We start from the raw sequence: 195,813 nt of genomic DNA, 5'->3' as shown, positions 1-195,813 counted from the left end.
ATTTGTATGCTCCAAGCCAAAGGCGAAAGAGACCAGATTGCGGTGTGTGAAGACGAAACGAACCGAAAGTTCGAGAGACTCGACAGCAACACACAAACTATCGCATACCCATTCGCTGGAACGTGACCGCAAGGCACGCGCTGGCTACCGAATTTCTTGACGACCATAGAGCATTGGAACCACCTGATCCCATCCCGAACTCAGAAGTGAAACGATGCATCGCCGATGGTAGTGTGGGGTTTCCCCATGTGAGAGTAGGTCATCGTCAAGATTAAATTCCGAAACCCCTATCTGCTGATGCAGGTAGGGGTTTTGTTTTGCCCGCAAGAAAGTTCTTACGACAAGCGCGGACTGCTCCCGGCTGTCACAACCCCCCGACAGTGCTAAGGTTCTGCCCCTAGCTTTTGCATTTTCAAGGATGCCTTTCATGCCGGACGCAACGTCCCTCAGCCCAGCTTTCATGGTGGTTCACGGGAATCGCCTTGATGAATTGCGCAGCCTCGTGATCAGCTTGATGCGGCGCTATCCGCTGGCCCCCCTTGAAAATGAAATCGCCCTGGTACAGAGCAACGGCATTGCCCAATGGCTCAAGCTCGCACTGGCTGAAGACCCGGAAAACGATGATTCCGGTGGCTGCGGTATTGCGGCTGCCATTGATGTGCAACTGCCGGGCAGTTTCATGTGGCAACTTTATCGAACAGTCCTGGGACGCGACGAAATTCCGGCCAAGTCCCTATTGGATAAGGCTCCGCTGACCTGGCGCCTGATGCGCCTGCTGCCGCAGTTGATCGAGCAGCCTCATTTCGAACCTCTGCGACGATTCCTTACCCACGACACCGACTTGCGCAAGCGCTATCAACTCTCCGAGCGTCTTGCCGATCTGTTCGACCAGTACCAGGTCTACCGGGCCGACTGGCTTGAGGATTGGGCGGAAGGTCGACACCAGACCAGAAATGTCCGAGGCGAAATCAAGTCGCTCGCGCCGGCAAATTGCTGGCAAGCGGAACTGTGGCGAGCCTTGTTGCTGGATGTGGGGGAACAAGGCATGGCGCAAAGCCGTGCTGGCGTTCATCAGCGCTACATCGAACGTATCAACAGCCTGGAAGCCGCTCCGAAAGGCCTGCCCGCACGGGTCATCGTGTTTGGTATTTCTTCGTTGCCTGCCCAGGTCCTGGAGGCGCTCGCCGGCCTTTCCCGGTTCAGCCAGGTTCTGCTCTGCGTGCATAACCCATGTCGCCATCATTGGGCGGACATCGTCGCCGACAAGGACTTGCTGCGTCATCAATACAAGCGCCAGGCACGCAAGGCTGGCATGCCCGTCGTCCTCGATCCGCAAACCCTGCATCAACATGCCCATCCGTTGTTGGCCGCCTGGGGCAAGCAAGGGCGCGACTATATCAACCTGCTCGACAGCTACGATGACCCCAACAGCTATCGCTCGGTGTTTCGTGATGGGCGAATTGACCTGTTCACTGATGGAACTCCTACAACCCTTCTCAGCCAGTTGCAGGATGACATCCTGGAGCTGCGCCCCCTGAATGAAACCCGGAAACACTGGCCTATCGTCGATACGGAGCGAGACGGCTCGATCCGTTTTCATGTGGCCCACGGCGCCCAGCGTGAAGTCGAAATTCTTCACGACCAATTGCTGGCCTACTTCAGTGCGGATCCGACCCTGCGCCCACGGGATATCATCGTCATGGTCCCGGACATTGACAGTTATGCACCGCACATTCGCGCAGTGTTCGGCCAGCTCGACAGGAGCGACCCGCGGTTCATTCCCTTCACGCTGACCGACCAGGGCCAGCGTGGACGTGATCCATTGCTGATCGCCGTCGAGCATTTGCTCAAGCTGCCGGACAGTCGCTTTCCGGTCAGCGAAATCCTCGATCTGTTGGATGTCCCGGCGTTGCGCGAACGGTTTGGCATTGATGAGGCCGACCTGCCGACACTGCACCGCTGGATCGAAGGCGCCGGGATTCGCTGGGGGATGAGCGCCGAACACCGTGCCGGGTTGGGCCTGCCTGCCGAGCTTGAGCAGAACAGCTGGCATTTCGGCTTGCGTCGCATGTTGCTGGGGTATGCCGTCGGCAGTTCGAATGCGTATGAGGGCATTGAGCCCTATGACGAGATCGGTGGCCTGGACGCGGCGTTGATCGGTCCCTTGGTTGCATTGCTGGATGCCCTGGAAGTCGCCCATCAGGAACTTACCCGGCCGGCATCGCCGCAGCAATGGGGTTCACGCCTGCAAGATCTGATGCAGCTGTTTTTCCAGGCAAGCAACGAGCATGACGACTATTTGCTGGCCCAACTCGAAGACTTGCGTGAAACCTGGCTGGAAACCTGTGAGTCGGTGGGGCTGCACGATGAATTGCCGCTGACAGTGGTACGAGAGGCGTGGTTGGCCGGACTGGATCAGGGGCGACTGTCCCAGCGTTTCCTGGCCGGCGCAGTCAACTTCTGTACCTTGATGCCGATGCGCGCGATTCCCTTCAAGCTGGTGTGCCTGCTGGGGATGAATGATGGTGATTACCCGAGAGCCCAGCCGCCTTTGGACTTCGACCTGATGGGGGGCGATTATCGTCCGGGCGATCGTTCCCGCCGTGAGGACGACCGTTACCTGCTGTTGGAAGCGCTGCTTTCTGCCCGGGAAAAGCTGTATATCAGTTGGGTGGGTCGCAGTATTCGCGACAACAGCGAGCGCCCGGCATCGGTGTTGATCGGCCAACTGCGCGATCATCTCGCCAGTGGCTGGCGGTTGGCAGATGACAGCAAGCCTCTTCTCGATGCCCTGACCCAGGAGCATCCGTTGCAACCGTTCAGTGCACGTTATTTCCATGAAGGTGACGAGCTGTTCAGTTACGCCAGCGAATGGCGGATGCTCCATGGCGTTTGCGATCACACCGACAAGAACCAGGTGCTGGAACCCTATGTCCAGGAGGAGCCCTTGGGCCTTGGGCAGTTGCAGGACTTCCTGCGCAATCCTGTCCGCCATTTCTTCAGTCAGCGGTTGAAAGTGTTCTTCGAGGCCATCGAAGCGCCTTTGGCCGATGACGAACCTTTCGTGCTTGATGCGCTGCAACGCTACAGCTTGAGTGACAGCTTGCTCGAGGCCGCCCTGGTACGCCTGGACCAGCCGGATCTTGCCCTCACCGCTCACGCCAAAAGACTGCAGAACAGCGGCCTGTTACCCATGGCCGGTTTCGGTGAATGCATGCAGCGTGAATTGATCGAACCCCTGCCGGATCTGCTCCAGCGATACCAACAGCTTCTGGCGTTATGGCCGACACCGTCGGTCAGCGCTGTGCCAGTCAGCCTGCAATTGCTGGGAGTGAATGTCGAAGGGTGGCTCAGTGGTTTGCATCAGCGTTCCGACGGTGCGGTCCTCGCCATCACGGCCATACCCAACAGCATCGGTTCCACCAAGACCCGTAAGTGGCATCGCCTGATACGGCCTTGGGTCAACCATCTCGTGGCCTGCGCTAATGGCCTGTCGTTGACGACGGCATTGGTAGCCAGTGATGACAGCTTGCTGCTGGCGCCTTTTGAGGAGCCTGTCGCACAAAGGCTACTGGGCGACATGCTGCAGGCCTGGCAGACCGGTATGCGCCAGCCGCTACCGATCGCGGTGAAGACGGCTTTCGCCTGGCTCGGCCAGACTGATCCGGTCAAGGCCGAAGCCGCGGCTCGCAAGGCCTATGAGGGCGATGGGCAGACGTTTGAAGGCGAGCGGCGGGAAAGTCCGGCATTGGCTCGACAGTTTCCTGATTTCGATGCCTTGATGGCTGACGAAACATTCCCCGATTGGTGCGATGCGCTTTATCGGCCGTTGCTCGAAGCCCCATGGCGTTCATTGGTCGGCGAGGAAGCCCGTTCATGAGTCGACAGACCCCATTGGCCCTGGCTTTCCCGCTACGTGGCAGCCAACTGATCGAGGCCAGCGCCGGCACCGGCAAGACCTTCACCATCTCGGCGCTGTACCTGCGTCTGGTGCTGGGGCATGGCGGTCCGGCGTCCGGCTTTGGCCGCGAGTTGCTTCCACCGCAAATCCTGGTGGTGACCTTCACGGACGCTGCCACCAAAGAGTTGCGTGAACGAATTCGCACCCGTCTGGCCGAAGCGGCGCGTTTCTTCCGTGACGAAATTCCCGCCCCGGATTCGCTGATCGCCGCGTTGCGCGATGAGTTCAACGCTGAGCAATGGCCTGGCTGCGCGAACCGGCTGGACATTGCTGCGCAGTGGATGGACGAAGCGGCCGTCTCGACCATCCACAGTTGGTGCCAGCGCATGTTGCGTGAGCATGCCTTCGACAGCGGCAGCCTGTTCACCCAGACCCTGGAAACCGACCACAGCGAATTGCTGGGCGAGGTTCTGCGCGATTATTGGCGGTTGTTCTGCTATTCGATGCAAGGCGAGGCGCTGAACTGGGTGCGTACCCATTGGGGAGGGCCTGCTGCGCTGTTGCCGCGGGTGCGAGGTTTGTTTTCCAGCGAGCATGGCAACGGCGACGGGCTTGAGCCTGCTGAACTCATCGCCGCGGCCTTGCAGGAGCGCAGTGCCGCCTTGCTCGATCTCAAGGCGCCGTGGCGGCAATGGGCGGTGGAACTGTTGGAGATCTGCCAGCAAGGCGTTGCCAGCAAGTCTGTTGACGGGCGCAAGATGCAGGCGCGTTACTTCGAGCCATGGTTTCAGAAAATTACTGCCTGGGTCGATGACGAAAGCCTTGAGCTGTTGGACATCGGCACCGGATTCACGCGGTTGACGCCCGAGGGCATGGCCGAAGCCTGGAAAGGTGAAGTGCCCAACCATCCCGGGCTGGACGCCATGGCCAGTCTCAAGGCCAGCCTGGATGCGTTGCCCACGCCAGATGCCGCCGTGTTGCAGCATGCCGCGCAATGGGTCGGGACGCGCTTCGAGGCAGAGAAACGTCGCCGCGCCGAGATGGGCTTCGATGACATGCTGCTGCGTCTCGATGCGGCCCTGCAGGCCGACGGCGGCGAGCGTCTGGCGAGCCTGATCCGCGAACAGTTTCCGGTGGCGCTGATCGATGAGTTCCAGGACACCGACCCGGTTCAATACCGCATCTTCGAAAGCATCTACCGTATCGAAGACAACGACCCTGGGACCGGACTTTTCCTGATCGGCGATCCGAAGCAGGCGATCTACGCTTTTCGCGGTGCCGACATCTATACCTACCTGCGCGCTCGCGAAGCCACTGCTGGCAGGCTGCACACGCTGGGCACGAATTTCCGTTCCAGCCATGCCATGGTGGGTGCGGTAAATCATATTTTCCAGAAGGCCGAGTCCCGACCGAAGGGCCGTGGCGCCTTTCTGTTCCGTGAACCTTCGGGCGAGAACCCGGTGCCGTTCCTGTCCGTTGAGTCCCAGGGGCGCAAGGAGTCCTTGCAGGTCGCTGGGCAGGCGGTCGCGGCGCTGAACATCTGGCACCTGTCGTCGGACCAGCCACTTTCCGGTGCGGTGTATCGACAATCCATGGCGGCCGCCTGCGCCAGTGAGATCACGGCGTTGCTCAACGGCGGCCAGTCGGGACGCGACGGCTTCACGGTCGATGGAAAAGTGCTGCGAGGCGTGCGCCCGGCAGATATCGCCATCCTGGTGCGCGATGGTAAAGAAGCGCAGGCGGTGCGAGACGCGTTGTCCGCGCGGGGCGTGCGCAGTGTGTATCTGTCCGACAAGGATTCGGTCTTTGCCTCGCAGGAAGCGCGGGATTTGCTGATCTGGCTCAGGGCCTGTGCCGAGCCGGATGCCGAGCGACCGCTACGGGCGGCCCTGGCCAGCATCACGTTGAACCTGTCGCTGACGGAGCTGGAGCGTCTCAATCAGGATGAGCTGGCCTGGGAAGCCCGGGTCATGCAGTTCCGCGGTTATCGTACGGTCTGGCGCAGCCAGGGCGTTCTGCCGATGTTGCGGCGCCTGCTGCATGATTTCGAACTGCCCCAGGCCTTGATGGCGCGCAGCGATGGCGAGCGGGTGCTGACCAACTTGTTGCACCTTTGCGAACTGTTGCAACAGGCCGCCGGTGAATTGGATGGCGAACAAGCCTTGATCCGGCATTTGTCCGAGCACCTGGCCTTGTCCGGGCAAGTGGGGGAAGAGCAGATCCTGCGACTGGAAAGCGATGAGCAACTGGTCAAGGTGGTCACGATCCACAAGTCCAAGGGCCTCGAATATCCGTTGGTCTTCTTGCCCTTCATCTGCTCGACGAAACCGGTGGACGGCAGTCGATTGCCGTTGCACTACCACGATGAGGCCAACAAGGCGCAGACCAGCCTCAAGCCCACTGCCGAATTGATCGCCAAGGCCGATGACGAGCGTCTGGCCGAGGACCTGCGGCTTCTCTACGTGGCACTGACCCGTGCACAACATGCCTGCTGGCTAGGTGTCGCGGATCTCAAGCGGGGCAGCAACAATCGCTCGATCCTCCATGTGTCCGCGCTGGGGTATCTATTGGGCGGTGGTGCACCGCTGGCCGAGTCGGTGGAATTGAGGCGTTGGCTGGAAGACCTGCAACAAGGCAGTGACGCGGTGAGCTACCAGCCAATGCCCGAGGCCACCGACGAGCACTACCGGCCCCCGCGCAACGAAGCCGTGTTGCTTGAACCCTTGGTGCCCTTGCGAAAAGCCAGCGAGAACTGGTGGATCGCGTCCTACAGTGCCTTGCGCATCAGCGAAAGCCTGAGCGAAGGCAGCGATACCGCGCCAGAGAGTCCCCAGGCCCAGAAACTGTTCGATGATGAACGATTGGACCCGGACGCTCCCAGGGAGACCCTTGCTGTCGGTGGCGACATCCACCGCTTTCCCCGTGGCCCCAACCCCGGCACTTTCCTCCATGGCCTGCTGGAGTGGGCCGCTGGGGAGGGTTTTTCATCGGCACCAGCGGATATCGAGGATGCCATTGCCCGACGCTGCAATCGCCGAGGCTGGAAAGGCTGGATCACCACGTTGAGCGATTGGCTGCGGCACCTGATCAAGATGCCCATGCACGTCGGAAACGACCAGGCGCCAGTGGTGCTCGAACACTTGAGCCGATTCCAGGTGGAGATGGAGTTCTGGTTCGCCAGCCACAAGGTCGATGTGCAAAAGCTCGACCAGCTGGTTTGCCGGTTCACCCATGGCGGTGTGGCCCGCGTCGCGGCGGAGCCGGTGCTGCTCAACGGCATGTTCAAGGGCTTCATCGATTTGACGTTCGAGCACGACGGTCGGTACTACGTGGCCGATTACAAATCCAACTGGCTGGGTGTCGATGACATGGCCTACACCGTACCGGCCATGGAACAGTCGATCCTGGACCATCGCTACGACCTGCAATACGTGCTGTACCTGTTGGCCCTGCATCGCCAGCTCAAGGCACGGCTCCCCGATTACGACTACGACCGGCATGTCGGCGGCGCGTTGTACCTGTTCCTTCGCGGAACCCGCTCAGCCAGTCAGGGTGTGTATTTCACCAAGCCGCCACGGGCATTGATCGAACAACTGGATCGCCTGTTCCAGGGGGCGAGCGAACCCAAGGCTGAACCGGCGTGGGTACAGGGAGAGTTGCTATGAGTCGTTCTTTTGCCGACCTGCTGCCCAAGTCCTCCGACGACGAAAGCCTGGTGGAGTTGGCGCCCTTGAGCCGTGCGCAGGACCTGCTGTTGTTACTGACGCGCTGGGTCGAGCGCGGCTGGTTGCGCGCCCTGGACAAGGCATTCGTGGCGTTCCTCCATGAGCTGGCGCCCGAGGATGATCCTTTGGTCCTGCTCGCTGCTGCGTTGACCAGCCATCAACTGGGGCACGGGCATGTTTGCCTGGATGTGTTCGAGACCCTCAAGGAACCGGATTTTGCGCTGTCGCTGCCTCCCGAGGGTGACCTGCAGACGGGCGCGATGCTGTTGCCATCGCAAATATTGGCGACGCTGGATGGCGTCCATTGGTGCAAGGCCCTGGCGTCCAGTCGTCTGGTGGCCCTGGCCGTGGATGGGAGCGAAGAGGCGCAGCAACGTCCGTTGGTGCTCTCTGGCAAGCGTCTTTATCTGCGCCGCTACTGGGGTTACGAACGGCGGATCGATGAAGCGTTGCGTCAACGGCTTATCGAGCATGAAGCGGCGCCCGGCGACCTGCGCGAGCGTTTGGACGGGTTGTTCGGGCCGGCCAACCCCAGCGGCCCGATCGATTGGCAGAAACTGGCCTGCGCGCTGGCGACCCGCGGGGCCTTCAGCATCGTGACCGGCGGCCCGGGCACCGGCAAGACCACGACCGTTGTACGCCTGCTGGCCCTGCTCCAGGCACCGGCCGTCGAGGCCGGGAAGCCGCTGCGGATTCGCCTGGCCGCGCCCACTGGCAAGGCGGCGGCGCGCCTGACCGAATCCATCAGCCAGCAGGTCCGGACCCTGGATGTGGACGAGGCTGTGCGCGAACGGATTCCCTGCGACGTCACGACAGTCCATCGTTTGTTGGGCAGCCGCCCCGGCACCCGGCATTTTCGCCACCATGCAGGCAATCGCTTGCCACTGGATGTGCTGGTGGTCGATGAAGCGTCGATGATTGACCTGGAGATGATGGCCAATCTGCTGGATGCACTGCCGGTCCATGCACGGTTGGTGTTGTTGGGGGACAAGGACCAGTTGGCCTCTGTAGAAGCCGGTGCGGTGCTGGGGGATTTGTGTCGAGACGCCGAGGAGGGGTGGTACAGCCCCCGGACCCGAGCCTGGCTTGAATCGGTCAGTGGTGAAAGCCTGGCGGCCAGTGACCTGCAACAGGACCTCGACGGCACTCATCCGCTGGCACAGCAAGTGGTCATGCTTCGGCATTCCCGGCGCTTCGGCGAAGGCAGCGGGATCGGTCAACTGGCTCGCTGGGTCAACCAGCAGCAGCCTGAAAAAGCCCGTCAGTTGCTGGAGCAAGGGCAGCATGCCGATCTGTCTTCCCTGAAATTGGCGAGTGAACACGATACAAAATTGGAAAAGCTGTTACTCGACGGCAAGCCAGATGGCCCCCAGGGTTATCGACATTACCTGAGCCTGCTAAGGCAGCGACGCCCGAGCATTTCTCGCCCGCTGGAAGACCGTTGCTGGGCCGATTGGGCCCGGGAAGTCCTGGCGGCCTTCGACGAATTCCAATTGCTTTGCGCGGTGCGCAAAGGTCCGTGGGGTGTCGAAGGACTGAACTTGCGAATCACCGCCGCCTTGCTCAAGGCCCGCCTTATCGATAGCGATCACCAGTGGTACGAAGGGCGCCCGGTGCTGATGACCCGCAACGACTATGGGCTGGGGCTGATGAACGGCGATATCGGTATCGCCCTCAAGCTGCCCGAGCGTGATGGCCCCGATGCCGGCAAACAGGTTCTGCGGGTTGCTTTCCCGCGCAACGACGGCCGGGGCGGTGTGCGTTTCGTCCTGCCCAGCCGCCTGAATGATGTGGAAACCGTGTATGCCATGACGGTGCATAAATCCCAGGGCTCGGAATTCACCCATACCGCGTTGATCCTCCCGGATGCGCTGAACCCGGTATTGACCAAGGAGTTGGTGTACACCGCCATTACCCGGGGCAAGCAATGGTTCAGCCTGATTGAGCCACGAGCGGGGGTGTTCGAGGAGGCGGTGCGGCGCAAGGTCAAGCGTTTGAGCGGGCTCATGTTGGAGTTGGAGGGTGATGACTGAATGATCAGATTTCGTGATTCGATGCCGGAGTCACGATTTTGACTGTTTTCTGTCGGATATGTCCGTAGGGCGCCGGCTCGCTGGCTTTTTGGCACTGTGCTATCGTTCCGACACTTATCGTATGGCTAAGAGATTTTCCATGAAAGTGGCGGTTCGGGAGGCGGTGCGCAGCAAGGACTGGAGGCATTATCTGCTTGCCGGTCTTCTGTGGTTGCTGTCGCCTATGGTACTTGCCGAAGTCCCGCCCTCCACGAGCCGGGCTGAACAGCGGGCCGAATCGGTCACTCAAGTCGTCTTGGGCATTCTCAGCTACGCACGCTGGCCAGTGGAGCCTGCGCAGTTGCAACTGTGCATCGTCGGCCCGACTCAATACACCGACGATCTGGTCAAAGGCACCACCCAGGCCACCGGTCGACCGGTGACCGTACAGCGATTGCTGGCCGATCACTCCAACATCGCTACGGATTGCAACGCCGTCTACATCGGCAGGCTGACCAGCGACGAGCGCACCCGCCTGTTTGATTCCCTGATCGGCAAGCCCGTGTTGAGCATCAGCGAAGGTGGCGACCAGTGCACCGTGGGGAGCCTGTTCTGTCTGCGGGTCGGTGATGAGCAGGTATCGTTCGAGGTCAACCTCGACTCGGTCGCGCGCAGTGGCGTGCGTATCCATCCGAGCGTTCTGCAGCTTTCCCGTCGCAGGCCGGCAGTACCATGAGCCTGACCAAATCGCGGATCCGTCCCACCCTGGGCTCGGTCATCGGGCGCGGCCACCTGATTGTCGCGTTGGTGGCGATCACCATGGCCAGCGTTTCCCTGACGTTGCTGGGTGTGCTTGCGTTGCGGGTCTACGCCGATCACAACCTGCATTTGATCGCCCGTTCGATCAACTACACCGTAGAAGCCGCCGTGGTGTTCGATGACTCGGCTGCGGCCACCGAAGCACTGGCCTTGATCGCTTCCACCGAGGAAGTCGCCGATGCTCAGGTGTTCAATAAACATGGCCGCCTGTTGGCGCGCTGGCAGCGACCGGAAACCGGCCTGTTGTCGGGGCTGGAAGTGCACATTGCCAAGGCGTTTTTGGAAAAGCCCATCAGTCTGCCGATCGTTCACCAAGGGCGGAACATCGGCAGCATTCTATTGGCAGGGCATGGCGGCAGCTTGTTGCGCTTTTTGCTCAGCGGTCTGGCGGGGATCATTTTGTGCACGGCGGTGAGTGCCTGGGTGGCGCTTTATCTGGCGCGACGTCAGTTGCGGGCGATCACCGGACCATTGCGCAGCCTGGCCGAAGTGGCCCACGCGGCACGCAGCGAGCGGGCCCTGGATCGGCGCGTGCCGCCGGCCGCCATCGCCGAACTGGATAATCTGGCCAATGACTTCAATGCACTGCTCGACGAACTGGAGTCCTGGCAGACTCACCTGCAAAGCGAAAACGAAACTCTGGCACACCAGGCCAGCCACGACAGCTTGACCGGCTTGCCGAACCGGGCGTTTTTCGAAGGCCGACTGATCCGCGCCTTGCGCAACGCCAGCAAGCTCAACGAGCAAGTGGCCGTGTTGTACCTGGACAGCGATCGATTCAAGGGCATCAACGACAATTTCGGCCACGCTGCCGGTGACGCGGTGCTGACGGCCGTGGCGACCCGGGTCCGGGCACAGTTGCGTGAAGACGACTTGGTCGCGCGCCTGGGAGGTGATGAATTCGCCGTGCTGCTGGCACCCCTGCACAAGGCCGAGGACGCCGAACGGATCGCTGAAAAAATCATCGCCAGCATGGAAATGCCGATTCAGTTGCCCGGCAATGCTTCCGTGCTGACGTCCCTCAGTATCGGCATTGCCGTTTACCCCGATGATGGTGCCACACCGGGCACCCTACTCCACGCCGCCGATGCGGCGATGTACCAAGCCAAACGCCTTGCCCGAGGCGGTCAACATACGGCGGGGTCGGATCACTCCGTCGCTGATCTTCAAACCAGGAGCTGACTCGTGCGTTCATATCCTCAATTTTCCCTGCGCTGGTTCGCGGCGCTTTTCTTGCTCGTCATGGCGCTGAGCGGTTGCCAGACGGCTCCGCCGAAAGGTCTGACCCCGGCGCAAATTGCCGTACTCAAGCACCAAGGCTTCGAATTGACCGAAGATGGCTGGGCCTTTGGTTTGTCGGGTAAGGTGTTGTTCGGCAGCGATGTGGAAAACCTCAACCCGGCCAGTACCGAAATCGTCGAGCGCATCGGCAAGGCGTTGCTGGAGGCGGGCATCGAGCGGGTACGTGTCGATGGTCATACCGACGCATCGGGTTCCCAGGCCTACAACGAACAACTGTCGATGCGCCGGGCCGCCAGCGTGGGCAAGGTGCTGACAAGCGTTGGCATGCGCGAAGAGAACGTCCAACTGCGCGGCCTGGGCAGCAGCAAACCGGTCGCCTCCAACGACACCGCCAGCGGCCGCACCGAAAACCGCCGTGTCGCCATCGTGGTCATCGCCGACTAGTCGGCGAACACCATCTCCCGGCTGTCGCCCATCAGCAGTGGCTGATTCTGTTCAGTCACTTCGCGAAGTAATTCCATAAATAAGGCGATACATAAAAGATGACGGCAGGGACCTGTTACCAAGTATCCATAGGGTTTAGCCGGCCCTGACGGTAAAGCTCGTACGCTACGAAGGGCGACTCCATTTTAAGAATCTTGAGTGAGTAGTCGTTTTGCCAGTAGCGCTCTGCGTCCTGTTCGCGCTCGCTTCGGAAGTCGTCTAGTCCCAGTGCCGTGATTGTATTTTGAATATCGTTTTGGATATTCAGGGGTAAATTTCTATCGGGGATAACCTGGAAGCCAACGAGCTCAAGCTGAAACCAATCCGGCTGAATTTTGAATGGATCAATAATTCCAACCCAATCCTTCTTACGAGCATTCATACGACTACAACACAGTCGATAATTCGACCATTTGTAAACCTCTCGCCAGCTTTTTGACTTAGGTGCAAAGTGATCTGCGGAGCGTGCACCTGTGACAGGATGAATACGAAAGCAAGAATAGGCACAGAGCTGTCGGTAGGCGTGCATCATCTCATTTAGAGCTTCGGTCCAGTAAGTCGGGAATTTTTCTGCTGGAATGTCACGCTCTCTATTGGCAATCTTCTTGAATGGTTTACCGCCTTGCCGAGGATGGCGCGGAGGTTTTCCGACCATTTCTGAAATGGCGCGCAAGCCTGGCTGGTAAACTTTTTCGTCAAATGTTTTTGGTTTTCTGGCTTTTGCAACCGGGATCACTTTTTCTTCCCCTTTGGAGCCTTGAGTGATTCTCTAAAAGCGGTCCATCGAACCCAAAACCGATCAGTGTCGCCGAGTGCTGACTGGAGAAGTGTGTTGACGCGCTCGATATCCGTATCTTCTGGAGTGGCTTGCCGACAAAGGTTAAGCGCCTCACGCATAGCGACTTCGGCTTCAATTGAACGTGGTTCGCCGAGATCGAAGGCTTCGCTGGTTAACCAGTTTCCTACTTCTCCTCTGCGTACAAATGGACGTTTGCGCAGAATAACTTCCTGGTTTTCAAAGTCGAGATCAAACCATGCGTCCTGACCTCTATCGAAAAGCGGCTCTACGGAAGCAAGAACGAGCGGCGAGTGAGTGGCGGCAATAAGCTGCACCCTAGCGTCCTCGTCATTGGTCAGTTTTTGCATCACTTTCAGAAGCGCAGGGACCACAGCACGTTGCCAGCGCGGATGAAGATGGGCTTCAATCTCGTCAAAGAGAAGCACGATACGTGACGAGGGTTCTTGTCCAAGTTGTTTGGACGCAATCAGATGCTCACGCCAGGCCCAAGAGAGCATGTAAGCAAGTGCGGTAATGCGTCGTACGCCCAAAGATGCATAAAGGATTGGAACCTCTTGACCGTACCCCATGCGGATGGTCGGAATATCACGCGCATCGTTAATAGATAATCTTGCGAAGCTTTCTCCTGGTTTCAGGCTGTCATCACCTCCAGTTGGAGCGAGCACTTCCAGCACAGCGGCCATACGCCTTGCATCCTCACCCCGCTCGCGTATCCACGATGCCCAGTCCGCTACAAGGCCATTGCTTACTTGCGTTGGTTTTTCGTCGATCGGAATTCGCAGACCATCCCAGACATCCTTTGAGCTAAATACATAAGCAGGAACTCTATCCTGAATGTCGACGTTTCCCTTCTTTTTCCAGTAATTACGTGCAGGATCCCAAACAGCAAATCCACCGTCAGCAAGCGCATATACGACGAGACCGGGGTTCCATGGGCGACCCGCTTTACCAAGCCAGGATTGTTCATCGGGTACGTAAGTACTTTCGTATTTAACCCGTCCAGTTTTGCTTTCCACCTCGAATTCAATGGTCGATTTTTTTGTGATTTCGGTGGGGCGAGCGCCGTAACCTGAGGTCAGATTAGTATTAAGGTCCTGAGGCCACTTCCGCGTGAGAGCCCACCACGCGACATCAATCAAAAAACTCTTACCAAGACCATTGTCACCCGTGATCAGGTTAAGTCGCGGTGCGAGCTCCATCTGCATCTCTGGCGCGGGGCCGACATTTTTTAGATGAAGTGACTTGAGCATCGGTTTTTCCTATCTTGAGCGATTTGATTGTGCAGGCTTGGTTTTCTAAGGCCTATCATCTTCATTCACGCAGGTACGGCTAATTTTTTCAGCTTGCGATGGTACTCTGTTGAGGCCCGTATTACATGTAGGCAGAGGTTGCCAGCTTTGTTGTGATGGCACGATCTGACTCTCCGTTCAGAGGTTCAATCCGTGAACCTGAGCTCTCGTGTTTCCCCTAGCAGTAACGGCCGATTCAATTCAGTCACCTCGCGAATGTAATCCCACAACAACGTAATCCTCTTCAGCTTCCTCAAGTCCTCCCGGCAGTACATCCAGAATTGCCGGGTGACGGTGATGTCCTCCGGCAGCACCGGCAACAGCCGTGGGTCCTGGGCGGCGAGGAAGCAGGGCAGGATTGCCAGTGAGCGGCCTTGCTGCGCTGCCACGAATTGCGCAATCACGCTGGTGCTGCGCAGGTGGGCGTTGGCGCCGGGCAGGACGTTGGCCAGGTAGAGCAATTCGGAGCTGAACGCCAGGTCATCCACGTAGCTGATGAACGAGTGCTTGCCCAGGTCTGCCGGGCGCTGGATGGGTGGGTGGTTGTCCAGGTAGGACTGGGTGGCGTAGAGCTGCAGTCGGTAGTCGCACAATTTGCAGCATACGTACGGGCCGTGTTCGGGGCGTTCGAGGGCGATGACGATGTCGGCTTCGCGCTTGGAGAGACTGATGAAGTGTGGCAGCGGGAGGATGTCTACCGAAATGGCCGGGTAGGCGTCGACGAAGTGGCTCAGTTGCGGGGTGATGAAGAAGCTGCCGAAGCCTTCGGTGCAGCCCATGCGTACGTGGCCGGACAGTGCGACGCCAGAGCCTGAGACCTGTTCGCAGGCCATGTGCAGGGTGCTTTCGATCGATTCGGCGTAACCCAGCAGGCGCTGGCCTTCGGCCGTCAGGACAAAACCGTTGGTCCGGGATTTCTCGAACAGCAGCGTGCCCAACGAGGCTTCCAGCGAGCTGATGCGTCGCGACACCGTGGTGTAGTCGACGGCCAGGCGCTTGGCGGCCGTGCTGGCCTTGCGGGTGCGGGCCACTTCGAGGAAGAACTTGAGGTCGTCCCAATTCAGCGACCCCAGGGAGGTGATGTTTTTTTGCATGATGGACCGGTTTTTATGTGCGTTCTTATTAGAAGTTTGCACATCTATACTCCAAAAACAGTCTCATCACCATGCGTGCTCATGCACCTTGGTCTTTGCTGAAGCAGCGCTCTCTATAAGAACAATCCCGGAGGCCAGCATGAACGTTTCCCTTACGCCCAGCGACACCACCCTGCAAACCGTCAGACTGCTGATCGATGGCGAGTGGGTCGAATCCCAATCCAGCGAATGGCACGACATCGTCAACCCAGCCACCCAGCAAGTGTTGGCAAAGGTTCCGTTCGCCACGGCCTCGGAAGTCGATGCTGCCATCGCCGCTGCCCAGCGTGCTTTCCAGACCTGGAAACTGACCCCCATCGGCGCGCGGATGCGCATCATGCTCAAGCTCCAGGCGTTGATCCGCGAGCATTCAAAGCGCATCGCCGCGGTGCTCAGCGCCGAACAGGGCAAGACCATCGCTGACGCCGAGGGTGATATTTTCCGCGGCCTGGAAGTGGTCGAGCACGCCTGTTCCATCGGCACCCTGCAGATGGGCGAGTTCGCCGAGAACGTCGCCGGAGGCGTGGACACCTACACGCTGCGCCAGCCGATCGGGGTGTGTGCGGGTATTACACCGTTCAACTTCCCGGCGATGATTCCGCTGTGGATGTTCCCGATGGCCATCGCCTGCGGCAACACCTTTGTGCTCAAGCCATCGGAACAGGATCCGCTGTCGACCATGCTGTTGGTGGAACTGGCCATCGAGGCCGGCGTCCCGGCGGGTGTGCTCAACGTGGTGCACGGCGGCAAGGATGTGGTGGATGCGCTCTGCACCCACAAGGACATCAAGGCGGTTTCCTTCGTCGGTTCGACGGCGGTCGGCACCCACGTGTATGACCTGGCGGGTCGCCACGGCAAGCGCGTGCAGTCGATGATGGGCGCCAAGAACCACGCGGTGGTATTGCCCGATGCCAATCGTGAGCAGGCCCTCAACGCCCTGGTCGGCGCCGGTTTCGGCGCGGCGGGCCAGCGTTGCATGGCCACTTCCGTGGTGGTGCTGGTGGGCGCGGCCAAGCAGTGGTTGCCAGAGCTCAAGGCCCTGGCACAGAAACTCAAGGTCAATGCCGGCAGCGAGCCGGGCACTGACGTCGGCCCGGTGATTTCCAAGCGCGCCAAGGCACGGATCCTCGAATTGATCGAGAGTGGCGTGCAGCAAGGGGCGAAGCTGGAGCTCGATGGGCGTGGGATCAGCGTGCCGGGTTTCGAGCAGGGCAATTTTGTCGGTCCGACCCTGTTTTCCGGCGTGACCACCGAGATGCGCATCTACACCGAGGAAATCTTCGGCCCGGTGCTGGTGGTGCTGGAAGTCGACACCCTGGATCAGGCGATTGCCCTGGTCAACGCCAACCCATTCGGCAACGGCACCGGCCTGTTCACCCAGAGCGGCGCGGCGGCACGCAAATTCCAGAGCGAAATCGACGTCGGCCAGGTGGGCATCAACATCCCGATCCCGGTGCCGGTGCCGTTCTTCAGCTTCACCGGTTCCCGTGGTTCGAAACTCGGCGACCTCGGCCCGTACGGCAAACAAGTGGTGCAGTTCTACACTCAGACCAAGACCGTGACCGCGCGCTGGTTCGATGATGACAGCGTCAATGACGGTGTGAACACCACCATCAATTTGCGTTAAGGAGCCGGACATGAACATCGCATTTATCGGCCTGGGCAACATGGGCGCCCCCATGGCGCGCAACCTGCTCAAGGCTGGCCATTCGCTGAACCTGTTCGACCTGAACCAGACGGTGCTGGCTGAACTGGCGGCATTGGGCGGCACGATCAGTGCCTCGCCTCGCGACGCGGCCCAGGGCGCTGCTCTGGTGATCACCATGCTGCCGGCCGCCGCCCATGTGCGCAGTGTCTGGCTGGGTGAAGACGGCGTGCTGGCTGGTATCGCTGCCGGCACGCCAGCGGTGGATTGCAGCACCATCGATCCACAAACCGCCCGCGACGTGGCGGCTGCCGCGGCGAAACAAGGGGTGGCGATGGCCGATGCGCCGGTCTCGGGTGGTACCGGTGGTGCGGCGGCGGGTACGTTGACTTTCATGGTCGGTGCCTCGGCCGAGTTGTTCGCCACCTTGCAACCGGTGCTGGCGCAAATGGGCCGTAACATCGTGCACTGTGGCGAAGTCGGCACCGGGCAGATTGCCAAGATCTGCAACAACCTGCTGCTGGGGATTTCCATGGTGGGCGTCAGCGAAGCCATGGCGCTGGGCGATGCCTTGGGGATCGACACCCAGGTGTTGGCCGGCATCATCAACAGTTCAACGGGGCGTTGCTGGAGTTCGGACACTTACAATCCGTGGCCGGGCGTGATCGACACGGCACCGGCGTCCCGTGGCTATACGGGTGGCTTTGGCGCCGACCTGATGCTCAAGGACCTGGGCCTGGCCACCGAAGCCGCGCGGCAGGTCCATCAGCCTGTGGTGCTGGGGGCGGTGGCGCAGCAGTTGTATCAGGCGATGAGCCAGCGGGGCGAGGGCGGCAAGGATTTTTCGGCGATTGTTAATAGCTATCGCAAGCCGCAGTAGGGGCTGGTTTCAAAGCTTTTGTGGCGAGGGAGCTTGCTCCCGCTGAGGTGCGAAGCACCTCTTGAAACGCGGCTGCTGCGCAGCCGAGCGGGAGCAAGCTCCCTCGCCACAGGTGGTCTCTCGGTTTTTTGTTTCAGGCAAAGACGAAATATTTGCGCACGGTCTCGACCACTTCCCACGTGCCTTTCATGCCCGGCTCGATGACGAAGATGTCACCAGCGCGCAGATGGATCGGCTCCATGCCCTCTGGGGTGATGATGCAGTAGCCTTCCTGGAAATGGCAGTACTCCCACTTCACGTATTCCACATACCATTTGCCGGGTGTGCAGATCCAGGTGCCCATGATCTTGCTGCCGTCTTCGCTGGTGTAGGCGTTGAGGTTGACGGTGTGCGGGTCGCCTTCGAGTTTTTCCCATTTGCAGGCATCGAGTACGGGCAGCGGATGGGTGTCGCGCAGGACGGTGATGGGTGCGGTCATGTGAGCTCCGAAAGGGGCGGAAGAGAACAGGCACCCTAACGTGCGGCATGAGCGGGTAGATGTCTGTGGTCGACATCGGGCTATCCAGAAGCGCGCATCAATCGGCCAGATGCCGAGCCAGGGCCGTGGCGTAGGCCGGCAAACCGTCGAAGTTGCGGGCGCACAGCAGCAACGCCCGGTGCGCCCAGGCTTCTTGCAGCGGGATGCATTGATACGATGGCTCGGGTGGGCGCCGGTCGATGGCAGCCTTCGGCACGATGGCAATGCCTGCACCATGGGCCACCATACGAATCAGCCCGTCGAAACCATCGGCGCGAATGCGGACTTGCATACGTGAGCCGATGTGCAGGGCCTGTTCTTCCAGGTGAATCGCCAGGGCACTGGAGGCGTTCAGCCCGACATAATCGTGGCTGAGGGTTTCGCTGAAACGTACGGCGCGACCGTCAGCCAGGGGGTGTCCGGTCGGTAGGATCAATACCAGCGGATCGTCGCGAAAAGGCCAGGTCTGAAGCCCCTCGGTGTCCACTGCGTCGGAAACGATACCGAGGTCTGCCGCGCCTTGGCGCAGCGCATGGGTGATCCGTGAGCTGGGCAATTCCTGCAGGTCAATGTCGAGGTTGGGATGGGCCTGGAGAAAATCGGCCAGCAGCTCGGGCAGGTATTCGGTCATGGCGCTGGTGTTGCACAGCAGCCGCACCCGGCCCTTGATGCCTTTGGCGTATTCGGCCAGGTCCTGTTGCAGGCGTTCGGCCTGTTGCAGAAGGATTCGGGCGTGCTCGGCCAGGGCTTTGCCTGCGGGAGTGGGCGTTACCCCACGCCGTCCGCGCTCAAGCAGGTCGATGCCCAGGGAAGCTTCCATGGCCCGGACCCGCGCACTGGCCGCGGCCAGGGACAAATGGCTGCGAGCCGCACCGGCGGTGATGTTGCCGGTGTCGAGGATGTTCAGGTAGAGACGCAGGTCGGTGAGGTCGAAGTGCATGGGCGGGGATCCTGTCTCAAGTGCTGTGGCGCCTGGTTTATCGTCATCGCGAGCATCAGTGAGTTCACAGCCTCTTGCGGAAAGAGAGGCACCCTCAGTATATGGCAGATTTCCAAGCCATGTTCCGGGGCGCACGATACCCCTATGAACACACTCATCGCTTTCTATCAAAATCTCGGTCTGGCCCTTTCCCTGCTGGTCATCGGCACCTTCCTGCTGGCCGGAACCATCAAGGGCGTGATCGGCCTCGGCCTGCCGACCATCGCCATGGGCTTGCTTGGGCTGGCTATGGCTCCGACGCAGGCTGCGGCGCTGCTCATCATCCCGGCGACCCTGACCAATTTCTGGCAATTGGCATTTGGTGGTCATCTGCAAGCCCTGCTCCGCCGCCTGTGGCCACTGCTGCTGACGATTTTCATCGGCACCGGGCTTGGTACGCTGTGGCTCGGTATGACGGGTGGGGCCTGGGTGGTGCGGGCCTTGGGTGGGGCGCTGGTGCTGTATGCGCTGAGCGGGCTGTTGCTGCCAACGCTGCGGGTCGGCGCCCATGTCGAGCCGTGGATCGCCCCGCTTTGTGGGTTGCTGACCGGCCTCATCACGTCCGCCACCGGTGTGTTCGTCATTCCGGCGGTGCCCTATCTGCAAGCGTTGGGCTTGAGCAAGGATGAACTGGTGCAAGCCCTGGGCCTGTCTTTCACCGTTTCTACCCTGGCCCTGGCCGCCGGCCTGGTGTGGCGCGGCGCACTGGGCGGGGGCGAATTGAGCGCTTCGTTGCTGGCGTTGGCACCGGCGCTGCTGGGGATGTGGCTGGGGCAATGGTTGCGTCAGCGGATCAGCGCCGTGTTGTTCAAACGGGTATTTTTCATCGGCCTCGGCGCGCTCGGGGGCCACTTGATGATCAACGGCTAGCCGAGGACGCACTCAGCATGTCGATGCGGCGGATTTCGAAGTCGCGCTCCAGGTAATCCATGCGCTGCTCGAAGAACTGCTTCATGTGTGGCAGGTTCGAGTGCACATCCAGGTGCGCCTGGGAGGCCCAGATCTCATAGAAGATAAACAGCGTCGGGTCTTGCTGGTCCCGCAACATGTGATATTCGATGCAGCCGGGCTCGGCGCGGCTTGGCTCGACATAGGCGCGAAACAGCGCTTCGAAGGCCTCGGCTTTTTCCGGACGGGTCTTGGCGTGAAGGATGAAACCGTGCAATTCGCTCATCAGGTGCCTCCTGAAATGAAAGTCGGCTGAATCCTATGGCAATAATCGGCTGTTGATTCGTGCGTTTTGGTCAAATCAGTTTTGCCGTGCCGGTGCTTATTCCGCGCGAGGCTCATCGGTACGCTGCCGCCATCGTTTTCAATCTTTCCACCCCGCGGCCATGCAGTGGCCCGTGCCGTGGTACCCGATGAGGCTCTCCATGAAAAAAGTCCTGTTGCTCAACGGCGGCAAACAATTCGCTCATTCCGACGGTCGCTACAACGCCACCCTCCACGACACGGCGGTCAGTGTGTTGGACCGTGGCGGTGTTGATGTGAAAACCACCTTCATTGACGGCGGCTACGACATCAAGGAGGAAGTCGCCAAGTTCCTTTGGGCCGACGTGATCGTTTACCAGATGCCGGGTTGGTGGATGGGCGCGCCGTGGACCGTGAAGAAATACATCGACGAAGTCTTCACAGAAGGCCACGGCAGCCTCTACGCCAGCGACGGCCGGACCCGTTCCGATGCGTCGCAGAAATACGGCAGCGGTGGCCTGTTGCAAGGCAAGCAATACATGTTGTCCTTGACCTGGAATGCCCCGCAGCAAGCCTTCGACGATCCGACTGATTTCTTCGAAGCCACGGGCGTGGACGCGGTGTACTTTCCATTCCACAAAGCCAACCAGTTCCTGGGCATGACCGGCCTGCCGACCTTCCTGTGCGTGGACGTGATGAAACGTCCGAACGTCGAGGCCGATGTCGCGCGGTATGAGCAGCATTTGCGCGAGGTGTTCGGCCTTTCGCGGTAATCCGGCTAGTATCGGGACCTACCTGAAGACGATGATGCATCTGTGGCGAGGCATCTTATGTGGCGAGGGAGCTTGCTCCCGCTGGGCTGCCTAGCCGCCCCAAAAAAGGCGGTCGCTGCGCGCCCGAGCGGGAGCAAGCTCCCTCGCCACAAAAGCCTGTCACATTGAGTTGCATCCCATGAGAGGACACCCGTGAAAGCCAGATCCGACGAATTGCAGATTTTCGTCTGCGTGATCGAATGCGGATCGATCTCTGCCGCCGCCGAGCAGGTCGGGCAGACGCCGTCGGCGGTCAGCCGCACGTTGTCGCGGCTGGAGGCAAAGCTCGACACCACGCTGATCAACCGCACCACCCGACGCATGGACCTGACCGAGGAGGGCAAGTACTTCTTCGAACAGGCCAAGGGCATCCTCGATCAGATGGATCAGTTGGAGGAGCGTTTGTCGTCCCGTCAGAAAAATCCTGCAGGGCGCTTACGGATCAACGCTGCGTCGCCGTTCATGCTGCACGCCATCGTCCCGCACATCGAAGAATTCCGCAGGCTCTACCCGGACATCCAGCTCGAACTCAACAGCAACGACCTGATCATCGATTTGCTGGAGCAAAGCACCGACATCGCCATCCGCATCGGCACCCTCACGGACTCGACGCTCCATGCCCGCGCCCTGGGCTGTAGCCCGTTGCACATCCTGGCCAGCCCCGCTTATCTGAAGCAGCACGGCACGCCGTCAAGCGTCGCCGAGCTGGCCGGTCACGCGCTGCTGGGGTTTGCCCAGAACGAGGGCCTCAACCAGTGGCCGCTGCGTCACGTACACGGTGATCGTTGGCCGATCCAGCCAGCCATCAGCGCGTCCAGCGGCGAGACTGTGCGGCACCTGGCGCTGCAAGGGCAGGGCATCGCCTGCCTGTCGGACTTCATGACCCGCGAAGACATCCAGGCCGGTCGGCTGAAGGTGCTGCTGGCCGATGCCAACAGCGGGTATCGCCAGCCGATCAATGCCGTGTACTACCGCAACTCGCAACTGGCCTTGCGGATCCAGTGCTTCCTGGACTTCATCCAGGGCAAGCTCGCCGACTACGCCTCGCGGGAATTCAAGGGCTGATTCGTGACTTCAAGGCAAGAGTGATTTGGGCAATGTGGACTGTTTCGCCAAGGATCGGTCCCCGATACTCGTCCCATCACTGATCTGCCAAGGAGTTCTTTCATGAACGTATTCGTCACTGGCGCTGCCGGTTTCATCGGCGGCTCCATCGCCACCGGCCTGGCCCGCGCCGGGCATCACGTCACCGGTCTGGTGCGCAGCGCCGAACAGGCGAGCGAGCTGACTGCACTGGGTATCAAGCCGGTCATCGGCACCCTCGAAGACAGCGCGCTGCTCAGCGAACAGGCACGTGCCGCCGACGCGGTGATCAATGCCGCCAGCAGCGATCATCGCGGTGCGGCAGAGGCCTTGATCGAAGGACTCAAGGGGTCGAACAAAGTGTTGCTGCACACCAGCGGTTCGAGCATCGTCGGCGATGCTTCGGGCGGTCGTTCCAGCGAGGCCATCTTCTACGAAGACAACCTGCCGCCCCCCACCGCCGACAAGGCCGCCCGTGTCGCTATCGATAATCTGGTCCTGGACGCGGCGAAACACGGCGTGAACTCGGCGGTGATCTGCAACACCTTGATCTATGGCCACAGCCTGGGGGTCAAGCGTGACAGCGTGCAGTTGCCACGGCTGCTCAAGCAGGCCCGTAAAAGCGGGGTGGTGCGGCATGTCGGGCCTGGGCAGAACATCTGGTCCAACGTGCACATCGAGGACGTGGTCGAGTTATACAAACTCGCCTTGACCCGTAACCAGCCAGGCACGTTCTACTTCGTCGAAAGCGGCGAAGCTTCGTTCATCGACATGACCACCGCTATGGCCCGAGCGCTGAACCTGGGCGAACCGCAGGACTGGCCGTTGGCCGATGCCGAAGCCGAGTGGGGCTACGAAATGGCCAACTATGGCCTGGGTTCCAACAGCCGGGTGCGGGGCAAGAACGCCCATGAGCTGCTGGGTTGGACGCCGAAGCGAACGTCGGTGGTGGAGTGGATTCTTGATGAGATGGTGTGAGTGACGCCGGTAGTGCCAGCAGAATAAGCCCCCTTGTGGGAGCAAGCAGGCTCGCTCCCACAGGTTTTTGTTGCGTGTTGCTTCAGTCGTGCTGCACGCCCGCGCGCTTGAGCATTTGCTTGCAACGCTCGGACAGGTGGAACACACGCAAGTGCTTGCCGGCTTTGCTGTAGCGCTCGCGCAAGGTCTTGAGTGCGGCGACGGCCGAGTAGTCGACGAAGCGCAAGTGGCGGCAATCGAGGGTCACCAGGGCCGGGTCGTTGGCCGGGTCGAACTGGTTGAGAAACGGTGTCGTCGAGGCGAAGAACAGCGTGCCGTGCAAGCGATAGAGTTTGCTGCCGTCGGCTTCCTGATGCGTGTCGGCGTACAGCTCCCGCGCCTGTTGCCAGGCGAAGTTGAGCGCCGCGATGATGATCCCGCAGAGCACAGCCACGGCCAGGTCGGTGAACACCGTGATGACGGTCACCGCGATGATCACCAACACATCATTCTTCGGCACCTTGTTGATCACCCGCAGCGAGGCCCAGGCGAAGGTCTGCTGCGCAACCACGAACATCACGCCCACCAGCGCAGCCAGCGGGATGCGCTCGATCAACGGCGACAGGAACAACACGAACAGCAACACCATCACCCCGGCCACCACGCCCGATAACCGTCCGCGCCCACCCGAGCTGAGGTTGATTACCGTCTGGCCGATCATGGCGCAGCCGCCCATGCCGCCGAACAGCCCGGAGGCGATGTTGGCGGCGCCCAGCGCCACGCATTCACGGTCCGGATAACCGCGGCTCTGGGTGATTTCGTCGGTGAGGTTCAGGGTCAGCAGGGTTTCCAGCAAACCGACCATCGCCATGATCACCGCGTAGGGCACGACGATCTGCAGGGTCTCCAGGTTCCAGGGAAGATCGGGCCAGGCGAAGGCAGGCAAGCTGCCGGCGATATGGGCCATGTCGCCCAGCGTTCGGGTGGGCAGGCCGAGCAGGTAGACCGCCAGGCCGACACCGAGGATCGCCACCAGGGCCGGCGGCACGCTGCGGGTCAGGCGTGGTAGCAGGTAGACGATGGCCATGGTCAGCGCCACCAGGCCGGCCATCAGATACAGCGGATCGCCGCTGAGCCAGGTTTCACCCTGCTTGAAATGCTCCAGTTGGGCCAGCGCAATGACAATCGCCAGGCCGTTGACGAAGCCGAGCATCACCGGGTGCGGGACCATGCGCACCAGCTTGCCCAACCGCAACAGCCCGAAGGCCATCATGATCAGCCCGCCCAACAGCACGGTGGCCAGCAGGTACTGCACGCCGTGTTGCACCACCAGCGCGATGATCACCACTGCCATCGAGCCCGCCGCGCCCGACACCATGCCTGGCCGTCCGCCGAACAGGGCGGTCAGCGTGCAGATGATGAACGCGCCGTAGAGCCCCATCAGCGGATTGAGGTGGGCTACCAGGGCGAAGGCGATGCATTCGGGAAGCAAGGCGAAAGACGTGGTGAGGCCGGCGAGGGCGTCGGCGCGAAGACGTGCTGGTTTCATGATTTACCTGACTGGGCCCCGGTTGAGCGTCGGCTACCGGGGCGTGATGCAAAAACAGCTGCGGATGGTACGGAATTGAGGGCGGGGCGGCCAGCCGTTGGTCATTGTGTTGATGAAGTTGGGGCTGCTGCGCAGCCCAGCGGGAGCAAGCTCCCTCGCCACAAAGGCAATGAAAGTCTTGCGCTGAATTTTCATCAGTGCCGTGTCGCGATGTCCCTCAGCGACATTTCTTGTCTGTGTACGAAAATTACTTTCAGTGGGTTTGAAGATTCTCCGTCGAAATGATTTATGAGTTTCACAACACATCGACGTGACCCCATTCGAGGAGTAACGCATGGCCCCTGCTTTCGGTTATTGGCTATTGGTCTACGCGGCCATCGCGATCATTGCGCTGATCGTGCTGATCGCCCGTTATCGGCTCAATCCGTTCATTGTGATTACCCTGGTGTCCATTGGCCTGGCACTGCTGGCCGGGATGCCGCCCTCGGGTGTGGTGGGGGCGTATGAGGCCGGTGTCGGCAAGACGCTGGGGCACATCGCGCTGGTGGTGGCACTGGGCACGATGCTCGGCAAGATGATGGCCGAGTCCGGCGGGGCCGAGCGGATGGCGCAGACGCTGATTGAACGCTTCGGCGAGCGCAACGCCCACTGGGCGATGGTGTGCATTGCCTTCCTGGTCGGGCTGCCGTTGTTCTTCGAGGTCGGGTTCGTGTTGCTGGTGCCCATCGCGTTCACCATCGCACGGCGCGTGGGCGTGTCGATCCTGATGGTGGGGTTGCCGATGGTCGCCGGGCTTTCGGTGGTCCACGCACTTGTCCCTCCGCACCCGGCGGCGATGCTGGCGGTGCAGGCGTTCCAGGCCTCGGTGGGGCAGACGTTGTTGTACGCGATCCTGATTGGCATCCCCACCGCGATCATCGCCGGTCCCCTGTACGCCAAATTCATCGTGCCACGCATCCAGCTGCCGGCTGAAAACCCGTTGGAGCGGCAATTTCTCGACCGCGAGCCCCGCGCGAACCTGCCGGGTTTCGGCGTGACCCTGGGGACTGTCCTGCTGCCAGTGATCCTGATGCTGATCGGCGGCTGGGCCAACCTGATCTCCACGCCGGGAAGCGGTTTCAACCAGTTTTTGCTGTTCATCGGCAACTCGGTGATCGCCTTGTTGCTGGCGACCGTCCTGAGCTTCTGGACCCTCGGCCTGGCCCAGGGTTTCAACCGCGAGTCGATCCTCAAGTTCACCAACGAATGCCTGGCACCGACGGCCAGCATCACCTTATTGGTGGGTGCTGGCGGTGGTTTGAACCGGATCCTGGTGGACGCCGGGGTCACCCAGCAGATTGTCGGCCTGGCCCAGGAATTCCAGTTGTCGCCATTGGTCATGGGCTGGTTGTTCGCTGCCCTGATGCGCGTCGCCACTGGCTCGGCCACTGTGGCGATGACCACGGCCTCAGGCATCGTCGCGCCCGTGGCGATCGGCCTGGGTTATCCCCATCCCGAATTGCTAGTGCTGGCCACCGGGGCCGGTTCGGTGATCTTTTCCCACGTCAACGACGGCGGCTTCTGGCTGATCAAGGAATACTTCAATATGACCGTTGCCCAAACCTTCAAGACCTGGACGGTATTGGAAACGCTGATCTCCGTGGTCGCGTTCGCCTTGACCCTCGGGCTTTCGCGCTTGTTCTGAGCGCACCGTAACTCCACAGGAGGCGCCATGGACATCCTTTACCAGATCCGCTCCCGCCAGGACTCCTTCAGCGCCGGCGAAGGCAGAATCGCCCGGCTGATGCTCGACGACGTAGGATTTGCCGCTTCCGCCAGCCTGGATGAACTGGCCCTGCGCGCCGAAGTCAGCAGCGCCACACTGTCGCGCTTCGCCCGCACCGTCGGTTGCCGCGATCTTCGCGACCTGCGCTTGCAACTGGCCCAGGCCAGCGGTGTCGGCAGCCGCTTTCTCGACCCGGCCGGAGCGCCTGAGCAGTCGGCGTTTTATGGACAGATCGTCGGCGATATCGAGGCGACCCTGCGTCAGCATCTGTCGGCGTTCGAAGAATCACGGTTCAGCGATGCCGTGCGGATGATCGGCAAGGCGCGGATGGTTCATGCATTCGGTCTCGGTGGCTGGTCGGCGTTGTGCGGTGAAGAGTTGCAGGTACGGCTAGTGCGTTTCGGCTACCCGATTGCCGCCTGCCGCGATCCGGTGATGATGCGCATCACCGCCACTTCGTTGAGTGCAGAACACCTGGTCATCGCCTGCTCGCTCACCGGTATCACCCCGGAATTGCTCGGTGCGGTGGAGCTGGCCCGCAGTTACGGCGCGCCGATCCTGGCCATCACCCGAGCCGACTCGCCCCTCGCCCGACTGGCCGATGTGGTACTGCCCCTGCAAGGCGCCGAGACCTCGTTCATCTACAAACCCACGGCGGCGCGCTACGGCATGCTGCTGGCCATCGACGTGCTCGCCACCGAGCTGGCGTTGGCTCACCCCGAAGACAATCAAGAGCGCCTGCGGCGGGTCAAGCTCGCCCTGGACGATTACCGCGGCGGCGATGATCACTTGCCGTTGGGAGACTGACATGCAATACGACACCCTTATCCGCAACGCGCTGGTCATTGATGGCCGCGATACCCCGGGCTACAACGCCGACGTAGGGATTCGCGCCGGGCGCATCGAGCGCATCGGCAACCTGGACGATGCCCGGGCGATTGAAGAAATCGACGCCGCTGGCCGTGTGCTGGCGCCGGGCTTCATCGATGTGCACACTCACGACGACACTGTGGTCATCCGCCAACCGCAGATGCTGCCCAAGCTCAGCCAGGGCGTGACCACGGTGATCGTCGGCAATTGCGGCATCAGCGCTGCACCGGTCAGTCTGCGCGGCGATCCGCCGGACCCGATGAACCTGCTCGGCACCGCGCAAGCGTTCGCCTACCCACGCTTCGCTGATTATCGGGCCGCGGTGGAAACGGCCACGCCTGCCGTCAACGTCGCCGCATTGGTGGGCCACACAGCCCTGCGCAGCAACCACATGGAGGATTTGTTGCGCAGCGCCAGCGCGGGAGAAATCGCGGCCATGCGTGGGCAACTGCGCGAAAGCCTGGAAGCCGGTGCGCTCGGCCTGTCCACCGGCCTGGCCTATGCCAATGCGTTTTCGGCGTCCACCGACGAAGTCATGCAACTGAGCGAAGAGTTGCAGGCCTTCGGCGCGATCTACACCACCCACCTGCGCAGCGAATTCGAACCGGTGCTCGAGGCCATGGATGAGGCGTTCCAGATTGGCCGTCGCGCCAAGAGCCCGGTGATTATTTCCCACCTCAAATGCGCGGGCGCCGGTAACTGGGGACGCAGTCCGCAGGTGCTGGCGGCGCTGGAAAATGCGGCCAAAACCCATCCGGTCGGCTGCGACTGCTATCCCTACGCGGCGAGCTCCTCGACGCTGGATCTCAAGCAAGTGACTGATGCCCATCGCATCACCATCACCTGGTCGACACCCCACCCGGGCATGGGCGGTCGCGACCTCGCCGATATTGCCCACGAATGGGACGTCTCGCTGCTGGACGCCGCACGTCGTCTGCAACCGGCTGGGGCGGTGTACTACGGCATGGACGAAGGCGACGTAAGACGAATCCTCGCCCATCCGCTGTCCATGGTGGGTTCCGACGGTTTGCCCGACGATCCGTTTCCCCATCCGCGCTTGTGGGGCGCTTTCCCACGGGTGCTGGGACATTTCAGTCGTGACGTCGGGCTTTTTCCGCTGCACACCGCCGTGCACAAGATGACCGGTCTGTCGGCGGCGCGCTTCGGCCTGAAGGACCGTGGTGAAATTCGTGAAGGACACTGGGCGGACCTGGTGTTGTTCAACCCGCAAACCGTTCGCGACGTGGCTGATTTCAAAGCGCCGCAACGGGCCGCCGAAGGCATCGACGGGGTGTGGGTCAACGGTGTCCTGAGTTATGGCGAGGGGCGAGCGAATGGGCGCAGAGCAGGTCGGTTTCTGGCGCGCGAAGGCGATCTGCGCCAGGGATTCAGCCCATTGGATAGCGCCTGAGGACGGGCTGGACGGCTGAATTTGTTTTAATTGGCGCCATAATAATGGCGTATTGACACTAAAGAACCCGGAACCCAGGCCGAAGCACTAGGGTCAACCCATCTACACTGGGTCTTTTCAGCCAGGGAGCAACCCATGAGCTTCGGTAAAACCACTCCGATCCTGCGGATCTTCGATGAAGCCAAGGCGTTGGTATTCTATGTCGACTTCCTGGGGTTTACCGTCGATTGGCAACATCGTTTCGGCGACGACTTCCCGCTGTACCTGCAAGTCTCCCGTGGCGATTGCGTACTGCACCTGTCCGAGCACCATGGCGATTGCACGCCGGGCTCGGCGCTGCGGATCGAGACCGATGAACTGGAAGCGTTCCAGGCGCAGTTGCTGGCCAAGCAATACACCTTCGCCCGCCCGCATATCCAGGCCATGCCCTGGGGGAGCCAGGACATGGCGGTGGTCGATCCGTTCGGCAATCGCCTGGTGTTCACCAATGCAATCAGTGTTTGACTGACATTATCTTCTCGCCCGGCTGCCTCGTTGGCGAGGACGTGGTGCCTCGTTTATCTGCTGGACGCGAGCGTTGTAGCCAGCGTAGTCGACGGGGGTGCGTCCGGTCGGCACCGTGATTTGCGCTGGAAGAATGCCGCTGCAATTGATGCAGGCCGGAAACGGTTCTGGGGCTTTACCCCTGAACAGGGTGTCAGTGAATATCGTGGTGTCGGAAAGCATCCTTTCCGCCCTGTCCGGGTAGAGCGCTACCACGGAATTCGCCAGCCGGACTTCGGCATGGGTCCCGGGGCCTCCGGCACGTATCGGCATGATCCCACCCATGTTTTCAATATGGGTTTCGATCCAGCCTCGAGTCGGTTGCTGCAGTTCATGGACCTGATCGGTCAGCCGGCTTAGCGTTGGTGCGTCCTTCAGGACGTCCTCGTCTATGGCCACATTGTGGAACATGTCGTTTTTGGCGGCGGCGTATCGGCTGGATAAATCGGCCAGGTATTCAGCGGCATTGCCGATCCGATAGGTGCCAAAGTTCAAGTAGTGTTCTGAGGGGGTGTCGGTCCTGGCCCGGCCGTCATAGTTGCGGTCCACGCCTTTGTATCCCCTCATGCTGCCTTGCGGCTTTGGCAGGTTGAAGAAGTCGCTGAGCCCGACTTCTTCCGTCTTGATGTAGCCATAAGAGTGAGCAAGAAACTCCTGGCGCAGGAGCCCGCCATTGAGAAACTGATCGGACGTTTTATCGTAGTCATCCGGCATCAAACGATAGGAATAGTCACCTTTTGCCGAATCCATGATTTCCTGCGACCGGGCCCGGCCCCAGGTTTCGAATTCCTTGAAGTCCTCATCCCTCATCAGGCCCGAAGGGTCGGTAAATCTCATCGGGTTGTTCCCCACCATGCAATACAGGTTCAGCCCGTCAACCGCTCCCGCCGGATCGGGACTGATCCAGCGTTGCAACCACGGTGCGTAGTACCGGTGCCCGTAGTAATACAGGCCGCTGGCGTCACGCTCCTTGCCGGAATAGCGAAGGGTCCGGTAGTCGGCTTCCACGGCTGATCGGGACGCAGCCCAAGCGGTTCCGCCGTAGGGGAGATAGCTTTCCTGGCTGATCAGCCAGCCTTCATCGTCGAGTTCCAGCGAGCTGGAACCCAGGTGATCGTCCAGGCTGTAGCGTGTCTGGTTGGCGGCGATGCCGGCTGGGCGGCCTTCGGTCCAGTGCAAGTACCGCACGCTGCAACGGCCGGCCTGCAGGGTGATGACTTCCAGGCGTTCGTGCTGACGGGTGTGGATTTCGAGGCCCGGCAGGTAACGGACTTCCCGGGTATGGGTCACAGCCGAAGCATAGGTGACCTGGACCTTGCGCACCCGTTGCCCCGTGCTGTCGTAGCCATAGCGCTCAAGGTCGTGGCGGCCGTCTGCGCGCTGCACCAGCGTCACGCTGGCGAGTTGATTGCGGGCATTCCACTCCAGTGCCCGGCCCGGATGGAGTACCTGCGGGTTACCGTTGGCATCGTAGTGTTCAGCCTTGTTCCAGGACAGCAGGCGATTGCTGGAGGCGGCTATCTCCAGCTTCCGGGTGTAGTTGTTGCGGTCGCGGACATGGCGCAGTTCGATCAGGTTGCCACCGGCGTCGTACTGGTAGTGCTCGGTAAACGGGAACAGTTGCCGGGCGTCGAACGGCGTCCTGCTGAAGGCGGGAAGTTCGGGATTGCTGGTCAGCCCCGCCGTTTCACGGCCCGTCGCGCTGCTCAACTGGTAAAGGCTGTCGTAGGTGAACGTGCAGGTGGCGTCGACCCGTTGGTTGCTGCCGAACTGCACCGGTTGGGCCCGATCCTCGATGTGCGTCACGTTACCCACCGCGTCGTAGGTGTAGCGCAGATCCTGCAAGGTGTTGCCAGACACCGACGCGCTGAGTGAGATCAGTCGGCCGCTGGCCGGATCGAATGCGGCGCGACTGATGACGCCGTTGCCGGCAACCTGGGATTCGACCTGGCCAGACGCGTTGTAGACGAGATCCTTCAGGATGGTTTTTTCAGTCGTAGCGTCTTTTACTTTCAGGCTCACAACCTTGAGTTGGCCGGCGATATCAAACCCGTAGCGCTGTTGGTGCCGGGCCGCATCCACCAGCAGGATAGGGTGCGCCAATGCATCGTAGCGCCAGCGGGTTTCGTAGCCGTTGCCCTTTTCCAGCAGTTTGTCGCGGGCGATCTCCTCGGCCGGCCAGTCGGGTTGTGCCGCATCGACGAGGAAGTGTCGCGCCTGGCCAAGCGGTTTGCCGCAGAGGGCGTATTCATCGACGAGCAGGCTGCCCGCGCTGTCATCGTGGCGGATCAGGGCGCCGCAAAGGTTGCGTGCGGCGGATTCCGGCGAGCTGTCGCCGTAGCGCAGGTATTCGACTCGGCGCGGATCCTGATCTGGCAATTGCTCGTGGATGGCGGTCGGCCTTAGCTGCTGGTCGTAAGTGGTGCGCCAATGGTTTCCTCGCTGATCCCAGCTGCGCACGATCTGTCCGGCAGCGCCAGGGAGATTCAGGCGCCAGCCGGCGTCGACACTGTTCACCAACAACGGCTTGCCGGAAAGGCTGTAGACGGTCGTCAGGTTGGCTTCGGTTGCTGTGTCGAACAGCCTTGGGTCCCACTGCGCAACCTGGCGTCCAGCCGTGTCGTGGTGTTGGCGGGTGATGCGCGCTTGGGATTGTTCTTCTGCGTTACGCCGGCAGTAAGCGACCTGTCGCACGGGCAGGCCTCGACTGTCGACAGCCTTGAGCGTCGGTGTCCTGCGGTGAAGGCGTGGGTTCATGCCTCACCTCCGATAACCGGTGCTTGTTCGGCCATGACCTCTTCCAGGGTGTCGTTCTCGTCCTCGTCCAGGGTGTACCAGGCATGGCGGGAGTGCCGCCGCATATAGGAAAGGCCAGCCTGTGTGGCCAGGCGCGTGCGGGTGGGGCGACCCAATGCATCGTAGAACTGCTGGTCGCAATGACCGAACTGCCGCAAGGACTCGTCGTTGATGTAGCGGTGCTGATCGGCGAAGTAAGGGCGGTAGAGGCGGATCGGCAAACCCTTGTTGTTGTATTCCACTCGTTCGCTGACACGCCAGCGTGTTGCCGTTGTTTGCTCCATGGGTTTTTCGTCCTTGAGCGCCAGTGCTCCCTGGGATGTGACGACGTAGGCCATGCCCGGCTCGACCCGTTGCTTGCTTTGCAGGGTTCGACCGAAACCGTCGAAGCAGGTGATGGCAATGCGGATTTGCTGCTGGTCGTCATCGGGGTAGCGGTCGGCCACCAGTGCGGCGAGGTGCACCGGCTCACGCGTTGCGGCATCCATTTCGTTCTTCAGTTTCAGGTCGTCGGCGCAGAGTGTTTGAAGATCCCCCAGTCGCGTTCGAGCCGACGCACGGATATGTCCGCTGGGGAGCAGGTCTCGGTTGAGCACGCATCGCGCCAGCCAGTCGCCGTCCGCCAGCGCGGCGTTCGACACGCAACCCATCCAGCTGAAGGGCGTGTAACAGAGCGCTGTGGCGGCCTCCTGCAAGGCGTCCTGGCGCTGTTCGATCGCTTCTGTCGAACTGTCGAAACACAGCCGCTTGAACTGCGCGATGGGTTTGAAACCCACGGGGGTGTTGTTTTCGGTACCGTAGAATGTCGTGGCCAATACTTGGCCGAAGGCATCAACCAGGCCTTCCTGGACGTTGCCGTTGGGATCGGTAATGCGCCGTGGCAGCAGCGAGCGGTAATCGTAGAGCGCTTGGGTGACACAGCCATCGGGCAGTTTGAATGCGGTGATAAAGCAGTGGTAATTGTCGTAGCTGAAGGCGGTCACGCCATGGTGTTCACTCGCCTGTTGGGTCTGGATTTTGTAGAAGCCTTCCAGTGGCGCGTAGGTCGCAAAATCTCTTTTGACTGACCAGAGTTTGTCGAGCAGTGGCGTCGCCGGCAGAAAGGCGTCCATGCGGTGGTAGCCGATTCGTTCCAGCAGCTTGCCCTTCGGGCGGGAGGGTTGTGGCAACAGATGGAAAGCTTTCAAGGCGGTTTCGTCCAGCTCGGCGGTTTCCATGTGGGCGCCCAGGGCTTCGAAGTGGGCGACGCCGTCCGGCAAGGTTTCTGCGGTGGAGGCGTCCTTGTAGCGTTGCACCGACAGGCCAGTCAGAACGCTTTGGGTTATCCAGGCGGTTTCCCCGGTGAGTTCGATGAACCTTTCATAGGTCATGTCCCGTGTGCTCAGCCCGCCGGTCTCGGGTGCCTTGGGTTTCTTCAGCGCATGGGTCCGCTGGCGGTACGGCAAGCCCAGTCGCCAACCCTGAGGCGCTGGCAGATGGATGTACTCGGCGCAGGTTTCGGTCAGGTAATGGAACTGTTGCGCTGGATCATGAGCATCGCGCCACCAGCGTTGCTGATCGGCGTCACTGAACGGCGGAACATCGTCGAGGGTTTTTCGTCGGGCGTAATGGACGTTTACGCTGTGAGTCAGCGAGCCATAGGCGTCGTACTGCAGATTGAAGGTGTGCTGGCATTGCGGATCGTCAGTCAGGCCTTCGTACTGATAGTGGATGGACTCCAGCAGTAGCGGCAACATCCGGGCATGGCGCCGGTTGCCCTCGGGTGCCTGGAGCAGGCGTATGCGATAGCGATTTTCCTGGACCGAATACAACGTTCTGCTGCCCTGGCGTGTGTCGACTCCAAATACCTCGCTTCGCAGTAGGTTGCCACTGAGGGCGCGAGACATTTCCAGAATGGTCGCCGTGGTGGGCGAGGCAATGAGGGTGTCGCTCCCGGTCTCAGGCAGGTATTGGCTCAGCAAGGTCTTGCCCGGCGCCACGGCGATGGGATCCGCGTGGCTGTAACCGATACGGGGCAGGTCCACCGCCTGGCCGGTGTGAAACCAGTTCTTGGTCAGGCACGGCGTCGTGAAGCCTGGCGATTCGGTATCGCCGGGGTTGGCCTGCTCGTCGGTTTGCAGCAGCAGGCCAAAGCCGCGAAATTCCCGTTCGATGCCGTCGTAATAACCTTGGCGATAGGTGAAGGACTGGAGCAGCCGATTGCCCGTTATCTCGTCCAACTGGGTTTGATTCGATACCACGTGCACGACCAATGGCAGATGACAAGCCAGGGGCCTGTCGGCGGCCATTCTTTCGGCTTTTTCGTCCAGCCATTCCTGCGCGGAACTGCGGTAGCGGATACTGTTGGCGGCACCCATATTGTTGTTTGTGCCGGTGAGTAAATACGGTTTCGCGCTGACGAAGTCGTAGCGCCAATGTTGGTTTCCCCTGTGGGGCAGGCTCAGGACCAGGCTGGAGCAGCCGAGGCCTTGCAGGTCGGCGATGCTCACCTGGCACAGGCGGTCGTAGTGCAGGCCTTGGGGCCAGGGCAGCGCCACGGGAGGGCTGAAGCCATTGCCACCGCGGTTCATGAAGATCAGCGCCTGGTCCGCTTGCAGGTAGATCAGATCGGTGGCGCCGGAGCCATCGAGGTCCGCCAAACGAATATGCGAGGCGTCGAAGGTTTCGTATGCCAGGCCCGGTGAACCCAGCACGATGCCGTTGCCGAAACGTCCATGCCCCAGGTTTGGCCAGCACTTCACTTCGTTGTGACGAATGCGTACCAGGTGCTGTTGGCCACTGCCGAGCATGTCGCTGAATGCCACCAACTCGGAGGGCGACGCGCTGATGAGTGGGAGCGTATCGTGCTCCTCGTCGCGAGACACTTCGCGGGCTGTCGCAAAACCAATCTCCTGTTGATTGGCGTACATGCGAACGCTGCGTGGGCCGATCAACACCAGGTCGCTGAGGCCCGAGCCCATCAGGTCGGCCAGCTGCCCTTGTGGATTGAAAAAATCCGCGGGGAACGCGTTGAACGTGGCGAAATCCGACCAGTTGCGCTCGGGACCGAGGGAGAAAAAACCGCTCCACCCCGGCTGGGCGATGATCCAGTCCAGTCGACCATCGCCCGTGAGGTCGCTCAGTGACTGCTGCAATGGTTTTGCAGGGTCGGCAACGGGAATGCGGGGCAACGCCCGCCATTGGCCGTAAGCCACTTCATTGCTGTTGGCCTTGGCTCGCATGGGTTCGCGGTAATACCAACCGCCATCGCCTCGATGGAGCACGCCCGGCAAGCCTTCGCCGTACAGATCCACCAGTTGAAAACCCTGGTTTTTGTTGAGCCCCGGCATGTTTTGCCAAGGCTGCCAGTCGGGGCGTTCAAGCGGGAACTTGAACTCGCTGTAGCTGAACTCGACAGGCGGACGGTGATCGGCCGTCGTCGAGTCGCCGAATGCCTGGTCGTGGGCGGCGGTCAGCTGGTGATAGCCCAGGCTGGTCTGACGATAATCGAGCAGCACGCGTCGCACCAGGACGGGGGCCGCGCCCCATTCATCAGGAAAGCGGTGGAACATCAGTACCTGGCGGCACAGTCGTTCGGTGCGTAACTCAAAACCGTAGGCGAAGCTGGAAAACGCGTCGTCACGGGCCAGCCATTGGTGGCCTTCATAGTTCGGCTTCCGTTGGTATTCCGTGCTCCGTTCACCGTAGTCGAACACCAATTCGAAGTGCCATTGCACAGCCTTCAGCCGATCCGCTTCCCACAGGTAGAGGTCCGCATCGGCCTTGAAATTGCCATAGCACACCCGGCTCAGATAGCGCTGCGCCGTGACGTCGGCCTTGTACTGGTAAAGGATGTGCTCGCCGTGGGCGTTCAGGCTTTCTTCCAGCAGCCACTCGCCCACACGCCTTGCATCCAGGGGATCTGCTCGACGCGCCGAAGGGCTTTTTCCGAATACATGGAGGCTGCCATCGGCATCATGTACGAGCCAGAAACCCGGTGTTTCCTTGTCCGACGACCAATACTCGATCCGCTCGAAGCGGCTTTCGATTCTCGGAAAGTAGCGGATCACTGTGTAGGTCTTGTTCAGCGCCAGACGGTTGTAGCGGTCGATGCGCGTCGAGCGGATGGCACCTTGCGGATCTCGCTCGGGCAACCACACCACGGCACCGGGGCCGATGATCTCGTCTTCTTCGGTATAGGCCGGTACACCCTGGGCGGTCCATCGCGCCACACAGGGCAGCGACAGCCCCCAGCCGATGCCGAACACGCCATTGCCGGCCGAGCTGGCGTACCCCAGCGACAAGGAGGGGGCAAAGCCGCGCCCCGGGGAAATCGGCAGGGCAATCTCATAGGACGCCGTGCCGTGGGCGCCGATGGCGCTCCATCCCTTGCCGATGCTCTGGATGGCGCCGCCGCCCTTGGGCAGTGACGGCGCGTTGACAGGCATTGTGCTGTGTTCACTCACCGCGAACCTCCGCCTGCCCGGGCTGTGTAGTTCACCTGCACGATGATGTCGGTCAGTGACGCCAGCATGTCCTTTTGGGCTTCGGGGTTGGGGAAGTTCAGGCACCACGTGGAGACCGCACCGGTGTATTCGAAGGGCAGGTAGCGCTCATCGTTGAAGTTGAGGGTGAACAGGCCGTTATCGTCGACCCCCGTGGAAAGGGCAATTTGCTGGTTGGCGTAGCGGCTTTCCACGGACTGGCCAGCGGGAGACATGAACACCTTGCTGGCGGTCTGGGTCAGCGTGGCCCGAATGTTTTCATAAGGGCCGACGATGGCTGGCAAGGAGACGCTGATGGTCTTGATGCGCCGCAGGTAATGCTGCCGATCTTTGTAGTCTTCCTCGAACAACTCTTGGGTCAGCTCGAATTCGCACTGGCCTTGCAACAGGTCGGCGTGAATTTGCGCCCATTCCTTGTTAATGGTGCTGGTTGCGGTTTTGCTTTTGAGTTGACGCAGCGATACCGTTTTACGAATTTCCAGATCCCGCTCGTTGCGGCGCAAGTATTCGGCCTGCATGTTCAACAGGCTCAGCTTCAGTTGCTCGCCCATTCCGAGGCCCCGATAGGTCGCATTCCAGGTGTCGGGTTGGATGAAACGCGTGTTCACATCCGCCAGTTCATACTGCCAGCAAGCTTCAGCCGTCAGGCAAAGACCCACTGTTGCGTCGTAGGTTTGGCGGTAGAGCGCGGCAAACTGGCTATTGAGCCATTGGTACAGTTGCGCTTTGGTAAAGCGCTTGCGGAAAAAATCGTAGTTGGTCTTGGCTTGGCCCAGGCTCGATTCCGCCAGGCGAAGTTGCAGGCGCGTGGCCGTTTCCTGCTCGGCAACATGTGCCAGTTGTGCGTCGACCTGCGCCAGTTCGAGCTGTGCCTGGTCTCGGGCCTGGGTCCATTCCTGCCGACGACGATGGAACTGTGCCGTCCGCTCGAGATGGGCCGCTGTCGTGCGGTCGCTGATGGCGGTGCCTTGGGCGATCGCTGCGCCAGCGTGCAGCGCACCTTCCCAACGGGAGCCGCCATTGCTGAAGCCAAAAATGTTAGGGGTCATCATTAGGCTGCCTGCTACGGCCTGGGAGTCGGACGCATCCCGTTCCGCTGAGCCACTTCTCAAGTACAACCGACAGGCGTGCCTCTCGGCTTCACTGACGCCTTTGTCCAGCAGATTCTGGTAGTAATGGGCTCGTCCCGCGACGATAGAACGGCTGGCCAGCAGCGCCTGGCGGTTATGGCGGTCGATCTTCAGTGCCTGGCGTTGCAGGTCGACCGAGATTTTCGCCAGGTCCCAGGCTTGCTGTTGTTGCAGTTCCTGCAATTGAGCCTGCTCTTTGCGCTCGATCAGCGATAGCAGCGTGGCGCCGAACTGGCTGAGGCTTTCAACGGCACTCTGTGCCTGGCTGTGCATGACCATGAAGCGATAGTTCGGGAGGTGTGGGAGCGATAAACCCGACGCGGCGCTGTCGGCGATGTTCAGGGCGTTGGCACCGGGCAAGGCGCGAGGATCCAGCGGCGGAGCGAACAGCGGCAAATGCAGCGGCTTGCCGACGATGTCGAGGTTATGCCGCAGGTTGTACAGGCGACTTTCGGTGATGTCCCAGCGTTTGAGCAGCTCGGGGTTGAACGGTACGCGCAAGTACGGGGTATCGATCGCAGGCAAGGACGACGGCGAAGGGTTACCACGAATGCGCAACGGGTGGGGGGTGTCGGACTGGCTCAGGAAACGTTCGAACCCGCGCAGGTTTTCATTGCTGCTTTCGCTCAACGCTTGCAGGCTGATGCTCGTCCATTGATCGAGTGTCTGAACGACCGCCCGCGGTCCCAATAACTCCAGCGCCCGTACGTACCATAGCTTGGCCTCACTGAGGCTATCGGGTGTCAGCGCGCGATACGCGGCGTCGCCTCGGTTGATCAGGATGTCGAGGTACAGGAAGTACAGCGCTTTGCGAAAGTGCACCGGATGACTGAGGGCAATCTGGTGTGGGTCGTGGGGGGCCTGGTCGTGATAGGCCGTCATATTGCTGTCGACCAGAGGCACGCTTCTCCAACACCCCTCATTTGCGCGACTCGGGTCGAAGACATATCGGAGCCAGCGTTCGGCTTCGTCGTATCGTTGTTCGGTGTTTAGCCGGTGGGCGATCAGCCACGGTACGTAGAGGAACAGCTCCGTGAAGTAACGGCCGTATGGGCCGTGGAAATCCATCTTGTTGCTGACGACGCCTGGTAAGGCCGGTTCCGGCAAATGTTGGGTCTGCCAATCAAACAAATCATCCAGGCTGTTTTCGGTATGACGGATCAGTTCTGGAGCGAATAGGGTGTTCAACCTGATGGGCTGGCGCGGTTTGTTCTGGGCATCGCTTTCGTTGATGGCGGAACCGGCGAAATCGATGGATTGACTGGCGCCCAGGCCTGGCGTCGATACGTGAGTAATGGTTGGCGGCTGGAGGCGTGCCGGAGTGAACTTCAGCTTGATCGCCTTGAGGGCGGAGTAGAGTTTTTTTTCCGGCTCCTCGGGGTGAACGAAGGCGACCCCACAAAGGAAAGTGTCACCGTGCTTGGCGAGGTCTGTGCTGCGCCAGGTGAACTCAAGGAACTTCTCCAGGTTCGGTGCGGGGCTGGACTCTGCTACGACCGTCAGGTCTTCAAAGGTTAACGATTGAGTGTGCGAGGCGTCCGGGCGGCGGAAAATCACGTACTGGAGGAGGAGGGGTTCGTCCAGACTAACGAATGTCTCACCCAGGTTCAGCGGGGCGGAATTGTTCGCGTGCAGGGTCAGGTTTTGCACCTTGCCGGCATAGCTGGTGTGGTCCACACGTCGACTTGCCGCGATCAGATGCCGCGCTGCCTGGGTGGAGATCAATTTCCCTTGAAAGTCGTTGGTTAACGTGATGCCTGGCGAGTGTTCATTATCCTTGGCCGCATCGGTCATATGATCGAATGACAGCCGGTAGTTTTGCTCGAGGAACTTCGAAGGGGCATTGTGTATTGAAGAAAACGAACCCCCGCTAAGGGCTACATAGGGCGTTTCTGGCAAGCTCCGGGCAGGGAGCACCCAAACAAACTGAAGTCGAGGCGTCTTATAGGGCACGGTTGTCAGTCTCAAGCGCATTTCCATACGGTTTGACGACGTTCTAACCCCGTAGTGCTCGAGGTGGATGATTGCGCTCATACGCAGCGTGAGGGTTGAGGGGGATGGCCCGTCGACTGATTCGATGCCAATGCGTTGCCGATGCCCATCGAAATCCGACATGGAGACTTCCATATTCTCGGGGAGGGCAACTTCAATGGGGACGATTTCGGCGGATGTTTTGGTTTGGATACGTTGCGCCGTAGCGCTGACGAGTGTTTTTTCATCGGCGTTGTACTGGCGATAATGCTCTTTCGCTGCTTGTTCCGTGGTGGCTGAGCTACCGGGCTCAGGGGTGAGGTTTTTATCGATGCACGTTGTTTTAATGAACGTGAAGTGGTTGCCGGTTGAATTGAGCGAGTCGGTCCTGGCTTCACGTGCACACAAGGCGAGAAACAACACATCGCGCGCACCCTTGCGGTATTGCACAGCAACAGTGCCGACCAATGCCTTGATCGCATCCAGCTCCATGCTGCGAAGCGCGTTGTCCTCGCAATAGCCCTGCAGGCAAACACGCGGGGTGCTCCAGCTTCCATCCGGTTTTTTGAAACAGAGGCTCAAGCGTAATAGCGGATGATGGGTGGTCGCTTGTGACGGTGAAGAAGCATTGCGGGTGGCTGATGGATCCTGATGGATGCATTCGGCCCATACGACGAACAAACGATTGTTGAACCAGACCGGCCTTATTGAATGTTCGACCGCGTTATCGGAAATTGGCACGTTGGCTTTTTCCCAGTCCGACCAGGCGTAGGGATCGGGCTGGTCAAGTTTCGGCGGGGTGGCAGGCGAGGGCGGTGGCGTGCCGTTGATTGGGCGTTGAGCCATGTTCAGCGAACGCCAGAAATAGCTGTTCTCGGAGCGTGATTTGGCAATGAAATAGTAAGTGCTGTTGGCAAAGTCCTCGCCATCGATGTAGCCAGTGAGAATGTTCAGGTTGGCGACTTCTTCGAACCGGGTCAGGTATGCCGTGACCGCGGACTGGACCGCATCGGGTTGAATCTGGTTCTGATTGAGGTCGTTTTCCAGTTGCCGGAAGTTGTCGCTCTTGTTGGCCCTCAGCAATGGGTCCAGATAAATCGCCGGGAAATAGAGCAACTTTTGATGGGCGGCCCAGGTGGGGTATTGATGCAGCTCGTTGCGCCAAGTCTTCAGGTGCTCGGCGCCCAGGCTTGCCGAGTCGTAGCCGGGTTCCAGGTTCATCAGGATGCGATGGACGTATTGCTGCAGGCTGGCGATGGCACACGCCACGGGTGTGGTGGGCACGTCCTGGCTGACCAGCACATCGAGCAACCAGTATTCGTAAAGCGCCTCGGCCGTCTTGAGCTTCAGGTTTCTTGTCGTAGGGTTGTTGGGCGCGACCTGGTTCAAATAGAGCGCTAACTGTGCATCACGCAGGCTTTCATCAAGCTGCTTTTTTATGGCAACGGTCATATTCAATCCTTGAATGTTGAGGACGGTGGACGTGTCAGTGGCAGGCCGCGATCAGCGCTTCACCGACGGTCCTCCAGTCCGATGTCTCGCTGTCGTTGTTGAGTGCGGTTGCCTTGAGCAGCAGGCTGGCCGACAGCCCGGTGTGCTGGCAGCACGCCTGGCAGCGCATGATCCAATCCACGGCTTCCATGGACTGGGCGCGTTTATGGTCCAGGTGTGCGGTCAGGCAACTGATTTCGTCAGTGCTCCAGTCCAGCAGGCTGGCCAGCAGTTTATTGGCTTCTTCGCCTGTGCCTTGCGGCGTGTCCTGGTTGGCAAGCTGCAAGTAATGCAGCAGGTGTTCTTCTGACCGGGCTTGATGGTGGGCGCAGTGACTGAAGCGTTCGAGTAGATACAGGGTTTGAGGCGTCAGCGTTCCTGTGCTGCCTGTGGCCAGCCAGGTTGGGTTATTCATCAATTGTCGCAGGGTGCTGCTGCTCAGGTGCAAACCCTTGCACGCTTGGGCCGTGCGCAATACCGTCGCCAGCAATGCAGGCATTTTCCCAGGGGCGCTCTCGATGGCCGCGACAATCGTTGTTGCATGGGTGTCGGCCATTCGCATCACGCAGGGGAAGTATTCCGCAGACAAGTCGGCAAGGTCGTGCAGCAAGGTCTCCACCACGTGCCGCTCTCCGCTCGGTTGGGGCTCTTGCGCCAGCAGTATCGACAGTCGTTTTTCCAGGCTTTTGTTCATTGGCACGTCGTCTTCGGTAGCGTCGAACAGACGACACCATGACGCGACATCCCGGTTGTCTTGCTTGAGCCAGTCGACGGCCCAATCCAGCGCCATCAGCACATCGAGAATGTCGGGCTGTGAGACGTGCGAAGTACTCAATGCCCCTGTCACCAACGCTTTGCAGAAGTCCTCCCCGCCCAGTAAGCGGGCCAGCGCCGTGCATTCGAAGGGAGAGAGACCAAACATCCGGGCGATACGGGCCTGGCGGTAGAGTGACGAGACTGTGGATAAATCGTGGTTAAACGAAGACAGGTATTTTTCGGTTTGCTTCGTTAGCAACAGCAGCGAATCCTGCGTCATGGGAAGTCCGAGGCCCGCACTGAGATAGCTGAAGGTTTTCAGGTCCGTCGTGACCAAGTCTTCCACCTGCGGGTGTCCGAGCAATTGGGTTCGATTGAACACCTGGTCAAACAAGGGCACCTGCTGGCCGCAAGCAGCAATCGGCATGTCGTGCAGTAACGACGCAAACTCTTGCGGTGCGATGCCGTGGCGTTGGTTCAGGTAGCGATAGACCCCCAGGGTGCGCAAGGTATTGGTGTTGAGCGTCATCGTCGTGCTGCCTTCCGAGCGCAAGGCACTGACGATCAGCGTGTCCAGTTCGGCAACGGGAATACCGGTCCAGCGCTGCAATCGGATCATCCGCTGCATGCGGGCGAACCGTTCGCGAGATGCATGGATGAAGGTGTTCGCGGATTTGAGAGTCGTCAGGGTGGCTGTCGATTCCGGCCCGTTGATGTAAGCGGCTCCATAATTGTTGGCATGAATCGAGGGGGGACTGTCGGTCGAGGTTCGCGGGCTGTAGGCACCTTGTGCCAGCAACTGTTCGACCTGTTCCGTGGTCAGCCCGGTGCGCTCCTTGAAGAACGAAAGATCGTGGAGGCGATTGGGGTTTTCAGTGCCGAAGCTTTTCTTCAGGGCGCCAAGGTCCAGGTCTGAACTGGCCGGCGCGAGCAGGATTTTCTGTTGCTCAGGACTGAGCCCGGACAACAATCTTTGCGCCTCGACATGGGATTGCGAAACACGCCCGTAAGGTGAATCCCCTGGTGAAAACGGAAGTTTCAGGCTCACCCGATAATTCAATTCGCCCAGCACCGGTTTGTTTGCGCCCAGCCCCAGCAGACACTGGTGATGATGCAGGTCGTAGGGCAGCGAGAAGGGGTAGTGTTCGCTGGCCAGGACCTGGTGGACGGTCTTGTCGCTCGTTGCCAGATGGGCTTCGATCGCGCTGCGCAAGGTGTCATTGACGATGTCCAGCATTGGCCGCGCAACGAAGGCGCTCTGGTGATCGAGCATAAGCCCCTTGAGGTCCGGTCGCCGTTGCTCCAGGGGGATTTTGTCGGTTGATGGGGAGGCGTTTTCCAGCTGGCCGGCAAACAGATACAGCGCCCGCAGATAGGCCACGGGCGAGTCGATGGCCGCGATGTCACCTTCCTTGCAGAACTGATCCCAATGCTCGTTGAACAGCGCTTGATAGCTGACGGACGCCGAGGTTGAGTCCGAACCCAGGCTGCGCCGGGCACGTCGCCGAGTATCGCTGGGTGATATCAGGTGCTCCTGATACAGGCGACTGACCTGCCCGGCATAGCTGGCGGCATTGTCATAGACCTGCCCGGCATCCACGTCGGTGTGCTTGCCCAACTCAAGGACGAACTGCGCCTTGCCCATGCGCATGACGTCGAAGACCGACGTCAATCCCATGCGCTGCAGGGCTGTCCTGAAATCGGCCTGGGCGTTGTCATCGCCGATTGGGGCTTCGATGAGCCGGTGCAACAGTGAGTCGTTGCTTGCGTCCATGTGCTGTCCATCTCCTGTTCGAACGGAATGTGCTTGTTCAAGCGAAACCGTACAGGAGCGTGGGACAAAAGGCGGTAGGACGAGAGGGGGTGGGTTTTGTACGAAAGGGCGATGCGTTGTCTGGATCTTGGTTGAACGGGGGTTGATACAGTCGGTATGGATGAGTGTGTAACGGTAGCTGGACAAGCAGGAGAGATTAACCTAAGTTTGAAATCAATGATTTCATTGATTGCGAGGGGATTATGGCCAGCATCACGATTCGAAACCTTGATGATCAGATCAAGGAACAACTGCGTATCGCCGCCGCCCACAACGGTCACTCCATGGAGGAAGAGGCAAGGCTGATCTTGGGGCGTGCCTTGGCGACAGTCAGCCCGGCGGGAGGATTAGGAAGTCGTATCCGAAACAGGTTCAGCTCCTTGGGTGGAGTTGATCTGGATCTGCCTTCGCGTGACGAGAAAGCAACGGCGGTGGATCTTTCTGAATGATAGTGCTCGATACCAATGTCATTTCAGAGTTCATGCGCGCCGAGCCGAACGCAACCGTCCTGGCGTGGATCGATTCACAGCCGGCAATGGACCTGGTTATTTGCGCTATTACAGTTGCGGAGATTCTTCATGGTATCGCTCGGCTGCCTTTCGGCAAGCGCAAGCAAAAGCTCGAGTCCCATGCCATGGCAATGTTTGAAGAGGATTTTGTCGACAGGATCCTACCCTTTGATGCCCACGCAGCTGTCGAGTACGCGGCCCTGGTTGCGTCATGCGAGGCTAAGGGGCGGGCGGCAGGTATGGCCGACGCGCAAATCGCAGCCATTTGCCGAGCACACGGCGCTCTGATCGCAACCCGCAATACCAAAGACTTCAAGTTCCCAGGCGTTGAAGTCATCAACCCCTGGAACCCTTGAGCAAAGCCTTCACGCGAAACGCCCATTGCCAATTGGAAACGGGCGTTTCTCATGATCAAACCCTGAAGTGACTCACCATCATCTGCAACTGATTCCCCAACCGCGCCAGTTCAACACTGGAAGCGGCGGTTTCTTCGCTGGCGGCGGCGGTCTGTTCGGAGACGTCGCGCACGTTGATGATGCTGCGGCTGATCTCCTCGGCCACGGCGCTTTGCTGCTCGGCGGCAGCGGCGATCTGCTGGTTCATCGACTGGATGTTCGACACCGTGCGGGTGATGTTCCCCAGTGATTCCCCAGCCTTGCGTGTCAGGGCCACGCTGCTGTCGGTGAGGTTGCGGCTGTTGTTCATCACGGCCGCCACTTGCTGGGTGCCATTCTGCAGCCCGGCCACCAGGCCTTCGATTTCCTCGGTGGATTTCTGCGTGCGCTGGGCCAGGCCACGGACTTCGTCGGCGACCACGGCAAAACCCCGTCCGGCCTCACCGGCGCGGGCCGCTTCGATGGCTGCGTTGAGGGCCAGCAGGTTGGTTTGCTCGGCCACGGCCTTGATCACGTCCATGACGCTGCCGATCTTGTCGCTTTCCTGTTGCAGCACGGTCATGGCGTCGGTGGAGCGAACCACTTCGCTGGCCAGCCGTTCGATCTGGGCGATGGCTTCGCTGACCACCTTGTCACCGGCACGGGCTTCGCCGTCGGCGGCGGCCGCGGCCTGGGAGGCTTCTTCGGCGTTGCGGGCCACTTCCTGGACCGTGGCGGTCATTTCGTGCATGGCGGTCGCGACCTGATCGGTCTCGACTTTCTGGCTGTTGACCCCGGCGCTGGTCTGCTCGGTGACGGCGGACAGCTCTTCGGCGGCGCTGGCGATCTGGGTCACGCCATCGCGGATGCCGCTGATCAGGTCGCGCAGGGTCACGCCCATGCGCGCGATGCCTTGTTGCAGCACGCCCAGTTCATCGCGGCGAGTGACGATGACCGTGTGCGACAGGTCGCCACCGGCAATGCGCTCGACGACGGCCAGGGTGTCGCGCAGCGGGCCGGTGATCTGGCGAGTGATGATCACGGCGGCAATGACGCCGACCAGCAATGCCAGCAGGGTGCTGACCAGTTGCAGGGTGCGCGCCTGGGCACTTTCGGCGTCGCGGCGGTCGAGCTGGATCTGGTACAGCTGTTCGCTCAACGTCACGATTGACGCGCCTTGTTCAGTCATTTCCTTGCGTGCCTGTACCGCGTCGGCGGTGGCCAGCTTGAAGGCCTGCACGGCGCTGCGGTATTGGGCCAGGGCGTTTTCCAGTTGGCGCAGTTCATCCTGGCGGGTGCTGGAGAAGTGCTCGTTCAATGGCTTGAGCGACGCGATGGCGGCGTCCAGCTGGGTGACGGCCTTGCGTTCGGTGTCGGCGTTGCTGTTGGCGGTGTAGCCGCGCACTTCATAGCGGGCCAGCATGAAGTCCTGCTTGGCCTGGGTGATGGCCTGGAACTGGGCGAAGCGCTCATCGCTGAGCGCCATTTTCCGTACGTCGGAATCGATGGTCTCGATCAACTTGTAGGCAAGCTCGGCGTTCGCGCCCATGGCGTCGCGGGCGGTGTTGCCGGTGCGGTAGGCACTGCGCATTTTGTTCAGGGACACCTGATAGGCGCTGATGACTGCGCTCTGCTCCTTGAGCAACTTGACGTTCTGCGGGCTCTTGAAGCTGCTGAGCAGGGCGTTCTGTTGCGCCACGAAACCATCGAGGGTGGTCTGCACATTTTGTGCGGCGGTCTCGTCACCGTTGGTCAGCATGTATTGCAGACGGGTGACGCGAAGCTTGGTCAGGCCGGCGTTGAGCTGGGTGATGTCGCTCATCCAGTTGCTGCGCTGGATCAGTCCACCCAGGCTGGTCCAACTGGTCAGGGCCAGCAGGCAAGTCAATACCAGCACCAGGCCGAAGCCCAGGCCCAATTTCATGTTGACGCTAATGTTGCCAAACCAGCTATTCATCAAATTCCTCCAGGAACGTTGTGCTGCTTGATCGTCGGTACGCTGGAAGATTGTTGTTGTTAAGAGCCAGCAAGAGCATGTAACAGGGCTGTATCGGCGGGGAGGGCAAGATCTGTAAGTTTTTTTCCGGGTATCTGTGGGAGCAAGCTTTGCTTGCACCCCAAGCTTTTTTTCACATCTGTTTCACCGCCTGCCTACGTCGGCCTCTCTACTGTCGCGCCATCGAATGACTGGGTGGATGCCGTCGGGGCGGCTTGATGTGGAACTGAGACTGAGCCTTTTCGGCCTGAGGCGCTCGATCAATACGCGGCGCTTTGCCCGCTACCAAAACGCCATGGTCATCCTCGCCTCGGCACTGCTGGTGATCCCGTTGACCCTCTGGCTGCTCAGCCCGGCGGCGATACCGGACCTGGCCCACGGCAATATCGCCGGCGCCCGGGCCTTGGCCGATGGCTGGGCCAAGGGGGAGATGATCGTGCTGGTGCGTCATGTCGAACGCTGCGATCACTCCAAGGCCGCGTGCCTGAATGATCGCGAAGGCATCACTGACCGGGCCCGTGCCGTTGCGGTGGGCCTGGGGGCGCGGTTCGAGCAACTGGGCCTGGATAACGCCGACCTCTACAACAGCCCTCTGGTCCGTGCGGCCCAGACGGCGGGCTACATGTTCAATAAGGTGAGTGCTGGCGACGACTGGCTGATCAATTGCCGCCACGACCTTCTGCGCAATGCCCTGGCCCACAAAGTCGCCGGACGCAACCTGATCCTGGTCACCCACAGCGAATGCATGCAGGCATTGGAAACCGCGCTCCACCGGCCCACTTCGACGTTTGGCTATGGCGCTTCGCTGTTCGTCTCCACCGCCCAGCCACAAGCACCGCAGTTGCTCGGTTTTATCGAAGCCTCTGACTGGCGCTCGCTGGCTTCCAGTCACCTTTCCCACGATTAGGACCGCCCATGCTGACGTCTGCTCGCGCCCGTTTCTACGGGCTCAATCTTGGAATTCCCCTGGTCTGCGCCGTAGTGGTGTTCTTACTGTTCGACATGACTCGCATCGACATCGCCTTCAGCAATTTATTCTACGACCCGCTGCACCAGGTCTTTCCCTTGGAGCACGTGCGGCTGTTCGAGAAAATCACCCATAAGTGGGCCAGGATCATCCCGAACTGGACCGGCGAGGCGGCGATTATCGGGGCGCTGTTGTCGTTTGTCTGGCCGATCTTCAAGCCGCATAAGCGCCCGGGATTGCTTCGTCTGTTGGAGAAAACTCGGTTGGCCGCGCCGTTGCGTTTTGCCCACAAACATCGGCGCGATTTTCTCTATGTGGTCTTCGCCTTTTCCCTCAGCACCGGGGTGATCCATTACCTCAAGGGCCACACCAGCGTGTACTGCCCGGTGGAAACCACCCAATACGCCGGCAAGATCGAGCACAAGGAGTGGTTCCAGAATTTCGACCTGCTGAAAGTTGCCGGTGACGGTCGCTGCTGGCCCGGCGGTCATGCGTCCGGCGGCTTCACGATGCTGGCCCTGTATTTCGTCGCCCGCCGTTACCGTTGGCGTCATTCGAAAACCTTGAAGTATGGGGCGCTGGCCTTGGGGTTTGTCTACGGGACCACGCGGGTCCTGCAGGGCTGGCATTACATGTCCCACACGTTCTGGGCGGGGATTTTTGTCTGGTTGAGTTGTTGGCTGATGGCGTTGCTGTTTTATGGGCGCGCGGCTTTGGAGCAGCCCGTGTTGAAACCACCGCGAGAGACGCAGGCGGCTGCCGTGCCTGCGTTGGGCAACGCACATTCGTCAGCTTGAATGCCAGGCGAAAAAAAGCCCGCTGGGAGAGCGGGCTAAAACCTTAGTTTCTTGAATGAGCGAGGCGACTGTACCCAATCACGCGGGGGCGTGGGGTGAAGAAAAGTTCATGAGGCCAGCTCCTTGCCAGACCTCATGCCCTTGTACGCTGCTCACCTGAGATCAAACCGATCCAGGTTCATCACCTTGACCCACGCCGCGATGAAGTCCTTGACGAACTGCTCCTGGGCATCCGGGCTGGCATAGACCTCGGCCAAGGCCCGTAGCTGGGCGTTGGAGCCGAAGACCAGATCGACGCGCGTGCCGGTCCATTTGACCTGGCCGGTCTTGCGATCGCGGGCCTCGAAGGTTTCCTGGGTGTCGGAAAGGGCTTTCCATTCCACGCCCATGTCGAGCAGGTTGACGAAAAAGTCATTGCTCAAGGTCCCTGGCCGTTGGGTAAAGACACCGTGCGCTGTGTGGCCGACGTTGGTGTCCAGTACCCGCAGGCCGCCAATCAATGCCGTCATTTGCGGGGCAGTGAGGGTCAGCAGTTGTGCCTTGTCGATCAACAAAGCCTCGGCGGACACGCGGTACCGGCCCTTGAGGTAGTTGCGAAAGCCGTCGGCGATGGGCTCGAGAAAACCGAACGACTCGACGTCCGTCTGCTCCTGGCTCGCGTCCATGCGTCCCGGCGCGAACGGTACCGTCACGCTGAGCCCGGCATTTTGGGCCGCCTGTTCGATGCCGGCGCTGCCAGCCAGCACGATCAGGTCCGCCAGAGAGATTTTCTTGCCGTCGGATTGGGCGGCGTTGAACTCGCTCCGAACCCTTTCCAAGGTCGCCAGCACTTGAGCCAATTGTTCGGGCTGGTTGGCCGGCCAATCTTTCTGCGGGGCCAGGCGCAGGCGGCCACCGTTGGCACCGCCGCGTTTGTCGGAACCCCGGAAGGTGGAAGCCGCGGCCCACGCGGTAGACACCAGTTGTGAAACCGTGAGGCCCGAGGCCAGTAGCTTGCCTTTGAGGGCCGCGATGTCGCTGTCGTTGACCAGCGGATGGTCGACCGTGGGGATAGGGTCTTGCCACAGCAGTTCTTCGTTGGGCAGTTCCGGGCCGAGGTAGCGTGAGAGCGGGCCCATGTCGCGGTGGATCAGCTTGAACCAGGCGCGGGCGAAGGCGTCGGACAACTGGTCCGGGTTGGCCAGGAAGCGCCGGGAGATTTTTTCGTAGATCGGGTCGAAGCGCAGCGCCAGGTCGGTGGTCAGCATTGTTGGGTTACGCCGTTTGGACGGGTCGTGGGCATCGGGAATGATGCCCGCGCCGGCACCGTTTTTCGGCGTCCATTGGTGCGCGCCTGCAGGGCTCTTGGTCAGCTCCCACTCGAAACCGAACAGGTTCTCCAGGTAGTTATTGCTCCAGCGGGTGGGGGTGGTGGTCCAGGTGACTTCCAGGCCACTGGTGATGGTGTCGGGCCCCTTGCCGGTGCCGAAGGTGCTCTTCCAGCCCAGGCCTTGCAGCTCCAGGCCCGCGGCCTCGGGCTCGGCGCCGACATTGTCCGCAGGGCCTGCGCCGTGGGTCTTGCCGAAGGCGTGGCCGCCGGCAATCAGTGCCACGGTTTCTTCGTCGTTCATCGCCATGCGGGCGAAGGTTTCGCGAATGTCCAGCCCGGCGGCGACCGGGTCCGGCTGGCCCTCGGGGCCTTCCGGGTTGACGTAGATCAGCCCCATCTGCACGGCGGCCAGCGGGTTCTCCAGGTTGCGCCCCTCGTCGGTGCGGCTTTCTTCGTTGCCGGGCTCGGCCACCAATTGGCCTTCGCCGGGGTCTTGCATGGCGGCTTTGTCGGGCTTGCCGTAGCGAACATCGCCCCCCAGCCATTTGTTTTCCGAACCCCAGTAGACGTCTTCATCCGGCTCCCAGACATCGGCGCGGCCACCGGAAAAACCGAAGGTCTTGAAGCCCATGGATTCCAGCGCGACGTTGCCGGTGAGGACGATCAGGTCAGCCCAGGAGATATTGCGACCATACTTCTGCTTGATCGGCCACAGCAGCCGACGCGCCTTATCGAGGCTGACGTTGTCTGGCCAGCTGTTGAGCGGTGCAAATCGCTGCTGGCCGGAACCCGCCCCACCGCGCCCATCACCGGTGCGGTAGGTGCCTGCACTGTGCCAGGCCATGCGGACAAAGAGCGGTCCATAGTGGCCGAAGTCTGCCGGCCACCAGTCTTGCGAGTCGGTCATCAGTGCATTCAGGTCTTGTTTCAAGGCCTGGAAGTCCAGGCGCTTGAACGCTTCTGCATAGTTGAAATCCTCGCCCATCGGGTCGGACAGCGAGGAGTGCTGGTGCAGGATCTTCAGATTCAGTTGGTTTGGCCACCAGTCGCGGTTCGTCGTGCCACCGCCAGCGGCGTGATTGAACGGGCATTTCGATTCGTTTGCCATGAGAAGCTACCTTTGGTCGTATTCATCCAGCTATCCAGCCCGGCGAGGCTTCGAATAGCGACAGGCGAAATACACAGGCGCAGGGCTCACAGTTCGCTCAACTGATCATGTTCGGCCACGCTGCAATGTCTAATTGCAAGGACGGTGGCCCACGGCAAGCCCAGTACGTTTCTGAACGCTTCGTATCTCTTTGTCAGGTTTCACGGGCCGGATTACACCAGCCTGAATTCAGGCTAGTCCTCCTTTGCCAGATAGCTAATAGGCGCAGTATTAACGGTCGATAGGGATAATCTTTTATCGAAGCCAAGCGGCGAGGCAGATGATATGAATGGCGCCTGCCGTGACGGACCCAATAATGAACAAATGCCCGCGCAGCACGGCCTTCCATGAAGCGGGTCATGCCCTGGCCTTTTGGTGGAACGGTCAACCGATAAAACGCATCACCGTGCGTACCAAGGCTGAAGCCTGCACGGGACCTCTGTTCGACCTGCGCGGCAACCCTCAATACGCAGAAGGGTTGGTGGAAGCTGACTACCTGGTCCCGCGCCCGGCCTTCGACGCCCCGGGGATCGCTGAATTCCTGCCCTCGATGGTCGATGCCATTGAACGTGACCTGCTCCATTGTTTCGCCGGGCCAGTGGCCGAAGCGGTCTACCGGCACCGCCGGTCCGACCGGTTGATCAGGGGTAGCGGCCGCGGTGACCTGGATCGTGGGCATGAATTGATCAGCCTGCTGCCACCGCGCAAGCTGCTCGACGCCCAAGCCCAGGCGATCGCCCGCTGCAGTTGCCTGGTGCACCGTTACTGGCCGGCGGTCAGCGCCGTGGCGGGCTTTCTGCAAGAGCATGGCACGGTTGAAGGGAACGCCGTCACAGCGCTGCTGTGCGAGATGACCGGGGAGCGGCCGATCTTGCTTGGCCATCAAGTGGCAAGCCTCGATTCGTGATCAAGGCGTTGCCACTGGCCCTATCCGGCTCGGATGAAAGCCACTGCTCGCTAGCGCTTCACTGTTTCCTCAAGAGAGAAGCGTCCCAGTGGGTTTTGTTGGAAGTGCTCGATGTTCTTGCGCGAAATATTGATGTACGGGCTGTAGTAGAGATCGATCCAGTTGACGTCCTGCTTGGCGATCGCCTGAAGGTCGGTATACATCTGCTTGCGCTTGGTCGGGTCCACTTCTACCCGCGCCGCCGCGACCAGATCCTTGACCTTATCGTTCTTGTAGCGGGTCATGTAATTCATGTTGGTGTCATGTCCCAGTACGAAGGTGGTCTTCTGGTCCGGGTCGAGGATATCGTTGGTCCAGTACATCACGGACAGATCGTAATCGCCGTCGATCAGCATTTGCCAACTCTGGGTTGGGTCGACTTTCTGCAAGGTGGCTGTCACGCCAACGGCGGCGAGCTGTTGCTGGACCAGCACGGCGATCTGCTCGTCGGCTTCATTGCCCGCATTGACCACATAGTTGAGCTTCAGGCCTGAGGCGCCTGCATCCGCCAGCATTTTCTTGGCTTTTTCCGGGTCGTACGGGCGCTGCAGATTATCGGCATTGTGATAAAGCGCGCCTTTAGGGATGTAGGAATAAGCCACCTGGCCATGGCCGAAGGTCACGGTATCGACCAGGGATTTTTTGTTGATCGCAAGGTCCAGGGCCTGACGTACTTCAGGCTTGCCCAGCAGTCCGTGCTCATGGTTGATCAGCAGATGATCCTCGCGGGTGGAGGGGTCCATGTGTACGACCAGGTTGGGATCTTTCTTCAGGGTTTCGACGCGCGAGAAGGGCACGAAGATCGCCGAGTCCAGTTCACCGGCCTGTACCTTCAACATCCGCGTATTGTCATCCGGGATGGAGATCCATTCCACGCCATCCAGGCTCACCTTGTCGGCCTGCCAGAAGTTGGGGTTCTTCTCCAGCACCACGCGATCACCGCGTAGCCACTCCTTGACGATAAAGGCGCCAGAGGCAACGGGGTCCTGGGCATAGGCTTCCTCACCCATTTTCTCCATGGCCTTTTGCGACAGGATGGAGACGTTGGGCAACGCCAGCTGCGCGAGGAAGGGCACTGAAGGGCTCGTGAGTGTCACCACCAGTGTCTGCGGGTCGGGTGCTTGGGCCTTGTCGATAATCTTGTAGGAGTCGCTCCACAGCGACCCTTTGTTGTCGCGGATGCGCAACAGACTGAACGCTGCATCGCTGGCGGTAATCGGTGAACCGTCGGAGAACTTGGCCGAGCGTAGTTTGAAGGTATAGGTCATGCCATCGTCGGAAACCTGCCAGCTTTCGGCCAGCCCCGGTACCAGCTTGGTGCCGGTGTTGTCGACGCGCACCAATACGTCGTAGACATTGGAGAACACCCAGTTATCACGGTTCTGCGCGCTTTTGATCGGGTCGAACGTCGTACTTTCTTCCCGACAACCGATGGTCAGCACGCCTGCTGCCTGGGCGACACCGGCCGCCAGTGTGCAAACGGTCAACGTCGCGGCGGTCAGCAACTTCAAATGTTTCGATCGCATGGTCAAACTCCCTATTGATGAATGTTTTTTAGAGCAATGGCTCTCCGAGCACACAGCTATAACGATGTCCATTGATGTCATGGATGGGGGGCGGCGTTTTCGCGCAGATGGGTTGTGCATACCGGCAGCGCGGGTGAAAAGCGCAGCCGGATGGAAGGTTCAGGGGGCTGGGTGGCTCGCCAGGCAGGGGGGCGCCCAGCAACGGTCGAGTCGGGTCGATGTGTGGAATGGACTGGATCAGCGCGACGGTATAAGGATGCCGCGGGTTGCTGAACACGGCCTCCGTGGGTCCTTGCTCGACGATCTCGCCGAGGTACATCACGGCTACCCGATCACAGAGCCGCCGAACGATCGCCAGGTCGTGAGCGATGAACAGAATCGCCAGGTTCATGCGCTGTCGCAGCTCCAGCAGCAGGTTGATGATCTGGCCCTGGATGGAAACGTCCAGCGCGGCCACGCATTCATCGGCGATGATCAACCGTGGCTCGATGGCCAGTGCACGCGCGATCCCCACACGTTGGCATTGACCGCCACTCAACGAACCCGGTTTGCGGTCGGCCAGCTCCGGTCGCAGGCCGACCAGGTTCAGCAGTTCATCGACCCGCTGGCGAATCAGCGATGCAGGAATCGCACAGCGCACTCGCAGCACTTCAGCCAGGGTGTCGCCGATGCTCATTCGCGGATTGAGGGCGGTATAAGGGTCCTGGAAAATCATCGCGGTTTCGTGGCGCAGTCGCTCGATGTCGATCCGCTTGCCTTGAGCCATATCCACGCCATCGAACAGGATTTGTCCGGCGCTGACCTCAGTGAGGCGCAAGATGGCCCGACCCAGGGTGCTCTTGCCACTGCCCGACTCCCCCACCAGCCCAAGCACCTCCCCGGGGGCCAGGCTCAGCGACACACCGTTGACGGCTTTCACCCATTGCCTGTGGATCCCGAACGGACCACTGCCAGGGGCGGCGAAGCGCACCTGCAGATCCTTCACGTGCAACAAGGTCATGACGAGGCACCCACTGGCAGCGGGTAATGGCAGGCGACCCGGTGTGCCTCTGCCGTGGCTTGCATCTGTGGCAACAGCCGCGTGCACTGGCTGCCCGGCTGAAGGCAGCGTGGGTTGAAGCGGCAACCGCTGGGCAGCGCATCCAGCAGAGGAGGCTGGCCGGCGATGGTTTTGAGCATGGCATGGCCGGCGCTGGTAGCCGGTTGGCAGTCGATCAGGGCCGCCGTATAGGGATGTCGTGGGTGAGCCAGCAGATCAAGTTTGTTGCCGTGTTCGCAGAGCCGACCGGCGTACATCACTGCGATGGAATCACAGGTCTGGGCGACGATCCCCAGGTCGTGGGTGATCATGATGATGGACAGCCCGCGCTGGTCGCGCAAATCCAGGAGCAGGCGCAGGATCTGTGCCTGTACCGTGACATCCAGGGCGGTGGTCGGCTCATCGGCGATCAGCACCTGGGGGTTGCAACCCAATGCCACGGCGATCATGGCGCGTTGACGCATGCCACCGGAAAACTCATGGGGATAACTGTCGACCCGCGTTAGCGGATCGGGAATGCCCACCTGGCGTAACACATCAATGGCCTTCGCCCGTGCTTCACGTTTGGACGCTCCCTGATGCAGGCGTATGCCCTCGCCGATCTGTTCGCCGATACGCATCAACGGGTCAAGATGACTGCCGGGATTCTGAAAAATCATCCCTAATCGCCGACCCCGTATGCCCCGCATGCTGGCTTCATCCAGCGATAGCAGATCCTCACCGGCAAGGCGCAGGGCCTTGCCCTGGACCCGCAGGTTTGCAGAGGGCAGCAAGCGCATCAAGGCCCGGCAGGCCATCGTCTTGCCTGAGCCGCTTTCACCCACCAGACCGAGGATTTCGCCTTCGGCCAGGTCAAATGACACGCGATCCACCAGCGTGACTTCGCGCTCACCGTGGCCGGCGATCACGCTGAGGTCCTCGACGTGCAACACCGGTGTGCTCATGGGCGTTCTCCGAGCTGCTCGGCGACACCGTCGGCCAGCAGGCTGAAGCCCATGGCCAGGGTGACGATCGCCAGTCCCGGGAAGGTGCAGATCCACCAGGCGTTGGTGATGAAACTCTGGCCTTCGGCGACCATCGTGCCCCACTCGGCGGTGGGTGGCTGGACCCCCAGGCCGAGGTAGCTGACCGCCGCCCCATTGAGCAATACCAGTACCGCGTCGGACATGGAAAACACGATCGAACCGAACATGGCATTGGGCAACAGGTGCCGAAACAGAATGCGTCCATGACCGAAGCCCAGGCTTTTGGCCGCCAAGGCGAAATCGCTTTGCTTGAGCACCAGGATCTGCGAACGGATCAGCCGTGCATAGGACACCCAACCCACCAGGGCCATCGCAATATAAAAGCTGCCCAGGCCGGGGCCGAGGATGGCCATGATTGCCAACATCAGCACCAGGAAGGGGAAGGCCAGGATAATATCGATCAGGCGCATGCAGATCGTGTCGAACCGGCCACCGATATAGCCGGCCAAGGCGCCGACGCAAGTGCCGATCAAGAACGGGAAAACCACCCCGATCACGGAGATCTGCAAGTCGATGCGCGCGCCCCAGATCACTCGGGAAAGAACGTCGCGACCGAAATTGTCCGTGCCGAACGGATGGGCCAGGCTCGGCCCCAACAGGCGGATATCGGTGTTCTGGGCAATCGGATCGAAGGGCGCGACCCAGGGGGCGAAGAGGGCGAGCAACAGCCAGCCAAACAGAATCGCCAGGCCTAGCACGGTGGCCAGGCGACCGTTGCGCAAGCCGAAACGCAGCGCAAGACGCCAGGCGGGACTGAGGGTCTGGCCGCTCATCGCATGTTCACCCGCGGATCAATCATCACGGTCAGCACATCGGCGAGGAAGTTGACCGTGACGGTGGCGAGGGCCAGCACCATGGCCACGCCTTGGACCACCATGTAGTCGCGGGTAAAAATGCCGCGTACCAGCAATTGGCCGATGCCGGGAATGGCAAACAGACTTTCGATGACCACCGTGCCGCTGATCAACCAGCCGATGTTCACCGCCAGCAGGTTGACCGCCGGTACCAGGGAGTTGGGCAGCACATGCCGACGAAATATCGCCCGCTCGGACAAGCCCCGGGCCCGTGCGGCGGTGGCATGATCGGCTTGTAGCTCCATGAGCATGCTGGCGCGCAGATTGCGCACCAGCACGGCGGAGAGTGCCAAGGCAATGGTCAGGCACGGCAAAACCATGTGATGCAGTTTGTCCCAAGCGGTGCGTCCATAGCCTGAGACCGGGAACAGTCCCAACTGCACACTGAGCAGCAGGATCAACATGATGCCTAGCCAAAACGCCGGCATGCCGAGCCCTGCCGTGGTAAACAGGCGAATCAGGTGATCCTGCCAACCGCCCTTGTTGCGTGCCGCCACCGTTGCCAGCGGCACGGCAATCAGCAGCGCCAGCAGCACGCTGCCGAGCACCAGGAACAGGGTTGGCTCAATGCGGGTACTGATCAGCTTCAAGGCATCGACTTTGTAGAGCAGCGATTGGCCGAGATCGCCTTTGAGCAGGTTCTTGAGAAAGTAGAAGTACTGCATCCACAACGGCTGGTCGAGACCGTACTGGGCACGAATCCTGATCAGCGCCTCTGGCGTGCTGCGCGAGCCCAGCAGGGCCCGGGCGGGGTCCCCGGGGATTGAGCGCACGAGCACAAAGGTGATCATGCTGATGCCAAACAGCACGGGCAATAGCTGTAGCGGGCGCGACAGTATGAAACGGTAGCGCGCCAGGTTCATGGGCTAGTTCCGGTGGCGGTGCAGAAAATCCAGCAGGACTGGGAAATAGGCGTGGGGCTCTTCGTAGAACGGCATGTGGCTGCTGTTGGGGAACACATTCAGTTGTACATCCTTGAGCGCCATTTTCATGCGCATTGCACAGGCTGGCGTCAGTTCATCATGTTGACCGGTGGTAATCAGCACGGGCATTTCGAAGCCGGCCATCTGCTCGATGCGATTCCAGTCCTTGAGATTGCCGGTATAGAGAAATTCGTTGGGGCCCTGCATGGTCATGTAGGGCCCCATGTTCCAATCGCCCAGGGAACGTGTCACCGGCGCTGGCCATTCGTCCAGACGGCAGACATGACGATAGTTGAGCAGGGTGATGGCCGCCTGGTATTGCGGATGATCCAGGGTGCCCGAGGCTTCATGGCGCTGCATCATCGCGACGGTCTCACTGCCCAGGGCGGCCCGCAGACGCTCCAACTCCAGGGACAGGTGAGGAATATCGCCGGCGGTATTTTCCAGGATCAGGGTTTTCAGCGATTGAGGGTGATGAATGGCGTACTCGATCGCCAGCCAGCCACCCCAGGAGTGCCCCAGCAGGTGCACTTTGCCCAGGTCGAGGGCTTGGCGGACGGTCTCTACCTCCGCCACGTAACGGGTGATGTCCCACAGGGATTCGTCAGTAGGCCTGGCCGAGGCGCCGGTGCCCAACTGATCGAAAGCGATGACCCGCAAGCCCTTTTCCTTGAGCCAGCCATGGCTGTCACGCAGATAATCGCAAGGCAATCCCGGGCCGCCATTGAGGCACAGCAGCACCTCGTCGCCGTCGCCAAAGCCATAGGCCACCAGGCGATGACCATCGACTTCCACGTCGTACCGCTGGTCTGGCTCGATCTCACGCCACATCATTGCTCTCCTGCTCAGGTGCCGCTCTGGCTAAACCTTACCGAGGAAGCTACGCGCCCATAAGCTAGCAATTCTTATAGGTTTGATCTGGCATTCCCTCGCTCAGGCGTGGCATTCTACTTGCACGATTTCAGGATTGAAATTAATAAGGGAGCTGAATGGATGCAGGCCAAGCTGTCTGACTTCAATACCCGTCTTTTGTCTGGCAGGAGCCTGGACGAACAGATGGATAACACCCTGGGGATGGTCCAGGCGCTAGGCTTTGAAGCCTTGGTGTACGACTACAGTCCGGTGCCGCTGGATCATGATGGGGCACTGATCACCCCGACTGTGCTGAAGTTGCGCAATACCCCCCGTGATTGGCACTCGCTCTGGTGTGAAGAAGGTTATTACCAGATCGACCCCGTCCAGCATCTGGCAATCAATGCCATTTCTCCTTTTGTCTGGTCCTATCGACCGGAGGCCGACACGGTGCTGCAGCCGTTCATCGGCCAGAGTCATGCACCGGTCGTGAGCTACCTGCAGGATTCGCGCATGACCTGCGGCGTGACGGTGCCGATGCATTTGCCCAAAGGTGGCTTTGCGACATTGACCGGGCTGCGCGCCGATACGAAGGGGAGCACCCTGCAGGATGTCCGGCAAACGCTGGGCGACTTCAGCCTGATTTCCCATGCCCTGCAAGAGGCGGCTTTTCCGCTGCTCGGCAAGGAAGCCCGCGCATGCCCGGTTCGCCTGACCAAACGCGAGCGTGAGTGCTTGAGGTTAGCCGCTGACGGGTTGACGGCGGCGGACATCGCCAGGCAACTGAATCGCTCCTTGGCCACCATCACCCTCCACCTGACTTCTGCAATGCACAAGCTCGGCGCCAGGAATCGGGTCCAAGCCGTGGTCAGGGCGGTGCATTATCGGTTGCTCGATAGCTGAAATCGGGCAAAAACCTATCTGTTTCTCTAGTTATTCCGCCAGCCAGTCCCCGGTATCGTGTGCGGCAGGATTTCTAGGGAGCGGCATGAAATGGATCTTCCCGTAACGCACGAAGGCTTTGCGCCTTTTGGTCCGTATCAGACCTGGTATCGCATCACTGGCGATTTCAGCAGCGGCCGTACGCCGCTGCTGATCCTGCATGGCGGCCCGGGCTGTACACACGATTATGTCGATGCCTTCAAGGATATTGCCAACAGTGGCTATCCGGTGATTCATTACGACCAACTGGGCAATGGGCGTTCCACCCATCTTCCGGAAAAAGACCCCTCGTTCTGGAACGTGGCGCTCTTTCTCGATGAGTTGGCGAACCTGCTGGATCATCTGGGCATTCGCGATAATTACGCCCTGTTGGGGCAATCCTGGGGCGGCATGTTGGCCAGCGAACATGCGGTGCTCCAGCCCGCGGGCTTGCGCGCGTTGATTATCGCCAACTCCCCGGCGGACATGTCCACGTGGCTCCTTGAAGTCAATCGCTTGCGCCAGCTTCTACCCATTGAGGTGCAGCAAACACTGCTCAAGCACGAGCGGGCTGGAACCTTGACGTCTACCGAGTATTTTGAGGCCGCTCGGGTTTTCTATGACCGTCATGTCTGCCGTGTCACGCCCTGGCCCGATGACGTTGCCCGTACCTTTGCCCAGATCGATGCCGATCCTACCGTTTATCACGCCATGAATGGTCCCACCGAATTCCATGTGATCGGCAGCATGAAGGACTGGTCCATTACCGATCGCTTGCCTCGGATCAGCGTGCCGACCCTGCTGATTTCAGGCCGATACGATGAAGCGACGCCGTTGGTGGTCAAACCCTATGTGGATCATGTTCCCGACATTCGCTGGGCGTTGTTCGAACACTCCAGCCATATGCCCCATATCGAGGAGCGGATGGCTTGCATGGGAACCGTGGTGAGTTTCCTGGATGAGTGTTTGTAGGCGTCTGCGCAATCCGAGCAGTCGTTTTTGTTGTGTTTTTCGACGCGTCCTGTGAGACGCGTCTCTTTTTTGAGTGGAAAATTCCCGCTCTCTTGAACCGAAAGCGATATGCAGGGTCTGGTGTGCGCGTAGTTTTGCGCATCAGCAACGTGAGTGTTTCATGAGGTAAGCCGGCATTCGGCTCTTCGTTCGCTCACGAGCTTGCTGTCATTTCTGTATCGAGGGATCGAACATGTTCTCACCCGCCCTGTGGGCGAGGTCGTGCCTGGCTTTGCTGTGGCTGTCTCCGCTAACGCTTGCTTACGCTGCGCCAACCCCTGGTGACACGGACCTGATCCGTGAACGTCAGGATCGCCTGCTCGAAGAGCAACGTCGGCGCCTGGAAGAACTCAAGGACCTGCCCGGCAAGGAGGCGAAGCCGACTCAGCCGACGGCCCCTGTCGATACCCGTTGCTTCCCGATCAAGACCATCGAGCTCAAGGGCGCCGATGCTTTGTCCGATGCGGAGCGCGAACGCCTGCTCAAGCCTTACATCGGCCAATGCCTGGGCGTGCCGCAGCTTAACGAGCTGCTCAAAGTCATTACTGACCATTATCTCGACAAAGGCCTGGTCACCAGTCGCGCCTACTTGCCGCAACAGGACCTGTCCAGCGGTCACCTGCAAGTGCTGGTCGTCGAGGGCCGCCTGGAAGGCTTGAAAGGTGCCGAGAACAGCCAGTTGTCGGATCGCGAGTTGGCGATGGCCTTTCCCGGCAAAACCGGCGAACTGCTCAACCTGCGTGAGATGGAGCAGATGGTCGATCAGCTGAACCGTTTGCCGTCCAACCGTGCACAAATGGAACTGACGCCGGGGCAGAACATCGGCGGCAGCGAAGTGCGGGTCAATAACACCCCGCAAAAGCCTTGGCGCGCCGGCCTGTCACGGCATAACGACGGGCAGAAAAGCACCGGCGAGCAGCAATGGGGCGCCTCCCTGGACTGGGACAGCCCCTTGGGCCTGGCCGACCAACTGGCCTTGCGCGGCGGCCACGATGCCGTCAGCGATCACCAGAAAACCTCGCGCAACGGCATGCTCTATTACAACCTGCCGTTTGGCTGGTGGAACCTGAGCTACACCTACAGCCAAAGCGAATACCGCGCCGTGGGCCAGGCCAACGGCTTCAATTTCAAGCAGAGCGGCGACAGCCAGAATCATCAGGTGCGCCTGGAGCGGGTGGTCCATCGTGACGCGGTGAGCAAGACCTCACTCAACACCGGCCTTTCGTACCTGCGCACCAACAACTTCATCGAAGACAGCAAGCTTGCCGAAAGCAGCAATCGCATCAGCGAGGCGCAGTTCGGCATCAACCATGGTCGGCGGATCGGCAATGCCTTCGTCAACCTCGACCTGGGCCTGCAACAAGGTATCGGTGCTCTCGATGCCCAGGGCGATCATGAGCCGGGGCCGGGGTTGCCGGATGCGCGCTACCGCAAATACACCGCGACCCTCAGCTATTTGCAGCCCTTCATGCTGGGCGGCGAGTCCTTCAGCTTCAGCAGCCTGATGACCGGCCAGCGCAGCGAAGACGTGCTGTTCAGCCCCCAGCGCATGAGCCTGGGCGGTCTGTCGTCGATTCGTGGCTACAAGGACCAGACATTGTCCGGCGACAGCGGCGGTTACTGGCGCAACGACTTGCGCTGGAGCCGTCCGGTGACATTGGAGTGGCTGCGCCCGGTGTTTGCCGAATACGGCACCAGCCTCGGTTATGACCAGGGTGTGATTCGTGGCGATCGCTACAACGGTGATCAGCACGGGCGCATGTCGAGCAACTCGCTGGAGCTGTTCGCCCGCGGTGAGCACCTGAACGCCAGCGTCACCTTCGCCCACTCCCTGGAACGTCCGGATGCCCTGACCGAGCGCGAAGCGCCGATCTACTTCCGCGTGGATGTATCCATTTAATTTCTGCTGCAACGAGACCTGATCATGGACGACCGCCAACACGCCTTCCTGGCCCGCCAGCCTTCTGCTGCCCTGCAAAACCGCGACGCCTTCTGGGGCATGCCCAAGCGCGGCCTGGCGTTCCTGTTGGCCAACGTCATGTTCTGGCAGCCGATGTGGGCCCAGGCGGGCGGCATCGTGGTCAGCGCCCCGGGCACCAGCCTCGGCCAGGCCGGCAATGGCGTGCCGGTGGTCAACATCGCCAAGCCCAACGGCAGTGGCCTGTCCCACAACCAGTTCAAGGACTACAACGTCGGCAGCAACGGCGTAATCCTCAACAACGCCACCAACCCGGCCCAGGCCACGCAACTGGGCGGGATCATCCTCGGCAACCCGAACCTCCAGGGCACGGCCGCCACCACCATCCTCAACGAAGTCAACGGCGGCAACCCGAGCCAACTGCGCGGCTACACCGAAGTGGCAGGGCAGTCGGCCCACGTCATCGTCGCCAACCCCTACGGCATCAGCTGTAACGGCTGCGGTTTCATCAATACCCCAAAGGCGACCCTGACCACGGGCAAGCCGATCATCGAAAACGGCCAGGTGAGCCGCTATCAGGTGGACCAGGGCAGCGTCGCCATCGAAGGCGCGGGCTTGAACGCGAACAACGTCGACCGCTTCGAAATCATCACCCGCAGCGCCAAGATCAATGCCGAGATCCAGGCCAAGAACCTGACCATCGTGGCCGGGCGCAATGACGTTAATGCCAATACCCTCAACGCCACTGCCCGGGCCGATGATGGCAGTGCCAAGCCCGAATTGGCCATCGACTCCTCGGCGTTGGGTGGTATGTACGCCGGGGCGATCAAACTGGTGGGCACCGAGGCCGGAGTCGGGGTGAAGCTGGACGGCAAGATGGTTGCCAGTGGCGGGGATATTCAGCTGGATGCCAATGGGCATTTGAGTTTGGCGCAGACGGCTGCTGCCGGTGCCATCGACATCAAGGCCAAAAGTCTGGAAACCCAGGGGCAGGTGTACGCCGGTAGCCGCCTGGACGTGAAGACCCAGGGCGACCTGACCAGCCAGAACAACCTGGTGGCGCGCGACAGCATTCACCTCGACAGCGGCGGCACGCTCAGCAACAACGGCATCATCGAAGCCGGCGTCAATGCCGATAACAGCCGCAATACCACGGGCGATGTCACCCTCACGGCCAAGCAACTGAACAACGGCGGCAAAACCGTCATTGCCAGTAGCGACCTGAACGTCACGACCAGCACTGCGCTGAACAACCAGGGGGGTACGCTCAGTGGCCAGCGCAAGACCACCGTCACCGGCAACGCTGTGGATAACCGCAACAAAGGCCGCATCCTCGGCAACACCGAGCTGCACCTGACCGCCGACCAAGTCCTCAACAGCCAAGGCGGCCTGATCAATAGCCAGGGCCTTCTGACGGCCAACCTGGGCCATCTGGAAAACAATGCCGGTGAACTCTCGAGCCTGAACAGCGCGACGCTGATCCTCGGCAGCCTGGACAACCTGACCGGCCTGGTCATGACCGGTAAAAACCTCGACATCACCAGCACCGGCGCGATCGACAACCAGGGCGGTGAATTGTCCAGCCAGGGCGTTGTGACCGTGCGCACTGGCAGCCTGGACAACAGCAACAAAGGTACTGTCGCCGCCAATGGCAAGTTGCTGGTCAGTGCCAGCGACTCGGTGAAAAACGCCGACAAGGGCCTGATCGCCAGCCGTGAAGGCGCGCTCGAACTCGATGCCGCCAGCCTGGACAACGCCAGGGGCACGCTGCAAGGCAAGGGCCTGGTGACCGTGGATGTCGCGGGCGATATCGACAACCAGGGCGGTAGCATCATCGCCCAGGACGCCAAGCTGAGTGTCTTCGCGAGCAATCTGGACAACCGCAGCGGCGTGCTGTCGAGCGTCAAGGCCGCGCTGGAGGCGCGGGCCACGGGTGTGCTGAAAAACGGTTATGACGTGAACCGTCGGGGCGGCACGATCCAGGCCCAAGGACTGAATATCCAAGCCTTGGCTGGGCTGTTCAACGACGGCGGGCGCCTGGCCGCGCAAGCGGGCGATATCGTGATCAGCAACGCGGGCGCGGATATCGACAATCGCAGCGGCGGGATGTATGCCACCGGCAAGGTCCAGGTCATTGGCCGGGACATGGACAACAGCGGCGGCGGGCAGGTCAGTGCCAGTCGCATCGACTTTGACCTTTCGGGTGCGCTGAGCAACAACGCGGGCATCATCGAAAGCCAGGACAGCCTGGATATCCTGGCCGCCAGCCTGAGCAACCAGAAGGGCCAACTGCGCACCCTGGGCAAGAACAGCACCACGGCGTTCAACATCGGTGGTCTGTTCGATAACAGCGACGGCACCCTCGAAACCGCCAGTAATGATGTGGGCTTCGACACCGGCAGCGTCCAGAACGTGGGTGGCAAGCTGCTGCACACCGGCCTGGGACTGTTTGACATCAGCCAGGCCAACCTGGGCCAGGCGGGTGGGCAACTGGTGACCTACGGCAACCTGACGGTGACGGCCGACAGCTGGACCAACAGCACCGCGATCCAGGCCGGGCATCTTGTGGTTCATGTCGACCAGTTGACCCAGACCGCCACCGGCCAGTTGCTCAGCGCCAACAGCATGGAAGGCCGTGGCAGCAACTGGCGCGTCGACGGCCTGATCGGCAGCGATGGAGCGATCGACCTGCAACTGACCGGCGCCTACGCAGGCAACGGCCGCTTGAGCAGTCTCGGCACCTTGGGCCTCAAGGCCGCGCTGATCAACCTGGAGCAAAACGGCAGCATCGCCGGCGGCGGCAGCACAAGCCTCGTGGTCGATGGTGTCCTCAACAGCTACGGTCGCCTGACCTCGGCGGCGGACATGAACGTCACTGCCGCCACGATCAACAACTACGGCACCCTCGGCAGTGCCGGCGCGCTCGGCGTATCGACCGGCGACCTGCTCAACGAGCACGGGTTGATTTTCAGCGGCGGCAATACCAGCCTGCGCGTCAATAGCCTGACCAACCGCTATGGCGATATCTACAGCCTCGGTGACCTGAGCATCGATCGCGACGGCCTCGGCACACGTGCCAGCCGCATCCTCAACAGCTCCGGCACGCTGCAAAGCGACGGCAACATGCGCCTGGCCGCCAACACCGTCGACAACGTCCGCGAGGTCTTGACCACCCACGACGCCGGCATCTACACCGCCTCGATCAGGGAAGTGGCCTGTATCGAAGGGGTCAACGCCGGCGACTGCAGCGGTGGCAAGGAAAACCACGTCTGGCAGATCATCCAGCGCGACAAGTTCGAAGTCACCGCGGCCAGCGCCGCCTCCAGCATCACCACCGGCGGCAACCTGGACATCCAGGGCGACGTGCTGACCAACCGGAGCAGCAGCATCGGTGTCGGCGGCGCATTGACCGCCAACCTCGTCAGCCTGAACAACATCGGCATCGAGACCGGCGAGACCGAAACCTCGCGCACCTTCATGTCCGAGCGTACGCGCAGCCCAGGTGGCTGGCGCGCCGCCGCCAATGACTTCACCAACAAATACTGGTTGCAGAGCCCAGGCTATAACGCCAATGACCTGGGTGGCCTCGAGGCAGCGATGAGCCGCTTCATCGGCATGACCGAACGTGAGCTCCCACAGTTCCGCATCCAGACAAGTACTACCGATAACCAGACCTACGCCGCGATTATCCAGGCCGGTGGTGCCATCGACATTCCTACCCAGGGCGACCTCAACAGCGGCGTCGTGCGTGGCGGCTACAACTACGTCGGCGCCGGCCCGCGCACCGATACCCAGGCTGACAACGTTTTCTCCACCCGCGTCAGCGTCAATCGGCAACTGCCCCCGAACCTGACTCAGCAACAGGTCGATCCGCTGGCCTTGCCGGGCTTTGACTTGCCGACCGGGCAAAACGGCCTGTTCCGCATGAGCGGCGACGCCTCGACCACGCCGACCCAAGGCTCAGGCCTGACCCAAGTACGCGGCCTGCCGGACCGCTCGTTCCGGACCAACCCGCAAAAGTACCTGATCGAGACCAACCCGGCGCTGACCGACATGCGCCGCTTCATGAGCTCGGACTACCTGCTGACGAACCTGGGCTACGACCCCGACGTCGCCGCCAAGCGCCTGGGTGACGGCTTTTACGAACAACGCCTGATCCAACAAGCCGTGATCGCCCGCACCGGCCAACGCTTCCTCGACGGCCAGACCTCCGACGACGGCATGTTCAAGTACCTGATGAACAACGCCATCGCCAGCAAGGACGCACTGAACCTGTCCCTGGGCGTCAGCCTCACCGCCGAACAAGTCGCGGCCCTGACCCACGACATCGTCTGGATGGAAAACCGGACGGTGAACAACGAGCAGGTGCTGGTGCCGGTGCTCTACCTAGCCCAGGCCAACAATCGACTGGCGGCCAATGGCGCGTTGATCCAGGGCGCCGACGTCAGCCTGATTGCGGGTAAGAACCTGAACAATGCGGGCACCTTGCGTGCGTCCAGCAACCTGAGGGCGACGGCTGGCGACAGCTTGGTCAACAGTGGGTTGATGGAAGCGAGGGGGCGGCTGGATGCGTTGGCGAGTAATGACCTGACTAACAGGGCGGGTGGGGTGATTGCTGGGCGGGATGTCAGTGTTGTGGCTTTGACTGGCGACGTGACTAACGAGCGAACTGTTACCACCCACGAAAGCAGCAGCGGCTACCGTACTGAACGCGCCGACTTCATCGACAGCGCCGCCCGTATCGAAGCGGCCAACAACCTGACCATCAGCGCAGGGCGTGACATCAACAGTGTTGGCGGCGTGCTGAAAAGCGGCGCCGACACCGCCCTCAATGCCACACGCGACGTCAATCTCGTCTCCGCCGAACGCATCAACAGCGGCACACGCGGTCGGCATCGCGACCAAGACATCAAGCAATACGGCTCCAGCCTCGACAGCGGCCGCGACGTGATCGTCAACGCCGGTCGCAACCTCACCGTTGTCGGCAGTCAGATCGATGCCAAGCGCGATGTTGCCATGTCTGCCGAGGAAAATCTGACCTTCGCCTCAGCAGCGGATGAGCAGCACTCGTACGGTAAGAGCAAGAAGGTGACTAGCCAGGAGGATCACGTCAGTCAGGTGGCCTCGACGGTTAATGCGGGGCGCAACGTTGTAATGAGCGCGGGGCAGGATTTGGCGATGATCGCCAGCAAGGTCAGCGCTGCAAACGAGGCCTATTTCGTGGCGGGTGGCAAGCTTGAGCTGCTGGCTGCGCAGAACAGCGACTATTCGCTGTATGACATGAAGAAGAAGGGTGGTTGGGGGAGTAAGAAGACACAGCGGGATGAGGTGACCAAGGTTACGCATGTGGGCAGCCAGATCATCACGGGTGGTGATTTGACTTTGCTCAGTGGGAGTGACCAGCGTTACCAGGCGGCCAAGCTGAACAGTGGTGGTGACCTGACGTTGCAAAGCGGCGGCTCGATTACCTTCGAGGGTGTTAAGGATCTGAGCCAGGAAAGCCATACAAAGAGCAGTTCCAGTCTGGCTTGGAACTCGATGAAGGGCAAAGGCCACACCGACGAAACCTTGATTCAGAGCCAATTGCAGGCTCAGGGGAACTTGGCCATCAAAGCTGCCGATGGCTTGAACATCGATATCAAACACATCAACCAGAAAACCGTTAGCCAAACCATTGATGTCATGGTCAAGGCCGATCCGAAGTTAGCCTGGCTCAAGGAGGCCGAGCAGCGAGGGGATGTGGATTGGCGGTTGATCAAGGAAACTCACGAGTCATTTAAATACAGCCACTCGAGTCTGGGACAGGGCGCGATGTTGGCGATCATTATCATCGTTACGGTGTTGACCGCTGGTACTGGAACCGCAGCTACAGTTGGCGCTAGTGCTGGCACCGCAGCGTCTGGGGCGGCAGCGGCGGCAGGTGCGTCCGCTGCCACGGCTGCGACTGTAGGCGCTGCTGCGTCGGCTGCCGCAACGGCGAGTTTTTCGGCAGCAGTCGCGCAAACGGCGGTCAGCACGATCAACAACAAGGGTGATTTGGGCGCGACCTTCAAAGACGTCTTTTCATCAGAGAGTCTGAAAGGCTATGTAATCGCCGGGATCACGGCTGGTTTTACCAAGGGCGTCATCGATCCCGCGCTTGGCGGCAATACCGTGCCGTTTAATAACCTCACAAGGGGTTTTGATTTAAATACTCTTCAAGGATTAGGTGGTTTTGCACTGCATGCCGGGGCTCAGGGTGTTGCGGGAGGAGTCATCAAAACCGCCATCAATGGAGGAAGCTTCGGCCAGAACATCACTGATGGGCTGGTCTATCAGGCGGGTACCGTCGCGGCAGCTACAACGTTCAATTTTGTCGGTGGTTATGCGCAAGACCATTGGCAGGCCGCGAAGAATGCGGGTGATACCACAGGCATGGCCATGTGGGCCGAAGGCGGCGTCGCTCGTACTGCCATGCACGCGTTGGCAGGGGGGGCGATTTCCAGTGCTACCGGTGGTGACTTCAAGACCGGCGCCATTGCGGCGGGTGCCAGCCAAGCCATGGCTGGGGAGCTTAATTCCATTTTCGATACACAGCCCGAGCTACGACAAGCGGTCTCTCAGGTTGTCGGTTTGACGGCAGCCGGTCTTGCTGGTGGCGATGTCGAGAAAGCTTCTTGGGTCGCGTTGATGGCTGACGAATACAACCGTCAGCTTCACCAGAAAGAGACAGTTGCACTTGAGAAATTACAAAAGGAAACGCCTGAAAAAGCTTATGAGCTGAAAGCGGCTGCGTGTGCTTTGGTTCATTGCTCTGCTTCGGTACCTGTGGATGATCCAAACTACCAAGTTGTTAAAGCGCTTGAAGCGGATGGAAAGGGGTTCACTGGTGCTCAAAGTGCGCTGATTGCTACCGGTGCCTATGACGAATATTCGAAATGGGACCAAGCCAACGATGATTTGCTGCTTAACGATAAGGAGCTCAGACAGTCATCCCAGGCGAGCCGCGCGGTACTCGGCGCGATAGGCGCCGCGGCAGGATTCGGCGGCGCGATACTCTCCACGCCTGCTTGTGTCACTGGAGCCGGATGCGCTATACCTGCGCTCTCCGGTTTGGGCGGCGCGGCATCGTTTGTTGATGGGTGGCAGGCCACCGGGCAGCTGTTTGCTCCTTACGATTACACGCAAGGAAGCAAGGTACTCGCGTCCTTCAACAGCGCAACCTACCCTGGAGATGTAAACCCACTCCGCGACTATGGGACCGAAGCCGCTAAGGCGGCGATGGAAATAGCGTTGCTCAAGGGCGCTGGGAAGTACCTTGATGGGAGCGGGGCGTCGGTACTGGTTTCGGGTACAAAAGCTACTGGTCAGATCGACAACCCTCCAGTGAAGAGTGGATGGAAGGTCGGTGACGACGTTTATAATCAAACGGCTAAAGGCAACGACCCCTCCTGGTCTGCTGTTCGGTCTAGGTTTTGGAAAAACGAGGCTGCTGCTCCCAGCGCGGCAAACACTTATGGTCCAGAGAATCTGGATCGCATGAGTAAAGGACTCGCACCTCAGCGATACAACGCAGATAAAGGGGGCATTGAGTCTATGGAGCTGAGTCACGAGCCCATTCCTGCTCGGGATGGTGGTAAAGACTTTGTTCCTCGTTGGCCGCAAGACCACGCCGCTGTCGATCCATACAGAAAACCAGGATACTAAGAAATGACGGAAACGCTTTCTTCAGCTTTTCAACGTACACGAGGGGCACCTGTTCAAGTAGGTGAGCGTCTTGTGTACCCGATCTTTCAAAAAAAAATTAAAGCAGGTCGAAGCAATTTTTTGGCTCGAAGATTGAAGTCATCTATGCCGCCTGTAGCTGGTTTACGTTTAAAAGTAGTAAAAGGTGAACTGGAGGTGAATGACCAGCGTCACTCTGAAATTATTCTATGGGAAGATACTAGCCCGGAGTCTGTTTTTTTTTCGGTGCTATCCAAAACAGATTGCGAATTAAAAATTTGGAATGTATGGCGTGCGAACGACATTGTTCAGGCCTGGGTTGGAAATGCAGGGATGGTAATCAGTGAGGAAGGTCGCATAATAAATTTGGAATGTAGTGGAGGTACTGAAGCAATAGACTTTTCTACTTTGGTGTTTCAAATAGAGTCTATTGATTAAGATTTACAACTAGGTAAAAAACCACTGCAAACGCTGTAGGAAGCATTTCGCAGAGTCGTGATGCCGCGACGGGACTTCTGAGTACTCAGTTGGCCAAGGATGTGGCAACCGTAGACTTTACGAACATGTTTGATCACGCGGATCTGCATCGGCACGATTTCAAGCTGTTCGCTGACCTCCTGAAGCGAAAAGGGGACAGATTTATTTTATGAGATGCAGAGCGAGCAGGCTTGTTGGCTTGTTCGGTGTTCTAAAATAAATCTGTCCCCTTTTTTCCGTTAAAAATATGCCGGAGGGGCAGGCCAAAGTAGCCGCAAAGAACGCTCTTAAGGCTGGTAGGGTCGAAGGTCGAATATTCAAATGGCCACAATAGGTTTGAGGTATTTAAGATGCAAGAGTGGTCGTCGCTGTGTAAGTTAAAGATTGGGGACGCCGTCGATGCACGAGAGCAGTGCATTCTCGCCATGGAAGATGGTGCATACAAAATTTCAGACGATCAGTATTTTTTAGCTGACGCTTTTTTTGATGAGGGAAAGGAGAAGCTTCGTTTACTTTCCCTCTATTGGGCCTGCAGTGAGCCTGCATTTCGGAGAGCCTACTACAGAGATGTTGAAAATGATGATATGGCTGTACGCTCGCCGCCGTCTGAATTGCTTCCTAGGGGGGCGGGTGAGACCTATGGTGAGATAAAAAAAGCTCTTAGTTCTCTTGGTTCTGACAAGTTTATGGAGTACGCCTCTTATCGTGTGATGTCTGATGGCGCATTTGTTCATAAGAGCTTAGAAAGTTCATTGGCTGTTTATTATTTTCGCTTGCCTGATATTGTTGATGATGAGCTGCCTTACGCGATACTGTGGAAATTTTTTAGTGCGTGATTTAGCGAGAAATAACGCCCTGTTGTCAGGGTAAAGTGGGGTTGATGGGGGTAAAGCGACAAACGAAGTCGTGCCTCCCGCAGCCCCCCGAGGCTACCATGAGCATGTACGAAAATTTAGAAACCTTTAATGCACTGGGATGTGCGCTATTGGAGCGGCTGACACCTGTTTCTTCAGGTGAAGTAAGTATGATGCGGCAGCAGTGGCCGTCGGCTCCTGACGAGTACTTTGCTTTTATGCATGAACGAGGGCACGGTGAGATCAAGGAGGACGACTGCGCGCTGCCGCTTTTGACGATTCAACCGACGTTGCGTCCTGCTGCGGCAGACTACTTCGGTGATGATGGAATCTATAAAGACGGGCCCTATGAACCGGGCGCGAAGGGCGAGGTGTGGCTGTTCGGTTGGGATAGCACCGGGACTGCTTTCGGTTTCGATAGCGGAGACAACTGGCGATTGTTGGAAATCGACAATATGCGTTGGATAACGCGACTTGACTTGTCCTTCTCTCAGTTCGTCGAAGGGCTGTTGGTTTGTTACCCACAGCGGCCTGTGAGCTTTTCGAATGGAGTTTGGCGCGACTCGGGAGATGTTTCTTACAACGCGCCGGTATAGACGCTACAGCCTGCTGAACCTAAAAAATAGTGGATAAAGGGGGCGGATTTATTAGGTACAGCTGCAGAGAGAGCAGGTTTATTGGCTTGCTCGGTGTTCTAAAATAAATCTGTCCCCTTTTTTACTTTTTTTACTCAAAGATGTGCTGATACGGCTGCCGATGCAACGGGCTAGCGAGATCGAACAGTTGCTGCCGCATCAGTAGATGCCCGTCTAACTTAGAATTCTTGCTATCAAGGATCGACTAATGAAATGCATAGAAGATTTGGTTGAAATTAATGACCCCGCCATGATCTACATACGGGAGATGCTGGAGCAGGCCGACGGCCCTTACGACTTGCTTCCCCCTTCACCTCAAAACACCAGCGTTCTCCTACAGCTACAGGTAACGACCAAGTCGACTTTGGGGGCTATAGCATTTGAGACTGGCGGGATACTGATTGATCATGGCTGGCTTCGTATTCTTGGTTCAGGTCATCAAAAACTCACAAGAACCCTGGCGGGATGGAACGAGGGACGGGCGCAAGGGCATCTACTGGTGGCAGATGACGCGGCAGGTGGATGCTTTTCCGTCAATGGCGGCGGCTTGGGTGATGATGTGGGAGCGGTGTACTACTGGGCGCCCGATAATCTGCTTTGGGAGCCATTGGGCATCGGTTATACCGCCTTCTTGGAATGGGCTGTGAGCAATCGTACGGCGGCCTTCTATGAGGGCCTGCGTTGGGAATCCTGGCGCGACGACATTCAGCGTGTGAGCGGTGATCAATGCGTGTCTTTCTACCCATTCCTATGGACACAAGAGGGCTCAGTGGCAATAAGCGCGCGCAGGGTTGTCAGCATGGCTGAACAGTATGATTTGAACTGCACATTAGCCGGCCAGTTGTAGGCCCCCGCGATCACTCCTAATTAAAGTGATGTAGACCAGCAGCGAGTCAAAGTGCACTGGTAACGCACAGACATTTCAAAGTTGAAATGTATAATTACTGGACGCTTACAAAGCTAGAGAGCGGTTGCCGCTGGAGATGGTTTCAACCTTGTTGCGCTCCACGGGGTCATCAATGAGCAACCGGCGTCCGTCATCGTGGCGTTGGATGGGACGACCAGTTCGTCTCGTAGACGGCACTACGGTGACCCTGCCGGATATACGAAAAGGGGGACGGATTTATTTATGATCCATCAGTGGCCATGGAGCGACTTCCAGGACATGAACTCTGATGGTCGTAACCCGTAGCGTGCGAGCACCCCTTCGTGCAGGCGACGGAGTTCTTCGACGATCAGTGCTTGCACTTCCGGCTGCTCTTTTTCTGAAACATATTCCGCTACCGAGCGTTGAATACATGACAAGGGATCAAGCTCTGGGTGAGTGATGATTTCCCGAATGGTCTTCTTGATGAAGTCTCGCCATGCCAGGCGTAGAGGGTCCGGTTCCGCAAGATCTTGCTTGATTGCCAGATATTCCAGTGTCGAGCGTTCGTAAGCCCAGATATACAAGTCGCGAAGCAGCTCTACACGGGTCATTTCGTACACGCCCAATGTGGCTCGGCTGTAGGCCTGCTCCGGTACATCCAGAAAGGTCAGCGGACAAAGGTTGGCACGGAACAGGGGGAGATTCGCTGCCAGTCGGGATGTGCGCTTATTGATGTCGGCAAAGGGCTGCAAGTAGGGCAGGTGCACCATCATGAAGAAAGACTGCTCGAATGGATCAGCGATCTGATTGGCTTTGCCAAGCAGGACGTCCAGTGCCTCTTCAATTTGCTGTGGCGTTGAGAGCGGGCGATAGGTGCTTTTCCCTATGTCGACGGCGTGCTGGCGAATTCGGCCCTCGTCTGCTGGGTTGGGCAGCAGGTTTTCAGCCAAGGCGCTATGCAGGTTCATCAATGTGTAACGGTTGAACTCGGCACTCTCGATGTTCTCGACCAAAAGCTCGATAGCTGTCTTATGGTTCAAGATCATCTGCGTTTCTATAGCGGCCTTGCCCTGTGCTGCCTTGCCTTGCTCGATGAGTTGTCGCGTGTCGAGCCGTGAGTAGGTGTTTCCTTCCAAATGGCTTGATGCCCACGACAGATCAATCAGCAAGCGATTCAGGACCGCCCGGCTATAAGTGCCTGCTGGCTCCGTCGCATCAGCGGTTTTGCCCATCCTATGCAATTGGCGCCGCAACGACTCAGATAAGTACCATGTCTCGTTAGGGCGATAGGCATCCAGAAAGTCACGTTGGTAGCCCACAGGCTTGCGCGCTTCTGTGGGCTGGTTGATGTAGGCGAGTATGTCCCGGCTGTCTGCGGATAATGGAATGAAGGTAGGGAAGGCATCGGTGTCAGTGTTCAGGGCGTGGATGTCAGCCCGGTGTTCTGTTGCGAAATAACGCCGTGCCCTGCCTTCGCCCTGCGCAGTGATTTGGCTGCTTTCGATCAGGTTTGCAAGGATGCGCTGCGCCGTTCGCCGGGCAATTTCAGGGTGCCTGGTCAAGAGCTCTGAGAGGCTCACCCCGTTCCTGGATGCCTGGATACTGTTCAGTATGTCGGTGGTCGAAGGCATGGTTGTGTTGGCGCTGTTTGAGGAGGTTTGGCGCGATTATGGCGCAGTTCCTAGAACTGCGCCATTTTCGGATAAATATGTGGCGCAGTTTTTGACGAACTGCGCCACAGCTCATTGCAGCAGATGGATGTAGTCCCCCTGAGGATCGGGACACAAGTCGCCCGTTTTTATTTACTCAGCCGCCTGCGCCCGCAACCGCCTCCCAATCACATCCATCACATCACACCCATCGCGCAGCGATATCGTCAGCATTTTGCAAAGGTCGGAGAGCACCAGCGTGTCGGAGCTGATTTCCGAGCGGAACGCGATGTTTTCCAGCAGTTGGGTCACGGTGCGGATGCGGTAGTCGGCGGTTTCGAAGAGGACGTCGAGCGGGGCTTCGGTGTCGATGAGCAGGGTGGCGGGGATGCAGTCGATGCCGGTGATGGGCATGTATCGTTTCATCGGTAGTACCTCATTCAATTGAAAGGAGCTACCTCGTTAATCGAGTCGCCAAACCCGGGTCGCCATTAGGGCGACGATGGAATATAGGCTGGCTTGTCCGGGGGCTACAAGACGCCACTTTCCGAGCTTGATGTAGGACGTTTAGCCTGTCAGCGGTGGTATTTCTTTACGTTGGTTTTGGGCTGCCAACGGTGGCTAGGGTTTGCTTCCGCTTGGGTGCGGAGCGTTCACAGGGGGGCTGCTGCGCAGCCCAGCGGGAGCAAGCTCCCTCGCCACAGGGGGTTTGTACAGCCTTTAGGTGGGTGAGCTGTTCAGAGGGGCGCCGTCGTTGATCTCCTGCCAGGAATCTGTAACTCGGAACAGGGCCGGGGATCTCGTTTTCCGTCTCAATAGCCTCTTCAGCGAGGCTCTTTTTTATGCTTCCCTTATGGCAACTTTTCTCTTTCGCAGCCTGCCCAGCGCCCGCCCACTTCGGACTCCTAAACCGTGCACAACCCCACCCGCAACGCGCTGACCACCCAACTCGCCACCGACCCCGATGACATCGCCACACGTGCCGCGCTTTACCGCGATCTGCTCGACACCGCCGAGGTTTCATTAGACGGCGTACGCCTCGCCGCAGGCCTGTGCGATCCGGCCGCTAACGTCGTCATTACTCAGTTGAGCACCACGGCACATACCAATCGCCCCGGGCCATTGCTGGCGCAGCTTCGCAACCTGCCGGTCGATCATCTGGAGCTGGATAACGCCGAGCTGGCCTGGTGCGACGCCCTGGTTGGGCTGCCCTTGCGCACGCTGGTGCTCAACAGCCCACGTTTCAGCTGCAATCCAAGTGTATGGCAACGCTTGCCAGACCTCGCTCTCGAGGGCCTGGAGATCAGCGGATTCTCCCGCGACGATAACGTCACCAGCCTGCCTTCCCTCGATCGGCTGCGCCGGCTGACGTTAAGCACCTACGGCGAAGACTTCGACGACAAATTCTTCAAGCAACTCGGCAATAGTCCGCTGCAAGAACTGTCGCTGAACCGTTGCGATGACGTCTCCGACGATGGCCTTCTCGGGCTGTCAAACCTCAAGTTGCGATCACTCACGCTGGAGCGCGTCGGCGAGCTGACGTCCCGTGGGATGGCGCATTTATGCAGTCACCCCCTTGAGCAACTGTCCCTCGGTTGGAGCGGTGCAATTCTGGAGGACCCCGCATGGCTCTCCCGCCTGAGCGCATTGCGCTCCCTGAGCCTGGATCAATGTTACGCAACGGACGCCACGCTGCACGCCATTGCGGGGCTGCCCATCGAACGGCTTTCGCTCTCGTCTTCGTATGTTGGCGAGGACGACCTTGAAGCCTTGGAGGGCATGCCGCTCGCCGACCTGGATCTCAAATCTTCACGGCAAGTCATCGAGCGGCTCGATGTGCTGCACGGGTTTCCACTCAAGCGCCTGGGGCTTTCCGATGTGCAAGGCATCGATGCAGATACGTTGAGCGATCTGCGTGGTTTGGAGTTGGAGTCCCTGGACCTGTCATTGAACGATCTCACTTGGAAGGAACTGAAACAACTCACCGGCCTGCCACTGAAGCGACTGAATCTCAGCTTTTGTCGCGGCGTGGATGGCAAGGTTCTGCGCAAGCTCGTCGAGTTGGACTTGCCGTTGGAGCAACTTGAAATAAGCGGCCTGGATCTGCGCGATGCCGACCTGGCCTGCTTGCGTGATCTGCCGCTGCGGCGCCTGGGTTTGTATGACAGCCCTTGGCTCACCGACGCTGGGGTGGCCCACCTTGCTCGGCTGCCGTTGAGTGCTCTGACGATCTCGGCAGATCCCGGGGAATCGCGGATTACCTCAGCCGCAGTGCCGGTGTTGGAGCAATTGCCGCTGCACACATTGGCGTTGCTGAACTGTTCCGGGATCAGTGCCGAGGGTTGGGATCGGCTGGTCAGGTTGCCAGCTCGCGTGATGGGGCCAGGTATATAGGCTGACGCTAGTCACTTATCGTCCTGGCGCAAAAAGCGCTTGCGGCAAACGCGTGGTGTCTTTGTATGCCCAACAAAAAGCCCAGCTATTTTGCTGGGCTCAAATTTCTGTTTTGTGCTGGTTATGCGCAGTGAGGAACCTTCTCCACTTCCCTGTGAATCTGTTCCCCTTTAGCAATCTCAGCTGTACGTAAATCATACGCAGTCTGCAGATTCAGCCAAAACTGCGCTGACGTTTCCAATGCGGCGGCCAAGCGCAAAGCAACATCGGCGCTGATGCTACGGCGCATCAAGACAATGTCATTTACGGTGGGGGCAGAAACGTGCAATGCCCTTGCAAGCGCAGCTGCGGTAAGGCCAAGCGGTTCCAGATACTCTTCTTTGAGAATTTCTCCAGGGTGTACGGGTCTCATGCCATTCTTAAACATGATTCACCTCAGTGATAATCTACGATTTCTACATTTTCGGGGCCGTTGGCGCCCCAGACAAAACAGATCCGGTACTGACCGTTAACCCGGATGCTGTGCTGGCCTTCCCTGTCGCCATACAGCTGCTCCAACCTGTTTCCAGGAGGAGAGCGCAGGTCGTTGAGATCGACCGCAGCATCGAGCATGCCCAGCTTTCGTTCTGCCACTGAAAGGATGGCTGCCCAGCGCCGGGTTTTGCCGGTTTCAAAAAGAGCTTGGGTGTCGGCGCATCTGAAGCTTCTTATCATCTCTTAATGCTTAACGTTATACGTTAAAGCGAGTCTACATCGTTTGCTGGGATACTCAACTGGTTGTTGGGACCTTCTGTCAGCAGGCTCAGCCCCTTGCGCTTCAGAACCAACTATTCAGATACAAAGTGGCAGTTGAATATTCTCTAAGTGCATGATTTTCGATGATTAATTTTTTGAAGTCGGAGGGTTTGAACCCCTCCGACGGTTTTCGCCGCTCGATGACTGACCCGCATCAAGCCGACGCCCCATCATGAACGGCCAACTCTTTACCAGTTGTAACTCAACTTCGCGGTCACTTCACGGCCCGGGTTGTAGTAATTCGCGGTCCCCGAACCAACCACATGTTGCTCATCCAGCAGGTTGCTGACGTTAACCGCCAGGTCAGTGCCTTTGAAGAGTTTGTAGTTGAAGGCCGCATCGAAGAGCGTCGTGCCATCGCTGGTGCCGGTGTTGGCCGCGTCAAAGTAGTAAGAACCCACATAACGTGCGCCCAGGCCAACGCTGACATCGGTGTCGGGGATGTTGTAATAGCTCCACAGCGACGCGGAGTGTTTGGGGGCCGTGGCGAACTCATTTCCTTTGAGTGAGCTGCCGTCGTACAACGTACCGCGCAACACTTCGGACTCCATGTAGGAGTAGCCGCCCACCAGGCTCAGGTTGGGGGTCAGCTCAGCCTTGGCTTCCAGGTCCAGGCCGCGCACACGTGATTCGCCAACGGTTTGCTGCTCGATGACACCGCTGGGCAGTACGACGGCAATGCTGACGTTTTCCTGGGTCAGGTCGTAGACCGCCGCCGAGAACAACGCGTCCATACCGATGGGCGCATATTTCACCCCCACTTCGTATTGCGTGCCCGTCTTCGGCACTACACCCACCGTTGGTGGCGAGACCGACTCGACCATGCTGACGTAGGTGGAGACTTCGTCGTTGACGATATAGGTCAGTGCGCCGCGATAGGAGGTTTCCGAGAAGTTATCCGACTCTTTTACGTTGTTGATGTCGGTATTGGACAGATCCAGCGAGTCGTTGCGCACACCGGCGGTGACGATAAAGCGCTCATAGAAGGACAGGTTCTGCTGTAGGAACACGGCCTTGGTTTTTGTGTCGAGCTTGTCGTTGCTATAGGGCGCTACGCCGCTGGGCACACCCGTGAACACCGGGTTGGCCAGGTCGATGGAGCCTGTCGTGGCATAGACGGAGCGTTCCTCGGTGGAAGAATCGCCATACTCCACGCCCACCAACGTACTGCTGTCGATGTTTTCGAAGCGGGCATCGTATTGCAGCATCAAGTTGCCGTTCAGTTGCTCGGCGTCGCTGTCAGTGCCGAAGATATAACGCGGGACGGTAGTGCCGGTGCGGGTAGGGGAGTCGCTGAGGAACACATAGCCGAAATCATCGGTCAGTTTGCTGTAGCGCAGGTTGCTGCGCAGCACGAAGCCGTTGTCGAAATCATGGCTGAAGGTGCCGCTGATGTTGGTACGTTCGACATCGTGGAAGTTGTAGCTGGGCTCGCCGTAGAACTTGTCACGGTCGTATTCCTTGTCCAGCGGGTAACCGCCGCTGTTGGGCGAGCTTTGGGTTTTCAGGTAATCCACGATCACGGTGGCGGAGGTGAAGTCCGTGGGTGACCAGGTCAGGCCGCCCATCAAGAACTTGTTGTCGTCCCGTGAGTGGTCGTATTCGCGATCACTGTCTTGCATCTTTGCCGTGAAGCGACCGGCCACGGTTTTGTTTTCGTTCAGCGAGTCCCCGACATCGATGCCGGTTTCGACATGGTCGAAAGAACCGTAGGTGACGTAGCCCTGGCCGAACTTGTCGAAGCGCGGCTTCTTGCTGACAAAGTTCACCGAGCCGCCCGGGTCGGCCGGGCCGAACAGCGTCGAGTTGGCTCCACGTATTACTTCAACGCGCTCATAGGCGAAAGGCTCTTCGCGCACACCGCGCATCGACCCCAGGGTCAGGCCGTCCCGATAGGTCGTGGCCTGGAAGCCGCGGATCTGGAAGTAATCGTTGCGGTCGTCAGTGCCGTAATAGTCGGTAATGACCCCTGGCGTGTATTGCAGCAGTTCTTCGGTCGTGCTCACGCTGCGTTGCTTCATTTCCTTGTCGGTCACCACGGACACCGAGGCGGGCGTGTTGAGGATGCTGGTGGCCACCTTGCCGCCGACCCAGAGTTCCTGGGCGACCACCGAGTTGGGGTCTTCGGTGCCATCGACCCTGGCCTTGGCGTTGACGAGGATGGGCGCAAGGCGATACTCCTCGAGTTCGGCATCAGCCTTGGTTTGCGGCGTCAGCAAGTAAGCGTTCGGGCCTTGCTGCTGTATCGCCATGTCGCTCCCCTGCAACAATGACGACAGGGCTTCGGACGTATCGAGTGTGCCGCTCACGCCCCGGGTATTGCGGTTCGCTACGCTTGAAGCATCGAAGGAAAGGCTGATACCCGCCTCGCGGGCAAAGCGGTCAAGCGCCGGTGCCAGGGGGCCGGCGGGAATGTTCCACTGGTGCACCGGGTGGGTCTGCTCAACGGTCGAGGGCTGTGCCAGGGTGGGTAGCGCATAGCTGCTGACGATGACGCCGAAGATCGCACCGTGGATGGCACGATTCAGTAGATGACGCTGGGGAACCGGGGACGCACTCATTAACTCGCTCCGTGGAAAGGGGATCGGCAGATCGGCCTGTAGGTCGGCCTTTTCTTACATGCCGAACGAGAATGAGAAATCACCTCATTTTTATTTGATGTTGATAGGCGGCGAAGAAAATACTTAGCTGGCGGCGCTCAACGTCACCCAATATTGGGTTCGATAATCAATCCGCAGGTGCAGTGACTGCGCAACCAATGCCAGTACCTGGTCGGTGTCGGCGAGTTGAAAGGTGCCGGAAACCCGCAGGCCCGAGACCTCTTCGGCGCAGCGCAACAGGCCGGGGCGATAGCGCGACAAGGCCCCGATGAAATCACCGAGGCGCATATTGCGTGCGCTGATCACCCCGTCACTCCAGCTCCATACATCCAGGCCGTTATCCTTGAATTCACGAACGCCATCCGAGGTGAACAGCCGCTGATTGCCGGCCTGGACGGTGTTGTTGACCGTAAGGGTTTGGCTGGATCCAGGAAAGACGCTGACTGCGCCGCGCTGCACCGCGATGAGGGTTCCGTCGTCACGCTCATACGCGAGGAACCGGGCATTCAGAGTGCTTATCAATCCGTCGCGGGTTTGTACCCAGAAAGGACGCGGTTGAGCCGAGCCCGCATCGGCGCCGGTATTGACGATGATTTCGCCGCGCCGCAGAACGATTAGGCGCCGCTGAGCATTGAAATAGCTGTCGACCGCACTGTCGCTGTTGAGCTGGATAAGGCTGCCATCATCGAGTTGGAAGCGCTTCCGCTCGCCGGTTCTGCTGTGCTGCTGGGCCAGCATGGCCGGCAGCGGTGTGTAGTCGCGGCCCAGCCAGGTCGCACCACCCAAGGTGGCCAATGCACCCAGTAGCTTGAGGCTTTGGCGTCGATGCATGCCTGAGCGGGCGCCTTTGAGGGTGTGCCGGGCCAAATCAGGTGGCACGCCGGCGAAGTCATCGCCAAGCGCTTCCACACGCTGCCACGCTAACCGATGTTCCGGGCGCTGCTGCAGCCAGTGTTCGAAACTGCGCTGGGTTTGCTCATCGGCAGGATTGAAGCGCAGGCGCACCAGCCAGTGGATCGCCTGGTCGACCACCGCCGGATCCAGCGCTTGCGTCTTACTGTTCGGCATAACGCAAGCGATAGCAGTGTTGCAGGGCCTTGGCCAAGTCGCGTTCAACCGTAGAACGGGAAACGCACAGTTTTTCGGCTATTTGCAGGCAGGTCAGGCCGTCGAGCTGAGCAAGTAGAAAAGCCTCGCGAACCCTCGGTTTGAGCTGGTCGAGCAGGCGGTCGATCCGTTCGAGGCTATCAAGAATCAGCAAGCGTTCTTCTTCAGAGGGTGCCGCTTGAGGAGGAAGCAGCGCGAGGCTCTCGAAGTAGGCGCGTTCGAGCTCGCGACGGCGATACCGATCGATCATCAGGCCGCGAGCGATGCTGCTCAGGTAGGCTCGGGGCTCGCGCAAAGGGCCTGATTGACGGGATTTGAGCAGACGCACGAACGTGTCCTGCGCCAGGTCCGCTGCGCTCTCGTGACAGCCGATGCGCCGGCTCAGCCAGCTGTGCAGCCAGGAATGGTGGCTGCGATAGAGCAGCGCGAGATTGGCATCACCCAGTGTGTCGTTGCTGCGCATCAGCATCCCGGAAACTACATAATTGATAATGACTCGCATTATATTCAGGCCCGGGACCCCAGGGCAAATTTGCCGACCCTGGCGTTCGCCACGGTGTTCTTTGCCTGATAGGAATAGGCAAGGCTGCGAGGCAAACCGGCATAGGTGGCCCGCAGGCTGGTGGCTACCATGGCGCACACCTACCGACAGGAGTTCGCCATGCACCGCATAAAAACCCTCTTCATCACCGGCGTGAGCAGTGGTTTCGGCAACGCGCTGGCCAAGGAAGCGCTGGCGGCTGGCCACCGGGTCATCGGCACCGTGCGCAGCGAGGCGGCCTTGCGGGCCTTCGAGCAATTGTCTGCCGACCGGGCCCACGGTGTTCTTTTGGATGTCACCGACTTCGCTCGAATCGACAGCGTGGTCGCCGCCACGCAAGCCGCCCACGGCCCGGTCGACGTGCTGGTCAACAATGCCGGCTACGGCCACGAGGGCATTTTCGAAGAATCGCCGCTGGAAGAGCTGCGGCGCCAGTTCGACGTCAACGTGTTTGGCGCAGTGGCGGTGACCAAGGCCTTCGTGCCCTATTTCCGCCGGCGCCGCGCCGGGCATATCCTTAACATCACGTCGATGGGGGGCACCATCACGATGCCGGGCATTGCGTACTACTGCGGGAGCAAGTTCGCCCTGGAAGGGATCTCCGATACCCTGAGCAAGGAGCTGCGACCGTTCAATATCTTCGTGACGGCCGTCGCGCCCGGTTCGTTTCGAACGGACTGGGCCGGTCGCTCGATGCAGCGCACCCCGCGCAGCATTGCCGACTATGACGCCAGCTTTGACCCGGTTCGCCAGGCGCGCCAGGAAAAAAGCGGCAAGCAACTTGGCGACCCGCACAAGGCGGCGCGGGCGATGTTGCAGGTGATCGCCAGCCCGACGCCGCCCGCCCATCTGTTGCTGGGCAGCGATGCATTGAGCCTGGTGCGCGATAAGCTCAGTCGGGCCGCCAGCGAGATCGATCAATGGGAAGCGCTGACCTGTTCGACCGACGGCTGAGCGACCCGTGGAAAGGAGAATTGGATGACCCAGGCTGATCCGCATACCGCACGCATGGTGGCGTTGATGGAGCGGCTGGCGCCGGTGGAAGGCTACAACCTCAGCGCCCTGGAGGACGTACGTTTCCTGCGCTCGAACCGGCCATTGAGCCGCACGCCGGTCCTGTATGACCCCGGTATCGTGATCCTGTGCCAAGGGCGCAAGCGCGGCTACCTGGGGAATGACCTCTACGTCTACGATGCCCGGCATTATCTGGTGGTGTCCGTTCCCGTGCCGTTCACCATGGAAACCGACGCCAGCAAAGCGGAGCCCATGCTGGCGGTGTATATGCGCCTGGACCTGCAACTGGCAAGCGAGTTGATACTGCAGGTCGACGAGGCGCTCGGCCCGAGCGATGCTCCGCCCAAGGGCATGTACGCCTCACCCATGGATGATGGGTTGTACGCCTCGACGCTGCGCTTTCTGGAAGCCATGAGCACGCCGGGTGACGCGGCCATTCTCGGACCGTCGTTGGTGCGGGAAATCTACTACCGCATCCTCACCGGCGAACAGGGCGGCTCGATGCGCGCGGCGCTGGGTCGCCAGGGCCACTTCGGCCAGATTACCCGCGCGATCCGCAAGATTCACAGCAGCTATCAGGAGCGCCTGGATGTCGAGGCGCTCGCCCGCGAAGCCAACATGAGCGTGCCCAGCTTCCACGTGCACTTTCGCAGCGTGACGGACGCCTCGCCCATGCAATACCTGAAGTCGACGCGGTTGCACCAGGCGCGACTGTTGATGCTGCGCAACGCCATGAACGCCTCGACGGCGGCGTTCAGCGTGGGCTACGAAAGCGCCTCGCAATTTGGCCGCGAGTTCAAGCGCCTGTTTGGGCGAACGCCCCAGGCTGAGGTGGAGTGGATGAAGGCGACCTATGCATTGCCGGCCCCTGCCACGCCGTCCATTTATGTGTCGTCGCATTAGCGCTGACGACATGGTTGAAGCCGTGCGGCGTTACTTCCCTTCTTGTTGCATCAAGGCTTTGCGTAACTTTCCCGGGGAGAGGCCAAACATGCTCTGGAAGTGCCGAATAAAATGCGGTGCATCCGCGAAGCCACATTCAAAGGCGATCTCGCCAATCTGGCGATCGGAACTCACCAGCAGCCATCTGCCAAACCTGAGTCGGACCTGGCGGTAGAACTGGGCTGGGCTGCTGTTGGTTTCAGCGACGAACAGGCGTTCCAACTGTCGTTTGCTGGTGCCGAGCAGGTGCGCAATGGCCTCGATATCGAGGGGGTGGGCCATGTGTTTTTCCATCAACATCACGGCTTCATGTAGCCGACGATTGGATGAACTGGCGTATCCGAGAGCCTTGCGTCGGTCGACGAAACTGTTGGACGTGTTCTTTGCCACCGTCATCTGATGCACAACCTTGCCGGCCCGATCCGGCCCGCAATGCATGCCGATCAGATGAAGTGCTAACTCGATAACTGAAACACCGCCAGCGCAGGTAATCCGGTCCCGGTCGATCAGAAAGTCTCTGTTGATGACAAAGCGCAACGTGGGAAACCGGTGCTTCCAGTCGTCGCCATGATAGGCGTGGACACACGCCGTTCGCCCCTCCATCAGGCCATGTCGCGCGAGCACGAAGCTGCCGGTGCACAGGCCGATCAACGGCACTTGTGCGGCGGCGGCCTGGTGGAGAAACGCGGGATAGGTTTTCGGCACCGCCTCGATGAAATCGAGCAATCCACCAATCACCACGATGTAGTCGAAACGTTCCGGGTCAGTGAGTTCACTGTCGATCGGTACGTCCAGTCCGCTACTGGAAATGACTCTTTGCCCGGGCGTGCCGAGTACTTTCCATTGGCAGCGTATGGGGCGGCTTTGATCACCCGTATCGGCGGCATGCCGCAGCGCATCGGTCAGCCCCGACAGTGACAGCAAGGGGAAGCGTGGCCACAACATGATGCCAATAGACAACTCGGCGGTGCCGCGGCGCATGGGGGGATGACGCGCCTGCCCATGATCGAGCCCGTCCACGAGGCTTTCCTGGGGGGCTACAGGCTCTGTGCCGCCAGAATGTCGCAAATGTTCAATCATTCGTGCAAAGCATCCAACTGGTTATACCGCCGCTCCCACTACGATGGGCCCATGCGAAACGTTCCGCTGCCACCCTGAAAACTATCGAGGAGCATCCGATGAAGACGTCCAAAGTTAAGCGTTTTTCCGGTATTTGTGCCGGGTTTCTGGTGTCCGTGCTGGCTGCGGCGCCGGTGTTCGCATTGGAGACAGTAGAGCCGGGAAGCCTGACCATCGCCTTCAGTGGTGATATGCCAGGAACAGGGTATCAAGATAGTCGGATGGTCGGCTATGACGGTGAAATCCTTCAACAAATTTCTGAAAAACTGGGCCTTAAGGTCAAACCGGCATTAATGGAGTGGTCTGGGACGATCGCATCGGTGCAGTCCAAGCGAGTGGATGTCATGGCAGGCACCATGGGCTGGACCGAGCAACGCTCGAAAATCATGACCTTGAGCGATCCTATTCACTACTTCAAGAACGGTATTACCCAGACGGACAAGACCAACTGGAACAGCCTCAAGGATTTGCAAGGCAAGAAAGTCGGCACCATCACCGGCTTTTCGTTCATCCCTGAGATGCGCAAGATCGATGGCCTGCAAGTCGCCCTTTATGACACATCCGATGCGGCCGTTCGCGATCTGCTCGCCGGACGCATCGATGCGGTGATCGGCGATCCACCGGTCATGCAATACGCCATTTCCCGCAATGAGCAATGGCACCTGCATTTCAACGCCTTTGTCGACAACGATCCGAATTTCCCACTGCTGACTGGCTTGGGCCAGGTGGTGTTCGGCTTCAACAAGGCCAGCCCGGAACTGGTGACGGCGGTCAACGCACAGATTCAGACGCTCTGGAAAAACTGTGAGATGCGCAAGATCGGCGCTCGCTACGGCCTGACTCAGGATGTCTGGTTCATGCCCGAAGGCAAGGACCTGCGCCTGGGCGTCGATCGTCCAGCGGACTGGACACTGCCCGGCTGCAAGTAAGTGTGAGGCGATGGGGCGGGTCCAGACACCGGCACGACTCATCGCCAGACCTACAACAATAAGAGGTGAGCCAACATGTCGAACCCATCCGGTGCGGCGTTGCTGCGTGTGCACGAACTCCACAAGAACTATGGCGCTCTGGAGGTGCTCAAGGGCATCAGCCTGGAGTTGAAACCCGGTGAAACCCTGTCACTGATTGGCCCAAGCGGATCTGGAAAGTCCACCTGCCTGCGCTGCATCAATTACCTGGAAAAACCCACCAGTGGCGAGATCTGGTTGGGAGACGAGTTGATCGGTCAGGTCAGGGATGGCCAGCGTTCGCGGCTGATGAGCGACCGGGAAATGGCGCCGCAGCGCCGCGAGATCGCCATGGTGTTCCAGTTGTTCTATCTGTGGCCGCACTTGAACGTGCGCGACAACGTTGCGCTCGGCCCCATCAAGGCCCAGGGGATGCCGCGCAAGCAGGCGTATGAGTTGGCCGACGCGATGCTGGAAAAAGTCCATCTGCGGCACAAGGCCGAGTCTTATCCCGAGCAATTGTCAGGTGGTCAGCAACAGCGAGTCGCCATCGCCCGGGCTTTGGCCCAGCAACCAAAAGTGATTCTGTTCGACGAACCGACCTCGGCGTTGGATCCCGAGTTGGTGGGCGAAGTGTTGGCCGTGATTCGCGAGCTGGCGGAAGAGGGCCGCAGCATGATCATGGTCACCCATGAAGTGAGGTTTGCCCGCGATGTGGCGGATCGGGTGATCTTCATGGACGGCGGGCGCATTGTCGAACAGGGGCCATCGAGGCAAGTGATCGATAACCCTTGTCACGAACGTACCCGCAGTTTTCTTGGACGCATGGCTGTGGAGAGCGCTTGATGGCGAACCTGGAAGCTTTCCTCGGGCTTTTGCCCTTGCTCCTCAAAGGCGCAATGAGCGCATTGGAAATCGCCCTCTGCACCTTAGTGCTGGCGAGCGTGGGCGGTCTGGTGCTGGCGGTTTTACTGACGTTCAGCCGATCGCGACTGGTACACGGCGCCATCGCCTGTTTCATTGAATGGATGCGCAATGTGCCGGCGCTGGCGCACCTGTTTCTGATCTACTTTGGGCTGTCCTATCTGGGAATCAATCTGCCCGCGTGGCTGGCGGCCATCGTCGGTTTGAGCCTGGTAGGCAGCGCAGTGCTGGCCGATACTTTCCGAGCCGGCTTGCAGTCGCTGCATGTTGGCCAGCATGAAGCCGGGCAGGCCATCGGCCTGCACCGTATGCAGATTCTGCGCTACATCCTCTTGCCCCAGGCCCTGCGTGTTGCGTTGCCGGCTTATGCCAACTATGTCACGCAACTGATCAAGGACACGTCCATCGCCTCGGCCATCGCCGTGCCGGAAATCATGTTCCTTGCCCGCAATCTTGTGACCTCCACCTTCCAGACCTCGCTGATTTATCTGGCGGTGATGTGCATCTATGCGGCGATGATCCTGCCCATTGGCGTGGGGTTCATCCGACTTGAACGTCATCTGGGGGCGGCGCGATGATCAGTTTTTTCCAGCAATACCCGGAGTACTGGAGCGACTGGAGTGCTCGCCTGCTACTCGGCGCACGGGTCAGCGCCGAGCTGTCCCTGACAGGCTTCGCCCTGGCGGCGATGTTGGGCGCGTTACTGGCCTGGGCGATGAAGAGCCACAGCGTCTGGCTCAAGCATGCGGCGGTGTTCTTCATTCAGGGGATGCGTGCGGTGCCGCTCCTGGCGTTGCTGCTGGCGCTGTATTTCACCCTGCCCAGCCTCGGGCTGACGTTGTCGGGTTATTGGGCCGGGGCCATCGGCCTGGGCTTGCAGGGCTCGGCCTACGTCGCGGAAATCCTGCGCGGCGGACTGGACTCCTTGCATCGCGGCCAACGTGAGGCGGCCATCGCCACCGGCCTGACGCCATTGCAAGCCTTCACCGCCGTGATCTTTCCACAAGCCATTCGCGGCATGTTGCCGCCGTTGCTCAATGCCTACGTGTCGATTCTGAAGGACAGCTCCCTGTGCGCCTTGATCGCCACCGATGAGTTGATGCTGGCGGCCCGCGCCATCGCGTCCGAATCCTTTTTGCCGATGCATATTTTCCTGCTGGTGGGGTTGTTCTATTTCGTCATCGCTTTCCCTCTTTCTCTGTTGTCGCGAGCGCTGGAAGCACGATTTTCTCGCGGGCGCAAAACCATTCGAGGTTGAACACATGAACATCATGGATCGAACCGCTTCTCAGAGTATTGGCCAGTTGCGGCAAGCGCTGGAGTCCGGAATGCTCACGAGCGAGTCCCTGGTTGGCGCGCAATTGGAGCGGATCGAGCGCTTCAACGGTCAACTCAATGCGTATGTCGAGGCCTATCCCCAGCGCGCGCTCGGTGCCGCCATCGCCGCCGATCGGCAGCGGGCCGCCGGTGTCCACCTGGGGCCGTTGCACGGCATTCCAATTGCGATCAAGGATTTGTTCGAAATCGACGGCAAGGCCATAACCGGTGGTTCGCTGGCACAGACGCCGCGCATCTCTCGGCTCACCGCCACGGCAGTCCAGCGGTTGGAGCGCGCCGGGGCGATCATCATGGGCAAGACCCACACCGTCGAATTCGCTTTCGGAGGGTGGGGCACAAATGCCGTGATGGGCACGCCGTGGAACCCGTGGGACCCCGACGTGCATCGTGCGCCAGGGGGTTCCAGCAGTGGTTCAGCGGTGGCCGTGGCCGGCGGGTTGGCAAGCGCGGCATTGGGCACCGACACCGGCGGCTCGGTGCGGATTCCCGCAGGCATGTGTGGTCTGGTTGGCCTGAAAACCACGCGTGGGTTGGTCAGCCGTCACGGTTTGATTGAATTGTGCCCATCGCTGGATTCGGTAGGGCCGATTACGCACACCGTCGAAGACGCCGCGTGGATGCTTGATGCGCTGCTGGGGCCGGACCCGCTGGATCCGGTCTCGGCCAAGTCGCCAGTGTTCAGCGCCGCAGCAGGTTTGAATCTTCCGGTGGCCGGTCTGCGTATCTGGGTGCTGCCTCAGACCGAACGCGTACACATCGCGCCTGGCGTATTGGCAGCCTACGACCAGGGGCTTGAGCAATTGGCCGCACTGGGCATGCATCTGGTCGAACAGCCGCTACCGACTTCACTGGAGCAGTGCATGCGCGTTGCCGGTGGTCTCATGAGCGCCGAAGGCTACGCCAGCCTTGGCAGTTTGTTCGAGCGCGACGATCTACGCTTCGATCCTCATGTGCAGCGTCGGGTGCTGAGCGGGCGCGCCATCGACGCGGCGGCTTACATCCATTTGCACAACCAGCGACGTGCTGCCCGTCAAGCCATGGACGAAGCCATGTCCCAGGTCGATGCCTGTGCGTTTCCAACCAACGCCATTGGCAGTGTGCCGTTGAGTCAGGTCGATGAGTACGGTACGCCGCTGGCCTTGCTCGGCCGTTTCGCCAACCTGCTCAATCTCTGTTCAGTGGCGCTGCCGGTGGGCTTTGACGAGCAACGCATGCCGGTCTCGATGCAAATTGTCGGGCGTGCCTTCGCCGAGCCGTTGGTGCTGCGGATCGCCCATGCCTACCAGCAAGTCAGTGATTGGCACCAACGGCGACCTGTGGGTTGGGACCTGTCGGACAGGGTGGTGGCGTAATGGAAATCTGTGTCGTCGGCGCTGGAATCGTTGGCTTGAGCAGTGCCTGGTTTCTACACAAGGCCGGTCATACCGTCACCGTTATCGATCGTGCGGGGGAGGCGGGCATGGGGGCCAGTGCCGCCAATGGGGCGCAATTGAGCTACAGCTATGTGCAACCGCTGGCTGATCCCTCCCTGTTGCCGGGCATTCCGAAAATGCTGTTGGCGCGCAACGGCCCGCTGAAGTTTTCGCCGCAATGGAGCTTGGAACAATGGCGCTGGTGTGTGGAGTTTCTCGCGGCCTGCCGTACGTCCGTTTCGCGCCAGACGACTGTCGAGTTGCTGGAACTGGCGCATGAAAGTCGGCTGGCGCTGGACGCCTTCATCAGTCAGGAAAAGGTGCAATGCGATTTCGCCCGGACCGGCAAACTGGTTCTGTACCCCGATGCTGAAAGCCTGCGCAAGGCCGGCGATCAGGTGAAATTCCAGGCCGCCCAAGGCGCCAGGCAACAAAAAATCGTCAGCCCCGCCGAAGCCTTGTCGATCGAGCCTGCACTTGAGGGCTATAAGAAGGCGTTTCACGGTGCGATCCATACCGACAGCGAATGCGCGGTCGATGGGCGCAAGCTTTGTCAGGAGCTTGCGAGGTTGTTGAGCACGCAGGGGGTGCGTTTTCTGTTCGACAGTGAGGTTGCCGCTTTCCGACGTGAACGCGGGCACATCACCGCGTTGGAGATTCACCATGCCATCGAAGGCCCTGGTCTTTTAGGGACGCAAGCGGTCGTGCTGGCGGCTGGCGCTTACAGTGCGGGGTTGTTATCTGCGTTCGGTGTGCGCATGCCGGTCTACCCGCTCAAGGGATACAGCATTACGTTGCCGATCACTGATTCGATGAATGCACCGACGGTCAGCGTGACGGACATGCGGCGTAAAACAGTGTTCGCCCGGATCGGTGATCGCTTGCGCGTTGCTGGGATGGTCGAGCTGTGTGGGCTGGATGCGTCGATTCCCGTTAAGCGTATCGAGCAACTGAAAGCCTCGACGCAAGCATTGTTCGGTCTGGAATGGAACGCCGATGATTGCCAGCCCTGGACCGGTTGGCGTCCGGCGACCCCCACCGGACGGCCGATTCTGGCCACCAGTGGTTGTGACAACCTGTACGTCAATTGCGGCCAGGGTGCCCTGGGCATGACATTGGCATTTGGTAGCGCCCAACGTCTGGTCCGATTGATCGGCGGCACGGCGCTTTAACTTCCTCAATTCATGGAATAAACCCGATGGCAACGATTCAACGTTTTCAGAGCAACGCGCGGATGTCCGGTGTGGTCAGTCACGGCGACCTGCTTTACCTCTCCGGCCAAGTGCCCACTGATCTACAGGTTGGCATCGAAGAGCAGACGCAGCAGGTGCTGGCCAAGATAGAAGCCTTGCTATCGCTGGCGGGCAGCGACAAGGGCCAGCTTGTGAGCGCACAGATCTGGCTCAAAGACATTGATCGTGATTTCGCGCTGATGAATTCGGTGTGGGACGCCTGGCTGCCAACTGATAGTGCGCCGGCACGGGCCACTGTTCAGGCACGTCTGGCGCGGCCTGAGGTGCTGGTGGAGATCATGGTTGTGGCTGGGAAACTTGCTTCGGGGGGGGGGAAGGCGGGGCTGAGGTTTTCTTTTAGGCGCAAAAAAGGCACTTGCGATAATCGCTAAGTGACTGATACGTATTCGGTTTCCAGACGCAGGCTTTCGCGGCAGGCCTTAAGCAAAGGGCACAGCACCTCGGGCCGAATCGGCCGATCAGGCACTTCCAGCACCCTGGTATGCGCATAAGCCAGTGCCAGCCCGTCGATGTGCAGGGCATATCAACATTATGGCTATATGCCATTAATGCTTGAGCGTTTACCATAGCCTCGGCTACCCCGCATGTTCAGGGCTCCAGTTGATTGCGTTTATTGGCAAACAAAATCCTGCCTGACATTACTTCATTACAAGGACGCGCAATGAACGCCACTGAAGATCTCAACCGCCTCTATACCGATGTCTCGGACAGTATTGGCAGCGCCATGGAAGACATTCTCGCGCTTAACGTCGAGCACAAAGATGGCAAGCGTGAAATCGGTAACATCACCGAAAAACTGCGTGACATTCGGGGGCGGTTCGACAGCGAACTGGAACAGTTGAAAACCCACGCCGAGTGGGACACGTTCACCCTGGCGTTTTTCGGTGAGACCAACGCTGGCAAGAGCACAATCATCGAATCACTGCGCATCCTGTTCAAGGAAGAATCCCGCGAGGCACTGCTGCAACAGCATGCCGATGACCTGGAGCAGTTCTCGCAAGCCCTTACCGCTCGCCTCGAACATGTGCGCGAAGGCTTGCACGCCTTGTACAGCGAGTACACGGGTGAAGTGGTCAGCATTCGCCAAAGCACAGCCCAGCTGACGCAAATCGTTCAGCGCGAAGCCCAGGAGCGAAATGCGATTGTTCAAGCTGAAGCCGATGCTAGAGTGCGGCTTGCCCAGCAAGAAACTCAGGCACGGCTAGAGTTGCAGCAGCAGGAAGCCGCGCATCGCCAACAAGTAGTTGAGGCAGAAGCGGAGGCCAAGCGCACCCTCGCCGAACAGGAGTCCAGCGCTCGCCTGGCACTGGAGCAACAGGAAGCCTCACAGCGTCTGGACATTGCGCGAGCGCACGCGATATCGAGCCTCAAGGCCCGGCTGTCGATGTTCGCCATCGGTGGAGTGCTGATCGGCGCTGGTGCTGCGGTGGCGGTACTGAAGTTGGCAGGAGCCTGAAATGTCCCAGCACGAACTTGATGAGTTGTTCGATGAGGCCGTCTCGACCCCTTCGCCTGTCTCCCCCGATGACACGCCGGTTCTCCAACGCATTGAGACGCGCTCTCCTGCACTGGATGGCCTGCTCAATCAGCAGTTCAAAGGGCTGCACGACGATCTGTTGGCTTATGAACATAAGAAGGCCCAGGCACATCGTGTAGACGGCTCGATCATCGGCACGGGTGAAGCTGATTTCACCAAGGGCAATACGCTCTACCCCCTGAACTACAAGGGCAAACGCTTTCAGTTGATCGACGTGCCTGGTATTGAGGGTGACGAGGCCAAGTATGCGCATATGGTCCGCGAGGCCGTAGCCAAGGCGCATCTCGTTTTCTATGTAAACGGCACCAATAAAAAGCCTGAGAAAGCCACCGCGGAGAAAATTCGTTCTTATCTACGTTTGGGGACTCAGGTGTGCCCCTTGGTCAACGTGCGTGGCAATGCCGACGCCTACGAGTTCGAGGAAGACCGCGAGTCACTGACTGCGCACGGCAACTCCACCGCCGCGTTGCAACAGACCGAGGACGTACTGCGTTCGGTACTGGGCAGCAAAGTTTTACAGACAGGCCACTACGTGCAGGGCCTGCTGGCATTTTCGTCGTTGGCGAGCGATGCGCAAACTGGGCGTACCACAATCGACCCCGCCCGTAGCCAGGACCTGGTGATTCAGCAGCGCAATTATCAGAAGCACTTCGCCTCGTCGAAAGAGATGTATGAATTCAGCCAGATCAAGTCCGTCGCCAAGGTGCTGCATACCAAGCTCGCGACGTTCCGAGAGGACATGATCGAAAGCAACAAGACCAAGGTGTACGAATTGCTGGTTGAGAATATTTCGACCTTGCAAGCGTTGCACGCAACCCATGAAGCCTTCGTTGCCAGGACTGAGCCGGAATTCGAGAAGTGCCGCGAAGCGATCAAGGCGGCCCGGGAGCGATTCGAACGGCTGGTCGTTGCGGGACGGCGGAATCTTTGGGATAGCCTTTTCAACGACCTCAAGGAAGATGCCGACGATATCGTCGAAAAGAACTTCGGTGAAAACGACGTTATTTCCAGCCAGATCAATCGTGCTTTCAAGCGTGGGCAGAATGAGCTCAAGGAGAAACTCCAGGAGCAGTTCGAAGCCTACCTAAATGATTTGGGGCAGGACCTGCATCAAGCCGTCCAGCGCCTGATGGAAGACGTTGCACGGGTAGAGTTCGAGCAGCTTCTCTATGACGCCGAATCCCTGAATATCAACTACAAAACACCTGACTTGGACCTTGGCTTCGAACTGGGTGACTACGGGTGGATGGCCTTCAACATAGGCTCCTACGCATTGGCTGGGGCAGGCATCGGCACCGCGTTTCCGGTGATCGGCAACCTGATCGGCGCCGTTGCTGGTGCTGTGGTGGGCATCTTTGTGAGTGTGTTGAGCATCTTTACCAGCAAGGAAAAACGCATTCGCAAAGCGCAGGGGCAAGTTCAGGAGAAGATCGATGACGCATGCACCGAAGCCCGTAACGCCTTGAAGGAAGAACGCAAAACGCTGTTTACCCCTGTTCGCAAGCACATTGACGAAACCGTATTGCCCCGCGTGCAGCAGCTTGAGGAGTCGCTCAAGCGCCCTCTGGCCGTCATCGAACAGCAGATCGCGCTGATGACCCTTATTAAAGAGCAGTTGGAGAACATGCCGTATGGAACAATTCAATCAGTTCAACGTTGAGAAGCAGGCAGCGCTCAAGGGGCTGGAGCAACTGCGTGCGGTGCTCGACGAGTTGGGTGAGATGGGCGCCGACGTCGGTAGCGAGTTGCAAAAGATCGACTCGGCAGTACAAGCCGTTGAGTCCGATGTGCTGCGCATCGCCTTGCTGGGTGCCTTCTCCGACGGCAAGACAAGCGTTATTGCCGCTTGGCTGGGCAAGATCATGGCCGACATGAACATCAACATGGACGAGTCCTCTGATCGCTTGGCCATTTATTCTCCAGAGGGGCTGCCGGAGAAGTGCGAAATCGTCGACACCCCCGGCCTGTTCGGCGACAAGGAAAAAAGTGTCGACGGCGAGCAGGTCATGTATGAAGATCTGACCAAACGCTACATTTCCGAGGCGCACCTGATTCTGTATGTCGTGGACGCTACCAACCCACTCAAGGAAAGCCACAACGACATCGTCAAGTGGGTGCTGCGGGACTTGAACAAGCTGTCCTCGACCATTTTCGTGATCAACAAGATGGACGAAGTGACTGACCTCACTGAGCAAGTACTGTTCGATGCTCAGGCCACGATCAAGAAGGACAACCTCAAAGGCAAACTGCAGCGTGCAGCCAACCTGAGCCCGGATGAACTGGCCAAGGTGAATATCGTCTGCCTGGCCTCCAACCCGAATGGACGCGGCCTGCCGTTCTGGTTTGGCAAGCCAGAGCACTATGAAAGCCGCTCGCGCATCAACGATCTCAAAGCCATGACCACGCAAGTGTTGCGGCACAATGTGCCTGCGGTGCTGATTGCAAAGACGGGCATGGATGTAGTGCGAGATCTCGTCGGCCAGCATGTGGTGCGCGCCGAAGAACAGTTGGAGCGGCTCAAGGCTTTTGCCGAGCAGAATGCCGAAGAATCGGCACGTATCACCCAAGACATTGAATCGGGTCGTCGTGAAGTCAAACGCCTGGCCGGTGAGCTGTTCGAAGAACTTCAGAACCTTGAGAAAGGCATGCTGGGCAAGTTACGTCCGCTTGGCTTGGAAAACATTCGTGAATTCCTCGAGGACGAGCTGGGTTACACCGAAGATGGCGTAGGTTTCAAGTTGAACCTGAAAATCAAGGGCGCAATTGACCGCTCCTTCGACCAGTCTTCCAAAGTAACCAGCCGCATCTCTCAGGATATTGGCCGCCAGCTCAACTCCAGCGAGAGCTTCCTCAATGCCATGGGTGACAGTGCATTGAAGTCGATGGGCGGGGCTGCCAAGGGCATTGCCAACCTGAGCCCAGACATCATCAAGGGGGCGGTGTTTGCAGCCCGCGATGCGCTCAGCGCAGTGACTGGCGTGGCGATCAAATTCAAGCCTTGGCAAGCGACCAAAATCGCCGGCGCCATTTCAAAGTGGGCAGGCCCTGCAGGCGCTGCAATCACACTTACCTCGGACCTGCTCAACGCCTATAAAGCGCATGAACTGGAACAGGAGTTGAAGAGCGCCAAGGAGTCGATTGCCGAGATGATCAAAAGCGCCTTCAAGGATATCTACGACATCATTGCTGACGACGAAAAGCTGTTGGACTTCTTCGCACCGCAGCTCAAGGCGTTTGAGAAGATTGTCGAGACGGTGGAAGAGCGCTCGCGCTTTATCAGTGCCAACCAAGCCAAGCTGCAAACCGTGAAAGCCAAGCTGAATGCCCTGACATTATCGCCTGCGCGGCTTGAGGCAAATGCATGAAGAAGCTCGTCAAGGAGTAGTGCCAGTCGGTTGAGCCAAATTGGGCTGCCCTGCAGACCTTCGCGAGCAAACCTGCTCCTACAAGATTGCGCAGTACCTGTAGGGGCAGGTTTGCCCGCGAAGGGCCGCAAAGCGGCCTAACGGTATCTGGCGTACATCTTCACTTCCTGAACCCGCGCTCATTCCCCCAAGGAACCCGCGCAAAAAATACTATGGCCACTGCCGGCACCAACGCCGAGTAGCCAGCCAGTAGCTCTAAAACCCTTGATTTCACTGGATTTCAGGCACAAAAAAAGACGTCCGTGGACGTCTTTAGATGATGAAATGGTGGGCCGGGGTAATTTGAATTGATCGGGTATCTATTTGATTTTTATAGATAAATTCAATTGGAATGTTTTTATTGGAATACGTTATGGAATACCTTTGCTCGAGGGATATCCGTGTAACCAACGATGGCTCGAATGCATTCTCTGTGAAAACATAGTTTGGTGCCTCCGCAGCCTCAAGTAGGCCTGCGCAACGGCACTTGGGAAATAGAGCGTAAATGGCACGGTCATGGACGTTCGACTTCGTCCGCTCACGGCCGATTCTGTTGAAAAAGTCGACCACCGTTTCCATGGCAGAAAAGCACGCGCCTGAGATTGAAATCTTTATTTTGAGCAGAGGGTTCCGGGCTCAGATTTCACGTAGCTGCGCGCGAGAAAGGCCGTTTTCAGCAGTCAGTATGCGGGCAGCCTGGAAAAACCGACTTTTTCAACACAATCGGCCAATAGCTGCCACTCAGGAGCATCCTGTCCGCTTGGCAAAAGCGGCTTCGCCGAAGTAGGCCGGTAGCTTATGGGGCCTCAGGTTGAATCAATGTGGAAATCATGTGCTTGATGGTCAGGTTAGCCAGTTTTGCTCCTAATCCGGAAAAATTATCTTGGTTGGCCCTGACATGCATCGCATCATTATAGATAACCGCCAGCAAAAAATAGACTTCAGGAACGGTGGCTCCCGCAGACTGTGCGAATTGTAATTTGTTGACGGTTTTGTGTGTTGATAGGAACTCTCCTTGGGACTCTTCCGCTAATAAATCGAAGCTCAATTGCTCTACCTGTCGGCGCACGCCACTGCAAACCGCAAGGGGGTCGAAACCCTTACCTTCCACATATCTCTGCATATGACTGGCACAATGTACTGAAAATTGAGACGCCGTAGCCAGTCCAGCGGGGAGCCCTAGGGCCTGAAACTCGTTAGATAGATCCATGTCGTCAGAGTGGAAGTGCAGGAAGTGCTTCGAAATTGCATCCGATATGGCAGGGTCATCTCGTTTGGAAATTATGCTTTCTACCGCTTTGTCCGCGACCGCAATTTTGTTTAGGTAGCAAACTTTTTGATCGCTAAAAGTAAAATTCCTGAAGAATCCAGGATTTAAATGAGTCATAATTAATGGGAAAATTTGGCGCCCTTCAGATTTCAGTTCCGCAATCATTTGTGTCAGATAATACTGGCAGGCAACCAGATTGGCGTCATCCAGATAGTCAAATATCTCATCAATTACTAAGATAACGGCCTTGTTTTTCTTGAGTTGCAGCTTGGCCTTTTTCAACTGAGCTACAAAGCAAATGATATCTCGCTCTCCGTTGGAAATCTGATTTGCCTTCGGAAAGGCAATCACAAGTCCATCCGCTGTTTCCTTTGGCTGAATATTACGCCAAGTGCCTTTCAGCGCAGTGAAGACCTCAACGTAGGCCGCTTTTTCGAACGCATAATTAGCTCGCTCCCCTGCCTTTTTAAAAGCGGCCTTGTCGCTGGCGTGAATATCACCAATCTGTAAAGCTGCGAGGATGGCCTCAATTTGCGAGGCATGGTTTAATCCTGATTCCGCGAATGCTGCCAAAATGCCGCTAACAAAGTCAATGGTTGACACCGCTTGTATTGTTTCATCTTCAACACTGGCAAGGATTTTATCCGAATTTCCAGTTCCGGCGTTGATCTCATCCTGTAAAGTTTTTATAGCCTTCTTAACACCGGCCTGATCCTGTTTATTAAAATCGACCTGATTCCAAATTTTGGCCATCACACGGTTGTCGACAAGAAAGTTGGAAATGTTTGGTAAGACCTTCCCGTTTTTCCCGAAGGCACCTTTTGCTGCCGCGAAGGAGTAGCTAAATTTTTCTTTTGGAGGAATATTTTTGATCAGTACGACTGGAGTGACTTCAATTGCTGAAGTGACAATGTTAGCGCCCGCAATTTTGAGTTTTTTTGCTTTTGAGACCAATTGGCTATTAATTACATGAACGCCAAATGTCGCTGTTAGCTCATTTTTTGTATGATTCGCTTCTTTTTCAATCTTACTTCCATCCTGCATGGTATAACTGATTTTAAGAGATGGATGTAGGTCTTCATCCCCCTTGTGGCGTTCGTCCTTATCCAGCTCCATCCTCTTCAACCGCAGGGAACCAAAAGCGGCAGTAATGGAGCTTTTTCCGAAACCGTTGGGCGCTACAATGAGTGTCGGCTTGTTTGGAATAAGCTGAACATCAAAAACAGAGTTTTCGATCCCCTTAACATTGGTTATGGCGATTTTGTCCATTCGTTTGATCATAATAAATTCATTCCCTTGACTAAATGATGTTTTAACTCCCGCCCGCGAGCCTGCGGCTCATGCAGAAGCAGAAGCAGGAGCCGGAACAGTGCTGGCTGACTATACCGGCATTTACAGAATCACAATATGTTGCTGAGTGTGCCCAAAGCCTCACTCTCAAATCTGTTGACATGCTGTAGCCAGTTGTCTATCTCGGCTTCAGACGCTATACCACGGTTCTCGGCAATCCGAGCCTTGATAGTGGTAGTGAGACGTTTTTTGTTGCTCGATCAGGACTGTCAGCGCAAATACAAAAGTCGTTATCCATCCCTTGGCTTCAGAAAGGATTTTCCTGCCCGGAGCATAGCCGAATCCGGTCCTTTCGCGGATGCTCAGTTACATTTCACGGTCCATTGGCCAAGACGCGTTGTGTAGCTTTTGCTGATAAGGTGGCGGTGCATTGACCAGCCGGTGAGCTAGCCACGCTTGCCAGCCGAAGCGTCCCGCGTCCCCACCGCGTGTTGATATCATCCAGGACGCTCATTACCTTTTTGGCAGCTACAGGCTTGAAGTGAGCGAAGAGGTCGTCCGTAAACTCGCCTGGCTGACAGAGATCCAATAGCAGTACTTCAGCTTTGCTGTGTTTGAAGCTAGGTCGGAACAGGCGGTTGATCGCTTCGGTGGCGGCCTTTGTCAGTAACCGTACAGCATTGGTACGTCGCGGGACGCGGTGAAACCATGTGATCCGCAAGGCTTGACCGGCTACGCCGAAAACTTCAGGGTGATTTCGCTGACATAAACAGCATTGTGACATTTTTCCCAAAAAACCGGTTTTTCCTGCTTGGAAGGCCCGATTTTCCTATGTCGGACAACGGACGTGAAAAGAGATGCGGCACCTTGTTTACAAGGAGTATAAATAGCGCTGTGTGACACAAGCCGAGAACGACGATGGCCGACACCGCTCTTACCGACCTCCTGAAGCAAAATGGCCCCATGCTTAGCGGCGATTTATCCAAGTTGCTTGAGACAAAGTATGGATTGAATGCTGAGGCAGCCCGGAAACGGGTCGAGCGGGGCAACCTTGGCGTGAACCGGCTCAACCACGTCATCTTTCCGCATCGGGCACGCTTCATTTACCTTCAGGAAGAATATGGATCTCCATATTTCTTCGACAAGCTGATGGCAGCTTTAAAGAAGACAAGGAGCACATACTTTGGGGCGTTAAAGGCTTTGGAGCTTCGGGGCAACATGATGCCCCGAGCGCATTTTCTGATCGCCTGCGGCGCGCCCGTTGCTCAAAAAAAGCACATTTCCGCAGAAAGCCTGCTGGAGAGACTGGTAAAAGCGACCCTCGTGAAGGAGGTTTTAGTACCAGGTGGGGAGCTGTGCGTGGTGAGATGCGATCAGCAACAAATGCTAGATGAGCCATCTGTCTGGGCGAAGATGAAAGGCCGTCTCATCGCTGAAAAGGTGGCACTGTTGGCGGTCAGGGACTGGTCTCGAAATTTGGGCATGGTCAGCTATGACACCGTGGAAACCCGAGAAGACGAGAGCCTGGAAGCATTACCTAAGGTCGGAACGTTCAATTGGGACCTAGCAGGCCCCTCCTATCTGTTTCCGATGCGAGAGTATGTTGATGCCACTTTGAAACCAGGCTTTTTTGTCTGCGACCTCGCGCTCAATGGCATTGTTGGCGTTGACCAACTGGCAGGCTTCGTAAACAAATGCGTCACGTTGCGTAGCCTCAAAAAGGTGGGTAAATGCCTTCAGGTGTTCGTCGCTGAAAGGTACTCCGATGAGGCATTCGACCTCCTCAGGGAAAAAGGCATCATACCGGCGACCACCGAAAGCCTTTTTGGCCGCGATGTGGCGCAGGCACTGAAAAGTCTCTGTGCGGTGCTGACCGACACAGCGAAGCTCACCCAGAATCCGGATGCCCTGGACAAGATCTTTAACGACCTCTCTCGGATTGAAGGCGCCGCCTCAACGTTGCGTGGCAGCTTGTTCGAGTTCGCAGTAGCCCAAATCGCAAGGTCCACATTCCTAGGGTATTCCCAAGAGATGAACCGGATCGTCAAAGATAGCATCGGAGCGGAGGCCGAGATCGACGTTTTGGCGCAACGGCCTAATCACGAAGTCGTTTTTATCGAGTGTAAAGGCATACACCCGATTAGCACGCTGGGAGATGACGAAGTAGAAAAGTGGCTCAGCAAGCGCATTCCGGTGATAAGGGGATTCGTAAAAACGCATTCGGAATGGGCGAGCACCGCTCACCGATTCGAGCTATGGACCAGCGGCAAGCTCTCTGAAGCTGCCATTGCACTGGTCAATGCCGCACAGGCGAAGAACCCAAAACTTGATATCCAGATACGTGACGCCAACTACGTACTTGCTCAAGCTGTGGCCAGCAAAGACGTGGGCCTATTGAAGGCCTACAAGCAGCATTTCGTAACGCACCCGATGCGAGAGTTTGAGGAAGCTCAGAAGCGCGAGCAGCGCAAGGCGGAGAAGGCAGCGGCCAGGTTGAATAGACCCTCAGTAAAGGCTCCGCCACCTCCGCCTTCAACCCCACCCGCATCGGGTACATACCAAGGATTCATGACTCCCTAGTCACCGAAGCGGCGAGCGACTCCTTCCACTCTTTCAGCGAGGTGCAGAAATGTCCAAACCACAGGTTCTCATGCAGATGTGGAAGCCATACAGGGAGTTTCTGATCCAGCAGCACTGTTTCTACGTAAACGAAGCCAACACCCGACTCATGAGCCAGTTCGACAACATCAATGCAGATGCTGATAAGGCAGCAGAGGCATGGCTTGAGCGTCGAGGCGAGCTTTTTGACCCGGATCGGGATGATGAAGGCGCGATCTATGAGGAAGCCGAAAGCGTTGCCATCGAGTTCTATCGACAGTTGGATGAAATGCGGGAGCAAACCAGGCTCAGCGTCGTGGCCGGTATGTTTCATGCCTGGGAAAAGAACCTCAAAAAATGGATAGTGGATGAACTGCGCCGGTGGGGGCTCGGTTCCCGTGCAATTGGGGCTGTGTGGGGGGCAGACTTCCCGAAGATAATGGAACTGCTAGTGAGTCTAGGCTGGCCTATACAGGGCCAAAGCTACCTGGCAGTGCTGAATCAATGCCGCTGTGTCATAAACATCTTCAAGCATGGGGATGGAAAATCCCTTGCTGAGTTAAAACGCGATTTCCCGAAATACCTGATTGACCCCGTCAATCCAAAATTCGACCTGCCAGCTACGGAGATCGAGTGGCTGAACCACAGCCATTTGCAGGTGACAGAGGCTCAGGCTCAAGAATTCTCAGAGGCCATTATTGAATTTTGGAAGAATGTTCCTGAAAACCTCTACGAGCAGGACGGAGGCGAACCGCCGTCTTGGCTCATGAAAGCTGTTGATCAGGACCGTAAAGCCAGTAACGGTTAGACGATGCCGATTACGCTCGATGCCCTGCCCGTAACGTGCAGGATAAAGCGGCTTCGCCGAAGCAGGCCAGGAGGGGTTAGGCGTACTTACTGCTGTCTTTGTCCAGCGCCCGGTAGTTAGTTGCGCGATGCACTCCGAACAGCTTCGAAATCTCGGCAATGGGTTTTCCGGCATAGATATTTCCCATCCGTGCGCAATCTGCGTCGAAGTCAGTGAAGGCTTTGGATCAAACCGTACACCTCGGGCTTTGGCAGCCTCCGGCCAAAAACAGTCTCTCGAGTAGACGCTGAGCCTCTGCATCATCGTGTCTGTTCAGCACGGGCTTGCGACCCCCTGCAACCGCCAGCTAAAGTCCTTCATCCCGTAATATTCGCAGATGAAAGGACTTGAGATGCAGGCCAGTGACTTTAAACATCCGCATACACGATGGCACTACATCACAGTTCTGGAGCGCACAAACAATTTGATTTTCATGCATGCCATAACTGCCAAGGAAAACGACAAATCTTTTATTTTTAATGAAGAAGCAACAAAAAAACTAAACTGGGACAAAAGCATCAAGACAATGTTCGACTACCGAATGTCTTTCGGAATCGGAGATGTCTATGAGCGTATTTTCCAACTTTGCGTGATCTCACTATGCTCAGATATAGAGCTATTTTTCAAGAAAACCTTCGAAATATTCGAATATAAAAAAGGCTCCGGAAAAGGCTTCTACCAAAGATTTAACGATGTAATAAAAGCCCTAAATACAGCTGGTCACGACTTTTCGCCAATAGAAGATCGATTAAGTAAAATAAATCTTGCCTTCCAGGTACGCCACATATGCATCCATAATTATGGAATCGTTGACGACGACTTTCAAAAAAACACGAACACCGGCAAGCTCGGTGAGACTTATGTAATAGAACAGGAGCAGTACCGAGAGATGTATGACGCATATGTAGCCCTTCTTTTGCATTTGGACAATCACTTGCCCTCGGCAAAATAATCAAACGATCTATTCCCGGGCAGCCTCTGCACGCGTAATGCTTTATATGTAGGCTCATGCATCTTCGCTGCAATAAGGGCACAGACATATGCTTTCGCCAGCTCTCTCGCTCGCGCATCAGCCAGTTCGAGTCGGCTGGAGAGCACTATGGTGGCGCAGATCGCTGCCTGGCCTCCGGCGGCAATGAGATCTGTGCTGCCGCCAACCATCGCTATGCCAGCAATGTTTCTTCACCATGCGGCCGGTGCCCTGCGAGCGGCCCTCTGGCTGCTTCAGCATGGCTACTATGATGGTTTGGGCAGGCGCTCCTTCTAGGGCTCAATATGTAAGGTCTCACAGACGATACAGTCTGAATTGCCCCTAGTTCGATAGAGGTCATTGGATGGCTGCTTTTGGCCGGCTGCTGCCTGTCGCCAAAGGCAGCTAACGGCCAGTCAGTGACTCTGTATAGTCGGCTCTTTAGAAAACCGATGTTTGGATCTATAGTGCTCTAGTCGCGGATCTAAACTCCAGCTATGAATTGGAGGCGCGAGTGCGCACAGACTTTGCTGGAAAGGGTTTTTAACCGCCAGTCCTTCCTGTCAGGACGCTCGCTCCTCTCTGACGGTGTGGAATTTAGGTGACTCCCCCCAGCGCCCCTCTCGATCCCTTTATGCCGACGATGAGGCTTATGGACGGCCTGGCTACGTAGGGCTCGATATCTGTCACTCGCACACATGAATGCGTAGAATGCCGATTCAGCCTACCACCTAGGATTGAGGTCAGTATCGAATGAGCGAGTCGGTGCACACTGTAAAGTTCCAAGATTTAGGAGGCGACAGTGAGATGCTACGGACAACCTTTGCTAGCTCTGCAGTGCTGACACGTGACGTAGAACTTAAATTAAGTTTACTTTGTATGGAATCTGAGACAGATCATGGATATAGCCAAATGTGTTTTGGATGATAGAGTATACGATGCGCTTGATTTCTCAAAATTGCATCCTGGTGAGCTCGCAATCAAGAGAAGGCATCTTATATGCACTGAGTGTCATGCAACTGCCTTTTTTAGGAAAGCGTCTCGCAACGGGCAAGCTGCATGTTTCGGAGCCTTCCCGCACGCTGAGGGTTGCTCGCTTGGCTTATCTGATATCCGAGAGTCGCCGGTAGAAAATATTAGTAGCGATGTAACAGATGACTTAAATGAGCATGTCGATTCCAGTGCTGCGGCTGCGCTGAGAGCCCAGGCTGGTTTAAGGTTGCCAAGCAACAAAAGAGCAGGCGCTAGCTCAGAAAGTGATTCTATAACGGGTACCGGAGTACGTCAAAATCTTAGTTTGATTTTGAAAAAAATCATCACGTTGGAACAAAATGATCAGAATAAAGAGAAAGACCTTGGAGATGAATACACAACCGCTGGGAAGTACCAGTTTGTAAATTTTAACCGTATCAAAACGGATCAGGGCGAAGAAGATCGCGGATATTGGGGGATGTTAACTGATGCTAGGCTGAGTAGTGAAGGAGCACTTTGGCTTAATGCAGGTGGGGCTGAAAATGTTAGCTGCGTTATCCAAGCTGAAATGGTTGATGATTTTTTTGCGGCATATGGCTTATCTGATGAGGAAGACCTTGCAGGTGCATTTTTAATCCTGATTGGATCTTTAAAAGTTTCCGCAAATGGGAAGAAATACATTCGTCTTGCAGGTCTTGAGCACATAGCATTGCTAAATGCCAAGCGAAATGCAGAATTGGCCGATCAGTATTTCTGGACGAAAAAGAGAAAGCTGGCATTTCTTTTGACGCATAATCAAATGGGGGTTTTCGACCAAGAGCTTGGTATCAAAAGACTTCATTATGTAGATGAAGATGTTGCTAAGGCGTGGCGAGCTAAGCTTGCAAGTGAGTTCCATCCGGATAAGAATCAAGGTGATACATCAATAGATTATGCCGAGATCATGTCTTGCATTAATAGGATGTATAAGCGGATGGTGGGCAAAGCATGACGCAAAACTTACCCTCTGTGATATACCATCCTCTGAGCGAATTAACACAGCGAAATGAAGTCGAGCTAATAATAAAGGGTACATTTGCCGCCCTCAGTTCAAAGCATATAACCGCTATTGTAAATGCATTTTTTCTCAGCACAAAAATTTGCGTTAATGGTATTCCCTATATAGCGATCGGCAGTCTTTCGGCCATATTGAGAACAGGGAATTCTAAAGCCGAAAGACCCTTGGTGTATCAAGGCATTCCTGGGGTTTTAAGCGCAGCTCAAATTATCGAAATTAACGGAGTTGAACATATTTCAGGCCCGACATTGAGGGCGCTGATTGATGTTAGAATGCATTTGGCGGATGGTCGAACCAAATTATATCTTCAGGTCGCCATGCAATCTTATGAGCGGATTTTAAACCTGTCACAGGTTCGTGATCTGAAGGAGGTTTTTTTAGATGACATCAGGAATAATCGCCCCTTATTAAAGAGTCAGAGGATTGCAGAGCTCAATATCGCGCACTGCGAATTTACAGGTACTCCATTTTTTGATCGACATGAAGTGGAATTTGCACACATTGAAAGCGTTGTAACAAACCCTATGCTGGCGCTTGATGTTAACAATGGGGTGATCATTTTAAAGGAAATCCATCGGGAACTTACGCGACTAGGGATTCATGACTTCAAAGGTATGTACAAGCATTGCCAGACCAAAGGGTACTCCACCGCATGGTCTGGCCAATAAAATTTTATTTGGCCGATCAAGGGATTAGACACCCCAAACGCCTTCAGTAAAAAACACAAATCCTGAGCTTTTCCGACATAGTAGCCATCTGCAATTAGCCGCTTTTCGCCGGTCGCTGCCTGAGCTGAATGCTTCCGGCCAAAAAAAGCGGCCCGTAACCGCCGAATGAAGACTAAGAAACCTGATCACCTATCACTATTACGGATGCTCCGAATGTTACGTCAGATAAGCGAGTAACCTCAGCCAATGCCCGTAAAGGGATAGCAAGTCGAAAAGTGCCAGTGGATTCAGTGGACGGTATTGCAGCTCATACCCCCTCAAGACCTGGCATGCATCGCGATGAACGTCCGACCAGTCATACGCAAAGAGTCCACGTTTGGCAAACTCAACGAAAGCGTTGCGCCAGCCATGACAGTGAGACGATCTACATCGGATCCCTCCGGCAATGAAAGGACCGGTTCTTCGGAGTTCTCGACGGAGGGCAGTGCGGAATCAGGAGCCGGTCCCGGATCACCCGTAGTGAAGAGCGCAACTTGCCCGACGGCGTCGGTGGCGACCCCATCCAACATCAAGGTCCTGAAAAACAGAGAGAGCTACCATTTGCACCTACTTTGGAAAAAGGGATGAGTTGATTTCCCAGCTTTAAATATCTGCTTTTGGCCAATTGCGGCCCTCCTAGTGAGGGTATAACTACGTCAACCTTTTACATTATGGGGATCGTTACCGGGCTTAATGGTGTCTTTGGCTCGGAACTGGCCGTCGCGTCCCTTTGTGGTCATTTCACCGCCACCTTGGTTTTGCAGCATTTCCCGGGCGGCTTGCTGCGCCTCGGCCTGAGTATTATGCAAGCTCGAGGCTCGGTCGGAGTCGTTGCGTTTGTTTTCCCACTTTCCATCTGGACGTTGGGAAATAGTGCGATCTTGGGGTTTGCTCATCGTGGAACTCCTATGCTGGACATCTCCATTTATAGCTTAAGAAATCGCCATCTGCCCGCTGATGATCTTGCACCCCAAAGGATCAGGTTTGACCATCTTGCTTACTGGCTATGGCGAGGCTTAGCGTCGATTGCGATGCTTGTGACGATAGCGGAAATCTATCCTAAGCTGACCGTCATGGAGCTATTTGACCTGCGCTGGTCGACCTGATGCACTCGTAACGTCAGTGTTGAGACGGTACTGTATGCGCCGGATGAACTCAGAGGATCGGATACCCATGAGGACAAAGACTATACCGGTAGGCCAACTGATTATTGAAGGCCTCGGAGATACGGATAATGCGTATGAGTACGTCTACGAGTTGATGCCTCTCATCGGAAAGGTTGTCCTCTGGTTTAATACTCTTGAGGCGGACATCGATAATATTTTATGCGGATTCATATCTGACCGAACAGATCAAAAGGGCCTCTTGGTCGTGGGTAATATGATGTATGCCACTAAGCTGGATTTGTTCGAGCGATTCACTTCTGATTTTTTCCGTGAAAGAGCCGATCAGCCTGCTTGGTTCTCACAGCTCCTGTCAGATCTTCGGGAATGTGGAAGCCTTCGCAACAAGGTTGTTCATGCGAATTGGATGCACACCAATGAGGATGGGTACACCCAAGTCAAAATTAAATTCAGCAAGAGGGGACTTGAGCATGAACTTGTCCAATTTTCCAAAAAATCGCTCGAACTCATCATTGGTAAAATTGAGGCTACGAAAAACCAATTGGATTACCTCAGTATGGAATTTTTACCCTGCTGATGTGTAATAGGAGCGAGGCTGTTCTGGCAACGGTTCAGAACTCATTCGGGGAAGTTTCTTGAGTAGTGATGTTCGCAGCGAGCGATTGCTTTGGGCCGACTTCGGCCGGTCGAGCGGCTATTGCGAGAAATCATTAGGGGCGTCGGCGGCCACTCTACCTTTGCCCATCCATGGCCTCAGCAGAGGGTGCCAGGCCTGACTTCCTCCCTCTAATCTGGCCAGTCCTTGTTTGGTATTGCCCGTGTTTTCACCACACGAGCCCACGCGTATCGCTGAAGAGATCGCAAAAAAACCACCTATCGAATGATAGGTGGTTTTGATGGTTCCAGTAATCGCAGAGGAAAACTATAAGAAGACTTTCATCGCCCCGATCAAGATGCCGATCGTCACGGCGAGCATGGAAGCCATACGGATGGACAACTTGAGATCGGATTTAGCGATCTCTGCGGTCAGCCGATGATTAGTATTAGCGATCTCAGCTGTCGCCTTGCCGATTTCAGCAGTTGTTCTACCGATCTCGGCGGTCAACCGCTGGTCAAGGTTTGTGAGATCACTTTTCGTAGCGAGTAATGTGAGCATGTCAGATTCCAATGCTTGGATAACGGCTTCAGCTTTGAGCTCAGGCACGTCGATTGCGCGCAGTGCCTGATACATCGCCAGTTCCATTTTCATTAAGGCCTCCTAAAACAAAAAAGGCCTTCCCCACGACGGGAAAGGCCCGTCGTGGGTGGGAAAGTCATGCTTCCATCGACATTCAAGTCGACTGTCCGCGCTGCCGGAAGCTATGCGGTCATATGAAGGATCCTGCGGAGAACCGCAGCGCCGTCTTGAAGATCCTGGCGGCTGGTGCTGAACGAATCAGCAAGATGCATAGCAAAAATGCCGCTGAGGGCGTTTGCTGTCAATCAGGAAACCGGTTAACGAGTGTTTCCTAATGTTGTGTGAGGCTTCTCGCTGCCTGGCGTCACCACCTTCAGATTCGGGTTGTTGAGGGACGAGTCGCTTATCAAGCCATAGTGCTTTTTCAAGAGATAGCCGTGTAAAAAACGTGTTCTGCATGCACCGTTGAGCTCACATGTCCAGATGCAGCGACCGTTCGCTTGCATGCGGTGCAGTTTCATTTTTCCAAAGAGCTTTTGAACCCATTCCCAGTCAGGCTGCCCCTGTTTTTTCGAGATGGAGGCGGGACGAGGGAATGCTTTCGCGTAGCGTTGGAATATTCCAGGAGTGACTAAGAAGAGAGTGTCTTCGACGGAGTGCACCAGCGCTTGGTCTTCATTCATGATGATCTCGTGAGTGCGTACGCCTTCGATCAGCCACTCCATGAAGTGTTCGCCGCTTGGCTTCGCATGCTTGTCTGACTCGGACGGTTCTTCTGCTGAGAGGGCTGATTCGGTGAAAGGTACGGAGTCGGAATCTTCAGGCCACTTGGGAGGCTCGCCGATTCGATTCGTTAATGAGTCGAAATAGTCGGTTGATGGTGTATCTGGCAGTGATGGATCTGATTGTGTGGCGATGGTCGCTGGCTTATGGCTCTCAGCTGCCGTGGCGGTCTGTGCAGGGGCTTTGGTTACTAAAGCTTGTTCGGCTTGAATAATGATCGCGCCGAGTGCGCCGGTATGTTCGCTATGGCCAGACCAGCGGGCCATGAGCGAGGCCCACAGTTCAGGGAAAGCGGAAAGCCAGTCCAAGATTTCGCTGCTTAATAGCTGGTGGATCATCAGGCTGGATGCGGGGCCGCGCAGTCGATAATCGAGGTCTTTTCGGTATCGTACTCGGTAAGGTCGAGTCAGCGGTCCGTGCCATGGGTGCCAGGCGCAGCCATCCAAATATTCGACGTGGAGATCAATCGCAATCTTGCCAAGGTTTTCACTCAGAATGGCGTATGCCAGTGCGGCATTCCACGCTTCCGTTTGGATGATCTGAACTTCTGGTGGAGCTCCTGGGGGCAGTAATCGTGATCGGCGAATTTTTAGAGCGTACGTAACTACTTCCAGGCCATGGTCCAGCATCCCACCGGAGTAAGCGTGGGGCTGACTTTCGGATGCAGGGAAAAGTTGAACCAGCTCGGCGTATCGTCTAATTGGGTCGAGATAAAGTTCATCGAATTGAGGGCGGGACATGGCGGTGCACTGCCAGATCTGCCTCAGCAACTTTTGTCTGCGGGGAGCGGCCAAGAGTGATTCCGCAGATTGGGGAGTGGTTAGGCCGGCGGGTGATGTTGGGCTAGCTGCAGCCCTAGGGTCGAGTGCACGCCGAAGCTTGCGATGGAACAGTGAGAACATAATTGCTCCTGTCGAGAGGGAAGGGAGGTATTCGCTTGGCGACGACATGAAGCAGCACTTATGAATATGGATGAGTGCTTGGCTTCGAAGCGCCGATACAGACTTGTCAGTGGGCAAAGCGTGAGGCGGGCGAGCCGGATTAGTTGGCATTCCCTACGGGCAGCGGGCGGCTTCTGCGACGCCCTCAGTTATCCAAGCTTGCAGGGTCGTTCAGGTGACCGAAGCCGGGAATGCTCGCCGAGCTGGCATTCGATGCCTCGTGTCCATAGGACACGCAACCGGCAAGCGTAGAAAGATTAAATGCGTCACTACGCATATCCGTATTGGCTGGAAATACGCTTGGTCAAGTCGAGGCGCTAACGAGGCGGGGAGTGGGGCGCACTCTTACGGCTCATTGACGTCGAAAGCCTTGAATTATCGTCCGAGGTAGGTCGCAGTAATTTGTGTTCTCTCATGCCCGAGTTCACGGCTGATAATTTGTCGAGCGATACGGTCTTGAGAACGCTGCATTGGGGTCAATTCCCTGGAAAAGATTCCCCCTGCCGCCGGTGCCTTCCACCCTGTCAAAGCGAAGTAACGGCTTTGTGCATAATGATGACGTAGGCCATGCATGTGGCTCAGGCCTGCTGCCTTGCACTGACCATCGTAGGTGTTTCTCTGCTGGATATACGTTTTCTGAGCCGGGATTAATGAGCCGGCTCCCGCTAGCTGATGTGCCGAGTTCAGCACCTCGCGCTGTAGCGAAGTAGTGATCGGCACAGAGCGATCACGCCCACCCTTCGTCCATGAGCCCTTGAGGAGAATGTGATCTCCTTGATCCGCATACTTGGGCTGAAATTTGATCGCTTCCTCACGGCGTAATCCAAACGCCGACTGAAGCTGGAGGCTCATGTGCACATGGGCGTCAGTGATCTTGCCAAGGTCCGTTCCCAGTTCCTGGGCTTTGCTGACGTTAGTGACGAAGCGCCGGTCGGCCACACCCAGTTGCGCGTTGTCCGCGGGGAGAATGCCGGCCTTGCCGATTTTTTCAGCCCACCATCGAAGGTGCGCAAGCCGATTTTTGATGGTGCCAGGTGACAGGCCTTCCCCTTGCCAGCGATCCAGCAGTGCCAGTATGTGTTTGCCTTTGAGCGAGGGGGCTTTCATCTGTCGGAAACCAGACTCGCGAAGTTGGCGGGCGATCAGCCCCAGTGAGCGGATACGGTCGGCCTGAGTGTTGTGACTGCCATCGCGATTGCGCCGGCAAAGTTGCCGCAGGGTGTAGGTCAAATCGTCCATATACGATCCAAGCTCACTTTGACTTGTGTTGTTGTTCTGTCCTGAAAATCATTGGTAAGTGTTGGTGCCAACTCGCTAGGCGAGATCCCCGAAGGGCAGGGGCACGGTGTTCAGGAAACACCGATGTCTCGACTGAGACTTCCGTCTTGCTTCCTGCTGGAAGATCGGACGGAGATGGAGCGGGATGAGTTAGTTTTTAGTGTTGATGAGTACTCCAAGGAAATGGATGGGATTGTTAAGTGGAAGCAGTCGGCATTGTGCCAAGGTCCGCTGTCTAGGACGGTGCAGTAGCGGCACATGACGGAATAAATCCGATAGACAAAAGCGGCTCTGCCCATGGGGATGGGTCGGTATGCTTTTAGAGCCTTGCATACCTGGCTAACTCCATCCTGCTGGATCAGCGCTTGCAGGAGTCTTGCGCTGTTGGATGACGACTCTCGAACCTGTCGTCTTAGGTTTTTGCTGGGCCAGTGTATGGGGGCATCATCATGTATGCCGCACTCTTTAGGATTCAGGATTTGCCCGTGATGTTGGGGTGTCGGCGGGGCCGTCACTGCGGTTTGCAGTGACGGCCCGGTTCATATGAGTTGCGCGTCATCGGGCAGGGCACACATATTATTGCCTATGGGACTGACGCGGCCTTCGGCCTTGTCGGCTCCCTGCACAGGAGCGGCATGGTCCCCATGCCACGCCTGCACAGGGAGCTTGTGGGAAAGATGGAGCTGGGAGCGGCCTGCCCATGATCGCCGTGAGAATGGCAATTGATCTCCGATAATGCAGTATGTCACTCGTCAATAGAGCCTTAGCAACTCTGTCGGAGTGAGCCGATCTCGTCTGATTTATCGTCAATAGCGCAGCAGGATGGCCTGCACAATGCTCAGCAGAGTATTACGGCTGCTGCCCTCCAATGGATTATCACGTTTAATGCCATGACATAGCTCATGCGAACGGCTCGCAGGCATGGGCGAGCAAGTCGACGACGTTGATATCTGGATTGAGAGCTTTCTGCCGAGAGGCTAAGGCGGATGATAACTAGCAGCCACAATGGGATAGTTAAGAGCCTCAATTGGTGAAGACCTATGCAGCGGATGGACTCGTCGCGAGCCGAGATCCGTCCGTTTGGAACTAGAACGCGCCAATCCAACAGAAAAAATGAACGTCTGACCTCCTGATGTTGCCGCTCACGGAGTGCTCTCGTCGGTAGCCTTCGTTGACACCATCGTCATTTTTGACGATGATGTGTGCATGAGATATCCAGGCGGGAAAGGCAAGTGCTACCAGCGCTTGATCAACCTGATGCCTCCGCATCAGACCTATATCGAGACGCACTTGGGTGCGGGTGCTGTCCTGCGTCACAAGAAGCCTGCGGCTCGCAATATTGGCGTGGATGTCGATCCTGCTGTTCATGGCGCCTGGACTGATCACCAGGTTGAGGGGCTTGAACTCATCCAAGGTGATGCGTCGAGCTACCTGAGCAGTTTCACGTACGACGGTAGCGAGCTGATCTATGCTGATCCTCCGTATGTCACGCAGACGCGTCGTCGCGCGAAGATCTACCGTTTCGAATATGATCATGCCCAGCATGAAGAGCTGCTTTCTACGCTGTGCAGTGTGCCGTGCAAGGTCATGATCTCCGGCTACGACAGTGCCCTGTACAAGGAAGCGCTCCAAGGATGGAGGAAGGTGACGTTTATGGCCAAGACGCACATGGGTGTCAGGGAGGAATGCGTCTGGATGAACTACGCTGCCCCAGAAGAGCTTCACGACAGCCGTTACTTAGGTGACACGTTCCGCGAGCGGCAGACCATTGCCCGGCGCCAATCCAGGCTCCGCGACCGTGTTTCTGCAATGGATCCGGTAGAGCGCAGCGATTTCCTGCACTGGATCACGCAGACCTATGGATCCGTTCAGGAGGCCCGGTGATGCAAAACGGTGTTGTGTTCGTAGACTCCAAGCTCTACAGCCGCGATTTCCCTGATGCCATGAGCGAAGTGCTGCCTGGCGTTTCCTGGGGGTTGATCGAAGCGTTCCCGACTCCAGCGTACTGGGCCTATCAGGTATGGGCAAACGACCAGGAGCCCGAGCCGCTCAACTACAAGCTTGGTGCCACGTTGGCGGAAGAGATCGGGGCGTGTCTGTTGGGTGGTCACGGTATCCCCGCGAACGTCGGCCTGGCGGCGTTCGCCCAGCTGAGAGACCTCGGTGCCTTCGACGGTGAAGTGCCCAGTGTGGCGCTGCTTCAGGAATGGCTGACCACCCCATTGAAAATTGGTAGCCGCTCAGTACGTTACCGCTTTGCCAAACAGAAGGCTCGTTACCTTCATTCGGCGCTCGCAGCCCTGGCCTTAGGGGATGTTCCACTTCATGCTGGACGGGCCCTTCGAGACTGGCTGCTGGAGCTGCCAGGCATCGGCTACAAGACCGCGTCCTGGATTGCCCGCAACTGGCTTGATGCCGATGATGTCGCGATCCTGGATATCCACATCTTGCGCGCCGGAGCATTGGCTGGCTTTTTCTCGCCGGGCCTTACAGTCGAACGGCACTACCTGCAGCTGGAAGAGGAGTTTCTTGCGCTGAGCAAAGCGATTGAGGTTCGGCCATCCAAGCTCGATGCGTTGATGTGGTTCCAGATGATGTCCGCGCCCACCGTCGTTCACAGCCTGCTGAACCAGGCTGGTTTAAAGGCTGCCTAGCCCTTCGGTGCCGGCCCACCGAGCAGAGCAACACCTACCCCCGTGAGTATCCCTGAAGGGGCGAGTTGGCTAGCCCAGGGCTCACCTGTAATTCCCAACGGGCAGAACGCATAGTCCAAGGCCTCAGCGATCAATGCCATGATCGCGAGGAGTACTCCGGCGTCTCGCCAGATCAGGCTTTCGCCGTGCTGATACTTAGTAGCTGTCTTCCAAGGTTCGGCCACCAACAGTAACCGCGTCGCCTGCTCGCTGGGTAGGGTTTGTTGGCACTGCTCCGCCAATCCCGCGAAGGCTTCCACTGATCCCGGTACCTCAACAAGGCCGTGCCGGCGATTGTCGTAGCGGCGCCAGTTTGTCGTGCCGGGGATGTGGGCCAGGATATGGATGGGGTGAATGGCACCGGCTGAGGGTGTGGGGCGCAGCTCCAGGTCAAAGCCGTAGTCCGATCCGGCAATGGCCTGCGTACGCGTACTGCGCCACAGCAGCTGGCCCAGCTGATCAACACTCAAGGCATTGAATGTGCGCCGGGTGCGCCTGTGATCGAGGAGGCTGAGGATGCCTTTGTCGTCGACGTCCTCTATCTCTGGCAGCGCGTGGAAGGTGCCATCCGGCCAGGTGAACGGCTGATAGTGCCCTGGCTGCGCTCTAACCTTGGGACTACTGAGATTGATCCAGTTCATGTTCGATTTCGTGCCAAACCTCAAAGTACTTGAAGCAGCCTCGGCAGTTACCACATGGAACGTTGGATTTGTGGCAGCTGTGAGCCCAGGCCAGCATGGAGGAGGGCACCCCGGCAGTCCTTACTAGCTCAGTGGTGCTCAGCTCGATCGCAGGCGCCTCAACGGTCATCTGACCTTCCTGGATTACCATCAGCTGATTGATGGCGGCGATGAACTCCGGCGTGCCGTCGCGGTGCGAGCCATCGGACTTCACAGTGCCCAGGTAAAGCGTGTTCACGCCCAGGCTGATTGCCTTCATGGCCGCCAGGGTGACGAGCATCTGGTTGCGGTAGGGCCACCAATCACTCGCCGGTGCGTGTGCGTCCGCCTTGCCACCGGCCATATCACCGGAGCCGACTGCACGGCAATCGATCGAGATGACGTGGTGCTCAATACCGAGTTGTTTGCAGAGGGTGGTGGAGGCGGAGATCTCCGCCTCTGCAGCCAACTGTCCGTAATCGAGCGTGATACCGATTTCGGGACGTAGCCACCAGGCGACGGCGAGGGAGTCCATACCCCCTGAGAGGAGAAGAGCACGCTTCATAGTTCTGCTGCCTTCCAGGCGGTCTGGTAAATGGCCGTGACGAAGTCATCGGTGATAATGCAGCCTGAACCGAGCATCATTTTTTGATCTTCTTCGGACTCATTTTCCACGTACATGATGACTGGCTTCTTGAGTGCTCGTGCGTAGCCGATCTCATAGATCGTCCCTGCGTCTAGACCGTCACCGATGGCCAGCATCAGGTCGCACTCATGGATGGCGTCGAGATCCTTGTGCACGACATCCTCCGCCGAGCCATGGCCGACATCGTGCACTGGAGAGAATACGTTCAGGCCCATCTCCAGCAACTGGCCACGCGCCTCTTCAATCAACCAGAGCTGTGACAACGTGAAGAAAGGGCCCGCCAGGTACACCAGGGGCGCTTTGCCGCTCTTCGACTTTTTTGGCACGCTGGCTGCATCAGGGTTGTAAGTGCTGAGCTCTGCTCTGGAGGCAAAGCCCTGAGATTCGCAGTAATAGGCTGTCGCCCGTGAGGCATGCAGGGCCGCGTCCAGTGGCGTCAGGTCATCCTCAAGCCAGAAGTAGGCGAAGGTGGCGACGAACACGTCCCCTGAGCCCACCTTCCAGACTTGGGGGGTTACGAAAGAGGGGATGTGGTGTGTGCGATTTTCGTGGAAGAGGAGTGCGCCGGCTGGGCCCATCTTGATGATGACGATTTCGGCATGCTGGGATGTGGATAACGCGCGTGCCAGGTCAGCTGCGTTCGTCACGCTGCTGCCATGCAGGGCTTCAGCCTCGTTCCTGTTCAAGATGAGTGCCAACCGCTCAGCCCTGGAGCCGTTCTCATGAAAGGGCGCTGGGTAGTAGGAGCTCTGCGGGTCGTAAACCGCCTTTTGGGCATTGACCACGCAATCACCCTCCAGAAAGCCGAAGCGCACGATGTTCCTGGCCGTCAGCTGCAGACTTGTTTGGCGCTTGGGCGCTGGGTGAATGGACGGTTTGGACAGCCCGTGGCTGTAGCGGAACTGCAGGCTGTGATCGATGTTCTGCGGCTCCAGGGTGAAGCCCTCCAGCGCCGCTCTCATGCGAAGGATCGATTCTGCTGTGCTGTCCGTGTAGGTCGTAAGGTTTACCGTCCCGCCCAGGCGCGCGATAGCTGTGGCGGCTCGACCACCCGAGCCGAACAGCTCCTGCCACGTGGGGCACATGCATTGTTCGTAGTAAACGCCGCCAGATACGCTGATCATCAAATCACTCCTGTTTGACCGGAGAGATCTTGAGCGCCACCTGGCCGCCAATCTTGGCCGTCACAAGCGCTACGTAGGCCGTACCGTTCTCGATACACGTGATTAACCGGATCGCTTTAGGTGATGCGATGCCTCCTGCGGTCTGGCCGTTCCAAACAGCGAGTGCGGAAAGCTCAGCGCCGGCGTATCCCACGGTCATTTGCAGGGTGTCACCGACATTGAACTGCTCAACCACATCGGCCTTCGGAGAGGCGAGATGAGTCTGCAGGTAAAGCCTGTCACAGGTGATCTCTGTGGGAGCTCCCGCTGTGTAGTCCCGGAATAGCTTGCCATCTGAACCTGACATTACGTTCCCCAATATCCCTATGTGAAACAACGCAGCGCTATCTACACGTCAAGTCGATGCCTGTTGACAGCGGTTTGACTAATGCTAGAGTGCCATCACTCTAACCCTGTCGGATCCAATTTGCCAATAGATAGGCAAGGGCTTTTGGTGTCACGTTCAGGGCTCAAGCATGCCAAGTTTAGCGGTTGACGCTAGGGTGGCTCGGTTCGTGCTAACACAGGGTAGTGTTTGCTGATGTCGAAAATCCTCGATTTTGAGATTAAGAACTACAAGGGCATTGTCAGTACTCGCATTGAGCTTTCAGGCAAGATCGATACGCCGATCGTAATGCTCATTGGCCTTAACGAAAGTGGTAAAACCACAATTCTCGAAGCGATATCGCAATTTGTAAGTAGCGATAAGTCGGTCTCGAGTCTGTACACCTTTAGTCCAGAAAATAACAAAGAGTTTACGTTCATTCCTGCCAGCCAGAAGGGTTCATTCCAGGGCATAGTGTCCGTCGCCGCCACGGTGCAGCTGGACGAAGAAGAAATAATGGCGATCGAGAGGCTTGCAGAGACTCTCGGGTTTGAGGTGGATGTCGAGGCCTTGGGCAAGAAATTCCGTATTGCAAAAGAAATCAATTTTGCAAATGATCCGAACGGTGAGAGTAGCGGAAGTCTCGGCTTGGAGTTAAACGTCAAGCTGCCTTGGGAGGAGGAGTTTGAGCCCTTCGCATACCCAGATAATCCTGAGGTGGATGTGTGGGCGCGGATCGCAGAGTTGGTGGTGGAAGGCGTACCAACGGTCGCCTACTTCCCGACATTTCTGATTAACGTACCCGAGGAAATCGAGCTGGCCCCATTTCTGGGGGAGAGTTACGAGCAGCGTCACTACCGGGAGATCGTGGAAAAAATCATTGCGTATGCAGATCATAATGTAGAAGAGCACATCAATAGACGCATTGCGCAGTACCGTGAGAAACATGGCGCTCAGTGGCTCGATACCTTTTATCGAAGCCATGAAAAGAGTCAGATTGATGCGGTGTTCAAGAAGATCTCCCAGGCTCTGACGAGCGAGGTGATTGGCGGCTGGCGGCGGATATTCGCGCGCGAGACGACAGCCAGGCGGGTCGAGCTGCAGTGGTCTGTCACCAGGGCTGATACACCTACTGCCATGGTGTCCTTTGCTGTCAGTAACGGTGACTCTGACTATAAGATCAGTGAACGCTCCATCGGCTTCAGGTGGTTCTTCACCTTCTTGCTCCTCACTGGCTTCAAGCTGGAAGACAGTAAGCGCAAAACCATTTATGTATTCGACGAACCTGCCGCCAACCTGCACTCTCGCGCCCAGGTTGAACTGTTGAGGTTTTTTGAGAAAATGATCGGCAATGGGGACAAGATCATTTACTCCACTCACAGTCACCACATGGTCGACCCCAGGTGGCTCTCAGGCGCCTACATCGTCGAGAACCGCGCTGCCAAGCATGATGACGTTGACGGGTATGATCTTGAGTTTTTACCGGCTGAAATCGCCGCAATAAAGTACAGACAATTTCTAGATAAGTATCCGACCAGAAGCCATCACTTTCAGCCGGTAATAGAGAGTCTGCAGTATGTGGTTCCTGAGATCGTAGGCACGTCGCCCTTCGTCATCGTGGAGGGAATTTCGGACTACTACGCGTTCAAGGCGGCCTCGACCACGTGTGACGTCGCGATTAACTTCACCATCGTCCCGGGTGTCGGTTCGAGCTCGTCTGGGAACCTGATCAGTTTGCTCATGGGACGGGGGGAAAAATTTATAGTCCTCTTGGATGATGATAAAGCGGGTCGAGACGCACGTGATCGATACCGCAAGAAGTGGCTCCTACCCGACTCGTCCGTAATCACCTTTGCAGATATCGATGCGACCTATGAGTCTTGGGCGCTGGAAGCCCTGGTGGGCCAGGATAGCTTTGGGCTCGCACAGAGGACGCTGGGACTGAGTACATCACCCAGCAAGGATCAATATGGGCTGTTCTTGGCGGAGCACTACCATAAAGCAGAGACAGGCGAAGATATCTTCTCGCCGCAAGGGCTTGAGAATCTCCACGCAGTGCTTCGTTTCCTTGCCCAGCAATTCGAACAGTCTTGAAGGAGGGGGTTGTGCTCCTGCTCATGAGGTACTGGTGCAGCTACACCCAAGTGGGTGTGGCACTGATCATGAAGTCAGACTACGTCCTTATACGACTTATCTTCTAAGACTGCATCAAGCAGCTTACAGAGTTCGGAGCGATCGATTATTCGCCACTTGTGGAGTATGAAAAGTTAAGGCTTAGGCTACTCTGGTTCCCATCTATTTGGCAGACGTCAAGCCGCAAACAATTCCACGTAGGCCGGTGCAAAAGCTCCTGCGGATAGCATTGCCATCGGAGCAAAGCCTATTGCATGTTCTCACCTACCTCGCTCCGCGAAGAGGGATTTCTTGTAGCCTTCAAAGTCCAGAGATAGAACTTTTCCTGTGGTCTCTATTAAGTGCTCCTCCTCAATCGGTGTAGTCAACTCACCCCCTAGGACGCGCACGCCTAGGCGCAATCTGCCAGGGGCTTGCGGGAGGATCGCAAGCAACTCCGATCGGGCTTGCTCTCCAGGCAAGAGTGACCCGAGACGAATGTGACATATCGGAGTTCGGCCACTTTCATCTACCTTCAGGTTCACATCTTTTTTGGCTAAAACCTCTTGCAAATATAAGTGATTGGAAATGTTCCATGTAGGCTTAGGCTCGTCAGGTAAATCGGATCCGGCGAGCATTTGAACCGGTTGGGAGTCCATGGCCTCTACCGTTACCTCTAGCTTGGAGTTGGACAGCTGCACATTGGATCGATTAATTAAAACGAATCGTAGCGCGATGAGTGCCTGGTTTAAACGTGTGTACTCACCGTACTCCCGCCAGAAGTCCCTGTTGTCTCTGTCGAGGCCTACAAACTCAGGCGGATCAAAAGGGCTACGGGGCTTGCGTGGCCTTTCGAAATCCGGGAACTCCTCGGTAAACTGCAAGTAGGTGTGAGCGAACGTACTGGGAAGTTCTTTATTCTCGGGAGTCATTAGAACCAACTCTACTTTAGGATTACCATGACCAGTATCCTCATTCGCCATCGCGATGGTCTCGACCGGCTCTGCCTCATCAGTGCTGCTACCTCGGCGGACATACACCACATTGCTCTTGAGCTTGCCGTAAGCACTTGCGAGATAGAACGGACGCTTCTGCTTGGGAATGATAATGATGCCTACGGTCCTCTCTTCGTACAGATGCTCCTCGTAGCGGAACGTCAGCTTCGGTTTCACCTTGCTATTCACGAACTGCTGAATCCGAGAGTCATCGATGCTATCTTGGATGCCGACGACTTCAGCAGGATGGGGGCGCTGGTCCTTGAATCCTAAAAGGATGTAGCAAGTGCCTTCCCGCCAAGAGTTGGCAATTGCGAGAATATCCTTGAGCAGCTCTGATTTGTCGGCCTCAGTGCCGCTATTGAAGCGGTACTGGGCAGATTTGAAGTCAATATCAGTGCTCTCGCTCTTTTAGCGCAGCATACTCAGCAGTTCTATCATTTTCACCCTCACGCCTTGACTTGGTATATGCCCGATTTGAGCATGATTGTTCCCTGAGCGGTAGGTGGGGTTAGTTGACCTGAGAAGGGGCTGGGGATCTTCTGCTAAAGGCCGCCTATCAACGGCAGCCACCGGCCAAAGGCAGCCGTCTATGAGGACAGCTTCCGACCAAAAGGAGGCATTCGACCCAGTCCCGACAATCTGGTGCATCGAGAATTTGGGCACCTAGTTGTGTGACGTAGGCGCCAGTGTCTACGGCATCAAATTCGCTCTCAGTTTGCTATGAGGGAAGTGGCATCTCCTCGCGCATGTAATGCGAGGCAAGTGGTAAATTTGAAACTCGCGATTTTTTCAAGGAGTAAGGTTATGGGAACCTGTGAGGGTTCGCAGCGCGAGGCTCGTGCCATCATCGGGAAGTCGCGTCCAGAATGGCCTGCGGGCTTTCGAATTGTATGGGACTTCAGCCCGACGAATATTTACCGCGCGGAGGATGGGGCTTCTCCGGACGATTATTTACCTTCTGAGTACCGGTTTGGTGAAGCGGATTTGATCGAACTGGACAGTTCGCTTCATGGTCACAGCCGAAGGGGTGACTCAGAGCTTTGGACCATTGCTGCCCATAAAGTTGCAGGAGTGATTCTACATTGGAGTAACGGAGGCGTTATGACGCCGCCCATGTTGGATATCAATATGGGCTGCCTGGTGATCACAGGAGGCAACAACCGGATTGCGGTATGCAGAGCGGACGGATTGGTACGGTTGCCGTTCATCTATCCCACAGATAAAACGGAGCTGTTTGTCGCCAAGCTTAAGTCTTTCCAGAGCTTGAACTCCGGGCATGAACTCTTTGGTAGTGCTGCAAACTAGGTGACTTCGACTCGGTCGTAGTTGGAGCGGTAAAGTATGAGCGTTTTAAAGCAAGTTGCTTAGTGGTCGCACCTCGATCAGGGCGTAGCCAATGCTCCGATCAGCGTTGAGGTAAATGAGCGCCCCGCCCGCCAGCGGGGTTAGCTCCAGCCTTGACGGCTCAGACCTTCGACAAAACGATAGCGGCGACGAGCACCAGAAAAACGGCGGTTACCGGTGCGCAACCCGACATACAAAGTGTGCCGACCACGCCGCCGAACGCGGTGAGGCGCCCGGCCAAAGCCGCTGAACCGCTCTGAGTAGTGATATTCATCATATCCCTCCAGAACTGTCTTCTCAGTCCCAAATTGCGGCTGGTTGGGAGAAGACTGGTTCAGACTGTGCCGCTATTTTGTGTTTACCAGACACAGGGCACGGCACCCAACCGGTTCAATGGCGCCATCGATAGAGGTCGATAACGTCAATTGGGGAGATCATGCCATCTAGGCCGCTATTGGTCAAAATCGCGTCCGAAGAAGGTGAATTCCCAGACGCGACCCAAGTGAATACTCCATAGGTCGGCAAGACCTGAATTGCTAATCTTGGGAGAAATAGGCTCGCGCTCCTCTCAACCTTCTTGCACGAGAATGGACCGGCAGAAACCGGCCAGAAGCAGTCATCAGCACCCCAACTCCACCCCATCGCTTCCCTTTTTTTCTCATCGTGGCTCTCCTGCGGCGGTGAGATTCAGGTTCATGATTCAGCTTCCGCAGTTCACGTCGACGACATCAACAGCCCCCCAAACAGCTGTGTTGTCCACTTATTAGCGACAGGTGAAATACGGCAGGAGCAACAGCCTCAGCCTCATCTGAACCGGTTGACTGGAAAGAACGGGCAACGACATATAGGATCGTCCTGCCCCACCAAGGAGAACGGGCATGACGATAAACCTAATAGCCCTAGGCTCGAAGTTGTCTCGCTATCGCGAGCAGCTTCAGCTGAGCGTGGAGGAAGTGAGTGTGGCCATTCGCATCTCTCCCAACCGGTTACGGTCCGTTGAGGCGGGGACTTTGGAGCCCACGGGCGATGAGGTGCTTATGCTGGCCGACCTCTATCGTTGTGACTTCAAGTTCTTCATCTCGAATGAGCAGCTAGCTCCGTTTGAGCAAGCAGAAATTCTGTATCGCAAGCACGGTAGTGAATTCACCAAGGATGATCGCAGGGGTATTCAGGAGTTTCTTTATCTTTGCGAAACTGAGCACCTCCTGATGGAGGAGCTGAATGCCGCCCATCGCGAGTTTTTGGTACCCCCGGTATCGGGGCATTTCAAGACCGACGGGATCAAAGCGGCTGAGGCTTTCCGCCGTTTCAATCAGCACCAGAGCAATGAAGTACCAAGGGATGTCTATGGCGAAATCCGCCAAACAGGCGTGCACGTGTTCCGCCGCAAGCTAGGCAACTCCAATATCTCAGGCCTGTTTCTGATTCATCCCAAGGCCGGAAAATGCATTCTGGTTAACTACAGCGAGGATGTGTATCGGCAGCGGTTTAGTGCAGCTCATGAAATGGCCCATGCGCTTTTCGATGCGGAAGGTGGCCCCAGCATCACGTATTCCCGCACTGATAAGAACGACTACGTAGAACTGCGCGCAAACACTTTTGCTTCCCGGTATCTTATGCCCCCGGAAGTCCTCCGGCAGCTTCCCAATCCTGAGCGATGGACACAGGCCGACGCCGGGCATTGGGCACAAGAGCTTCGAGTAAGTTGCCATGCCTTAAGCATAGGCCTACAGGCCGAGAGGCTCGTCAGTGAAGACGTATTCCAACGAATCAAATCCAGCCGGGTTCCCCGGACTCTCAAGATTGACCCTGAGTTGCCGGCTCATCTGACAGACCGGCAGCGAGAACGCAAAACGCGCCTATTAGAAAGGGGACTTTCTAGCAGCTACGTTGCGCTATGTTTGGATGCTGCGAGCCAGGGTCTGATAACTCAAGGCCGCCTAGCTGAGGCACTTCTGTGTGACTCCGCAGAATTGCAGGATTTGCTCGCTCTTTACGGGAGGGCGCCCAATGTCGATTGACCCGTCCCGCTTCCACCCCATCAACGTGACAGATACATGTTCGGTTTGGAACCTTTTATCGTCTACCACTTTGTACAGAGCTGCGTTAGCCGCTCAATGCCATTTCTGTGTCACCGGCTTCGTGAACTATGAGTGCTTAATCAAGCCTCGCACGTTGCCAACCGCCGTCACACGTGAGCTTCAACGCCGATTGGAAGAGGCGCGTTGCGCCGGCCAATTCGAAGTCCATTCCTGCAACCTGGGCGACCTTCAGATCATCAGTATGCTGGAGGGCCGTAAGCGACTGGGGAAGGGCGAGCTGTCATCAATTGCCTTTGCAATGGGCCGTGGCCTAGCTGTGCTGACGGATGACCAAGGGGCTAGGAAGTTATCATCGGCAGCAGGTAACCACCCTACGCAGACGACGCCTCATTTGCACAGCTGGCTGATTTTCACGAGGAAGCTTGATGACTCAGACCACTCGAATGTGCTGAGCCAACACCGGCAAATGGAAGGTAGCCTGGCGCGTCATCTCCAGGATGCTTATTTCCTAGCGCTTCAATGCGCTCGCAACGCATTACCTCCACCTCCACCGTAGGCTGAGGCTGCCTTACCGTTGCGTCAAAGCGGTTCCCGCTGGCCGGTTATTGCCGATCTCGACAGGCTATAACCGGCCAGTAGCAGTCATCGCCTAACGTTGAAGAACCGCGTCGCCGGTACGGCATCCGGTAGCTGAAATTATTAGCCTAAGTCTGTGTTTTCGGGTTGCAGAATTGGGCAATGAGACTGGTTGATACTCCTGCTGTGTGAGGAATAATCACCAGCTCTATGCCCAAGCTAGATATGAGGGCTAATCTACTTTTTTGTAGAATTCGTTCGTCCGAGATGAAATATTTCTGGGTATGGTTTGCTTTGAATATCTCTTCAAATGAGTTTGACTTTTTGAAGAAAATATCACCAAGAGCTTCTCTTCTTAAAGATTCTATTCGAGTTTCAACGTTTTCAAACGGTCGACTGCTACCTTTGTTTTTCTTGACAATATCATCTTCATCAACGCCAACGACTAAAAAATCACACCTTTCCTTGCATGCCCGCAGGTAATTTCTATGTCCTTCATGCAGAAGATCGAATACCCCAGAAGTATAACCAACAATTCCGTTTTGGTGAGGCATGGTTATGTTTGGCATGTTTAGTACCTACGACCTCTTCAAAATCATGCTTGTCGCTTGTGCTGCATCAGTTAGTCTGTACGTTCCTAAATAGATATCTAGGGCAACATTATTGGACTTGATAGCCTCTATGATAGGTAAAACGGTTTTTGAGATCGCTTCGTCAGCGAGGATCCTTCCGCTGCCTAATCCAAAAATTGGAATGAATACTGATTTACAGGAAGAATTTACGCACTCATTTATCGCAGTTTGAATAATTTTCCTTATTGACCGCTCATCAATCAGGTTGACGCCGTCGTCTCGCTTTTCAAGGGCTACGGCATGAATTATATGTTTTATGCCGACAGCACAGGCATTAAATGGCGGTGACACAATGGTTGTTCCTAATTGGTAAGGACCCGAATGCGGCTGTGACTTTTTCCATTTATCTATGAAATCTCCAAGCGGGTCGGCGCTGAGCGATCCATCTACTCGAAACGATGCGGCCAGCCTTCTTACCCTGCCAGACACCGAGGTTCCGTCTACCCCGCCGAGCTTAAGATATCTGTTCTCTGATGTAACTAAGACCTCGACTTCGGTTAATCCCACAATAGAGCCACAATAGCAGTAGATTTTTGACTTGCCGATAACTATCGGTTCGCTGACTGCCTTTGTATCCACCAATGGTTCTCTTGCTGTGGATCCGCCTGTTCTTCTTGATATCTCAGCAAACAAGATCGCCAGTACAAGAAATATTACACCGGATACGATGGAAGGAATTGGCCCGCTGATGGGCTTTAGTTCAAGCGTGACCGCTGTGCCTTCGAGAGCTTGTTGCCAGAATGGTGTGACTAAAGCTCCTCCACCTATGATAAGCGCAGTTACTGATAGCTTTGAATATACATTATGTGGTCTTTTTAATTTGCTTATTGCTGCTTCGAAAATTAATCCGAGAATATATCTTGCTGCGGTGGGTCTGTTCATACTGATGCCTCAAATTCCTTGGCTAATTAAAAGTAGGGGCATAAGCTGGCAATAATATCCGAGCCTCATCATAGCTTTCTCGTCAATGGACAACTCCTCAAACAGCGCAAGAGGCGCAGTGGAGACTGCGAGATGAAACCAAAAGAAAAAACTATATAAAGCGCACAGAGATTACAAAGTCGGCGGCAGCGTGTCCATGGCCTTTTAGCCGGCTACTGCTGCCCGTTATGAGGCAGGAGCTACCATACCAGAGGGGTAGCTTCTGGCCGACCTCTGCCGGTGACGACGGACCACAATTGCCAAAAGTAGGCACTCGAAACGTTTATTAAGTCAGGGACGGTTCATAGCTCAGATTTTAGCCTCCGCCCGCAACTGCAGATCGCTCAACCAGTAGGGTAATGATAGGATCCTGGCCGAGCCGAAATCCTAGAATGGGGCGATGTGATGGTTTCACTATTAGCAGACATCTTCCATGAGATCCTTCTCGAGGAGGAAGCCGAGGAGTCGATGTTTGTGTGCCTGGCGTGCATTGGTGACACTTGGCTCAAAGGTCGCCCCTCCAAACGTGCGATGCCACGGGTTTGCGCTTCCTGTGGAACGTCCACGCTGGAGGCGCTCACCTCCAAGACAATTGCAGAGACCATCAAGAACAAACTTTCAGATCATTTTGCCATCGACTATGGGCTTTACCCAGGTTACGAAATGACGCTCAGTCAAATCATAGGTCATGCAATCCGCAGTGAATCAGAAGCTGTGTGCGACGCGGTAGCCGAACGGCTTATAGACCCGGATGCAGATGAGGAACACTTTTACTTCCACGGGCAGGAATATTGCCGAGCATCCAGCCGATTCGAGTCCGAAGAGCAGGAACGGTGGTGGATCGAGAGTGAGTGGACGCAAATAGCAACCGAGCTAGTTCATGGTCGTAGGTTTTTCAATACCAACGCCAGCCGGTTTTTTGAATCCCTGATGGCTGAAGCGATACTGGCCGGTAGTGATTCAAATGCTGACACGACCGCGGTCGTCAAGGTAATCCCTGAAAACACCTGTTTTTATCGAGCACGAATCGCCGCTACCCATACGCAACTCCAGGAGTTTCAAAAAAATCCGTCCAAAGAATTAGGAGCTCCCCCCAAGGATCGCGCGGCGAACAACCGGATGAGCCCGGCAGGCGTTCCCTTGCTCTACGTGGCCGCAGACGCCCAGACAAGTATTGCTGAGGTACGGCCTTCGATTGGAGACAAGGTGGTGGTAGGGAAATTTATCTCCAATCGGTATTTGGAGTTTTTTGATTTCACTGCACTTACTGCGCTTCAGCACAAAGAACTCAGCTGGTTCCAGCCTGGCTATCGAGAGCGCACTGACCATCGGTTGATGCTTGAGTATCTCCACGATCTGATCGCTCGCCCTGTGCGCGCTACCGATACCGATTATGTAATGACTCAAGCGTTGGCTGAATTCATTCGATACTACGGAAAGCAGAGGTTTGATGGCATCTCGTTCCGCTCAGTGCAGCGAGAAGGTGGCGTCAATTACGTGATTTTCGATAGGAGCACACCTGAGGCATTGCAGACTCCCGATTGGGCCCCCGAATTTGACCTTGTCGTTTCTCAGGAAGAACTATCCGTATTTGAAATAGCGCGCGTTAACTATCACACGATAAACCCAACCAACTAATGGCATTGCCTAGCTTATTGCAATACCCGGCTGCGAGTGCTAGATAGTCCGCCTAACAGCCCTGCTTACAAGGCTCGCTGAAGGAAAAAGGGGGCAATTTTATAATCCCCTCCCAAACGGCTGCTTTTGGCCGCCCTCTGCCCGTCACCACAGGCGGGAGTCGGCCAGAAGCAGTCGTATGGTAACTACGAAAACTTGGGCAATTCACCTGATAGATCCGATCTCCTTCACCGCCTTAGTGCACTCGGCTTCTGAGGTTTTGTGCAGTCGTCTTACGGAAATGACATCAGAAGAGCGTGAGGATGGTTACCCGCTTTTCAGATGGGAAGTATTTCAACCCACAAAGCATGCGTGATCGACCGACTTCTTCAACGACGACATTGAACTTCAAAGTGCCATCCTCTTTGGAGCGCCCCATACTGTAAATATAGCCAGCACGTAGCTTTTCATTGATCTTATTAGACAGTTCTTCGGCTGTAATTTCGGCTAATCCAGCATGCATTAGTGCGGGTGCGTGATCCTGCCGAAGGTAAGTCAATCTTTTCTCATCTATATCCAGGATGCAGTCTCTAACGTGTACGGGGTAAGGCGTTAGCGAGTTTAGAGACATTGCTACGTCATGTTCATGTTGTAGCACGGGTCGCTCGATTTTGTAGGATAGGAACATACGGTATAGTGAGCTTTCTATGCTCTTCACTGCGAATCCGGACGTCTTGAAGTCCCAAGGTAAATAGCCTTCGTTGTGATGGGGGCCGAGGCCATCGTCGTGGGTATCGATGATGATGTTCTTATACTGAACGAATGCTCTTATCAACATTGTTGAAATCATGGCTTTCATGAGCGTTGTATAGGTTAGATCCAATGCACCCATATATGCGGGATGATGTAAAAAGGACTGCGCGAGTGCCTGTTTGCCCGAAGACGTCAAATTATTTACATAGTAAAGAGCCACAGTGTCCCTAAGCCAAGCGCTCGGAAAGCGAGCCTTCAAGCTCGTTTCGCCATAGCACTCCTCGTATACTCGAGCAAACGAGCCTGTTGCTCCTATCCAGTCTCCATACAGGACGCTCCGAGCGCCTCCTCGATCAAGTTTGGGCAAAAGCATGCCCATGACCTCGTGGCCATAAAAATTACTGCTGAATTTTGTCCAGTCGAAAAGAAAAACCGTTTCTATCTTTTTTCTAGTCAGCGGGATGAGTGCATTCTTAAGTTCTTTGTAGTCGATTCCCTTTGCATCGAGCCCAGCACGTAACGCCAAATAGGAGCCCCAAATGGTTCGATGCATCTGTTCGGTATCCAGCTGAAAAACGCTCTCTAGGATCTCCAGCGTGGAATCGCTGCGAGCCTCTAATGTATAAATGTAATCAAACTCGTGTGCCATTGCCTGCTAGCCAAAAGGGACTGAGTCCTTAGAATCATAGTCGCATAAAATGTCATGATCGGCAGCTATTGGCCGATTTCTGCCTGTTGTGAAGGACCGCTTCTGACCGATTCTGTTGAAAAAGTCGCTCTGCCGAAACGGTCTCATTGTTGATCGGTGAAAACGTCTTTTTTGCACGCTCCTACGTGAAGTCGGAGCCCGGAAGCCTCCGCTCAAAGTAAAGATTTCAATCTCGCGAGTATACTTTTCTGCCGAGGGAACCATGGCCGACTTTTTCAACAGAATCGACCGATCGGTGCATCTAGTCAAAGCTCTTCACTTACTCTAACGCCTGCACCTTGAAAGCACGGCCTGCACAATCCAGTGACTTGTACACAAGAAAAAACCACCTGTCCTAGAACAGGTGGCTCCTGGTACCAACGGAAAAGGTGGTCTCGTTAACGAATAAACGCGACCGCGGCAAAGAGAATCGCCGTCGCGACGAAGAGCATCACACCGATATTCATAACGAGGCTTACCTCAACCCGGGATAGCTCTGCCCGAAATTGCGCTATGTCGGGATCGGATTTACCTGCAGAAGATAAATGCACATGAGAGTCCATGGCTTGGATAACTGCTTCGATTTGCTGCTCGGGCACGTTGATAGCCTTCAGGGCTTTGTACATTGCCAGTCGATTTTTCATTAAGGCCTCCAAAAACAAAGAAAGGCCTGCCCCAGGACGGGGGAGGCCCGTCGTGGGTGGGATGGGGATAGCTTGCTTCCTTCGACACTCAAGTCGACTGTCCGCGCTGCCGGAAGCGATGCGGTCATTGGGCGGATCCTGCGGAAAACCGCAGCGCCGTCTTGATGATCCTGACGGCTGATATGCACTCGTGAAAGTGCTCCCACGGACATTTTCTGTCAATTCACAAACCGGCTATCGAGTGTTACCAGATGTTGGGTAATAGCACCGGACATTCATGAGTTTACAGGCGTTGAACGTCCGCCCTATGCAGGGCACGCCTGCCACCCTTTGCCTTTCATCACCTGTGCCGCCAAGTCTCCAGCGCCCCTAGGACCGGCCAGGATTTCTCGCATGTTGGCAATGTGTGGCCGGCCAATTTCGCGCCATGCCGAGCGCTCTGGTGGCTTCTTGAGCGCTTCTGTGCGAACGCGGGGTGCGGGCGGCATTGCAACTGGCTCGCCAGCTTGATTCTGTTTTTTGCGGCCGGCCCACAAGTGAAACTCGCCGGCCAACACACGCTTCGCTAGGGCGAAGAAATAGGCGACGACATTGCGTACTGTGCCGCTTTGGCTGCGTGCCTGTAGTTCGTCCAGCACGTCCTGGCGATGGTGTGACGGCAACCGTTTCAAGGCCGCTAGCACGTCTCGTTGCTGGTCTGCTTTGGCGCTGACCAGGCATGGCGGCAAGGCCAGGGGGAGTGACGATGAATCGCTTTCCTCACGCGTATGCGCGCGGTACGTACGTTCTTCTTTGTATAAATACGTCTTATACGTACGGTGTTGCTCTTGAGGTATCTGGCGGGTCTGTTTGGTCTGCTGTGTAACGGTCGATCTGTTTGCGGAAGCAGTGGGTGTGGATGTTCGATTGACCCTAGGGCGCTTTCGCGATGGCGCGGAGGGTGGTGGTTCATCGTCTTTGTTCCGTTGCTCCCGAATGGCAATGGGGGGATGTTCAGGCGTCTGCTCAGAAGTCGCCAGAACGTGCTCGGCAAGATGCTTGATTTGTTTGTTTTCATGGCTGATGCAGGTAGCCATAAGCTCCTCCAGGCTGTCGTCGAGAGCACAAGCTTCATGGAAGCTTAGGGCGCGCTCATTGACCCGATACAGCACGCTTTGAACATTGCCAGTCAGGAGATCGCAATGTTGCCTTACGAAGCTGATCCATCCTGTAAGCCGCAGTACCGCTAAAGCGCGCCAAGCCGTGGCAGCGCCCGCTCGCTGCCCACAGGGAGTACACGTGAGATAGCGGCGCAGCTGCCCCATGTTCACGAGCGGACTGAGGCCATCAGCGGTGCGAAGCATGCGCAGGACCTGCCAGCCATTGCGCTCCAACGGGGTAAGGCGCTGATCGAGCATGAGCGCCGTCAAGGTAGCGCTCAGAGCATCTTGGTCTTGTGAGTTCTGGTGAGTGCGTAGGTCTGCCATGAGATGACTCCGAGGTATGGGCCACGACGGCCCGTTCCTCTGCATCTCATCGCGGATCAACCTTCGTGTAACTCGACAATACGATTTGCATCACCACCGGATTTATCGCTGTTCCATATCGCCGATGACAGTCCTTCATCAGCGTATGGCGACGACTTTCCGATCATTGCTTTCGATGGTTGCTGATACCGAGAGATTGCCGGTAGCTGCTCCCTGGATGTGTTCACTCCACCACTGCATCATCGGCCGTCTGCGCTCAATGTAGTCCGCTCGGTTATAGGCGCTACGTACCTCGTCCTTATCGACGTGGGCAAGCGCAACTTCGATCAGCTCTGGGTCCCAACCCTTTTCATTGAGGATGGTGCTCGCCATCGAGCGCATTCCGTGGCTTACGAGTCGCCCCTCAAAGCCCATGCGTTTCAGCGCCATGTTCGCGGTCTGGCTGTTGCAATGGGTGCGCGGATTACGGTCGGCGGGAAACACGTACTCCCTGTGTCCGCTGTAGGGCTTGATGGCTTCCAGGAGCGCCAAAGCTTGCTCCGTGAGCGGGATGATGTGTGTGCGACGTTTCTTCATGCGCTCCGCTGGGATCGTCCAGATCTTCTTCTTGAAGTCGATGTCAGCCCATCGGGTGGTCGCAGCTTCTGCCGGCCGAGTCATCGTGTGGAGTTGCCACTCGATGAGGCACCGGGTGGTTCTTTTGATGCTGGCGTTGGCAATCGCCACCATGAGTTCATTGAGCTCATCGGGGGGCAATGCCGGCATGTTTTTTTTCTTTGGTTTTTTGAAGACTGATCGAATTCCGCTCAGGGGGTTGGCATGAATGAGTCCGTAGTTCACCCCGTAGGTCATGATTTCGTTGAGGCGTTGGGTCAGGCGCTTGACCGTTTCCAAGCTGCCTTTGGTCTCAAGTGGCTTAAGCAGCTTGATGACCTGGGGAGCGCTGATTTCGGAAATTGGGGTCGCGTGTAAATCGGGGAAGATGTGCAGCGTGAGCGAGCGCCAAATGTCTTCAGCGTAGGCGGTTGTTACGGAATCTTTCTTCAGTTCAAACCAGGCCGTCGCGACGTTTTGAAAGGTGTGCTCTGTCGCGGCTTTTTTCGCTTGGCGATCGGCATCGCGCTGCTCTTTCGGGTCCAGTCCCTGGGCGACCAATTCCCTGGCCTCAACGGTGCGTTTTCGCGCTTGAGCCAGGCTGAGCTCAGGGAATGTACCCAGCCCCATGTTGATCCGTTTTTTCGTCACGGGATGGACGTAGTTGAAATTCCATAGCCTTGAACCATTGGTTCGGACTCGCAGCTGGAGGCCGTTGCCATCGGTCAGTATGTAGTCCTTGGCTTTGGGTTTTGCGGCTTTGATTTTCAGGTCTGAAAGGCGTGTGGCTTGGGCGCCCATGGGTACTCCAACGCTGTTTGTGTATTCCAAAATTTACCAGCCGCGGGCTTGGAATACGTCTTGGAATACATTTCAAAATGGATCTGCGTGAAGTGCTATGGAGCTCGATGGCGCTGAAATCCCCGTATTTACTGGGTTTCAGGCACAAAAAAAGACGTCCGTGGACGTCTTTAGATGATGAAATGGTGGAGCCGGGGGGATTTGAACCCCCGTCCGCCAGTACTCCGCTGTCGGTACTACATGCGTAGCCGTGTCTATTAAGTTAACCCTCAGCGACCCGACGGGCAGGGTGCTTTGGGCGAGTTGTGTAAGTTTTAGCCGCTTCGTCCACAACGTACTGCACGGCGATTCCGTTCTATATGACAATCACTTTGGGTTTACGGACATCCCCTCGTGATTGCTGGACCCGAAGGTACCAGAAGCTCAGGCGTTAAGGCTGCTTACGCAGCGATAGCGTAGTCCTGGCCGTAGTTTTCGTCATTGGCAACTATAGAAGTTGCAACAGTGGATTTACGAGTTCTGTTACCAACTCGGCATGCACCTAAAGTTTCGCAACCGGCGTCGAATCCTAAACGGCCCCGAACCTGTCGCTCCATGAATCTGTAGGAGCGGCAGGCATGTGCAGTGTACGCCAATCCGCGTCTGAGGCCAACCCGAAGGTTGGCCCAGCGGTCAGGAGCTTTTACCGTCTGTGCTGACCTTTTGGATCTCCTGGATGGTCTGGGTGGTTTCGGAGATGCATTTCTCGGTGCCTTCCTTGGTGTTCAGGGCTTGATGGGCCTTGGCTTGCTGGACGCTGGCCTCGACTTTAGCCTCGATATCCGAGCCCTGATACTGGCTCTTCGCGTTCTCGATGGCTTTGAGGTTGGTATCACAGAGATCGGCGGCAAACGAAGACGACGCTAGCATGGAGGCAGTGACGAACAGACCTAGCAGTACAGAGCGTTTCATGTGTCTCTCCTTGAACTGAGGGACCAGGCATCGCTGGCCATCAGGACGGCTACCAGTTTTTGGAAGGTCCCGCGTTTGCGGGACTTGATCAGTGGACTGTGCCCGTGCGCCAGGGTTCTATTTTTCTTCAGGTCGCCCTGGCCTGGGTGACCCGATCGATCAGGTAGACCAGCCCGTGGTAGTCGATTGCGCCGTGCTGCGTAAGGCCTATCTCACAGGTGCGGCTGGTGGAAATCCCTTCGCTGCAATGCTGTACCGCGTCCTTCAGTGAGCGCAGCGAGTGGGCGTTCAGCTCGGGTGTGGAGAAACCCTTGTCGCCGGCGAAACCGCAGCAGTGAATGCCTTCTGGGATCACTACGTTCTTGCTGCACTTGCGCGCCAGGTCGATCAGCGCCTGGCTTTCGCCAAGGTGCTGGGTGCTGCACGTGACGTGCACCGCGATGGGCGCCTCTTGGGGAGTGAAGTCGAGACGGTCCACCAGATGGGTGCGGATGAAGCGCACTGGGTCATACAGGTCCAGGCGCACCTCACCGAGGTCCTGGACCAGGCGCAACGTGCAGGGGCTGGTGTCGCAATAGATCGGATCGAGTCCGCCGCGGCTGGCGTGCAGCAGTGCGCCGATCAGTTCCTGGCGTTTGTGCTCGGCTTGTTCGGCGTAGCCTTTGGACGCGAAAGGTTGGCCGCAACAAAGGCTGTCCACATTGTCGGGAAAGACGACTTGGTAGCCGGCTTTTTCCAGCAGCCGTTGGGTCTTTTCATACAGTGACATCTGCTCTTTATCCCCGGCCGCCGGGCCCATGACCCGCGATACGCAAGCCGCCAGGTACACCACGCGCGGGCGTTCGTCCGACACGGTAGGGCTGAAACGGATGGCCTTTTCCGGCTGGGGCATGGCGTTGGTCCACTGTGGGACCTGGCCTTTGGACAGCCGCGTCAACGAAGCCGACAGTTTCGCCAGGCGGGGGGCGCCTAGCAGCATCCGCGCACCATTGGCCACGTGCAGGGCGAAGCGTGCGCCTTGCAGCGTGGTGGCGAAATTTCCTTCAATCCAGTTAGCGGTTTTCGTCTTCGTCGCGTCACGGCTGCGCAGTTTTTTCACCAGCTCGCCGGTATTGATGCCTACCGGGCAACGTTGCGCGCACAGGCCCGTCGCGGCGCAGGTGTCGATGCCTTGGTATTGATAGGCCTGTTCCAGTTCGGCGGTGTCCGTGCCGGCGCGTTTCTTCGCCTGGATGTCTCGCCAGATCACGATGCGCTGGCGCGGGCTCAAGGTCAGGTCCTTGGACGGGCACACGGGTTCGCAGAAACCACACTCGATGCACTTGTCCACGATCTCATCGGCGGCCGGCAGCGGCTTGAGGTGCTTGAGGTGGATTTGCGGATCCTCGCTGAGCACCACGTCCGGGTTGAGGATGCCGTTGGGATCGAGCAGGCGTTTGAGCTGCCACATCAACTGATAGGCATCGCTGCCCCATTCCAGCTCGACGAACGGCGCCATGTTGCGCCCGGTGCCGTGCTCTGCTTTCAGCGAGCCGCCGAATTCCACCGCCACCAACTGCGCCACGTCATCCATGAACGCCTGGTAGCGTGCGACTTCTTCAGGGTTGTTGAAGCCTTGGGTGAAGACGAAGTGCAGATTACCTTCCAGCGCGTGTCCGAAAAGGATCGCTTCGTCGTAGTGATGTTTGTCGAACAGCTCGATCAGGCGGTTTACGCCAATGGCGAGTTGTTCCACCGGAAAGGTCACGTCTTCGATGATCACCGTGGTTCCGGTTTTACGGACCGCGCCCACCGCTGGAAAGGTGTCTTTGCGGATGGCCCAGAGCCGGGCGTTTTCCCGTGGGTCTTCGGTGAAGTCGACCTGTTTTTCCACCGGGAAGCCGGCCAGTGAAGCCATGATCCGGACCAGTTGTTCTTGCAGTAAAGACGAGGAAGCGGCGCGGGATTCGATGAGCAAGGCGCAGGCATTGATCGACAGATGCTGTACGAAATCCGGCATGCCCGGTTTGTCCTGCACCGAGCGCAGGCTGCGGCGGTCCAGCAGTTCCACGGCCGAGACTGGCTGGCTTTTCAGCACGGTGACGGCGTTGCAGCAGGTTTCCACGTCCGGGAATACGATCAGCGCCGAAGCTTTGTTCGGATGGTCGATAACGGTGTTGTAGGTCACCGCGCTGATGAAGCCGAGGGTGCCTTCGGAGCCGACCAGCAGGTGGCTCAAGATATCCACAGGCTCGTCGAAATCCACCAGGGCATTGAGTGACAGGCCGGTGGTATTTTTCAGACGGTACTTGTGACGAATTCGGGCGGCCAATTCGGTGTTGGCGCGGGTTTCGCGACCGAGGGTGGCGAGGCGTTCCAGCAGTTCGCCATGGCTTGTACGAAAAGCCGCCACGCTGTTGTCGTCTTCGGTGTCCAGGCGTGTGCCATCGGCCAGTACCAGGCGGATGCCGGCCAGGGTGTGATAGGTGTTCTGCGCGGTGCCGCAGCACATGCCGCTGGCGTTATTGGCGACGATGCCGCCGATCTTGCAGGCGTTGATCGACGCCGGGTCTGGGCCGATCTTGCGCCCGAACGGGGCCAGCCAGGCGTTGGCCTGGGCGCCGATCACGCCGGGCTGCAAGCGAATCTGCGTGCCTTGCGCGCGGATCTCGCGACCGTTCCAGTTATCCCCCAGCACAATCAGCACCGAGTCGCTGATGGCTTGCCCGGACAGGCTGGTGCCGGCGGCGCGGAAGGTGACGGGCACCTGGTCGCGCTGGGCCAGTTTCAGTAGGGCAATCACTTCATCTTCGGATTCGACGCGTACCACCAGTTTCGGAATCAGCCGATAGAAACTGGCGTCAGTACCGAAGGCCAAAGTCGACAGCGGATCGTCGAAACGGCGCTTTTGCGGGATCAGTTGTTGAACGTCGTGTAGGAAAGAGGCCGGAAGGGTCATTGGTCCTCCAGAATCAAAACCACCAGATCCTTCGGACCATGGGCGCCGTAGGCCAGGACTTGCTCGATGTCGGCGGTTTTCGACGGGCCCGATACCAGCAGGGCGTTGGTGGGCATGCCTTGGGCCCACTCGAATTCCTGCTGCACTTCATAGAAGTTGTCACGGATCTCGCTGGCCTTGAGCAGGGCGAAATGCACCGGTGGCACCAGGCTCATCAGCCGCGGTTCTTCCCGGGTTGGCCAGAGAATCAGGCTGCCGGTGGCGGCGATGGCGCCAAGGGTGCCGGTGAGGCTGGCGGGAGTGTCGTTGAACAACTCGGCTTTCCACTCTTCTATCGGGCGGTCGTAGGCCTTGAGGGTTGGCAGGTCCGGATTGTTCGCCCAGAACTGTGTGATTTTTTGCCCGTGCGCGGTGGTCGGGGCGATGAGCAGACTCGGCAATTGACGGTCGCGCAGCAATTGCGCGAGCAGGGTCGGCCAGCCTTCGTCGGACGTCAGGTGGATTTCGGTGTGCACCGCTTCCATCAATTTGCGCAATTGCGGGATGCGTTCCTCGGGCGCATAGCGGTAGGTCTGCGTCACTAGCTCGACGTCGAAGTTGTCGGCAACCGGCGTGGTGCCTGTCAGGCTTTTACGCAGCTTGGCGAGGATATTGTCCTTGGCGCTCATCGGCGGTCTCCCTGCTGGTTCAGGTGGTCGCGGGCCAGGTCATGCAATGAGCGGGCGGCGGGTTTGGGGGCGCTGTGGTTCTGGGTCCAGGGGCCGACGTTGTTGGGCACCAGGGCGCGCAGGCGCGTGGCGAGGAAGCCGAACAGCCGATACAGCCGCGGTGAGCTGTTGAGCCAGGCCCAGGCATTCCAGATGAAGCGTTCCTTGGGCGAGTATTTGCTGCCCTGGCCGCGCATCACCTGATGGGGGCTGTCCGGCGCCTTGACGTTTTCTTCCCGCAACCGCCGCAGCAAAGCCGGGATCGGAATCTTCACCGGACACACTTCACCGCAGGCACCGCACAGCGAAGAGGCGCTCGGGTGGTCCGGCACCTTGGCCAGGCCGACCATGTGCGGCGTGATGATTTTTCCGATAGGTCCCGGGTACACCTCGCCGTAGGCATGACCGCCGATTCGGGTATAGACCGGGCAATGATTCATACAGGCGCCGCAGCGGATGCAGTTCAGCGTCTGGCGCAGTTCGCTGTCGGCAAACGCCTGGCTGCGACCATTGTCGAGCAGGACCAGGTGGACTTCCTGGGGGCCGTCCAGTTCCTCAGGCTTGCGCGGGCCGGAGATCATGTTGACGTAGGTGGTGATGGGCTGGCCGAGGGCCGAGCGGGTCAGCAGCGAGAGCAGCGGCACGACATCGCGCAGGTTCTCCACCACTTTTTCGATGCCGGTCACAGCGATGTGCACGGGAGGCACGGTGGTGGACATGCGTCCGTTGCCTTCGTTTTCCACCAGCAGCAGCGTGCCGGTTTCAGCGACGGCGAAGTTGACACCGGAGACGCCGATATCGGCCTCGAAGAATTTCTGCCGCAATACCTTGCGACCGATCTGAATGAGTTGGTCAACGTCCTTGGTGTACTCCACGCCGAGTTTGTCGTGGAACAAGGACGCGACCTGACCGGCATTCTTGTGGATCGCCGGCATAATGATGTGTGAAGGCTTCTCGTGGTCGAGCTGGACGATGTATTCCCCCATGTCGGATTCGAGACATTCAATGTCCCGAGCCTCGAGGAAATGGTTCATCTCCATCTCTTCGCTGACCATCGATTTGCCCTTGATCACTTGCCGCGCCTCGTGAGCGCGGATGATCGAGAGGACGATGCCATTGGCTTCGTCCACCGTCTCCGCCCAGTGCACGTTCACACCGTTGCGGGTCAGGTTGGTTTCAAGTTGCTCGAGCAGGTCCGGCAGCTTGGATAACGCGCGGGCGCGGACGGCATTGCCGAGCACTCGCAGGTGTTCTCTTTCGTGGGCATCGCTGAAAGACGTTGCCCGTTTGGTCATCAGTGAATCCATCGCGCTGCGAAAGTTGTTTCGCAGTTGCGTGTCGTCCAAAGCCTTGTGGGCCCGGGCGCGAAAATCTTCCTGCACCTCTACAGTCGGGATCAGCGTTGGCGTGCTCATGCAACACCTCCGCTACGCTGCCAGAGAAAGCTCGCCAGATGCTGGCCGCGTAACGCTTCCTGCTGTTTTTCCAGTGCGCCGTTGATGTTCATCAGGCAGCCACAATCGGCACTGATGACCTTGTGCGCGCCGGATTCCTTCAGCGCTCGGGTCTTGTCGGCCACCATCGCGCCGGAAATATCCGGCATGCGAACGCTGAACGTCCCACCAAAGCCACAGCATTCACTTTCATGGCTGTGTTCAACTCGCTCCACATTGCGCAGCTGCGCCAACAACGCACGGCCATGCAGATGGGTGTTCATTTCACGCCGTGCCGAGCAGGACGTGTGCAGCGCGACTTTCACGGGTTCGCCGCTATCGTTCAACTGCACCTTGCAGACGAACAGCAGGAATTCAGCCAGTTCATAGGTCCGGGCCGCCAGGGCCTGAACCTGTTTGAGCGTGTCGGGCTCATCCTTGAACAGATCGGCGTAATGCTCGCGCAGCATGCCGGCGCAGGAGCCCGAGGGCACGACCACCGGATAATCTTCGGCAAACAGGGCCAACTGCGCCCGTGCCACCGTCCGCGCCTGCTCGGTGTAGCCCGAGGTGTAGGCCGGTTGGCCGCAGCAGCTTTGCCCTTGCGGGTAGTCCACCCGGATTCCTTCGCGCTCCAGCAGATGAATCGCATCCATCCCGGCTTCGGGATAGAACAGGTCGACCACGCAAGTGCCGAACAGGTAGACCCTTTGCGGTTTTTCGCTGGGGTACTGCCGAGGCTCGGGCAGTGGCGGGGCGACACGGGTCGCGTTCGGCACGGCGTTATAAAAAAGCTCGCTCATCAGGCGTGTCTCCGGGTGGTCCCGGTTATCCGTCCGCTGAGGCTGCTGAATATAGACAGGAAATCTTTCAGCAGCCTTGCAGACCCGGTGGTGAATAGCAGACGCCGAATCACGGTTCGGCGTCGGTTTTTTCAGTGTTGCGTGTAGGACTTAATGAACCAGCATGCCGGTAAACCAGTAGGCCTGGGCCAACGTGATCAGGCCGACAATCGTTGCAAAGAATAGGCTGTGTTTGAGGGTGAAACGGAACAGATCCGATTCCTTGCCCACCAGCCCGGTCGCCGCGCAGGCCACCGCGATCGATTGTGGCGAAATCATCTTGCCGGTCACGCCGCCGCTGGTATTGGCCGCCACGAGCAAGGTGTCGTTGACGCCGAGCTGGTGCGCGGTGGTGGCTTGCAGCGAGCTGAACAACGCGTTGGACGACGTATCGGAACCGGTCAGGAACACGCCCAGCCAACCCAGGAACGGCGAGAAGAACGGGAACGCTGCGCCCGTGCCGGCCAGTACCAGGGCCATGGTCGACGACATGCCCGAGTAGTTGGTGACGAAGGCGAATGCCAGCACCATGCCGATGGACAGGATCGGCCAGCGCAGCTCGAAAAGTGTCTCTTTAAAAGTGGTAAGACCAGTTTTGATATTGATCTTCAGTACCAGCATCGAGATCAATGCGGAGAAGAAAATCGCCGTGCCGGTGGCGGAAATCGGATCAAGCTTGAACACGGCCGGAATGGCAGTGGGGTTGATCACGATGGGCGCGACCTTGATCACCATCTGGTCCAGGTGCGGGATGGCGAAGTTGAACACCCAGCCGTACATCGAACCGCCCGCAGCGAACATTGCCTTGAACGGCTTGAGGGTCCAGATCGTCACCAATACGGTCAGGATCAGGAACGGCGACCAGGCTTTGATGATTTCTCCCAGGCTGTAGGGCGAAGCCACCGTGCTGCGCGGTTGGCCGAAACCGCCGACGCTGGCGGTGACCGTTGCGCTGGAGGTGGCGCCGGCAATCTGGGCGCCGGCGGTGCGCTTGGGCTGCCAGACTTTCAGGAACAGCGTCAGGGAAATCAGGCTGGCCAGGGCGGAGGTGATGTCCGGCAGTTCCGGGCCGATGAAGTTGGAGGTGAAGTACTGGGTGATGGCGAAGCTCAAGCCGGCCACCAGCGCTGCTGGCCAGGTTTCCCGCACGCCGCGCAGACCGTCCATCATGAACACCAGCCAGAACGGCACGAACAGCGACAGCAGGGGCAGTTGGCGACCGGTCATGGCGCCGATCTTGAAGGCGTCGATCCCGGTAACCTGACCGGCCACGATGATCGGAATGCCCAACGCGCCGAACGCGACCGGGGCGGTGTTGGCGATCAGGCACAGGCCCGCGGCATACAGGGGGTTGAAGCCCAGGCCGACCAGCAGGGCGGCAGTGATCGCCACCGGGGCACCGAAACCGGCGGCCCCTTCCAGGAACGCGCCGAAGCAAAAGCCGATCAGCAGCACTTGCAGGCGTTGGTCATCGGTAATCGACAGCACTGAGCTGCGAATCACCTCGAACTGGCCGCTCTTGACCGTCAGTTTGTAGAGGAATACGGCGGCGACGATGATCCAGGCGATGGGCCACAGACCGTAGGCAAAGCCATAGCCGGCGGCTGCGAAGGCCATGTCGGCGGGCATATTGAACGCGAAAATCGCCACAGCGATCGCCAGGGCCAAGGTAATGCTGCCGGCCACATGTCCCTTGAGGCGAAACACCGCCAGGGCCAGGAAGAAAAATACGATGGGAATGACGGCCGCGAGTGCGGACAAGCCGAGGCTGCCGAGCGGGCTGTAGAGCTGTTGCCAGGTTTGCATCATGGGTGGGCCCCTAATTGTTGTTGGTCAGGCACTGCCAGCGGATTTGGTTAATTGGTAATACCAATTTACAATCGCTGTTGGCTAGGGTAAAAGCCTTGGTTGTCGTGTGTCAATTTGCCGCCCTGAAACTTTCGTCGAATAAGCGGTGCAGATGGCATCTGATCCGTTGGTAGAAGCGGCTTTTACGGGGTGTGGATAAAGCCCGGATGGGCCAGAATAGAGGGCCCGGCGAGCGGTCGGGATCGTGGAGAATTGAGTTATGGGGTTTGATCAGATTCGTCAGCGCCGTTTGTCTGACGATATTGTCGAGCGGCTTGAAGGCATGATCCTTGAGGGCACGCTCAAGTCCGGTGAGCGGCTGCCGGCCGAACGGACCCTGGCTGAGCAGTTCGGTGTGTCACGCCCTTCGTTGCGCGAGGCGATCCAGAAGCTGGCGGCCAAAGGCTTGTTGGTCAGTCGCCAGGGCGGCGGCAACTATGTGGTGGAGTCGCTGGGCTCGACGTTCAGTGATCCGCTGCTGCAGCTTTTGGAAAGCAATCCCGAAGCGCAGCGTGACTTGCTGGAGTTCCGTCACACCTTGGAAGCGTCCTGTGCTTATTACGCGGCGCAGCGGGCCACGGATGTGGACCGCGAGCGGCTGACGGCGGCATTCGACGAGCTGCTGGATTGTTACTCGCGCCACGACGAGGTCAGCCGGGCGGAGGAGGGCGCGGCGGATGCCCGGTTTCACTTGGCGATCGCCGAGGCCAGTCATAACGCCGTGTTGCTGCACACGATTCGCGGCTTGTTCGACTTGCTCAAGCGCAACGTGGTGACCAACATCGGCGGCATGTACAAGCAGCGCAGTGAAACCCGCGACATGCTGATCAGCCAGCACCGGGAGTTGTACCAGGCCATCATGGACGGGCACGCCGAACAGGCGCGGGAAGTGTCCAGCCGGCATATCTTGTATGTGCAGGAAGTCTTGGAAGAGGTGCGTCAGGAGGTGCAGCGGGTGGCGCGGGCGGAGCGGCGCAAGGGGATGTAGGTCGCGAGTTCGGTGGCGATTGGGCTTCTGTATTCGCGAGCAAGCCCGCTCCCACACGGGCTCACTGTTGTACACATATTCTGTGTTCGCAAAAGATCCTATGTGGGAGCGAGCTTGCTCGCGATAGCGGTCTCAAGGACGAAAGACTCAGTCTTCCTTGCCCTTGTTGCGCACCGCACGCTGCAGCTCGCGGCCGGCATCACGTTCACGCTCGGTATCGCGCTTGTCGTATTCCTTCTTGCCCTTGCCCAGGGCAATTTCGCACTTGATCAAGTGCTTGCTCCAGTACAACGACGTGCAGACGCAGGTGTAACCCTTCTGTTGCACCGAGGCGAAAAGTTTTTCCAGCTCGCGTTTGTTGAGCAGCAATTTGCGCGAGCGCACCGGGTCGGCAATCACGTGGGTGCTGGCGGTGGTCAGCGGCGTGATATGACTGCCCAGCAGCCAGGCTTCGCCGTCCTTGAGCAGCACATAGCTGTCGACCAGTTGCGCCTTGCCGGCACGCAAGCTCTTTACTTCCCAGCCGGCCAGGACCATGCCAGCCTCGAAACGTTGTTCGATGAAGTAATCGTGTCGCGCCTTTTTATTTTGCGCGATGGTCCCTGTGGGGTGTTTCTTCTGTTTAGCCATAGGGGCGGCATTATAGGCAGTTGCGCGCGTGTCGGCTACGGTGAAGCGGCGTGCTTGAGCACGTTGAGTGAATCCCGGACAATGCGGCCTCTTTTTTGAATGCTTGGGCGTGATCACGATGTCGACAGACAAGGTTTCTGTCCACGGCAGTTGGGCTAGCCGCTGGGTTTTTATATTCGCTGCAACCGGTTCCGCGGTGGGGTTGGGCAGTATCTGGAAATTCCCCTACATGGTCGGCGTCTACGGTGGCGGTGCCTTCGTACTGATGTTCCTGGCGTGCATTGCGCTGATCGGCGCGCCGGTAATGCTGGCCGAAACCCTGATCGGTCGTCGGGCCCGGCAAAGCCCGGCCAATGCCTTGAAGGTGCTGGCAGTGACGGCGGGGCACTCGCCCAAGTGGTCGTGGGGCGCCTTCGCCGGGATGATCACGGCGCTGTTGATCCTGTCTTTCTATAGCGTGGTCGGCGGTTGGTCGCTGGACTACATCATCGACATGGGGCGTGGGGATTTTCAGGGTGTGACGCCTGATCAGGTAGGTGCCTACTTCGGCGATGTAATTGCCGATCCCTGGAGGCTGACCCTCTGGCACACGATTTTCATGGTGCTCTCGGCGGTGGTAATTGCCCGGGGCGTGGTGGCCGGGCTTGAGCGCAGCCTGCGGATCATGATGCCGTTGCTGTTCGTGATGATCCTGGTGCTGCTGGGCTACAGCATGACCACCGGGCATTTCATGGAAGGCGTGCATTTCATGTTCGACTTCCAGCCGGAGAAAGTCCTGGACGGCCTGCTGCCGGCCATGGGGCATGCGTTTTTCTCCCTGAGCGTCGGGGTCGGTTCGATCATGATCTATGGCGCCTACATGCCCAAGAATGCCTCCCTGACCCGAACTGTGGTCGGCGTCGCACTGCTGGACACCTTCGTGTCGCTGCTGGCGGGCGTGGCATTGTTTCCGATTGTGTTCGCTGCCGGCCTGAATCCGAGCGAGGGGCCAGGGTTGATGTTCGTCAGCCTGCCCTTTGCCTTTGGCAGCATGGCGTTCGGCCAGGTGATGGGCGTGGTGTTTTTTCTCCTGGTGGCCATCGCGGCCTGGAGTTCGGCCATCTCCCTGCTGGAACCCATGGTGGCTTACCTGGTTGAACGGACCCGGCTCAGTCGTGCCTGGGTAACCTTCTGGCTGGCCTTCACCTGTTGGTTTGTCGGCCTGGGTACGGTGTTTTCCTTCAATATATGGAAACAGGCGAAGTTTTTCGTGAACGAAGACGGGCTGTTCCATCTCTACCAGTGGGGCGCCACCGGAGGGCTGGATTTCTTCGGCGTGATTGATTTCTTCACCTCACGGATCATGCTGCCATTGGGTGGTTTGTGTTTCGTAGTGTTTGCAGGATGGATCATGGGGCGTGAAGCAGTGCGTGATGAGCTGTCGCTGCGTAGCCCGGTATTGTTCGGCTTGAGCCTGTTCTTGATGCGCTATGTGGCGCCCATCGGCATTCTTGTAGTGTTTGCCGCCCAGCTGTGGAAGTGACGCTTACATGACGACACATATTCAACGCTCGGCCTTGCTGCCCTACCCGGCGCAGGCGCTGTATGACCTGGTCAACGATGTGGCGAGCTACCCGGAGTTCTTGCCGTGGTGCTCGTCGGCCGAGGTGCTGGAAAGCTCTGAAACCCATATGCGCGCCAGCCTCAACATTGCCAAGAGCGGCTTGAGCCAGCGCTTCGTCACGCGCAATACGCTGGTGCCGGGACAGTCCATCGAGATGAATCTGGAGGAAGGGCCTTTCAATCAGCTCCACGGTGTCTGGGTGTTCAAGCCGCTGGGTGAAAAGGCCTGCAAGATCAGCCTGGACCTGTCGTTCGACTACGCCGGTCCTCTGGTGCGGGCGACGCTGGGGCCGCTGTTCAATCAGGCCGCCAATACCCTGGTCGATGCGTTCTGCCAGCGGGCCAAGCAGAATGCAGAGCTCAAGCGTTGATTGAGATAGAAGTGGTGTATGCCTCGGCGGAGCGTCAGGTCTTGCGCACCTGCATGGTGCAGGAGGGCGCGAGTGTTCGCGCCGCACTGGCGGCATCCGGTATTGCCGATGTGTTTCCAGAGCTGGATCTGACGACTTGCCCGGTGGGGATTTTTGGCAAGCTGGTTGTCGATCCAGAGCATCAGGTGGTGCAGGCGGCCGATCGACTGGAGATTTATCGCCCGTTGTTGGCCGATCCGAAGGAAATTCGGCGCCTGCGCGCGGCCAAGGCTGCCCAGGCACGCCAATCGGAGCAATAACCTGGCTTGAATGACAGGCAATAAAAAACCCGGCATGCCGGGTTTTTTTATGCCGCCATTTATTGCGGCGATGTGTCCAGGGGCTCTGGCGTCGGGACTGGTACGGTCTCGACTTTGTCCACATCCTTCTGGATCTGGTCCAGCAACGAACCTGGCTTGGCCGGTTTTTCCGGTTTTGACTGTTCGGCTTTCTGGGTCGGGTCGGTAACGGTGTTGTCGCTGTCCTTGCCCAAGATGGCTTCGTCACGGCTCACGCCAGGCATGAAATCGCCTGACAGGCTGACGAGTTGGTCGTTGGGGCTGAAGATAACGCTGATGCGTTCCTGCTGGCGCTCACCGCCGCCTGGCTGCAAGCTGTACAAATAATCCCAGCGATCGGCATGGAACGTGTCGGTCAGCAGAGGGTTACCCATGATAAACCGTACTTGCCGGCGGGTCATTCCCGGGCGTAACTGGTCTATCATGTCCTGCGTGACGACATTGCCCTGCTGGATGTCGATTTTGTAAACCCCGGGGAATGAACAACCGGCGAGTGCGAGCAGTCCCACAAAGGTGAAACTGGTTAGCAAGAGCTTGGTGTTTTGCATCGGTGGGCGACTTCCACTATCTTGGCTGGGACAACGTAAACGCCGATCATACCCGCATTAAGAGAAGCTGCGAAGCAGCATCGCGAGAAAGCTGACCATGGTTGAAAATAGCGAACTACGCAAAGCCGGCCTCAAAGTGACCCTGCCACGGGTCAAGATTCTACAAATGCTCGATTCCGCCGAGCAACGCCACATGAGTGCTGAAGATGTCTATAAGGCGCTTATGGAGGCTGGTGAGGACGTCGGTCTGGCCACGGTTTACCGTGTTCTGACCCAGTTCGAGGCAGCTGGCTTGGTGGTGCGGCACAACTTCGACGGAGGCCATGCGGTCTTCGAGCTGGACGACGGCAAGCATCACGACCATATGGTCAACGTCGAGACCAGTGAAGTGATCGAATTCTTCGACGAAGAAATCGAGCGGCTGCAGAAAGCAATCGTCGACAAGTATGGCTTCGAGATGGTTGATCACAATCTTGTGCTGTACGTACGCAAGAAAAAGTAAGCATGTCGCGCGGACTATTACGGTTCGCGAAACGAACGAAGGCGACCCCGGGGTCGCCTTCGTGCTTTCTGCCGTTCTCAGATTTTCGCGGTAACGACCATTTTTTTCGCGTGGGCCAGGGATTCCTTGGTGAGGTCGATGCCCCCGAGCATTCGCGCCACTTCTTCTACGCGCTCGTTTTTGTTGAGCTTGGACACGGCGGTGCGAGTGGCATCCTCGCCGCGTACCTTATGCACAAATAGATGCTGGTGTCCCTGGGCGGCGACCTGGGGCAGGTGAGTCACCGTCAATACCTGGCCGCGTTCCCCCAGTCGGCGCAGCAACTGGCCGACAATTTCCGCGGTTGGGCCTCCGATGCCCACGTCCACTTCGTCGAATACCAGTGTCGGCACACGGGAGGTCTGCGCGGTGATGACCTGGATGGCCAGGCTGATTCGTGACAGTTCGCCGCCGGACGCGACTTTGGCCAGGGCCTTGAGCGGTTGCCCTGGGTTGGCGCTGACCAGCAGTTCCACTTGCTCCAGCCCGTTGGGCTGGAGCTCGTCGCCAGCGTTGGGGCGCAATTCGATGGTGAAGCGCCCGCCGGGCATGCCCAGGCGCTGGATTTCCTGCTCCACGGCGCTGGCCAGCCCTGTTGCGGCGTGCTGCCGCAGTTCACTGAGCTCCTTGGCCTTTTCCTGGTAATGACGGGCATAAGAAGCCAGTTCGTCCCCCAGGCGCTCGATGGATTCATCGTTGGCGTTCAGGGTTTCCAGTTCTTCCAGCAGCCGCTGCTGGAGTTCGGCAACGTCGGCCGGCTGGATGCGGTGCTTGCGCGCCAGTGTATAGATGGTGTCCAGGCGCTCTTCCAGGTACTGCAGGCGGGCCGGGTCGGCATCGAAATGATCGAGGAACCGATTCAGCTCCCCGACGGCTTCTTCGACCTGGATCTGCGCGCTCGTCAGCAGGTTCGTCGCTTCGTTCAGGGCGCCCACCGAATTGTTCACACTGGAGAGTCGGTTCAAGCTCGCTGTCAGCGCATTGAGCACATTGCCCGAATCGCTCTCGCTGCATTGTTCGACCACTTGCCGGCAAATGCCCAGCAGGGTTTCGGCGTTGGTCAGGTTCTTGTGTTCCTGCTCCAGCTCTGCCAGTTCATTTTCACCCAGGGCCAGGTTCTCCAGCTCTTCGAGCTGATAGCTCAACAACTGGTGACGGGCGCGCTGTTCGTCGCCGGAGTTGGAGAGTCGATCCAGTTCCTGCCGGGTTTGGCGCCAGCGTTGGGCCGCCAGTTGGACCTGTCGGGCCAGGTCGGTGGCGCCGGCGTATTCATCCAGCAAGCGGCGATGGGTGTCGGTCTTGAGCAGGGATTGGTGTTCATGCTGGCTGTGAATGTCGATCAGCAGCTCGCCGAGGGCCTTGAGGTCGCCCAAGGGGCAGGGCGTGCCATTGATGTAGCCGCGGGAGCGTCCTTCGGCGGTGATGACCCGGCGCAGGATGCACAGGCCGTCGGTGTCCAGGTCGCGTTCGGCCAGCCAGGCGCTGGCCTCGGGGATGTCGACCAGGTCGAACGTCGCCAGGATGTCGGCCTTGTCCGCTCCGGGGCGCACTACGCCACTGTCGGCGCGGTCGCCCAGCGTCAGGCCCAGGGCATCGAGCATGATCGACTTGCCTGCGCCGGTTTCACCGGTGATCACACTCATGCCTCGATCAAGTTCGAGGTCGAGGTGTTCGACGATGGCATAGTTGTGTACGGACAGGTGCACCAGCATAAGGCCGCTCCCAGGCTTTAGGTCTGGTTATTTATACAGTGTTTTGTTTTGGCCTGACAATGCCTTTGCTTAGCTCGATTTGCTTGGATAAATGATTTTCTTAGCGCGGCGGGGAATGGTTATGCAGCTGTTTTTTGTAAGGTTAATTCGTCAGATGGCCCTTGAAGCTGCAAAACCCGACCCCATATACCGGGGCAGAAGCGCGAGTTGAGCTCGCGGACGAAGTTGAGAGGAGAAATCTATGGCTGACGAACAGACGCAGGACACGCAAAATCTAGACGCCAATCAGGCTTCCCAGGATTCCGGTGAAGACCTGGCGGCACGTGTACAAGTGCTCGAGGAGCAACTGGCCGGTGCGCAGGATCAGGCGTTGCGTGTAGCAGCCGACCTGCAGAATGTCCGCCGTCGCGCCGAGCAAGATGTAGAGAAGGCTCATAAATTCGCCCTGGAGCGTTTCGCCGGCGACCTGCTGCCGATCATCGACAGCCTGGAGCGTGGCCTGGAACTGTCCAACCCGGATGACGAAAACATTCGTCCGATGCGTGAAGGCATCGAGCTGACCCTGAAGATGTTCCAGGACACCCTCAAGCGTTATCAGCTCGAAACCCTTGATCCCCATGGCGAACCCTTCAACGCCGAGCACCACCAGGCCATGGCGATGCAGGAAAGTGCCGACGTCGAGCCAAACAGTGTGCTGAAGGTTTTCCAGAAGGGCTATCTGCTCAATGGGCGCCTGCTGCGTCCGGCCATGGTCGTGGTCAGCAAGACGCCAGCTCCGGTTTCGCCTTCTATTGATGAGCAGGCTTGAAATCGGTCGTAGCGGCCCCATCTATATGTCAAGCGTTTAAGTGCTACCGCAGTTAGCCACCACTGCTGCGGCAACAAAATCCAAGTTCCGGGAGAGTTAACATGGGCAAGATTATCGGTATCGACCTGGGGACCACCAACTCGTGCGTCTCCGTGCTGGAAAACGGCAAGGCCAAAGTCATCGAAAACGCTGAAGGCGCGCGTACTACGCCGTCGATCATCGCTTACGCCAATGATGGCGAGATTCTGGTTGGCCAATCGGCCAAGCGTCAGGCAGTGACCAATCCGCATAACACCCTGTACGCGGTGAAGCGTCTGATCGGTCGCAAGTTCGACGAAGAAGTCGTCCAGAAAGACATCAAGATGGTGCCTTACAAAATCGCCAAGGCTGACAACGGCGATGCCTGGGTTGAAGTGAACGGCCAGAAAATGGCGCCGCCACAGATCTCGGCTGAAATCCTCAAGAAAATGAAGAAAACCGCCGAAGATTACCTCGGCGAAGCGGTGACTGAGGCGGTCATTACTGTGCCTGCCTATTTCAACGACAGCCAGCGCCAGGCGACCAAAGACGCCGGCCGCATCGCGGGCCTGGACGTAAAACGTATCATCAACGAACCGACTGCGGCCGCTCTGGCCTACGGTATGGACAAGGCCAAGGGCGATCACACCGTGATCGTTTACGACCTGGGTGGCGGTACCTTCGACGTTTCCGTGATCGAGATCGCTGAAGTCGACGGCGAGCACCAGTTCGAAGTATTGGCAACCAACGGTGACACATTCCTCGGTGGTGAAGACTTCGACATCCGCCTGATCGACTACCTCGTCGACGAGTTCAAGAAAGAAAGCGGCATGAACCTCAAGGGTGACCCGCTGGCCATGCAGCGCCTGAAAGAAGCCGCTGAAAAAGCCAAGATCGAACTGTCCTCGAGCCAGTCGACCGACGTGAACCTGCCGTACATCACCGCAGACGCCACCGGTCCTAAGCACCTGAACGTAAAAATCTCCCGCGCCAAGCTCGAAGCGCTGGTGGAAGACCTGGTTCAGCGCACCATCGAACCTTGCCGCATCGCTATGAAAGACGCCGGTATCGACGTTGGTTCGATCAACGACGTGATCCTGGTTGGCGGTCAGACCCGTATGCCACTGGTTCAGAAGTTGGTGACCGACTTCTTCGGTAAAGAAGCACGTAAAGACGTCAACCCTGACGAAGCTGTTGCCATGGGTGCTGCTATCCAGGGCGCGGTATTGGCTGGTGACGTGAAAGACGTTCTGCTGCTCGACGTCAGCCCGCTGACTCTGGGTATCGAAACCATGGGCGGCGTAATGACTGCGCTGATCGAGAAAAACACCACGATTCCTACCAAGAAATCCCAGGTGTTCTCGACTGCCGACGACAACCAGGGCGCAGTGACCATTCACGTGCTGCAAGGTGAGCGTAAGCAAGCCGCGCAGAACAAGTCCTTGGGCAAGTTCGACCTGGCCGAGATTCCACCAGCACCGCGTGGCGTGCCACAAATCGAAGTGACCTTCGACATCGACGCCAACGGCATCCTGCACGTCGGCGCGAAAGACAAGGCTACCGGCAAGACTCAGTCGATCGTGATCAAGGCCAACTCCGGTCTGTCCGAGGAAGAAATTCAGCAGATGGTTCGCGATGCTGAAGTCAACGCCGAGGAAGACCGCAAGTTCGAAGAACTGGCCAGCGCTCGTAACCAGGGCGATGCCTTGGTGCACTCGACTCGCAAAATGATCGCTGATGCTGGCGAAAAAGTGACCGCGGAAGAGAAAGCCGCCATCGAAGCGGCCGTGGTTGCCCTGGAAGCTGCCGTCAAAGGCGACGACAAGGCCGCCATCGAAGCGAAGATCGAAGAGCTGTCCAAGGTCTCTGCGCCAGTGGCTCAGAAAATGTACGCCGAACAGGCTCAGCCTGCAGAAGGCGCGGCTGCGCAGGGCGAATCGGCCGAGAAAGCCGACGACGTCGTTGACGCCGAGTTCGAAGAAGTGAAAGACCACAAGTAATCGCTTGTTGGTCGGCCGGTTGACTGCATTTGTGCGGTGGCTGGTAGGATGTCGCCGCGCGGGAGCTTGCTCCCGCGTTGGCGTGTCTGGAGCCAATGAATTTTTACAGCATGCGACAACGCTCGGATGCTGGCGGTGTGATCGGGAATGCTCCTGCTTTCCGAGCGGCGGACACCGCGTTTTGGCCGGGTCCCTGGCTGAAAAACTTAAGACCAGGATCGTTGAATCGACGTGAGTTGGGTCCGGGCCTGTATTGGGGCTCAACGAGTTTGGCAAGGTTCAGGAGAGGTTTGCCGGACGTCCTATAAGAGTGCAAAGACTAATGGCAAAGCGTGACTTTTACGAAGTATTGGGTGTCGAGCGGGGGGCCAGCGAGGCGGACCTGAAAAAGGCCTATCGTCGCCTGGCGATGAAGCACCACCCGGACCGTAATCCCGGCGACAAAGCGTCGGAAGAGATGTTCAAGGAGGCCAACGAGGCCTACGAAGTGCTGTCCGATTCGAGCAAGCGCGCGGCTTACGATCAGTACGGTCATGCCGGCGTCGACCCAAGCATGGGTGGCGGCGGTGCCGGTTTCGGCGGTCAGAACTTTTCCGATATTTTCGGTGATGTGTTCAGCGATTTCTTCGGTGGCGGTCGCGGCGGTGCCCGTGGCGGCGCTCAGCGTGGCAGCGATTTGCGCTACACGTTGGAGTTGAACCTGGAAGAAGCGGTGCGCGGTACTACCGTCAATATCCGTGTTCCAACGCTGGTCAATTGCAAGCCATGCGATGGCTCGGGCGCCAAGAAGGGCTCCTCGCCCGTTACGTGCCCGACCTGTGGTGGTATCGGCCAGGTTCGCATGCAGCAGGGCTTTTTCTCGGTGCAGCAGACCTGCCCGCGTTGCCATGGCCAAGGCAAGATCATTTCCGATCCGTGCGACTCCTGCCACGGTGAAGGGCGTGTCGAAGAGTACAAGACGCTGTCGGTCAAAGTGCCGGCCGGTGTCGACACCGGTGACCGCATTCGCCTGTCCGGCGAAGGCGAGGCAGGTGCCCAGGGCGGCCCGACTGGTGATCTGTATGTGGTCATCAATGTGCGCGAGCATGCGATTTTCCAGCGCGACGGCAAGCACCTGTTCTGCGAAGTGCCGATCAGCTTCGTCGATGCGGCCTTGGGTGGTGAGCTTGAGATCCCGACCCTCGACGGTCGCGTCAAGCTGAAAATCCCCGAGGGCACGCAGACCGGCAAGCAGTTCCGGATCCGCGGCAAAGGCGTCGCGCCAGTGCGTGGCGGTGGTGCGGGCGACCTGATGTGTCGCGTGGCGGTGGAGACTCCGGTCAACCTGGGGCGGCGTCAGCGTGAGCTGTTGGAAGAGTTCCGCAACTCGCTGGCGGATGACAACAGTCACTCCCCGAAAACCACCGGTTGGTTCGAAGGTGTAAAACGCTTCTTCGGCGACCTGTAAGGAGTTCGCATGCGACGTATAGCTGTGATGGGCGCTGCGGGGCGCATGGGCAAGGCGCTGGTCGAGGCGGTGCAGCAGCGCTCGCCGCTTTCCGGCCTGACGGCGGCCATCGTTCGGCCCGACAGCACGCTGGTAGGTGCCGATGCGGGCGAGTTGGCCTCACTGGGGCGTATCGGTGTGCCGATGTCCGGCGGCTTGGAGAAAGTGCTCGACGAGTTCGATGTACTGATTGATTTCACCTTGCCGGAAGTGATGCTGAAAAACCTCGCGATCTGCCGCAAGCACGGCAAGGCCATGGTGATCGGTACGACGGGGCTGGATGCTGCGCAAAAGCAATTGCTGGCCGAAGCGGGCAAGGACATTCCGATCGTGTTTGCCGCGAACTTCAGCGTGGGCGTGAACCTGTCGCTGAAGCTGCTGGACATGGCGGCCCGGGTCTTGGGTGACGACGCGGATATCGAAATCATCGAGGCGCATCACCGGCACAAGATCGACGCGCCTTCGGGAACGGCCTTGCGCATGGGGGAGGTGATTGCCGATGCGTTGGGTCGCGATCTGCAGGAAGTGGCAGTGTATGGGCGTCAGGGGCACACCGGTGCTCGTGAGCGCAGCACCATCGGTTTCGCCACTGTGCGCGGCGGTGATGTGGTGGGCGACCACACTGTGCTGTTCGCCACTGAAGGCGAGCGCCTGGAGATCACCCACAAGGCATCGAGCCGGATGACTTTCGCCAAGGGTGCCGTTCGCGCGGCGCTGTGGCTGGATGGCCGCGAGCCTGGTTTGTACGACATGCAGGACGTTCTCGACCTGCGTTGATGCCCCTAGGTGCGGGGTTCAGGTTATACTGAGCCCCGTTTTACACCGCTTCGCGACGGCCTGTCGCATTCCCCTGCCTTCAAGGCTCATTAGCGGTGGACCAAAAAAGCCTTTTTCTGTAAGCTACAGCTTTAGTGTGTCCACTAAAAGCGCGCAGAATAATTCAGTGAACAAGCGGGGTGACGTGTCCATACGTCACTCCGCTTTTTTACAACCTGCGATCGCCCTTTCAGGCTTTATTTACGGGAGGTCTTCTTGACTAAGCCAGCCATACTCGCCCTTGCTGATGGCAGCATTTTTCGCGGCGAAGCCATTGGAGCCGACGGTCAGACCGTTGGTGAGGTGGTGTTTAACACCGCAATGACCGGCTATCAGGAAATTCTTACCGATCCTTCCTACGCCCAACAAATCGTTACCCTGACTTACCCGCACATCGGCAACACCGGCACCACGCCGGAAGACGCCGAGTCTGACCGTGTCTGGTCCGCCGGCCTGGTCATCCGTGATCTGCCGCTGGTAGCGAGCAACTGGCGTAACACGATGTCCCTGTCCGATTACCTGAAAGCCAACAACGTCGTGGCGATCGCCGGTATCGACACCCGTCGCCTGACCCGCATCCTTCGGGAAAAAGGCGCGCAAAACGGCTGCATCATGGCCGGCGACAACATTTCCGAAGAAGCCGCCATCGCTGCTGCCCAGGGCTTCCCTGGCCTCAAGGGCATGGACCTGGCGAAAGTCGTCAGCACCAAGAAACAGTACGAATGGCGCTCCACGGTCTGGGACCTGAAGACCGACAGTCACGCGACGATCGAGGCTTCCGAGCTGCCTTACCACGTCGTGGCCTACGACTACGGCGTCAAGCTGAACATCCTGCGCATGCTGGTCGAGCGTGGTTGCCGCGTCACCGTGGTGCCGGCCCAGACCCCGGCCGCCGACGTCCTGGCCCTCAAGCCCGACGGTGTGTTCCTGTCCAACGGCCCGGGTGACCCGGAGCCTTGCGACTATGCGATCCAGGCGATCAAGGACGTGCTGGAAACCGAGATCCCGGTATTCGGTATCTGCCTCGGTCACCAGCTGCTGGCTCTGGCTTCAGGCGCCAAGACCTTGAAGATGGGCCACGGCCACCACGGTGCCAACCACCCCGTGCAGGACCTGGATACCGGCGTGGTGATGATCACCAGCCAGAACCACGGTTTCGCGGTGGACGAAGCCACTCTGCCGGCCAATGTGCGCGCGATTCACAAGTCGCTGTTCGACGGCACGCTGCAAGGTATCGAGCGTACCGACAAGAGCGCGTTCAGCTTCCAGGGCCACCCTGAAGCGAGCCCGGGCCCGAACGATGTGGCCCCGCTGTTCGATCGCTTCATCAGCGAGATGGCCAAGCGACGCTGACCGCGAGAAGCCCGAGGGCGGCCCCGAGCGCGGCGGCCCCTTCGGGCGCTTCAAAGATTGTTCGACGGCCTAGCCGACTGACCTGCGGATTTGAGTGACAAACCCATGCCAAAACGTACAGACATAAAAAGCATCCTGATTCTCGGCGCTGGCCCGATCGTGATCGGCCAGGCCTGCGAATTCGACTACTCCGGCGCCCAGGCCTGTAAAGCCCTGCGCGAAGAGGGTTACCGCGTCATCCTGGTGAACTCCAACCCGGCCACCATCATGACCGACCCGGCCATGGCCGACGCCACCTACATCGAACCGATCAAGTGGCAGACCGTTGCCAAGATCATCGAGAAGGAACGCCCGGACGCGCTGCTGCCGACCATGGGTGGCCAGACCGCGTTGAACTGCGCCCTGGACCTGGAGCGCGAAGGCGTCCTGGAGAAGTTCGGTGTGGAAATGATCGGCGCCAACGCCGACACCATCGACAAGGCCGAAGACCGTTCGCGCTTCGACAAGGCGATGAAATCCATCGGCCTGGACTGCCCACGCTCGGGCATCGCCCACAGCATGGAAGAGGCCAACGCCGTCCTGGAACGCCTTGGCTTCCCGTGCATCATCCGTCCGTCCTTCACCATGGGCGGCACTGGTGGCGGCATCGCCTACAACCGTGAAGAGTTCGAAGAAATCTGCGCTCGTGGTCTCGACTTGTCGCCGACCAAGGAACTGCTGATCGACGAATCCCTGATCGGTTGGAAAGAATATGAAATGGAAGTTGTCCGCGACAAAAAGGACAACTGCATCATCGTCTGCTCCATCGAAAACTTCGACCCGATGGGCGTGCACACTGGTGACTCGATCACCGTCGCGCCAGCCCAGACCCTGACCGACAAGGAATACCAGATCCTGCGTAACGCCTCCCTGGCGGTACTGCGCGAGATCGGCGTGGAAACCGGCGGCTCCAATGTCCAGTTCGGCATCTGCCCGAACACCGGTCGCATGGTGGTCATCGAGATGAACCCGCGGGTATCCCGTTCGTCGGCCCTGGCTTCCAAGGCCACCGGTTTCCCGATTGCCAAGGTCGCTGCCAAGCTGGCCGTGGGCTACACCCTGGACGAGCTGTCGAACGACATCACCGGCGGCAAGACCCCGGCATCCTTCGAACCGTCCATCGACTACGTCGTCACCAAGCTGCCACGCTTCGCCTTCGAGAAGTTCGCCAAGGCTGATGCCCGCCTGACGACTCAAATGAAGTCGGTCGGTGAAGTCATGGCCATTGGCCGGACTTTCCAGGAGTCCTTGCAGAAAGCCCTTCGCGGCCTGGAAGTGGGCGTCTGCGGTCTTGATCCGAAGCTGGACCTGGCCGACCCGGAAAGCATGAGCGTGCTCAAGCGCGAGCTGACCGTGCCGGGCGCCGAGCGTATCTGGTACGTGGCCGATGCCTTCCGTGCCGGCATGACCGTCGAGCAGATCTTTGGCATGAACATGATCGACCCTTGGTTCCTGGTACAGATCGAAGATCTGATCAAGGAAGAAGAGAAGGTCAAGACCCTGGGCATGTCCAGCATCGACCGCGACACCATGTTCCGCCTCAAGCGCAAAGGCTTCTCCGACATGCGCCTGGCCAAGCTGCTGGGTGTGACCGAGAAGAGCTTGCGCGCGCATCGCCACAAGCTGGAAGTGTTCCCGGTCTACAAGCGCGTCGACACCTGCGCGGCCGAGTTCGCCACTGACACCGCCTACCTGTACTCCACGTACGAAGAAGAGTGCGAAGCCGCGCCATCGACCCGCGACAAGATCATGATCCTGGGTGGCGGTCCTAACCGGATCGGCCAGGGCATCGAGTTCGACTACTGCTGCGTACACGCGGCATTGGCCCTGCGCGACGACGGTTACGAGACCATCATGGTCAACTGCAACCCGGAAACCGTGTCCACCGACTACGACACCTCCGATCGCCTGTACTTCGAGCCAGTGACCCTGGAAGACGTGCTGGAAATCGTCCGCGTCGAGAAGCCAAAAGGCGTGATCGTCCAGTACGGCGGCCAGACTCCGCTGAAACTGGCCCGTGCCCTTGAAGCCGCTGGCGTGCCGATCATCGGTACCAGCCCGGATGCGATCGACCGCGCCGAAGACCGTGAGCGCTTCCAGCAGATGGTCGAGCGCCTGAACCTGCGCCAGCCGCCAAACGCCACCGTGCGCAGCGAAGACGAAGCGATTCGTGCCGCGGCCAAGATCGGTTACCCGCTGGTGGTGCGTCCGTCCTATGTGCTGGGCGGTCGTGCGATGGAAATCGTCTATCAAGAAGACGAGCTCAAGCGCTACCTGCGTGAAGCGGTCCAGGTGTCCAACGACAGCCCGGTGCTGCTGGACCACTTCCTCAACTGCGCCATCGAAATGGACGTGGACGCGGTCAGCGACGGCAAAGACGTGGTAATTGGCGCGATCATGCAGCACATCGAGCAGGCCGGTGTTCACTCCGGTGATTCCGCTTGCTCGCTGCCGCCTTACTCGCTGCCGGCGCACATCCAGGACGAGATGCGCGAGCAGGTCAAGAAAATGGCCCTGGAGCTGGGCGTTGTCGGTCTGATGAACGTGCAGCTGGCCCTGCAGGGCGAAGACATCTACGTCATCGAAGTCAACCCGCGCGCTTCCCGGACCGTGCCATTTGTCTCCAAGTGCATCGGTGTTTCCCTGGCGATGATCGCTGCACGGGTCATGGCGGGCAAAACCCTGAAGGAACTGAATTTCACCAAGGAAATCATTCCGAACTTCTACAGCGTGAAAGAGGCGGTGTTCCCGTTCGCCAAGTTCCCTGGCGTCGACCCGATCCTCGGCCCTGAGATGAAGTCCACCGGTGAAGTGATGGGCGTGGGCGATACCTTCGGTGAAGCCTTTGCCAAGGCCCAGATGGGCGCGAGCGAAGTGTTGCCGACTGGCGGCACGGCGTTCATCAGCGTGCGTGATGACGACAAGCCACTGGTTGCAGGCGTAGCCCGTGATCTGATCAACTTGGGCTTCGAAGTGGTCGCCACTGCCGGTACTGCCAGGCTGATCGAAGCGGCAGGCCTGAAAGTGCGCCGCGTGAACAAGGTGACCGAGGGGCGTCCGCACGTGGTCGACATGATCAAGAATGACGAAGTCACGCTGATCATCAACACCACCGAAGGTCGCCAGTCGATCGCCGATTCCTACTCCATTCGTCGCAATGCGCTGCAGCACAAGATCTACTGCACCACGACCATTGCTGCGGGCGAAGCGATCTGCGAAGCGCTCAAGTTCGGTCCCGAGAAGACCGTGCGTCGCTTGCAGGATCTACATGCAGGATTGAAGGCATGAGCATGACCAAGTACCCGATGACAGTTCAGGGCGCGAAGGCCCTGGAAGAAGAACACGCTTTCCTGACCAAGGTCGAGCGCCCGCGCTTGAGCCAGGCTATTGGTGAAGCGCGTGAGCTGGGCGATCTCAAGGAAAACGCCGAATACCACGCTGCCCGAGAGGAGCAGGGGATGGTCGAGGCGCGTGTCCGTGACATCGAAGGTCGCATGCAGAATGCGGTGATCATCGATGTCACGACGATTCCGCACACTGGCAAGGTGATCTTTGGCACTACCGTGGAAATCGCCAACGTCGAGACCGATGAAAGCGTCACTTACCAGATCGTTGGTGAGGACGAGGCAGACATCAAGCTCGGCAAGATTTCCGTTGGTTCGCCCATCGCTCGCGCCTTGATTGCCAAGGAAGAGGGCGATGTGGTGGTGGTGAAGACGCCGGGTGGTGTCATCGAGTATGAGATTGTCGAAGTCCGTCACATCTGAACGAAGGCGCCCGCTGCGAGCGGGCGCCATGATCTGGCAGCTCACCCAGATGTTGTGGGTGGGCGGCGTCTGGTTGTTGCATGTCGGTTTGCTGCCGGTGCTGGGTCGAGTCGGCCTGGCACCGCTGCTCATCGATGAAATCGCAGGCATGCTGACGGCGCTGCTGGTGGGTTTCTCCGCGGCGTGCGTAATATTTCAGGCTTTGGTGCTGGTTCAGGCCGAGGGCCTTGCCAGTCTATGGCGCGACATTCGTGGGCAATTGTTGCTCATGTCGTTGTACGCGTGCGGGATGTTCTTCGCGGTGCGTCTCGGCTGGCCGGATGCGAGCCAGTGGCAGGCATTCAGTTACCTGGTGCTGGGTTTTTCCGGGTTGGTGCTGGTGTTGCAGCCGGTTCCCGGGTGGAGTGGCAGGGTGTGCGAGGCACACCCTTGACCCTTTGGCATCACTTGAAGCGGTGAACGTTCGACAGTTGCTTGTTGACGCTGAAATTCTTGCGATAAATCAGCGCCATCTTGCCGATGACCTGCACCAGGTCGGCCTTGCCGGTCTTGCACAGTTCGGCAACGGCAGCCAGGCGGGCTTCGCGGTCGAGGATGTTGAGCTTGATCTTGATCAGCTCGTGATCGCTCAAGGCGCGCTCCAGTTCGGCGAGTACACCTTCAGTCAAACCGTTGTCAGCCACAGTCAAAACCGGTTTCAGATGGTGGCCAATGGATTTGTATTGTTTCTTCTGCTCTTGAGTGAGCGGCATAATCTGACCCCTGCGTCTGATCTTGTAAAAAGCGGCGGCCAGTTTACCCGAGCAAGTCCGGGACCGCCCACTTAATCACGACCCGTTTTATTTTTAGAGGTGGCCCGTGGCCCGTTCCAAGACTAGCCAGAACTGGCTCAGAGAGCATTTCAACGATCCGTACGTCAAAATGGCGCAAAAAGACGGCTATCGCTCTCGCGCCAGCTATAAATTGCTGGAGATTCAGGAAAAGGATCGCCTGATCCGTCCAGGCATGACCGTGATCGATCTCGGCGCGGCACCGGGCGGTTGGTCCCAGGTGACCAGTCGTCTGATTGGCGGTCAGGGCCGCTTGATCGCTTCCGATATCCTGGAAATGGACAGCATCCCTGATGTGACCTTTATCCAGGGCGATTTCACGGAAGACGCCGTGTTGGCGAAAATCCTGGAAGCCGTCGGAAATACGCAGGTTGACCTTGTGATTTCCGATATGGCCCCCAATATGAGTGGATTGGCGGCTGTCGACATGCCTCGTGCAATGTTCCTCAGCGAGCTGGCCCTGGATCTTGCCGGGCGGGTTTTGCGTCCAGGTGGTGATTTTTTGATCAAGGTCTTCCAGGGTGAAGGCTTCGACGAATACCACAAGGGCATCCGCAAATTGTTCGACAAGGTGCAGATGCGCAAGCCATTGTCATCCCGTGACCGTTCTCGCGAACAGTATCTGCTGGCGCGGGGCTTTCGTGGTGTTGAAGGTGCGGCCAGTGATGAGCGTCTTTGATAGAAGGCGATAGTTTTTTTTGTCTCGCGTTGAAAAAGCCGTGTAACGAAAATTACCCGGCCAAAGTTTCACAAAGGGTTACAGACGGCGCCTGCCAGAGTCGTAGGTAATGTAGTAAGTTAGGCCGGTGAATATCATGCGAAGCGCGCGCCAGTAGCGGAGCTTGCTTCAGAGGGTAGTTAATTGAACGATATGGCAAAGAATCTGATCCTGTGGTTGATCATCGCCGCTGTCCTGGTGACCGTGATGAACAACTTCTCCAGCCCTAACGAGCCGCAGACCCTCAACTATTCCGACTTCATCCAGCAGGTCAAGGATGGCAAGGTCGAGCGCGTAGCCGTTGATGGCTATGTGATTACCGGTAAGCGCACCGATGGCGACAGCTTCAAGACCATTCGTCCGGCAATCCAGGACAATGGCTTGATCGGCGACCTGGTGGACAACCATGTCGTGGTCGAAGGCAAGCAGCCTGAGCAGCAAAGCATCTGGACCCAGCTCCTGGTCGCCAGCTTCCCGATCCTGGTGATCATCGCCGTGTTCATGTTCTTCATGCGCCAGATGCAGGGCGGCGGAGGAGGCAAGGGCGGGCCGATGAGCTTTGGCAAGAGCAAGGCCCGGCTGCTTTCCGAAGACCAGGTGAAAACCACCCTGGCCGACGTCGCGGGTTGCGATGAAGCCAAGGAAGAAGTCGGCGAGCTGGTCGAGTTCCTGCGTGATCCGGGCAAGTTCCAACGCCTGGGCGGTCGTATCCCGCGCGGCGTACTGATGGTGGGCCCACCGGGTACGGGTAAAACCTTGCTGGCCAAGGCGATCGCCGGTGAAGCCAAGGTGCCGTTCTTCACGATTTCCGGTTCCGACTTCGTCGAAATGTTCGTCGGCGTGGGCGCCAGTCGTGTTCGCGACATGTTCGAACAGGCCAAGAAACACGCGCCGTGCATCATCTTCATCGACGAGATCGACGCCGTGGGTCGCCATCGTGGCGCCGGCATGGGTGGCGGTCACGATGAGCGTGAACAGACCCTCAACCAGTTGCTGGTCGAGATGGACGGTTTCGAAATGAACGACGGCATCATCGTGATTGCCGCCACCAACCGTCCTGACGTGCTCGACCCTGCGCTGTTGCGTCCAGGTCGCTTCGACCGCCAGGTCGTGGTGGGGCTGCCGGACATTCGTGGTCGCGAGCAGATCCTCAAGGTCCATATGCGCAAGGTGCCAATGGGTGACGACGTCGCTCCTGCAGTCATCGCGCGTGGTACGCCGGGCTTTTCCGGTGCCGACCTGGCGAACCTGGTCAACGAAGCGTCGCTGTTCGCCGCTCGTACCGGCAAGCGCGTCGTGGAAATGAAGGAATTCGAACTGGCCAAGGACAAGATCATGATGGGCGCTGAGCGCAAATCCATGGTCATGTCGGAGAAAGAAAAGCAGAACACCGCGTATCACGAGGCGGGTCACGCGATCGTCGGTCGTGTCGTGCCCGAGCACGATCCGGTCTACAAGGTCTCGATCATCCCGCGCGGTCGCGCCCTGGGCGTGACCATGTTCCTGCCGGAAGAGGATCGCTACAGCCTGTCCAAGCGTGCATTGATCAGTCAGATCTGTTCGTTGTACGGCGGTCGTATCGCCGAAGAGATGACGTTGGGCTTCGATGGCGTGACCACCGGGGCATCCAACGACATCATGCGCGCGAGTCAGATCGCTCGGAACATGGTTACCAAGTGGGGCCTGTCCGAGAAACTGGGGCCGCTGATGTATGCCGAAGAAGAAGGGGAAGTGTTCCTCGGTCGTGGTGGCAGTGGCCAGCATGCTAGCTTCTCTGGCGAAACGGCCAAGCTGATCGATTCCGAAGTGCGCAGCATCATCGACCAGTGCTACGGCACAGCCCGGCAGATTCTCACGGACAACCGTGACAAGCTCGATGCCATGGCCGATGCGCTGATGAAGTACGAAACCATCGATGCCGAGCAGATCGACGACATCATGGCGGGTCGCGTACCTCGCGAGCCTCGTGACTGGTCGGGTGGTACTGGCACCTCCGGTACACCTCCGGCAGTACAGGGTGAGCGTCCGGAAACACCGATTGGCGGTCCGGCCGCTGATGTCTAAGGCTTGAAATGACTTCTGTTCAGTCCTCGACCCGGTTGCCTTGCGGCAACCGGGTTCTTGATTTGGCCCATGCGCATGTCATGGGTATTCTCAATGTCACGCCTGATTCCTTTTCCGATGGTGGTCGATTCAGCCAGCTCGATGCTGCGCTGCGACATGCCGAGGCCATGGTGGCTGAGGGCGCAACGCTGATCGATGTGGGTGGTGAATCGACCCGGCCGGGCGCACGTGCGGTCTCGCCTACTGAAGAGCTGGAGCGAGTGGCGCCGATTGTCGAGCGCATCCATCGCGAACTTGATGTCATTATCTCGGTCGATACGTCCACGCCTGCGGTCATGCGTGAGACTGCGCGGCTGGGGGCGGGCCTGATCAATGATGTTCGGTCCTTGCGGCGCGATGGTGCCCTGGACGCGGCGGCGGCCACCGGATTGCCGGTGTGCCTGATGCATATGCTTGGCGAGCCGGGGACCATGCAGAATGACCCGCACTATGATGATGTGACCAGGGAGGTAGGTGAGTTCCTGGTGGAGCGTCTGGATCGGTGCGCCGCCGCGGGCATTCCCGCCGAGCGGATCATTCTTGACCCCGGGTTCGGCTTTGCCAAGACCCTGGCTCACAACCTGAGCTTGTTCAAGCATATGGAAGCCTTGCATTCCCTGGGGCGGCCCCTGTTGGTTGGGGTCTCGCGAAAGAGCATGATAGGCAATGCCTTGGGCCGCCCGGTGGGTGAGCGCCTATATGGCGGTCTCGCCCTTGCGGCCTTGGCCCTTGCCAAAGGTGCACGCATATTGCGCGTGCATGATGTAGCCGAAACGATGGATGTCGTGCGGATGATCGCAGCTGTGGATTCAGCCGAATAAGAATGACGGAGCACTTATGAGCAAGAAATACTTTGGCACCGACGGTATTCGTGGTCGGGTCGGCGAATACCCTATTACCCCTGATTTCATGCTCAAGCTCGGCTGGGCGGCCGGCATGGCATTTCGCAAAATGGGCGCGTGCAAGGTGCTGGTCGGCAAGGACACGCGAATTTCCGGCTACATGTTCGAATCGGCACTCGAGGCCGGCCTGACATCGGCGGGCGCCGATGTGATGCTGCTTGGCCCGATGCCGACGCCAGCCATTGCCTACCTGACGCGTACGTTCCAGGCCCAGGCAGGCATCGTGATCAGCGCCTCGCACAACCCTCATGATGACAACGGCATCAAGTTCTTCTCCGGCCAGGGTACCAAGCTGCCGGATGATATCGAGCTGATGATCGAAGAGCTGCTGGACACGCCGATGACTGTGGTTGAGTCGAGCAAAATCGGCAAAGTGTCGCGGATCAACGATGCGTCGGGTCGCTACATCGAGTTCTGCAAAGGCAGTGTGCCGACCGGTACCAGTTTTTCCGGCCTGAAAATCGTCGTCGATTGCGCCCATGGGGCAACCTATAAAGTTGCGCCGAGCGTCTTTCGCGAGTTGGGCGCCGAGGTGGTGGTGCTTTCCGCCCAGCCTAATGGCCTGAACATCAATCATAACTGTGGCTCCACCCATACCGAGGCGTTGCAGGCTGCGGTACTGGCTGAGCAGGCCGATCTCGGGATCGCCTTCGATGGCGACGGCGATCGGGTCCTGATGGTCGATCACACCGGCACGGTTGTCGATGGTGACGAGCTGCTGTTCATCATCGCCCGTGACCTGCATGGACGCGGCAAGCTGCAGGGCGGCGTGGTTGGTACGTTGATGAGCAACCTCGGGCTTGAACTGGCCCTGGCGGACCTGGATATCCCGTTCGTGCGGGCTAACGTGGGTGACCGCTACGTGATCTCGGAGCTGCTGGAGCGTAACTGGGTGATCGGGGGTGAGAACTCCGGCCACATCGTATGCTTCGACCATACCACCACGGGTGATGCGATCATTGCAGCCTTGCAGGTGCTGATGGCGCTCAAGGCGCGTAACGAAGGGCTCGCACAGTCGCGCCAGGCATTGCGCAAATGCCCGCAAGTGTTGATCAACGTGCGTTTCGGTGGCGGTGTGAATCCTCTCGAGCATGCGAAGGTCAAGCAGGCCAGTGAGCATGTGACGCAGGCGATGGCGGGGCGTGGGCGCGTGTTGTTGCGCAAGTCCGGCACAGAGCCTTTGGTGCGCGTCATGGTCGAAGGAGAGGATGAAGCGCAAGTTCGCGGTTATGCCGAAGAGCTGGCAAAACTGGTTACTGAAGTTTCTGCCTGAATTCGGCTTGCCAGTCATGAATCGGTTGGGTAACATCTGCGCCCACTTTGACCGACGAGGTACAGCATGCGTCGCCCTATGGTAGCTGGTAACTGGAAGATGCACGGTACCCGCGCCAGCGTCGCTGAGCTGATCAAGGGCCTTCGTCATCTGGCCTTGCCTAGCGGTGTTGATGTCGCGGTGTTCCCGCCTTGCTTGTATATCAATCAAGTGGTTGATGGCTTGAAAGGTAAGTCGATTTCGGTCGGCGCGCAGAACTCTGCGGTGGAATCCATGCAGGGTGCGTTGACCGGTGAGATTGCGCCGAGTCAGTTGGTGGATGCGGGTTGTTCCCTGGTCCTGATTGGACATTCCGAGCGTCGCCAGATCATGGGCGAGCAGGATAAGGCCCTGATTCGCAAATTTTCTGCGGCCCAGGCCTGTGGTCTGATCCCGGTGCTGTGTGTAGGGGAAACCCGGGAGCAGCGCGAGGCCGGAAAGACTCTTGAAGTTGTCGGGCGTCAGCTGGGTGGCATCATCGAAGAGCTGGGTGTCGATGCTTTTGCAAAGGCAGTCATTGCCTACGAGCCGGTCTGGGCCATTGGTACCGGGCTGACGGCTTCGCCGCAACAGGCGCAGGATGTGCACGCCGCCATCCGCGCGCAGTTGGCGGCAGAGAATTCTGAAGTGGCACGAGGTGTGCGGCTTCTATACGGCGGCAGCGTGAAGGCGGCCAATGCGGCCGAACTGTTCGGCATGCCGGATATCGATGGGGGGCTCATTGGTGGAGCGTCCCTGAATGCAGATGAGTTCGGTGCGATCTGTCGCGCCGCGGGAAACTGAAAAAATGCTGGAAACAGTCGTAGTCGTTTTTCATCTGCTGGGTGCACTGGGTGTAGTTGCCCTCGTATTGCTGCAGCAGGGTAAAGGTGCGGATGCTGGTGCGTCTTTCGGTGCAGGTGCTTCAAATACTGTGTTCGGAAGCCAAGGTTCCTCTACCTTTCTTAGTAAGTTTACTGCTATACTTGCCGCCGGTTTCTTCATGACCAGCTTAGGGTTAGGTTACTTTGCTAAAGAGAAAGCTCATGAGCTGACTCAAGTAGGTTTGCCAAACCCAGCGGTACTGGAAGCGCCTAAGCAACAACCGGCTTCTGATGATGTCCCGGTGCTTCAAGAGCAAAAGTCGGCCAACCCGGCGACTGACGTACCTCCAGCTCAAGAGCAGAAGTAAGAAGGTTTCAAACGCTGTATTGCCGAGGTGGTGGAATTGGTAGACACGCAACCTTGAGGTGGTTGTGCCCATAGGGTGTAGGGGTTCGAGTCCCCTTCTCGGTACCAATTATCAGGAGAGCCCGCGATTGCGGGCTTTCTTGTAGGTGGAAGGGTTACATTGACCCTGTAAGGGATCGGTCGTATACTTCCGCCCCAGCTTTGTCGCGGGATGGAGCAGTCTGGTAGCTCGTCGGGCTCATAACCCGAAGGTCGTCGGTTCAAATCCGGCTCCCGCAACCAGTTTCAGGGGCCCCTTCCAAGGGGCTTTTTGTTAGCTGGACACTTTATAACGCCGCTGTTCGACGGCGTTTCAGGGATGGGCGATTCGCCCATTTTTTTTTATTTGCACAGCATGCACAAACATGCACGAGGGGGTTCAGGTGTCGAGCAAGCTAGAACAGTTGCAGGCCTTGTTGGCCCCGGTGGTCGTGGCCCTTGGCTATGAATGCTGGGGTATTGAGTTCTCGGCTCAAGGTCGCCACTCACTGTTGCGCGTTTATATCGATAAGGAAGGCGGCGTGTTGGTGGATGATTGCGCCATCGTCAGCCGTCAGATCAGCGGTGTACTGGATGTTGAAGATCCAATCACCTCCGAATACACCCTTGAAGTTTCCTCGCCTGGCATGGAGCGCCCCCTGTTCACACTTGAACAGTTCGCTTCGTTTGCCGGTGAACAAGTGAAGATCAAGCTGCGCTCGCCTTTCGAAGGTCGACGCAACTTCCAAGGCCTTCTGCGCGGTGTAGAAGAGCAGGATGTCGTGGTGCAGGTAGATGACCATGAGTTCCTGTTGCCGATCGATATGATCGACAAGGCCAACATTATTCCCAGTTTTGACTGATACGTGCCAGATACTGCGGATCCCGCGGATCCAATGGCTTGCGAAAGGCGAGGCGTACGATGAGCAAAGAAGTACTGCTGGTTGTTGAGTCGGTATCCAATGAAAAGGGCGTACCGGCTAACGTTATTTTTGAAGCGCTGGAGCTGGCTCTGGCCACTGCTACCAAGAAGCGGTTTGAAGACGAAGTTGATTTGCGTGTGGAAATCAATCGCCACACCGGTGCCTACGAGACTTTCCGTCGCTGGACGGTGGTCGAGGAAGCCGACCTGGATGATCCGGCTATCGAAACCTGGCCGAGCAAGGTTGCAGAAACGCATCCGGGCGCCAAGGTTGGTGATGTAGTAGAAGAAAAAATCGAGTCCATCGAGTTCGGTCGCATCGCTGCACAGACTGCCAAGCAGGTTATTGTGCAGAAAGTTCGCGAAGCCGAGCGCGCGCAAGTTGTCGACGCTTATCGCGAGCGCCTGGGGGAAATCATCTCCGGCACCGTGAAAAAAGTGACCCGCGACAACGTGATCGTCGACCTGGGCAACAACGCCGAAGCGTTGCTGGCTCGCGAAGACATCATTTCTCGCGAAACTTTCCGGGTCGGCGTGCGTTTGCGTGCGCTGCTCAAGGAAATCCGCACCGAGAACCGCGGCCCGCAGTTGATCCTGTCGCGTACCGCGCCGGAAATGCTGATCGAGTTGTTCCGCATCGAAGTGCCGGAAATTGCCGAAGGCCTGATCGAAGTCATGGCCGCCTCCCGTGATCCGGGTTCGCGTGCCAAGATCGCGGTCCGCTCCAAGGACAAGCGCATCGACCCGCAAGGTGCCTGCATCGGCATGCGTGGTTCGCGTGTCCAGGCCGTATCCGGCGAGTTGGGCGGCGAGCGTGTGGACATCGTCCTGTGGGACGACAACCCGGCTCAGTTCGTGATCAATGCCATGTCGCCTGCTGAAGTGGCGGCAATTATCGTCGACGAAGATGCCCACGCCATGGACATCGCCGTTGGCGCAGACAATCTGGCTCAGGCCATCGGTCGCGGTGGTCAGAACGTACGTCTGGCCAGCCAGTTGACTGGCTGGACCCTGAACGTGATGACCGAATCGGACATCCAGGCTAAACAGCAAGCTGAAACCGGCGACATCCTGCGCAACTTCATCGAAGAGCTTGAAGTCGATGAAGAGCTGGCGCAGGTGCTGGTGGATGAGGGCTTTACCAGCCTGGAAGAGATTGCCTACGTACCGGTGGAGGAAATGCTCAACATCGACGGCTTTGACGAGGAGATCGTCAACGAGCTTCGCGCTCGGGCCAAGGATCGTTTGTTGACCAAAGCCATCGCTACTGAGGAAAAGCTGGCAGACGCCCATCCGGCCGAAGACCTGCTCTCGCTTGAGGGCATGGACAAGGATTTGGCGATGGAACTGGCGGTGCGCGGCGTAATTACCCGCGAAGACCTGGCCGAGCAGTCTATTGACGATCTGCTCGACATCGACGGCATTGACGATGATCGTGCCGGCAAGTTGATCATGGCCGCCCGAGCCCACTGGTTCGAGTAATTAGGCGCGGCCTGAGGAGAGAAGTGCATGACGCAAGTCACGGTGAAACAACTGGCCGATGAGGTCAAAACACCGGTAGAGCGCCTGTTGCAGCAGATGCGTGAGGCAGGTCTGCCGCACACCGCCGCCGAGGAACATGTGACCGACAGTGAGAAGCAGTCCCTGCTGACTCACCTGAAGAGCAGTCACAAGGCGAAAGTGGAAGAACCGCGCAAGATCACTCTGCAGCGTAAAACCACCAGCACCCTGCGTGTTGCCGGTAGCAAAAGCATCAGCGTTGAAGTACGCAAGAAGAAAGTCTTCGTACAGCGCAGCCCGGAAGAAATCGAAGCCGAGCGCAAACGCGAACAGGAAGAACGTCGCGCAGTAGAAAATGCTGCTCGTCAGAAGGCTGAAGAAGAAGCCAAGCGTCGCGCCGAAGAAGAAGCGCGTCGCCAGCCTGCTGCTGCGCAAGCTGCTCCGGTAGAAGCCGTCGAGGCTGTTGCCCCGGTAGCCGAGCCTGTGCGCGAAGCCGCTCCAGTCGTGGCTGCGGCTCCGGCTCCAGCCGACACTCGCAAGCGCGACGAACAGCGTCGCCCCGACAAGCCACGTGCCGACGACAACCGTCGTGGCAGCGGCGATGGCGAGCGCAAGAACGCGCCTCATCGTGCTTCGGTCAAGGAAAAGGCACCAGCGCCACGCGTTGCGCCACGTACCACCGACGAAGAAAGCGACGGCTTCCGTCGTGGCGGTCGCGGCAAGGCCAAGCTGAAGAAACGCAACGCCCACGGTTTCCAGAGCCCTACCGGCCCTGTCGTGCGTGAAGTGAAGATCGGCGAGACCATCACTGTGGGCGATCTGGCCCAGCAGATGTCGGTCAAGGCTGCTGAAATCATCAAGTTCATGTTCAAGCTGGGTACGCCAGCCACCATCAACCAGGTACTGGACCAGGAAACTGCCCAACTGGTTGCTGAAGAGCTGGGCCACAAAGTGACCCTGGTCAGCGACACCGCCCTGGAAGATTCCCTGGCCGAGTCCCTGAAGTTTGAAGGTGAGGCGGTTTCCCGTGCACCGGTCGTGACCGTCATGGGCCACGTTGACCACGGTAAAACGTCCCTGCTCGACTATATTCGTCGTGCGAAGGTTGCGGCAGGTGAGGCTGGCGGTATTACCCAGCACATCGGCGCCTACCACGTTGAAACCGACCGCGGCATGGTGACGTTCCTCGACACCCCGGGTCACGCCGCGTTTACCGCGATGCGTGCCCGTGGTGCCAAGGCGACCGACATCGTGATCCTGGTGGTTGCAGCGGACGACGGCGTGATGCCGCAAACCATCGAAGCCGTTCAGCATGCCCAGGCAGCTGGCGTGCCGCTGGTGGTTGCAGTGAACAAGATCGACAAGCCGGGCGCCGATCTCGATCGCATCCGCAGCGAACTGTCGGTCCACGGCGTGACCTCCGAAGAGTGGGGTGGCGACACTCCATTCGTTCCGGTCTCGGCGAAGATGGGTACCGGCGTTGACGAACTGCTCGAAGCCGTTCTGTTGCAAGCCGAGGTTCTGGAACTGACCGCTACACCTTCGGCTCCAGGCCGTGGTGTGGTCGTTGAATCGCGCCTCGACAAGGGCCGTGGTCCGGTTGCGACCGTCCTGGTTCAAGACGGTACCCTGCGCCAAGGCGACATGGTGCTGGTCGGTTCGAACTACGGCCGTGTACGTGCCATGCTCGATGAGAACGGCAAGTCCATCAAGGAAGCCGGCCCGGCTATCCCGGTCGAGATCCTCGGCCTGGACGGCACCCCGGATGCTGGCGACGAGATGAGCGTTGTGGCTGACGAGAAGAAAGCCCGTGAAGTGGCTCTGTTCCGTCAAGGCAAGTTCCGCGAAGTCAAACTGGCTCGTGCTCACGCTGGCAAGCTGGAAAACATCTTCGAGAACATGGGTCAGGAAGAGAAGAAGACGCTCAACATCGTCCTCAAATCCGACGTCCGTGGTTCGCTCGAAGCGTTGAACGGTGCCTTGAACGGCCTGGGTAACGACGAAGTGCAAGTGCGTGTGGTCGGTGGCGGTGTCGGTGGTATCACCGAATCCGACGCCAACCTGGCACTGGCCTCCAACGCTGTACTGTTCGGCTTCAACGTGCGTGCCGATGCCGGCGCTCGCAAGATCGTCGAGCAGGAAGGCCTGGATATGCGTTACTACAACGTGATCTACGACATCATCGAAGACGTCAAGAAAGCGTTGACCGGTATGCTGGGCAGTGACGTGCGGGAGAACATCCTGGGTGTTGCCGAAGTTCGCGACGTGTTCCGTTCGCCGAAGTTTGGAGCCATCGCCGGTTGCATGGTGATCGAGGGTGTTGTTCACCGTAACCGTCCGATCCGTGTACTGCGTGAAGACATCGTGATCTTCGAAGGCGAGCTGGAATCCCTGCGCCGCTTCAAGGATGACGCTTCCGAAGTACGTGCCGGCATGGAGTGCGGTATTGGCGTCAAGAGCTACAACGACGTCAAGGTCGGCGACAAGATCGAAGTCTTCGAGAAGGTCCAGGTTGCTCGCAGCCTCTGACTCGCGCACTTCAAGAGCCGCACCGGGCAGCCGCATGAACATGCACTGCCTGGTTGGCGGACTCTAAATGCAACGCCCGGTCTGGCTTTTGCCAGGCCGGGCGTTTGCCGCTTTCAGACCTCGCGGGTTTCACCGTGGGGCAGTAACAGGTAACAAGACATGGCAAAAGAATACAGCCGTACCCAACGAATCGGCGATCAGATGCAGCGCGAGCTGGCCCAGCTGATCCGTCGCGAAGTCAAAGACCCGCGCGTCGGCCTGGTCACCATTACCGCAGTGGAAGTCAGCCGTGACGTTGGTCATGCGAAGATTTTCATCACCGTGATGGGCCAGGACAGCGCCGAAGAAATCGCCCAGAGCATCAAGGTGCTCAACTCGGCCGCCGGCTTCCTGCGTATGCAGCTGGCCCGGGAGATGAAGCTGCGCAGCGTCCCACAGTTGCATTTCCACTACGACGAAAGCGTCGTGCGTGGTGCGCATCTGTCGGCCTTGATCGAACGCGCCGTGGCTGAAGACAGTCAGCACCCGGTTGCGGCTGAACCTGAAGACACCAAGGAGTAATTCGGTGGCTCAGGTCAAACGTATCCGTCGTAACGTCAGCGGCATCATCCTGCTCGACAAGCCGCTGGGGTTCACGTCCAACGCGGCGTTGCAGAAGGTTCGCTGGCTGCTCAATGCTGAAAAGGCCGGGCACACCGGTAGCCTCGATCCGCTGGCCACCGGCGTGCTGCCGCTGTGCTTTGGCGAGGCGACCAAGTTTTCCCAGTACCTGCTCGATTCCGACAAGGGTTATGAAACCCTGGCGCAACTGGGCAAGACAACCACCACGGCGGATGCCGAAGGTGAGGTTTTGCTCGAGCGCCCGGTGACCGTTGGTCAGGCCGATATCGAAGCGGTGTTGCCGAAATTTCGCGGGCAAATCAGTCAGATACCGCCGATGTACTCGGCTCTGAAGCGTGATGGCCAACCGCTGTATAAACTGGCTCGTGCAGGCGAAGTAGTGGAGCGTGAACCGCGTTCTGTTACTATTGCGCGCTTGGAATTGCTGGCCTTTGACGGTAATACTGTGCGGCTGGCCGTGGATTGCAGCAAGGGCACCTATATCCGGACCCTGGTGGAGGATATTGGTGAACAGCTCGGCTGTGGTGCGTACGTGGCAGAATTGCGACGGACCCAGGCCGGGCCTTTCACGTTGGCCCAGACGGTCACGCTGGAAGAGCTTGAAGCGGTCCATGCCGAAGGCGGCAACGAAGCGGTCGACCGTTTCCTGATGCCATCGGACAGCGGGTTGCTGGATTGGCCGCTGTTGCAGTTCTCGGAACACAGCGCGTTCTACTGGCTCAATGGCCAGCCGGTACGTGCCCCGGATGCGCCGAAGTTCGGCATGGTCCGGGTACAGGATCATAATGGTCGCTTCATCGGTATAGGTGAAGTGAGCGAAGACGGGCGCATTGCGCCGCGTCGACTGATTCGGTCGGAATGACCGGAACCAGCCTGCGTAACAGCAGGTTGGCGAGTGTGGCTGTTAACAGGCACGGTCACTACTCATTTATAGATACAGGGATTTGTCCCTGGCCTGTTGAAGCTGTTTCCTCGGAACAGTTTCCTGACTAAAAGGATTGCCTCATGGCTCTCGACGTTCAAGAAAAAGCTCAAATCGTAGCTGACTACCAGCAAGCTGTTGGTGACACTGGTTCGCCAGAAGTGCAAGTTGCACTGCTGACCGCCAACATCAACAAACTGCAAGGTCACTTCAAGGCCAACGGTAAGGATCACCACTCCCGTCGTGGTCTGATCCGCATGGTAAACCAGCGTCGTAAGCTGCTGGACTACCTGAAAGGCAAGGACGTGAGCCGTTACAGCGCTCTGATCGCTCGCCTGGGTCTGCGTCGCTAATCAGCGATTGCGCTAGAGGTTGGTGGTCTGTCGTACGTCAGTGGGTTTCCCGCTGGCGCATGGCAGGCTCCCAGCCTCAAGTTTTATCTGGATACACGCTTTACCCTGGACAAACGTCGGGCCGATTCCCGTCATTGCCCAAGAATTTCGCAAGAAGACAAGTTCCCCAAGAGCCACAAAGAAGGTAGGACACCGTGAACCCGGTAATCAAAAAATTCCAGTTCGGTCAGTCGACCGTTACCCTCGAGACTGGCCGTATCGCCCGTCAGGCCTCCGGCGCAGTGCTGGTCACCGTTGACGACGACGTCAGCGTATTGGTGACCGTTGTCGGTGCCAAGCAAGCCGATCCAGGCAAGGGCTTCTTCCCTCTGTCTGTTCACTACCAGGAAAAGACTTACGCTGCCGGTAAGATCCCTGGCGGTTTCTTCAAGCGCGAAGGCCGTCCTTCCGAGAAAGAAACCCTGACTTCCCGACTTATCGACCGTCCGATCCGTCCGCTGTTCCCAGAAGGCTTCATGAACGAAGTGCAGGTCGTCTGCACCGTCGTGTCCACCAGCAAGAAAACCGATCCGGACATCGCTGCGATGATCGGTACCTCGGCTGCCCTGGCCATCTCCGGCATTCCTTTCGATGGCCCGATCGGCGCTGCCCGCGTTGCGTTCCACGAAAGCACCGGCTACCTGCTGAACCCGACCTACGAGCAACTGAAAGCCTCGAGCCTGGACATGGTCGTGGCCGGTACTTCCGAAGCCGTGCTGATGGTTGAATCCGAAGCCAAGGAACTGACCGAAGACCAGATGCTGGGCGCCGTACTGTTCGCCCACGACGAGTTCCAGGTGGTGATCAACGCCGTCAAGGAACTGGCCGCCGAAGCCGCCAAGCCAACCTGGACCTGGGCTCCGCAAGCCGAAGCCACCGAGTTGCTGGGCGCGATCCGTGCCGAGTTCGGCGAAGCGATCTCCCAAGCCTACACCATCACCGTCAAGGCCGACCGTTATGCACGCCTGGGCGAGCTGAAAGACCAGGTCGTTGCCAAGCTGTCCGGCGAAGAAGGCCAGCCATCGGCCAGCGACGTCAAAGCCGCTTTCGGTGAAATCGAATACCGCACCGTTCGCGAAAACATCGTCAACGGCAAGCCGCGTATCGACGGTCGCGACACCCGCACCGTACGTCCGCTGAACATCGAAGTCGGCGTTCTGCCAAAGACCCACGGTTCGGCACTGTTCACCCGTGGCGAAACCCAGGCCCTGGTCGTTGCAACACTGGGCACCGCCCGTGACGCGCAACTGCTGGACACCCTGGAAGGCGAAAAGAAAGACCCGTTCATGCTGCACTACAACTTCCCTCCGTTCTCGGTGGGTGAGTGTGGTCGCATGGGTGGCGCCGGTCGTCGCGAAATCGGTCACGGCCGTCTGGCCCGTCGTTCGGTCCAGGCCATGCTGCCTGCCGCTGACGTGTTCCCGTACACCATTCGCGTGGTATCGGAAATCACCGAGTCCAACGGTTCGAGCTCGATGGCTTCGGTCTGCGGCGCTTCCCTGGCCCTGATGGACGCCGGTGTGCCGATGAAGGCACCGGTTGCCGGTATCGCCATGGGTCTGGTCAAAGAGGGCGAGAAATTCGCCGTCCTGACCGACATCCTGGGTGATGAAGACCACCTGGGCGACATGGACTTCAAAGTGGCCGGTACCGCCAAAGGCGTCACCGCACTGCAGATGGACATCAAGATCAAGGGCATCACCGAAGAGATCATGGAAATCGCCCTGGGCCAGGCCCTGGAAGCGCGCCTGAACATCCTCGGTCAGATGAACCAGATCATCGGTCAGTCCCGTACCGAGCTGTCGGAAAATGCTCCGACCATGATCGCGATGAAAATCGACACCGACAAAATCCGTGATGTTATCGGTAAAGGCGGCGCGACCATCCGTGCGATCTGTGAAGAAACCAAGGCTTCGATCGACATCGAAGACGACGGTTCGATCAAGATCTTCGGTGAAACCAAGGAAGCGGCAGAAGCGGCACGCCAGCGCGTCCTGGGCATCACTGCCGAAGCCGAGATCGGCAAGATCTACGTCGGCAAGGTTGAGCGCATCGTCGACTTCGGCGCGTTCGTCAACATCCTGCCGGGCAAGGACGGTCTGGTTCACATCTCCATGCTGAGCGATGCTCGCGTCGAGAAGGTGACCGACATCCTCAAGGAAGGCCAGGAAGTGGAAGTGCTGGTACTGGACGTGGACAACCGCGGCCGTATCAAGCTGTCCATCAAGGACGTCGCAGCAGCCAAGGCATCGGGCGTTTAATCACCCCATCGCCTAACCGCTGAACAAGCAAGCGCCCCGACTGGTTCGGGGCGTTTTGCTGTGTGACGAAAATCCCTGTGTCGCGGGTTGCCTGGCCGCAGGGGACGATGCTAGGTTTAGCCACCGCCCGTGTAGCTCAGTCGGTAGAGCAGCGCACTCGTAACGCGAAGGTCGCAGGTTCGATTCCTGTCTCGGGCAAAAATTTTTTCGCCCACGCTTTTATGCGTGATGCTGTAGATATTCGTTCAGTGCTTGGCGTGTCAGGTCGTTCAGCGATACATTTTGACGAGTCGCAGCCAAAGCCGCTGCCAAATGTAGATCGTGACCGATGCGAACATTGAACGATCCTTTGCAGGGTATTTCTGGCTTCTGGCCTAGCTGCTGGCAGGTCTGTAGATAATCATCTACGGATTCGCGAAAAGCCGTTTCCAATTCGGCCACCGTTTGTCCCTCATAGCTCACCAGCGCCCGTATGAATAAGAGCTTTCCGAACAGGCATTTATCTTCGGTGCTCGCTTCAATCGAGCCGACGTAGCCCTTGTAGTGCAGCTGGGTGCTCATGGGATCAGGCCTCCTGTTTTCAATTGCTCAATAATCTGGCGTCTTACGTACATTTTGAGCTCATTACCTGGATGCGGCTTGTGTAAGCTGATCATTGCACCTGGGTCGCCATTATCGAATTTAACTCGACTGCCAGAGCCTTCCAGTTGGGAGTAACCCAGGCGACGTAATAGGGTGATGAGTTGCGGCCAAGTAAATGAGCCTTGTTCATTGAGCAGCTTTGCGAGGTTTTTTTCATTTTTTGACATAAGCGCTTTTCGTTGCGACTGAATATAGTTGCAGGCGTCAGGGCGGTCAATGAGAAGGCTTTGGTCATTGAGCCTCAGTGCTGAAGTAATGGAATATTTATAAGGGCTGAATCCCCGCCCATGGAAACGAGAAACTGTAACCGGACGCATATCTCGTTCCTCCATTCGATTCCGGTTGTTGCACTGGCTTGCGTCTCTGTTAGGATTCCTTGTCCCAAAAAGTCAAACACCTTTGTTTTCAGATGATCCCCGAATGGTTCTGAAGGCCAGATAAACCGGGCTTCACACGGTTTTTTGCGTCAGAGAGATCCTTGATGATCCAGATCCATCTTCCATTCCCCAGATCAGCGAGAACGCCATGACCGTTAAAGCATTGACCCAAGAAGCCAGGCACGAAGAAGCGCTGAAAAAATACGTACTGGACGCGCCCCAGTTGCTGGAAGAGATCAAGGACTTGCCCGCCGACGATCAGAAAGACCAGATCCAATGGGCATTCGAGGACGAGGCCGAAGCCCAGGGACTACAACCTTGGGAGTTGACGCTCAAGTACACCAGCACGCCTGAGGAATTCGAGGCGCAGCGCCTTGCGTTGCACAAGGAAGCGGCCGAGGTGTTGGGTGTGGAATGGGATGAGTACTGCGAGATGAACAATCTGGTGGTTTAACGGCAGCTACAAGCTACAAGCTACAAGCTACAAGCTACAAGCTACAAGACAAGCGCGGAACAGCTTGAAGCTTGTAGCTTGCGGCTCGAAGCTGCTCAGAGACTGAGCCGCATCGATAGATCCACTGCCTTCACATCCTTGGTCATCGCGCCGATCGAGATGTAGTCCACCCCAGTCTCGGCAATCGGGCGCAACGTGCTTTCGTTGATCCCGCCGCTGGCTTCCAGCTTCGCCTTGCCGCCATTGAGGCGTACGGCTTCACGCATGTCCTCCAGGCTCAGTTCGTCGAGCATGATGATGTCGGCGTCGGCCGTAAGCGCTTCTTTCAATTCCGCCAGGCTTTCCACTTCGACTTCCACCGGTTTGCCCGGTGCGATCTTGTGGGCGGCAGCGATGGCCTGGGCGATCCCGCCGCAGGCAGCGATGTGGTTTTCCTTGATCAGGAACGCATCGTACAGGCCGATGCGGTGGTTATGGCAGCCACCGCAGGTGACCGCGTACTTCTGGGCCAGGCGCAGGCCGGGCAGGGTCTTGCGGGTGTCCAGCAGCTTGACCTGCGTGCCTGCGACAAAGTCGGCCAGGTAACGGGCCCGCGTGGCGACGCCCGAGAGCATTTGCAGGAAGTTCAGCGCGCTGCGTTCGCCGGTCAGCAGCGAGCGGGCCGGGCCTTCCAGGTGGAACAGCACTTGATCGGGGTTGACCCGGTCGCCGTCGTGCACTTGCCAATGTACCGCGACACGCGGGTCCAGTTGCCGGAACACGGCATCGACCCAGGCCGTGCCACTGATGATTGCCGCGTCGCGGGTGATGATGGTGGCCTTGGCCAGGCGTTCGGCGGGGATCAGTTGCGCGGTGATGTCGCCGCTGCCGATGTCTTCAAGCAACGCACGGCGCACGTTGGCTTCGATTTCGGCGGTCAGATCGGCGAGGCGTAGATTCGGCATAACGGGCTCCACAAACAAAGTGGCCTGATTATAGGGTGTCGAAACCTGCATTTGGTCGCGTCCTCGCAACATTTCCTTATTTCCCAGGTCACTTATTGCGCCGTATTTCGAGATGGATCACAGAGTGTGCTGGTACGACAGGGCTGTTTTACCCGATAATCCGCCTTTCGATTGACGTCATAGCTTTGACGTTACGAGCCGCAGAAAGCCGTTTCAGGAGGCCAGGATGCACAACGACGGGAATGTAGTGCCTTTGCACAAGGTCGCTACCGATCAGGCGAGCCCCTCGCCGCTCGCCCGCCTGCCTGTGATTCTGCTTCAGGTTCGCGACAAGGCCGCCCAGCAGTTGCGCCTGGGCTTGCAAGGGTTGTTCGATAATGCCGACGACACCTTGTTTGAAATGGCCGACCGGGCGCGCGACGACGTCGAGCAGAACCTGTACTTCGAGGCCATGCGGGACTTGCGCCTGAAGCGTAAAAGCATCGAGCGTGAATTCATCGAGCAGTTTTTCGAGACCTTCGTCAGCCTCGCCCAATACGACCTGACCCACGCCAGCCTGGCGCCAGACAGCCAAATCCAGCGCTCCCAGGACGACCTGGAGCGGCATCTGGCGGTCGAGGCGATGGTCACTCGGGTGCTCAGGCGCGATGGTGTGTCTCTGGAACAACTGACGGCCCGGCTCAGTGTGCTGCTGGCCCGACCGCTGGCCAATCAGCACAATCCCCTGAGCCCGGCATTGCTGTGCGAGAAGTTCCTGCAGGCCGGGCGCAACCTGGGCGTGGGAATCAAGGTCAAGCTGATCCTGCTCAAGCTGTTCGAGCGTTATGTGCTCAGCGATTGCGACCAACTCTATACCGAGGCCAACCAGTTGCTGGCCGCCACCGGCATCCTGCCAGAGCTCAAGGTCACGCTGGCGCGCCGGGCGTCGGATCGCACCGAGGATAACCCCAGGCCCAACGCCGAGATAGCTGCCAAGCCCAGCGATGCCGAGGTGGATGACAGCGTGCAGGAAGTGTTTGCCGCCTTGCAGAAACTGTTGATGCAGGTGCGTGGCACTGTGGCGCCGACCTTGGAGCTCAGCGCGCCGCCCCAGCCGATTTCTACCCGTGACCTGCTGCGGCTGCTCTCTCATTTACAGCAATACGTGCCGGCGCCTGCCGTTCACGACGAGTTCGATTTGCGTAGCCAGCTCGAACAACTGTTGACCCGGGTCAGCGTCAGGAGTGGCAAGTCTCGCGTGGTCGAAGGCGCCGATGAGGACGTGATCAACCTGATCTCGATGATGTTCGAATTCATCCTCGACGATCACAACCTGCCAGACTCTTTCAAGGCCCTGATCGGCCGCCTGCAAATCCCGATGCTCAAGGTCGCGGTGCAGGACAAGAGTTTCTTCAGCCGCGGTAATCATCCGGCCCGGCGACTGCTTAACGAAATCGCGGCTGCGGCCATGGGCTGGGGTGATTGCGACGATCATCAGCGCGACAGCCTCTACCTGCGCATCGAGCAGGTGGTGCAGCGCTTATTGAATGATTTTGTCGATGACCCGGCGATTTTCTCCGAGTTGCTGGCCGACTTCCTGGCCTTCACCAGTGACGAGCGGCGCCGCAGTGAGCTGCTCGAACAGCGCATCCGCGATGCCGAAGAAGGCCGGGCCAAGGCCGAACTGGCGCGCCAGCGCGTCGAAGGGGCGCTGAACCAGGTGATGTTGGGCAAAGTCCTGCCACAAGCGGTGGTGGAGTTCGTGCAACACGCCTGGAGCCAGGTGTTGCTGCTGACGTGCTTCAAGCATGGCAAGTATTCCGCCGAGTGGCAGGCCGACGTCTTGACCCTGGAGCAATTGATCTGGAGCGTCCAGCCTCATGATGAACCCGATGCCGGCCTGCGTTTGCTGGCGATAGTGCCCGAACTGCTCAAGGCCCTGCGTGAAGGCTTGAGTCGCTCGGCGTTCGATCCGTTCGCCACCAGCGAATTTTTCAGTGAGCTGGAAGCCCTGCATGTGCAGGCGCTCGAGCGCACCGGCCAAGCGACGGAACAGGCCGAGTCGTTCACTTCACCGGTCATGGTCGAGGTGCTGGAGAAAATCGTCTTGCGGCCCCCTCAAAAGTCGGCGGGGGAGAGCGTGGCGGTGCATTTGCCGGCCGATGACGTGGGTCTGCTGCAGGTCGACCAGTTGCACCTGGGAAGCTGGGTCGAGTTCCAGGAGGACGATGACAACACCCTGCGTTGCAAGCTGGCGGCGATCATCGAGGCCACCGGCAAATACGTCTTCGTCAATCGCACCGGCCTCAAGGTATTGGAGCACAGCCGCACCAGCCTGGCCCTGGAGTTTCGCCGTGGCGCGGCGCGGCTGCTGGACGACACCCTGTTGTTCGACCGCGCGCTGGAGTCGGTGCTGGGCAATCTGCGTCAGCTCAATCGCGGCAAGTGATCGCGCGGCCCGGTCCGATCACGGCATACTGGCGGCATTCACCGTCGTCATCGAAGGAACCTGTATGCAGTTGGACTCCGCGAGCGGTTGGTGCGAGGGGGTGCGTCATTGCCCATCGCCCAACTTCAATGCGCGCCCCGAGGGCGAAATCTCCCTGCTGGTGATCCACAACATCAGCCTGCCACCGGCACAATTCGCTACGGGCAAGGTGCAGGAATTCTTCCAGAATCGTCTGGATGTCACGGAACATCCCTACTTTGTAGGTATCGCCGATCTGCGTGTTTCTGCGCATTTCCTGATCGAGCGTGACGGCGCCGTGACCCAATTTGTCTCTTGTCTGGATCGTGCGTGGCATGCGGGGGTCTCGTGCTTCGAGGGGCGTGAGGCCTGTAATGATTTTTCCCTGGGCATCGAGCTCGAAGGCACGGATGATCTGCCGTTCACCGACGCGCAATATGTCGCATTGGTGGACCTGACCCGGCAGTTGCAAGCGGCGTTCAGGGCGATCACTGTGCAGCGTATCTGCGGGCACAGCGACATCGCCCTGGGGCGCAAGACCGATCCGGGACCGGCATTCGACTGGGTGCGCTATCGCGCGGCCCTGACAGAAGGGGAAGGACAATGAGTTTTCTGGTGTTGCTGCTGGCCGTCTGGATCGAGAAGTTCTCGGCCTTGCGCCAGCGGGTCCAGCGTGACGGCGGTTGGCTGCACGAGCTGAACAAGCTCGAGGCGAGCCCACGTTGGGTCAACCGACCCTGGCTGGTGCTGACGGTGATGGTTTTGCTACCCGTGGCGCTGCTGGCGTTGCTGCTCTGGGTGCTGGAGCCGGTGGCCTACGGTCTGTTGGCGCTGCCAGTGCATTTGCTGGTGGTGATTTACAGCCTGGGGCGCGGTGATCTGCTGGCCGGCCTCGGGCCGTTTCGCGATGCGTGGCGTCGGGAAGACCTGCAAGCGGCGGCCCATGTCGCCAAGCGCGACCTGGACATTGAAGCCAATGACGGTGAGCAGTTACTGGAGCGTGTCCAGGGGCATTTGTTGTGGCAGGCCTACCAGAGCTTCTTTGCGGTGATTTTCTGGTACTTCGTGTTGGGCCCGGTCGCGGCCTTGAGCTATCGGCTGCTGGCGCTGGCCGCCGAGAACAGCCAGAACCCCGGTGTGGCCGAGCGGGCCGCACAAATGCGCCATGCCTTCGATTGGGTGCCGGTGCGGTTGCTGGCGGCAAGCTTCGCCCTGGTGGGGAATTTCGTCGCGGTCAGCCGGGTCATGTTGCATGAACTGCTGAACTGGAACATCAGCGCCGCCGACCTTATCGACAAGGTCGGCCTGGTGGCAGGCGAGATCCCCCGGCCCGTCGCCGGACCGGACGGCATCAACAGCCTGGACCGTCTCTGGGAATTGCTGCTGCGTGCGGCGGTGCTCTGGTATGCCGGGTTTGCGTTGTGGACGGTGTTGGCTTAAGAACAGCAAGGTCATGCCGTTGTGGCGAGGGGATTTATCCCCGCTGGGCTGCGAAGCAGACCCATTGATTCAAGGCTTAGAATTGCCAGGGGCCGCTCCGCGCCCCAGCGGGGATAAATCCCCTCGCCACAAAGGGCAGGTCGCTCGTTAACCTTAAGTTACAAATCTCCCCGCCGATTTAGGCTATACAAGAGCAGCGCCCGAATAGTGGCTTTCTGCTGTCTCTGTGCGCCTGCCTATAAAAATAAAAACCTACCGGGAGACTTCCTTGTGAAGAGTTTGCTCTGGCCCGCCGTTGCGCTGATGAACCGCCTGAGCTTCGGTATGAAGTTCAGCCTGATCAGCGTGCTGTTCCTGCTGCCGATGCTGGTGACCAACTTCTTTCTGGTGCGCGATTCCTATCGGGAATTCCAGGGCACGCAAGTGGAGCTGCAAAGCCTCGACCTGCTGGGCAGCAGCCTGGTCCTGCGGCGGGACCTGGAAACCCTCAATAACCTGGTGCAGATCAACGCCAGCCTGGGCCAGTCCGGCAAGGCCGGTGATGTCGAAGCGAAGATCGGCAGCCTGGAACAACAGGTCCTCGCGCGGCTGCAAGGCATGACCCCCGTGGTCATCGAGCCTGAACAGATCAGTGCCTTCGAGGCCAAGCGCGACGAAATGATCGGTGCTTTCAAGACCCAGCAGGCTGAAAGCTCCCTGCAGAGCAAAAGTGCGCTGATCGGCAAGTTGCTCAACAGCGCCCAGATGTTCAGCCAGATCATCGCCAGCCAGGCGGGGTTGAGTCGCGATAACCAGAGCGATATCCGCCAGCTCAGCGAGTTGATTATCGGCACGACCCCCAAGGTCACCCAGATCCTCGGCGAAGGCCGGGCGCTGGGCGCATCCTCGTTGGGGCTGGGGTTTCTCAATTCAGCGTCGAGCACCCGCTTCGACGAGTTGCTGGCGCAGATCGAAAAGCTCCAGGGTGAATATGACTTGAAACTGCAGGATGCCTTGGGTTCCAGCAAGGCCGCCGGGCAGGCCCTTGCCGATCAGGCCAATGGCAGCAAGAGCACCCTCAAGAAGGCCAGTGAGCTGATTGAAGAGCAGGTGGTGATGGCTGACACTCTCGATGCGCCATGGCCGGCATTTTATGAGCACGTCAGTGGCCTGATGGAGCAGACCTACCGGCTGAACGAGGCGACCCAGGGCTTCCTGGGGGTGCAGTTGCAGCAGCGTCTGGAGCAGAACCGCAGCCACATGGTGCTGCAAGCCGTGGCGCTGGTGCTGGTGTTTCTGTTGATTTTTTACCTGTACGCCGGGTTCTACGCCTCGACCCGTACCACGCTCCAGCATCTGGGCCAGATGATGGACAAGGTGGCGGCGGGGGATATGACGGTCAATTTTGTTGCCCGCAGCAAGGATGAGCTGGGCGAATTGGGTGAAGTGTTCAACGGTACGGTGGCGAAGATCCATGACCTGATCGAACAGGTCGGCCGTACTGTTGCCGAGGTCGAACGCCAGGCCGGGCAGGTGGAAACGGTATCGGCCCGGAGCAACCAGGCCGTCGCCGGCCAGCGCACCCAGATCGAACTGGTGGCGACGGCGATGAACCAGATGTCGGCCACGGCCCAGGAAGTGGCCCGCAGTGCCGCTGCAGCGGTGAGCAGTGCCCACAGCGTGAACGACGAGACCCTCAGCGGGCGTGGGCTGGTGGAGTCCCAGCAGGGTAGCATCGTCCGCTTGGCCAGTGAGATCGATCAGTCGGTGCAGGTGATCAACCAATTGGCGACCGACAGCCAGGCCATCAGTCGTGTGCTGGATGTGATCAAGAGCATCGCCGAGCAGACCAACCTGCTGGCCCTCAATGCCGCCATTGAAGCAGCCCGGGCCGGTGAGCAGGGGCGCGGTTTTGCGGTGGTGGCCGATGAAGTGCGGACCCTGGCCAAGCGAACCCAGCAATCGACCGAAGAAATCGAAGCGATGATCACCCGCCTGCACAGTGGTGTCGGCGCTGCGGTCAAGGCGATGGGCACCAGCCATGAGATGGCCAACGGCACGGTCAGCCAATCGGAAGAGGTCCAGCAGGCCCTGGAAAATATCCTTGGTGCCGTCGGCATGATCGTCGATCAGAACCAGCAGATCGCCGCCGCGGTAGAGCAGCAGACGGCGGTGGCCCATGACATCGACCAGAACATCGTCCAGATCAACCGCGCCGGCGAACGCACCGCCGAAGGTGCCCATCAGACCGAAGACGCCAGCCGCGAATTGTCCGCCCAGGTGGTGCAGCTCAAGCAGTTGATCAATGCGTTTCGGGTGTGATTGCTAAGTCCGCCGCAGATGATCCTACCAACCAAACAAATCGCGGGCGTTGGTGGTGCTGGCCTCAGCCAGTTGTTCTGGTCTGACGGTCATGATCTGCGCCAGTGCCTCGCAGATGGCCGGTAAATGCGCCGGGCTGTTGCGCTGGCCCGGGAACATCGCCGGGGCCATGTCCGGGGAATCGGTTTCCAGCACCACCGCGTCCAGCGGCAATTTCGCCAGCACCCGGTGCATGCGCAGGGCCTGGGGCCAGGTCGCGGCGCCGCCCAGGCCGAGCTTGAAGCCGAGCTTGATGTATTCGCGGGCCTCCTCAAGGCTGCCGGCGAACGCGTGGATGATCCCCGTGCGTTTCAGGCCGAAGCGCTTGAGGGTCGCGATCACGGCGGCATGGCTGCGGCGCACGTGGATCAGTGCCGGCAGTTCGAATTCCGCGGCCAGCTGTAGTTGCGCCTCGAACAGCGTTTGTTGGCGCTCACGGTCGAGGGTTTCGATGTAGTAGTCGAGGCCGATTTCCCCCACGGCACACAATTGCCGATGCCCGGCCAGGCGGCTCAGCCACTCGCGCAGTAGCGCCACGTCGTCGGGGCGGTGCTGATCAAGATACACCGGGTGCAGGCCCAGGGCGGCATGCAGGTCCGGGTCGCTTTGCACCAGGTCCCAGACCCGCTGCCAGTTGTCCCGGTAAACGCCCAGTACCACCATTTGCCGCACGCCCAAGGCGCGGCTTTCGGCCAGCAGGGCCGGGCGGTCCGCGTCAAAATCTGGAAAATCCAGGTGGGTGTGGGTATCGATCAACTCCATGCATCAATCCTGAAGAAGCTTCAGCTCTGGTGAATACGCTGCTTGAACGTCCGCGCGATGGCCTGCACGCCTGGCTGGTAATCATCGTTTTCGATGGCTGCCAGCGCCAGTTCCAAGGCCTTGTCGGCGATCAGTTGATGTTGTTGGGACATGGCGTTGACCGGCAGCGGCAGGAAGTCCAGCAACTGCGTGTCACCGAACGTGCCCAGGCGCAGCGGCCGCGACTTGAGCGGGAAGTCGTGCAGGGCGTCGAACACCCCTTGCAGCAGTACATAGGAGGTAGTGATCAACGCATCGGGCAAGTGCCCCAGGCGCGCGAGCATTTCATCCATCAACTGACGGCCGCATTCACGGCTGAACGATTCGCCGTGCTCGATCAGCACCTGGCCTTCGAAACCGGCCAACGCCTCGTTGAAACCAGCGGTCCGTTCCTGGCTGATGCTCAGCTCGGGGCGGGCACTGATCAGCGCGATTTGTCGCGGATGGGTTTCCAGCAGGCTGCGCGTCAGTTGCAGGCTGGCCTGGCGATCATCGCTGATCACCGAGCAGAACCGCGCAGGGTCCATGACCCGGTCGATGGCGATGATCGGAATGCCCTTGGCCTGCAACTGCAGGTAGCTGTCGTCGCCGGCCGGCAGGCAACTGGCGACGATCAGTGCATCGCAGCGTCGGGCGCGGAACAACTGCAGGAGTTGCCGTTCGCTGTCAGGTGCGTCGTCGGAACTGGCGATCAGCAACTGATAGCCCCGTTCCCGCGCCCCCTGCTCCAGCAGCTTGGCGATGCGTGCGTAACTGGGGTTTTCCAGGTCAGGCAGGATGAAGCCCAGGGTACGGGTGTGGCGGCTGCGCAGCCCGGCGGCCTGGGGATTGGGCGTGAAGCCGTGTTCCTGGACCACCGCCCGCACCCGTTCGACGGTGGCGCTGCTGATGCGTTGCTGTTCGGCCTTGCCGTTGATGACATAGCTGGCGGTGGTCACGGACACACCGGCCAGTTGGGCAATATCACTGAGTTTCAACCCGGTTTTCCTTGTTTTTTCGAGTTAGCCCCGACGATAAGGGCCATCCTACCCGATTCAAGCTGACGGTCACCGTCCACGCGCTTACGACAAGTTGCACTTCAAGGATGAGAGATTATCGAGTAACGTGCCAATCTTTCTAGATTAAACGTTTCAGCAAGCGTATTTTCAAGGCTAGCAGGATTTTTGGCCCTTCTGCCGCGATCACGCCAAAAATCATCCTGCAACGCTAAGCTGATTCATTCAAAACAATACCTGGCGCCAACCGGACGCCAAAAAGGAGAAAGCATGCTCGAGCTCACTCTAGAGCAGATATCCATGGCTCAGACGGCTGTGGATAAAGACGCTGCACTGCAACTGCTCGCCGACAAACTGGTGGCCGATGGCTTGGTGGCTGAGGGTTACCTCGCCGGCTTGCAGGCTCGCGAAGCCCAGGGCTCGACCTTTCTTGGCCAAGGTATTGCCATCCCCCACGGCACCCCGCAGACCCGCGACCTGGTGCATTCGACCGGCGTGCGCCTGCTGCAATTCCCTGAGGGCGTGGATTGGGGCGATGGTCAGATCGTCTACCTGGCGATCGGCATTGCGGCCAAGTCCGACGAACACCTGCGCCTGCTGCAACTGCTGACCCGCGCCCTCGGCGAGACTGACCTGGGCCAGGCTCTGCGCCGGGCCGGTTCCGCCGAAGCGTTGCTGAAGCTGCTGCAAGGCGCACCGCAGGAACTGGCCCTGGATGCCCAGATGATCGGCCTCGGTGTGTCGGCTGACGATTTTGAAGAACTGGTATGGCGCGGCGCGCGGCTGTTGCGTCAAGCCGATTGCGTGAGCAATGGCTTTGCCGGGGTGTTGCAGCAAGTCGATGCGCTGCCCCTGGGCGATGGCTTGTGGTGGCTGCACAGCGAACAGACCGTCAAGCGTCCGGGCCTGGCGTTCGTCACCCCGGACAAGCCCATCCGTTACCTGGGCCAACCGTTGAGCGGGCTGTTCTGCCTCGCCAGCCTCGGCGAAGCTCACCAGGCTCTGCTGGAAAGGCTCTGCGCCTTGCTGATCGAAGGCCGCGGTCACGAGCTCGGTCGCGCCACCAGCAGCCGCAAGGTGCTGGAAGTGCTCGGCGGTGAACTGCCCGCCGACTGGCCCAGCGCGCGCATCGGCCTGGCCAATGCCCATGGCCTGCATGCACGCCCGGCGAAGATCCTCGCCCAGTTGGCGAAAAGCTTCGAAGGCGAAATCCGTGTGCGCATCGTCGACGGCCAGGACAGCGCCGTGTCGGCCAAGAGCCTGAGCAAGCTGTTGAGCCTGGGTGCCCGTCGCGGCCAGGTCCTGGAGTTCATCGCCGAGCCGAGCATTGCCGCCGATGCGTTGCCGGCACTGCTGGCCGCCATTGAAGAAGGCCTGGGCGAAGAGGTCGAACCGCTACCGCCACCGAGTGCGCCACGGGAAACCGTGATGGCCGAAGTGGCGACTGTCGTGTTGGCGCCCGAACCTGGCAGCCTGATCCAGGCTGTCGCCGCCGCCCCGGGCATCGCCATCGGCCCGGCCCATATCCAGGTACTGCAGGCCATCGACTACCCGTTGCGCGGTGAATCGGCGGCCATCGAGCGCGAGCGCCTGCAAAACGCCTTGAGCCAGGTGCGCCGCGATATCCAAGGCTTGATTGAACGCGCCAAGGCCAAGGCCATCCGCGAGATCTTCATCACCCACCAGGAAATGCTCGACGACCCGGAGCTGAGCGACGAAGTCGACACTCGCTTGAAGCTGGGCGAGAGTGCGCAAGCGGCCTGGATGGGGGTGGTTGAAGCCGCCGCGAAAGAACAGGAAGCCTTGCAGGACGCCCTGCTGGCCGAACGTGCCGCCGATCTGCGAGACGTCGGCCGTCGCGTGCTGGCGCAACTGTGCGGTGTCGAAACCCCGAACGAACCCGATCAACCCTACATCCTGGTGATGGACGAAGTCGGCCCGTCCGACGTGGCCCGCCTGGACCCGACCCGGGTGGCGGGGATTCTCACCGCCCGTGGCGGCGCCACTGCCCACAGCGCCATCGTCGCCCGGGCCTTGGGCATTCCGGCGCTGGTGGGCGCCGGTGCGGCGGTGTTGCTGCTGGCGCCGGGCACGTCCTTGCTGCTGGATGGCCAGCGCGGTCGCCTGCACGTGGACCCTGACGCCGCCACGTTGCAGCGTGCCAAGGAAGAACGCGATACCCGCGAACAGCGTCTCAAGGTCGCCGCCGAGCAGCGTCACGAACCGGCGCTGACCCGTGACGGTCATGCCGTGGAAGTGTTTGCCAACATTGGCGAAAGCGCCGGTGTCGCCGGTGCGGTGGAGCAGGGCGCCGAAGGCATCGGCCTGTTGCGCACCGAACTGATTTTCATGGCCCACAGCCAGGCGCCGGACGAAGCGACCCAGGAAGCCGAATACCGCAAGGTGCTCGACGGCCTGGCCGGTCGACCGCTGGTGGTGCGCACCCTCGATGTCGGCGGCGACAAGCCGCTGCCGTACTGGCCGATCGCGAAAGAAGAAAACCCGTTCCTCGGCGTGCGTGGCATTCGCCTGACCTTGCAGCGCCCGCAGGTCATGGAAGCGCAACTGCGTGCCCTGTTGCGTTCGGCGGACAACCGTCCGTTGCGGATCATGTTCCCGATGGTGGGCAGTGTCGATGAGTGGCGCCAGGCCCGGGCCATGACCGAGCGCCTGCGCCAGGAAATCCCCGTGGCGGACCTGCAACTGGGGATCATGATCGAAGTGCCGTCCGCTGCGTTGCTCGCGCCCGTGCTGGCCAAGGAAGTCGACTTCTTCAGCGTCGGCACCAACGACCTGACGCAATACACCCTGGCCATCGACCGTGGTCACCCGACCCTTTCGGCCCAGGCCGATGGCTTGCACCCGGCGGTGCTGCAACTGATCGACATCACCGTGCGCGCTGCCCATGCCCATGGCAAATGGGTTGGTGTGTGTGGTGAATTGGCGGCCGACCCACTGGCGGTGCCGGTGCTGGTGGGTCTGGGCGTGGACGAACTGAGTGTCTCGGCCCGCAGCATCGCCGAGGTCAAGGCGCGGGTTCGCGAACTGAGCCTGGCGCAAGTACAAAACCTGGCCCAAGAGGCCTTGGCCGTGGGCAGCGCCGATGACGTGCGCGCATTAGTGGAGGCGCTGTAATGGCGAAGATTCTTACCCTGACCCTCAACCCGGCGCTCGACCTCACGGTGGAGTTGACGCGCCTGGAGCCGGGCCAGGTCAACCGCAGCGACGGCATGCACGCCCACGCCGCCGGCAAGGGCGTGAACGTGGCTCAGGTGTTGGCCGATCTCGGCCATACGCTGACGGTCAGTGGTTTTCTGGGCGAAGACAATGCCCAGGTGTTCGAGACGCTGTTTGCCCAGCGTGGATTTGTCGATGCTTTTATCCGTGTTCCCGGCGAAACTCGCAGCAATATCAAACTGGCTGAGCAGGACGGACGCATCACTGACCTCAACGGCCCGGGCCCGGTGGTTGATGAAGCCGCACAGCAGGCTTTGCTGGCGCGTCTTGAGCAAATCGCCCCCGGTCACGACGTGGTTGTGGTGGCGGGCAGCTTGCCCCGGGGAGTCAGCCCGCAGTGGTTGCAGGCCTTGATCACGCGCTTGAAAACACTCGGTCTGAACGTGGCCCTCGACACCAGTGGCGAAGCCTTGCGCGTCGCCCTGGCGGCGGGGCCGTGGCTGATCAAGCCGAACACCGAGGAGCTGGCCGACGCGCTGGGTTGCGAGGTGGTGAGCGAAGCGGCCCAGGCGCAAGCGGCGCAGCACCTGCATGCCCAGGGTGTCGAACATGTGGTGATTTCCCACGGCGCCGATGGCGTGAATTGGTTCAGCGTCGGTGCGGCGCTGCATGCTTCGCCACCCAAGGTCAGCGTCGCCAGCACCGTGGGTGCCGGGGATTCGCTGCTGGCGGGCATGCTGCACGGCCTGCTCAGCGCCGACACCCCGGAACAGACGCTGCGCACTGCTACGGCCATCGCTGCCATGGCGGTCACGCAGATCGGTTTTGGCATCCACGACACCGCGTTGCTGGCGTCGCTTGAACAGGGCGTGCGCGTGCGCCCCCTGACAGAACAATAAGAGGGTTAGCAAGAATGAAACTAGCCATTGTGACGGCCTGCCCCAACGGCATGGTCACCAGTGTGTTGTGCGCCCGCCTGCTGGACGCGGCGGCGCAGCGCCAGGGTTGGAGCACCAGCGTCGAGGTCCATGACGCGGCCCATCCGGAACGCCAGTTGTCGGCGGCGACCCTCGAAGCAGCCGAGTGGGTCTTGCTGGTTGCCAGCGGCCCGGTGGACATGTCGCGGTTCGTCGGCAAACGCCTGTTCCGCAGCACCCCGGCCCTGGCCCTGCAAGACGTCGATTCGGTGCTGCGGCGTGGCGCCGAAGAGGCCGAGGTTTTTCTCGCCTCGGATGTCGTGGAGCAGGCCCCCGCGGTGTCGACCGACCGTGCGCCGCGCCTGGTTGCCATCACCGCATGCCCAACGGGCGTTGCCCACACCTTCATGGCCGCCGAAGCCTTGCAGCAGGCGGCGACGAAGCTCGGCTACGACCTGCAAGTGGAAACCCAGGGCTCGGTCGGTGCACGCAATCCGTTGAGCGCCGAGGCCATCGCCGAGGCAGACGTGGTGTTGCTGGCGACTGACATCGAAGTCGCCACCGAGCGTTTTGCCGGCAAGAAGATCTACCGCTGCAGCACGGGCATCGCCTTGAAACAGGCCGAAGCGACACTGAACAAAGCACTGGTCGAAGGTCGCCAGGAAAGCGCGTCGAGCGGTGCCAGCGCTCCGGCCAAGTCGGAGAAGACCGGCGTCTACAAGCACCTGCTGACGGGCGTGTCGTTCATGCTGCCGATGGTGGTGGCCGGTGGTTTGATGATCGCCTTGTCGTTCGTGTTCGGCATCGAGGCCTTCAAGGAACCTGGAACCCTGGCGGCCGCGCTGATGCAGATCGGTGGCGACACCGCGTTCAAATTGATGGTGCCGCTGCTGGCCGGCTACATCGCCTATTCCATCGCCGACCGTCCGGGCCTGGCGCCAGGCATGATCGGCGGGATGCTGGCGAGCACCCTGGGCGCCGGCTTCATTGGCGGGATCATCGCCGGTTTCCTGGCCGGTTACGCGGCCAAGGCGATCAACCGCTACGCGCGTCTGCCCCAGAGCCTGGAAGCGCTCAAGCCGATCCTGATCATCCCGCTACTGGCGAGCCTGTTCACCGGCCTGGTAATGATCTACATCGTCGGCAAACCGGTGGCGGGCATGCTCGAAGCCTTGACCCACTTCCTCGACAGCATGGGCACCACCAACGCGATCCTGCTGGGCGTGCTGCTGGGAGCGATGATGTGCGTCGACCTCGGTGGGCCGATCAACAAGGCCGCCTACGCGTTTTCGGTGGGACTGCTGGCTTCCCAGAGTTATGCACCGATGGCCGCGACCATGGCCGCCGGTATGGTGCCGCCGATTGGCCTGGGCATCGCCACCTTCATCGCCCGGCGCAAATTCGCCCAGACCGAGCGCGAGGCCGGTAAAGCGGCACTGGTGCTGGGACTGTGCTTCATCTCCGAAGGCGCGATTCCGTTCGCGGCCAAGGATCCGTTGCGGGTGATCCCGGCGAGCATCGCCGGCGGCGCGCTGACCGGTGCGCTGTCGATGTACTTCGGCTGCAAGCTCATGGCCCCCCACGGCGGCCTGTTCGTGATGCTGATCCCCAACGCCATCAACCACGCGCTGTTGTACTTGCTGGCGATCGTGGCGGGGAGCCTGCTGACGGGGGTGGCGTATGCGCTGCTCAAGCGGCCTGAGGTGGTGGAGATGGCGTTGGAGCCGGCGAAGGCCTGAGACTCCTTTGAAGCCATGAAATCCCCCAGTGGGTGCCTAATGCTGTTCACTTGAGAAAATGGTGGACCTGTGGCGAGGGAGCTTGCTCCCGCTCGGCTGCGAAGCAGTCGTAAACCGGCGGGTGCGGTGTGTCTGATGCTGCGCGTTTGGCGGGTTTAGGGGCCGCTTCGCAGCCCAGCGGGAGCAAGCTCCCTCGCCACGGGTTTGTCGATGACCTGAAGCGAACAGCATTACCTGTGGGAGCGGGGGGATCACAAGATCCCTGTCACACCCACTTCACACAGCCATGCTTAAGTTTTCCCATTTCAAGGGAGAACACCATGAGCGAATTCGACCTGGGCCGTCGTCGTGTGATGCAAGCCGTGGGGGCGGGGTTGTTGTTGCCGGGGCTGGCGCCGGCGGTGATGGCTTCGGTCAAGGATCGGCCGGTGCTCACCGACGGTGTGCAATCCGGCGACTTGCAGGGCGATCGGGCGATGATCTGGAGCCGCAGCGACCGTCCGGCGCGGATGGTGGTGGAGTGGGACACCCGCAGCAAGTTCAGCAATCCCCGCCGCTTCGTCTCGCCCCTGGCCGACGCCCGCAGTGATTTCACCGCCCGGGTCGAACTCACCGGGCTGCCCCGCGACCAGGCGATTTTCTACCGGGTGCATTTCGAAGACGCCCAAAGCGGGGTTGCCAGCGAGCCCTGGCTCGGCCACCTGCGCAGCGTGCCGCAGTTCAAGCGCAACATTCGTTTTGTCTGGAGCGGCGACACCGTCGGCCAGGGCTTCGGCATCAACCCGGACATCGGCGGCATGCGCATCTACGAAGCCATGCGCCTTCGCCTGCCAGACTTTTTTATCCACAGCGGCGACACCATCTACGCCGACGGCCCGGTGCCGGCGCAAATCACCGTCGAGGGTGGGCGCATCTGGCGCAACCTCACCACAGACGCCAAGAGCAAGGTCGCCGAAACCCTGGATGAGTATCGCGGCAACTATCGCTACAACCTGATGGACGAAAACGTACGCCGCTTCAATGCCGAAGTGCCGCAGATCTGGCAGTGGGACGACCATGAGGTGGTCAACAACTGGTCGCCGGGCAAGCAACTGGACGAGCGTTACCAGACCAAGGATATCCACAGCCTCGTGGGGCGTGCGCGACAGGCCTGGCTGGAATACGCACCGATGCGCCTGCAAAAGGCCGACGGCGGCGGGCGGATCTACCGCAAGCTCGGTTATGGGCCGCTGCTGGATGTGTTCGTGCTGGACATGCGCAGCTACCGCGAAGCCAACGACGCCAACCTCGGCGCGGCCAAGCCGTTCCTGGGGCGTGAGCAGTTGAATTGGCTCAAGCGCGAATTGAAGCAATCCCGTGCCCAGTGGAAAGTCATCGCCGCCGACATGCCCATCGGCCTGGGGGTGCCGGATGGCGAGGTCAGCCCCGGGGTGCCGCGTTGGGAAGCGGTCGCCAACGGTGATCCGGGCGCTGCCCAGGGGCGGGAAGTGGAGATCGCCGAATTGCTGGGTTATCTGCGCAAGCATCAGGTGCGCAACTATGTCTGGCTCACCGCCGACGTCCACTATTGCGCCGCTCATCACTACCACCCCGAACATGCCGCGTTCCAGGATTTCGAACCATTCTGGGAGTTCGTCGCCGGACCATTGAACGCCGGCAGCTTCGGGCCCAATGCCCTGGACAAGACCTTCGGCCCGGAAGTGGTGTTCCAGAAAGCCCCGCCGGCCCAGAACACCTCGCCGTTTGCCGGGTATCAGTTCTTTGGCGAGGTGAACATCGACGGGCCAAGCGGGGAGATGAGCGTGGTGTTGCGGGATCTGGAAGGTGTGGCGGTGTTCGAGAAGAAGTTGCAGCCGGTTTGAGAAGACTGATCGTTCCCACGCTCCCGCGTGGGAATGCATCCCGTGACGCTCCGCGTCACATCCAAGCGGAACGCAGAGCGTCCCTGGCGGCATTCCCACGCGGGAGCGTGGGAACGATCAGCAAACAATCAGAAACCCGTCAGTAGACATCCCGCCGATACCGCCCCTGCTCGATCAGCCGCTCCACTTCCTCGCGCCCCAGCACGTTGTTGAGCACGTGATCCACCCCGGATGCCATGCCCTGCAAGCTGCCGCAGACATAGATCGCCGCGCCGTCGGCCAGCCATTGCTTGAGCAGCGCGGCCGACTCCAGCAGGCGGTCCTGAACGTAGACTTTCTGCTTCTGATCCCGGGAGAAAGCCAGGTCCAGGCGCTCCAGGTCGCCTGAGGTCACCCATTCCTGCAGCTCATCGCGGCAGTGGAAATCGTGTTCGCGGTTGCGCTCGCCAAACAGCAGCCAGTTGCGCTGCATGCCCTCGGTGACGCGCGCCTTGAGCAGGCTGCGCAGGCCGGCCAGGCCGGTGCCGTTGCCCAGCAGGATCATCGGCACACCCTGGGCCGGCAGGTGGAAGCTGCTGTTGCGGCGCAGCCGCAGGCTGACGGCGCTGCCCAGTGGTGCGTGTTCGGTCAGCCAGCCGGAACCGACGCCCAGGCTGCCGTCGGCGTGACGTTCCTGACGCACGATCAGTTCCAGTACACCGTCGGCCGGTATCGAGGCGATGGAATACTCGCGTATCGCCAGCGGTGCCAGGGCATCCACCAGTGCCTGGGCATGCAGGCCGACCAAGTGGGCGCGGTTTTCCGGGAGTTGGCGGGTCGCCAGGGCCTGGTCGAGGCTCTGGGACAGGCCATCGATTTGCACGCGCGCGTGGCCGGAGAGGCCGAGCCCGTCGAGGAAGTGCTCGATGGCCGACAGGTCATTGCGCGGCAGGATTTCCACCAGGTCACCGGCCAGCCAACTGCTTGGGCCGGGTGCGGTGAAGCCCAGCAGGTATACCCCCGAGCCGCTGCTGTCGGGGTTGAGCAGGGTGCGCTGGCTGAGCGTCCAGTTTTCGAAGCTTGGCGCCTGCCAAGTGTCCAACGGGGCTTGGCCGGTCAGCTCCGCCAATTGTTGTTGCCAGTGACGCAGGGCGTAAGGGTCGCCGCTGTCGACTTCCACCGGCGCGAACAGGGTCTTGCCGCCGTGTTCCGCCAGCCAGGCATGCAGGCGCCGGGCGAAACCGCAGAAGTGTTCATATTGCCGGTCACCCAGGCCCAGCACCGAATACTGCAGGCGCTCCAGGCTCAAGGCCTGGCCCAGCACCTTGCGTTCGAAGCCGCGGGCACTGTCCGGCCCTTCGCCGTCGCCAAAGGTGCTGACGACAAACAGCGCGTGGGTGGCGTCGTTCAGGTCCTGCTCACGCACACCGGCCAATGGCTGGACCTTCACCGGCAAGCCGGCGGCCTGGAGTTGGCCGGCGGTCTGCCAGGCCAGTCGCTCGGCGAAACCGCTTTGGCTGGCGAAGCCGATCAGCCAGGCCGGCGCATCGGTCGGGTTGGCGCTCAGGGCCTGGCGGGCGTTTCTGGCCTGGCGTTTCTTGCGGCGGCGGTCCAGGTACAGCAACCAGCCGGTGATGAAGAACAGCGGCATGGCCAGCGCGGCGACGGTCACCAGGATCCGCCCGACCAGGCCGAAGTAGCTGCCGATATGCAGGGCATAGACACTGGTCAGCAACTGCGCCTTGAGGCTCTTGTCGCTGTAGCGGCTATGCCCGCTGATGACGCCGGTGGCCGGGTCGAGGATGAGCTGGTTCAGCGCCCGGTCGTGAGGTGAGTTTTTCAGCAGGTAGAACACGGTCGCCGGCTGCCCGGCCACGGGCGGCATGCGCACGTTGTAGGTGGACAGGCCCGGGCCGGCGGCGCTGTAGATGCTGCTCCACATGGCCCGGTAATCGGCCACGGGCAATGGGCCGCTGGGTGCCGGGCCGCGATTGCGCACCCGTTCCTCTTTCGGTGAATCGGAAAGCAGGCGGGTCACGCCTTTGTTGTACCAGTCGTAGGACCAGGTCAGCCCGGTCAGTGCCGCCAGTAGATAGAACGCCAGGCACCAGGTGCCCGCCACCGAATGCAGGTCCCAATTGAAGCTCCGGCCCTTTTTCCCCCAGTCGAGGGTCAGCCAGGCGCGCCAGCTTTTCCATTGGCGCGGCCAACGCAGGTACAGCCCGGACAGGCAGAAAAACACCAGGATCAGCGTGCAGGCACCAGTGATTTGCCGGCCCACGTCATCCAGGGTCAGGACGCGGTGCAACCTGAGCATCAAGCCGAAGAAGTCCTGGCCCGTCACATCGCCCATGAACTGTCCGTTGTAAGGGTTGAAATAGCGCATGGCGCCACGTTTTTCCCCAGGCGGCGCCGCGAAGATCACCCGCGCGGCGTTGCCGCTGTCGGTCTCGACCCAGAGCATGGCGACGGTCTTGCCGGAGGCAGCCTCGATCTGTTCCACCAGTTCGGCGGGCGGCAGGACGCCGGCCGGTTGTTTCTCGACCATCAGCACTTGCGGGTTCAAGGCCCGCAGGATTTCATCCTGGAACGACACCACCGCCCCGGTAACGCCCATCAACGCCAGGACCAGCCCGGCACTGATGCCGAAAAACCAGTGCAACTGGAACAGGGTTTTCTTCAACACGTCGCTCGCCTTGTTCATTTACTGTTCATCAAGGCGTGCATTATGCCGTGTGTTATCGAGAAGCATTCATAAACACACCCAAAAGTTGCCGAACAGTGATGAGGTGAGCGGCAAAGTCCCACAGGGGGAACTCGGTCTTATCAAGAATAAAAACAAAAAAACGGCGCTTTCCATTTCTGGAAAACGCCGTTTTTTATTACGCGACAGGGCCGGAACGATGGACGTTCAAGCGCCCGAACACATCACACGTAGAACGATTTCAGCGGCGGAAAACCATTGAATTCCACCGCGCTGTAGCTAGTGGTATAGGCCCCGGTCGACAGCCAATACAGGCGATCCCCAATAGCCAGGTTCAACGGCAAACCATACTTGTAGTTTTCATACATGATGTCGGCGCTGTCGCAGGTCGGGCCGGCGATGACCACTTCTTCCATCTCGCCTTTCTTCTCGGTCCAGATCGGGAACTTGATGGCTTCGTCCATGGTTTCGATCAGGCCGGAGAACTTGCCCACGTCCGTGTACACCCAACGCTCGACGGCGGTACGCGATTTACGCGCCACCAGCACCACTTCGCTGACCAGGATGCCGGCGTTGGCGATCAACGAACGGCCCGGCTCCAGGATGATTTCCGGCAGGTCGTCGCCGAAGTCTTCCTTGAGGAAACGGATGATTTCCTCGGCGTAGGTTTCCAGGCTGTTGGTGCGGGTGATGTAGTTGGCCGGGAAGCCGCCACCCATGTTGATCAGCTTCAGGACGATGCCGTCTTCTTCTTTCAGGCGCTCGAAGATCACCTTGACCTTGGCGATGGCTGCGTCCCAAACACTGATGTCGCGCTGTTGCGAGCCGACGTGGAACGAAATGCCGTACGGCACCAGGCCCAGGTCGCGGGCCAGGATCAGCAGGTCCATGGCCATGTCGGTCTGGCAGCCGAACTTGCGCGACAACGGCCAGTCAGCGGTGGTCGAGCCTTCGGTGAGGATCCGTACATAGACTTTCGAGCCCGGCGCGGCCTTGGCGATGTTGCGCAGGTCGGCTTCGGAGTCGGTGGCATACAGGCGCACGCCCTTCTCGTAGAAGTAGCGAATGTCGCGGGATTTCTTGATGGTGTTGCCGTAGCTGATCTGGTCCGGGCCGACGCCACGGCTCATGACCTTATCCAGCTCATAGATCGAGGCGATGTCGAAGTTCGAGCCTTTATCCTTGAGCAGGTCGATGATTTCCACCGCCGGGTTGGCCTTGACGGCGTAATACACCTTGGCGAATTCGAAACCGGCGCGCAGGTCATCATAGGCCTGGGCGATCATCGCGGTGTCGATCACCACGAACGGGGTTTCCTGCTTGTCGGCGAACGCTTTCATTTTCTGGAAAGTTTCGCGCGCGAAATAATCTTCGACCTGGATCGACATACTTGGGACTCCTACTGGCAAACATCAGGATCAATGGGTGTGAGGGCAAGCAGCCCTCGTGAACGTCCTCCGTATCCCCACTTTGGTTCGCCTACTTCCCAAGGCATGTCGCCGAAAGCAAAAAGGCCACGGGATGCGTGATTCCCTTGGCCTTGCTGTCTCGTCGTCAGTACTTGAGCCGGATGGATCGTTTCCAGCATGGACGTTCGGCGCGAACTTTAGGGCGTGAGGGGCCTGAGATCAACTAAAAATGTCGCGTTTTTGCACACATCCGTCGTGCGGCCCGCGACAGCTCATGATGTAACCGACC

General features: G+C 58.5%; 150 protein-coding genes, 3 tRNA genes, 1 rRNA gene, 1 other RNA gene and 9 pseudogenes. 96 read left to right on the top strand and 68 right to left on the bottom strand.

Features of this window, described 5'->3' with window-relative positions:
* The first annotated feature begins 155 nt into the window (after window positions 1–155).
* The 7 genes from rrf to BLU76_RS22070 all read left to right on the top strand — a co-directional run bounded on the left by rrf (window position 156) and on the right by BLU76_RS22070 (window position 12,143).
* A 5S ribosomal RNA gene (gene rrf / locus BLU76_RS22100) occupies window positions 156–271 on the top strand.
* Window positions 272–427: 156 nt separating this feature from the next.
* Window positions 428–3,880, top strand: a complete 3,453-nt coding sequence (gene recC / locus BLU76_RS22095) for an exodeoxyribonuclease V subunit gamma (protein WP_092224443.1) — start codon at window positions 428–430, stop codon at window positions 3,878–3,880.
* Window positions 3,877–7,566 (top strand): exodeoxyribonuclease V subunit beta, encoded by a 3,690-nt coding sequence (recB, locus tag BLU76_RS22090; RefSeq protein ID WP_092224441.1) that lies wholly within the window; start codon window positions 3,877–3,879, stop codon window positions 7,564–7,566. The genes recC and recB overlap by 4 nt, the downstream gene beginning before the upstream one ends.
* A complete protein-coding gene (recD, locus tag BLU76_RS22085) occupies window positions 7,563–9,659 on the top strand; it encodes an exodeoxyribonuclease V subunit alpha (RefSeq protein ID WP_092224439.1) in 2,097 nt (698 codons plus the stop codon). The genes recB and recD overlap by 4 nt, the downstream gene beginning before the upstream one ends.
* 139 nt (window positions 9,660–9,798) lie before the next feature.
* Complete coding sequence (locus tag BLU76_RS22080; protein WP_092224437.1) at window positions 9,799–10,374, top strand: regulatory sequestration protein YfiR; 576 nt, start codon at window positions 9,799–9,801, stop codon at window positions 10,372–10,374.
* Complete coding sequence (locus tag BLU76_RS22075; protein ID WP_092146249.1) at window positions 10,371–11,639, top strand: diguanylate cyclase DgcN/YfiN; 1,269 nt, start codon at window positions 10,371–10,373, stop codon at window positions 11,637–11,639. The genes BLU76_RS22080 and BLU76_RS22075 overlap by 4 nt, the downstream gene beginning before the upstream one ends.
* A 60-nt stretch (window positions 11,640–11,699) precedes the next feature.
* Window positions 11,700–12,143 (top strand): outer membrane lipoprotein YfiB, encoded by a 444-nt coding sequence (locus BLU76_RS22070; protein ID WP_219737879.1) that lies wholly within the window; start codon window positions 11,700–11,702, stop codon window positions 12,141–12,143.
* Here BLU76_RS22070 and BLU76_RS32385 read toward each other — a convergent pair.
* The 4 genes and pseudogenes from BLU76_RS32385 to BLU76_RS22055 all read right to left on the bottom strand — a co-directional run.
* Window positions 12,140–12,247: pseudogene (locus tag BLU76_RS32385) on the bottom strand (LysR family transcriptional regulator); the annotation flags it as partial. The gene BLU76_RS22070 and the pseudogene BLU76_RS32385 overlap by 4 nt on opposite strands.
* Window positions 12,248–12,258: 11 nt before the next feature.
* A complete protein-coding gene (locus BLU76_RS31075) occupies window positions 12,259–12,918 on the bottom strand; it encodes an HNH endonuclease family protein (protein WP_139211649.1) in 660 nt (219 codons plus the stop codon).
* A complete protein-coding gene (locus BLU76_RS22060; RefSeq protein WP_092224435.1) occupies window positions 12,915–14,231 on the bottom strand; it encodes an AAA family ATPase in 1,317 nt (438 codons plus the stop codon). Before BLU76_RS22060 ends, BLU76_RS31075 begins: the two co-directional genes overlap by 4 nt.
* 185 nt (window positions 14,232–14,416) lie before the next feature.
* The gene (locus BLU76_RS22055; RefSeq protein WP_092224433.1) at window positions 14,417–15,364 is read right to left on the bottom strand and encodes a LysR family transcriptional regulator; all 948 of its coding nucleotides are present in this window, start codon (window positions 15,362–15,364) and stop codon (window positions 14,417–14,419) included.
* Window positions 15,365–15,503: 139 nt separating this feature from the next.
* Here BLU76_RS22055 and BLU76_RS22050 point away from each other — a divergent pair, with 139 nt between their 5' ends.
* Both BLU76_RS22050 and mmsB read left to right on the top strand, forming a co-directional pair.
* Window positions 15,504–17,030 (top strand): CoA-acylating methylmalonate-semialdehyde dehydrogenase, encoded by a 1,527-nt coding sequence (locus BLU76_RS22050; protein ID WP_072340863.1) that lies wholly within the window; start codon window positions 15,504–15,506, stop codon window positions 17,028–17,030.
* Window positions 17,031–17,040: 10 nt separating this feature from the next.
* Window positions 17,041–17,928 carry a 3-hydroxyisobutyrate dehydrogenase gene (gene mmsB, locus BLU76_RS22045; protein WP_092146243.1) on the top strand — a complete coding sequence of 296 codons (888 nt, stop codon included), beginning with the start codon at window positions 17,041–17,043 and terminating at the stop codon, window positions 17,926–17,928.
* 133 nt (window positions 17,929–18,061) lie between these two features.
* On the opposite strand, the gene BLU76_RS22040 is transcribed toward mmsB, so the two are convergent.
* Together BLU76_RS22040 and BLU76_RS22035 are read right to left on the bottom strand one after the other, a co-directional pair.
* Complete coding sequence (locus BLU76_RS22040; RefSeq protein WP_024781087.1) at window positions 18,062–18,406, bottom strand: cupin domain-containing protein; 345 nt, start codon at window positions 18,404–18,406, stop codon at window positions 18,062–18,064.
* 97 nt (window positions 18,407–18,503) lie between these two features.
* Complete coding sequence (locus tag BLU76_RS22035) at window positions 18,504–19,385, bottom strand: LysR substrate-binding domain-containing protein (protein ID WP_063323065.1); 882 nt, start codon at window positions 19,383–19,385, stop codon at window positions 18,504–18,506.
* A 144-nt stretch (window positions 19,386–19,529) separates the two neighbouring features.
* Here BLU76_RS22035 and BLU76_RS22030 point away from each other — a divergent pair, with 144 nt between their 5' ends.
* On the top strand, window positions 19,530–20,294 hold the full coding sequence (locus BLU76_RS22030; RefSeq protein WP_092224431.1) for a sulfite exporter TauE/SafE family protein: 765 nt from the start codon (window positions 19,530–19,532) through the stop codon (window positions 20,292–20,294).
* On the opposite strand, the gene BLU76_RS22025 is transcribed toward BLU76_RS22030, so the two are convergent.
* The gene (locus tag BLU76_RS22025) at window positions 20,284–20,598 is read right to left on the bottom strand and encodes a putative quinol monooxygenase (RefSeq protein WP_063323063.1); all 315 of its coding nucleotides are present in this window, start codon (window positions 20,596–20,598) and stop codon (window positions 20,284–20,286) included. The genes BLU76_RS22030 and BLU76_RS22025 overlap by 11 nt on opposite strands.
* A 199-nt stretch (window positions 20,599–20,797) precedes the next feature.
* On the opposite strand from BLU76_RS22025, the gene BLU76_RS22020 reads away from it, so the two are divergent.
* The 3 genes from BLU76_RS22020 to BLU76_RS22010 all read left to right on the top strand — a co-directional run bounded on the left by BLU76_RS22020 (window position 20,798) and on the right by BLU76_RS22010 (window position 23,488).
* On the top strand, window positions 20,798–21,388 hold the full coding sequence (locus BLU76_RS22020; RefSeq protein ID WP_063323062.1) for an NADPH:quinone oxidoreductase MdaB: 591 nt from the start codon (window positions 20,798–20,800) through the stop codon (window positions 21,386–21,388).
* Between the two features lie 192 nt (window positions 21,389–21,580).
* Window positions 21,581–22,492, top strand: a complete 912-nt coding sequence (locus BLU76_RS22015) for a LysR family transcriptional regulator (RefSeq protein ID WP_063323061.1) — start codon at window positions 21,581–21,583, stop codon at window positions 22,490–22,492.
* Between the two features lie 102 nt (window positions 22,493–22,594).
* Window positions 22,595–23,488: an NAD-dependent epimerase/dehydratase family protein gene (locus BLU76_RS22010; RefSeq protein ID WP_092224429.1), complete on the top strand. Its 894-nt coding sequence runs from the start codon at window positions 22,595–22,597 to the stop codon at window positions 23,486–23,488.
* An 82-nt stretch (window positions 23,489–23,570) separates the two neighbouring features.
* Here the strand turns inward: BLU76_RS22010 and BLU76_RS22005 are convergent, their stop codons facing one another.
* A complete protein-coding gene (locus tag BLU76_RS22005; protein ID WP_063323059.1) occupies window positions 23,571–25,016 on the bottom strand; it encodes a SulP family inorganic anion transporter in 1,446 nt (481 codons plus the stop codon).
* 334 nt (window positions 25,017–25,350) lie between these two features.
* Here BLU76_RS22005 and BLU76_RS22000 point away from each other — a divergent pair, with 334 nt between their 5' ends.
* The 4 genes from BLU76_RS22000 (at window position 25,351) to BLU76_RS21985 (ending at window position 29,566) form a co-directional block, all read left to right on the top strand.
* Window positions 25,351–26,700, top strand: a complete 1,350-nt coding sequence (locus tag BLU76_RS22000; protein WP_092224427.1) for a GntT/GntP/DsdX family permease — start codon at window positions 25,351–25,353, stop codon at window positions 26,698–26,700.
* Window positions 26,701–26,727: 27 nt separating this feature from the next.
* Complete coding sequence (locus BLU76_RS21995; protein ID WP_092146237.1) at window positions 26,728–27,588, top strand: MurR/RpiR family transcriptional regulator; 861 nt, start codon at window positions 26,728–26,730, stop codon at window positions 27,586–27,588.
* 1 nt (window position 27,589) lies between these two features.
* Window positions 27,590–29,062: an N-acyl-D-amino-acid deacylase family protein gene (locus BLU76_RS21990; protein ID WP_092224425.1), complete on the top strand. Its 1,473-nt coding sequence runs from the start codon at window positions 27,590–27,592 to the stop codon at window positions 29,060–29,062.
* 135 nt (window positions 29,063–29,197) lie between these two features.
* Window positions 29,198–29,566 carry a glyoxalase superfamily protein gene (locus BLU76_RS21985; protein ID WP_092146235.1) on the top strand — a complete coding sequence of 123 codons (369 nt, stop codon included), beginning with the start codon at window positions 29,198–29,200 and terminating at the stop codon, window positions 29,564–29,566.
* A 6-nt stretch (window positions 29,567–29,572) separates the two neighbouring features.
* Here the strand turns inward: BLU76_RS21985 and BLU76_RS21980 are convergent, their stop codons facing one another.
* The 4 genes from BLU76_RS21980 to BLU76_RS21965 are packed head-to-tail and all read right to left on the bottom strand — an operon-like array spanning window position 29,573 to window position 44,007.
* Window positions 29,573–32,362: an RHS repeat-associated core domain-containing protein gene (locus BLU76_RS21980; protein ID WP_092224423.1), complete on the bottom strand. Its 2,790-nt coding sequence runs from the start codon at window positions 32,360–32,362 to the stop codon at window positions 29,573–29,575.
* The gene (locus BLU76_RS21975) at window positions 32,359–36,846 is read right to left on the bottom strand and encodes a SpvB/TcaC N-terminal domain-containing protein (protein WP_092224421.1); all 4,488 of its coding nucleotides are present in this window, start codon (window positions 36,844–36,846) and stop codon (window positions 32,359–32,361) included. The genes BLU76_RS21980 and BLU76_RS21975 overlap by 4 nt, the downstream gene beginning before the upstream one ends.
* Complete coding sequence (locus BLU76_RS21970) at window positions 36,843–41,438, bottom strand: Tc toxin subunit A-related protein (protein ID WP_092224419.1); 4,596 nt, start codon at window positions 41,436–41,438, stop codon at window positions 36,843–36,845. Before BLU76_RS21970 ends, BLU76_RS21975 begins: the two co-directional genes overlap by 4 nt.
* Window positions 41,439–41,472: 34 nt before the next feature.
* Window positions 41,473–44,007, bottom strand: a complete 2,535-nt coding sequence (locus BLU76_RS21965) for a Tc toxin subunit A (RefSeq protein WP_092224417.1) — start codon at window positions 44,005–44,007, stop codon at window positions 41,473–41,475.
* A gap of 242 nt (window positions 44,008–44,249) precedes the next feature.
* On the opposite strand from BLU76_RS21965, the gene BLU76_RS21960 reads away from it, so the two are divergent.
* Both BLU76_RS21960 and BLU76_RS21955 read left to right on the top strand, forming a co-directional pair.
* Window positions 44,250–44,495 carry a FitA-like ribbon-helix-helix domain-containing protein gene (locus BLU76_RS21960; protein WP_092146225.1) on the top strand — a complete coding sequence of 82 codons (246 nt, stop codon included), beginning with the start codon at window positions 44,250–44,252 and terminating at the stop codon, window positions 44,493–44,495.
* Window positions 44,492–44,911: a type II toxin-antitoxin system VapC family toxin gene (locus tag BLU76_RS21955; protein WP_092146223.1), complete on the top strand. Its 420-nt coding sequence runs from the start codon at window positions 44,492–44,494 to the stop codon at window positions 44,909–44,911. The genes BLU76_RS21960 and BLU76_RS21955 overlap by 4 nt, the downstream gene beginning before the upstream one ends.
* Window positions 44,912–44,966: 55 nt before the next feature.
* Here the strand turns inward: BLU76_RS21955 and BLU76_RS32380 are convergent, their stop codons facing one another.
* Window positions 44,967–45,671: a methyl-accepting chemotaxis protein gene (locus tag BLU76_RS32380; RefSeq protein ID WP_371856155.1), complete on the bottom strand. Its 705-nt coding sequence runs from the start codon at window positions 45,669–45,671 to the stop codon at window positions 44,967–44,969.
* Window positions 45,672–45,872: 201 nt separating this feature from the next.
* A pseudogene (locus tag BLU76_RS32375) lies at window positions 45,873–46,751 on the bottom strand (methyl-accepting chemotaxis protein); the annotation flags it as partial.
* 373 nt (window positions 46,752–47,124) lie between these two features.
* Between BLU76_RS32375 and BLU76_RS21945 the strand changes: the two are divergent.
* Together BLU76_RS21945 and BLU76_RS21940 are read left to right on the top strand one after the other, a co-directional pair.
* The gene (locus tag BLU76_RS21945; RefSeq protein WP_092224413.1) at window positions 47,125–47,832 is read left to right on the top strand and encodes a lipopolysaccharide core heptose(II)-phosphate phosphatase PmrG; all 708 of its coding nucleotides are present in this window, start codon (window positions 47,125–47,127) and stop codon (window positions 47,830–47,832) included.
* An 8-nt stretch (window positions 47,833–47,840) separates the two neighbouring features.
* A complete protein-coding gene (locus BLU76_RS21940; RefSeq protein WP_092224411.1) occupies window positions 47,841–48,689 on the top strand; it encodes a phosphatase PAP2 family protein in 849 nt (282 codons plus the stop codon).
* Window positions 48,690–48,841: 152 nt separating this feature from the next.
* Here BLU76_RS21940 and katG read toward each other — a convergent pair whose 3' ends face one another.
* Window positions 48,842–51,106, bottom strand: coding sequence for a catalase/peroxidase HPI (katG, locus tag BLU76_RS21935; RefSeq protein WP_092224409.1), 2,265 nt, complete (start codon window positions 51,104–51,106; stop codon window positions 48,842–48,844).
* Between the two features lie 355 nt (window positions 51,107–51,461).
* On the opposite strand from katG, the gene BLU76_RS21930 reads away from it, so the two are divergent.
* Window positions 51,462–52,052 (top strand): hypothetical protein, encoded by a 591-nt coding sequence (locus BLU76_RS21930; RefSeq protein ID WP_092224407.1) that lies wholly within the window; start codon window positions 51,462–51,464, stop codon window positions 52,050–52,052.
* Between the two features lie 50 nt (window positions 52,053–52,102).
* Here the strand turns inward: BLU76_RS21930 and BLU76_RS21925 are convergent, their stop codons facing one another.
* Genes BLU76_RS21925 through BLU76_RS21900 form a run of 6 tightly spaced genes read right to left on the bottom strand, consistent with a single transcriptional unit; the run spans window position 52,103 to window position 58,289 of the window.
* Window positions 52,103–53,617: an ABC transporter substrate-binding protein gene (locus BLU76_RS21925; RefSeq protein WP_092224405.1), complete on the bottom strand. Its 1,515-nt coding sequence runs from the start codon at window positions 53,615–53,617 to the stop codon at window positions 52,103–52,105.
* A gap of 28 nt (window positions 53,618–53,645) precedes the next feature.
* A complete protein-coding gene (locus BLU76_RS21920) occupies window positions 53,646–54,617 on the bottom strand; it encodes an ABC transporter ATP-binding protein (protein WP_092224403.1) in 972 nt (323 codons plus the stop codon).
* Window positions 54,614–55,600: an ABC transporter ATP-binding protein gene (locus tag BLU76_RS21915; RefSeq protein ID WP_092224401.1), complete on the bottom strand. Its 987-nt coding sequence runs from the start codon at window positions 55,598–55,600 to the stop codon at window positions 54,614–54,616. The genes BLU76_RS21920 and BLU76_RS21915 overlap by 4 nt, the downstream gene beginning before the upstream one ends.
* Window positions 55,597–56,454 carry an ABC transporter permease gene (locus BLU76_RS21910; RefSeq protein ID WP_092224399.1) on the bottom strand — a complete coding sequence of 286 codons (858 nt, stop codon included), beginning with the start codon at window positions 56,452–56,454 and terminating at the stop codon, window positions 55,597–55,599. Before BLU76_RS21910 ends, BLU76_RS21915 begins: the two co-directional genes overlap by 4 nt.
* The gene (locus tag BLU76_RS21905) at window positions 56,451–57,398 is read right to left on the bottom strand and encodes an ABC transporter permease (protein ID WP_072340935.1); all 948 of its coding nucleotides are present in this window, start codon (window positions 57,396–57,398) and stop codon (window positions 56,451–56,453) included. The genes BLU76_RS21910 and BLU76_RS21905 overlap by 4 nt, the downstream gene beginning before the upstream one ends.
* 3 nt (window positions 57,399–57,401) lie before the next feature.
* A complete protein-coding gene (locus tag BLU76_RS21900) occupies window positions 57,402–58,289 on the bottom strand; it encodes a proline iminopeptidase-family hydrolase (RefSeq protein WP_063323041.1) in 888 nt (295 codons plus the stop codon).
* A 162-nt stretch (window positions 58,290–58,451) separates the two neighbouring features.
* Between BLU76_RS21900 and BLU76_RS21895 the strand changes: the two genes are divergently transcribed.
* The 5 genes from BLU76_RS21895 (at window position 58,452) to BLU76_RS31070 (ending at window position 70,302) form a co-directional block, all read left to right on the top strand.
* On the top strand, window positions 58,452–59,213 hold the full coding sequence (locus BLU76_RS21895; protein WP_063323040.1) for a LuxR family transcriptional regulator: 762 nt from the start codon (window positions 58,452–58,454) through the stop codon (window positions 59,211–59,213).
* A gap of 90 nt (window positions 59,214–59,303) precedes the next feature.
* Window positions 59,304–60,203, top strand: a complete 900-nt coding sequence (locus tag BLU76_RS21890) for a proline iminopeptidase-family hydrolase (RefSeq protein WP_092224397.1) — start codon at window positions 59,304–59,306, stop codon at window positions 60,201–60,203.
* A 232-nt stretch (window positions 60,204–60,435) separates the two neighbouring features.
* Window positions 60,436–62,142 (top strand): ShlB/FhaC/HecB family hemolysin secretion/activation protein, encoded by a 1,707-nt coding sequence (locus BLU76_RS21885; RefSeq protein ID WP_092146203.1) that lies wholly within the window; start codon window positions 60,436–60,438, stop codon window positions 62,140–62,142.
* A 24-nt stretch (window positions 62,143–62,166) separates the two neighbouring features.
* Window positions 62,167–69,846: a two-partner secretion domain-containing protein gene (locus BLU76_RS21880; RefSeq protein ID WP_256572696.1), complete on the top strand. Its 7,680-nt coding sequence runs from the start codon at window positions 62,167–62,169 to the stop codon at window positions 69,844–69,846.
* Between the two features lie 3 nt (window positions 69,847–69,849).
* Window positions 69,850–70,302, top strand: coding sequence for a hypothetical protein (locus BLU76_RS31070; RefSeq protein WP_139199619.1), 453 nt, complete (start codon window positions 69,850–69,852; stop codon window positions 70,300–70,302).
* Window positions 70,303–70,406: 104 nt separating this feature from the next.
* On the opposite strand, the pseudogene BLU76_RS31065 reads toward BLU76_RS31070, so the two are convergent.
* A pseudogene (locus BLU76_RS31065) lies at window positions 70,407–70,484 on the bottom strand (IS66 family transposase zinc-finger binding domain-containing protein); the annotation flags it as partial.
* Between the two features lie 207 nt (window positions 70,485–70,691).
* On the opposite strand from BLU76_RS31065, the gene BLU76_RS21870 reads away from it, so the two are divergent.
* From BLU76_RS21870 to BLU76_RS31060, 4 genes and pseudogenes are all read left to right on the top strand, one after another.
* Window positions 70,692–71,177, top strand: a complete 486-nt coding sequence (locus BLU76_RS21870; protein ID WP_092146199.1) for a hypothetical protein — start codon at window positions 70,692–70,694, stop codon at window positions 71,175–71,177.
* A 98-nt stretch (window positions 71,178–71,275) separates the two neighbouring features.
* Window positions 71,276–71,791 carry a hypothetical protein gene (locus BLU76_RS21865; protein ID WP_139211647.1) on the top strand — a complete coding sequence of 172 codons (516 nt, stop codon included), beginning with the start codon at window positions 71,276–71,278 and terminating at the stop codon, window positions 71,789–71,791.
* Window positions 71,792–72,038: 247 nt separating this feature from the next.
* Window positions 72,039–72,677, top strand: a complete 639-nt coding sequence (locus tag BLU76_RS21860) for a DUF2625 domain-containing protein (RefSeq protein WP_063323033.1) — start codon at window positions 72,039–72,041, stop codon at window positions 72,675–72,677.
* A gap of 109 nt (window positions 72,678–72,786) precedes the next feature.
* Window positions 72,787–72,933, top strand: a pseudogene (locus BLU76_RS31060) (IS4 family transposase); the annotation flags it as partial.
* 34 nt (window positions 72,934–72,967) lie between these two features.
* Here BLU76_RS31060 and BLU76_RS21855 read toward each other — a convergent pair.
* Together BLU76_RS21855 and BLU76_RS21850 are read right to left on the bottom strand one after the other, a co-directional pair.
* Window positions 72,968–74,329: a Fic family protein gene (locus tag BLU76_RS21855; protein WP_092224392.1), complete on the bottom strand. Its 1,362-nt coding sequence runs from the start codon at window positions 74,327–74,329 to the stop codon at window positions 72,968–72,970.
* A gap of 171 nt (window positions 74,330–74,500) precedes the next feature.
* Window positions 74,501–74,773 carry a hypothetical protein gene (locus tag BLU76_RS21850; protein ID WP_092146193.1) on the bottom strand — a complete coding sequence of 91 codons (273 nt, stop codon included), beginning with the start codon at window positions 74,771–74,773 and terminating at the stop codon, window positions 74,501–74,503.
* 486 nt (window positions 74,774–75,259) lie between these two features.
* Here BLU76_RS21850 and BLU76_RS21845 point away from each other — a divergent pair, with 486 nt between their 5' ends.
* Window positions 75,260–76,741 (top strand): hypothetical protein, encoded by a 1,482-nt coding sequence (locus BLU76_RS21845; RefSeq protein WP_092224389.1) that lies wholly within the window; start codon window positions 75,260–75,262, stop codon window positions 76,739–76,741.
* 121 nt (window positions 76,742–76,862) lie between these two features.
* Here BLU76_RS21845 and BLU76_RS21840 read toward each other — a convergent pair whose 3' ends face one another.
* The 6 genes from BLU76_RS21840 to BLU76_RS31960 all read right to left on the bottom strand — a co-directional run bounded on the left by BLU76_RS21840 (window position 76,863) and on the right by BLU76_RS31960 (window position 81,876).
* Window positions 76,863–77,168: a HigA family addiction module antitoxin gene (locus BLU76_RS21840; protein WP_025211727.1), complete on the bottom strand. Its 306-nt coding sequence runs from the start codon at window positions 77,166–77,168 to the stop codon at window positions 76,863–76,865.
* Window positions 77,169–77,176: 8 nt separating this feature from the next.
* The gene (locus BLU76_RS21835; protein ID WP_072340959.1) at window positions 77,177–77,455 is read right to left on the bottom strand and encodes a type II toxin-antitoxin system RelE/ParE family toxin; all 279 of its coding nucleotides are present in this window, start codon (window positions 77,453–77,455) and stop codon (window positions 77,177–77,179) included.
* 269 nt (window positions 77,456–77,724) lie between these two features.
* Complete coding sequence (locus BLU76_RS21830) at window positions 77,725–80,097, bottom strand: TonB-dependent siderophore receptor (RefSeq protein WP_092224387.1); 2,373 nt, start codon at window positions 80,095–80,097, stop codon at window positions 77,725–77,727.
* Window positions 80,098–80,220: 123 nt separating this feature from the next.
* Window positions 80,221–81,204: a DUF4880 domain-containing protein gene (locus BLU76_RS21825; protein ID WP_092224385.1), complete on the bottom strand. Its 984-nt coding sequence runs from the start codon at window positions 81,202–81,204 to the stop codon at window positions 80,221–80,223.
* On the bottom strand, window positions 81,191–81,706 hold the full coding sequence (locus BLU76_RS21820) for a sigma-70 family RNA polymerase sigma factor (RefSeq protein ID WP_092146263.1): 516 nt from the start codon (window positions 81,704–81,706) through the stop codon (window positions 81,191–81,193). The genes BLU76_RS21825 and BLU76_RS21820 overlap by 14 nt, the downstream gene beginning before the upstream one ends.
* A gap of 44 nt (window positions 81,707–81,750) precedes the next feature.
* The gene (locus BLU76_RS31960; RefSeq protein WP_256571999.1) at window positions 81,751–81,876 is read right to left on the bottom strand and encodes a hypothetical protein; all 126 of its coding nucleotides are present in this window, start codon (window positions 81,874–81,876) and stop codon (window positions 81,751–81,753) included.
* 28 nt (window positions 81,877–81,904) lie between these two features.
* Here BLU76_RS31960 and BLU76_RS21815 point away from each other — a divergent pair, with 28 nt between their 5' ends.
* Window positions 81,905–82,738, top strand: coding sequence for an oxidoreductase (locus BLU76_RS21815; protein WP_092224453.1), 834 nt, complete (start codon window positions 81,905–81,907; stop codon window positions 82,736–82,738).
* 24 nt (window positions 82,739–82,762) lie between these two features.
* The gene (locus BLU76_RS21810; protein WP_092224384.1) at window positions 82,763–83,701 is read left to right on the top strand and encodes an AraC family transcriptional regulator; all 939 of its coding nucleotides are present in this window, start codon (window positions 82,763–82,765) and stop codon (window positions 83,699–83,701) included.
* A 30-nt stretch (window positions 83,702–83,731) separates the two neighbouring features.
* Here the strand turns inward: BLU76_RS21810 and BLU76_RS21805 are convergent, their stop codons facing one another.
* A complete protein-coding gene (locus BLU76_RS21805) occupies window positions 83,732–84,760 on the bottom strand; it encodes a GlxA family transcriptional regulator (protein ID WP_238992549.1) in 1,029 nt (342 codons plus the stop codon).
* A 158-nt stretch (window positions 84,761–84,918) separates the two neighbouring features.
* On the opposite strand from BLU76_RS21805, the gene BLU76_RS21800 reads away from it, so the two are divergent.
* The 7 genes and pseudogenes from BLU76_RS21800 to BLU76_RS21770 all read left to right on the top strand — a co-directional run.
* A complete protein-coding gene (locus BLU76_RS21800; RefSeq protein WP_063323026.1) occupies window positions 84,919–85,788 on the top strand; it encodes a substrate-binding periplasmic protein in 870 nt (289 codons plus the stop codon).
* A 75-nt stretch (window positions 85,789–85,863) separates the two neighbouring features.
* Window positions 85,864–86,652: an amino acid ABC transporter ATP-binding protein gene (locus BLU76_RS21795; protein ID WP_092146180.1), complete on the top strand. Its 789-nt coding sequence runs from the start codon at window positions 85,864–85,866 to the stop codon at window positions 86,650–86,652.
* Window positions 86,652–87,308 carry an amino acid ABC transporter permease gene (locus tag BLU76_RS21790; RefSeq protein WP_092202063.1) on the top strand — a complete coding sequence of 219 codons (657 nt, stop codon included), beginning with the start codon at window positions 86,652–86,654 and terminating at the stop codon, window positions 87,306–87,308. The genes BLU76_RS21795 and BLU76_RS21790 overlap by 1 nt, the downstream gene beginning before the upstream one ends.
* Complete coding sequence (locus BLU76_RS21785; RefSeq protein ID WP_063323023.1) at window positions 87,305–87,988, top strand: amino acid ABC transporter permease; 684 nt, start codon at window positions 87,305–87,307, stop codon at window positions 87,986–87,988. Before BLU76_RS21790 ends, BLU76_RS21785 begins: the two co-directional genes overlap by 4 nt.
* A gap of 70 nt (window positions 87,989–88,058) precedes the next feature.
* Window positions 88,059–89,420, top strand: a complete 1,362-nt coding sequence (locus tag BLU76_RS21780) for an amidase (RefSeq protein WP_256572695.1) — start codon at window positions 88,059–88,061, stop codon at window positions 89,418–89,420.
* Window positions 89,420–90,652: a D-amino acid dehydrogenase gene (locus tag BLU76_RS21775; RefSeq protein WP_092224378.1), complete on the top strand. Its 1,233-nt coding sequence runs from the start codon at window positions 89,420–89,422 to the stop codon at window positions 90,650–90,652. Before BLU76_RS21780 ends, BLU76_RS21775 begins: the two co-directional genes overlap by 1 nt.
* A gap of 26 nt (window positions 90,653–90,678) precedes the next feature.
* Window positions 90,679–91,023: pseudogene (locus BLU76_RS21770) on the top strand (RidA family protein); the annotation flags it as partial.
* 83 nt (window positions 91,024–91,106) lie between these two features.
* On the opposite strand, the pseudogene BLU76_RS31050 reads toward BLU76_RS21770, so the two are convergent.
* Window positions 91,107–91,253: pseudogene (locus BLU76_RS31050) on the bottom strand (WYL domain-containing protein); the annotation flags it as partial.
* A 141-nt stretch (window positions 91,254–91,394) separates the two neighbouring features.
* Between BLU76_RS31050 and BLU76_RS21765 the strand changes: the two are divergent.
* The 3 genes from BLU76_RS21765 to BLU76_RS21755 are packed head-to-tail and all read left to right on the top strand — an operon-like array spanning window position 91,395 to window position 95,635.
* Entirely contained in the window at window positions 91,395–92,189 is a 795-nt protein-coding gene (locus BLU76_RS21765; RefSeq protein ID WP_063323019.1) for a hypothetical protein, read from the top strand.
* A 1-nt stretch (window position 92,190) separates the two neighbouring features.
* On the top strand, window positions 92,191–93,930 hold the full coding sequence (locus BLU76_RS21760) for a hypothetical protein (RefSeq protein WP_092224376.1): 1,740 nt from the start codon (window positions 92,191–92,193) through the stop codon (window positions 93,928–93,930).
* A complete protein-coding gene (locus BLU76_RS21755) occupies window positions 93,902–95,635 on the top strand; it encodes a LeoA/HP0731 family dynamin-like GTPase (RefSeq protein ID WP_092224374.1) in 1,734 nt (577 codons plus the stop codon). Before BLU76_RS21760 ends, BLU76_RS21755 begins: the two co-directional genes overlap by 29 nt.
* An 835-nt stretch (window positions 95,636–96,470) precedes the next feature.
* On the opposite strand, the gene BLU76_RS31595 is transcribed toward BLU76_RS21755, so the two are convergent.
* Both BLU76_RS31595 and BLU76_RS21740 read right to left on the bottom strand, forming a co-directional pair.
* On the bottom strand, window positions 96,471–98,225 hold the full coding sequence (locus BLU76_RS31595; protein ID WP_092224372.1) for a hypothetical protein: 1,755 nt from the start codon (window positions 98,223–98,225) through the stop codon (window positions 96,471–96,473).
* Between the two features lie 371 nt (window positions 98,226–98,596).
* A pseudogene (locus BLU76_RS21740) lies at window positions 98,597–98,931 on the bottom strand (DUF4113 domain-containing protein); the annotation flags it as partial.
* A 221-nt stretch (window positions 98,932–99,152) separates the two neighbouring features.
* Here BLU76_RS21740 and BLU76_RS21735 point away from each other — a divergent pair.
* The 5 genes from BLU76_RS21735 to BLU76_RS21710 all read left to right on the top strand — a co-directional run bounded on the left by BLU76_RS21735 (window position 99,153) and on the right by BLU76_RS21710 (window position 105,346).
* On the top strand, window positions 99,153–100,814 hold the full coding sequence (locus BLU76_RS21735; protein WP_092224370.1) for a hypothetical protein: 1,662 nt from the start codon (window positions 99,153–99,155) through the stop codon (window positions 100,812–100,814).
* 49 nt (window positions 100,815–100,863) lie between these two features.
* Window positions 100,864–101,640: a hypothetical protein gene (locus BLU76_RS21730; RefSeq protein ID WP_092224368.1), complete on the top strand. Its 777-nt coding sequence runs from the start codon at window positions 100,864–100,866 to the stop codon at window positions 101,638–101,640.
* Between the two features lie 391 nt (window positions 101,641–102,031).
* A complete protein-coding gene (locus tag BLU76_RS21720) occupies window positions 102,032–102,631 on the top strand; it encodes a hypothetical protein (RefSeq protein ID WP_092224366.1) in 600 nt (199 codons plus the stop codon).
* 916 nt (window positions 102,632–103,547) lie between these two features.
* Window positions 103,548–104,612, top strand: coding sequence for a J domain-containing protein (locus BLU76_RS31040; protein WP_139211643.1), 1,065 nt, complete (start codon window positions 103,548–103,550; stop codon window positions 104,610–104,612).
* On the top strand, window positions 104,609–105,346 hold the full coding sequence (locus BLU76_RS21710; protein WP_092224362.1) for a hypothetical protein: 738 nt from the start codon (window positions 104,609–104,611) through the stop codon (window positions 105,344–105,346). Before BLU76_RS31040 ends, BLU76_RS21710 begins: the two co-directional genes overlap by 4 nt.
* Before the next feature lie 695 nt (window positions 105,347–106,041).
* Here the strand turns inward: BLU76_RS21710 and BLU76_RS21700 are convergent.
* Entirely contained in the window at window positions 106,042–106,281 is a 240-nt protein-coding gene (locus BLU76_RS21700) for a DUF2188 domain-containing protein (RefSeq protein ID WP_092224358.1), read from the bottom strand.
* A gap of 12 nt (window positions 106,282–106,293) precedes the next feature.
* Here BLU76_RS21700 and BLU76_RS21695 point away from each other — a divergent pair, with 12 nt between their 5' ends.
* Both BLU76_RS21695 and BLU76_RS21690 read left to right on the top strand, forming a co-directional pair.
* Window positions 106,294–106,491, top strand: a complete 198-nt coding sequence (locus BLU76_RS21695; protein WP_092224356.1) for a hypothetical protein — start codon at window positions 106,294–106,296, stop codon at window positions 106,489–106,491.
* A 67-nt stretch (window positions 106,492–106,558) separates the two neighbouring features.
* On the top strand, window positions 106,559–107,086 hold the full coding sequence (locus tag BLU76_RS21690) for a hypothetical protein (RefSeq protein ID WP_092224354.1): 528 nt from the start codon (window positions 106,559–106,561) through the stop codon (window positions 107,084–107,086).
* 345 nt (window positions 107,087–107,431) lie between these two features.
* Here BLU76_RS21690 and BLU76_RS21685 read toward each other — a convergent pair whose 3' ends face one another.
* From BLU76_RS21685 to BLU76_RS21675, 3 genes are all read right to left on the bottom strand, one after another.
* Entirely contained in the window at window positions 107,432–107,758 is a 327-nt protein-coding gene (locus BLU76_RS21685; protein WP_058543814.1) for a hypothetical protein, read from the bottom strand.
* A 245-nt stretch (window positions 107,759–108,003) separates the two neighbouring features.
* Complete coding sequence (gene mobH / locus BLU76_RS21680) at window positions 108,004–109,371, bottom strand: MobH family relaxase (protein WP_092224352.1); 1,368 nt, start codon at window positions 109,369–109,371, stop codon at window positions 108,004–108,006.
* Between the two features lie 414 nt (window positions 109,372–109,785).
* Window positions 109,786–110,649 carry an integrase domain-containing protein gene (locus tag BLU76_RS21675; RefSeq protein WP_092224350.1) on the bottom strand — a complete coding sequence of 288 codons (864 nt, stop codon included), beginning with the start codon at window positions 110,647–110,649 and terminating at the stop codon, window positions 109,786–109,788.
* A gap of 1,284 nt (window positions 110,650–111,933) precedes the next feature.
* On the opposite strand from BLU76_RS21675, the gene BLU76_RS21670 reads away from it, so the two are divergent.
* Window positions 111,934–112,572, top strand: a complete 639-nt coding sequence (locus BLU76_RS21670; RefSeq protein ID WP_256572694.1) for a DNA adenine methylase — start codon at window positions 111,934–111,936, stop codon at window positions 112,570–112,572.
* Window positions 112,572–113,342: an 8-oxoguanine DNA glycosylase gene (locus tag BLU76_RS21665; RefSeq protein WP_092224348.1), complete on the top strand. Its 771-nt coding sequence runs from the start codon at window positions 112,572–112,574 to the stop codon at window positions 113,340–113,342. Before BLU76_RS21670 ends, BLU76_RS21665 begins: the two co-directional genes overlap by 1 nt.
* Here BLU76_RS21665 and BLU76_RS21660 read toward each other — a convergent pair.
* The 4 genes from BLU76_RS21660 to BLU76_RS21645 are packed head-to-tail and all read right to left on the bottom strand — an operon-like array spanning window position 113,339 to window position 116,156.
* Complete coding sequence (locus BLU76_RS21660) at window positions 113,339–114,022, bottom strand: nitroreductase family protein (protein WP_092224346.1); 684 nt, start codon at window positions 114,020–114,022, stop codon at window positions 113,339–113,341. The genes BLU76_RS21665 and BLU76_RS21660 overlap by 4 nt on opposite strands.
* Entirely contained in the window at window positions 114,000–114,605 is a 606-nt protein-coding gene (locus BLU76_RS21655) for a 7-cyano-7-deazaguanine synthase (protein WP_092224344.1), read from the bottom strand. Before BLU76_RS21655 ends, BLU76_RS21660 begins: the two co-directional genes overlap by 23 nt.
* A complete protein-coding gene (locus BLU76_RS21650; protein WP_092224342.1) occupies window positions 114,602–115,810 on the bottom strand; it encodes a PfkB family carbohydrate kinase in 1,209 nt (402 codons plus the stop codon). The genes BLU76_RS21655 and BLU76_RS21650 overlap by 4 nt, the downstream gene beginning before the upstream one ends.
* Window positions 115,811–115,814: 4 nt before the next feature.
* Window positions 115,815–116,156, bottom strand: coding sequence for a hypothetical protein (locus tag BLU76_RS21645; protein WP_256572693.1), 342 nt, complete (start codon window positions 116,154–116,156; stop codon window positions 115,815–115,817).
* A gap of 234 nt (window positions 116,157–116,390) precedes the next feature.
* Here BLU76_RS21645 and BLU76_RS21640 point away from each other — a divergent pair, with 234 nt between their 5' ends.
* Window positions 116,391–118,268, top strand: coding sequence for an AAA family ATPase (locus BLU76_RS21640; RefSeq protein ID WP_092224339.1), 1,878 nt, complete (start codon window positions 116,391–116,393; stop codon window positions 118,266–118,268).
* Window positions 118,269–118,567: 299 nt separating this feature from the next.
* Here the strand turns inward: BLU76_RS21640 and BLU76_RS21635 are convergent, their stop codons facing one another.
* Window positions 118,568–119,674 carry an ATP-binding protein gene (locus tag BLU76_RS21635; protein ID WP_256572697.1) on the bottom strand — a complete coding sequence of 369 codons (1,107 nt, stop codon included), beginning with the start codon at window positions 119,672–119,674 and terminating at the stop codon, window positions 118,568–118,570.
* A 381-nt stretch (window positions 119,675–120,055) separates the two neighbouring features.
* Here BLU76_RS21635 and BLU76_RS21630 point away from each other — a divergent pair, with 381 nt between their 5' ends.
* Window positions 120,056–120,589: a hypothetical protein gene (locus BLU76_RS21630; protein WP_139211641.1), complete on the top strand. Its 534-nt coding sequence runs from the start codon at window positions 120,056–120,058 to the stop codon at window positions 120,587–120,589.
* Between the two features lie 160 nt (window positions 120,590–120,749).
* Here BLU76_RS21630 and BLU76_RS31590 read toward each other — a convergent pair whose 3' ends face one another.
* Entirely contained in the window at window positions 120,750–120,902 is a 153-nt protein-coding gene (locus BLU76_RS31590; protein WP_170867313.1) for a hypothetical protein, read from the bottom strand.
* Window positions 120,903–121,506: 604 nt separating this feature from the next.
* Here BLU76_RS31590 and BLU76_RS21625 point away from each other — a divergent pair.
* Entirely contained in the window at window positions 121,507–122,649 is a 1,143-nt protein-coding gene (locus tag BLU76_RS21625; RefSeq protein ID WP_256572692.1) for an ImmA/IrrE family metallo-endopeptidase, read from the top strand.
* Window positions 122,650–123,374: 725 nt separating this feature from the next.
* Here the strand turns inward: BLU76_RS21625 and BLU76_RS21615 are convergent.
* Window positions 123,375–123,815, bottom strand: a complete 441-nt coding sequence (locus tag BLU76_RS21615; RefSeq protein ID WP_092224313.1) for an adenylyltransferase/cytidyltransferase family protein — start codon at window positions 123,813–123,815, stop codon at window positions 123,375–123,377.
* 9 nt (window positions 123,816–123,824) lie between these two features.
* Complete coding sequence (locus tag BLU76_RS31035; protein ID WP_139211639.1) at window positions 123,825–124,760, bottom strand: macro domain-containing protein; 936 nt, start codon at window positions 124,758–124,760, stop codon at window positions 123,825–123,827.
* Window positions 124,761–125,204: 444 nt separating this feature from the next.
* On the opposite strand from BLU76_RS31035, the gene BLU76_RS21610 reads away from it, so the two are divergent.
* Window positions 125,205–126,437 carry an RES family NAD+ phosphorylase gene (locus BLU76_RS21610; protein ID WP_092224311.1) on the top strand — a complete coding sequence of 411 codons (1,233 nt, stop codon included), beginning with the start codon at window positions 125,205–125,207 and terminating at the stop codon, window positions 126,435–126,437.
* Between the two features lie 286 nt (window positions 126,438–126,723).
* Here the strand turns inward: BLU76_RS21610 and BLU76_RS21605 are convergent, their stop codons facing one another.
* The 11 genes from BLU76_RS21605 to BLU76_RS21550 all read right to left on the bottom strand — a co-directional run bounded on the left by BLU76_RS21605 (window position 126,724) and on the right by BLU76_RS21550 (window position 140,039).
* Window positions 126,724–127,818 (bottom strand): hypothetical protein, encoded by a 1,095-nt coding sequence (locus tag BLU76_RS21605; RefSeq protein WP_092224309.1) that lies wholly within the window; start codon window positions 127,816–127,818, stop codon window positions 126,724–126,726.
* 437 nt (window positions 127,819–128,255) lie between these two features.
* A complete protein-coding gene (locus BLU76_RS21595) occupies window positions 128,256–128,501 on the bottom strand; it encodes a hypothetical protein (protein WP_092224305.1) in 246 nt (81 codons plus the stop codon).
* A 305-nt stretch (window positions 128,502–128,806) separates the two neighbouring features.
* Window positions 128,807–129,967: an STY4528 family pathogenicity island replication protein gene (locus BLU76_RS21590; RefSeq protein WP_092224303.1), complete on the bottom strand. Its 1,161-nt coding sequence runs from the start codon at window positions 129,965–129,967 to the stop codon at window positions 128,807–128,809.
* 138 nt (window positions 129,968–130,105) lie between these two features.
* Window positions 130,106–131,362, bottom strand: a complete 1,257-nt coding sequence (locus tag BLU76_RS21585; RefSeq protein WP_092224301.1) for an integrase domain-containing protein — start codon at window positions 131,360–131,362, stop codon at window positions 130,106–130,108.
* Between the two features lie 183 nt (window positions 131,363–131,545).
* Window positions 131,546–131,942, bottom strand: a transfer-messenger RNA (tmRNA) gene (gene ssrA, locus BLU76_RS21580).
* A gap of 92 nt (window positions 131,943–132,034) precedes the next feature.
* Entirely contained in the window at window positions 132,035–132,313 is a 279-nt protein-coding gene (locus BLU76_RS21575) for a hypothetical protein (RefSeq protein ID WP_063322997.1), read from the bottom strand.
* Between the two features lie 127 nt (window positions 132,314–132,440).
* Window positions 132,441–135,251 carry an FAD-binding and (Fe-S)-binding domain-containing protein gene (locus BLU76_RS21570; RefSeq protein ID WP_092224299.1) on the bottom strand — a complete coding sequence of 937 codons (2,811 nt, stop codon included), beginning with the start codon at window positions 135,249–135,251 and terminating at the stop codon, window positions 132,441–132,443.
* Window positions 135,248–135,919: a LutC/YkgG family protein gene (locus tag BLU76_RS21565; RefSeq protein WP_092146128.1), complete on the bottom strand. Its 672-nt coding sequence runs from the start codon at window positions 135,917–135,919 to the stop codon at window positions 135,248–135,250. Before BLU76_RS21565 ends, BLU76_RS21570 begins: the two co-directional genes overlap by 4 nt.
* Window positions 135,916–137,373, bottom strand: coding sequence for a LutB/LldF family L-lactate oxidation iron-sulfur protein (locus BLU76_RS21560; RefSeq protein ID WP_092224297.1), 1,458 nt, complete (start codon window positions 137,371–137,373; stop codon window positions 135,916–135,918). The genes BLU76_RS21565 and BLU76_RS21560 overlap by 4 nt, the downstream gene beginning before the upstream one ends.
* A complete protein-coding gene (locus tag BLU76_RS21555; RefSeq protein WP_063322994.1) occupies window positions 137,370–138,194 on the bottom strand; it encodes a (Fe-S)-binding protein in 825 nt (274 codons plus the stop codon). Before BLU76_RS21555 ends, BLU76_RS21560 begins: the two co-directional genes overlap by 4 nt.
* Window positions 138,195–138,344: 150 nt before the next feature.
* Window positions 138,345–140,039, bottom strand: coding sequence for a lactate permease LctP family transporter (locus tag BLU76_RS21550; RefSeq protein ID WP_092146261.1), 1,695 nt, complete (start codon window positions 140,037–140,039; stop codon window positions 138,345–138,347).
* A 262-nt stretch (window positions 140,040–140,301) separates the two neighbouring features.
* On the opposite strand from BLU76_RS21550, the gene BLU76_RS21545 reads away from it, so the two are divergent.
* Window positions 140,302–141,069, top strand: a complete 768-nt coding sequence (locus tag BLU76_RS21545; protein WP_092146124.1) for an FCD domain-containing protein — start codon at window positions 140,302–140,304, stop codon at window positions 141,067–141,069.
* 147 nt (window positions 141,070–141,216) lie between these two features.
* Here BLU76_RS21545 and smpB read toward each other — a convergent pair whose 3' ends face one another.
* Window positions 141,217–141,699 (bottom strand): SsrA-binding protein SmpB, encoded by a 483-nt coding sequence (gene smpB, locus BLU76_RS21540; protein WP_042730880.1) that lies wholly within the window; start codon window positions 141,697–141,699, stop codon window positions 141,217–141,219.
* A gap of 118 nt (window positions 141,700–141,817) precedes the next feature.
* On the opposite strand from smpB, the gene BLU76_RS21535 reads away from it, so the two are divergent.
* Genes BLU76_RS21535 through BLU76_RS21525 form a run of 3 tightly spaced genes read left to right on the top strand, consistent with a single transcriptional unit; the run spans window position 141,818 to window position 143,971 of the window.
* Entirely contained in the window at window positions 141,818–143,221 is a 1,404-nt protein-coding gene (locus BLU76_RS21535) for a sodium-dependent transporter (protein WP_092224445.1), read from the top strand.
* Window positions 143,222–143,228: 7 nt separating this feature from the next.
* Window positions 143,229–143,672, top strand: coding sequence for a type II toxin-antitoxin system RatA family toxin (locus tag BLU76_RS21530; protein WP_024617726.1), 444 nt, complete (start codon window positions 143,229–143,231; stop codon window positions 143,670–143,672).
* The gene (locus BLU76_RS21525) at window positions 143,669–143,971 is read left to right on the top strand and encodes an RnfH family protein (protein WP_092224295.1); all 303 of its coding nucleotides are present in this window, start codon (window positions 143,669–143,671) and stop codon (window positions 143,969–143,971) included. Before BLU76_RS21530 ends, BLU76_RS21525 begins: the two co-directional genes overlap by 4 nt.
* 59 nt (window positions 143,972–144,030) lie before the next feature.
* On the opposite strand, the gene BLU76_RS21520 is transcribed toward BLU76_RS21525, so the two are convergent.
* Window positions 144,031–144,558: an outer membrane protein assembly factor BamE gene (locus BLU76_RS21520; RefSeq protein WP_092224293.1), complete on the bottom strand. Its 528-nt coding sequence runs from the start codon at window positions 144,556–144,558 to the stop codon at window positions 144,031–144,033.
* A gap of 97 nt (window positions 144,559–144,655) precedes the next feature.
* On the opposite strand from BLU76_RS21520, the gene fur reads away from it, so the two are divergent.
* Window positions 144,656–145,060: a ferric iron uptake transcriptional regulator gene (fur, locus tag BLU76_RS21515; protein WP_003197684.1), complete on the top strand. Its 405-nt coding sequence runs from the start codon at window positions 144,656–144,658 to the stop codon at window positions 145,058–145,060.
* Window positions 145,061–145,137: 77 nt separating this feature from the next.
* Here fur and recN read toward each other — a convergent pair whose 3' ends face one another.
* Window positions 145,138–146,811: a DNA repair protein RecN gene (recN, locus tag BLU76_RS21510; RefSeq protein WP_063322990.1), complete on the bottom strand. Its 1,674-nt coding sequence runs from the start codon at window positions 146,809–146,811 to the stop codon at window positions 145,138–145,140.
* 241 nt (window positions 146,812–147,052) lie between these two features.
* Between recN and grpE the strand changes: the two genes are divergently transcribed.
* The 8 genes from grpE to BLU76_RS21470 all read left to right on the top strand — a co-directional run bounded on the left by grpE (window position 147,053) and on the right by BLU76_RS21470 (window position 157,531).
* Window positions 147,053–147,619, top strand: a complete 567-nt coding sequence (gene grpE, locus BLU76_RS21505) for a nucleotide exchange factor GrpE (RefSeq protein ID WP_013692249.1) — start codon at window positions 147,053–147,055, stop codon at window positions 147,617–147,619.
* Window positions 147,620–147,720: 101 nt separating this feature from the next.
* Entirely contained in the window at window positions 147,721–149,637 is a 1,917-nt protein-coding gene (gene dnaK / locus BLU76_RS21500; protein WP_003197691.1) for a molecular chaperone DnaK, read from the top strand.
* 322 nt (window positions 149,638–149,959) lie between these two features.
* Window positions 149,960–151,084 (top strand): molecular chaperone DnaJ, encoded by a 1,125-nt coding sequence (dnaJ, locus tag BLU76_RS21495; protein ID WP_003197693.1) that lies wholly within the window; start codon window positions 149,960–149,962, stop codon window positions 151,082–151,084.
* Between the two features lie 9 nt (window positions 151,085–151,093).
* Window positions 151,094–151,900 carry a 4-hydroxy-tetrahydrodipicolinate reductase gene (gene dapB / locus BLU76_RS21490; RefSeq protein WP_092146118.1) on the top strand — a complete coding sequence of 269 codons (807 nt, stop codon included), beginning with the start codon at window positions 151,094–151,096 and terminating at the stop codon, window positions 151,898–151,900.
* A gap of 255 nt (window positions 151,901–152,155) precedes the next feature.
* Complete coding sequence (carA, locus tag BLU76_RS21485) at window positions 152,156–153,292, top strand: glutamine-hydrolyzing carbamoyl-phosphate synthase small subunit (RefSeq protein ID WP_063322989.1); 1,137 nt, start codon at window positions 152,156–152,158, stop codon at window positions 153,290–153,292.
* Between the two features lie 105 nt (window positions 153,293–153,397).
* Window positions 153,398–156,619, top strand: coding sequence for a carbamoyl-phosphate synthase large subunit (gene carB / locus BLU76_RS21480; protein WP_063322988.1), 3,222 nt, complete (start codon window positions 153,398–153,400; stop codon window positions 156,617–156,619).
* A 2-nt stretch (window positions 156,620–156,621) separates the two neighbouring features.
* Window positions 156,622–157,098, top strand: coding sequence for a transcription elongation factor GreA (gene greA / locus BLU76_RS21475; RefSeq protein ID WP_027911987.1), 477 nt, complete (start codon window positions 156,622–156,624; stop codon window positions 157,096–157,098).
* Between the two features lie 28 nt (window positions 157,099–157,126).
* Window positions 157,127–157,531 (top strand): hypothetical protein, encoded by a 405-nt coding sequence (locus BLU76_RS21470; protein ID WP_063322987.1) that lies wholly within the window; start codon window positions 157,127–157,129, stop codon window positions 157,529–157,531.
* Between the two features lie 10 nt (window positions 157,532–157,541).
* Here BLU76_RS21470 and BLU76_RS21465 read toward each other — a convergent pair whose 3' ends face one another.
* Window positions 157,542–157,850, bottom strand: a complete 309-nt coding sequence (locus BLU76_RS21465; protein ID WP_003197704.1) for a YhbY family RNA-binding protein — start codon at window positions 157,848–157,850, stop codon at window positions 157,542–157,544.
* 106 nt (window positions 157,851–157,956) lie between these two features.
* Between BLU76_RS21465 and rlmE the strand changes: the two genes are divergently transcribed.
* The 16 genes from rlmE (at window position 157,957) to BLU76_RS21385 (ending at window position 173,496) form a co-directional block, all read left to right on the top strand.
* Entirely contained in the window at window positions 157,957–158,607 is a 651-nt protein-coding gene (gene rlmE, locus BLU76_RS21460; protein ID WP_060739222.1) for a 23S rRNA (uridine(2552)-2'-O)-methyltransferase RlmE, read from the top strand.
* Window positions 158,608–158,799: 192 nt separating this feature from the next.
* A complete protein-coding gene (gene ftsH, locus BLU76_RS21455; protein WP_072341069.1) occupies window positions 158,800–160,710 on the top strand; it encodes an ATP-dependent zinc metalloprotease FtsH in 1,911 nt (636 codons plus the stop codon).
* A gap of 8 nt (window positions 160,711–160,718) precedes the next feature.
* On the top strand, window positions 160,719–161,570 hold the full coding sequence (gene folP, locus BLU76_RS21450) for a dihydropteroate synthase (RefSeq protein WP_063322984.1): 852 nt from the start codon (window positions 160,719–160,721) through the stop codon (window positions 161,568–161,570).
* A 16-nt stretch (window positions 161,571–161,586) separates the two neighbouring features.
* Window positions 161,587–162,924: a phosphoglucosamine mutase gene (gene glmM, locus BLU76_RS21445; RefSeq protein ID WP_063322983.1), complete on the top strand. Its 1,338-nt coding sequence runs from the start codon at window positions 161,587–161,589 to the stop codon at window positions 162,922–162,924.
* 66 nt (window positions 162,925–162,990) lie between these two features.
* Window positions 162,991–163,746, top strand: coding sequence for a triose-phosphate isomerase (gene tpiA / locus BLU76_RS21440; RefSeq protein ID WP_063322982.1), 756 nt, complete (start codon window positions 162,991–162,993; stop codon window positions 163,744–163,746).
* A 4-nt stretch (window positions 163,747–163,750) separates the two neighbouring features.
* The gene (gene secG, locus BLU76_RS21435; RefSeq protein WP_003197714.1) at window positions 163,751–164,134 is read left to right on the top strand and encodes a preprotein translocase subunit SecG; all 384 of its coding nucleotides are present in this window, start codon (window positions 163,751–163,753) and stop codon (window positions 164,132–164,134) included.
* Between the two features lie 21 nt (window positions 164,135–164,155).
* Window positions 164,156–164,241, top strand: a tRNA-Leu gene (locus tag BLU76_RS21430).
* A gap of 97 nt (window positions 164,242–164,338) precedes the next feature.
* Window positions 164,339–164,415: transfer RNA gene (locus BLU76_RS21425), tRNA-Met, on the top strand.
* Between the two features lie 140 nt (window positions 164,416–164,555).
* The gene (gene rimP, locus BLU76_RS21420) at window positions 164,556–165,014 is read left to right on the top strand and encodes a ribosome maturation factor RimP (protein WP_013692254.1); all 459 of its coding nucleotides are present in this window, start codon (window positions 164,556–164,558) and stop codon (window positions 165,012–165,014) included.
* Window positions 165,015–165,073: 59 nt separating this feature from the next.
* On the top strand, window positions 165,074–166,555 hold the full coding sequence (gene nusA, locus BLU76_RS21415) for a transcription termination factor NusA (RefSeq protein ID WP_003177868.1): 1,482 nt from the start codon (window positions 165,074–165,076) through the stop codon (window positions 166,553–166,555).
* Window positions 166,556–166,582: 27 nt separating this feature from the next.
* Window positions 166,583–169,102: a translation initiation factor IF-2 gene (gene infB, locus BLU76_RS21410; RefSeq protein ID WP_063322981.1), complete on the top strand. Its 2,520-nt coding sequence runs from the start codon at window positions 166,583–166,585 to the stop codon at window positions 169,100–169,102.
* Between the two features lie 159 nt (window positions 169,103–169,261).
* The gene (gene rbfA / locus BLU76_RS21405) at window positions 169,262–169,663 is read left to right on the top strand and encodes a 30S ribosome-binding factor RbfA (RefSeq protein ID WP_003177871.1); all 402 of its coding nucleotides are present in this window, start codon (window positions 169,262–169,264) and stop codon (window positions 169,661–169,663) included.
* Window positions 169,664–169,667: 4 nt separating this feature from the next.
* Window positions 169,668–170,585, top strand: a complete 918-nt coding sequence (gene truB, locus BLU76_RS21400; protein ID WP_063322980.1) for a tRNA pseudouridine(55) synthase TruB — start codon at window positions 169,668–169,670, stop codon at window positions 170,583–170,585.
* A 143-nt stretch (window positions 170,586–170,728) separates the two neighbouring features.
* A complete protein-coding gene (gene rpsO / locus BLU76_RS21395) occupies window positions 170,729–170,998 on the top strand; it encodes a 30S ribosomal protein S15 (protein ID WP_011332409.1) in 270 nt (89 codons plus the stop codon).
* Window positions 170,999–171,192: 194 nt separating this feature from the next.
* Window positions 171,193–173,298, top strand: coding sequence for a polyribonucleotide nucleotidyltransferase (gene pnp / locus BLU76_RS21390; RefSeq protein ID WP_003197725.1), 2,106 nt, complete (start codon window positions 171,193–171,195; stop codon window positions 173,296–173,298).
* A 125-nt stretch (window positions 173,299–173,423) separates the two neighbouring features.
* Window positions 173,424–173,496 (top strand) — tRNA-Thr (locus BLU76_RS21385).
* Window positions 173,497–173,517: 21 nt separating this feature from the next.
* Here BLU76_RS21385 and BLU76_RS21380 read toward each other — a convergent pair.
* On the bottom strand, window positions 173,518–173,859 hold the full coding sequence (locus BLU76_RS21380) for a type II toxin-antitoxin system HicB family antitoxin (protein WP_092224291.1): 342 nt from the start codon (window positions 173,857–173,859) through the stop codon (window positions 173,518–173,520).
* On the bottom strand, window positions 173,856–174,107 hold the full coding sequence (locus BLU76_RS21375; protein WP_092146112.1) for a type II toxin-antitoxin system HicA family toxin: 252 nt from the start codon (window positions 174,105–174,107) through the stop codon (window positions 173,856–173,858). Before BLU76_RS21375 ends, BLU76_RS21380 begins: the two co-directional genes overlap by 4 nt.
* A 358-nt stretch (window positions 174,108–174,465) precedes the next feature.
* Between BLU76_RS21375 and BLU76_RS21370 the strand changes: the two genes are divergently transcribed.
* Window positions 174,466–174,771 carry a DUF6388 family protein gene (locus BLU76_RS21370; RefSeq protein ID WP_053213286.1) on the top strand — a complete coding sequence of 102 codons (306 nt, stop codon included), beginning with the start codon at window positions 174,466–174,468 and terminating at the stop codon, window positions 174,769–174,771.
* 95 nt (window positions 174,772–174,866) lie between these two features.
* Here BLU76_RS21370 and nadC read toward each other — a convergent pair whose 3' ends face one another.
* Complete coding sequence (gene nadC, locus BLU76_RS21365; RefSeq protein WP_092224289.1) at window positions 174,867–175,715, bottom strand: carboxylating nicotinate-nucleotide diphosphorylase; 849 nt, start codon at window positions 175,713–175,715, stop codon at window positions 174,867–174,869.
* Between the two features lie 226 nt (window positions 175,716–175,941).
* Here nadC and BLU76_RS21360 point away from each other — a divergent pair, with 226 nt between their 5' ends.
* The 5 genes and pseudogenes from BLU76_RS21360 to BLU76_RS32365 all read left to right on the top strand — a co-directional run.
* Complete coding sequence (locus BLU76_RS21360; protein ID WP_092146108.1) at window positions 175,942–178,143, top strand: DUF1631 domain-containing protein; 2,202 nt, start codon at window positions 175,942–175,944, stop codon at window positions 178,141–178,143.
* A 64-nt stretch (window positions 178,144–178,207) separates the two neighbouring features.
* Window positions 178,208–178,768 (top strand): 1,6-anhydro-N-acetylmuramyl-L-alanine amidase AmpD, encoded by a 561-nt coding sequence (gene ampD / locus BLU76_RS21355; RefSeq protein WP_092224287.1) that lies wholly within the window; start codon window positions 178,208–178,210, stop codon window positions 178,766–178,768.
* The gene (gene ampE, locus BLU76_RS21350) at window positions 178,765–179,601 is read left to right on the top strand and encodes a regulatory signaling modulator protein AmpE (RefSeq protein WP_092146106.1); all 837 of its coding nucleotides are present in this window, start codon (window positions 178,765–178,767) and stop codon (window positions 179,599–179,601) included. Before ampD ends, ampE begins: the two co-directional genes overlap by 4 nt.
* Before the next feature lie 303 nt (window positions 179,602–179,904).
* Window positions 179,905–180,996 (top strand): annotated as a pseudogene (locus BLU76_RS32370) (methyl-accepting chemotaxis protein); the annotation flags it as partial.
* Window positions 180,997–181,329: 333 nt separating this feature from the next.
* Window positions 181,330–181,902, top strand: a pseudogene (locus tag BLU76_RS32365) (methyl-accepting chemotaxis protein); the annotation flags it as partial.
* 24 nt (window positions 181,903–181,926) lie between these two features.
* Here BLU76_RS32365 and BLU76_RS21340 read toward each other — a convergent pair.
* Window positions 181,927–182,703: a TatD family hydrolase gene (locus BLU76_RS21340; RefSeq protein WP_063322973.1), complete on the bottom strand. Its 777-nt coding sequence runs from the start codon at window positions 182,701–182,703 to the stop codon at window positions 181,927–181,929.
* 20 nt (window positions 182,704–182,723) lie between these two features.
* Window positions 182,724–183,719, bottom strand: a complete 996-nt coding sequence (cra, locus tag BLU76_RS21335; protein WP_092146102.1) for a catabolite repressor/activator — start codon at window positions 183,717–183,719, stop codon at window positions 182,724–182,726.
* A 288-nt stretch (window positions 183,720–184,007) separates the two neighbouring features.
* Between cra and ptsP the strand changes: the two genes are divergently transcribed.
* The 4 genes from ptsP to BLU76_RS21315 all read left to right on the top strand — a co-directional run bounded on the left by ptsP (window position 184,008) and on the right by BLU76_RS21315 (window position 191,432).
* Window positions 184,008–186,872, top strand: coding sequence for a phosphoenolpyruvate--protein phosphotransferase (ptsP, locus tag BLU76_RS21330; RefSeq protein WP_092224283.1), 2,865 nt, complete (start codon window positions 184,008–184,010; stop codon window positions 186,870–186,872).
* Window positions 186,872–187,813 (top strand): 1-phosphofructokinase, encoded by a 942-nt coding sequence (gene pfkB / locus BLU76_RS21325; RefSeq protein ID WP_063322970.1) that lies wholly within the window; start codon window positions 186,872–186,874, stop codon window positions 187,811–187,813. The genes ptsP and pfkB overlap by 1 nt, the downstream gene beginning before the upstream one ends.
* A 14-nt stretch (window positions 187,814–187,827) precedes the next feature.
* Window positions 187,828–189,570, top strand: a complete 1,743-nt coding sequence (locus BLU76_RS21320) for a PTS fructose-like transporter subunit IIB (RefSeq protein ID WP_092224280.1) — start codon at window positions 187,828–187,830, stop codon at window positions 189,568–189,570.
* A 320-nt stretch (window positions 189,571–189,890) separates the two neighbouring features.
* Window positions 189,891–191,432 (top strand): alkaline phosphatase D family protein, encoded by a 1,542-nt coding sequence (locus tag BLU76_RS21315; RefSeq protein ID WP_092224278.1) that lies wholly within the window; start codon window positions 189,891–189,893, stop codon window positions 191,430–191,432.
* A gap of 139 nt (window positions 191,433–191,571) precedes the next feature.
* Here the strand turns inward: BLU76_RS21315 and BLU76_RS21310 are convergent, their stop codons facing one another.
* Together BLU76_RS21310 and BLU76_RS21305 are read right to left on the bottom strand one after the other, a co-directional pair.
* Entirely contained in the window at window positions 191,572–194,097 is a 2,526-nt protein-coding gene (locus BLU76_RS21310) for a PepSY domain-containing protein (RefSeq protein ID WP_177344750.1), read from the bottom strand.
* Between the two features lie 242 nt (window positions 194,098–194,339).
* Window positions 194,340–195,503: a type III PLP-dependent enzyme gene (locus BLU76_RS21305; protein ID WP_072341133.1), complete on the bottom strand. Its 1,164-nt coding sequence runs from the start codon at window positions 195,501–195,503 to the stop codon at window positions 194,340–194,342.
* Window positions 195,504–195,813 lie beyond the last annotated feature (310 nt).

Source organism: Pseudomonas sp. NFACC08-1 (assembly GCF_900106735.1).
In the GTDB taxonomy this organism is placed as follows: domain Bacteria; phylum Pseudomonadota; class Gammaproteobacteria; order Pseudomonadales; family Pseudomonadaceae; genus Aquipseudomonas; species Aquipseudomonas fluorescens_Q.
This window is presented reverse-complemented; position numbering and strand designations above follow the sequence as displayed.

Bases quoted from the DNA above. Each gene is read 5' to 3' on its own strand.
- katG (WP_092224409.1), bottom strand. From the start codon at position 51,106: ATGGCAAACGAATCGAAATGCCCGTTCAATCACGCCGCTGGCGGTGGC.
- BLU76_RS21610 (WP_092224311.1), top strand. From the start codon at position 125,205: ATGGTTTCACTATTAGCAGACATCTTCCATGAGATCCTTCTCGAGGAG.
- BLU76_RS21710 (WP_092224362.1), top strand. From the start codon at position 104,609: ATGACGCAAAACTTACCCTCTGTGATATACCATCCTCTGAGCGAATTA.
- BLU76_RS21775 (WP_092224378.1), top strand. From the start codon at position 89,420: ATGGAAATCTGTGTCGTCGGCGCTGGAATCGTTGGCTTGAGCAGTGCC.
- BLU76_RS31595 (WP_092224372.1), bottom strand. From the start codon at position 98,225: ATGATCAAACGAATGGACAAAATCGCCATAACCAATGTTAAGGGGATC.
- BLU76_RS21910 (WP_092224399.1), bottom strand. From the start codon at position 56,454: ATGAGCGGCCAGACCCTCAGTCCCGCCTGGCGTCTTGCGCTGCGTTTC.
- BLU76_RS21695 (WP_092224356.1), top strand. From the start codon at position 106,294: ATGCTGGACATCTCCATTTATAGCTTAAGAAATCGCCATCTGCCCGCT.
- BLU76_RS21820 (WP_092146263.1), bottom strand. From the start codon at position 81,706: ATGCGCAGCAACGACACACTGGGTGATGCCAATCTCGCGCTGCTCTAT.
- BLU76_RS22080 (WP_092224437.1), top strand. From the start codon at position 9,799: ATGAAAGTGGCGGTTCGGGAGGCGGTGCGCAGCAAGGACTGGAGGCAT.
- BLU76_RS22055 (WP_092224433.1), bottom strand. From the start codon at position 15,364: ATGCAAAAAAACATCACCTCCCTGGGGTCGCTGAATTGGGACGACCTC.
- infB (WP_063322981.1), top strand. From the start codon at position 166,583: ATGACGCAAGTCACGGTGAAACAACTGGCCGATGAGGTCAAAACACCG.
- BLU76_RS21835 (WP_072340959.1), bottom strand. From the start codon at position 77,455: ATGATAAGAAGCTTCAGATGCGCCGACACCCAAGCTCTTTTTGAAACC.
- BLU76_RS21830 (WP_092224387.1), bottom strand. From the start codon at position 80,097: ATGAGTGCGTCCCCGGTTCCCCAGCGTCATCTACTGAATCGTGCCATC.
- BLU76_RS21605 (WP_092224309.1), bottom strand. From the start codon at position 127,818: ATGGCACACGAGTTTGATTACATTTATACATTAGAGGCTCGCAGCGAT.
- BLU76_RS21360 (WP_092146108.1), top strand. From the start codon at position 175,942: ATGCACAACGACGGGAATGTAGTGCCTTTGCACAAGGTCGCTACCGAT.
- rbfA (WP_003177871.1), top strand. From the start codon at position 169,262: ATGGCAAAAGAATACAGCCGTACCCAACGAATCGGCGATCAGATGCAG.
- BLU76_RS22040 (WP_024781087.1), bottom strand. From the start codon at position 18,406: ATGACCGCACCCATCACCGTCCTGCGCGACACCCATCCGCTGCCCGTA.
- BLU76_RS21800 (WP_063323026.1), top strand. From the start codon at position 84,919: ATGAAGACGTCCAAAGTTAAGCGTTTTTCCGGTATTTGTGCCGGGTTT.
- BLU76_RS21645 (WP_256572693.1), bottom strand. From the start codon at position 116,156: ATGTCAGGTTCAGATGGCAAGCTATTCCGGGACTACACAGCGGGAGCT.
- nusA (WP_003177868.1), top strand. From the start codon at position 165,074: ATGAGCAAAGAAGTACTGCTGGTTGTTGAGTCGGTATCCAATGAAAAG.
- BLU76_RS21380 (WP_092224291.1), bottom strand. From the start codon at position 173,859: ATGAGCACCCAGCTGCACTACAAGGGCTACGTCGGCTCGATTGAAGCG.
- BLU76_RS21555 (WP_063322994.1), bottom strand. From the start codon at position 138,194: ATGAGCGAGCTTTTTTATAACGCCGTGCCGAACGCGACCCGTGTCGCC.
- ftsH (WP_072341069.1), top strand. From the start codon at position 158,800: ATGGCAAAGAATCTGATCCTGTGGTTGATCATCGCCGCTGTCCTGGTG.
- BLU76_RS21895 (WP_063323040.1), top strand. From the start codon at position 58,452: ATGCAGGCCAAGCTGTCTGACTTCAATACCCGTCTTTTGTCTGGCAGG.
- recD (WP_092224439.1), top strand. From the start codon at position 7,563: ATGAGTCGTTCTTTTGCCGACCTGCTGCCCAAGTCCTCCGACGACGAA.
- BLU76_RS21865 (WP_139211647.1), top strand. From the start codon at position 71,276: ATGAGCATGTACGAAAATTTAGAAACCTTTAATGCACTGGGATGTGCG.
- secG (WP_003197714.1), top strand. From the start codon at position 163,751: ATGCTGGAAACAGTCGTAGTCGTTTTTCATCTGCTGGGTGCACTGGGT.
- BLU76_RS21840 (WP_025211727.1), bottom strand. From the start codon at position 77,168: ATGTTTAAGAATGGCATGAGACCCGTACACCCTGGAGAAATTCTCAAA.
- BLU76_RS21850 (WP_092146193.1), bottom strand. From the start codon at position 74,773: ATGAAACGATACATGCCCATCACCGGCATCGACTGCATCCCCGCCACC.
- BLU76_RS22060 (WP_092224435.1), bottom strand. From the start codon at position 14,231: ATGCTCAAGTCACTTCATCTAAAAAATGTCGGCCCCGCGCCAGAGATG.
- BLU76_RS21985 (WP_092146235.1), top strand. From the start codon at position 29,198: ATGAGCTTCGGTAAAACCACTCCGATCCTGCGGATCTTCGATGAAGCC.
- ampD (WP_092224287.1), top strand. From the start codon at position 178,208: ATGCAGTTGGACTCCGCGAGCGGTTGGTGCGAGGGGGTGCGTCATTGC.
- BLU76_RS21925 (WP_092224405.1), bottom strand. From the start codon at position 53,617: ATGCGATCGAAACATTTGAAGTTGCTGACCGCCGCGACGTTGACCGTT.
- BLU76_RS21945 (WP_092224413.1), top strand. From the start codon at position 47,125: ATGCCGTCGGGGCGGCTTGATGTGGAACTGAGACTGAGCCTTTTCGGC.
- BLU76_RS21995 (WP_092146237.1), top strand. From the start codon at position 26,728: ATGGACATCCTTTACCAGATCCGCTCCCGCCAGGACTCCTTCAGCGCC.
- BLU76_RS21470 (WP_063322987.1), top strand. From the start codon at position 157,127: ATGATCTGGCAGCTCACCCAGATGTTGTGGGTGGGCGGCGTCTGGTTG.
- BLU76_RS21825 (WP_092224385.1), bottom strand. From the start codon at position 81,204: ATGCCGAACAGTAAGACGCAAGCGCTGGATCCGGCGGTGGTCGACCAG.
- dapB (WP_092146118.1), top strand. From the start codon at position 151,094: ATGCGACGTATAGCTGTGATGGGCGCTGCGGGGCGCATGGGCAAGGCG.
- BLU76_RS31590 (WP_170867313.1), bottom strand. From the start codon at position 120,902: ATGAATATCACTACTCAGAGCGGTTCAGCGGCTTTGGCCGGGCGCCTC.
- BLU76_RS21520 (WP_092224293.1), bottom strand. From the start codon at position 144,558: ATGCAAAACACCAAGCTCTTGCTAACCAGTTTCACCTTTGTGGGACTG.
- BLU76_RS21785 (WP_063323023.1), top strand. From the start codon at position 87,305: ATGATCAGTTTTTTCCAGCAATACCCGGAGTACTGGAGCGACTGGAGT.
- BLU76_RS21545 (WP_092146124.1), top strand. From the start codon at position 140,302: ATGGGGTTTGATCAGATTCGTCAGCGCCGTTTGTCTGACGATATTGTC.
- mobH (WP_092224352.1), bottom strand. From the start codon at position 109,371: ATGTTCTCACTGTTCCATCGCAAGCTTCGGCGTGCACTCGACCCTAGG.
- BLU76_RS21305 (WP_072341133.1), bottom strand. From the start codon at position 195,503: ATGTCGATCCAGGTCGAAGATTATTTCGCGCGCGAAACTTTCCAGAAA.
- BLU76_RS21965 (WP_092224417.1), bottom strand. From the start codon at position 44,007: ATGGACGCAAGCAACGACTCACTGTTGCACCGGCTCATCGAAGCCCCA.
- BLU76_RS21980 (WP_092224423.1), bottom strand. From the start codon at position 32,362: ATGAACCCACGCCTTCACCGCAGGACACCGACGCTCAAGGCTGTCGAC.
- BLU76_RS21575 (WP_063322997.1), bottom strand. From the start codon at position 132,313: ATGAAACGCTCTGTACTGCTAGGTCTGTTCGTCACTGCCTCCATGCTA.
- BLU76_RS21905 (WP_072340935.1), bottom strand. From the start codon at position 57,398: ATGAACCTGGCGCGCTACCGTTTCATACTGTCGCGCCCGCTACAGCTA.
- BLU76_RS21570 (WP_092224299.1), bottom strand. From the start codon at position 135,251: ATGACCCTTCCGGCCTCTTTCCTACACGACGTTCAACAACTGATCCCG.
- BLU76_RS22030 (WP_092224431.1), top strand. From the start codon at position 19,530: ATGAACACACTCATCGCTTTCTATCAAAATCTCGGTCTGGCCCTTTCC.
- BLU76_RS21650 (WP_092224342.1), bottom strand. From the start codon at position 115,810: ATGATCAGCGTATCTGGCGGCGTTTACTACGAACAATGCATGTGCCCC.
- BLU76_RS22000 (WP_092224427.1), top strand. From the start codon at position 25,351: ATGGCCCCTGCTTTCGGTTATTGGCTATTGGTCTACGCGGCCATCGCG.
- BLU76_RS31040 (WP_139211643.1), top strand. From the start codon at position 103,548: ATGGATATAGCCAAATGTGTTTTGGATGATAGAGTATACGATGCGCTT.
- ampE (WP_092146106.1), top strand. From the start codon at position 178,765: ATGAGTTTTCTGGTGTTGCTGCTGGCCGTCTGGATCGAGAAGTTCTCG.
- BLU76_RS21955 (WP_092146223.1), top strand. From the start codon at position 44,492: ATGATAGTGCTCGATACCAATGTCATTTCAGAGTTCATGCGCGCCGAG.
- BLU76_RS21315 (WP_092224278.1), top strand. From the start codon at position 189,891: ATGAGCGAATTCGACCTGGGCCGTCGTCGTGTGATGCAAGCCGTGGGG.
- nadC (WP_092224289.1), bottom strand. From the start codon at position 175,715: ATGCCGAATCTACGCCTCGCCGATCTGACCGCCGAAATCGAAGCCAAC.
- BLU76_RS21585 (WP_092224301.1), bottom strand. From the start codon at position 131,362: ATGGGCGCCCAAGCCACACGCCTTTCAGACCTGAAAATCAAAGCCGCA.
- rpsO (WP_011332409.1), top strand. From the start codon at position 170,729: ATGGCTCTCGACGTTCAAGAAAAAGCTCAAATCGTAGCTGACTACCAG.
- BLU76_RS21640 (WP_092224339.1), top strand. From the start codon at position 116,391: ATGTCGAAAATCCTCGATTTTGAGATTAAGAACTACAAGGGCATTGTC.
- BLU76_RS21990 (WP_092224425.1), top strand. From the start codon at position 27,590: ATGCAATACGACACCCTTATCCGCAACGCGCTGGTCATTGATGGCCGC.
- BLU76_RS21595 (WP_092224305.1), bottom strand. From the start codon at position 128,501: ATGAAAAATCGACTGGCAATGTACAAAGCCCTGAAGGCTATCAACGTG.
- BLU76_RS21720 (WP_092224366.1), top strand. From the start codon at position 102,032: ATGCAGGCCAGTGACTTTAAACATCCGCATACACGATGGCACTACATC.
- glmM (WP_063322983.1), top strand. From the start codon at position 161,587: ATGAGCAAGAAATACTTTGGCACCGACGGTATTCGTGGTCGGGTCGGC.
- BLU76_RS22035 (WP_063323065.1), bottom strand. From the start codon at position 19,385: ATGCACTTCGACCTCACCGACCTGCGTCTCTACCTGAACATCCTCGAC.
- BLU76_RS21735 (WP_092224370.1), top strand. From the start codon at position 99,153: ATGGCCGACACCGCTCTTACCGACCTCCTGAAGCAAAATGGCCCCATG.
- BLU76_RS21940 (WP_092224411.1), top strand. From the start codon at position 47,841: ATGCTGACGTCTGCTCGCGCCCGTTTCTACGGGCTCAATCTTGGAATT.
- BLU76_RS21900 (WP_063323041.1), bottom strand. From the start codon at position 58,289: ATGTGGCGTGAGATCGAGCCAGACCAGCGGTACGACGTGGAAGTCGAT.
- BLU76_RS21590 (WP_092224303.1), bottom strand. From the start codon at position 129,967: ATGGCAGACCTACGCACTCACCAGAACTCACAAGACCAAGATGCTCTG.
- greA (WP_027911987.1), top strand. From the start codon at position 156,622: ATGACCAAGTACCCGATGACAGTTCAGGGCGCGAAGGCCCTGGAAGAA.
- BLU76_RS21765 (WP_063323019.1), top strand. From the start codon at position 91,395: ATGAACGCCACTGAAGATCTCAACCGCCTCTATACCGATGTCTCGGAC.
- BLU76_RS21320 (WP_092224280.1), top strand. From the start codon at position 187,828: ATGAAACTAGCCATTGTGACGGCCTGCCCCAACGGCATGGTCACCAGT.
- recB (WP_092224441.1), top strand. From the start codon at position 3,877: ATGAGTCGACAGACCCCATTGGCCCTGGCTTTCCCGCTACGTGGCAGC.
- recC (WP_092224443.1), top strand. From the start codon at position 428: ATGCCGGACGCAACGTCCCTCAGCCCAGCTTTCATGGTGGTTCACGGG.
- BLU76_RS21915 (WP_092224401.1), bottom strand. From the start codon at position 55,600: ATGAGCACACCGGTGTTGCACGTCGAGGACCTCAGCGTGATCGCCGGC.
- BLU76_RS21920 (WP_092224403.1), bottom strand. From the start codon at position 54,617: ATGACCTTGTTGCACGTGAAGGATCTGCAGGTGCGCTTCGCCGCCCCT.
- BLU76_RS21675 (WP_092224350.1), bottom strand. From the start codon at position 110,649: ATGGACGATTTGACCTACACCCTGCGGCAACTTTGCCGGCGCAATCGC.
- BLU76_RS21615 (WP_092224313.1), bottom strand. From the start codon at position 123,815: ATGCCAAACATAACCATGCCTCACCAAAACGGAATTGTTGGTTATACT.
- BLU76_RS31960 (WP_256571999.1), bottom strand. From the start codon at position 81,876: ATGGTAGCCACCAGCCTGCGGGCCACCTATGCCGGTTTGCCTCGCAGC.
- BLU76_RS21780 (WP_256572695.1), top strand. From the start codon at position 88,059: ATGCTCACGAGCGAGTCCCTGGTTGGCGCGCAATTGGAGCGGATCGAG.
- BLU76_RS21760 (WP_092224376.1), top strand. From the start codon at position 92,191: ATGTCCCAGCACGAACTTGATGAGTTGTTCGATGAGGCCGTCTCGACC.
- BLU76_RS22010 (WP_092224429.1), top strand. From the start codon at position 22,595: ATGAACGTATTCGTCACTGGCGCTGCCGGTTTCATCGGCGGCTCCATC.
- grpE (WP_013692249.1), top strand. From the start codon at position 147,053: ATGGCTGACGAACAGACGCAGGACACGCAAAATCTAGACGCCAATCAG.
- smpB (WP_042730880.1), bottom strand. From the start codon at position 141,699: ATGGCTAAACAGAAGAAACACCCCACAGGGACCATCGCGCAAAATAAA.
- BLU76_RS21860 (WP_063323033.1), top strand. From the start codon at position 72,039: ATGAAATGCATAGAAGATTTGGTTGAAATTAATGACCCCGCCATGATC.
- dnaJ (WP_003197693.1), top strand. From the start codon at position 149,960: ATGGCAAAGCGTGACTTTTACGAAGTATTGGGTGTCGAGCGGGGGGCC.
- BLU76_RS31035 (WP_139211639.1), bottom strand. From the start codon at position 124,760: ATGAACAGACCCACCGCAGCAAGATATATTCTCGGATTAATTTTCGAA.
- BLU76_RS21885 (WP_092146203.1), top strand. From the start codon at position 60,436: ATGTTCTCACCCGCCCTGTGGGCGAGGTCGTGCCTGGCTTTGCTGTGG.
- BLU76_RS21700 (WP_092224358.1), bottom strand. From the start codon at position 106,281: ATGAGCAAACCCCAAGATCGCACTATTTCCCAACGTCCAGATGGAAAG.
- BLU76_RS21685 (WP_058543814.1), bottom strand. From the start codon at position 107,758: ATGAAAATGGAACTGGCGATGTATCAGGCACTGCGCGCAATCGACGTG.
- recN (WP_063322990.1), bottom strand. From the start codon at position 146,811: ATGCTGGTGCACCTGTCCGTACACAACTATGCCATCGTCGAACACCTC.
- carB (WP_063322988.1), top strand. From the start codon at position 153,398: ATGCCAAAACGTACAGACATAAAAAGCATCCTGATTCTCGGCGCTGGC.
- BLU76_RS21870 (WP_092146199.1), top strand. From the start codon at position 70,692: ATGCAAGAGTGGTCGTCGCTGTGTAAGTTAAAGATTGGGGACGCCGTC.
- BLU76_RS21880 (WP_256572696.1), top strand. From the start codon at position 62,167: ATGGACGACCGCCAACACGCCTTCCTGGCCCGCCAGCCTTCTGCTGCC.
- BLU76_RS21465 (WP_003197704.1), bottom strand. From the start codon at position 157,850: ATGCCGCTCACTCAAGAGCAGAAGAAACAATACAAATCCATTGGCCAC.
- BLU76_RS21375 (WP_092146112.1), bottom strand. From the start codon at position 174,107: ATGTCAAAAAATGAAAAAAACCTCGCAAAGCTGCTCAATGAACAAGGC.
- BLU76_RS21890 (WP_092224397.1), top strand. From the start codon at position 59,304: ATGGATCTTCCCGTAACGCACGAAGGCTTTGCGCCTTTTGGTCCGTAT.
- tpiA (WP_063322982.1), top strand. From the start codon at position 162,991: ATGCGTCGCCCTATGGTAGCTGGTAACTGGAAGATGCACGGTACCCGC.
- BLU76_RS21795 (WP_092146180.1), top strand. From the start codon at position 85,864: ATGTCGAACCCATCCGGTGCGGCGTTGCTGCGTGTGCACGAACTCCAC.
- BLU76_RS21855 (WP_092224392.1), bottom strand. From the start codon at position 74,329: ATGCCTTCGACCACCGACATACTGAACAGTATCCAGGCATCCAGGAAC.
- BLU76_RS21815 (WP_092224453.1), top strand. From the start codon at position 81,905: ATGCACCGCATAAAAACCCTCTTCATCACCGGCGTGAGCAGTGGTTTC.
- ptsP (WP_092224283.1), top strand. From the start codon at position 184,008: ATGCTCGAGCTCACTCTAGAGCAGATATCCATGGCTCAGACGGCTGTG.
- BLU76_RS21660 (WP_092224346.1), bottom strand. From the start codon at position 114,022: ATGAACTGGATCAATCTCAGTAGTCCCAAGGTTAGAGCGCAGCCAGGG.
- BLU76_RS21560 (WP_092224297.1), bottom strand. From the start codon at position 137,373: ATGAGCACGCCAACGCTGATCCCGACTGTAGAGGTGCAGGAAGATTTT.
- BLU76_RS21930 (WP_092224407.1), top strand. From the start codon at position 51,462: ATGAACAAATGCCCGCGCAGCACGGCCTTCCATGAAGCGGGTCATGCC.
- BLU76_RS21960 (WP_092146225.1), top strand. From the start codon at position 44,250: ATGGCCAGCATCACGATTCGAAACCTTGATGATCAGATCAAGGAACAA.
- BLU76_RS21790 (WP_092202063.1), top strand. From the start codon at position 86,652: ATGGCGAACCTGGAAGCTTTCCTCGGGCTTTTGCCCTTGCTCCTCAAA.
- BLU76_RS22005 (WP_063323059.1), bottom strand. From the start codon at position 25,016: ATGAAACCAGCACGTCTTCGCGCCGACGCCCTCGCCGGCCTCACCACG.
- BLU76_RS21370 (WP_053213286.1), top strand. From the start codon at position 174,466: ATGACCGTTAAAGCATTGACCCAAGAAGCCAGGCACGAAGAAGCGCTG.
- BLU76_RS21810 (WP_092224384.1), top strand. From the start codon at position 82,763: ATGACCCAGGCTGATCCGCATACCGCACGCATGGTGGCGTTGATGGAG.
- pfkB (WP_063322970.1), top strand. From the start codon at position 186,872: ATGGCGAAGATTCTTACCCTGACCCTCAACCCGGCGCTCGACCTCACG.
- BLU76_RS21565 (WP_092146128.1), bottom strand. From the start codon at position 135,919: ATGAGCGCCAAGGACAATATCCTCGCCAAGCTGCGTAAAAGCCTGACA.
- BLU76_RS21340 (WP_063322973.1), bottom strand. From the start codon at position 182,703: ATGGAGTTGATCGATACCCACACCCACCTGGATTTTCCAGATTTTGAC.
- BLU76_RS22070 (WP_219737879.1), top strand. From the start codon at position 11,700: ATGGCGCTGAGCGGTTGCCAGACGGCTCCGCCGAAAGGTCTGACCCCG.
- BLU76_RS21530 (WP_024617726.1), top strand. From the start codon at position 143,229: ATGACGACACATATTCAACGCTCGGCCTTGCTGCCCTACCCGGCGCAG.
- mmsB (WP_092146243.1), top strand. From the start codon at position 17,041: ATGAACATCGCATTTATCGGCCTGGGCAACATGGGCGCCCCCATGGCG.
- BLU76_RS22025 (WP_063323063.1), bottom strand. From the start codon at position 20,598: ATGAGCGAATTGCACGGTTTCATCCTTCACGCCAAGACCCGTCCGGAA.
- BLU76_RS22050 (WP_072340863.1), top strand. From the start codon at position 15,504: ATGAACGTTTCCCTTACGCCCAGCGACACCACCCTGCAAACCGTCAGA.
- BLU76_RS21550 (WP_092146261.1), bottom strand. From the start codon at position 140,039: ATGCAAACCTGGCAACAGCTCTACAGCCCGCTCGGCAGCCTCGGCTTG.
- dnaK (WP_003197691.1), top strand. From the start codon at position 147,721: ATGGGCAAGATTATCGGTATCGACCTGGGGACCACCAACTCGTGCGTC.
- BLU76_RS21535 (WP_092224445.1), top strand. From the start codon at position 141,818: ATGTCGACAGACAAGGTTTCTGTCCACGGCAGTTGGGCTAGCCGCTGG.
- BLU76_RS31070 (WP_139199619.1), top strand. From the start codon at position 69,850: ATGACGGAAACGCTTTCTTCAGCTTTTCAACGTACACGAGGGGCACCT.
- BLU76_RS21655 (WP_092224344.1), bottom strand. From the start codon at position 114,605: ATGAAGCGTGCTCTTCTCCTCTCAGGGGGTATGGACTCCCTCGCCGTC.
- BLU76_RS21690 (WP_092224354.1), top strand. From the start codon at position 106,559: ATGAGGACAAAGACTATACCGGTAGGCCAACTGATTATTGAAGGCCTC.
- folP (WP_063322984.1), top strand. From the start codon at position 160,719: ATGACTTCTGTTCAGTCCTCGACCCGGTTGCCTTGCGGCAACCGGGTT.
- BLU76_RS21625 (WP_256572692.1), top strand. From the start codon at position 121,507: ATGACGATAAACCTAATAGCCCTAGGCTCGAAGTTGTCTCGCTATCGC.
- BLU76_RS21665 (WP_092224348.1), top strand. From the start codon at position 112,572: ATGCAAAACGGTGTTGTGTTCGTAGACTCCAAGCTCTACAGCCGCGAT.
- BLU76_RS22020 (WP_063323062.1), top strand. From the start codon at position 20,798: ATGAAAAAAGTCCTGTTGCTCAACGGCGGCAAACAATTCGCTCATTCC.
- BLU76_RS21755 (WP_092224374.1), top strand. From the start codon at position 93,902: ATGGAACAATTCAATCAGTTCAACGTTGAGAAGCAGGCAGCGCTCAAG.
- BLU76_RS21730 (WP_092224368.1), top strand. From the start codon at position 100,864: ATGTCCAAACCACAGGTTCTCATGCAGATGTGGAAGCCATACAGGGAG.
- fur (WP_003197684.1), top strand. From the start codon at position 144,656: ATGGTTGAAAATAGCGAACTACGCAAAGCCGGCCTCAAAGTGACCCTG.
- BLU76_RS22075 (WP_092146249.1), top strand. From the start codon at position 10,371: ATGAGCCTGACCAAATCGCGGATCCGTCCCACCCTGGGCTCGGTCATC.
- BLU76_RS32380 (WP_371856155.1), bottom strand. From the start codon at position 45,671: ATGACCGCCACGGTCCAGGAAGTGGCCCGCAACGCCGAAGAAGCCTCC.
- BLU76_RS21970 (WP_092224419.1), bottom strand. From the start codon at position 41,438: ATGACCGTTGCCATAAAAAAGCAGCTTGATGAAAGCCTGCGTGATGCA.